The organism is Brevibacterium sp. FME37 (genome assembly GCF_014897485.1).
In the GTDB taxonomy this organism is placed as follows: Bacteria; Actinomycetota; Actinomycetes; order Actinomycetales; family Brevibacteriaceae; genus Brevibacterium.
The window spans coordinates 229,682-421,187 of the sequence record NZ_JABUYE010000003.1; the positions used below are offsets into that span (position 1 = coordinate 229,682).

General features: G+C 61.3%; 182 protein-coding genes, 5 tRNA genes and 4 pseudogenes (1 of these 191 only partly in view). 101 read left to right on the top strand and 90 right to left on the bottom strand.

Going from position 1 to position 191,506, the window contains the following annotated elements; all coding sequences use genetic code 11:
• Together INT29_RS05165 and INT29_RS05170 are read right to left on the bottom strand one after the other, a co-directional pair.
• On the bottom strand, positions 1–184 hold the 5' end (the start) of the coding sequence (locus tag INT29_RS05165) for an NAD(P)-dependent alcohol dehydrogenase (RefSeq protein ID WP_193070932.1). Its footprint begins 902 nt before the window's first position; only the first 184 of its 1,086 coding nucleotides appear in the window; its start codon is at positions 182–184; the stop codon falls past the left edge of the window.
• Between the two features lie 184 nt (positions 185–368).
• The gene (locus tag INT29_RS05170; RefSeq protein WP_101570005.1) at positions 369–2,180 is read right to left on the bottom strand and encodes a bifunctional 3'-5' exonuclease/DNA polymerase; all 1,812 of its coding nucleotides are present in this window, start codon (positions 2,178–2,180) and stop codon (positions 369–371) included.
• A gap of 275 nt (positions 2,181–2,455) precedes the next feature.
• Here INT29_RS05170 and INT29_RS05175 point away from each other — a divergent pair, with 275 nt between their 5' ends.
• The 7 genes from INT29_RS05175 to fni all read left to right on the top strand — a co-directional run bounded on the left by INT29_RS05175 (position 2,456) and on the right by fni (position 8,639).
• The gene (locus tag INT29_RS05175; RefSeq protein WP_193070933.1) at positions 2,456–2,836 is read left to right on the top strand and encodes a YciI family protein; all 381 of its coding nucleotides are present in this window, start codon (positions 2,456–2,458) and stop codon (positions 2,834–2,836) included.
• Between the two features lie 278 nt (positions 2,837–3,114).
• Positions 3,115–3,498, top strand: a complete 384-nt coding sequence (cmtR, locus tag INT29_RS05180; protein ID WP_101570003.1) for a Cd(II)/Pb(II)-sensing metalloregulatory transcriptional regulator CmtR — start codon at positions 3,115–3,117, stop codon at positions 3,496–3,498.
• Complete coding sequence (locus INT29_RS05185; protein ID WP_193070934.1) at positions 3,495–4,184, top strand: cation transporter; 690 nt, start codon at positions 3,495–3,497, stop codon at positions 4,182–4,184. Before cmtR ends, INT29_RS05185 begins: the two co-directional genes overlap by 4 nt.
• Before the next feature lie 310 nt (positions 4,185–4,494).
• The gene (gene mvk / locus INT29_RS05190) at positions 4,495–5,487 is read left to right on the top strand and encodes a mevalonate kinase (protein WP_193070935.1); all 993 of its coding nucleotides are present in this window, start codon (positions 4,495–4,497) and stop codon (positions 5,485–5,487) included.
• On the top strand, positions 5,484–6,476 hold the full coding sequence (mvaD, locus tag INT29_RS05195) for a diphosphomevalonate decarboxylase (protein ID WP_193070936.1): 993 nt from the start codon (positions 5,484–5,486) through the stop codon (positions 6,474–6,476). Before mvk ends, mvaD begins: the two co-directional genes overlap by 4 nt.
• A complete protein-coding gene (locus INT29_RS05200; protein WP_193070937.1) occupies positions 6,473–7,564 on the top strand; it encodes a phosphomevalonate kinase in 1,092 nt (363 codons plus the stop codon). The genes mvaD and INT29_RS05200 overlap by 4 nt, the downstream gene beginning before the upstream one ends.
• Positions 7,554–8,639 (top strand): type 2 isopentenyl-diphosphate Delta-isomerase, encoded by a 1,086-nt coding sequence (gene fni, locus INT29_RS05205; protein ID WP_193070938.1) that lies wholly within the window; start codon positions 7,554–7,556, stop codon positions 8,637–8,639. The genes INT29_RS05200 and fni overlap by 11 nt, the downstream gene beginning before the upstream one ends.
• 89 nt (positions 8,640–8,728) lie before the next feature.
• Here the strand turns inward: fni and INT29_RS05210 are convergent.
• Positions 8,729–8,812 (bottom strand) — tRNA-Leu (locus INT29_RS05210).
• Between the two features lie 386 nt (positions 8,813–9,198).
• On the opposite strand from INT29_RS05210, the gene INT29_RS05215 reads away from it, so the two are divergent.
• From INT29_RS05215 to pknB, 7 genes are all read left to right on the top strand, one after another.
• A complete protein-coding gene (locus tag INT29_RS05215; protein WP_193070939.1) occupies positions 9,199–10,074 on the top strand; it encodes an FhaA domain-containing protein in 876 nt (291 codons plus the stop codon).
• Complete coding sequence (locus INT29_RS20580) at positions 10,071–10,583, top strand: FHA domain-containing protein (RefSeq protein WP_101569996.1); 513 nt, start codon at positions 10,071–10,073, stop codon at positions 10,581–10,583. The genes INT29_RS05215 and INT29_RS20580 overlap by 4 nt, the downstream gene beginning before the upstream one ends.
• Positions 10,580–12,046, top strand: coding sequence for a PP2C family protein-serine/threonine phosphatase (locus INT29_RS05225; RefSeq protein WP_193070940.1), 1,467 nt, complete (start codon positions 10,580–10,582; stop codon positions 12,044–12,046). The genes INT29_RS20580 and INT29_RS05225 overlap by 4 nt, the downstream gene beginning before the upstream one ends.
• Positions 12,046–13,632 carry an FtsW/RodA/SpoVE family cell cycle protein gene (locus tag INT29_RS05230; RefSeq protein ID WP_101569994.1) on the top strand — a complete coding sequence of 529 codons (1,587 nt, stop codon included), beginning with the start codon at positions 12,046–12,048 and terminating at the stop codon, positions 13,630–13,632. Before INT29_RS05225 ends, INT29_RS05230 begins: the two co-directional genes overlap by 1 nt.
• A complete protein-coding gene (locus INT29_RS05235) occupies positions 13,629–15,098 on the top strand; it encodes a peptidoglycan D,D-transpeptidase FtsI family protein (RefSeq protein ID WP_101569993.1) in 1,470 nt (489 codons plus the stop codon). Before INT29_RS05230 ends, INT29_RS05235 begins: the two co-directional genes overlap by 4 nt.
• Complete coding sequence (locus INT29_RS05240) at positions 15,095–16,918, top strand: protein kinase domain-containing protein (RefSeq protein ID WP_193070941.1); 1,824 nt, start codon at positions 15,095–15,097, stop codon at positions 16,916–16,918. Before INT29_RS05235 ends, INT29_RS05240 begins: the two co-directional genes overlap by 4 nt.
• Positions 16,919–17,001: 83 nt before the next feature.
• Entirely contained in the window at positions 17,002–18,912 is a 1,911-nt protein-coding gene (gene pknB, locus INT29_RS05245; protein ID WP_193070942.1) for a Stk1 family PASTA domain-containing Ser/Thr kinase, read from the top strand.
• A 9-nt stretch (positions 18,913–18,921) separates the two neighbouring features.
• On the opposite strand, the gene INT29_RS05250 is transcribed toward pknB, so the two are convergent.
• From INT29_RS05250 to INT29_RS05265, 4 genes are all read right to left on the bottom strand, one after another.
• Positions 18,922–19,434 (bottom strand): GyrI-like domain-containing protein, encoded by a 513-nt coding sequence (locus tag INT29_RS05250; protein ID WP_193070943.1) that lies wholly within the window; start codon positions 19,432–19,434, stop codon positions 18,922–18,924.
• A gap of 140 nt (positions 19,435–19,574) precedes the next feature.
• A complete protein-coding gene (locus INT29_RS05255) occupies positions 19,575–20,249 on the bottom strand; it encodes an anthranilate synthase component II (RefSeq protein WP_193070944.1) in 675 nt (224 codons plus the stop codon).
• The gene (locus INT29_RS05260) at positions 20,246–20,419 is read right to left on the bottom strand and encodes a hypothetical protein (RefSeq protein ID WP_009884833.1); all 174 of its coding nucleotides are present in this window, start codon (positions 20,417–20,419) and stop codon (positions 20,246–20,248) included. The genes INT29_RS05255 and INT29_RS05260 overlap by 4 nt, the downstream gene beginning before the upstream one ends.
• A gap of 2 nt (positions 20,420–20,421) precedes the next feature.
• Positions 20,422–21,507: a class E sortase gene (locus INT29_RS05265; protein WP_193070945.1), complete on the bottom strand. Its 1,086-nt coding sequence runs from the start codon at positions 21,505–21,507 to the stop codon at positions 20,422–20,424.
• Positions 21,508–21,887: 380 nt separating this feature from the next.
• Here INT29_RS05265 and INT29_RS05270 point away from each other — a divergent pair, with 380 nt between their 5' ends.
• A complete protein-coding gene (locus INT29_RS05270) occupies positions 21,888–22,739 on the top strand; it encodes a cell division protein CrgA (RefSeq protein ID WP_193070946.1) in 852 nt (283 codons plus the stop codon).
• A gap of 409 nt (positions 22,740–23,148) precedes the next feature.
• Here INT29_RS05270 and INT29_RS05275 read toward each other — a convergent pair whose 3' ends face one another.
• Together INT29_RS05275 and INT29_RS05280 are read right to left on the bottom strand one after the other, a co-directional pair.
• Positions 23,149–23,856, bottom strand: coding sequence for a rhomboid family intramembrane serine protease (locus tag INT29_RS05275; protein WP_101569986.1), 708 nt, complete (start codon positions 23,854–23,856; stop codon positions 23,149–23,151).
• Between the two features lie 75 nt (positions 23,857–23,931).
• Positions 23,932–24,471, bottom strand: coding sequence for a peptidylprolyl isomerase (locus tag INT29_RS05280; protein ID WP_101569985.1), 540 nt, complete (start codon positions 24,469–24,471; stop codon positions 23,932–23,934).
• Positions 24,472–24,643: 172 nt separating this feature from the next.
• On the opposite strand from INT29_RS05280, the gene INT29_RS05285 reads away from it, so the two are divergent.
• A complete protein-coding gene (locus INT29_RS05285) occupies positions 24,644–25,486 on the top strand; it encodes a hypothetical protein (protein ID WP_226841633.1) in 843 nt (280 codons plus the stop codon).
• A gap of 164 nt (positions 25,487–25,650) precedes the next feature.
• On the opposite strand, the gene INT29_RS05290 is transcribed toward INT29_RS05285, so the two are convergent.
• Complete coding sequence (locus INT29_RS05290; protein WP_101569983.1) at positions 25,651–26,922, bottom strand: CynX/NimT family MFS transporter; 1,272 nt, start codon at positions 26,920–26,922, stop codon at positions 25,651–25,653.
• Positions 26,919–28,670 carry an arginine--tRNA ligase gene (gene argS, locus INT29_RS05295; RefSeq protein ID WP_101569982.1) on the bottom strand — a complete coding sequence of 584 codons (1,752 nt, stop codon included), beginning with the start codon at positions 28,668–28,670 and terminating at the stop codon, positions 26,919–26,921. The genes INT29_RS05290 and argS overlap by 4 nt, the downstream gene beginning before the upstream one ends.
• Positions 28,671–28,750: 80 nt before the next feature.
• Between argS and INT29_RS20585 the strand changes: the two genes are divergently transcribed.
• The gene (locus INT29_RS20585; protein ID WP_319020840.1) at positions 28,751–32,065 is read left to right on the top strand and encodes a PDZ domain-containing protein; all 3,315 of its coding nucleotides are present in this window, start codon (positions 28,751–28,753) and stop codon (positions 32,063–32,065) included.
• 203 nt (positions 32,066–32,268) lie between these two features.
• Here the strand turns inward: INT29_RS20585 and INT29_RS05305 are convergent, their stop codons facing one another.
• Positions 32,269–32,901, bottom strand: coding sequence for a hypothetical protein (locus INT29_RS05305; RefSeq protein ID WP_193071101.1), 633 nt, complete (start codon positions 32,899–32,901; stop codon positions 32,269–32,271).
• 276 nt (positions 32,902–33,177) lie between these two features.
• On the opposite strand from INT29_RS05305, the gene INT29_RS05310 reads away from it, so the two are divergent.
• The 5 genes from INT29_RS05310 (at position 33,178) to INT29_RS05330 (ending at position 38,446) form a co-directional block, all read left to right on the top strand.
• Positions 33,178–34,005 (top strand): enoyl-CoA hydratase-related protein, encoded by an 828-nt coding sequence (locus INT29_RS05310; protein WP_101569979.1) that lies wholly within the window; start codon positions 33,178–33,180, stop codon positions 34,003–34,005.
• Positions 34,006–34,068: 63 nt separating this feature from the next.
• Positions 34,069–35,214 (top strand): acyl-CoA dehydrogenase family protein, encoded by a 1,146-nt coding sequence (locus INT29_RS05315; RefSeq protein WP_193070948.1) that lies wholly within the window; start codon positions 34,069–34,071, stop codon positions 35,212–35,214.
• A gap of 78 nt (positions 35,215–35,292) precedes the next feature.
• Positions 35,293–36,039, top strand: coding sequence for an SDR family NAD(P)-dependent oxidoreductase (locus tag INT29_RS05320; RefSeq protein WP_101569977.1), 747 nt, complete (start codon positions 35,293–35,295; stop codon positions 36,037–36,039).
• A 69-nt stretch (positions 36,040–36,108) separates the two neighbouring features.
• Positions 36,109–37,806 carry an AMP-binding protein gene (locus INT29_RS05325; RefSeq protein ID WP_101569976.1) on the top strand — a complete coding sequence of 566 codons (1,698 nt, stop codon included), beginning with the start codon at positions 36,109–36,111 and terminating at the stop codon, positions 37,804–37,806.
• Entirely contained in the window at positions 37,796–38,446 is a 651-nt protein-coding gene (locus INT29_RS05330; protein WP_180958890.1) for a TetR/AcrR family transcriptional regulator, read from the top strand. The genes INT29_RS05325 and INT29_RS05330 overlap by 11 nt, the downstream gene beginning before the upstream one ends.
• A gap of 30 nt (positions 38,447–38,476) precedes the next feature.
• Here the strand turns inward: INT29_RS05330 and INT29_RS05335 are convergent, their stop codons facing one another.
• Positions 38,477–39,232, bottom strand: a complete 756-nt coding sequence (locus tag INT29_RS05335) for a pyrimidine reductase family protein (protein ID WP_101569974.1) — start codon at positions 39,230–39,232, stop codon at positions 38,477–38,479.
• Positions 39,233–39,389: 157 nt separating this feature from the next.
• Between INT29_RS05335 and INT29_RS05340 the strand changes: the two genes are divergently transcribed.
• From INT29_RS05340 to INT29_RS05350, 3 genes are all read left to right on the top strand, one after another.
• Positions 39,390–39,755 carry a DUF488 domain-containing protein gene (locus tag INT29_RS05340; protein ID WP_101569973.1) on the top strand — a complete coding sequence of 122 codons (366 nt, stop codon included), beginning with the start codon at positions 39,390–39,392 and terminating at the stop codon, positions 39,753–39,755.
• Between the two features lie 70 nt (positions 39,756–39,825).
• A complete protein-coding gene (locus INT29_RS05345) occupies positions 39,826–40,389 on the top strand; it encodes a DinB family protein (protein WP_101569972.1) in 564 nt (187 codons plus the stop codon).
• A 50-nt stretch (positions 40,390–40,439) separates the two neighbouring features.
• Positions 40,440–40,796 carry a VOC family protein gene (locus INT29_RS05350; protein ID WP_101569971.1) on the top strand — a complete coding sequence of 119 codons (357 nt, stop codon included), beginning with the start codon at positions 40,440–40,442 and terminating at the stop codon, positions 40,794–40,796.
• Between the two features lie 90 nt (positions 40,797–40,886).
• Here INT29_RS05350 and INT29_RS05355 read toward each other — a convergent pair whose 3' ends face one another.
• Complete coding sequence (locus tag INT29_RS05355) at positions 40,887–41,096, bottom strand: DUF5808 domain-containing protein (RefSeq protein WP_101569970.1); 210 nt, start codon at positions 41,094–41,096, stop codon at positions 40,887–40,889.
• Positions 41,097–41,273: 177 nt separating this feature from the next.
• Between INT29_RS05355 and INT29_RS05360 the strand changes: the two genes are divergently transcribed.
• Both INT29_RS05360 and INT29_RS05365 read left to right on the top strand, forming a co-directional pair.
• Positions 41,274–41,951: a TetR/AcrR family transcriptional regulator gene (locus INT29_RS05360; RefSeq protein ID WP_193070949.1), complete on the top strand. Its 678-nt coding sequence runs from the start codon at positions 41,274–41,276 to the stop codon at positions 41,949–41,951.
• The gene (locus tag INT29_RS05365; RefSeq protein WP_101569968.1) at positions 41,948–43,216 is read left to right on the top strand and encodes a Cmx/CmrA family chloramphenicol efflux MFS transporter; all 1,269 of its coding nucleotides are present in this window, start codon (positions 41,948–41,950) and stop codon (positions 43,214–43,216) included. Before INT29_RS05360 ends, INT29_RS05365 begins: the two co-directional genes overlap by 4 nt.
• A gap of 51 nt (positions 43,217–43,267) precedes the next feature.
• Here the strand turns inward: INT29_RS05365 and INT29_RS05370 are convergent, their stop codons facing one another.
• Together INT29_RS05370 and INT29_RS05375 are read right to left on the bottom strand one after the other, a co-directional pair.
• Complete coding sequence (locus INT29_RS05370) at positions 43,268–43,627, bottom strand: VOC family protein (RefSeq protein WP_101569967.1); 360 nt, start codon at positions 43,625–43,627, stop codon at positions 43,268–43,270.
• A 47-nt stretch (positions 43,628–43,674) separates the two neighbouring features.
• Positions 43,675–44,274 carry a dihydrofolate reductase family protein gene (locus INT29_RS05375; protein WP_101569966.1) on the bottom strand — a complete coding sequence of 200 codons (600 nt, stop codon included), beginning with the start codon at positions 44,272–44,274 and terminating at the stop codon, positions 43,675–43,677.
• Positions 44,275–44,579: 305 nt separating this feature from the next.
• Between INT29_RS05375 and INT29_RS05380 the strand changes: the two genes are divergently transcribed.
• Both INT29_RS05380 and INT29_RS05385 read left to right on the top strand, forming a co-directional pair.
• Positions 44,580–45,953 (top strand): aldehyde dehydrogenase family protein, encoded by a 1,374-nt coding sequence (locus INT29_RS05380; protein WP_101569965.1) that lies wholly within the window; start codon positions 44,580–44,582, stop codon positions 45,951–45,953.
• Between the two features lie 576 nt (positions 45,954–46,529).
• Positions 46,530–46,973, top strand: a complete 444-nt coding sequence (locus INT29_RS05385) for a carboxymuconolactone decarboxylase family protein (protein ID WP_193070950.1) — start codon at positions 46,530–46,532, stop codon at positions 46,971–46,973.
• Between the two features lie 30 nt (positions 46,974–47,003).
• Here INT29_RS05385 and INT29_RS05390 read toward each other — a convergent pair whose 3' ends face one another.
• The 6 genes from INT29_RS05390 to INT29_RS05415 form a co-directional block, all read right to left on the bottom strand.
• Positions 47,004–47,939, bottom strand: a complete 936-nt coding sequence (locus tag INT29_RS05390; protein ID WP_226841682.1) for a sigma factor — start codon at positions 47,937–47,939, stop codon at positions 47,004–47,006.
• Between the two features lie 174 nt (positions 47,940–48,113).
• Positions 48,114–48,497 (bottom strand): hypothetical protein, encoded by a 384-nt coding sequence (locus INT29_RS05395; RefSeq protein ID WP_193070952.1) that lies wholly within the window; start codon positions 48,495–48,497, stop codon positions 48,114–48,116.
• 360 nt (positions 48,498–48,857) lie between these two features.
• Positions 48,858–49,517, bottom strand: coding sequence for a TetR/AcrR family transcriptional regulator (locus tag INT29_RS05400; RefSeq protein ID WP_193070953.1), 660 nt, complete (start codon positions 49,515–49,517; stop codon positions 48,858–48,860).
• Between the two features lie 47 nt (positions 49,518–49,564).
• A complete protein-coding gene (locus INT29_RS05405; protein WP_193070954.1) occupies positions 49,565–51,034 on the bottom strand; it encodes an MFS transporter in 1,470 nt (489 codons plus the stop codon).
• Positions 51,031–51,639: an NADPH-dependent FMN reductase gene (locus INT29_RS05410; protein ID WP_193070955.1), complete on the bottom strand. Its 609-nt coding sequence runs from the start codon at positions 51,637–51,639 to the stop codon at positions 51,031–51,033. Before INT29_RS05410 ends, INT29_RS05405 begins: the two co-directional genes overlap by 4 nt.
• Positions 51,640–51,804: 165 nt before the next feature.
• Positions 51,805–52,821 carry a GNAT family N-acetyltransferase gene (locus INT29_RS05415; RefSeq protein ID WP_193070956.1) on the bottom strand — a complete coding sequence of 339 codons (1,017 nt, stop codon included), beginning with the start codon at positions 52,819–52,821 and terminating at the stop codon, positions 51,805–51,807.
• 260 nt (positions 52,822–53,081) lie between these two features.
• Between INT29_RS05415 and INT29_RS05420 the strand changes: the two genes are divergently transcribed.
• The 4 genes from INT29_RS05420 (at position 53,082) to INT29_RS05435 (ending at position 55,908) form a co-directional block, all read left to right on the top strand.
• Positions 53,082–53,879, top strand: coding sequence for an alpha/beta fold hydrolase (locus tag INT29_RS05420; RefSeq protein WP_193070957.1), 798 nt, complete (start codon positions 53,082–53,084; stop codon positions 53,877–53,879).
• Between the two features lie 50 nt (positions 53,880–53,929).
• Entirely contained in the window at positions 53,930–54,790 is an 861-nt protein-coding gene (locus INT29_RS20590; protein ID WP_193070958.1) for a M23 family metallopeptidase, read from the top strand.
• A gap of 10 nt (positions 54,791–54,800) precedes the next feature.
• Complete coding sequence (locus INT29_RS05430) at positions 54,801–54,983, top strand: hypothetical protein (RefSeq protein ID WP_193070959.1); 183 nt, start codon at positions 54,801–54,803, stop codon at positions 54,981–54,983.
• Between the two features lie 61 nt (positions 54,984–55,044).
• On the top strand, positions 55,045–55,908 hold the full coding sequence (locus tag INT29_RS05435; RefSeq protein WP_193070960.1) for a LysR family transcriptional regulator: 864 nt from the start codon (positions 55,045–55,047) through the stop codon (positions 55,906–55,908).
• A gap of 16 nt (positions 55,909–55,924) precedes the next feature.
• Here the strand turns inward: INT29_RS05435 and INT29_RS05440 are convergent, their stop codons facing one another.
• Entirely contained in the window at positions 55,925–56,641 is a 717-nt protein-coding gene (locus INT29_RS05440; RefSeq protein WP_193070961.1) for a hemerythrin domain-containing protein, read from the bottom strand.
• Positions 56,634–56,819 (bottom strand): hypothetical protein, encoded by a 186-nt coding sequence (locus INT29_RS05445; RefSeq protein ID WP_193070962.1) that lies wholly within the window; start codon positions 56,817–56,819, stop codon positions 56,634–56,636. The genes INT29_RS05440 and INT29_RS05445 overlap by 8 nt, the downstream gene beginning before the upstream one ends.
• Positions 56,820–57,017: 198 nt before the next feature.
• On the opposite strand from INT29_RS05445, the gene INT29_RS05450 reads away from it, so the two are divergent.
• A complete protein-coding gene (locus tag INT29_RS05450; RefSeq protein WP_319020849.1) occupies positions 57,018–57,269 on the top strand; it encodes an AMP-binding enzyme in 252 nt (83 codons plus the stop codon).
• A 30-nt stretch (positions 57,270–57,299) separates the two neighbouring features.
• Here the strand turns inward: INT29_RS05450 and INT29_RS05455 are convergent, their stop codons facing one another.
• The 4 genes from INT29_RS05455 to INT29_RS05470 all read right to left on the bottom strand — a co-directional run bounded on the left by INT29_RS05455 (position 57,300) and on the right by INT29_RS05470 (position 62,468).
• On the bottom strand, positions 57,300–57,950 hold the full coding sequence (locus INT29_RS05455; protein ID WP_193070964.1) for a DUF1707 domain-containing protein: 651 nt from the start codon (positions 57,948–57,950) through the stop codon (positions 57,300–57,302).
• An 847-nt stretch (positions 57,951–58,797) separates the two neighbouring features.
• Positions 58,798–60,396: a hypothetical protein gene (locus tag INT29_RS05460; protein ID WP_193070965.1), complete on the bottom strand. Its 1,599-nt coding sequence runs from the start codon at positions 60,394–60,396 to the stop codon at positions 58,798–58,800.
• The gene (locus INT29_RS05465) at positions 60,396–61,148 is read right to left on the bottom strand and encodes an ABC transporter ATP-binding protein (protein WP_193070966.1); all 753 of its coding nucleotides are present in this window, start codon (positions 61,146–61,148) and stop codon (positions 60,396–60,398) included. Before INT29_RS05465 ends, INT29_RS05460 begins: the two co-directional genes overlap by 1 nt.
• 168 nt (positions 61,149–61,316) lie before the next feature.
• Positions 61,317–62,468 (bottom strand): NAD(P)H-dependent oxidoreductase, encoded by a 1,152-nt coding sequence (locus tag INT29_RS05470; protein ID WP_193070967.1) that lies wholly within the window; start codon positions 62,466–62,468, stop codon positions 61,317–61,319.
• Positions 62,469–63,265: 797 nt separating this feature from the next.
• On the opposite strand from INT29_RS05470, the gene INT29_RS05475 reads away from it, so the two are divergent.
• Complete coding sequence (locus tag INT29_RS05475) at positions 63,266–63,655, top strand: GNAT family N-acetyltransferase (protein ID WP_193070968.1); 390 nt, start codon at positions 63,266–63,268, stop codon at positions 63,653–63,655.
• A gap of 357 nt (positions 63,656–64,012) precedes the next feature.
• Here the strand turns inward: INT29_RS05475 and INT29_RS20735 are convergent, their stop codons facing one another.
• Positions 64,013–64,483 carry a winged helix-turn-helix transcriptional regulator gene (locus INT29_RS20735; protein WP_413463157.1) on the bottom strand — a complete coding sequence of 157 codons (471 nt, stop codon included), beginning with the start codon at positions 64,481–64,483 and terminating at the stop codon, positions 64,013–64,015.
• On the opposite strand from INT29_RS20735, the gene INT29_RS05485 reads away from it, so the two are divergent.
• The 4 genes from INT29_RS05485 (at position 64,421) to INT29_RS20595 (ending at position 67,167) form a co-directional block, all read left to right on the top strand.
• Complete coding sequence (locus tag INT29_RS05485; RefSeq protein ID WP_193070969.1) at positions 64,421–64,828, top strand: YybH family protein; 408 nt, start codon at positions 64,421–64,423, stop codon at positions 64,826–64,828. The genes INT29_RS20735 and INT29_RS05485 overlap by 63 nt on opposite strands.
• A gap of 371 nt (positions 64,829–65,199) precedes the next feature.
• Positions 65,200–65,988 carry an N-acetyltransferase gene (locus tag INT29_RS05490; protein ID WP_193070970.1) on the top strand — a complete coding sequence of 263 codons (789 nt, stop codon included), beginning with the start codon at positions 65,200–65,202 and terminating at the stop codon, positions 65,986–65,988.
• Entirely contained in the window at positions 65,985–66,599 is a 615-nt protein-coding gene (locus INT29_RS05495; RefSeq protein ID WP_193070971.1) for an SGNH/GDSL hydrolase family protein, read from the top strand. The genes INT29_RS05490 and INT29_RS05495 overlap by 4 nt, the downstream gene beginning before the upstream one ends.
• Positions 66,600–66,693: 94 nt before the next feature.
• A complete protein-coding gene (locus INT29_RS20595) occupies positions 66,694–67,167 on the top strand; it encodes a DUF6653 family protein (protein ID WP_193070972.1) in 474 nt (157 codons plus the stop codon).
• A 550-nt stretch (positions 67,168–67,717) separates the two neighbouring features.
• Here the strand turns inward: INT29_RS20595 and INT29_RS05505 are convergent.
• The 3 genes from INT29_RS05505 to INT29_RS05515 all read right to left on the bottom strand — a co-directional run bounded on the left by INT29_RS05505 (position 67,718) and on the right by INT29_RS05515 (position 68,927).
• Positions 67,718–68,086, bottom strand: a complete 369-nt coding sequence (locus tag INT29_RS05505) for an integrase core domain-containing protein (protein ID WP_193070973.1) — start codon at positions 68,084–68,086, stop codon at positions 67,718–67,720.
• A gap of 56 nt (positions 68,087–68,142) precedes the next feature.
• Positions 68,143–68,415, bottom strand: a complete 273-nt coding sequence (locus tag INT29_RS05510) for an IS3 family transposase (protein ID WP_319020850.1) — start codon at positions 68,413–68,415, stop codon at positions 68,143–68,145.
• A 332-nt stretch (positions 68,416–68,747) separates the two neighbouring features.
• Positions 68,748–68,927: a transposase gene (locus INT29_RS05515; protein ID WP_193070975.1), complete on the bottom strand. Its 180-nt coding sequence runs from the start codon at positions 68,925–68,927 to the stop codon at positions 68,748–68,750.
• Between the two features lie 60 nt (positions 68,928–68,987).
• On the opposite strand from INT29_RS05515, the pseudogene INT29_RS05520 reads away from it, so the two are divergent.
• A pseudogene (locus INT29_RS05520) lies at positions 68,988–69,866 on the top strand (transposase); the annotation flags it as partial.
• A gap of 309 nt (positions 69,867–70,175) precedes the next feature.
• Here INT29_RS05520 and INT29_RS05525 read toward each other — a convergent pair.
• Complete coding sequence (locus tag INT29_RS05525) at positions 70,176–71,408, bottom strand: FAD-dependent oxidoreductase (RefSeq protein WP_193070977.1); 1,233 nt, start codon at positions 71,406–71,408, stop codon at positions 70,176–70,178.
• On the opposite strand from INT29_RS05525, the gene INT29_RS05530 reads away from it, so the two are divergent.
• Both INT29_RS05530 and INT29_RS05535 read left to right on the top strand, forming a co-directional pair.
• The gene (locus INT29_RS05530) at positions 71,292–72,035 is read left to right on the top strand and encodes a TetR/AcrR family transcriptional regulator (RefSeq protein ID WP_226841636.1); all 744 of its coding nucleotides are present in this window, start codon (positions 71,292–71,294) and stop codon (positions 72,033–72,035) included. The genes INT29_RS05525 and INT29_RS05530 overlap by 117 nt on opposite strands.
• Before the next feature lie 513 nt (positions 72,036–72,548).
• Positions 72,549–73,519: pseudogene (locus INT29_RS05535) on the top strand (IS110 family transposase); the annotation flags it as partial.
• A 640-nt stretch (positions 73,520–74,159) separates the two neighbouring features.
• Here the strand turns inward: INT29_RS05535 and INT29_RS05545 are convergent.
• The gene (locus INT29_RS05545) at positions 74,160–75,560 is read right to left on the bottom strand and encodes an MFS transporter (protein ID WP_193070984.1); all 1,401 of its coding nucleotides are present in this window, start codon (positions 75,558–75,560) and stop codon (positions 74,160–74,162) included.
• 41 nt (positions 75,561–75,601) lie between these two features.
• Positions 75,602–76,216, bottom strand: a complete 615-nt coding sequence (wrbA, locus tag INT29_RS05550; RefSeq protein WP_193070986.1) for an NAD(P)H:quinone oxidoreductase — start codon at positions 76,214–76,216, stop codon at positions 75,602–75,604.
• A gap of 158 nt (positions 76,217–76,374) precedes the next feature.
• Between wrbA and INT29_RS05555 the strand changes: the two genes are divergently transcribed.
• Positions 76,375–77,145: an alpha/beta fold hydrolase gene (locus tag INT29_RS05555; protein WP_193070988.1), complete on the top strand. Its 771-nt coding sequence runs from the start codon at positions 76,375–76,377 to the stop codon at positions 77,143–77,145.
• The gene (locus tag INT29_RS05560) at positions 77,142–77,753 is read left to right on the top strand and encodes a TetR/AcrR family transcriptional regulator (RefSeq protein WP_193070990.1); all 612 of its coding nucleotides are present in this window, start codon (positions 77,142–77,144) and stop codon (positions 77,751–77,753) included. Before INT29_RS05555 ends, INT29_RS05560 begins: the two co-directional genes overlap by 4 nt.
• Here the strand turns inward: INT29_RS05560 and INT29_RS05565 are convergent.
• Positions 77,730–78,209, bottom strand: coding sequence for a MarR family winged helix-turn-helix transcriptional regulator (locus tag INT29_RS05565; protein ID WP_193070992.1), 480 nt, complete (start codon positions 78,207–78,209; stop codon positions 77,730–77,732). The two genes, INT29_RS05560 and INT29_RS05565, sit on opposite strands and share 24 nt — an antisense overlap.
• Positions 78,210–78,558: 349 nt before the next feature.
• On the opposite strand from INT29_RS05565, the gene INT29_RS05570 reads away from it, so the two are divergent.
• The gene (locus INT29_RS05570; protein ID WP_226841637.1) at positions 78,559–78,714 is read left to right on the top strand and encodes an aldehyde dehydrogenase family protein; all 156 of its coding nucleotides are present in this window, start codon (positions 78,559–78,561) and stop codon (positions 78,712–78,714) included.
• 140 nt (positions 78,715–78,854) lie between these two features.
• Here INT29_RS05570 and INT29_RS05575 read toward each other — a convergent pair whose 3' ends face one another.
• The 3 genes from INT29_RS05575 to INT29_RS05585 all read right to left on the bottom strand — a co-directional run bounded on the left by INT29_RS05575 (position 78,855) and on the right by INT29_RS05585 (position 81,156).
• Positions 78,855–79,097, bottom strand: a complete 243-nt coding sequence (locus INT29_RS05575) for a hypothetical protein (RefSeq protein ID WP_193070994.1) — start codon at positions 79,095–79,097, stop codon at positions 78,855–78,857.
• A 42-nt stretch (positions 79,098–79,139) separates the two neighbouring features.
• A complete protein-coding gene (locus tag INT29_RS05580; RefSeq protein WP_193070996.1) occupies positions 79,140–79,391 on the bottom strand; it encodes a hypothetical protein in 252 nt (83 codons plus the stop codon).
• A gap of 463 nt (positions 79,392–79,854) precedes the next feature.
• Complete coding sequence (locus tag INT29_RS05585) at positions 79,855–81,156, bottom strand: hypothetical protein (protein WP_193071000.1); 1,302 nt, start codon at positions 81,154–81,156, stop codon at positions 79,855–79,857.
• A gap of 187 nt (positions 81,157–81,343) precedes the next feature.
• Between INT29_RS05585 and INT29_RS05590 the strand changes: the two genes are divergently transcribed.
• Together INT29_RS05590 and INT29_RS05595 are read left to right on the top strand one after the other, a co-directional pair.
• The gene (locus INT29_RS05590; RefSeq protein ID WP_193071002.1) at positions 81,344–81,745 is read left to right on the top strand and encodes a hypothetical protein; all 402 of its coding nucleotides are present in this window, start codon (positions 81,344–81,346) and stop codon (positions 81,743–81,745) included.
• 57 nt (positions 81,746–81,802) lie between these two features.
• Positions 81,803–82,627 carry a hypothetical protein gene (locus INT29_RS05595; protein ID WP_193071004.1) on the top strand — a complete coding sequence of 275 codons (825 nt, stop codon included), beginning with the start codon at positions 81,803–81,805 and terminating at the stop codon, positions 82,625–82,627.
• 7 nt (positions 82,628–82,634) lie between these two features.
• Here the strand turns inward: INT29_RS05595 and INT29_RS20600 are convergent, their stop codons facing one another.
• The 3 genes from INT29_RS20600 to INT29_RS05605 form a co-directional block, all read right to left on the bottom strand.
• Positions 82,635–83,147: an AraC family transcriptional regulator gene (locus INT29_RS20600; RefSeq protein WP_319020842.1), complete on the bottom strand. Its 513-nt coding sequence runs from the start codon at positions 83,145–83,147 to the stop codon at positions 82,635–82,637.
• A 185-nt stretch (positions 83,148–83,332) separates the two neighbouring features.
• Complete coding sequence (locus INT29_RS20035; protein ID WP_226841638.1) at positions 83,333–83,599, bottom strand: hypothetical protein; 267 nt, start codon at positions 83,597–83,599, stop codon at positions 83,333–83,335.
• Positions 83,600–83,609: 10 nt separating this feature from the next.
• Complete coding sequence (locus INT29_RS05605; RefSeq protein ID WP_193071006.1) at positions 83,610–84,434, bottom strand: SDR family NAD(P)-dependent oxidoreductase; 825 nt, start codon at positions 84,432–84,434, stop codon at positions 83,610–83,612.
• A gap of 83 nt (positions 84,435–84,517) precedes the next feature.
• On the opposite strand from INT29_RS05605, the gene INT29_RS05610 reads away from it, so the two are divergent.
• The 5 genes and pseudogenes from INT29_RS05610 to INT29_RS20045 all read left to right on the top strand — a co-directional run.
• Positions 84,518–85,117, top strand: a complete 600-nt coding sequence (locus INT29_RS05610; protein ID WP_193071007.1) for a TetR/AcrR family transcriptional regulator — start codon at positions 84,518–84,520, stop codon at positions 85,115–85,117.
• 92 nt (positions 85,118–85,209) lie between these two features.
• Complete coding sequence (locus INT29_RS05615) at positions 85,210–85,770, top strand: TetR/AcrR family transcriptional regulator (RefSeq protein WP_226841639.1); 561 nt, start codon at positions 85,210–85,212, stop codon at positions 85,768–85,770.
• Positions 85,754–85,885: a hypothetical protein gene (locus INT29_RS20390; RefSeq protein ID WP_264298556.1), complete on the top strand. Its 132-nt coding sequence runs from the start codon at positions 85,754–85,756 to the stop codon at positions 85,883–85,885. Before INT29_RS05615 ends, INT29_RS20390 begins: the two co-directional genes overlap by 17 nt.
• A 26-nt stretch (positions 85,886–85,911) precedes the next feature.
• Positions 85,912–86,493 (top strand): recombinase family protein, encoded by a 582-nt coding sequence (locus tag INT29_RS20040; RefSeq protein WP_226841641.1) that lies wholly within the window; start codon positions 85,912–85,914, stop codon positions 86,491–86,493.
• Positions 86,438–86,932 (top strand): annotated as a pseudogene (locus INT29_RS20045) (recombinase family protein); the annotation flags it as partial. The gene INT29_RS20040 and the pseudogene INT29_RS20045, both read left to right, overlap by 56 nt.
• 130 nt (positions 86,933–87,062) lie before the next feature.
• On the opposite strand, the gene INT29_RS20050 reads toward INT29_RS20045, so the two are convergent.
• From INT29_RS20050 to INT29_RS05640, 5 genes are all read right to left on the bottom strand, one after another.
• Positions 87,063–87,260: a hypothetical protein gene (locus INT29_RS20050; RefSeq protein ID WP_226841642.1), complete on the bottom strand. Its 198-nt coding sequence runs from the start codon at positions 87,258–87,260 to the stop codon at positions 87,063–87,065.
• 205 nt (positions 87,261–87,465) lie between these two features.
• Positions 87,466–87,538: transfer RNA gene (locus INT29_RS05625), tRNA-Ala, on the bottom strand.
• A 54-nt stretch (positions 87,539–87,592) separates the two neighbouring features.
• Positions 87,593–88,177 (bottom strand): GNAT family N-acetyltransferase, encoded by a 585-nt coding sequence (locus INT29_RS05630; protein ID WP_193071009.1) that lies wholly within the window; start codon positions 88,175–88,177, stop codon positions 87,593–87,595.
• Positions 88,178–88,224: 47 nt separating this feature from the next.
• On the bottom strand, positions 88,225–88,398 hold the full coding sequence (locus INT29_RS05635; RefSeq protein ID WP_193071010.1) for a hypothetical protein: 174 nt from the start codon (positions 88,396–88,398) through the stop codon (positions 88,225–88,227).
• 142 nt (positions 88,399–88,540) lie between these two features.
• Positions 88,541–88,990 (bottom strand): MarR family winged helix-turn-helix transcriptional regulator, encoded by a 450-nt coding sequence (locus INT29_RS05640; RefSeq protein WP_193071016.1) that lies wholly within the window; start codon positions 88,988–88,990, stop codon positions 88,541–88,543.
• Positions 88,991–89,152: 162 nt separating this feature from the next.
• On the opposite strand from INT29_RS05640, the gene INT29_RS05645 reads away from it, so the two are divergent.
• Positions 89,153–90,406: an MFS transporter gene (locus INT29_RS05645; RefSeq protein ID WP_101572319.1), complete on the top strand. Its 1,254-nt coding sequence runs from the start codon at positions 89,153–89,155 to the stop codon at positions 90,404–90,406.
• Positions 90,407–90,474: 68 nt separating this feature from the next.
• Here the strand turns inward: INT29_RS05645 and INT29_RS05650 are convergent, their stop codons facing one another.
• The 10 genes from INT29_RS05650 to dnaA all read right to left on the bottom strand — a co-directional run bounded on the left by INT29_RS05650 (position 90,475) and on the right by dnaA (position 103,686).
• A complete protein-coding gene (locus INT29_RS05650; RefSeq protein ID WP_193071104.1) occupies positions 90,475–91,923 on the bottom strand; it encodes an MDR family MFS transporter in 1,449 nt (482 codons plus the stop codon).
• 613 nt (positions 91,924–92,536) lie between these two features.
• A tRNA-Ala gene (locus INT29_RS05655) sits at positions 92,537–92,612 on the bottom strand.
• Positions 92,613–92,763: 151 nt separating this feature from the next.
• A tRNA-Ile gene (locus INT29_RS05660) sits at positions 92,764–92,837 on the bottom strand.
• Between the two features lie 218 nt (positions 92,838–93,055).
• The gene (locus tag INT29_RS20605) at positions 93,056–93,862 is read right to left on the bottom strand and encodes a DUF3566 domain-containing protein (protein ID WP_319020843.1); all 807 of its coding nucleotides are present in this window, start codon (positions 93,860–93,862) and stop codon (positions 93,056–93,058) included.
• Entirely contained in the window at positions 93,859–96,417 is a 2,559-nt protein-coding gene (gene gyrA, locus INT29_RS05670; protein WP_101572316.1) for a DNA gyrase subunit A, read from the bottom strand. Before gyrA ends, INT29_RS20605 begins: the two co-directional genes overlap by 4 nt.
• A gap of 109 nt (positions 96,418–96,526) precedes the next feature.
• Positions 96,527–98,524 carry a DNA topoisomerase (ATP-hydrolyzing) subunit B gene (gene gyrB, locus INT29_RS05675; RefSeq protein WP_193071018.1) on the bottom strand — a complete coding sequence of 666 codons (1,998 nt, stop codon included), beginning with the start codon at positions 98,522–98,524 and terminating at the stop codon, positions 96,527–96,529.
• 212 nt (positions 98,525–98,736) lie between these two features.
• The gene (locus INT29_RS05680; protein ID WP_101572312.1) at positions 98,737–99,249 is read right to left on the bottom strand and encodes a DUF721 domain-containing protein; all 513 of its coding nucleotides are present in this window, start codon (positions 99,247–99,249) and stop codon (positions 98,737–98,739) included.
• The gene (gene recF, locus INT29_RS05685; RefSeq protein ID WP_193071019.1) at positions 99,246–100,370 is read right to left on the bottom strand and encodes a DNA replication/repair protein RecF; all 1,125 of its coding nucleotides are present in this window, start codon (positions 100,368–100,370) and stop codon (positions 99,246–99,248) included. The genes INT29_RS05680 and recF overlap by 4 nt, the downstream gene beginning before the upstream one ends.
• Positions 100,371–101,510 (bottom strand): DNA polymerase III subunit beta, encoded by a 1,140-nt coding sequence (gene dnaN, locus INT29_RS05690; RefSeq protein WP_193069876.1) that lies wholly within the window; start codon positions 101,508–101,510, stop codon positions 100,371–100,373. It lies immediately after the preceding gene.
• Positions 101,511–102,051: 541 nt separating this feature from the next.
• Positions 102,052–103,686 carry a chromosomal replication initiator protein DnaA gene (gene dnaA, locus INT29_RS05695; RefSeq protein WP_101572306.1) on the bottom strand — a complete coding sequence of 545 codons (1,635 nt, stop codon included), beginning with the start codon at positions 103,684–103,686 and terminating at the stop codon, positions 102,052–102,054.
• Between the two features lie 415 nt (positions 103,687–104,101).
• On the opposite strand from dnaA, the gene rpmH reads away from it, so the two are divergent.
• The 8 genes from rpmH to INT29_RS20610 all read left to right on the top strand — a co-directional run bounded on the left by rpmH (position 104,102) and on the right by INT29_RS20610 (position 110,091).
• Positions 104,102–104,239 (top strand): 50S ribosomal protein L34, encoded by a 138-nt coding sequence (rpmH, locus tag INT29_RS05700; protein ID WP_009882743.1) that lies wholly within the window; start codon positions 104,102–104,104, stop codon positions 104,237–104,239.
• Between the two features lie 2 nt (positions 104,240–104,241).
• Positions 104,242–104,607: a ribonuclease P protein component gene (rnpA, locus tag INT29_RS05705; RefSeq protein ID WP_101572304.1), complete on the top strand. Its 366-nt coding sequence runs from the start codon at positions 104,242–104,244 to the stop codon at positions 104,605–104,607.
• A gap of 82 nt (positions 104,608–104,689) precedes the next feature.
• On the top strand, positions 104,690–104,944 hold the full coding sequence (gene yidD / locus INT29_RS05710; RefSeq protein WP_101572302.1) for a membrane protein insertion efficiency factor YidD: 255 nt from the start codon (positions 104,690–104,692) through the stop codon (positions 104,942–104,944).
• 169 nt (positions 104,945–105,113) lie between these two features.
• Positions 105,114–106,076 (top strand): membrane protein insertase YidC, encoded by a 963-nt coding sequence (gene yidC / locus INT29_RS05715; protein ID WP_101572300.1) that lies wholly within the window; start codon positions 105,114–105,116, stop codon positions 106,074–106,076.
• An 8-nt stretch (positions 106,077–106,084) separates the two neighbouring features.
• Positions 106,085–106,666, top strand: coding sequence for a protein jag (locus INT29_RS05720; protein WP_101572298.1), 582 nt, complete (start codon positions 106,085–106,087; stop codon positions 106,664–106,666).
• Positions 106,659–107,297, top strand: a complete 639-nt coding sequence (gene rsmG / locus INT29_RS05725; RefSeq protein WP_193071020.1) for a 16S rRNA (guanine(527)-N(7))-methyltransferase RsmG — start codon at positions 106,659–106,661, stop codon at positions 107,295–107,297. The genes INT29_RS05720 and rsmG overlap by 8 nt, the downstream gene beginning before the upstream one ends.
• Before the next feature lie 66 nt (positions 107,298–107,363).
• On the top strand, positions 107,364–108,260 hold the full coding sequence (locus tag INT29_RS05730; protein WP_101572296.1) for a ParA family protein: 897 nt from the start codon (positions 107,364–107,366) through the stop codon (positions 108,258–108,260).
• Entirely contained in the window at positions 108,253–110,091 is a 1,839-nt protein-coding gene (locus tag INT29_RS20610; protein WP_193071022.1) for a ParB/RepB/Spo0J family partition protein, read from the top strand. Before INT29_RS05730 ends, INT29_RS20610 begins: the two co-directional genes overlap by 8 nt.
• A gap of 2,874 nt (positions 110,092–112,965) precedes the next feature.
• On the opposite strand, the gene INT29_RS05740 is transcribed toward INT29_RS20610, so the two are convergent.
• The 7 genes from INT29_RS05740 to INT29_RS05770 all read right to left on the bottom strand — a co-directional run bounded on the left by INT29_RS05740 (position 112,966) and on the right by INT29_RS05770 (position 122,783).
• Positions 112,966–114,054 carry a peptidoglycan-binding protein gene (locus tag INT29_RS05740; RefSeq protein WP_319020844.1) on the bottom strand — a complete coding sequence of 363 codons (1,089 nt, stop codon included), beginning with the start codon at positions 114,052–114,054 and terminating at the stop codon, positions 112,966–112,968.
• Between the two features lie 151 nt (positions 114,055–114,205).
• Entirely contained in the window at positions 114,206–114,523 is a 318-nt protein-coding gene (gene trxA / locus INT29_RS05745) for a thioredoxin (RefSeq protein WP_193071023.1), read from the bottom strand.
• A gap of 144 nt (positions 114,524–114,667) precedes the next feature.
• Positions 114,668–115,663: a thioredoxin-disulfide reductase gene (gene trxB, locus INT29_RS05750; RefSeq protein WP_193071024.1), complete on the bottom strand. Its 996-nt coding sequence runs from the start codon at positions 115,661–115,663 to the stop codon at positions 114,668–114,670.
• 247 nt (positions 115,664–115,910) lie between these two features.
• Positions 115,911–118,334 carry a virulence factor MviN gene (locus INT29_RS05755; RefSeq protein WP_193071025.1) on the bottom strand — a complete coding sequence of 808 codons (2,424 nt, stop codon included), beginning with the start codon at positions 118,332–118,334 and terminating at the stop codon, positions 115,911–115,913.
• Between the two features lie 25 nt (positions 118,335–118,359).
• The gene (gene murJ / locus INT29_RS05760) at positions 118,360–119,973 is read right to left on the bottom strand and encodes a murein biosynthesis integral membrane protein MurJ (protein ID WP_193071026.1); all 1,614 of its coding nucleotides are present in this window, start codon (positions 119,971–119,973) and stop codon (positions 118,360–118,362) included.
• A 3-nt stretch (positions 119,974–119,976) separates the two neighbouring features.
• On the bottom strand, positions 119,977–122,298 hold the full coding sequence (locus INT29_RS05765; protein WP_193071027.1) for a DUF6049 family protein: 2,322 nt from the start codon (positions 122,296–122,298) through the stop codon (positions 119,977–119,979).
• Positions 122,295–122,783 (bottom strand): NUDIX domain-containing protein, encoded by a 489-nt coding sequence (locus INT29_RS05770; RefSeq protein WP_101572282.1) that lies wholly within the window; start codon positions 122,781–122,783, stop codon positions 122,295–122,297. Before INT29_RS05770 ends, INT29_RS05765 begins: the two co-directional genes overlap by 4 nt.
• A 119-nt stretch (positions 122,784–122,902) precedes the next feature.
• Between INT29_RS05770 and INT29_RS05775 the strand changes: the two genes are divergently transcribed.
• The 8 genes from INT29_RS05775 to rplI all read left to right on the top strand — a co-directional run bounded on the left by INT29_RS05775 (position 122,903) and on the right by rplI (position 132,204).
• A complete protein-coding gene (locus tag INT29_RS05775) occupies positions 122,903–124,420 on the top strand; it encodes a CCA tRNA nucleotidyltransferase (protein ID WP_193071028.1) in 1,518 nt (505 codons plus the stop codon).
• Between the two features lie 111 nt (positions 124,421–124,531).
• Complete coding sequence (locus tag INT29_RS05780; protein ID WP_101572278.1) at positions 124,532–126,238, top strand: AMP-binding protein; 1,707 nt, start codon at positions 124,532–124,534, stop codon at positions 126,236–126,238.
• 423 nt (positions 126,239–126,661) lie between these two features.
• Complete coding sequence (locus INT29_RS05785) at positions 126,662–129,001, top strand: transglycosylase domain-containing protein (protein WP_319020845.1); 2,340 nt, start codon at positions 126,662–126,664, stop codon at positions 128,999–129,001.
• Positions 129,002–129,013: 12 nt separating this feature from the next.
• Positions 129,014–130,351 (top strand): hypothetical protein, encoded by a 1,338-nt coding sequence (locus tag INT29_RS05790; protein ID WP_193071032.1) that lies wholly within the window; start codon positions 129,014–129,016, stop codon positions 130,349–130,351.
• Between the two features lie 137 nt (positions 130,352–130,488).
• Positions 130,489–130,779: a 30S ribosomal protein S6 gene (rpsF, locus tag INT29_RS05795; RefSeq protein WP_101572358.1), complete on the top strand. Its 291-nt coding sequence runs from the start codon at positions 130,489–130,491 to the stop codon at positions 130,777–130,779.
• A 33-nt stretch (positions 130,780–130,812) separates the two neighbouring features.
• The gene (locus INT29_RS05800) at positions 130,813–131,454 is read left to right on the top strand and encodes a single-stranded DNA-binding protein (protein ID WP_101572274.1); all 642 of its coding nucleotides are present in this window, start codon (positions 130,813–130,815) and stop codon (positions 131,452–131,454) included.
• A 36-nt stretch (positions 131,455–131,490) separates the two neighbouring features.
• Positions 131,491–131,730 (top strand): 30S ribosomal protein S18, encoded by a 240-nt coding sequence (gene rpsR / locus INT29_RS05805; protein WP_101572272.1) that lies wholly within the window; start codon positions 131,491–131,493, stop codon positions 131,728–131,730.
• Positions 131,731–131,745: 15 nt separating this feature from the next.
• A complete protein-coding gene (gene rplI, locus INT29_RS05810) occupies positions 131,746–132,204 on the top strand; it encodes a 50S ribosomal protein L9 (RefSeq protein ID WP_193071033.1) in 459 nt (152 codons plus the stop codon).
• Positions 132,205–132,448: 244 nt separating this feature from the next.
• Here the strand turns inward: rplI and INT29_RS05815 are convergent, their stop codons facing one another.
• From INT29_RS05815 to INT29_RS05835, 5 genes are all read right to left on the bottom strand, one after another.
• Positions 132,449–132,841 (bottom strand): hypothetical protein, encoded by a 393-nt coding sequence (locus INT29_RS05815; protein WP_193071035.1) that lies wholly within the window; start codon positions 132,839–132,841, stop codon positions 132,449–132,451.
• A gap of 191 nt (positions 132,842–133,032) precedes the next feature.
• Entirely contained in the window at positions 133,033–134,226 is a 1,194-nt protein-coding gene (gene argE, locus INT29_RS05820; protein ID WP_193071036.1) for an acetylornithine deacetylase, read from the bottom strand.
• Between the two features lie 200 nt (positions 134,227–134,426).
• Complete coding sequence (locus INT29_RS05825; RefSeq protein WP_193071037.1) at positions 134,427–135,179, bottom strand: class I SAM-dependent methyltransferase; 753 nt, start codon at positions 135,177–135,179, stop codon at positions 134,427–134,429.
• Positions 135,180–135,324: 145 nt separating this feature from the next.
• Complete coding sequence (locus tag INT29_RS05830) at positions 135,325–135,897, bottom strand: DUF488 family protein (protein ID WP_193071038.1); 573 nt, start codon at positions 135,895–135,897, stop codon at positions 135,325–135,327.
• Complete coding sequence (locus INT29_RS05835; RefSeq protein ID WP_193071039.1) at positions 135,894–136,103, bottom strand: DUF2945 domain-containing protein; 210 nt, start codon at positions 136,101–136,103, stop codon at positions 135,894–135,896. Before INT29_RS05835 ends, INT29_RS05830 begins: the two co-directional genes overlap by 4 nt.
• Before the next feature lie 173 nt (positions 136,104–136,276).
• Between INT29_RS05835 and INT29_RS05840 the strand changes: the two genes are divergently transcribed.
• Positions 136,277–137,575, top strand: a complete 1,299-nt coding sequence (locus INT29_RS05840; RefSeq protein WP_193071040.1) for a DUF445 domain-containing protein — start codon at positions 136,277–136,279, stop codon at positions 137,573–137,575.
• 69 nt (positions 137,576–137,644) lie between these two features.
• Here INT29_RS05840 and INT29_RS05845 read toward each other — a convergent pair whose 3' ends face one another.
• The gene (locus INT29_RS05845) at positions 137,645–138,295 is read right to left on the bottom strand and encodes a TetR/AcrR family transcriptional regulator (protein WP_193071041.1); all 651 of its coding nucleotides are present in this window, start codon (positions 138,293–138,295) and stop codon (positions 137,645–137,647) included.
• A 120-nt stretch (positions 138,296–138,415) separates the two neighbouring features.
• Between INT29_RS05845 and INT29_RS05850 the strand changes: the two genes are divergently transcribed.
• The 3 genes from INT29_RS05850 (at position 138,416) to INT29_RS05860 (ending at position 142,020) form a co-directional block, all read left to right on the top strand.
• Entirely contained in the window at positions 138,416–139,207 is a 792-nt protein-coding gene (locus INT29_RS05850; RefSeq protein ID WP_193071043.1) for an SDR family NAD(P)-dependent oxidoreductase, read from the top strand.
• A 102-nt stretch (positions 139,208–139,309) separates the two neighbouring features.
• A complete protein-coding gene (locus tag INT29_RS05855; protein WP_101572255.1) occupies positions 139,310–140,443 on the top strand; it encodes a DUF5938 domain-containing protein in 1,134 nt (377 codons plus the stop codon).
• A 32-nt stretch (positions 140,444–140,475) separates the two neighbouring features.
• Entirely contained in the window at positions 140,476–142,020 is a 1,545-nt protein-coding gene (locus tag INT29_RS05860) for an AMP-binding protein (RefSeq protein WP_193071044.1), read from the top strand.
• Between the two features lie 58 nt (positions 142,021–142,078).
• Here the strand turns inward: INT29_RS05860 and INT29_RS05865 are convergent, their stop codons facing one another.
• On the bottom strand, positions 142,079–142,939 hold the full coding sequence (locus INT29_RS05865; protein WP_193071045.1) for an SDR family oxidoreductase: 861 nt from the start codon (positions 142,937–142,939) through the stop codon (positions 142,079–142,081).
• A 153-nt stretch (positions 142,940–143,092) separates the two neighbouring features.
• On the opposite strand from INT29_RS05865, the gene INT29_RS05870 reads away from it, so the two are divergent.
• Positions 143,093–143,704, top strand: a complete 612-nt coding sequence (locus INT29_RS05870) for a TetR/AcrR family transcriptional regulator (RefSeq protein ID WP_193071047.1) — start codon at positions 143,093–143,095, stop codon at positions 143,702–143,704.
• On the opposite strand, the gene INT29_RS05875 is transcribed toward INT29_RS05870, so the two are convergent.
• Entirely contained in the window at positions 143,671–144,081 is a 411-nt protein-coding gene (locus INT29_RS05875; RefSeq protein ID WP_101572247.1) for a VOC family protein, read from the bottom strand. The two genes, INT29_RS05870 and INT29_RS05875, sit on opposite strands and share 34 nt — an antisense overlap.
• A gap of 259 nt (positions 144,082–144,340) precedes the next feature.
• On the opposite strand from INT29_RS05875, the gene INT29_RS05880 reads away from it, so the two are divergent.
• The 4 genes from INT29_RS05880 (at position 144,341) to dnaB (ending at position 149,367) form a co-directional block, all read left to right on the top strand.
• Positions 144,341–145,105 (top strand): ABC transporter ATP-binding protein, encoded by a 765-nt coding sequence (locus tag INT29_RS05880; protein ID WP_101572245.1) that lies wholly within the window; start codon positions 144,341–144,343, stop codon positions 145,103–145,105.
• 23 nt (positions 145,106–145,128) lie between these two features.
• Positions 145,129–146,475 carry an FtsX-like permease family protein gene (locus INT29_RS05885; RefSeq protein ID WP_319020846.1) on the top strand — a complete coding sequence of 449 codons (1,347 nt, stop codon included), beginning with the start codon at positions 145,129–145,131 and terminating at the stop codon, positions 146,473–146,475.
• 13 nt (positions 146,476–146,488) lie between these two features.
• Complete coding sequence (locus INT29_RS05890) at positions 146,489–147,883, top strand: FtsX-like permease family protein (protein WP_193071049.1); 1,395 nt, start codon at positions 146,489–146,491, stop codon at positions 147,881–147,883.
• Between the two features lie 173 nt (positions 147,884–148,056).
• The gene (gene dnaB, locus INT29_RS05895; RefSeq protein WP_050773361.1) at positions 148,057–149,367 is read left to right on the top strand and encodes a replicative DNA helicase; all 1,311 of its coding nucleotides are present in this window, start codon (positions 148,057–148,059) and stop codon (positions 149,365–149,367) included.
• 232 nt (positions 149,368–149,599) lie between these two features.
• Here dnaB and INT29_RS05900 read toward each other — a convergent pair whose 3' ends face one another.
• Entirely contained in the window at positions 149,600–150,004 is a 405-nt protein-coding gene (locus INT29_RS05900; RefSeq protein WP_193071050.1) for a hypothetical protein, read from the bottom strand.
• 264 nt (positions 150,005–150,268) lie between these two features.
• Here INT29_RS05900 and INT29_RS05905 point away from each other — a divergent pair, with 264 nt between their 5' ends.
• The 3 genes from INT29_RS05905 (at position 150,269) to INT29_RS05915 (ending at position 152,430) form a co-directional block, all read left to right on the top strand.
• Positions 150,269–150,835, top strand: coding sequence for a dihydrofolate reductase family protein (locus INT29_RS05905; protein WP_319020847.1), 567 nt, complete (start codon positions 150,269–150,271; stop codon positions 150,833–150,835).
• 40 nt (positions 150,836–150,875) lie between these two features.
• On the top strand, positions 150,876–151,409 hold the full coding sequence (locus INT29_RS05910) for a GNAT family N-acetyltransferase (RefSeq protein ID WP_193071052.1): 534 nt from the start codon (positions 150,876–150,878) through the stop codon (positions 151,407–151,409).
• 82 nt (positions 151,410–151,491) lie between these two features.
• Positions 151,492–152,430, top strand: a complete 939-nt coding sequence (locus INT29_RS05915) for a LysR family transcriptional regulator (RefSeq protein ID WP_193071053.1) — start codon at positions 151,492–151,494, stop codon at positions 152,428–152,430.
• Between the two features lie 165 nt (positions 152,431–152,595).
• On the opposite strand, the gene INT29_RS05920 is transcribed toward INT29_RS05915, so the two are convergent.
• A complete protein-coding gene (locus INT29_RS05920) occupies positions 152,596–153,093 on the bottom strand; it encodes a GNAT family N-acetyltransferase (RefSeq protein ID WP_193071054.1) in 498 nt (165 codons plus the stop codon).
• Positions 153,094–153,154: 61 nt separating this feature from the next.
• Here INT29_RS05920 and INT29_RS05925 point away from each other — a divergent pair, with 61 nt between their 5' ends.
• The 3 genes from INT29_RS05925 (at position 153,155) to INT29_RS20395 (ending at position 154,548) form a co-directional block, all read left to right on the top strand.
• Positions 153,155–153,658, top strand: coding sequence for an SRPBCC family protein (locus INT29_RS05925; RefSeq protein ID WP_193071056.1), 504 nt, complete (start codon positions 153,155–153,157; stop codon positions 153,656–153,658).
• An 82-nt stretch (positions 153,659–153,740) separates the two neighbouring features.
• On the top strand, positions 153,741–154,310 hold the full coding sequence (locus INT29_RS05930; RefSeq protein ID WP_193071057.1) for a DapH/DapD/GlmU-related protein: 570 nt from the start codon (positions 153,741–153,743) through the stop codon (positions 154,308–154,310).
• Positions 154,311–154,413: 103 nt separating this feature from the next.
• The gene (locus INT29_RS20395; RefSeq protein WP_264298432.1) at positions 154,414–154,548 is read left to right on the top strand and encodes a hypothetical protein; all 135 of its coding nucleotides are present in this window, start codon (positions 154,414–154,416) and stop codon (positions 154,546–154,548) included.
• A 122-nt stretch (positions 154,549–154,670) separates the two neighbouring features.
• Here the strand turns inward: INT29_RS20395 and INT29_RS05935 are convergent, their stop codons facing one another.
• A complete protein-coding gene (locus tag INT29_RS05935) occupies positions 154,671–155,315 on the bottom strand; it encodes an HAD-IA family hydrolase (RefSeq protein ID WP_101572231.1) in 645 nt (214 codons plus the stop codon).
• Positions 155,316–155,322: 7 nt separating this feature from the next.
• Entirely contained in the window at positions 155,323–155,880 is a 558-nt protein-coding gene (locus INT29_RS05940) for a hypothetical protein (RefSeq protein WP_193071058.1), read from the bottom strand.
• Positions 155,881–155,974: 94 nt separating this feature from the next.
• On the opposite strand from INT29_RS05940, the gene INT29_RS05945 reads away from it, so the two are divergent.
• The gene (locus tag INT29_RS05945) at positions 155,975–156,160 is read left to right on the top strand and encodes a hypothetical protein (protein ID WP_193071059.1); all 186 of its coding nucleotides are present in this window, start codon (positions 155,975–155,977) and stop codon (positions 156,158–156,160) included.
• Positions 156,161–156,456: 296 nt separating this feature from the next.
• On the opposite strand, the gene INT29_RS05950 is transcribed toward INT29_RS05945, so the two are convergent.
• The gene (locus INT29_RS05950; protein WP_009882802.1) at positions 156,457–156,660 is read right to left on the bottom strand and encodes a cold-shock protein; all 204 of its coding nucleotides are present in this window, start codon (positions 156,658–156,660) and stop codon (positions 156,457–156,459) included.
• A gap of 504 nt (positions 156,661–157,164) precedes the next feature.
• Between INT29_RS05950 and INT29_RS05955 the strand changes: the two genes are divergently transcribed.
• The 7 genes and pseudogenes from INT29_RS05955 to INT29_RS05990 all read left to right on the top strand — a co-directional run bounded on the left by INT29_RS05955 (position 157,165) and on the right by INT29_RS05990 (position 165,751).
• On the top strand, positions 157,165–158,223 hold the full coding sequence (locus tag INT29_RS05955; protein ID WP_226841644.1) for an LCP family protein: 1,059 nt from the start codon (positions 157,165–157,167) through the stop codon (positions 158,221–158,223).
• An 84-nt stretch (positions 158,224–158,307) separates the two neighbouring features.
• Positions 158,308–158,751 (top strand): thioredoxin, encoded by a 444-nt coding sequence (gene trxA, locus INT29_RS05960; protein ID WP_193071060.1) that lies wholly within the window; start codon positions 158,308–158,310, stop codon positions 158,749–158,751.
• Complete coding sequence (locus INT29_RS05965) at positions 158,748–159,458, top strand: class I SAM-dependent methyltransferase (protein WP_193071061.1); 711 nt, start codon at positions 158,748–158,750, stop codon at positions 159,456–159,458. The genes trxA (INT29_RS05960) and INT29_RS05965 overlap by 4 nt, the downstream gene beginning before the upstream one ends.
• A gap of 109 nt (positions 159,459–159,567) precedes the next feature.
• Positions 159,568–162,735, top strand: a pseudogene (fdnG, locus tag INT29_RS05975) (formate dehydrogenase-N subunit alpha); the annotation flags it as partial.
• Between the two features lie 359 nt (positions 162,736–163,094).
• Positions 163,095–164,228 (top strand): 4Fe-4S dicluster domain-containing protein, encoded by a 1,134-nt coding sequence (locus tag INT29_RS05980; protein ID WP_180958972.1) that lies wholly within the window; start codon positions 163,095–163,097, stop codon positions 164,226–164,228.
• Complete coding sequence (gene nrfD / locus INT29_RS05985) at positions 164,225–165,463, top strand: NrfD/PsrC family molybdoenzyme membrane anchor subunit (protein WP_101572218.1); 1,239 nt, start codon at positions 164,225–164,227, stop codon at positions 165,461–165,463. The genes INT29_RS05980 and nrfD overlap by 4 nt, the downstream gene beginning before the upstream one ends.
• A gap of 57 nt (positions 165,464–165,520) precedes the next feature.
• Positions 165,521–165,751, top strand: a complete 231-nt coding sequence (locus INT29_RS05990; RefSeq protein WP_193071063.1) for a hypothetical protein — start codon at positions 165,521–165,523, stop codon at positions 165,749–165,751.
• Positions 165,752–165,872: 121 nt separating this feature from the next.
• Here INT29_RS05990 and selD read toward each other — a convergent pair whose 3' ends face one another.
• The 4 genes from selD to INT29_RS06010 form a co-directional block, all read right to left on the bottom strand.
• The gene (gene selD, locus INT29_RS05995; protein ID WP_101572214.1) at positions 165,873–166,859 is read right to left on the bottom strand and encodes a selenide, water dikinase SelD; all 987 of its coding nucleotides are present in this window, start codon (positions 166,857–166,859) and stop codon (positions 165,873–165,875) included.
• 97 nt (positions 166,860–166,956) lie between these two features.
• Positions 166,957–167,553 (bottom strand): TetR/AcrR family transcriptional regulator, encoded by a 597-nt coding sequence (locus INT29_RS06000; protein ID WP_193071064.1) that lies wholly within the window; start codon positions 167,551–167,553, stop codon positions 166,957–166,959.
• Entirely contained in the window at positions 167,537–168,211 is a 675-nt protein-coding gene (locus INT29_RS06005; RefSeq protein ID WP_193071066.1) for a hypothetical protein, read from the bottom strand. The genes INT29_RS06000 and INT29_RS06005 overlap by 17 nt, the downstream gene beginning before the upstream one ends.
• 65 nt (positions 168,212–168,276) lie before the next feature.
• Entirely contained in the window at positions 168,277–168,885 is a 609-nt protein-coding gene (locus tag INT29_RS06010) for a class I SAM-dependent methyltransferase (RefSeq protein ID WP_193071067.1), read from the bottom strand.
• 82 nt (positions 168,886–168,967) lie between these two features.
• On the opposite strand from INT29_RS06010, the gene INT29_RS06015 reads away from it, so the two are divergent.
• The 4 genes from INT29_RS06015 (at position 168,968) to INT29_RS06030 (ending at position 173,245) form a co-directional block, all read left to right on the top strand.
• Positions 168,968–169,062, top strand: a tRNA-Sec gene (locus INT29_RS06015).
• Between the two features lie 26 nt (positions 169,063–169,088).
• Entirely contained in the window at positions 169,089–170,489 is a 1,401-nt protein-coding gene (gene selA, locus INT29_RS06020; RefSeq protein ID WP_193071069.1) for an L-seryl-tRNA(Sec) selenium transferase, read from the top strand.
• A gap of 1 nt (position 170,490) precedes the next feature.
• On the top strand, positions 170,491–172,302 hold the full coding sequence (selB, locus tag INT29_RS06025) for a selenocysteine-specific translation elongation factor (protein WP_193071106.1): 1,812 nt from the start codon (positions 170,491–170,493) through the stop codon (positions 172,300–172,302).
• Between the two features lie 334 nt (positions 172,303–172,636).
• On the top strand, positions 172,637–173,245 hold the full coding sequence (locus tag INT29_RS06030) for a hypothetical protein (RefSeq protein WP_193071070.1): 609 nt from the start codon (positions 172,637–172,639) through the stop codon (positions 173,243–173,245).
• Positions 173,246–173,279: 34 nt separating this feature from the next.
• Here INT29_RS06030 and INT29_RS06035 read toward each other — a convergent pair whose 3' ends face one another.
• From INT29_RS06035 to INT29_RS06045, 3 genes are read right to left on the bottom strand one after another with little or no spacing between them, the layout of a single operon-like run.
• Positions 173,280–173,717 (bottom strand): MarR family winged helix-turn-helix transcriptional regulator, encoded by a 438-nt coding sequence (locus tag INT29_RS06035; protein WP_193071072.1) that lies wholly within the window; start codon positions 173,715–173,717, stop codon positions 173,280–173,282.
• Positions 173,714–174,373 carry an NAD(P)-dependent oxidoreductase gene (locus INT29_RS06040; protein ID WP_193071073.1) on the bottom strand — a complete coding sequence of 220 codons (660 nt, stop codon included), beginning with the start codon at positions 174,371–174,373 and terminating at the stop codon, positions 173,714–173,716. Before INT29_RS06040 ends, INT29_RS06035 begins: the two co-directional genes overlap by 4 nt.
• Positions 174,328–174,942 carry a hypothetical protein gene (locus INT29_RS06045; RefSeq protein WP_193071075.1) on the bottom strand — a complete coding sequence of 205 codons (615 nt, stop codon included), beginning with the start codon at positions 174,940–174,942 and terminating at the stop codon, positions 174,328–174,330. Before INT29_RS06045 ends, INT29_RS06040 begins: the two co-directional genes overlap by 46 nt.
• A 327-nt stretch (positions 174,943–175,269) precedes the next feature.
• On the opposite strand from INT29_RS06045, the gene INT29_RS06050 reads away from it, so the two are divergent.
• Positions 175,270–175,893: a hypothetical protein gene (locus INT29_RS06050; protein WP_193071077.1), complete on the top strand. Its 624-nt coding sequence runs from the start codon at positions 175,270–175,272 to the stop codon at positions 175,891–175,893.
• A 128-nt stretch (positions 175,894–176,021) separates the two neighbouring features.
• Here the strand turns inward: INT29_RS06050 and INT29_RS06055 are convergent, their stop codons facing one another.
• The 3 genes from INT29_RS06055 to INT29_RS06065 all read right to left on the bottom strand — a co-directional run bounded on the left by INT29_RS06055 (position 176,022) and on the right by INT29_RS06065 (position 180,491).
• Positions 176,022–177,299, bottom strand: coding sequence for a M20 family metallo-hydrolase (locus INT29_RS06055; protein WP_193071078.1), 1,278 nt, complete (start codon positions 177,297–177,299; stop codon positions 176,022–176,024).
• Between the two features lie 83 nt (positions 177,300–177,382).
• The gene (locus INT29_RS06060; RefSeq protein ID WP_193071107.1) at positions 177,383–179,059 is read right to left on the bottom strand and encodes a thiamine pyrophosphate-dependent enzyme; all 1,677 of its coding nucleotides are present in this window, start codon (positions 179,057–179,059) and stop codon (positions 177,383–177,385) included.
• Positions 179,060–179,159: 100 nt separating this feature from the next.
• Positions 179,160–180,491 (bottom strand): MFS transporter, encoded by a 1,332-nt coding sequence (locus INT29_RS06065; protein WP_193071079.1) that lies wholly within the window; start codon positions 180,489–180,491, stop codon positions 179,160–179,162.
• Between the two features lie 141 nt (positions 180,492–180,632).
• Here INT29_RS06065 and INT29_RS06070 point away from each other — a divergent pair, with 141 nt between their 5' ends.
• On the top strand, positions 180,633–181,802 hold the full coding sequence (locus INT29_RS06070) for a PucR family transcriptional regulator (RefSeq protein ID WP_101572190.1): 1,170 nt from the start codon (positions 180,633–180,635) through the stop codon (positions 181,800–181,802).
• 389 nt (positions 181,803–182,191) lie between these two features.
• Here INT29_RS06070 and INT29_RS06075 read toward each other — a convergent pair whose 3' ends face one another.
• Complete coding sequence (locus tag INT29_RS06075) at positions 182,192–183,559, bottom strand: copper amine oxidase (protein WP_193071080.1); 1,368 nt, start codon at positions 183,557–183,559, stop codon at positions 182,192–182,194.
• A 192-nt stretch (positions 183,560–183,751) separates the two neighbouring features.
• A complete protein-coding gene (locus INT29_RS06080) occupies positions 183,752–185,323 on the bottom strand; it encodes a choice-of-anchor G family protein (protein WP_193071081.1) in 1,572 nt (523 codons plus the stop codon).
• 551 nt (positions 185,324–185,874) lie between these two features.
• Here INT29_RS06080 and INT29_RS06085 point away from each other — a divergent pair.
• On the top strand, positions 185,875–187,098 hold the full coding sequence (locus INT29_RS06085; RefSeq protein WP_219618875.1) for a PucR family transcriptional regulator: 1,224 nt from the start codon (positions 185,875–185,877) through the stop codon (positions 187,096–187,098).
• A 12-nt stretch (positions 187,099–187,110) separates the two neighbouring features.
• On the opposite strand, the gene INT29_RS06090 is transcribed toward INT29_RS06085, so the two are convergent.
• Positions 187,111–188,091, bottom strand: coding sequence for a DUF2332 domain-containing protein (locus INT29_RS06090; protein WP_193071082.1), 981 nt, complete (start codon positions 188,089–188,091; stop codon positions 187,111–187,113).
• 235 nt (positions 188,092–188,326) lie between these two features.
• Between INT29_RS06090 and INT29_RS06095 the strand changes: the two genes are divergently transcribed.
• Both INT29_RS06095 and INT29_RS06100 read left to right on the top strand, forming a co-directional pair.
• Entirely contained in the window at positions 188,327–189,694 is a 1,368-nt protein-coding gene (locus INT29_RS06095) for an MFS transporter (protein ID WP_226841646.1), read from the top strand.
• Positions 189,695–189,800: 106 nt separating this feature from the next.
• Entirely contained in the window at positions 189,801–191,222 is a 1,422-nt protein-coding gene (locus tag INT29_RS06100; RefSeq protein ID WP_101572185.1) for an FAD-binding oxidoreductase, read from the top strand.
• Positions 191,223–191,506: the final 284 nt, after the last annotated feature.

The following is a 191,506-nucleotide window of genomic DNA, read 5'->3' on the forward strand; positions in this document are numbered from 1 at the left end:
CGGTCAGAGGGAAGCTCGCCTCACCCCATTCATTGCGGATGGTGTGGATGTCACTGTGGCAGATCCCGGCGGCCTTGATGTCGATGACCACGTCATCGGGCCGAGGATCGCGGCGTTCGATGTTCGCGACGCGGAAGGGCTCGTCAGGGCCGGTCTTCTGCAGTGCTTTGACGGTGAAGGTCATGAAAACTCCTCTGTGCTGTGGCGACTCCGAGTGCTGTAGCGACTCCGCTGCGGGGCCGCGGATACTTTACATGCAGCACCGATTATCTGTCGCGTATTCCGGGGCCCACCCGTGATCTCTGCGACAGCTGATGTCCCTGCACAGTCCGCTGCCAGTTCGTCGCCCGCTAGTCGTTTGCCGTCCCCTAGTCCTTCGCGGCCCGCTCGGAGATCGTGAGGTCGAGGGGGAAGTCGACAGGTGCATTGCCGAATAGGAGCTTCCCCGCCGAGGCGGCCGCTTCCCTGATCGCTTCCGCCGCGGCTTCGGCCTGCTGGGCCGGTGCGTGCACGATGACCTCATCGTGAAGGAAGAACACCAGGTGAGCCCGCCGGGAGAACACCGGTCCCGATGCTGCGGCCACGTGACCCACCGGCTCCCCCGCCGACGCGGTGCCCGGGTTCCCGTCATCGACGCTCGGCAGCTGTGACAACCGCAGTCTCAGGTCGGCCAACCAGGCCAACGCCCATTCGGCGGCGGTGCCTTGAACAACGAAGTTGCGGGTGAAGCGGCCTTGATCACCGGCGGCACGACGGGCCCGGTTCTCATCCGCCGGTGTGGCGTCGAACTGGTTGGCCGCGGACTGGACTCGTCGCCAGCCTTCGCCTGGCACCGGAGAGGTTCGACCCAGCCATGTGGACACGACGCCTCCGGCCGCGCCCACCTCGGCGGCGGAGTCGACCAGGCCCATTGCGGCGGGGAAACTCGTGCGCAGGCGGGGCACGAGCCGACCACTGTCACCCGTCGTCGAACCGTACATCGCGCCGAGCACGGCGATCTTCGCTTCCTGCCGGGTGGCGACGATGCCTTCGTCGACGAGGCCCGAGTAGAGGTCACGGCCACGCCCGGCCTCGGCCATGGCCCGATCACCGGACATGGCGGCGAGTGCGCGTGGCTCCAGCTGGGCGACATCGGCTGAGACCAGACGCCACCCCGGGTCCGCACGCAGTGCCGGCCGCAGCTGACGGGGAATCTGCAGGGCCCCGCCACCGCTGGCCGCCCAGCGTCCGGTGACGACGCCTCCGGGAACGTAGACGGGACGGTACCGACCCTCGCTGACCCATTCGTCGAGCCAATGCCAACCATTGGCAGAGAGCAGACGAGACTGCTTCTTGTACTGCAGCAGGGGTGCGATGGCCGGGTGTTCGCTCTGTTCGAGCTCCCATTTCGAGGTCGAGGCGACGTTGATTCCGGCACTGTGCAAAGAGTGGAGGAGTTTGACGTGGGAGTCCAGATTTGCCCGCGGATCATCCAGAGCGGTCCGCACCTCCTCGGCGACGGCGAGCATCTTGGCCGGCTTCGCATCGCGGGCTGGACGGGGTCCGAGCTCCTCAGCGAGGATGCGGTCGTGTTCGGCAACGTCCCAGGGCACCCCGGCCGCCTGCATCTCTGCGGCCACCAGCCCACCGGCGGACTCCGCGGCCAGCAGCAGACGCAGCCGACCAGGATCGGAGGCAGTCTGCAGGGCCGTGGACTGACGTGCGAATTCGGCCAGCGCAGACTCGATGTCGTGCGGGACCGTTTTGATGTGGCTGCGTCGCTCGGTGACCTCGAACAGTGCCTCCGCCTCCGGCGCGGTCGGTGCGCTCACTGGGCCCGCGTCCCATTCTTCGGCGCCGGCGACGTCGCTGCGGTCGCTCACGAGTTCCGAGCGCATGAGGATCGCGTGGGCCAGCCGCAGGTCATAGCAGCGTTCGATCTGCACACCGGCAGCCAGCAGGGCTGGGTACCAGTTCGGAGTGTCACTGAAGACCCACCTCGGCCGCCCCTGTGCTTCACATTCGCGCACGAACCTGGGCAGCTCATCGGCGCCGAGGTGGTGGCTGCCGATCCGCTGTCGGGCACCGTCGAGGTCGACGACGGCGATCTTCGACCCCATACCCCGCACGCCGCCGAGGGCGCTGTCGGGAGCACGTCCGATCACGCACCATTCAGGCATGTCGGTGGCTGGGTTGGTCATGCCTCAACAGTACTGCGAAGGATGGACGCGGCCGCGACCGTGGGTCCGGCGCCAGCCCCACCAGAACGCACACGAACTCTGGTCTCGATGAAGCAGATGGTGGAGTATCGCGTGACTCCTCTGCTGCGGCGCACGATTGCAAAGCGCTGAGGCTCTCGCGCAACAGGTGAATTCCGGTAATAATAGTCCTCAACGTGTCGAATCGACGTGTACTCAGTCGTCTCAATGATGAGCGACCGAAACGCGGTCGCACATGAGATGAACGGAGCGAAACAATGCGCTGCTCACTGGTCTTCCACGCACCCGAACCCCACGAAGTCGGCCACCAGCCCTCCCCCGAGGTGATCGAAGAGATGCAGAAGCTGATGTCCGACTACGCCGATGCTCTCTACTCCGCAGGAGTCTTCGTCGCCGCCGAGATGCTCGAACCGCAGGCAAAGACGACAACCATCACTCGCCGAGGTGGCTGTGTCGTCATCGAGGACGGTCCCTTCGCAGCAACGAAGGAGGCGCTGGCCGGAGTCTTCGTCATCGACGTCGAGAGCCGAGACGCGGCCCTGGCCTGGGCAGAGAAGTTCCCCGGGACCAGCTATGGAGTCGTCGAGGTCAGAGCGGCGGCAGTCTCCTATATAGACGGTCACTGGGTACAGCCCTGAGCTCGGCTCCCGAACGCGGCGTGGATGTGTGGCGAGAGCGCGGAGTCCCGACGAATCTCGAGGGGTGGCTCTATCGGGTTGCCCTCAATACACGAAAGGACGTGCTGCCTGATCGACGCCTCGAACTTCTGGGCGCATGCGCTCACCCGGACATCGATCCGGGAGTCAGACCGCTGCGCATGCTCTCTGCAGTCATGCGACCCGGAAGGTGATCCAACAGGCCAACATATATGTTCAGCCCTATCGATATAGGTCAGCGTATACTGTATGGTCAGTATATGCTGACTATTGCTTCTCGCGTCGACGTGATGAACCGTCTGGGTCGAGCCATGGCCGATTCAACCCGCTCGCGAATCCTGCTCTCGCTGTTGGACTTTCCCAGATATCCTGCGCAGCTCGCGCGCGATCTGGATCTGACCAGGACGAACGTCTCAAATCATCTCGCCTGTCTGCGCGGATGCGGAATAGTTGTTGCCGAGGCTGAGGGGCGACAGACCAGATACGAGATCGCGGATCCCCACATCAGCTCGGCCCTCAACAGTCTGCTCGACGTCACTCTCGCAGTCGACGAGAGCGCCCCCTGCCTCAACCCCTCCTGCACCGTGCCCGGCTGCTGCGATCGCGAACCTGCCGAGGACCATGACAGTGGGACCAAGGCGTGAGCAACACGGCTGTTCCCATAGCTCCACCACGCGTACAGGTTCTGCGTCGACGCATCAGGATCGTCGTGGCCATCACCATCACTTGGAACGTCATCGAAGCCGTTGTGGCTCTCATCGCAGGTGGGGCAGCCTCGTCGGCGGCTCTCATCGGGTTCGGGCTCGACTCGATCGTCGAAGTCCTCTCCGCGGCAGCCGTGGCATGGCAATTCGCAGCGCCCGACCCCGAGCGGAGGGAGAAGACGGCCCTGCGCGTGATCGCGGTGTCCTTCTTCGCCCTGGCAATCTACGTCAGCGTCGATGCGATCGCCTCCCTGACCGGTTGGCGCGATCCAGAGCATTCCACCGTCGGCGTCGTCATCGCCGCGCTGAGCCTTCTCGTCATGCCGTTCCTCAGCTGGTTCGAACGTCGCACGGGTCGCGAACTCGGGTCCGCCTCGGCGATCGCAGATTCCAAACAGACCTTGATCTGCACGTATCTCTCTGCCGCTCTGCTCGCAGGATTGCTGCTCAACAGCATCCTCGGGTGGGCATGGGCGGACTCCGTCGCTGCTCTCGTGATCGCCGTCTTCGCCATCAGAGAGGGCATCGAAGCATGGCGCGGGGATGCCTGCTGCGCCGCACCGGTGTCTGTGCTCACCGGCGAGCACGAGGCCGACGGCTGTGCTGGCGAGCGCTGTCAGGATTGACCTCGGCAGACTGTGCGCCCAGGACTCAGGGCGATTTCTCACTTCACCGACAACCCCACCCCGGTCAGCTCCTCAGAGATGGTCCATATCCGGTCAGCCTCCTTGCTGATCGGGCTGGTACTCAGCAGTCTGCTCGGACAGGCATAGGCGGTTTCCGTCGCCGGTCTCGTCTCCGTGCCCTCGCCCGGCAGCAGAACCGGATTACGGCATAGGATGGAACAACCATGACCGAAACACAGAATCACGCCCCTTGCACGAGGTCATCAGCGATCGACCTCGACCGCGACGACACCCCCTGACTTCGCGCCGCATGCACAATTCCTCTCCAACCGACCCAAGCGCCACCTCCAATGCGCGAGGCGCTGGGCTCGGAAATCCAGCAGAGGGCCACGCCCATGCAAAGGCGATACTCTTCGGCGAACACGCCGTGGTCTACGGAGCCCCTGCACTCGCCGTCCCTCTTCACGGACTCGGGGCACAGGCCGACATCCGCCTCACCCCTGGTCGGGAGACGCGCATCGACAGCCAATTGTTCTCCGGCACTGCCCAGGCGGCACCACCTCAGATGGGGCCCGTGGTCGCCGGACTGTGCGCGGCCCTCGAGGCCACAGGTGATGAGACCGCCGAGGTCCAGGTCGGCATTCGCAGTGCGATTCCCCACAGTCGCGGCCTTGGATCGAGCGCCGCAGTTGCCACCGCGATCGCACGGGCAGTGGCTGATCTCCGTGGGAAGGTCCTCGACCGTGACGCTCTCCACGCCGTCGTGGCGAGGGCGGAATCTGTTGCGCACGGTCGCCCCAGCGGAATCGATGCATGGACTGTCGCATCTCAGGTGCCCATCAGGTTCCAAAGCGGTCGGGCCGCAGCGATCGACGTCGGCAGGCGACTGATCTTCGTGGTCGCAGACTCCGGCCTGCAAGGCTCCACCGCCGAGGCGGTCGCCGGGGTTCGCGAACTTCGCGCCGCACAGCCGAAGATCGTTGAGACCGCGATCTCCCACCTCGCGGAACTCACGGAGCACGCGGTCGATGACGTTCGGTCCGGCGACCGCGCCACGCTCGGGTCGCGAATGCTCGACGCACACAAGCTGCTGAGGAGCATCGGAGTCAGCAGCCCGGCCCTCGATGCGCTCGTCGAGGCAGCCCTTGGAGCCGGAGCGCACGGCGCCAAACTCACCGGAGGCGGCCTCGGTGGCTGCGTCCTCGCTCTCGCCGACTCGGACGAACAGGCCGAACGCTTGGCGCTCGCGCTTCGCACCGCCGGAGCACCGCGCACCTGGACAACGGAGGTATCCACGACATGAGAACCACAACCGCCCGCGCCTATCCGAACATCGCCCTCATCAAATACTGGGGCAAGCGCGACGAGTCCCGCATTCTCCCGGCGGCGGGCAGCCTGTCGATGACGCTCGACGCCTTCGAAACGACGACCACGGTCGTGCCGAATCCTGCCGGTGATGCCGACAGCTTGGAACTCGACGGCCAACCCGCCGACGAGGAGCAGACACGACGCACTACCGCGTTTCTCGACCACGTCCGTTCCCTCGCAGGCTCCGAGCAGCCGGTGATCGTTCGCTCGCGCAACTCCGTGCCCACGGGAGCTGGCCTCGCTTCATCTGCATCCGGGTTCGCCGCCCTTGCGACTGCGGCCGCCGCTGCCTTCGAGCTCGACCTCGACACCCGCGCTCTCAGCCGGCTCGCCCGGCTCGGCTCGGGCTCGGCCTGCCGCTCCGTCGTGCCCGGGGTGGCCGTGTGGCACGCGGGTGATGATCAGGCTTCGTACGCCGAGCCCGTCGACGCACCGGATATGCGGATGGTGGTCGTCACCGTTGACCGGGGTCGAAAACCGGTGTCGAGTCGCGCAGCCATGCGCCTGACCGCCGCCACCTCTCCCTTCTACGATGCCTGGGTGAGTTCGACCGAGGACAGCCTGGCGGCAATGATCGACGCCTGTCGAGATGGCGATTTCACGAGAATTGGTGAGATCACGGAGTCGCATGCACTGAGAATGCATGCTCTCATTCAGTCGACGAGTCCGCCCATCCGGTTCCTCCGGCCTCAGAGCGTGGCCATCTTCGACGCGGTCGAGAAGTTACGCGAGAACGGACTTGAGGCCTACTCCACAGCAGATGCAGGGCCCAATGTCATCGTCCTCGTACGACCAGAGAACGCCGAGGCCGTGGCTGAGGCCCTCGACGGACTCGGTGAGCTCCGAATCGTCGGCCCCGGACCGGGAGCCCATCCGCTGCCCGAGGGTTCCGAGGTGCCCGCAGCGACAGAGGGGATCTCATGATCGAGACGCGTGCACCAGGCAAGCTCTTCGTCGCCGGCGAATACGCCGTCGTCGAACCCGGCCAACCCGCCGTGCTCGTCGCCGTGGACCGGTATATCACCGTCCGGCTCACCGAAAGCCGAGATGCCGGCCGCATCCACTCCAGCGAATACGGTCAGACCCCGCTGGTCTGGTTCCGCGAGGCAGACAGCCAGAGCATCGTGCTCGACCACCGGCCCACAGACTATGTGCTCGCTGCGATCTCGGTCGTCGAAGAGCTGCGGGCAGAGATGGGGACACCGCCGCGGTACTTCGACCTCGATATCTCCAGCGAGCTCGACGATGCCAGCGGACGGAAATTCGGTCTCGGCTCTTCGGCCGCGGTCACGACTGCCACGATCGCCGCCCTCGACGAGTTCTACACATTGGGCTTGACTCGGACCGAACGCTATAAGCTCGCTGTTCTGGCCACGATCGCCATCTCTCCCAACGCCTCGGGCGGGGATCTCGCAGCGAGCACCTTCGGAGGGTGGATCCGCTACTCTTCACCCGACCGCGCGGCCCTGAAACTCCACCGCGAAGTCCACGGAGTCGCCTCGGCGCTGCACTGCAGCGAATGGCTTGGGTCAGGGGCCACCCGCGTCAGCCCACCTGACTCCCTGCACCTGCTCGTCGGCTGGACCGGTTCCCCGGCCTCGACTGACCATCTCGTCAAGCGCGTGCACACCCCGGGCAGGGAGAAGGCGCGTCCCTTCGAGTCGTTCACCGACGAGAGCCGGCTCGCGGTCAATGCACTCGTCGCCGCCTTCGACGAGGATGATGCGATCGGCGCCCTCGACCGCATCCGGCAGGCACGCCGACTGCTGCAGCGACTCGGCGAGTCCTCCGGCAGCCAGATCGAGACCGAACAGCTGGCCGCGCTGTGCGATATCGCCGAAACCTACGGTGCCGCGGCCAAACCCTCAGGCGCCGGCGGAGGAGACTGCGGCATCGCCCTCTCCGACGCCGAACTGCCCACGATCGACATCCTCCGCGAGTGGGAGCGCCACGGCATCCGCCGGCTCAGCCTGACCCCGCACCGACCCGAAGGCAGCATCGATGACTTCTGAGAGTCCCCAGGCCCGTTCCGCCCGCGCGACACGCAAGGACGATCACGTCCGGCTGGCCTCCGAGCAGCAGTCCGAAGCGCCGCGGCGCACCGATTTCGACGATCTCGAGTTCATCCACCATGCCCTCGGAGGTACGAACCCGGAACGGGTCGACCTCAGCGTCCGCCTCGGCGAGTGGACCTGGCCGACGCCCTTCTATGTCAATGGTATGACCGGAGGCACCGACACGACGGCGGCGATCAACCGCAACCTTGCGATCGCGGCCGCCAAGACCGGGCTGCCGATGGCCTGCGGTTCGATGAGCGTGGCTCTCGACGATTCGGACGCGGCGAAGGGCTTCACGATCATCCGCGAGGAGAACCCGAACGGCTTCGTCATGGCCAACCTCGGTGCTGGTCGCAGCGCCGAGGATGCCCGCCGTGCCGTCTACCTGCTGCAGGCAGACGCCCTTCAGATCCATATCAACCCGGTGCAGGAGACCGCGATGTCCGAGGGCACCCGCGACTTCTCCGAATGGGCACACGGGCTCGAACAGATCGTCGCATCCTGCCCCGTGCCGGTCATCGTCAAGGAGGTCGGATTCGGGCTCAGCCGTCGCACGCTGGAGCTGCTGGCTTCGATCGACGTGCGCTTCGCCGATGTCAGCGGCGCCGGCGGCACGGACTTCCTCCGTATCGAGAATGACCGCGCCGGCGCCGAGGACTTCTCGATGCTCTCCGGATTCGGCCAATCCGCCCTGGCCTGCCTGCTCGATTCCCCCGACCAGGGGCCCGTGCTCCTCGCCTCCGGCGGGGTGCGCAACCCCTATGACGTCGTCAAGGCCCTTGCCTGCGGTGCGCGGGCCGTCGGGGTTGCCGGCACGTTCCTCCAGGCCGTGCTCGATGGAGGCGCGGACCGTCTCGTTGAAGTGGTGAACACGTGGCAGTCTCAGACCAGGGCGCTATTCGCCCTGCTCGGAGCCAAGACGGCAGAAGACCTCACCCGCACAGACCTGCTCACGCGGGGCCGCCTCGGCGAATTCTGCCGTCTGCGCGGAATCAACGTCGAGGAACTGTCCCGACGCTCGGGAAGCTGACCCCGGTCCAGGCCTCCGAACACTTCCACACACGAAACAGCCCTCCACCTCGGCCCCGAAGGGTCCCGGTGAAGGGCTGTTGTTCACTGTGCGCGAGGGGGGACTTGAACCCCCACGACCTTGCGATCACTGGCACCTGAAGCCAGCGCGTCTACCAATTCCGCCACTCGCGCGAACAAGAGAAAACTCTAGCATCGCGGCCGGGAAGAATGAAACCGAGGTCACCCGAAACGCCCAAAACGTGTCGACGTTCACATTCGCTGTCCCGAATACCCGCATCGCAGGTGACCCAGAACTCATCCCCGCTCGTCAGCGGCTCATGGAGTACTCAGTGACCTTCCCTAAGCTGGACGACTGCCGGGAATCCGTGCAGACCTCGGTCCCGAAAAACCTAGTGACGTGAGTTGAGAGCTTCACCGCGTTAGGATTGGGTGTTGGTGTCTCCTTCTCGGTGTCGTTTTCCGAGGGCGGATTCACTGATACAGACTCGTCCGGACTCTTAGTCCGGGCTGGTGGCGAACGGTTCGTCACGCGCACGACACCTGGATGAGGAGGTGCCATGGGGATTCTCGATCGTTTCGAGAAAGGATTGGAGAATGTCGTCAACGGCGCCTTCGCCAAAGCGTTCCGCTCTCAGGTGGAACCGGTCGAACTGGCTGGTTCTCTGCGACGCGAAGCCGATAACAAGGCTGCGGTAGTTTCACGCGGACGGACACTGACGGCGAACCACTACAGCATTGAGCTGTCTCCCACAGATTTCGACCGGCTCTCGGGCCTCGAGAACGAACTTCGCTCCGACCTGCGCCAGGTGATCGGCGATCACGCAGTGGAGCAGGCCTACAGCTTCGTCGGACCCGTCTCCGTCGAATTCGTCGAAGCGGAAGACCTCGACACGGGAATGTACCGTGTCGTCTCCAGTACTCAGCGTCCCGATGGTTCTCCTGCGGCCCAACCGGCCAACCGCGGTGGTTATGACCCCGTGTCGCGCTCGCACAACATCGTGGGCGAAGGGCAGGCCAGCTCCGGTTCCCGTCCGGTCGCACCCAGGCGCACCCCTGAACCTGCGCCGGCCCGACCAACGGCCACAAGCCGACCGGCCTCGGCACCAGTGCGACAGGCGGCTCCCTCGAGGTCTCGCTCGATAGTCGCGAACGTGACCATCCACGGTCAGGACTACGAACTGCGCCAGGGCACGAACGTCTTCGGACGCTCCTCCTCCAGCTCCGACTACGTCATCGACGATCCGGGTGTCTCACGCCGGCACTTCGAAATCACCGTCGAACGCGATCATTCGGTCGCCAGCGACCTCGGATCGACCAACGGAACACTTCTGCGCGGACGCAAGCTCACCTCGGCGAACCTCTCCGACGGTGATGTCCTCATGGCCGGAGACGCAGAGGTGCGCTACCACGAGATCGAACAGGACGCCCAGTGAGCGAGTTCACCGTCACCGTCTTCCGGTTCGCCTTCTTCATCATCCTCTGGCTCTTCGTCCTCGGCGTGGCCGGTGTCCTCAAACGCGATATCTTCGGTGCCAAGAAAGGCCCCAGAAAATCTCGCCGAGGCGGCAAGGCGTCCCGCAAGGCAGCACCGAGTCCTGCCCCGAGCAGACCTGCCCCGACACCCGCGCCAGCCCCTGTGCAGCAACACGCTCATCCGGGTGCCATCCGGGTCACCGGTGGGCCTTTGGCCGGAACCTTGGTCACGCTCTCGGGGGCACCCGTGACCTTCGGGCGCGCACCGGACAATACGATCGTCATCAGTGACGACTTCGCCTCCAGCCATCACGCACGAATCGTGGCCTCCAACGGCTCCTGGGTCCTCGAAGACCTGGGCTCGACGAACGGGACGATCGTCGACGGCTCGCCCATGCATTCGCCAATCAGCCTGCGGATCGGCACCCAGATCACCATCGGCCATACGACGCTGGAGACCCAATCGTGACGACCGACGGTACCATCACCCTCCGTTCAGCAGCCCGGTCTCACACCGGGCTGGTGCGTAAGAACAACCAGGACTCCGGTTACGCGGGTCCGAACTTCTTGCTCATCGCAGACGGAATGGGCGGCCACGCAGGTGGCGATGTCGCCTCGGCGATCACCGTGTCCCGACTGGCCGACCTCGATCGTGAACCCAGCGGCGAAGACGCTCTGGAGATCCTGCGCACCTCGATCCTCGAAGCCAATGACCGTATCTGCCGCGGTGTCGCCGAACAGCCCGAGCTCGCCGGCATGGGCACTACGGTCACCGCTCTCCTGCGAGCTCCCGGCAATCGTTTCGCATTGGCTCACATCGGTGACTCCCGCGGCTATGTGCTGCGCGACGGCGAGCTGCAGACAGTCACCCACGACCACACGTTCGTCCAGATGCTCGTCGACGAAGGCCGCATCACCCCTGATGAGGCAGAGACCCACCCGCAGCGTTCGGTCGTCATGAAGGTCCTCGGCGACGTCGGAGCCTCCCCTGATCTCGACCTCACCCTGCGCGAAGCCCACGTCGGCGACCGCTGGATGCTCTGTTCGGACGGTCTGACCGGCTTCGCCGACGTTGATGACATCGCCCGCATCCTCGCCGAGGTCTCCGACCCCGACGAATGCTGCCGTCAGCTCATTGATCTGGCTTTGGCCGGAGGCGGCGCCGACAACGTCACCGTCGTCATCGGTGACGTTCTAGAGGGCACCGTCGACACCGTGCAGGGCAGTTCCGTGGGCTCTGTCCACCTCAACCCGAAGTACGCCATGATCGGCATGAACACCGACGCTGACGCTGGCACCGACGAAGACGCCGCCGAGACCCAGCCCCACTACGGCAACGGCGACATCCCCACCGACACCGTGCCTCTGCAGGCGGTGTCCGATTCCGAAAAGCAGGAGCCCACCGCCGAGGTGGTCTCACCCTCCCAGCGCACTGACGCGGAGTCGCCCGACAGGGACGAAGCCACCGAGGAGGATGACCTCGACGCTGACGACGACGAGGTGGAAAAGCGGTCCTACCTGGGTTGGATCATCGCCGCCATCGTCATCGTCGCTATCGCCGTCGGCGGATTCTTCGCCTACAACTACATGAACAACCACTACTACCTGACGAATCTCGATGGGAAGGTCACCCTCTACCGGGGTCTTGACACCACGTTGGGACCCATCGAACTCAGCAGGCTCGAGGACACCACCGACATCGAAGTCGGCACCCTCAACCGCTTTTCACAGGACCGTCTGCGCAGCTCCATCCAGGCCGATTCCCGCGACGAAGCCGAGCGCATCATTGAGAACCTGCGTCAGGAAGCCGACAAGTCCGGCACAGTCTCGGGCAATGTCGAGGACTCTACGAGCCCCAGCGATCCGGCACCGTCACCACCGAGTTCCCAATCGGTCGCTCCCAGTGATGCCATCACTGAGGAGTCACAGTAATGTCCGAGAACCCCAACCAAGGCGCGCGGCCACGGCCTTATCGCCTGGCTGAACTCGGCCTCCTGATCCTCGCGATCGCGGTATCCACCAGCGCTTACGCGCTCGTGGGACTCGGCACCGAGGACACGATCCCCGCGAACGTCTACCAGTACGCGGCGTGGTTGGCCGCGCTCGGTCTCATCCTCCACGTCGTCGTGTGGTGGAAGGCCAAGTACGCCGACCCTGTCCTCGTCCCTATTGCGGTCCTGCTCAACGGCCTCGGCCTGGCGATGATCTACCGTGTCGACCTCGGCCGGCCTGAGTATCTCAACAGCGGAATGACGCAGCTGATCTGGATGACTCTGGGTGTGGGGCTGGCTGTCGGCATCCTCTTCTTCCTCACCGACCACCGGTGGTTGCGCCGCTACACCTTCGTGTCCGGCTTCGCCGCGCTGATCTTCCTCATGCTTCCGCTCATCCCGGGCCTGGGTAAGACCGTCAACGGTGCCCGCATCTGGATCGGCACCGAAACAATGTCTTTCCAGCCCGGTGAGATTGCGAAGATCCTGCTGGCGATCTTCTTCGCCGGCTACCTCGTGTCCTACCGTGACCAATTGGTCTTGGCCGGACCCAAGATCCTCGGCATCCGATTCCCGCGCCTGCGCGACTTCGGCCCCATCGTCATCGCCTGGGTGGCCAGCGTCGGCATCCTCGTCTTCGAGAAGGACCTGGGCACTTCACTTCTGTTCTTCGGCCTGTTCGTCGCCATGCTCTACGTCGCAACCAGCAAGGTCTCCTGGATCATTCTCGGCCTCGGTTTCTTCGCCGCTGGCGCGGTCGCCGCGACCTTACTCTTCTCCCATGTCCAACAGCGCGTGGACGGTTGGCTCCATGCGCTCACCTCTGAGGAGTACAACAAGGCCCCCGGTGGCTCATACCAGCTGGTCCAGGGCCTGTTCGGCATGTCCAACGGTGGCCTGACCGGAACCGGATTCGGCGAGGGCAGACCGAATATGGTCCCCTATGCGGAGTCTGACTTCATCTACGCCAGCCTCGGCGAAGAACTGGGCATGGCCGGACTCTTCGTCATCCTGCTCTGCTACCTCTTCATCTTCCAGCGCGGCATCAAGACCGCGCAGCAGCTGCGCGACGGCTTCGGCACCCTGCTGGCCACGGGCTTAAGCTTCACGATCGCTCTGCAGGTCTTCGTCGTCGTCGGCGGTGTCACCCGCCTCATCCCACTCACGGGTCTGACCACGCCGTTCCTCGCCCAAGGCGGATCGTCTCTGGTCGCCAACTGGATGATCATCGCCCTGCTGCTGCGCATCTCCGACAATGCTCGGCGTCCGGTGGAGGAATTCCACACCGGCGTCCTCAAGATCACGGAAGACCCCGAAGCCTCCGCCACCTCGGCGAGGAGATCTGAGAACCGCAACGATACGAAACGCGTCGAAGGGGCACGCGAACACGCTGCCGGCGAACTCGCGACCGAACGCGCCACCAGCGATGAGGCTCCGACGACGAATCTCGGCGCCGCCGACCTCACAGCAACCGGGTCCGATGAGGACCCGACAACCAACTTGGGCACTACCGGAGGTGAACGATGAAGAAGCCGTTGACACACATCAGCATCGTCGGGTTCGTCATGTTCGCCCTTCTGTTCTCCTCCACCAGCTGGATCCAGTTCGTAACCGCCGACTCGCTGAACAACAACTCGCTCAACAACCGGCGGGTCCTCGACCAGTTGGCTCGCGACCGCGGTCCGATCCTCGTCGACGGCAAGCCGATCGCCTACTCCGAACCCGTCGACGACAAATACAAGTACCAGCGCAAGTACGGCGCGGAGGGCCTCGACCCCCGCGCGTACGCCTCGATGACCGGGTACTACTCAATCGTCTCGGGGGCTTCCGGCATGGAGCGCGCGACCGGGGACTACCTCTCCGGCGACTCCGACGCCCTGTTCTACGACAAGGTCGGCAGCCTCTTCACGGGCGAACAGCCTCGTGGGGCGGCCGTGGAGCTCACGATCGACCCGAAGGTGCAGCAGGCTGCGTGGGACGGACTGGGCAATCAGAACGGTGCGGCCGTCGCGATCGACCCGAAGACGGGCAAGATCCTCGCCATGGCCTCGACGCCGGGCTGGGATCCCAACCCCATTGCCAGCCATGACTCCGAGAAGGCACTGTCCGCCTTTGAGACTCTCAACAATGCTGAGGGCAAGCCTGCCTACAACCGGGCCATCGGCGGCAACCTGTACCCACCGGGCTCCACGTTCAAGGTCCTCGTGGCCGCGGCCGCACTGGAATCAGGCGACTACAAACCGGATTCGACCCTGAATGGTCCGGCGAAGCTCGACCTGCCCCAGACCACTTCCACAATCGGCAACTCCCATCCGGGCGCCTGCCGCAATGGCGGAAAACCGTCTCTGGCAGACTCACTCGCCGAATCCTGCAACACCTCGTTCGCCTCACTCGGCATGGACTTGGGTCAGGACGCGATTCGGGACCAGGCGGAGAAGTTCGGCTTCGGCCAGGACATGGAGATTCCGCTGAAGGTCAGCCCCTCAACGTTCCCCGATGACCTCAATCCACCACAGCTGGCACAGTCTTCGCTGGGTCAGTACGAGGTCAGGTCCACGCCGATGCAGATGGCGATGATGACAGCGGGAATCGCCAACGGCGGCAAGATGATGAAGCCGCAGCTTGTCGACCGGGTGCTGAACGCGAACACTCTCGAACCCATCAAGGAGATGCGTCCGGCGGAGAAGTCCCGGCCAGTCTCAGGTAAGACCGCGGATCAGCTGACCACGATGATGGAAGGCGTGGTCGAGAACGGAACCGCCTCCGTGGCCAAGATGGGCGGCACGAAGGTCGCGGCGAAGACCGGTACAGCGCAGCACGGACCTGGCGCGGCCCCGCACGCCTGGTTCATTTCATTTGCCCCAGCCGATGATCCGAAGATCGCAGTGGCGGTCGTCGTGGAGAACGGCGGCAATGCGGGTAACGAAGCTTATGGAGCGACGGTCGCAGGACCGATCGCCAAGAACATGATGGAAGCGGTGGTCGAAAAATGAGACCCGTCGAAGGCACCGTGTTGGGAAACCGATACACGCTCACATCCCGAATCGCCGTGGGCGGTATGGGCGAGGTCTGGAAGGGCACGGACTCCGTGCTCGGACGTGAAGTCGCAGCCAAGATCCTCAAGGACGAATACCTCTCCGACACCACGTTCCTCGCCCGGTTCCGCGCCGAGGCGCAGAACATGGGACGCGCCTCCGACCCCGGAATCGCCGGAGTCTTCGACTACGGCGACGAGGGCGGTTCACCGTACCTGGTCATGGAGTACGTGCCGGGTGAGGCGCTGTCAGCGATCATCGAACGCAGTGCACCGCTGTCGGAGACGGACACTCTGAGCATCGTCTCCCAGTCCGCTCAGGCGCTGGGAGCGGCGCACAAGGTCGGAGTCATCCACCGCGACATCAAGCCCGGCAATATCCTCATGACTCCGGACTTCCGGGTCAAGATCACGGACTTCGGCATCGCCCGCGTCACCGACCAGGCTCCGCTGACAAAGACCGGACAGGTCATGGGCACCGCCCAGTACCTGGCACCAGAGCAGGCCACAGGAAAGGGCTCGGGCCCCGGCTCAGACCTCTACGCCCTGGGCATCATCGCCTATGAGGCACTTGCCGGGCAACGTCCGTTCACCGGTGACTCGCAGGTCGCGATCGCCATCGCCCAGGTCAACCAGCAGCATCCACCGCTGCCGGACACGGTGTCCGAACCGCTGCGCCGCTTCGTCGACTGCCTGCTGGAGAAGAAGCCCGAACGCAGGCCCTCTGACGCCATGGCCGTGTCCCGAGCCGCCGATGCGCTGGCCGCAGGCGATGTTGCCGGTGCAGAGGAGATTCTGCCGCAGATGCGTCTGGGCAGCGCCGCCTCCGAGGCATTGACCCAGGTCTTCAACAACCCCGAACCCGTGCCGACGACGAAGGCGATGCCGGTCACGGCATCCAACGACGAGACTCGTGTCTACCCGGGTGCCGCTGCCGCGGGTGCCGGCGCCGAGGCGGCGAATGGCAGCGAGCTCGATGCGGAGAACGCAGAGGAGAAGAAACTCGACGAGAAGCAGTCGAAGAAGGGCCGCGCGCTCATCTGGATCCTCGCGATCATCGCACTCATCGCCGTCGGTTCTCTGCTGTGGTTCTTCCTCGGCGGGGGCAATGCAGAACCCGAGCCGGATCCGAGCACCAGCGCACCCACGACCTCCGAGGCTGCGAAGACAATCGAGATCGACAAGAGCGATTACATCGGACTCTCCGAATCCTCGGCGACTCAGAACCTCGAACAGCAGGGTCTGGAAGCCGATACCCAGACCATCGAGTCCTCCCGCGCTGCGGGCACCGTTGCCGATGTGGGCGAGGGCGAGAACGGTTACACCTTCGAAGAGGGCGACACCGTTACGCTCTACATCTCATCGGGCCCGCCCGAAAAGACGCAGGAACCGGAGCCGACGAACGAACCCAGCCCGTCGAAGACCAGTGGTGACAACGGTTCGAGTTCCGACAACGGTTCCAGCTCCGACAGCGACAATGAGAAGAGCAGCTCAAACGACAACGCCTCCTCGAATGACAACGGCTCGAGCAGCGATTCCAACAGCGGCGCCTCGAATGACTCGGCGAGCTCGAACGAGGGCTCGGACTCAAATTCCGGTTCGGACAACGGTTCCAATGGGGGCGACAACGGTGGCGACGGCAGCAGTTCGAACTCGGGCAGCAACGGCTCGGACACCGGTTCGTCGAGTTCGACCGACGGCGGCGGGGACCAGTCCGGCGGTGGCGACAAAGAGAATTCGAGTGCCGGCGCGAACTTGGACGAGTCGATCTTTGGCTGAAACGATGCGCCGAGAAGACGAGTAATCTACTTGACATGCGAAGTACTTTCCCACGACGTGGGTGAACCAAGCGGAGGACCAGAATGAATGAACCCAAGGTGCTGTCGGGGCGGTACGAAGTTCGTGCGCTCCTCGGCCGTGGGGGCATGGCAGAAGTGCACGAGGGCGTCGACAACAGGCTTGGCCGGCGCGTCGCGATCAAACTTCTGCGGTCCGATCTCGCTCGCGATCCCTCGTTCCACACGCGCCTCAAGCGTGAGGCTCAGTCCGCGGCGGGTCTGAACCATCCGGGCATCGTCGCAGTCTACGACTCGGGCGAAGAGGAGTTCGTTGAGACCGGCGGCTCCTCCGTCTCTGTGCCCTTCATCGTCATGGAGTACGTCGAGGGCCAAACCCTGCGCGAGGTCCTCAACGAACACGGCACCCTGACCATCGACGAGGCGCTCAACGTCGTCGCCGGTGTGCTCGCCCCACTCGAGTACTCCCACCGCAACGGGATCGTCCACCGCGACATCAAGCCCGCCAACGTCATGCTCACCCCCGAGGGTGACATCAAGGTCATGGACTTCGGCATCGCCCGCGCGCTGAAGGACAACAGCGGTCTGACCCAGACCCAGTCGGTCGTGGGCACCGCCCAGTACCTGTCCCCAGAGCAGGCCCGTGGTGAGGTCGTCGACGCCCGTTCCGACCTGTATTCGACGGCCTGCCTGCTCTATGAACTCCTCGTCGGCCGGCCCCCGTTCGTCGGCGATTCACAGCTTGCGGTCGCCTACCAGCACGTGGGCGAGACGCCGAAGCCGCCGAGCTTCTACAATCCGAATGTTCCCCCTGAAGTCGATCGCCTTCTCATGCATTCGCTGCTGAAAGATCGCGACGAGCGCTACCAGGACGCCTACATCTTCCGCGAGGATGTCCTCGCGGCACGTGACGGTCGCCCTCTGAGCTTTGACGATGACCTGGATCGCACCCAGGCGTTCCCGATGGCCGGGGCCATGATGGGTCCCCCACAGTACGCTCAGGACTCCGAGGTGGGCCCTGAGACTGGTGCCGTGTCGACGATCATGGCCAAGCAGGACGAACCACCGCCGCCGAAGCGCTCGCGCGCTTGGATCTGGATCGGCAGCATCTTCGTGCTGCTCGCCCTGGCTGCCGTGGCTCTGTGGGTCTACGAGATCAACAAACCCGAGCCGCCCGTCCAGATCGAGGTCACAGACGTGGCCAACCTGGACGCTGATGAGGCTGAGTCCGCCCTCATCCAACAGGGCCTGAGAGTCGACAGGGATGAGTCGTACAACGAAGACGTCGACGAGGGCAAAGCCATCAAGACCGACCCTGCCGGCGGTCAGCGAGTCGAGGAGGACAGCGTCGTGAAGCTCATCATCTCCTCCGGCCCGAAGAGCGTCAAGGTCCCCGATGTCTCCGGCAAGTCCGAGGAGGATGCCCGCAAGGTCCTCAATGACGCCAAGCTCCAGGCAGGCACGCACATCTCCGAGAACTCTCCGGACGTGGAGAAGGGTGTGGTCATCGAGACCAAGCCCGGCAACGGCTCCAAGGTGGATGTGGACTCGAACGTCGACCTCGTCGTGTCCTCGGGAATGGTCGAGGTCCCCGATGTTACGGGCAAGTCCGCGAAGGAAGCCTGCAAGATCCTCAAGGGCGACGACTACCAACTGGGGTGCAAGACCGAAGAGGTCGAGACCGCCGATGAGGAAGAGAAGAAGGTCTTCGAACAGTCATCGGCTGGCGGCAGCGAGGTCAAGCAGGGTTCAGAGATCACGGTGAAGGTGGCCAAGAAGCCGCCTGAGGAGCCGTCGTCTCCGGGCATCCCCTCGGTCCCAGGCGGTATTCCCACCGCACCGAGTGACGATGGTGGCAGCGACGACAGCGGCGATGACAATGGCGATGATGAGAAGGACAACGGCAAGGACGACGACAACTCCATGGGTCCTGGCGACGGTGGCGGCTGGTTCGACGGCTTCTCAGACGCCAATTGAGTCGAGCCCTTAAGACAGGGCGAGGTAGAGGTCGGTGCGCAGGTCCTTCGGGTCCATGTCAGGCCTCGGTTCGGTCACGTAGACCTCAAAGAACGGCAGATCCGGGTGGTGCCCGGCATCGACGGCCTCCTTCATCAACCCCGCCCAGGCCTCACCCAATCCGTCATATCCACCGATGTGGGTCAAAGCTGCGACTGATCCGCCAGGCAGCTGGGATGGGATCGCGATGAGCTCCTCGCCCAGTGGCAGGGCGCGAGTCAGCCCCGAAGTCAGCGGAAGCCCGATCTCCAGATCGACGGTGTCGCTGGGCTGGCGCGTGTACAGCGCAAACGCGGGGCCGGCGATCTCCTGTTCAGCCTCGGCCAGGGCCGGGATCAGCCGAGAGAATGTGGCGTCGAAGAGTGAGGGTAGGTCCTCCAAAGCGACATTTCTCGTCTCCACCACCGCGGTGGGGATCTGCGTCGCTTCGAACACGGTGAGTTCGGAGAATGGTTCGCTCCGGTTGAAACTCGACTCTGACATCAGTGGTCCTCTCGGTTCCGTGTATCCGCCAACAGTTCTGGATCGCTTGGTGTGTCACGATCCTAATATGTCGGGCAGGGTCACCGGAAGAGCCTGAGCCCAGCCGAGCCGTCGCTGCGGCCTAGGCTAGCCGCTGAGACTTAGGCGGGGTTTCCGGCCGGGACGGACTTCGCTGCGATCGCCGAGGCCATCGGAGACATTGCGGCGGCCTTCGCTGCGGCGCCTTCGATTCCGCAGACCTCGAGCCAGTTGCCCAGCATCAGGTAGCCACATTCGGTGAGCACCGACTCCGGATGGAACTGGACGCCGAACAGCGGCTGCTCACGGTGTTCGATGGCCATGACGACGCCATCCTCGGTGCGGGCGGTGACCATGAACTTCTCGAGGTCGATGGTCTCGTCCACGATCGCCAGGGAGTGATATCTGGTCACGGTGAGGGGGTTCTTGCAGCCGAAGAAGATGCCCTGACTGTCGTGGGTGATGACGGAGGTCTTGCCGTGCATGAGCACCGGCGAGTGAGTCACAGTGGCGCCGAAGACCTCTCCCAACGCCTGGTGGCCCAGGCAGACTCCGAACACCGGGGTCCCGGACGTCTCAGCCCAGGCGATGAGGTTCGGGCACACTCCCGATTCGGCCGGCACACCCGGACCTGGGGACAGGAGGACTCCGTCGTAGTCGGCGGCCAAGGCCACGACAGCCTCGGCGGACATATCGTCATTGCGGATGACGTGCGTCTGCGCCCCGAGCTCACGAACGTAAGACACAAGCGTGTAGACGAAGCTGTCATAGTTGTCGACGACGAGGATCTTCGTCACTGGCCACCGCTTCCATCGGTCACTGTTGCGTTGTTGAAGGGCATATAAGGTGCGACGACCGGGAAGACGTACTGCATGAGCAGCAGCACCACGGCCGCGATGAGGATGAGGGCGAAGATGAGTTTGACGAACCAGTTGCCCGGAAGCAGTCGCCAGATCAGACCGTACATACTCAGGCACCACCATTCTTGCTGACCTTGTCGTAGGCCTTGGAATCCTTGATGTTCTCTGGTGCGCCGTCTCCGGCAGGGGTCCAGTCGGTGAGCTCGGCGTAGGCGACGTAGCGCTCTCTGGCCGAGAACATCGGGTTGCAGGCCGTCATTGTGAGGATCCGGTCCTTGCCCTTGAATTTGGGTTCGCTGGGGACCGGGGCAAGCACCTCGACGGCATCGGGGAGGATGATGTCGAAGTTCCGGAACGTGTACGTGTAGAAGCCGTCCTTGGTCTGGACGATGATCTCATCGCCTGGACGCAGCTTCGCAATCTGGTTGAGTGGTTTGCCGTAGGTGACGCGGTGGCCGGCGATCGAGAAGTTGCCGACTTCGCCGGGCATCGCGGAGTTCGGGTACCGGCCCACGCCCATCCGGTTGAGGACGGGTTCAAGATCGACGCCCTCGGCGACCGTGCGGTAGTAGTCGTCGCCGAATCGTGGAATGTAGAAGATGCCGAATGCGTGATTCTTCTCCACTGGGTCAGCCACGACAGGTTCGTCGGGGTCGTCCGGAAGCTTGTTGGGGTCCTGGTTGGACCAGTCTTCGGTGAGTTTGTCTGCCAGCACTTCGTTGTCGCGGTTGGCTTCGATATCGGTCCACCACAGCTGCCAGACCACGAACAGGATGAGAACCATCCCGGCCGTGATGCAGAGTTCGCCGAAGGTGCGGATGGTGCCGCGGACGGGGCCGAGTGGCTCGCGCTCTGGCTTCTGCCTCCGACGATTGGTGCGACGGTCTCCGGCACGAGTCCCGGCTCCTCCGGCAGCCGCAGCACCCATCGTGACGCCGAGGCGGGGGTCTGTTCCCCCGTTGCCCGCTGGTCCGCTGTTGACCGCCGGTTGGTCCTGAGTGGAATCGGGGTACGCGGGTGGGGCATCGGAGTACACGGCGGTCGGAGCGCCGTTGGCTGCAGCTGCTTCGGCTTCGCGGCGCCGAAGTTCACGCCGGCTGGGAAGCGGTTGATCGTCCCCTGGATGCGAACCGGGGGCGAAGTTAGCATCGACGCCGGAATTCGGAGCACCACCAAGATCTGGTGCGGCATTCATAGGCTGTGTGGCCGGGGAAGCTTCGTGCCCGCCGTACCCACCTTGCGACTGATATCGGTCATTGGGCGGGTAGTGCGAGGAGTCCTGCCTCTGAGCAGGACGAATAGTGGGTCGCGAAGACGCATCCGCGTCTGATTCGTTACCCGAGGGGGGACTATTCACCACTGCTGCACCGTGCCTAATATTTCGAATCCGGGGCTGGCCCAAAGGGCAAGCGGGGACACCGTATTGCACTTTATCGCATGAAGCTCCACAAACAGGTCGTTCTCAGGGTAGTTGGAGTTTTTAAAACTGCTGTATGTCACGAGTAGACTGATGTCCGATTGTCCCTATTCATCAATCGGTGACCTCAGCAATGGTCGGCCGTATAAGGAGTACTCGTGGCCAAGTCCAACGGACGGACCCAGCGCCCCCAGCGCACTTCTCGCAATTCGTCGAAAGCCGATGTCGAAACCACGGCAGCGCCGAATGACGATGTGGAGGCAGTCGAGGATCTGCAGGCTGAGTCGACAGGAGATCTGAAGGACGAGCGCCTCGACGGCGACATCCTCGACTTGGATGACTCCTCCGACTCATCCGATGTGGTTGCCGACGAACCCGACACTGTCAGCGACGTCGATGCTGATGCTGCTGGCGACAGTGATGTTGCAGGCGACGACACGGCCGCAGACGACAAGGTGGCCAAGAAACCCACAGCCGCTGGTGCCGCAACGAGCAAGAAGTCCACGTCGAAGGATTCCGCGGCCAAGAAGACTGGCGACGCCGAGGACGCTGACAAGGCCGACAAGGCTGACAAGGCCGAGACAGCTGATGACTCGACCGCTGAGGCCAAGAGAACCAAGAAGGCCGAGAAGCTCGATAAGACAGACAAGTCCGACAAGGACAGCAAGTCTGCGAAGAAGAGCGATAAGGCAAAGGCTGCAACGGCCAAGGGTTCTGCTGCGAAGGGCTCCTCAGCCAAACGCACCTCACGTTCTGGCAATCCGGCCAAGCGGCCCCAGGGGCGCAAGACCGCCTCGTACACTTCGCAGTCCGGTCAGCAGACGATCAAGCCGAACCCGAGCTGGTTCCTGCCGGTGCTCATCGGCCTCCTGGTCATCGGCCTGATCTGGCTTGTGATCTTCTATGTCTCGCAGGGTGCCTTCCCGGTCGAGGCATGGGGCAACTGGAACATCCTCATCGGCTTCGCCTTCTTCGTGGCGGGACTGATCATGTCCACGCGCTGGCGCTAGTTCACGTTTCTCCCGATTAACGGGGGTTGCGTCGACGCACGGGGGCACAAACCCGGCAGTCGACGCGACCCACGTTTTTCGAAGGCGGGAGCGCAGCAGCTCAGGTCCACGCCAGGCTCACCTGCGAGTGGGTCGGTGACCCGATATTGACCCTTCAACTGCCTTGCCAGCACGCTTGTCCACAAGGTCGAAGTTATACCCAAGCCGGGAGCGTCGCTTGTGCATAACTTATTTTGGGCCTGTGACCTGCTGAAATACACACATGTAAGTTATCCACCATGTGGATAAAGGGTGTGGACAACTAATTTCAGTCCATGGAGACGCCAATTTTCCACCGAAGTCTGTTATAAGCCTGAGAGCCACCCGGCACCCTCCCGACACAGGGACCCGGCACCCTTCACGGCACCCTTCACACGGGGAGGATTCGCCAGGCCTCGTTGATCCGCCAGGTGCCAGCTGCAGCCATTGCCAGCAGCAGTCCGAGAGCCGTCAGTCCAAAGACCAGCGTCGACCGCTTCTTCGGCACCAGCAGAGCGCCACAGCCAAGCACGAAACCCGCGAGGAGCCCGCCGAGGTGGGCCTGCCAGGACACTCCTGCCACGAGGAGTCCGTATCCGAAATTGAGAGCCACGAACAGCACGACCCCTGTGATGTTGCGGTCGAGCCTGCGTGTCGGCACCAACAGCACGCCGACGATAGCGAAGACAGCGCCGGAGGCACCGATATTGTTTGTCACCCAATCCACGGAGAACGGCTTGGCCAGAACGAGGACCATGACGGATCCGCCGATCGTCCCCAGCAGGTAGATGACGAGGAATCGCCACCGGCCCAGGGCTCGCTCGACGAAAGAACCGAAGAAGAACAGGCCGATCATATTGGCCAGAAGGTGGTACGGCGAGGGTTGTTCGTGCACCAGAGCCACGGTCAGGATCCGCCATGGCTGGTCAAGAACGAGCGCGGGCACGAAGCTCAGTCGATGGACGAGATCCAGGCTGGGCAGCAGTTGGGCGAGGAAGACCACGCCCGTAAGGATCATGATCGTGCTCGTCACCAGCGGTGGAGACACAGAAAGGGCCCGGCCGGTCTCCCGTGCCGAGCCCTCCTCAGGTGTGTCCATCACACCATGGTACTCAGTTCAGTGAGTCTCAGTACTCGATAGCTGCAAGTACCGATGCTCACCGACGAATCCGTATCAGCCGCTGATTTCGACCGATTCCAAGGTGACTGGTTCAACCGGCTTGTCCATGGCCGCGGTGCGGACGTTGTTGATCTCGTCGACAACCTTCTGCGACGCTTCGTCAGCGACCTCGCCGAAGATGGAGTGCTTGCCGTTGAGCCACGGGGTCTCGGCGGTCGTGATGAAGAACTGCGAACCGTTGGTGCCGCGTCCCATCTGCTTGCCGGCGTTGGCCATGGCCAACAGGTACTTGCGGTCGAACTGGAGTTCCGGGTGGATCTCATCGTCGAAGGTGTAGCCCGGGCCGCCGGTGCCGGTGCCCAGTGGGCAGCCGCCCTGAATCATGAAGTCCGCGATGATGCGGTGGAAGTTGAGGCCGTCGAAGAAGGGACGCTTGGTGGGTTCGCCGGTGGCGGGATCGGTGAACTCACGCTCGCCCCTGGCCAGTTCCACGAAATTCGCAACGGTCTTCGGAGCGTGGTTGCCGAAGAGGTTGATGGTGATGTCACCATGGTTGGTGTGCAGGATCGCTGTGTGCGTAGAAGCTGTAGTCATACGACCATTCTTCCACGCCCTCGCGGCTTCTGCAGATTCCCTCGGCCCCGTTTGCGGACTCTGTCAGCGTTTCTGCAGACAATTTCATGACGGCCTGATGTCCAGCAGCTTGCACCTAGGCCGTAGACTGAGACAGATCAATTGCCCCCGACAAAGAGGATTGGGAATGTTCATGTCGAAGAAGTCAGCTCGAGATCCGTTCGCTTCGAAGCTCGATTCCGCGAAGAAGACGTCACTCCGAGTCCTGGCCGATGCCAGCGGGGCCGCAAGTCCAAAACTCCGCGAAGCCGCTGACAAGGCACGCCCTCAGGTCGAGGCGCTCGCTGAGAAGGCTCGCCCGCAGGTTGAAGCACTGGCCGATCGGGCCGAAGACCTTGCCGACAAGGCCCGTCCCCAGGTCGAAGCGTTCGCAGACAAAGCGAATGAGCAGGTTCATGCCTGGGCGGACAAGCTCGATGCTTACCGTCCCGAAGCCACCGAACGTGCCGGCAAGTTTGCGTCCAACGCCGCGAACTCGCTTGCAGCCGCTGAGACTCCTCAGCTCGTCGACGATCTCGCTGTGCGCCTGACCGGCGACAAGAAAGCCGTGAAGAAGGCTCGCAAGGCCCTCACAAACGCCGGCAAACGAATCCAGAAGGACACCGCACGCAAGTCCGGTGGTGGCAAGGCCGCAGTCGTGTGGACCCTGGTCATCGGTTCTGCAGCCGGCATCGGCTACTACGTGTGGAAGAAGGCGCAGCCGGTCGAGGACCCATGGTCGACACCGCTGCCCAACAACCGTCCCGAAGATGCTCGCCCGGTGGGTTCGACCCCCGCATCCCGCCAGGGAACAGCACCTGAGGTCTCGCAGACAGCAGTGCCTGAGTCGAAGGCGGCCGCCACGACCACACCGAAGCCTGCGACCGAGGCCAATGAGTCCAAGGACACCAAGGCCACACCGGCGACCATCGCCAAGCCTGCAGAGGATTCGAAGTCGGCCGCCGAGACAGTCGAAGACAAGAATGCCAAGCACTGATCTGTTCTGAGAAGTCGACCGACTTGGTCAACTGACCGGTCGGCTGGCTGGCACAGACAGAAAGAACGGCTCCCGCCGCTGAATTCCTCACTTATCCACGTGAGGCAACTTCAGCAGCGGGAGCCGTTCGTCATTCAGGCGAGCGTCACTCAGGAGGCCGGTCGTCAACCATCAAGCACCTCACGCCTATTGGCAGGCCCACCGCCACGGAAGCGGCCGGAGATCCGCACGGCCAGCAGCCCCGCGATGGTGAAGGCCAGGGTCGCTGCGAGGATGAGCAGGATCGGGGCCGTCCATCCGTCGGTGACATTGCCCAGCCAGCCCGCGAAGGGCGGCGCCAGTGTGGCGGCCAGGTAGCCGCCGCCCTGCACCCGAGCCGAGGCGGATGCGGTTTCCCGGTCGCTGCCGGCGGTGCGGGCGATGATGGAGAAGATCGCAGTGAATCCGCCGCCCTGGGCGATACCCCCGGTGATCGCCCACAGCACATATGAGTTCGGAGCCAGCAGCAGCCCGACGGGCAGTGAGAGCCACAGCGCCGCGATGATGGCCACCGGCACCCACGGCTTGGTTCGGGCCGCCAGCAGCGGGACACCGAATGCGCCGAGGATGGCTGCGACCTGGAACAGAGAAGCGGTGCCGCCCGACGCGGTTGCACTCAACCCTCCCGTGTCCGCCAGGATCGACGGCAGCCACGTCGTGGTCGTGTAGTACGCGATCGACTGTCCGCTGAAGGTGACCACAAGGAGCGCGATGATGGCACGGAATTCAGGAGGTGCCTCGCGCCACGGGCGCCGTACCGGTGTGGGCTGGGGTGCCGGTGGTGTTTCGGCCGACGCTGCGACGATCGCGTTGCGACGGACCCGCAGCCGGATCGCGAATAGCCAGTAGGCGAGTCCGATCATTGCCATGGCGCCCCAGATGGCGATGGCCCACCGCCAACCGAACGCTGCCGCCAAGGGCCCCGTGCCGAGCAGCGTGAGCATAGATCCGACGTTCATGGTGGCCGAGTACAGGCCCGTCACCATCGACACCTGGCTCCACGGGACCTCGCGGCGGATGATCACCGGCACGGCGATATTTCCCAAGGTGATGGCGAACCCGATGATTCCGGTGCCCACAAGCACGAGCCAGGGCGGACCCACGGAGCGCAGCACGGTTCCGAGCAGGACTCCGGTCAGGCACGACAGCACTGCTGCCTCCGCACCGAAGCGTCCGATGATCTTGCCCGCCACAGGGGTGACCAGGGCGAACAGCAGCACCGGCAGACCCGTGAGGAGGCCGACCCCGGCCGCACTCAGCCCGGTGTCGTCCTGGATGTCACTGAGGACGGCCGTCGGAGCGATGATCGGTGCCCGCAGGTTGATCGCCAGAACGACGATGCCCACAACCATCCACGGCAGCATCCGCCGGGCAACGGATGGGTCAGGCTGGTTCACATGCGCTCGGGCACGCGGATGCCGAGAACTCCGAGACCCGCTTCGAGCACCTCGAGGACGGTCTGGCTCAGACGCAGCCGGGAATCGCGCACCTCGGCGGATTCGGCGATGAGGACCGGGCACTGCTCGTAGAACGAGGTGAACGACTGGGCGAGATCGAAGAGGTACGTGCACAGTCGGTGCGGCGCGGAGCCCGCGATGACATCGGCGAGGACATCGGAGAACCCGAGCAGCGCCAGACCCAAGTCACGTTCAGCCGCCTCGCCGAGGTGGATCGGCGCGACCGGATATGCCTCCCCGTCCGCCTTGCGCAGGATCGAACGGATCCGAGCCCCGGCGTACTGCAGGTACGGGGCGGTGTTGCCGAAGGGGGCGAGCATGCGGTCGAGGTCGAAGGTGTAGCTGGTGTCGTGGGCGACGGAGAGGTCTGCGTACTTCACGGCACCGATGCCCACGGCCTTGGCCACGACGGCTTCCTCTTCGGCCGCGAACTCGGTGTTGGACTCCTGCAGAGTGGTCTTGGCGCGGGCGACCGCCTCCTCGAGGAGTTCGGCCAGACGCAGGGGCGCGCCGGAGCGGGTGCGCAGGATCTTCCCGTCGTCGCCGAGCACATTGCCGATCTTCACATGCTCGAACTCGGTGCCCTCTGGCAGCCAGCCGGCGGCCCGGGCGATGGCGAAGACCATCTCGAAGTGCATAGCCTGCGGGGTACCGACGACGTAGAGGACACGGTCGGCGTTGAGTGTGCGCACCCGGTGGCGGACGGCCGCGAGGTCTGTTGTCGCGTAGCCGTAGCCGCCGTCGGATTTGCGGATGATCAGCGGCAGGGGTTCGCCCTCGCGGCCGGTGAATCCCTCGGGGAACACGCACAGTGCGCCGTCGCTGATGCGGGCCAGGCCCTGGTCCTCGAGGTCCTGGCAGACCGCGGCGAGGTCATCGTTGTAGATGCTCTCACCTGCGAGGTCGTCATCGGTCAGGGTGACGTCGAGGAGTGAGTAGATGTGGTTGAAGTAGATCCGTGAGAACCCGACGAGGCGTTCCCACAGCTCGAGGGTCTGGCTGTCCCCGCCCTGCAGCGCGACCACGCGGGCGCGGGCGCGGGTGGCGAAGGCCTCGTCGTTGTCGAACTTCGCGCGGGCTGCCTGGTAGAAGGCGTTGGGGTTGGCCGAGATGTCCTGGGCCGTCTCGGACTCGATGCCGACGTCGAGGAGGTGCTCGATGAGCATTCCGAACGGAGTGCCCCAGTCACCGATGTGGTTCTGGCGGACCACGGTGTTGCCGAAGAGTTCATGGGTGCGGGCCAGCGCATCACCGACGACGGTGGTCCGCAGGTGACCGACGTGCATCTCCTTGGCGACGTTGGGCGCCGAATAGTCGATGACGATCCGCTGTCCGGCGGAGCTTGCGCCGTCGGCTGCTGCACTCGTCTCGGCCCCGACTTCGGTGACCTGTCCCTGGTTCAGGGTCGATGCCAGGAACTCGGGGGTGAAGGTGAGGTTGATGAAGCCAGGCCCGGAGATCTCCGGGGTCACGCAGATCCCCTCGAGGTCGAGATTATCCACGATCGTGGTCGCGATATCGCGTGGCTTGGACTTCAGCTCCTTCGCCAGGGGCAGCGCCACGTTGGCCTGGAAGTCGGCGAACTGGCTGCTCCTGATCACGGGGTCGCGTCGCGCGAAATCCTCGCCGAAGGACTGTTCGAGGGCAAGTGCGAAACGATCGTTGAGAAGCGAAGTCAGAGATGGCATGTCACCATTCTATTGGTCGGGGACCGACTGCGCCGCATGGGCCGTGTCACCTCGGCGCCCAAGCTTGTAATGTAGGTCACGTGACTCAGAATTCTTACCTCCGGTACCCGCACATCCACGGTGATCTCATCGCCTTCACCGCCGACGACGATGTCTGGATCGCCCCGTCAGCTGGCGGACGTGCATGGCGTCTGACCTCGGATCATGTCCCAGTCCGCAGTCCGCGGATTTCGCCGGACGGGACACGTGTCGCCTATGTGTCCTTCCGCGACGGGCATCCTGAACTCATGCTCGCCGAGGTGGCTTCCGGGTCCCTGCGACGGCTGAGCTGGTTGGGTGGAACGACTACGACAATGCTCGGGTGGGCCGATGAGAGCCATATCCTCATCGGATCCAATGCCGGTGAGTTCGAGGTCCGCAATCATGTTGTGAAGTCAGTCAGCCTGGACGGCAGTGTCGAACGCTTGTTCCTGGGTCGGGCCTCGGGGCTGAGCAGACATCACTCGGGTGTGACGGCTCTGTCGACCCCGTTCTCGCGTCCGCCCGCGCACTGGAAGCGCTATCGCGGCGGCACTGCGCCAAGGCTGTGGCTCGATCGTGCCGGTGATGCCTCGGGTGCAGGTGCCCAGTGGCAGCGTCTGCTCCGGGAGGAAGCTGCGTCGCTGACTGATCCGATCTGGGTCGGTGACTCGTTGGTGTTCACCTCCGACCGTGCCGCAACCTTCCCTGATCATGCTCATGAGCAGGCGAACCTGTGGATCTGGGACGGTTTGGCCACGCAGTCCACGTCGGACCGGGCCGCGACCGGTGAGCCGCGGCAGCTGACGTTCCAGACCGAGTCCGAGGGCTATGTCCGCGATGCCACCACCGATGGAACCCGCATCGTGTGGCACAGCCACGGTGAGATCCGCATCCTCGACAGTCTCGACGCTCAGATCAGAACCCTCAATGTGCAGCTTCCCGGCACCGGGGTGCAGCCGCTCAACATCGATCCCACTTCCAGCACCTTAAGCGTCGTCCCGGATCATGGTGGCAACGCCTCGGTGGTGGAATGGCGCGGAAAGACGTTCTGGCTGGCCCATCGCGAAGGCCCTGCGCGGGCGCTGTGTGCGGATTCGTCGATCCGCACCCGTGAACCCGTCGTCGTCGGACAGACCGGACTCGCCGCGTACATCACCGATGTCGAGGGTGAGGACTCGATCGAGGTCCGGGCCGTCTCCGGTGACAAACCTCCTCGGCGGATCGGGGCCGGAGCCCTGGGACGCGTCCTCGATATGGCCTCGGACCCTGCGGGGAAGACCTTGGCCACGATCTCTCACGATGGCAGTATCCGCCTCGTCGACGTCGGCAATGGCAGGACTCGCCTGGTGGGTCATTCGGGCTTCGGTGAGGCCAAGACTCCTCGGTTCTCTCCCGACGGCCGCTACCTCGTGTGGTCGCAGCCGACCCAGGGCGAGGAGATGTTGGAGCGGCTGATGATCGTCGATACGAAGTCGGATCGTGAGGGTCAGGCGCTGACGAATGGGAAGTTCAACGACTTCTCGCCGGCATTCACCGTCGATGGCAAGTACGTCGCGTTCCTCTCGGATCGGACCTTCGATCCCTCCTACAATCAGCATTCCTTCGACCTGTCGTTCAACGGTGTGACCAGACCGTGGCTGCTGCCGCTGAGTTCGACCGAGCCCGCACCCTTCGGCCCGAGTGCCAACGGTTGGGCGATCGGTGAGGTCACCGATGAGACGTCGAAGACGGAGAAGGCAAAGGCGGAGAAGACCGTCGTCACCGCCGACGTCGAGCTTGCCGGGGCAGAGGAGAGGATCGTGGCGTTCCCGGTCTCTTCTGGTGTCTTCCGCAATCTGAGTGCGGCCGAGGGCGGAGTCCTGTGGATGCGCACCGGTGATGCCGAGGATGGTGAGCTTGGCGATAAGCATTCCGGTGATGCCGGTGAGAAGCCGGGCGAGGTGGTCCAGTACTTCGACTTCGCCAAACGCAAGGTCTCCGCAGTCGTCGACAAGGCCGATGACTATGAGGTCTCCGGTGATGGCAAGCTCATCATCGTGACCAACGATGGTGACGTGTCGGTGCGGCCGGCCACCCGCAAGGTCGAAGCCGATGACGATGACACGGTCTCCGTGGACCTCACACGACTGCGGTTCGAACTCGATCAGCGGGCCGAATGGCTGCAGATGTTCGAGGAGAACTCCCGCATCATGCGCGACCATTATTGGCGTGCGGACATGAACGGGGTGAACTGGGAGGGCGTGACCCTGCGCTGGCGTCGAGTCGCCGCAAAGGCGCTGACCCATGACGATCTCGTCGACATCCTGTGGGAGACCGTGGGTGAGCTCAACACCTCACATGCCTATGTCTCTCCGTCCAGACCTCCCGGTGATCAGTCGAAGAAGCTCGGCTTCTTGGGGGCGGATCTGAAACGGACCGATCAGGGTTGGACGATTGCCCGTATCCTGCCTGGTGAGAGCAGTGATCCCGCCGCCAGGTCGCCCCTGCGTCAAGCAGGTGTCGGAGCCCGCGAAGGTGATCTCATCGTCGCCGTCAACGGTCAGTCCGTCGACGAAGTCCGCGGCCCGGCGGCCCACCTGGTGGGAGCGGCCGATTCGATCGTCGAACTCACTCTGCGGCGGGGGCGCAAGGACCGTGTGGTCGCGATCATTCCTCTGGTCGATGAGGAGAAGCTGCGCTACCAGGACTGGGTCCGCTCCCGGCGTGAGTATGTGGCTAAGAAGTCCGGTGGTCGCGTCGGCTATGTCCATGTCCCCGACATGATGGCCGGTGGTTGGGCTCAGCTGCACCGTGACCTGCGGCAGGCGATGTCTGCCGAGGGCGTCATCGCCGATGTCCGGTTCAACCGGGGCGGTCATACGAGTGCCTTGGTCGCCGAGCGCTTCGCGGACAGGGTCATCGCCTGGAACGCCTCCAGGAGCTACGACAAGATGCTTCCCGACCCGGAGGATACCCGCCGTGGCCCTGTGGCCTTCCTCGCGAACGAGTTCTCAGGTTCCGACGGCGACATCATCAACGCACGAGTGCAGGCGAAGGGCCTTGGCCCTGTCATCGGAGTCCGCACCTGGGGCGGCGTCGTCGGCATCGACGGCCGCTACGAACTGGTCGACGGCACCGGCGTGACTCAGCCGCGCTACGCCTTCTGGCTCGAGGGCAAGGGCTGGGATGTGGAGAACTACGGTGTCGATCCCGACATCGAGGTCGAGCACGATCCCTCGCAGCTGTTCAGTGAGGACGATCTGCAGCTCGACCGTGCCATCGCCGAGGTGCTCGCTGGCTTGGAGGATGCACCCGCGGCCCAACCGCCCGAGTTCCCAGCCCCACGGGTCCAGTCGGTGCCGAAGGTGCAGGCCCCAGGCGCGCCCACGGAGTAGGACCGGCGACGGAGCCAACCCTCCGACGAAGCACCAGGACCTGGGCCCGCGCAACCGCTGCAGCCGGCGACGGGACCTGTTCGTCAAGAGTCACTGGCCACGGGCTTCGGTCAGCCGATTACTGTCCGCAAACGGTTTTCACTGTCTGCAGACGTTCGCCCCAGAACGACCAGGCGACCGTTTGCGGACAGCAAATCGGCGTTTCACGCACGCTCACCCTCGACCGGGACGAGCGCCCAGAGGCCGAACGCCAGGAGCACGAATCCGGAGATGATCCCGCTGAAGATGGGAATGAACGCTGGGATCGAGGCGAAGAAGGCGATGAAGCCGGCAATGCCGCACAGGGTGACGACCGTGGCGAGAATATGGAACCGGTTGAGTTTGAACACGTGGCCGAGAGCATAGAAGTGGGTGCCGACGACGAACGCCACCCAGGCCACGCCGAGTTCCGGATGCCCTAAACCGCTCAGCAGGCGCGTACCGCCGAAGAGCGCCAGTGCTTCGATCCCGACGATGATCCAGTAGCTGCGTCCGAAGGGAACGGTCCGACGCGGTCCGGCCGCAGCCTGCCCCTCGTCGGACTCAGCGGACTCAGCGGACTCGACGGACGTTGCTGAGGAGACCTGGGCGCGCTTCATGCGGCCCAGTGAACGAATCGCGAAGAACACGATGACGGCGAAGGCCGCGATCCCCATGACGAGGACGAGGATACGGCCCAGGGTCGAAAACGATGCGCTGTTGACGATGAGGAACACCAGGCCGAATGCTCCGCCGATGAGGGAGCCGATCTCCGCGCCGGCAGCCGGCTGCGGTCTGGTCTCACGGGGTTGAGTCATCACTGCCCTCTCGATTGTGCACGGATACCACGGGATTACGAGGATCGGTTCTACATCACATTCTCGCACTCCGCACCGGGTGCTTCCGCGAACCCACAGTAGAAACGGGTGCTCCCGCGAACCCGCAGTAGAAATGAGGATTCACCACTCCCACTTCACCGACTCAAGGGTATTGACCTCAGTACTGAACTAGTGTTCACTTGGAGTGAACTTAGATTCATTTTCTTGCGGGACAGGCTGCCGCCCCCCGTAGGACATCAGCTTGAGGAGGCAAAGATGACAGAGACACACGAACCCGCTGCTACCACACAGGACTTCGAGGACATCCTCTATGAGGTCGAAGAATCCTTCGCGGTCATCACCATCAATCGTCCCGACTCGTTCAACTCCTTCCGTTCCCAGACCGTCGACGAACTCATCGAGGCACTGACACAGGCCTGGGGAGACAACCAGGTCCGCTCGATCATCCTCACCGGTTCGGGAGAGAAGGCATTCTGCGCCGGCGGCGACGTCAAGCAGAAGGCGAAGACCGGAGACTACGGTCCCAGCCGGTACGGCATGTTCCGTATCTCCGAACTCCACAAGACCATGCGCTCTGTGCCGAAGCCCATCATCGCCGCCGTCAACGGTGTCGCCATCGGCGGAGGCAATGTGCTGAACACACTCTGCGACATCACGATCGCTGCCGCACATGCTCGCTTCGGACAGGCCGGGCCGAAAGTCGGGTCCTTCGACGCCGGATACGGAACGGCCTTCCTCGCCAGGGTCGTGGGTGAGAAGCGAGCCCGCGAGATGTGGTACTTCTGCGAACTCATCGACGCCCAGAAGGCCGAGAGCTGGGGGCTGGCCAATGAGGTCGTCGAGGCCCAAGACCTCATGCCACGGGCCAAGGACCGTGCCCGAGCCCTGGGACTCAAGGCGCCCACTGCGCTGCGCTTCCTCAAGCAGTCATTCAACGCCGACAGTGAGATGCAGACCGGTTTCACCAACCTGGCCATGAGCGCCCTGGACCTCTACGCACACTCACCAGAGTCGCATGAGGGCGCGGCCGCTTTCGCCGAGAAACGCGACCCGGACTTCAGCGGCTTCGACAACGCCTACTGAGCCGTACCCAATCCCCGGGACCAGCTCACACAACGACCATCCCACCAGAATTTGAGGATCACAGTGGACTTCGCAATCACCCCAGAGGCTCAATCACTGCTCGACACCGCAGCGACCTTCGAGGAGCGCCTCATCTCCGAGGCACGTGACCGGGAAGCCGCTGGGCAGATCGGGGCTGAGATCACCCAGGAAATGGGTCGTGCCGGACTCATCGCACCTGAGCTCTCAGTCCAGTTAGGAGGGCAGGGCCAGACGAAGGTGACCGCGGGGCTGGTCACCGAGGCGATTGCCCGGGGAGACCTCAACGTCGCGTACCTGCAGGTGGTGGGCTCATTGATGGGCCAGGTCATTGCCCGCAATGCCAGCGCCGAGGTGGCCGAGCACTATTGCCGTCTCATCACTTCAGGTACGGAGACAGTGGCTATCGGGCTCTCGGAGCCGGACGCCGGATCGGACGCCGGGAATCCGCAGACCACCGCCACGCACGACGGTGACGATTGGATCATCAACGGCACGAAGTCGATGTCCCTGGCACTGACCTCGGCGGCCACGGTCATCTTCGCGAGGACCGATCCGAATGCGAAGAGGGGAAAGGGCATCTCTGCCTTCCTCGTCGACCTTGACGCCCCCGGGGTGACCCGCACAGCGATCACCGACATGGGGCAGTCGGCGGTGGCCCGCGGCTCCGTCGACTTCACCGATGTCAGGATCCCTGCCGATCACCTCCTCGGCGCGGAGGGAGCAGCGTTCTCCCAGGTCATGCAGGGATTCGACTTCTCCCGCGCCCTCATCGGACTGCAATGCACCGGCAGCGCGTTGAGGGCTATCGAAGACGCATGGGACTACGTGAAGGGCAGGGAGGCCTTCGACCAGCCGCTGTCGACGTTCCAAGGCGTCTCATTCCCCCTGGCCGAGGCGGAGACGAAGATGGCAGCCGCCAGGCTCCTGTGTCTGAACACCCTGTGGCTCGGCGACGAAGGCCTGCCCCACACCTCACAGGCAGCCATGTGCAAATGGTGGGCCCCGCTCGAGTCCTACCATGCCATCCATCAATGCCTCCTCCTGCACGGCCAGAACGGCTACATGCAGAACCGCGACGTGGAGAAGCGCCTCCGCGATGTGCTCGGCATGCAGATCGGGGACGGAGCAGCACAGATCATGAAGCTCGTCATCGCCCGAGAATCAGCCGGACGTGCCTTCGCCCCCTGAGCCACCTCCGTCCTCCGAACCCCGGCCACACATATCCGACATATCTGACAACGACACCATCCGAAGGGACCACATATCATGTCTGAACTGGACTCTCGCATCATCATCGTCACCGGCGCCGCCTCCGGGATCGGCAAAGGGATCGCCACCCGCTTGGCGGCAGACGGTGCCACCATCGTCGTCGCCGACCTCGACGCTGCGAAATCACAGGAAACCGCCTCGGCGCTGGGCAACAACTCCATCGGCCTCGCCGTCGATGTCACCGATCGGGCGAAAGTCGATGCCATGACCACCCAAGTGATCGAGACCTTCGGCCGCATCGACGTGCTCGTCAACAATGCCGGCTGGGACAAGGTCGAACCCTTCATGGAGTCGACGGCCGAGACATGGGACCGCGTCATCGCGATCAATCTGATCGGCACCCTCAACTGCACGCAGTCGGCCGCAGCCCACATGATCGCCGCCGAATCAGGGGCCGTGATCAGCATCGGCTCCGACGCCGGACGCGTGGGCTCGAGCGGTGAAGCCGTCTATTCTGCGGCCAAGGGCGGCATCATCTCCTTCTCCAAGACCTTCGCCCGCGAAGTCGCACGACACAACATCACCTCCAACTGCGTGTGCCCAGGTCCGGCCGACACCCCCTTGTTCGCTGAGATCTCCGAGGACAATCCGAAGCTGCGGACCGCTCTGGAGAAGGCCATCCCGATGCGTCGCCTTGCTCAGCCCGATGACCTGGCCAATGCCGTTGCCTTCTTCGCCCGCCCCGAATCCACCTACGTCACAGGTCAGACCCTCTCCGTCTCCGGCGGGCTCACCATGGCCTGAGCCCTACCCACCGAGTCACCACAACGATCTCCCGCCACCGGCACCAAACCAGAGCAAAGGAGCCCTGACATGCCTACCCGATTCGACACGATCCTCACTGATTCCCTCATTGAGAAACACACCTCGACCGGCGCCTGGAAGAACAAGACGCTGCTCGATCATCTGGACCACTGGACGTCCGAGATTCCCGATTCGGTCGTCTCTCGGGATCCCTATGGAACCCACACATATCGTCAGCTCTCAGCCGACGCCGAGGCGTGTGCGAGGGCGCTGATCGACCTCGGTGTGCAGCCCGGCGAGGTGGTGGGGATCCATCTGCCCAATTGGTACGAATGGCTGGTCATCCACCTCGGCGCACTGAAAGCGGGGGCGGTTACGAACGGCCTCATCCCCATCTACCGCGATCGTGAGATCGGGTACATGGCGAAGAAGTCCGGCGTCGCAGTCCTCTTCGTCCCCAACCGGTTCCGGAAGTTCGACTACCCGGACATGGTCGACCGCCTCAAGAACGATCTGCCTGACCTGCGCCATACGATCGTCCTCGATGCACCCGGCGAAGATCCGTTCACCTCCCGCGAGGGACTCGAACGATGGTCGGACTTCCTCGAACGTGATGGACGGAGCACGGCGGGTTCAGAGCGTACGCCGAGTTCAGAGTCAGTGGGCGCCAGCATCGACTGGAACGCGCGGAGACCCGGCCCCAACGATGTCGGTCTGATCCTCTTCACCTCAGGAACGACCGGTGATCCCAAGGGGGTCATGCACACCCATAATTCGGTGCTCTCGGCCGCCCTTCCCTGGCCGGACCACCTGGGACTCAAGACGGGTTCCGTCGTCCACATGGCGTCGACCTTCGGACACCTCACCGGGTACATGTATGGGGTCTGCCTGCCGCTGCTCATCGGCGGAACCGGCGTGTTCCAGGATGTCTGGAACGGTGAGGAGTTCGCAAAGCTCATCGAAGAGTTCGGCATTGAACACACCTCCGGCGCCACTCCGTTCCTGCACGATCTCATCGACGCTGCCACGACGACGGACCGCGATCTGTCGAGTCTCAGACACTTCTGCTGCATGGGCGCTCCGATTCCACGCGTCATGGTCCAGGAGGCCAAAGAAGTGCTCCCGGAACTCAACGTCTTCGGCGGTTGGGGTCAGACCGAATGCGGACTGGTCACCATGACCGCCCCCGGCGACTCTGATGAGAAGGTCACAAGCACGGACGGTCGGGCGCTTGGGGATATGCAGGTGCGAATCGTCGATCCCCTCCGCGAACCGGTCTCCGCCGGAACGGAAGGAAAGGTCCAGGTCAAGGGCCCGTTTCTGTTCGTCGGGTATCTCAGCGAACCGAACCTCACCGAGGAGGCCTTCGACGGTGACTGGCTGGACACCGGCGATATCGCGGAGATGGACGAAGACGGCTTCATCAAGATCGGCGGACGGTCCAAGGACATCATCATCCGAGGTGGGGAGAACATTCCCGTCGCCTATGTGGAGAACGTCATGTACGAGCATCCCGCCATCTCCCAAGTGGCGATCGTAGCGGTGCCCCACCCCCGATTGCAGGAGATCGCGTGCGCCGTGGTCACCCTCAAAGATGGCCACACATTCACCATGGATGACCTGCGCGAATTCTTCGCCGCCAAGGGCGTGACCAAACACTACTGGCCCGAGGTGCTGCAGATCCTGGATGAGTTCCCACGGACCCCGAGCGGTAAGATTCAGAAGTTCAAGCTCCGCGAGGAAGTGGTCAGCAGGCATGACAAGTGAGACTCAAGACGTCAACGCCGTAGTCCGCGGTGCTCGCGCGGAATACCGTGAGAAGCAGATCGTCGAGGCGGCTGTGAGTCTCATGCAGACGAAGGGCTCACATGCCGTGTCGATGCAGGCGATCGCCAAATCTGCCGGCGTCAGCGTCGGGCTGCTGTACAAATACTTCTCGGACCGAGAGCAGATCTTGCTGGCCGCGATCACCCGAGTTCTCGAGGGCTTCCGTGTGCGCGTGCCGGCAGCCATCGAGGCGAGTGAAGATCCGGTCCATCGGATCATTGCGGCGTTCACCGAGTTCTGTCAGGTCGTCGATGAGCATCGTCAGGCCGTCGTTCTGACCTATCAGACTTCCAGGTCTCTCTCACGCGACGGGTTGGCGTCCATCCAGTCTCAGGAGCTGGCCACTCTGCAGCCGCTCATCGATGTCGTTGGTGAGGCTGTGGACAAGGGTGACCTGTACGAGGTCGACGCCGGCACGCTCGGACACGACCTCATGGCCTTGGCCCATATGTGGGCACTCAAACACTGGTATTTCCAGCAGACGCAGGTCAGTCTCAGCCAGTACATCGACCGGCAGGTTCGCACCGTGGTGCTGAGCAACCTCAGCACCAGCGCGCGGAAGAGAGTGAACCTGAACTAGGGTTCGACGGGCCTGTGACGTTCCAGGCCCCTATGACCCGGCCGGTCGGTAGAGCAGATAGAGAAATCCGTCGTCGGTGCCGAAGAGGGTCGTCAGCTCGAGCTCGACCGGTGGGTCGAACTGGGCGCCGCGCAGGATGTTCGTCTCAGTTCCGGCGACCAGGGTCGGGCTTCGGGTAAGACACAGCTCATCGACACCTCCGGCCTCCACCAGGTCGGTGAACAGCTGCGGCCCGCCCTCGCACATGATCCGGGCGAATCCACACGACCGGAGTTCGGCGATCGCCGCGCCCAGGTCCACAGACGATTGACCGGCCACGATCACCTCGGCGACCTCAGCAGCTTGGGCTCTGGCCGGCTCGGGAGCATCAGCACAGGTAATGAGAATCGTGGGGGCGGATTCGGGAGCCTTGGTGAACAGCGGGGCCGAGAAATCGAGGTCCAGGCTGCGGGAGACCACCGCGATGGGGGCTGTGGGGCTGCGGCCCACCCGCAGATGCCGCCATTGCCGATCATCCTCGGCAGGACCGTAGTTCTCGGTCCTGGCAGTGCCAGCGCCGACGAGGATGACATCTGCCGATGCCCGGTTGAAGGCAAAGAGCTGAGTGTCGATGTCATTGCCCAGGCCGCCGGCGTGACCGGCGATGGTCGCCGCCCCATCGACCGAGGACACGAATACTGCCCGCACCCACTGGTCGACCTCTCGGGGAAATGCCAGGGCCTCGGACAGGCTCACATCCGTCACCTGGTCGGGGAAAAGCCGGTTGATCTTCGGAATCTCCGTCATCGCCACCTCGCTTCAGCACTCTGGTTTTCAAACTTTGAGTCTACGCTCGAGGGGCCCATCGAATGAGTTGTTCGCTTCTGCCTTGCGTCCCCCTTCTTCCGTCCTAGACTGAAATCAGCACGATGGACACCAGCACCAGAGACTGAGGAGGACGATCATGGCAGAGACACATCAGGTTCAGGTTCGTCGGATCTACGATGATCCGGTCAACAGCGATGGCACTCGGATCCTCGTCGATCGCATCTGGCCGCGCGGGATCAGCAAGGACAAGGCCGATCTCGATGACTGGCTCAAGGACCTCGCGCCCTCCAGCGATCTGCGCAAGTGGTACTCCCACGATCCCGATAAGTTCGAGGAATTCTCCCGACGCTACCGAGAAGAGCTCAAGGACGATGACCATGCCGAGGCTCTCAGGGCGCTGAAGGACTATGCGAAGAAGGGCAAACTCACCCTCCTCACCGCGTCGAAGCGCGACGACATCAGCGACGCGACGGTCCTGAAGAAGGTTCTGGACAAGAAGTAGTCGAAAAGCAGTCTCGTTGGCGGCAGCGGCAACGCGAGCGGGCGAGACGGCAACGGAAGAGGGGCATGACATGAGCGAGACCGAACCACATGCACAGGGCACTTTGCCCGATGCGCAACAGAACATCGAACCGGACACACGCGATTGGGCTGACGTGTTGGAGACCGGGTGCGCCGAATGCGGGTTCACCGGCGATGTGGATGTCAGCATGGTCCCGGGTTATGTCTCGGCTTCCGCTGACACCTGGGATCAGGTGCTGACCAGGCCGAATGCCGATATTCGTGTCCGTCCGGATCGCTGGTCGGACCTCGAGTACGCGGCCCATGTGCGCGATATCCTCGACCTGTTCCGCGAACGCACGCAGCTGATCGTCTCCCAATCGGCCCCGACCCTGCCGAACTTCGACGGCGACGCCGTGGCCATCGAGTCCGATTATCGACATCAGAATCCCACCGAGGTGGCCATCGACCTGAGAGCGGCAGCGCTGGCCTATGCGGCTGATCTGGTCCAGATCACCGATGACCAGTGGGATCGCACCGGCTACCGCTCCGATGGACGCGAGTTCACCGTGACCTCATTGACTCGCTATGGGTTTCATGAGCTCAGGCATCACCTGCAGGATGTCGGCGCCTGAATCGGCACAATGCCATTCACAGTCACATGCGGACGCATTAATCTGTTGACATGGGACTGGAATGGGAACAGCTCGTCGTCGATGCCCACGATCCGCACATGCTCGGCCACTGGTGGGCGGAGGCCCTCGGGTGGAGCGTCGTCGATGAGGACGAGGACGAAGTGGAGATCAGAGCCGAGGCACACACTCTCCCCGGCCTTCTTTTCGGAGCCGACCTGGCGACCAAGACAGTGAAGAATCGCCTTCACCTCGATTTCCGACCCGAAGATCAGGCTGCCGAAGTTGATCGACTGCTCGCTCTCGGCGCCCGCCGAGCTGACGTGGGCCAGACTGCGGACGAACCCTGGGTTGTCCTGGCCGACCCGGAAGGCAATGAGTTCTGTGTGCTCTCGTCTCGCAGGAAGTAGTGCGTGGGTGCCTCCGACAGAACAGACCTGGACCCTGTCTGACTGACAACCTCGGTGTCTGAGTGTGGCCCTCGGTGCTTGAACTCGTCCTCAGAAGAAGACGCCCCACACCAAGACGGCGATGACGACGATGACGAACAGCAGCGACCACGGGCTGCCGAAGTTGAGCGACCATCCGATGCCGACACGCTTCGGGATCAAGAATGAAGGATCCTGGGGACAGAAGTAGAAGATTCCGAACTTCCAGTTCGCATCATCATCGCGAAGCTGCTTCCTGCGTTGCCTGCTCACTGTGCTCATGCATGTTCCCTTCCTCGTCGCGGATAGCTCTTCGCGGGCGTCTCACCCGCGATAGTGTCAGAGACCCTTGCCGTCACGGTACACCTGTTGTTGGCCTCCGACGAGGTCAGAACAGCCGAGAGGGCGCCCACGACAGTTTATTGGACAGAGATGTCCAAAATACTTTAGGCTCGCACCATGGGCAGGAAGAGGACCTTCGACGAGCAGACGGTGATCAGGGCCGCCATTGCCGTCTTCAGCGAGCACGGATACACAGGCACCGACGTCGGCATGGTCTGCGAGCGTGCGAACATCGGCCGCTCAAGCTTCTACAACACCTTCGACAGCCTCGACGCCCTCTTCCTGCGGGCCCTGCGCGACTACACTGCCACGGGAATACCGGCCCGGGAGGAACTGCGCACAGGAACAGCACCGGCCCCGACGCTCATCATGGACCGTCTCGGTGGGGAGCTGGCCGAACAGTGCGAGGACGACCAGCGGATCGGATGCCTGTCGGCCAATACCGCGGCTGAACTCGGCCGCGAGGTCGACGCGGTGTGCACCATCCTCGATCCTGATCGTCAGGCCTGGCTGGATTCGTATCGGCTCGTCTTAGAACGCGGCCAGGTCGAGGGTCACATCCACTCCGAGCTCGATGCGAAGGTTCACGCGGAACTCATCCACAGCGTGCTCGCCGGATTGCGGATCGCCGCTCGGGTCATGCCCGCCGACAATGTCCTGGCTCAGGCGAGCGCGTTCATCGAAGGTCTGTGCACCCCCGAGGGTTTCGCAGCACTGCACGGCCACACGGCACCTCATACGTATGGCCGCAAAACACCCGGACACCCCATCACAACCGAAAGCAGCACACAGTGACGACTTCGACTCCCACCAGAGTCCGTGTCCCGGCGCAGGTCTACCTCCTGGCATCGGTGATCTTCTGCCTCGGCACCAGCGAGTTCATGATCGCCGGCATCCTCGAGCCCATCAGTGCGGATCTGCAGGTCGGGATCCCGCAGGCGGGTCTGCTCATCACCGGGTTCGCCGTGGGAATGATCGTCGGGGCACCGGCAATGGCGCTGCTGACCCTCAAGCTGCCGCGTCGGGCGACGATGATCATCACGATCATCGCATTCTCTGCTCTCCACATCTTGGCCGCGCTGTCGCCGAGCTATTCGATCCTCATGGTCACCCGTGTCCTGGCGGCCATCGCCTGCGGTGGGTTCTGGGCCGTGGCCGCAGTCCATACGACGCGCATCGCCCCCGCCGAGGTGCATGGGCGTGCGCTGTCCAGTCTCGTCGGCGGCCTGACCGTTTCGAACCTCGTGGGCGTGCCCTTGGGCACTTGGTTGGGCACGCAGTACGGATGGCGGGCGACCTTCTGGGCTGTAGCGATCGTCACCGCACTCGCTGCTGTCCTCATCGCCGCGACAACGCGCACTTCGCCCGATGAGCGCAGCGAGTCAAACCTTCACCTACCCACTCTGATCAGAGAGGAGATCCAGGCGTTCAAAGGCCCTCGAATCTGGTTGGCTCTGGCAACGACGGCGCTCTTCCAGGCTTCCGTCTTCGCTGCCTTCTCCTATTTCTCTCCGCTGCTGACTCAGGTCGCCGGCATCTCCCACTCATTGGTCCCCGGAGTTCTGGCCGCCTTCGGCATCGGTGCCTTCATCGGAGTCGTCGTGGGCGGGCGCTTCGCTGATAAGAACATCTTCGGCAATATCATCGGCAGCCTCATCGCCCTCGCCATCAGTCTGTTCGCCCTGTGGCTCGTGGCCGGAAACGGCTGGGCGGCGATCGTCATGATCGTTCTCGTCGGCGCCAGCGGCTTTTCGATCGCCGGGGCCCTCAACGCCCGCGTGTTCCAGATCGCCACCCGGGCACCGACCCTGGCGGCCAGCGTGAACACCTCGGCGTTCAATGTCGGCAACGCCATCGGACCGGCACTCGGAGCCACGGTCATCGCGCTCGGCTGGGGCTTCACAGCACCGGTCGTCGTTGCCATCGTGTTGGCCCTGGCAGCACTCGGGGTGGTTGCGATTGCGATCAGGATCGAGCGGAAGCGTGTGCTTCGCGGCACCGTTTCAGCACCGGTGGACGCAGATCGTTCCCCAGTCGACACCTCCGGCGGCGCCGACTGAGGCCCGGGTCAATCGGCAGGCGGGTTCAGTCGACGCGGACACCTGTCAGAGTCAATCGGCAGGCGGTTGCCACAGTTCAATCCGGTTCCCCTCGGGGTCATGCACCCAACTGAAGAGGCCGACCCCCTCCATCTCCTGGATCTCGTCGTCGACACGGGCGTGGGCCTCGCGCAGTTGGACGAGCATAGCCTCGAGATCGGCCACCCTGAAGTTGAGCATGGTCTGCTGAGACGTGGAGCCGAAGTAGTCGGTATCGGACTCAAACGTGGCAAATACTGTGGGCCCGGCCTCCTGATTCCAGAGTCCGTGATCGCCGAGGTCGACTCCGAGCACGTCCCGGTACCAGGCCTGCAGCTTCTCCGGATCGTTCGCGCGTATGAAGTATCCGCCGATTCCACTCACGTGTTCCATGACGACAACCTAAGCGCGACCCGGCGTGCGGTCAAGCACTTCGCAGCTCAGACAGTGAACTTACGTTCGAAGCACAGAAGGGTCATTCCACCAGGGTGGGGAGTTGCCTCGGTCCGAGTCCATGTCTCCTTGTCGAAGCCCGCGTCGAAGCCCCACAGCGGAATTCCCGCGCCCAGTGTCACAGGCCCGAGCTTGATGATCAGCTCATCGATCTCCGGGCGCAGGCTCGCAGCGAGGGTGCCTCCGCCCACTAGCCAGATGCCCTTGCCAGGTTCGTCCTTCAGCCGCCTGATCCGCTCGATCGGATCGCCGCTGACGATTTCAACGTCTGAATCGAGTGCGGACTCCAGGGTCCTCGAGACCACCAGATGGCGCAGATGAGGGTAGGCGTCCGGCAGTCCGGCGGCCAATCCGAGGTCGAATGATCGCCGCCCCTCGACCACGGTGTCGAAGTGATGCCCGAGGTCGGTGATTCCCAATGCCTGCCGCGCAGGTCCGGGCAACGTCTCCGGATATTCGGAGCGGATGAAGTCGAGGTAGTCGTCGGTGATCGGCCACCAGGAACTCGGGTCGCCCCCATCGGGTCCTGCGATGAAACCGTCGAGAGAGGAGGCGACGAAATAGCTCAGTCTTCGTTGATCGGGCATGATCGCAGTCTAAGCCAGCGACCCCGCCGGGCCGAGATCTTCGCGGCGCGCCATCGTTCGTTCTGGGCCGTGCCCATCGCATGCGCCCTCTGCGAAGCAAAGACCACCGCAGAGGCGTCTCCCCGCGCTGCTGACCGCGCCGAGGATCGAATCGAGGACTGACACGTCCCCCGCGCTCGGGACTGAGCCCGCATTCCGAGAAGAGGAGGAGGGCAAGGCGTGAGACCGACTTGCCCTCCTGGAATGCGCACGTCATTCTTCTTGTTAAGACCACAAGCTGATTCATACGTGCGAAAGGACCATCTATGAGCAAGTTCGCAGTGACAAATGCCAATACCGGTGAAGTTGAGGAGGAGTTCGCCTCCGTCGCCAAGGAAGACATTCCCGGCTACATCGATCGTGCCCATGACGCTCACATGTCGTGGAAGGAGACGCCGCTACATGAGCGCGCCACGATCCTAAGGAAGTTCGCGGACCTCGTCGACGCCAATGCCGATGAGATGACCGACATCATCGGCCGTGAGATGGGCAAGGTCAAGAAGCAGGGGCTCGGCGAGGTCGACAAGGTTGCTCGCACGGCCCGCTGGATGGCCGACAATGCCGCCACTCATCTGGCTCCTACGCATCTCGCCGCCGCCGGTGCAGCCAGCAGCTACGTGCGACACCAGCCGCTGGGTGTGCTGCTGGGCATCATGCCGTGGAACTTCCCTTACAACCAGATCGCCCGCTTTGTGCTGCCCAACCTCATGGTCGGCAATGCGATCATCATGAAGCAGGCCTCGATCTGCCCGAAGTCCTCACAGTACTTCGAAGATCTCCTCACCGAGGCGGGTCTGCCCAAGGGTGTGTACCAGAACATCTACCTCGACAGCTCCCACGCCGAGGAGGTCCTCAAGGACTTCCGCGTCAAGGGCTTCTCCCTCACCGGCTCCGAGGGTGCAGGTGCCTCCGTGGCAGCTATCGCCGCCAAGTACTACAAGCGCGCCGTGCTCGAGCTCGGCGGCAACGATCCTGCTGTCGTCCTCGACTCCGAGGACGTTCCTGCACTCGCCAAGAAGCTCGTCGGCCTGCGTCTGGCGAACGCCGGTCAGGTCTGCACCTCACCAAAGCGCATGATCGTCGTCGATGATCTCTACGACGAGTTCCTTGCCGAAGCCATCAAGGCTGCCGAAGCGACGAAGGTCTCGACCTTCGACGACCCCGACGTCGGCATGGGTCCGGTGTCGTCCGAAGGTGCCCGCGATGAGATCGTGGAAATGATCGACAAGGCCGTGTCCGATGGTGCCACGCTGCACACCGGAGGCAAGAAGCTCGACCGTCCCGGCTGGTTCATGTCGCCGGCCGTGCTCTCTGACATCGATCCGAAGTCGGACCTCGGCTGCAACGAGCTCTTCGGTCCCGCAGTCATGGTCTATCGGGCCAAGGACGAAGAAGACGCTCTGCGTCTGGCCAATGACACCGAATACGGTCTCATGTCCTCGGTGTGGACCGATGACCTCGAGAAGGGTGAGCGTTTCGCTGCCAAGGTCAACGCCGGCATGACGCTGATCAACTCCCACATGGAATCCGGCCCCGAGTACCCATTCGGCGGTATCAACCGCTCGGGCTACGGTCGTGAGAACGCGCAGTGGGCCTTCCAGGCCTTCACGAACGATCACCTCATTCGCGTCCACGCCTGAGCCTGCAATCCGGTCCGGAGTCGGCGTCGATCCCGCTCGTGGCATATGCTGCCAGCGGGATCGACATATCGGCAGCGGTTGCCGGACTAAACCTCCGTATCCGTCTATTGAAACTCGGTCAATGAGCTGGACGCTGATCCGTGTTCTACCTGGGATTGAGGGCACGCTAACAGCGGATTTTGCATCCTCAGATCACCCTTGGACTCGGAGATACGTGCGGGAATTCGTGTCAGTCTTGAGGCTGCTTGGGCGTCTGCAATCGGACCGGCCACTCGCGAGGCATGCCGACGAGATTTTCTACTGTGGTTGTCCCGCACTATTCGACTGTCGCCGGGCAGTCCGATTGCTGCCCGACACGAAGATGTACTCACAAATCTCACGACTAGGATTTGAACGCGATACAATACTTGCTGGCTCGGGCTCGTTCCCAAAGCACAAATCGGGTGTCTTCCACTCCCGTAACGGCCCTACTGTCACATCCGGGGCGGTAGCTTCGACGAAGTGAGTGAAGGGGAAGTCAATTCTCCTTTCACCGCGGCACGACGCGGTGCTCTATCGCCATCGAAGGAACCAATTATGTCTCGTCTTGAAATCAATAAACATGCGCCCGAAGGCTACCAGATCGTTATGGAGCTGGATGCTTATCTACGGAACAACATCGATCCAGTGCTACTGGATTTTGTGAAACTCCGCTCGTCACAAATCAACGAGTGCGCATTCTGCGTCGACATGCACGCCACTGGATTAGAAAAGCTCGGAGTACCGGCACGGAAGATCTATGCAGTGAGCGCCTGGAAAGAGGTCGGGTTCTTCACACTCGACGAACGTGCCGCTCTGGCGCTTACAGAGCAACTTACAAGGCTCCCAGGAGGAGTCGACGACGCCATCTGGGAAGAAGCGGCTGAGGTCTTCTCGGAGCGCCAACTATCCGATGTGATTCTGGCAGCGGGCACCATCAATCTCTTGAACCGCATGGGAGTTGGCACTAAACAAGCTCCGCCGCGCCTAAAGAGCAACTAACTCGACCCAGTCCTGCCGGTCGTGTTGTGCTCACAGCGCGACCGGCAGCCTACTCAGCGTCCCGTGCTTCTCGGGATTGCACACATCAAACAAACGATAGATAAGACCGTCCCGGATTTGCACCGAGATCACATGCCGGGTCTCCGTAAGTGACAGGAGAACGCCCGGCGTCCCGCCTACCGTGACCGGGCGTGCGCTTCGTTGCCCCAAATGTAGTCTTGCAACACCGGTTGTGAAACGCGCTACGTTGGAGGGACCGAGCAGCGCACGAAGTGCAGCTGATACCTTACCGCCGCCATCCTGATATGCGATCACCTGTTCATGAAGTATGACGATCAGGGACTGCACATCACCGAGACGAGCGGCGTCAAGATACGCGATCAGCAAATCCTCCGCCGTCCTGGTTTCCTCCCGTGCCTGGCCGTCAGAAGATCGCAAGCCGAGCCCGGGATCATTTTCAATCCTACGGCCATTGACCTCACCGAGAATACGAATGGCCCGGGAATGATGCTGTCGGGAAGCTACGATCGAGATTTGTAGAGCATCAGCAATTTCGGCATGAACATACCCAAGGGTCCGCAACATTACTACAGCACGCTGCGGCGGTGTCAAGGACTCTGCTAACACCAGGAACGCCGTGGACAGCGCCATGGATTCTTCAAGACGATGAAAGGGCCCATCCTTCTCAACGACCAACGGCTCCGGCAGCCAAAGTCCGACGTAGTTTGGCTGGCGAATCCGAGACCGCAACGCATCGATGGACCGTCGAACAGTAACCCTAGTCAACCAGCCAGCCAGGTTCTGAACCTTCACAGGAGCACCCAAACACTCAGCAACAGCAGTTTGGACTACATCCTCCGCGTCCGTCCAAGAACCAGTCATCCGGTAAGCCAGCAGCATCAACCGTCGGCGCTCCCTTTCAAGCTCTTCGCTGAGTTTCTGCTGAGACTCGACATCTGAATTCATCAAGACCACTGAGATATCCGTCCTTTTCTCAAGTATTGATCCAACGATACGAACCGCCGTTCAATTCCGTTGCCGAAAAAGGAAACCAATCTGAACCCGGAAAACGACAGTTGGCGAACCACATTACAGATTCTCCGCAGATCCGAATTGAGCGATGCTACACAGTCGGTCCCGTCAAGGGCGACACCGCGAACCGTGGACAAACACCACAGCGATGATCGGTGAGACAAACAGCTGATAGCTCAACCACAGAGTCCAACCATCTACGCCGAAGTTGAGCGTCAAGAAGACCGCAGCCGCGGAGAATAAGACCCACCCCGCGTCGTAAGCCACAAGGTACTTCGTGTGCGTCCCTGCCCCATTTCGAGCAGAGTACACTATCTCAGCCACCGCACTGACCGACACCACCATCGCCGTCAACAGAAGCAGCCACACGGGTGTACCGCGATAGTCCTTTATCGGCTCGAGAAAAGTCAGCATCGCAACAGCAACTAACGCTTTGAACACACCGTCGGCGAAGAATCCAATCCGCAGTACCTGCTTGACGTTGATTGCCAATAGTCGAATCTCCTCTAGATATGTTCTGGGTTCCCGTACCGCACGAGTTCCGTTAGTTGTCGTTCAACTCGGACTCGTGAGTTCTGTCCTCCCCTGCAGAAGTATTGGCGGTGACTCACACTCCAATATTTAGGGACAAGATCACCTCATTGAATGGAAGGAGTCCGCAGCCCACATAGCGTTCAGAAAGATCGAACTAAAAGTGGGCAATAGTCATACTCGGCAATGCAATGGTGGCGAGCGTGCGGGTAACATTTTCAGCACGCGTCCAGCTCGAAAGGAGTTCTGGCGATGAAATGACTAATCCGCAACTTATGCCCGAAATCTTAGGGTAAGTGCACGAAGACGTGCTTGCGAAACCTACGCACGATACGCTCGAAGGAATACGTCGACACCAGCACCTATCCATCTTGACCGCTCCTCCGCATCGGCATGAGGTCCAGCCACCGTGTTCGGGCCCGCAGATATGAGCTGAGCAAAGTGCGCAGCAGCAATGTCTGCCCGTGGAACAATCAGCAGCTCACGTTCATCCCAACGCCGGAAAGCCTCGGCCAACTTATCGAGTACCAGCCCAGGCCCCGCTTGGTACCACGCCTCAACGAGGTTCGGCTCCTCGTGTGCCGCTATGCCGTGCATCTGGTCCATGAGGATACGGTGCTCCTCCGACGGCGCATCGGACCGAAGCCAAGCTGTTGCGAACTCAATCAGTGCCGATTCTCTGTCTTCAACCCCGACTACCCTCAAGAGGTGCTTCTCGATGAGTTCCGTAATATCCTCGGCCACTCGAGCTGCAGATTCGGCAACGATCTCCGTACACAGCGTCGCCTTGTCCTTAAAGTGCTTGTAGATGGTTCGGGTGGACACATTGGACGCGGTGGCAATCGCATCGATGCTTGCCCGTTCGATCCCATACTGGGCCAGTACTGTCCGACCGCCTTCCATGATGGCGACGCGCTTCTCAGGGCGCAGACGGCTCGTCGGTTTTCCAGCTGGAACCGGCGTACTGGAGGTCGAAGTCATCCCTCACCTTTCATCTCGAATATTGGGCTTCTGATACTGTAAAGCAATCAATTTACTTTACTCGCTCTCGGCAGACTCTCAAAACGCCTGCGCGTCGGACGACCCAGAAGGACCATAACCACGACTGCACCCGATGCACAGACCGCCGCAAGTCCCCACTGTGCGAAAGCCCAGCCGAAGTTTATTGCACTCGTGAGAGCCGTATCGCCACCGATGTCGGCACCCGTCGCTAGCCTGCCCGCCAGTTGCTGATCACCGGCTTCCAAACCGATGAGTCCCACGATCGCAGAGCCGAATAGGGCCATAATAAGCGTTGTCGAAGCTCCTCGAACCGTGTTCACCAAGCCGGCTGCCTGCCCGTGCTTCTCCGGCTCGACGTGATTCATGGCCTGCGCATCCACGATGCCTGTGGCAATACCCAGACCAAGTCCTATAAGCACCAGCGGAAGGATCAGATCTGGTGCTGAAGAATCGGAGGACACTGCGTACCCGAGCCACGCATTGCCGGCAGCGATGGCGAGCAGGCCTGGACCGATCATCAGTCGCGCCGGCACTTTGGTGCTCAGTTGCCCCACCATCATCGGAAGCAACACCATGGGAACTACCGGAGTCAGCAGCATCAGCCCCGACTGCGAAGGAGAATACGAGAAGACGCTGTACAGGTAACTGGGCAAGTGGGCGAGCAGTCCGGCATAGCCGAACGACACTGTCGCCAATGCGATCAACCAGCCCGAAAAGTTCGGGTTGCGCAGAAGCGAGAAGTCGATGATGGGCGAAGCAACCTTGCGAACATGAAAACGCAGCACCGCGAAGCATACAAGAGCAATCATGCCGGCGCCTAGCGTGATCGGGTTTATCCAGCCGCGACTGGGTGCCCCCGCTATCGCGAGCATAAAGGAGCAGAGACCAGCGACGACCAGCGCGGTACCGATCCAATCGATTCGCACCGAATCGTCCCCATATGACTCCGGCAAGGCGAAGGATCCGCCGAACACGGCCAGCCCTGCCAGAGCGAACGCCATGAATGCTCCCCGCCATCCGAGCGCTTCGACCAGTCCTCCCGATATGACAGGGCCCGTCGCAAGTCCCACTGCGGCTGCTGTCCCGATCGCGGCGAACATTCGACTTCTCGCAGGACCGGTGAATGCCGCTGCAGCAGTTGCCGCACCGCCTGCCATCACTGCTGCGGCGCCAACCCCGCTCAGTACTCTCCCCGTGAGGAGTATGGAGATGTTCGGGGCGAAAGCGGCACAGACCGCGCCGAGGATGTAGATGACGATGCCGAAGCGATACGTTCGTCGCCGTCCTAGGTTGTCTCCCAGGGAACCTGTGACCAGCATGAGCGACGAAGCCGCGAGGAAGTACCCGGTGACTACCCACGACGCCGCAGGTCCTGCGGACTCGAGGTCATCGCCGATTGCTGGCACTGCAACACTGGCCCCGGACATCGCTAACGGCAGGAGAACTGCGCCGAGTAGAATGACTGGTACGGCCCAGGGAGATGTTCGCGTGTTCATGCAGCTGAGAGTTTCTGACGTACGGCGGCCATCGCCTCAGCCCATGTCACCACCGAATGCAGAGTGGCAGACAGGTCGGCCAGCTGTCGTTGCGCCGGAGCGAATGTTCCTGTCGCCGTGGGGTCGGAATCATCCCAGCCGGTGTAGTCGAAGTCCGTAAACGTCGACAGCACGACCTGGTCCCCCACATCGGCAAGCCCCAGTTCACCGGCAATCATGCGCATCTGCTCGACTGCACGAACGCCGCCATGTATTCCATAACTGACGAATCCGGCCGACTTGTTGGTCCATTCGTTGTACAAATAGTCGATAGCATTCTTCAACGGACCCGGTACGCCGTGGTTGTACTCAGACAGGACGAAGACGTACCCGTCGTAGGAATTGATGGTCTCTGCCCACTGCCGCGAATAGGCATGCTCGTACACACCCCACGCTGCAGGTGCAGGCTCGTCGAGGACCGGAAGTGCGAAGTCGACCAGATCGACGATGTCGAAGTGCACTGCTTTCGGTGCTTTCGCTCGTCCGTGTTCGTATACCCAGTCCGCCACCATGCGGCCACGGCGGTGTACGCGCGTACTGCCGACGATGATTGCAATGCGAGTCATGACTGCCAAACCTCCGTATGTAAAGTAACTGTTGTACTTTACATACCTTAGTGGTCGATCTCCTTCGCCACAAGCCCCCTCGTCCACAATCGCGAAGACAGTGAGCATCTATGTGGAAATGCAGATTCCCACCCAAACGAGCTTCACTGACCCGGGCAGCGAGGGTCACGTCAGACGGTCAGTGAAGACTTCTTCGATCCCGTCGGGCCCGCACACATCCATGTCCGGATCACGCCGGAGGCCCAGCTTGAGTGCCACGTTTCGCGAGGCCAGGTTCTCTGGTCGCACTCGGGCGACAACGGGCCCGTCCTCGGCATGAGCACCAGCACGCTCAAGCGCCGCCTTGACTGCCTCGGTCGCATACCCCGACCCCCATGCGTCCGGATGAAACCGAGCTATCAGGTTGCGAGCCGGCATGCCGTTGATATGCATTCTCTTCGTCCCGCAGTAGCCTAAAATTCGCCGCGTTCGAATCTCCCGCACGCACCAGTACCCGTATTCGTAAGCCGCCCAGTGGCGAAGCCACCTATCGATGAGCTCGGTCGCCTCCTGAAGATCACTGACGTAGTCCGATGGATTGTGCGCAACAGCGCGGTGATCCCCGACGATGGCGAATATCTCCGCGGCATCTTCACGGTCAGGCACATCGAGAACCAGGCGAGATGTGTGGAGCCGACGGATCCCGTTCGCACGGGACGAGGCACTCGGACGCCCGTCCCGCTCCGAGGCCTTCTTGATCCGCAGGAGAGTCTGGTCCATTCCGTCCCTCATGCTGCGTGTGAATGCAGCTGTTCCACCCATGTACTTTTCAGTCATGGCATAAGCCCAATCGGATATTCCGTGCGGTGACTCGCGACGGTGGACCACGCGAGTCTGCTCCGCACCCATCGGCTCCAGAGTGAATGACCACACCAACCAGTTTTCGTCAACACGAAATGCCATTTCGCGGAGGGGCACGAACCGCACGATCTCCGCAGATGTTGACCACGTCATCCCGCGGTCATGATTGTGATTGACGAAGCGGACGCCAATCGATGCGGTGTCCGCACCGTCGCAGAATTCCGATGAAACGACCTGTAGGCTCCAGTCGGCAAGTCGACGAGGATCGCCGACCAACTCCCAGACCTCTGCAAGTGGCGCATGGATGATTGCTTCGGTTTCCAGCTCTTCGAGTGCAGGCACGTCATCTCCATTCCGCTCGGCACAGACGTGTCAGCCATTGCCCCTCTCGCCTTCCATCGCCGGCATCACTGCTCATGCGCAGCGGAGACAGCACCGCAGGACAGCAACATTGACGACCACGCTGTCGAGCTCATTTAGTGTAAAGTACATTCTGTACTATACACTTTCTGTGCCGCACACATGTCGTTCGGGCAATTCGACGACGACACCGGTACACGATTTCGGCTCAACGACGCCGCCGTTTCAGATGAGGACCAAATATGACAACCTCGAACCACCACTTCGAATCAGTGCTCATTGAGCGCGACGGCACACAACTGCACGCGGTGCGGCGAGAAGGTTCCGGGCCTCCGGTCATCGTCGTGCCAGGAGCAATGGCCGATTCCCACGATTTCATTGCGGCAGTGCGGGCGATGAACTACGCGGGACCCGTGTTGATCCTCGATCGACGAGGTCGGAGACAAAGCAGCGCACAGGGGGCAGGCTACAACCTGCACACCGAGGTCAGTGACCTGCGGGCATGGATCGATCATATTGAACAGCCGGTACACCTCGTGGGGTGGAGCCTCGGCGGGACGATCACACTCGAAACTGCCGCCCAGGACACGCGCGCTGAATCAGTGGTCGCCTACGACCCCGTGCTTCCTCCATTCGCCGAAAACGTCGTGTCCACTGTGGCAGAGGCCGATCTCGATGAACGGGTGGTCATCATCAACCGCGACATCAGCGGGCTGGAACCCGAGCTTGTCGAAGCCATGAAGGAACAGTCCGATTGGTCCCACCTGCGAGAACTGGCCAGGCCCCTCGCCGCAGAACTTGTCGCTCTCAACGATTTCACGCCCAACACCGAATGGGAGAACGTGGCTGCCGCTTTGATCGTCGGCGAACGATCGCATGCGGTCGAACCATATGGACCCGCCTTCGACCGGGTATCGGAGCGCATCCCACGGGCACCGATCACCGTCCTACCCGGGCAAGGGCACCTTGCACACATCGAAGACCCCACTCTTCTGGGTACCACCATCGGGGACCTCCTGACCGAAGCTGTGTCGATATGATGAGCGTCGACAACAGCCCTGTGTCTTCCGTGACCGCACTGCGGGAGTGGATGTACAGAGTTCGAATCATCCTCGCCCACGCAGTGATCGCCATTATGCTGATCACAGCCGTAGCATCATTTCTTCCGACCCCGCAATCGTTGCTGACGGCACTGTCCGCCGCGTCGTATGCTGCACTGACGCTGGCGGCGATCTTTCTGGCAGTGTGCGCCTTCGGTCGTCCTCACCGTCCTACTCAGCTTCATCTTCTGCACCCACCCGTCCGAGGCCGATGGCTCGCGGCGAACAGCCCCGCGACGAAGATTCCCAGTCACGGAGTGCGCATGTACGGCCAGTCACACGCCATCGACCTGGTCGCGTGGCCCGAGGAGAGTCAGGTCGCCGCAGATTACCCCACGACGACGGGCATGCTCCCAGCGGATCAGTTCCCCGGTCAGGGGCGCCCCGTACTCGCCATGGTCGACGGCGTCGTCGTCAATGCAAGCGATTGGCAGTGGGACCACCGCAGCCGGACAAGTCGTCTCTCACACGTCTACCTCGCCATCGAGCAGACCGTACGAACTATGGGCGGCCCACACTGGATCTTCGGCAACCACGTCACGATCCGTGCAGACGACGGGACGTTCGCTGTCGTTGCCCACATACGCAGAAGATCTCTTCGAGTTCAGGTGGGCGATCGGGTCAAAGCTGGAGACCTCATCGCGGACTGCGGCAATTCGGGTAACAGCACGGAACCTCATGTCCATGCCCAGCTCATGGACCGCCAGTCCCTCTGGCTGGCTCACGGACTTCCCATGGGATTCCGGCACGCCGAAATCTTACCCACAGATGAAGACACCGACCTGGTCGAAACGGACACGCATGTCATCCCGGCCAACGGCCAGCTCATGATCACAGCCGATTCCTCGTGACTCACGAAGAGTGAGTATTCCAGATCTCCAGCTCAGAGACGAGATCGCCGGCGGCAGCCTCCGGCCGGATCGCGGCTCCCTGCTATGGGCCGCCTTCGATTATCGGAATAAGAACATCAAAAAGCAGTCCGACGGACTGGACCGCAGCCAATACTCCGAAACTGGTGAAGGAACACATGACTCGGTCAAGTAGCGCAGACCTAAGGCACGCCAAGAGGTCGCCTTCATTTCACGACGGGTAAGTCGACATGGACATGTCCAAACTCGAAGCCTTCGTTCTGGTCGCCGAGGAGGAGTCGTTCAGTGCTGCCGCCGATAGAGTCGGTACGGCACAATCGACGATCAGTTCGCGCATCAAGGAACTCGAGACACTGCTGGGTCAGAGACTTTTCCTGCGGAGCACGCGGAGGGTGAGCCTGTCTCCGGTGGGGGCCGCCGTCCTGCCTGCAGCTCGGACTGCCCTGGCGTCTCTGGACGCGGTACACCAGGTAATTGACGATATGGCAGGAATTCGCCATGGACGAATACGCTTCGGCGTCATCGCCGGGGCCGCAATTCCTAGACTGGGTAAAATCCTGGCAGATTTCGCCAGTGACTTCCCCAACATTGATCTCGTCATCACTTCACAAGCGAGCGATGCCCTCGAACGTGCCGTCGCAGACGGTTCTTTGGACATCGCTCTGGTGGTCCGGTTCGGCACCGCATACCTGCGATGGGAACGACTGCTGCACGACTCACTTATCGTTGTTGATGACTCGCCACGACAGAACGGGATGTCCGCAACTCCCTTTTCGAGCCTGCATGAGGCTCGCCTGATCATCCTCGATGGCGGGGTAGGCGTCCGACAGGCACTGGAGGCGGAGGCTCGGCGGGTTGGAATCTCACTGAGCATCGCCGCCCAGGTTGCGACGCCTGCAATCGCCGAGGAGTTGCACGCTCGGGGCTTGGGTTGGCTCATCGTCCCGAGCTCATTCGCACAAGGTCGGGGGGCAACACTCGTGGATGAACACGGCATCGAGCTCAACGTCGATGTCGGTCTAGTCACCCGTCCCGACTTTCACGCCCCTGCTGCAGAACTTCTCGTCACCCGGCTTATCGAAGGAATTGAAGGCCATTGAACGGAGTCGAGACTCCTCATCGCGGGGTCACCCGGCTCCTGATCCGCGCGGCCGGAGTGCCTGCCCAGACGCTTGCACCCGGAACCGCTGCAATAGACGAAAGCGGCCCGGCCAGTACTCGCCAAAAGGGAACGGGCAGGCGAGTCCGCCGCAACACCGAAGGGCTCCAATCGACCCCGTCGCATATCCACGCAAGGAACCGGAGCGCTTCGAGGGCCGTATAGCCTGCAACCCATGCACGCTGTTCGAACTCCTTCCATTCTTGGTGGCTTAGCACACGAGTCGCAATGTCCATCCCGTCGGCTTCCTCGTGCTCGAGGTGCGCCCGCAATGGTCCTTCCAACACGTCGAGGGTAGAAAGAACCTGCTGCGGCCCGTAGCGTGCAGCGACGAGCCCGCGGGCAGAAGCCTCAAGGTCCGCAAGCGGTTCATCGATTGCCTGGTGCTCATTCTCCATAGCATCGAGCAGATCAGAACTTTCCGGTGAGCGTTCGAGGAGCAGGGGCCACAGATAGTGGTCTTCTCCCTCATGGTGTCGGCGCAACTCACCCATATTCCACAGCAGCATCCGACCGAGGCAACGTGCGCGCCTCGGGCTCAGCCAGTGCGGGTTCTCCAGCAGAAAGCGGGCTCGTTCCAGATCTCTGCGTAGCGCAGCGTGGAACAGGGTCATCGTCAAAGTGTCGGCGGGCCTGGCTGCATCCGGCGACCGCTTCACGGCCATTTCACTCATGACTGATCCTCGACCCGGCCGGCACGACCATCGTCAGCGTGGTGTTAGTCGTGTTGCCGAACTGCGGCCCCTGTTTCGTGGACATTCCGGATACGCATATCCACCGCACGTCTCTCACAATGCATTTGTCGAATGTGTTCATCTCGTACCGCTCCTCCTTGAGATCTGGAGCTTCCATGATGACTCCTGCTCTCTCGGGCCGTCCAACCGAAATATTCGACTCCACCTAACGCCAGAATCGATGAATAGGTGCAAGGATGAGCCGAACTTGACCTGCAGCAATCGAGGCCAGACATGCAAGGACTATCTTCAGATGACGCGACCAAGTCTGGATCAATTTTCACCTCTGCCAACCTGATTCTTTACTGCCGACAGCATCACCCACGAGTGTGTCGCCGATGTCGCGGTCGTGGCGAATCCGGACCCGCAGTGGGAAGAACAGGTCGTCGCCTCCGTCACGACTATGGATGGTGAGGATTTCGACGTCTCAGGACTGCGCAACCACAAAGCCGACAAACTCGTGTGTTACAAGCACACCCAAGCGGTCATCACCACTGGGGAGCTTCCGCGCAGCGACTCGGACATTCTGCTCAAACACAGCCAACCCAGCGAGGTAGCTACCGCCTGACCGGGCACCCGCATTGACATCAAACAGCAATCATCTTTTCATCCTGTATCGCTGGCGGAAGCTCGGGCCCCGAACGATGAAGACTCCCGATCCGATGTTGCCGTGGACACGAATGGTGGGGTTCCCCTCCTGCGCGGACTCATTTGCTCTGAACCTGATGACGGCGATTGGGCCTCGAACGAGCCCGGTCGAGTCGACTCCCCAGCTATCGGGGATGATGATTTTGAGTGTGCCGGTGCGGGCCGAAACGTCGATGTCGATGATCTCGAGGTCGGTGACTACCTCGAGAAAGTTGAGTTCGAGGAGCACTCCCGCTGGCTCGCACCGCAGATACGGTCTCACCGACCAGCGGCCATCCTTTGTGAGGCCAGTCCAGCGCGGACGCAGGATCTCCCGGTTGCCGGGTGACTCACCGGGGCGTGCCTCAGAACGTGCACCATCCGGGGCTCCGCGGACTAACATGCCCAAATGATCCGATGGCAGGGTGGTGACGATATCCGCGAGGACGTGATCCAGGTCTACTGCAAATCGCGCAACCGCAACGACTTCGATACGGTCGTCGAGTTCCTCGACAGTTATCCTTCCCTCGCCGGCTGCGGTCCTCAAGACCTCGATCGCCGCATCTCGTTCGGCATCGCCGATACGAACGGCGTGGTCGTGGCGGCCATTGTCTTCAGGCATTCTCATCTCCCGTCCGCTGCAGTCTCGACGGTTCCAGTTCCACCGTCGCTGGCGTCCCATACCAGCGGGACTCCACGCATCGACTCTTCGCCGGGACGGCACGCCGCACATTCAGCGCGATGTCGGAACCAAAAGGCCAGAGGCGCCCCAGCCCGGGCACATTCCCGAACGTTCCACAAACACATTTGAGAAACCAGCGAATGCGCGATATCTGACGACGCCTCACTGTTGTGGACTATCGTCTTCTGCGGAACCGCGCATACAAACATCAACAACCCAAGCAACGACAAAAGCACGGCTGGGATGTTCGCGACCCTTGAGTTGATCGGACATCCGCGGAGAATCGGCATCGAGAACTGCCACCGTTCGCCCCTACGTTGGATCAGGCACATCGCGAACTCAGCGCCTAGTTTTCTGAATCGCATGAACCAGGTCCCCGATCCAGGAGACCAATTCATCGCGCCAAACCCACGATATTTGCATGCGGAGGAACATCTTGGCTTAATATTGGCAATCGGGCCGTTGTGCCTTGGGCAGTGGGCATTTGGCCGGTAGATCGAGCAGGCCAATAGGCCGTGTCGCGGACCGTGAAATGATGTGACTAAGGTTCGATTCGCCTTTCGGCAAAACACAAAGCACACGATTTCGCAAAGTTTTACCGCTTCATGTCGTGATTCTGATGTTGATAAGCGAAACCGACAACAACGTTGGTGTCGGCAAGGACTTCGATCATCTTCGCAGACGTTGCCAGAAACATTGTTCGCTACGGACGATCGCGGACCTCCGAGCAAGTACGCAGAGGCCGGCCAGATGCTGGCGACAGTACCAACTGATATGAATCGTGTGTTCACACGGACCTCATTGAGACCAACAGCTCGGGTCCAGTAATAGTCAGACGTCTAACCGTCAGCGGCCCGGCTGCAGCATTGCTGATCATCAGGATGGCGAGGCCAAAGCCGAGGTGGGCGGCCCAGCCGTCCCCTAGTTTCAACACCGCCGCCAGAATTCCCGGAAGCGTCGAAGCAAAAAGAACGAAAGTGAAAGACATCATCTGCCCCCCTGCCGGGTTTCCAGCATTTTGTCCGGTCGATATACGTTCACGAGCATCGCGGCCGATGGCTGGCATGAGTGCGCTGAGCAGGGGCGCGCAGGCGCTGGCCGCCCCAACCGCAGCAAGGGCAGCGCCCATCGCGACAAATGCCAGAGACGAATATGTAAACAGGCAGAGTATTATGGTGACAACCATTATTGGGAGCCCGAACATCAGCATCCAGGTAAGCTGCCGCCCACGCACGTCAGCGCGCACAGCGCCTGGAGTCGTCAACAGCTGCCAGATTGCTGTGCCGTCGAGTGCGTAGGTGTTGATGGCGACCATTGCCGCGAAAACAGCCGCAGCGACACCGATAAACGGTAAGCTCCAGGACCACGCAGTCGGAGCGACAAGCAACATCATGAGCAACGGTGTCATCCAAGCGTGGCGCAACTCGAGCGACCGCTGGGGGTCGCGCAACCAAGTCTTCAGTTCACGCTTGGCAACTGCGGTCATCGGGTCTGGACGCTGCCCGTCCCCGTAGCGCCGAAGAGATCGTGCCCGTCCAGTTCGCACGGTGATCCGGCTGCCGACCTGGGCAGGGGGCTGTCTCAAAACCGCTGCGGTCAGCATCATCCACACGGTCCACAGCAAGAGGCCGAGCACCAGGAGACCGCTTAGCGGCAGTATCACCAATGCCAGGGGACCCGAAGTCATTGCGACATGGACGGCTGCAAGTCCCCAGCCAGTCGGCGCAATCAGCAGGGCCCGTTCCAGCTGATCCGGCAACTCGGTCCAGACTGAACCCGTGTGGGCTTCCATGTGACCGATTCCCAGATCTGGTATCAGGAGTGCGGCGACCGGAACCCACCCGGCAAAGGATACTGCCAGAAGAGCGGACATTTGGAATGCTGCGACCCACCCGCCGATACGGGTCCTCAGCATAAACGCGACCAGGGCACCAGCGCTGCGACCCAACCATACTAAGAAGAACAGCTGCGTCATGGCAGCCACAAAAGCCACAATGATTGTGCTGCCGTCGTGCCCCGAGACGACGACAACGAAGCTGCTCAGTGAAGCAGCGGTGACAACTGTTCCTACACTCAACAGCTCGCTGGGAGACAGGGCAGCAGCGATTGAAAACGGAGGGGTCGGCAACGTCCGAAACCACTGTGGATTGAGCACTGGGACTGCGCCAGGTAGCAGAATCGGTCCGAGTAGCCACATGAATCCGAGAATACTGACAGCTGCGGTCAGCCAGCTGTCGTCAAGTGTGCCGGTGCTGACGAGAGCCGCTGATGTCACCACGGCAGCGGCCACGACCAAGCCGGTGATGAGCCCGAAAGCTCGGTCACCGTGAGGGCCGTGCCGAAGGATGCGGAGTTTCAGCGAAGCAAAGCGGTGCCACATTCCCATCACAACCAGTCCAGCTCGCGCTGAGGAGCCACACCGATGAAGTCAACGAAAGCCTCGTTGAGAGTCTTGCCGGCAGCTACCTCGGGAACTGTTCCGTCGACCAAGATTCGGCCGCGGCTCAGGAGAGCGACACGCGTACATGTGCGCTCGATGACATCCATGTTATGGCTGGAGAGCAACACTGTTCCGCCCCGGTTGACGTATTGGCGAAGTAGCGCTTCGATCGAATGAGCGGAAACCGGATCAATCGCTTCGAACGGCTCATCAAGTACGAGTACAGGCGGGCGGTGCAGCAGTGCGACTGCAAGACCGATCTTTTTCCGCATGCCGGTAGAGTAATCGACGATGAGCGTATTCGGTGCGCGGTTGAGTTGAAGAACCGTCAGCAGATCATCCGACCGATCCCGCCACTTCGCGTCCATGCCGCGTAACCCGGCCGTGTATTCGAGCAGCTCCGCCCCTGTCAGACGCTCGGGTAACGACAGTCCCTCCATCATGATGCCGAGGGCGCCAAGAGCTCGCTCCCGATCTCGGATCATGTCGTAGCCCGCGAGGCTGACTGTGCCGGTTGTAGGAGCCGACAGGCCAGCGATCATCGCCAGGGTAGTGGACTTTCCGGCCCCGTTTGGCCCGACGATGCCAAAGAAGTTGCCAGCTTCTACAGTCAGGTCAATGGAATCGACGGCTGTGATGTCTCCAAACCTCTTGGTAAGTCCGCGAAGCTGGATAGCCGGATTGGTGAATGAGTTCATAACATCTCTCTGCAAATCGCAATTGTTTCGGTTACGCGCACCGGCACAGATTGGTGGTGCGCAGTCCAGTCGTGTCGGACCAGGATGACCGCGTCCGTTGTCGGTTATGAACTGCCACGGCCGAAACAGTCATCTAAGCCTTAGGGACAGCATGCTCAATCCGGCAATTCATGTCGATGACGGAAATATTGGAGCACGGTCTCGAAAGACCCAGGCCGCTGGTTCGTAGGGTGAGGAACTCGACCACGACTGAGCCAAACAACGCCACGACCAAACTAACCGCAAAGACTCGTAGAATGTTAGCCTCGCCAACAGGAAGTAACTGATGATCAACACCAGTCCGCCCGCGGCGAAGATCACAACAGCACCCCGCCAACCGAGTGCTTCGACGAGCCCGCCCGACGCCCTGATCACGACTGCAAGGCCGGTGACCGTGGCCGCTCCGAACGCCACATACCTACGATTGTGGTCTACGCCCTCGAGTGTTGCAGCGAACAGTGCGACACCAACAAGAATGACTGCTGTTACCCGAGCTCCGCCCATTATGCTGCCCACAATGAGCAATTGCCAGATCGGAGCCAGAACCACAGCCGCTGAACCAGCTGAGCGGGCAACCACTCCGATGTAGTCCATCCCGTCCTCACCCGGCACACTGCTGACAGGGACATGCGTCGTCAGCATCAGGAGATGACCCTGCACGACCCATGTTTCGGCGTGTCCAGCGATACGGGGCTCAGCAACGAAACTAGCCGTGGCCATTCTCAAGCTGGACAGCACCAAGGTTAGAGGTAGCGCGCCGGACAGAATGGCTGCCAAAGACGAATCTATGTTCCGTTCGCTGACAGGAGCGTCGTTCATACTGAAGTCGAAACACAAACCGCGGCGACAGGTTCCGCCCACACAGCGATTGAAGTTCGGAGATCCAGAGGTATCGTCCACATGCCGAATTCCAGGGGAGAACGCGTCGGTAGCTGCTGGACGGGCATTGCCAGACCCCACATGGTCGAAATCAGCGGATGTTGAAAGAACTACCTGCTCGCGAACATCTGCCAAACCGAGCTCGGCGAAAATTGAGCGAATCTCTTCAACCGCTCGAGCTCCTCGGTCTACATAGTGTTCGACCAACCCAGCAGATTCATTTGCCCATCCGCCATACAGGCGGCCGATCGCATACTTCAGTGGCCAAGGAACGCTGTGATTGCACCCAGCGATGACGACGACATCGCCGTCATGAGCCGCGATCGTCTCCGCCCGATGCTGCGTGCGGTCGTTCTGATACACCCACCACGCAATGGGACCAGCCTCGTCGAGAACACGCAAGAAGGATTCCTACAGGTCAACCAGGTCGAAAAGGACACCGGTAGGCGAGTGCTTGCGACCATACTCATGCACCCAGGCAGGTGAGAGACTCCCCTCACAATACTTGCGAACGTAACCAACAATAACGTCGATGTGCTTCATGGAGTACCTCTCATATACCAGAAAGTACTAGTTGTACTTTACACTAACATGTACCACGCCGCCCACTCACGCAAGAGCTCACCAGAACTCATGTGCCGCTCCGCCTTCGCCAGCGAAGCCGGGCGCCACCGCCATTCAGGAGGGCAACACGTGGTGTGTTGTGACACCAACTGTGATTGAACTAAATATCAAACTTCTGACAACCTAGTTGTCATGATACGCATGAACCTTGAACTCAGCTACCTTCAGCCCTATGCAGTCGGGACATTAGAGCCAAAAACAACGGTGCCCGTGGCAACAATGGTCAATACCGCACCCCGCGCGATGTGGTGAAGCAGAATGGACAACCGCGACAGGAAAAAGCAATGCCCCCTCCCTCGTCAATCACTCCCTGGATCTCACACTTGCTCGCCGGACTTGCCTACGGCACTCTTCTTGACTCGCTCCTCGAAGATATGAGCTTCGGATCGTCGTTCGGCATCAAGGGTGCCATCACCACCGGTGTGCTCTGGGGCCATTTATCGCCAGTCGTCCGGCGCCCACTTCCCGGGCTCCGAGATCGCCACGGACGCTAACACAAAACGATGAGTGGCCCGCGTAATGACGCAAACATCGCCCACCTTCGACCCCGAGAAGTTGTCGAGGTATCGGACCATTTGATCTACATCCAGCGACAGGCTTTTGCCATTGAAGCAGCAATTATTGGCGACAACCGCATTCCTCAACTTCGCGAGTCCGCGCAGTTGCTCATTGCTGCGGGCCTGACATGGCACGTCGCATTGACGAAATCTGCGATCGTTGCGGCGATCGCCTATTCTGACATCGGATCCTCGCTCGAAGTGGATCGCCTGTTTGTTGCACCGCATTGGCACCGCCGTGGATTGGCCCGCCGACTCATTCTTTCCCTGGGCTCAGTGCCGATCGATGTGTCGACTGGACGCGATAACAAACCAGCGCGCCGACTTTATGAATCACTCGGCTTTTCACACCTCGGCGACAATGAGACGCTACCTGGACTGTGGCTGAGCCGGTACAACCGGCAGTGAAGGACACCGGTTTCGACTGTCCAACGCTGAACGATGCGTCACCACCATGATGCGGTCGCAATTCTGCAAGTCGAACACGATTCGGACGCCGTTTCAACAACGTCCGTTCAGCGCCCGTGCGTTGCAAATCAGCGGACGAATGACCAGCCATGCGTAGAAGCCATTGACTGCTACCGCCACAAAGACCCCACAGTACCGGACGAACCTTTTGAAAAGCACACGATACGACTCCTGGCGGCAAGCGATATGCACCGACGAGACCTGACTATTTTCTAGGGAACAGACATCGCAATTCAGCGAAGGCAGTTTTTCCAACTGGGCCACCGTTGCCGGCCTCCCAAGGTCGCACAATCCGTCTCAAGAGCACTGCCTCAAACGTTCACCTGTTCGATAGAGCTCGACTAGCAGCGGACGAAGTTTCCATCCGTCCGCCGTCAATCCATAGAGCGTTCGGTTCGGAAAGCCCCGCACTATGGTCCGGCAGACCAGACCATTCTTGCGCAGGTGGGCTAGAACATCGACGAGGACTTTATCACTCAGTTTTGGCAATCCCTGTGATAGAGCGCCATACGTTCTGTCGCCATGCATCAGATCTCGCAGAACAAGCGTGGTCCATCGTCCTTTGACGGCCTCAAGTGCCACTTCGACCGGGCATTCGTGGTGAGGTTGAGCGCTGCGCCCGATCAATTCAGGTACGAGCTCGTTATCCCATCCGCCGTCACTCTCCGTTTGGTTAGTCACAGCGCGACCCTCTTGACTGTTCCTATGACTGAACACCATTTCATCGATACCTCCCACGTATCGCTTGCTACCACAGCTGCCGATCATCCCGCAGCCTTTGCCCGTGCCTTCAACAGTGGGGATCCTCAGAAGATTGAACTCATGTACGAGGAATCCAGCACATTTGTCTCGTCCCCCGGCACTCCACATTTCGGCCAGGACCGATTCTCCGCGAACGCATCGTTTCAAGCACTTGGACTGCCCCTTGAACTGCAGCTGCGCCACTTGTATGCAGCGGGCGACATAGCCCTCCTCATTGTCGACTGGTCGATCTCGGGAACCACATCGAAAGGAGAGTTGATTAATATCCGCGGCACGGCCACCGATGTCGCCCGTCGCGGAGATGACGGATTCTGGCGGTACCTCATCGACAACCCGTTCGGCACAGCGTGAACCACCGATTCCCACGATAACCACACCGGCGAAAAGTGTGCTGACATTCCTCCTATTCTCTCGAGAAGATCAGTTTCGTCAGCCGGTAAGCCTGCTCAGAAGTGAGCCCAGCTGTTGTGACTCTCGACCAGGAACTCAAAATGGCGGTCTCGGATGAAGCTCGTCGGCACAGCCCCTTCTCGCCATCCTGCATCGGGGTCATCCCCCAGCCTTCGACTGTGATACCTGGTCCATCGCCTCGATACACCGTCTTCAACATGATCGAACAACCTACCTCGACAGGAAACCCTCCAGCACGCTCAAAACCACCCTGTTATATTATTTTCTAGAATATTACTGCGAAAAATACTCTTGCACACTAAGGTGGAAGCATGGAACTGAGATTCGTAAGACTCAAGTCTCGCCCCGAGTTGCTCCATGAGCTGTTGAATATGGAGAACACCTGGCCAGAGTTCATCCGCCAGGATCCGTTTGGAGAGCTGTATTACAACTCCGACGTCCTGCTCCAGCTCGCCGATTACACTCTGCTTGCATTGGATGACCACGGCACAATCATTGCCAAAGCTCACTCCATACCCTTTCAACTACACTCCAGCGGCGAACTCCCTGCAGACGGCTGGGACGGAGTGATTCGTCGAGGTTTACACTGTTTGCTGACCGGGAGTACACCCAACGCCATTTCTGCGCTGGAGATCGCAGTTCGATCAGACGCGCAAGGCAGAGGAATCTCCACCCAAGTCCTTGCGGCTGCGCGCGCCAATGCCCGACGACTCGGTTTCTCCCAGCTCCTCGCTCCAGTTCGCCCCAACGGCAAAAAGGATCCGCTTGAGGACATGCAGACATACGCCCTGCGAACTCGTGACGATGGACTGCCTCTCGACCCATGGCTACGAACACACGTTCGCGCCGGGGGAACCATTGAAGCTGTGGCGCGACGATCCATGGTCGTCACCGGGACAATCAGCGAATGGCGAGAATGGACGAGCCTGCCATTCGATGCCTCGGGCCCGGTCCACGTGCCGCACGCTTTGACTCCAGTAAACTGCGACGTTGAGTACGACATTGCAACGTACGTCGAACCCAACATCTGGGTCAGTCACGACACACTAGATCGATTTGTTCCCACCGACGATCCGCGGCCTGAGGTTCTCAAGCCATGAAAGGGCTCGATTTCGACCTCCCTTCCCGAGCGACTTGGGTATTCACCGGCGACAGCATCACTCAAGGGGTCTATCACACACATGGCTCTCGTTCCTGGGTAGAACTGGTCAGCGAGCAGATTCGCTGGGAGCTCGGTCGAGTGCGGGACATAGTGATTAACTCTGGTGTCTCTGCCTGGACAGCCCACGACATCAACGCTGATTTCGAATATCTCGTCGGCCGCTTCAAACCACAGGTGCTCAACGTATCTCTCGGTACGAACGATGCTCTGGAAGGTGAGTCCGGACTCACCAGCTTTCATAGTCAACTCACCGAGATCGTGCGACAGGGCAACAGACTCAGCTCGACGGTCGTCCTCCATACCCCGGCCCTTGTTATGCCGGATGCCCCGGCGCAACGACGCCAATGGCTCACCACATATGCCGAAGTGATCCGCACCATTGCCACAGTCGAAGGTGCCATCCTCGTCGACCACGACCAGCACTGGCGTCAACGTTTCGGCACTGAGGTTCCAACTGCCTGGATGGACGACAGCACCCACCCCAATGCTGTCGGACATCGACACATAGCAGACACCACGTTGCATACTCTTCGGCTGGGGTCACTTTGACGGCCGTTCCGCGTCTGATCGTGGTCCGCGGGTCCACCACCATCAAATTCTCGCTAACAGCGAGAAGATCAGTATTCAGGACTGAGGATAAACAATGAAGGACCGTACAAATCGGCCGGGTGCAACCGTGTGTACCGATTTTGCCCAGCTCAAACGCTGGATTTTCGCACGGCACTCGAATCCGCTCAGCGCGTGGTCACGGTGGGCTTCTGTCCCTCTCGTTGTTCTGCCGTTTTGGAAACGCAGCCCGTGGGTGGGCGCGGCAGTCGCTGCATGGATGGTGCTGAATCCAATCGTGTTCCGAAGCCCGCGCGATGAGCGTGCGTGGGCGACTCGAGCTATGTTGGGTGAAGAACTTTGGAGTGAGCGACTCCGCTTTGACAGAGCTTCGACCGTCAACGCTGTTTCCACTGCAGCGATGGCTGTCTCGATCGCTGGCGCCTGGCGGAAATCAGTTGGTCAGACCGTTCCGGCCGTTGTCGTTCAAATGTCACTGACTCTCGTATTCTGGAAGCTCATGACCGACTTCTACGCCACGATTGAAGAGGCCGGTCGCTCGACCACATAACGCTCGACTCATAGCGATCTGCAGCTATCATCACAAGCCACCATGTCGGTTCGTTTTCATCCGACTACTGCAATTCAAGTCGAGTCCGTCTTCACCACTATCATCAAGCATCGGGTCGCTTAAAAACCCTGCCTTGAGCTCAAAGTTCCGCGACGCGCCATTCTGCGGGCAATACGAGCGAGAATCGTCTCGTTGGAATGGATTCGGTGCGCCAATTCAGGCACAGTCTGCCTCAACTCAGCCCCGTCCCCGCGCTCCCCCCGGGCCGCGGTGTCCGCGAGCACGAACTAGCCCCTCACCAGACCTCATGCAAGTTCCGGTGAGGGGCTCCTCGTTTACTGTGCGCGAGGGCTGGGACTTACCCGTTACATACATTGTCAGGCAGCAGCCGGGGTCTTTGTCTCGTAGAAGACCCCATGCTTAACCATCGCGAAGAGCACGTTTAACCGGCGACCAGCCAGACACATCACCGCCGCGTTGTGGCGTTTGCCCTCGGCCCGTTTCCGGTTGAATCGCCCCGGGTTTCGTAGAGGCTCCTTTTCTTGGTTTCCTAAGCAGCCGAGGGTTCGGTCGCAGACTGGTTGCTCCATTCCGAATGAACATCGATGGGCCGGCGGTACCCTATCGCTGAGTGCAGTCGGGTCTGGTTGTACCAGGCCACCCACTTTGACGTCTCCGCCATCACTTCGATAAACCCCGACCACACCTTCCGGTCAATCAACTCCGCGTTGTAGACCGAGTTCAGCACCTCGGCGATAGCGTTATCGTACGAGTCCCCACGGGAGCCTACCGACGCGACGATCGCCGACTCCGCCAAGGTCTCGCCATAGCGGATTGAACGGAATTGAACCCCGCGATCGCTATGACGGACAAGCCCAGACACGTCTTCGCCGGCTCGGTACTTTGCTGACAGAGCCATTGCCAGAGCGTCCCTGGCCAGCGACTCTCGCATATGGTTCGTCACCTGCCAGCCCACTATCTGCGGTGGAACACGTCAAGGATGAACGTCGTGTACACCCACCCAACCGCGGTGGGGACATACGTAATATCGGCGACCCAAACGCAGTTCGGGCCAGGTGCTGTGAACTCGCGTTCGACGAGATCGTCCGGACCCTCTTCAGCCCTGGCCGAAGCAGTCTTCAGACGCTTTCGCTTCCTCCGCACCCCGTCGATGCCCAACTGCCGCATCAAACGCTCCACCGTGCACCGAGCAACAGGTCCGAACTGGTCGGCGTACTCGCGGTTGATCGCCTACCACATCTTCGACCACCCCGTAACAGGAATAGTTCGCCTCATAGACATCCTGGATCATCACCATCAGCGCCTGATCCCGGCGGTACTTTGACGCTGCGTGAAATGTGGCTGAAAGAGTGACCGTCTTTCCACAGCTCCCAGACTCTGCGGCGTTCTTCTTCGGGTAGGCCTGGTCGTCCAATCTTGGCCATGTTCGCCTCCTGGCTGACGGGGTGTTGCATTCACGGTTTGAGTCTAAGGACGCTCTCTTCAGAATCTCGTTGGCCCGCTTCGCTTCGGCCAACTCAGCCCGCAGCCGACGGTTTTCCGCTTCCAGGTCGACCGACTCAACCGGGGGTGGCTTTGCCGGAGTCTTTGTGCTTGCGTACCCAGACTCGCGGGGTTTCTTTGCTCAGACCGAGTTCGTTCGCGACGCGGGTGATCGCTCCATTCGCGGTGTCCGGATCGGCCTGGGCATGGATGACGAGCTCGACGGCACGAGCCTTGAGTTCGTCAGTGTATTTCACTGGCAAGAGAGAATCTCCTTCTTCCAATCTCCCTGCCTCTATTATCCCCGGGGCGATTCAGGAGGCTATGGAGCGCTGCTGGCCGGTACCGTCGCACGAGACGGATACGAGGTCATCGAAGCACCCAGAGTTGCGGCCTATGCACCGGCACGGCCGGGGGCCGGTAAATCCGATCCGCTGGATGCCGCTGCCATTGCAGCAGCCAGCCTGCCGCTTGACCGAGCAAAGTTGCGAATCCCACGCCATGATCAAGGAGCACGAGCGAGTCTGCGTGTCCTGCTCGCGGCCAGAGAACAGATGACCGACGAACGCACTGCGAAAGTCAACGCGCTCATCGCTCTCTTACGCAGCGTCGACCTCGATATCGACGCTCGTCACGCACTCACGCTCGACCAAATCACGACGGTGGCACACTGGCGTACGCGTCGTGAGGAGCTGTCGGCCTCGACGGCGCGAATCGAAGCCACCCGTTTGGCTAAACGCATCACGACTCTCAATATCGAGCTCAAAGACAACCATGTTCGCATCATTGAAATACTCAAGGCCACGCCCGCTGCCGCGCTATTGGAAGAGACCGGGATCGGACCGGTCAATGCTGCAGTCGTCTACACCGTCTGGTCGCATCCGGGGCGAGTGCGTTCCGAGGCTGCGTTCGCCGCCCTTGCCGGAGTCAATCCCATCCCAGCGTCGTCGGGAAACACTGTCAGACATCGGCTCAACCGTGGTGGCGATCGTCGTCTCAATAGTGCACTGCATATGGCCGTCGTAGTCAGGATGGCCCACGATCCCGGCACCCAGGAGTACGTTGACCGGCGAACGACGGAGGGCAAGACTCCGCGAGAGATTCGTCGGTGCCTCCAGCACTATCTCGCTCGTCACTTATACCGAGCACTCAACGCCCTTCATGCCAGCACCGAGACCAGTCCCGAGGCGCATTGACTGATATAGAAGATTCGGATCATCAATGACAGGGCAAATCAGCCATACCAGGACCAGCGACCAGACCCCGTATAGGGCCTATGAATAAATATAGGGGCACCCCCCGACCTCCTACCTCCGAGAATCTGGACGGCCCGTTCTGCTGCAACATGGCGATGATTTAGTACACGGACTTGCGACATGTGACCGGTGGATTACTCCACCGCAACGCGCCGACGCACAGACTGCTTAGCGCCTTCCGCGGCTCGAGTGACATCGAAGCCTGACCCATTCCGGCCAGGTTCAGCTGCATAGGAGGTGCACAAGCTGTCAAAGGCTTTCGGGGCGGAGGCCGATCCCGATAATCCGTGCGACGGTTTTCTGAAGGAAAACCGACTTGCGGATGACCTTCGCCGCACGGGGTGTCTTGTACTCTGCGTCAATGCTCTTGGGGTACAAATCGGCGAGGATTCGCACTTGGCCCGCTTGGACGATCCGCGCGGGCCATTGGCGTCGTCGTTGAACTCTGCCCAATAGTTTGTCTGCGGGTGTCTCGCCTCGGGCGAGCACTGGTCCGAGGATCCGCGAGGTGGCAATGGCATCCTGGATCGCGAGGTTGATGCCGACGCCGCCTGCTGGCGACATCGCGTGGGCCGCATCACCGAGGCAGAGCAACCCAGGACGGTGCCACCTTTTCAGACGGTTGACCGAGACGGTCAGCAAGTTCAAGTCGTCCCACGAAGCGATCTCACAACGAAATCGTACTCCAATGACCGGAAGCGCATCGTTTAGCCGCTCAGCCACGACGTCGATGTCTTGCGAGTGGAGTTCAGCATAGTCGCCCTTAGGGATACAGTACGCGATTTGCCAGTAGGAGCCGCGGTCGACCGCAACGATAGTGAAGCCCTGGCCCGTACTGACGAACGGCACCTTATCGTCGGGTTGGCGGCTGACCCTGAACCACAGCACATCCATCGGAGCGTTGCTCTCCGTCCGAGCCAGTCCCGTGTGGGCGCGAACAGTCGAATGTCGTCCATCGGCACCAATCACCAAGCGGGCTGAAAGCGTCTTCTCACCTACCGGGGTCTTGTACCGGACACCGTCGACTCTGTTCCCGTCGAAGAGCAGGTCGGTGACCTGCGCGTCGCGGAGCAGTTCCAACGATGGAAACGCCTGGGCTTCTTGAGCCAGGAAGTCGAGGAAGTCCCATTGCGGCATGAACGCGACATAATTGTACGGCTCCGGGAGCCGGGAGAAGTCAGCAAACACCGTCTCACCGTCCGGCGTTGACACCGCAACCGTGGACATGCGGCGGTGCGGAATCGTGAGAAAGCGGTCGATGATCCCAAGTTGATCCATGACTCTCATAGTCGAGGGGTGGATCGTGTCGCCGCGAAAGTCTCGCAAGAAGTCTGCGTGCTTTTCTAGCACGGTCACGCGGACACCATGACGAGCCAGGAGCAACCCGGTCATCATTCCAGCGGGTCCGCCGCCAACAACGATGCAGTCCACAGTAGTTTCGGCGGTGTCCTGTTGATGGAAGCTAAGTATGTGATCAATCATGGCTACCACTCAGCCACAATCTATGCGAGTATTTCAACTGTGGTGAATAAACTTCGCGGGCGCCCATCCCAGCCCTCAGGTGCCAAACAGCGCATCTTGGACGCCGCCCACACACGCTTCGAGACTGACGGCTACATCAAGACATCACTACGATCGATCGCTCGGCAAGCTGACGTCGACCACGCGCTGGTCAGCTACTACTACGGCTCCAAGGAAGGCCTGTTCAAAGCTGTCACCGAGCTGGTGTTCACCCCCGCCCAAGGGTTTGATGCAGTAGTCCGCAATGCCCGACCTGACCAGCTGCCCGAAGCACTGCTCCATACGATTCTGGCGCTGTGGGACCGACCGGATTACCAACTCGGTTTAGAGCGGCTGCTCAGCGATGCGATTTCCACACCCGCTTCCTCGCAGGTCATCCGGGAATATCTGCAGACCGAGATGATCAGGCGCCTCACCGACTACATCGGCGGACCGCATGCCAGTCGCCGGGCAGCCGCCGCAGCGGCACTCATCAGCGGCGTGTTCTTCACCCGGTACCTGCTCAAGATCGAGCCGGTGGCCTCGCTTTCGGCGCAGGAACTTGCAACGCAACTAAGCCCTGCACTGCGGGCAGTTCTCACTAACTAACAATCGATGCGGTCACGTGCCAGAGTAATCTGAGGACTCCCTCATACAGGCCCTCCTCCGCATCGCTTATGCTTCAGTACTCTTGACTCTTGTAGGTTCTTCTTCTCACCTCTATGCCCAAAGTGCCAGCGGCAATGGTGGCGGCAGTACTCTTAGAGTCCACTGCGGAGTTTCGTAACCTCAGGGCCACCCACGAGAGCGATATCCGCCCGTAGAAGATCAAGCACTTCGTCCCCGTTACCTTTCAAGTAGCCCCATCGTCCGTCAGGATAGAAGGGGTCGCTGGCCTGAGGACCCCGGCATGATTGATGCCCCCAGTCATCATGTTCCGGGGAGTATAGTCACCGGGGTACGAAGGCACCAGGGGAATCGCTGATAGGGGCCAGAACCACTGACAGAACCCATGCCTTGAGCCCGACCGTAACGTGGATGCCGAGCCCAGGAGCCACAGCACTACCGGCCAGCCGAACCACAACCCATATCCGGTCACGTGAGTCGAAGAAGATGAGTGACATGATCGCCAACCACGCTGACATCGACGTATTCATCGGCATCGATGTCGGCAAACACAACCACCACGCCGTCGCACTCGACCGCGACAGAATACAACTGTCATCGAAGGCTCTGCCACAGAACGAAACGAAACTGAAGGCCCTGCTCATCCGGCTGGCCAAGCACGGAACCTTGCTCGCCATCGTCGACCAGCCCTCCACGATCGGGGCGTTACCAGTCGCCGTCGCCCAAGCCGAGAGTATTGCGGTCGCCGACCTACACCTTGATGAAGCGAAGACCTATGCCCGCGATGCCGCCATCATCGCTGAAGCAGCCCAGACCATGCCCCACACTTTGCGGGGCATTCGGGTTGCCGATGAGAATGTCGCGGAGTTGTCGATGCTGGCCGGGTATGACGATGACCTGGCGAAACAAGTCACCGCGACATCGAATCGGATCCGCGGGCTGGTCACTCAGATCCACCCCGGATTAGAGACCGTGATCGGTCCGCAGCTGGATCGTCCGGCCATGCTGGCACTGGTGGCGAAGTACCCCACACCACAGTCTTTGCGGCATGCCGGCAAGCGCCGTGTCGAGACATTGCTGCGTATGCAGGCCCGGCGTGCGTGGAAACGGTGGGCGACCGCGATCTCCACGGCCTTACACGGATAGACGGTAATGGTGCCGGCACCGACACCGCCGGACTCGTCCTACCCCAGATGGCGACCTCATTGGCACAGACGCGGGCGTCACGGGATGCAGTGCTCGCCCGGATCGAGAAGCTGGTCCAGGCACGTCCGCTTTTCGGGCTCCTGACGTCGATGCCGGCAGTCGACGTCAGGACAGCGGCGAGGATCCTGACCGAAGTGGTGGGTAAGGACTTCGAATCTGCCGGAAACCCCGCGTCTTGTGCCGGGCTGGCGCCGGTGACGTGGCGGTCAGGGACGTCGGTCCCGGGTGATCATTCCTCGCGCCGACGCTTCAACGTCCTCTACGCTCACGTGATGGTGCCTACTTCCACACACCCGAGTTGGCCACTGCTGCCTGAGCCTTTCTGTAGCGAGGTGCCCGGTCAGTCTGGGAGACAGTTCCTGGACGAGTCATTTCTGTCTTTAACCGTGACCGAAGATTCCTGAGGAATCTGACCGCTTCCCCTTGACTCAGAACATAGGGGCACCTCAATGTCTGACGCATACCTTCGACCATTGTCTGGATGAACTCGACGGTCCCGCCCATGCACTACTCGTTCAGTCCGCAGGTGTAGCCAGAGATCCCTTTGGACGCTTCTCCCTGCTGGATGTTCCTCTTCCTCCTAGCACCGGACCGCTCCGAGCGTAAAGGACCATATGAGGCAGTTCTCATCATTGCGGAAAGCCAGCTCGGCGCGGGCGGAGTGCAGTCCAATTTCGCAATGCGTTGTCCAGGTCAATCCACTTTCGGAAGTCTCGTTGACACGCCAGACACCGCATGCGGCCACCTCGACGCCCCAGAAAAAGGGTGTCGAGCGCACCGAGGGGTCACTCCGGCAGTCGCCGGAGTTTACCCACCACCGGCCAGACCCGTGCTATGGGTGAGTATGAGAGTACATTCTCATCGGGCGCGTGAAGCCAGGCATGAATGACACCATTCTGGTCACGACATCTCAGGAACTGTTGGTGTTCGAATGGCAAACATTGCGACCGCGGCAACGGTCACAATGGCTGCGCCGAATAGACTCCCCTGGGCGTAGCCAGCAACCATCGCAACAACTGGTTCTGATTCCCCGGTTTCTACTCCCTGTATGGCTGACTGGATCACGGTTCCGACCGCTGCAGTTCCGAGAACTGCACCTACTTGTTGCGATGAATTCACGAGCGCTCCCGCGACACCTGAATCGTCTGCTGCCCCTGCAGTTGCAACGTCACCAGCGGTGATCATAACGACTGTCCCGCCGGCCCCCAAAAGCAACATGGCAGTCAGGACGCCCTCGATAAAAGCTGATTCCGGATTGAGACGTCCCAAACTGGCCAAACCACCGGCAGCGAGCAACAGTCCGGCGGCCAACACCCGCGGGGGCGCGATATGTGCCCGGATGTGCGGAAGAACCATTGTCACGACGATAGCTCCAGCTGCGAAGGGCAGAAAAGCAAGACCCACTTGCACGGGCGAAACGTGCCAAGCAGTCTGCATGAAAGACGTCAGGACGAACATTCCCGCAAACATCGCAATTCCTGCGAAGAAGGCAGCGAGATAACCTGCAACTCGCACTGGACTGCTCAAGAGGTGCAGCGGAATCAGCGGGTGTTTCACTCGGCGAAGGGAGACTACGAAAAGGGCTAGACCGAGTACCCCACCGACAAGCAATGCATGAGCGCCGGAATGACGCCAGCCCAACTCGCTCGCTCGATTCAGGCCGAGAACCAGCAGTCCGAGAGATACGCTCGCAAGAATCGCTCCAAGAGGGTCGAGGCCGATGCTCGCTTTGCTCCTGTGTTTTGGAACCGTCAGGTAGACACCCGCCGCGGTGAGGAGTGCCAACGGTACATTGATGAGAAGACTCCATCGCCAAGACAGCATGTCTGCCATGGCACCTCCGAGCACGAATGACCCGGCCGTGCCAATCCCCATCACGATTCCGAGCGTGCCGAAGGCGACACTGCGCTTCCGGCCGCTAGAGAAGATCACTGACATGAGTGGAATCGCCGTTGCGGCGACGAAGGCAGCGGCTCCGCCCTGCAGTGCCCGTGCCACCAGAAGGACTACCGGTATGACTGCGAATCCGCCGAGCAATGAGGCTAGCGCGAATCCAATGAGTCCACCGGTGAGGCACCGGCGCAAGCCCAATGTGTCAGCGAGTCGTCCACCGACCAGAATCAGTGTGCCGAATGTCAAAGAGTAGACAGTGAGGACAGCTTGAGCAGAGCCGTCCGTCATGCTCAGTTGAGTTTGGGTTTGCGGCAGAGCCACGTTCATGATGGTGACAGATGCGAACGCCAACAGGTTCGCACTGGAAAGAAAACCCAGAGCCCACCAACTACGCATGCTGACAGGCATACTCGGCTCGGCACCCGTGGGCGACGAACCCACATCGGTTCTCATGCTGCCTCGGCCCTAGACTCCTGAACAGCGCGGGCCAACACTGCATGGCGGTGACCCTGGTGCCGGGCCTGCTCGAGCACAGCTGATCCTGGCGCCCCGTCACTGCCGATACTGCTGACACCGTAAGGGTTGCCGCCAGCCGCATGCGCCACCTCGTAGTTCTCGTATCCAGTCGGCAGGATTAGCGAACCCCAATGACAAAAGGTGTGATAGAGAGCGAGAAGTGTCGCCTCATGCCCACCATGACGTTCGTGGGCGCTGGTGAAACCCGAGGCTGGTTTGCCCGCGAGATGACCGGCGCTCCACGCCGAGCTAGTGGAGTCAATGAATTGCTTGAGCTGCGCCGCAGGCTGGCCGAATCGAGTCGGAGTGCCGAGCGCGAAGCCGTCTGCCCAGATCAGATCCTCAACCGAAGCAGTCGGGATATGTGCTGTCGCTTCGAGGTGAACCCGCCACGTTTCGTTACTATCGACGATCTCACGCGGAACCAGCTCGGCCACGCGACGCAGTCGAACTTCAGCTCCTGCCGCTTCTGCACCAGCAGCGTATGCCTGCGCCAGATCGTGCACAGATCCTGTCGACGAATAGTAGATGATTGCCAATCGTGTCATGATAAATTTACTCCTTTTCTAGAATCGACTTCTACTAAATTAACTAACGCAGTTCATGAGGTCAAGAGATGCTGAGACACAAGTTCGACGCTGACATCAGAATTAGGTATTCTAATTCTAGAAATTCATTCGTAGACCTGGAAAGGGATGTGTGAGATATGGAATCGCGCATCATCTACTCCTCCGGCGTACGGCTGCACGCACTCTGGCGCTCGGGCGACGGACCTGCAATCATCATCGTCGCCGGAGCGATGGCCGACGCAGCCGATTTCGTGCCGGTCGCACAAGCGATCGGTTACGACGGACCGATCCTGATCATCAACCGCCGCGGACGCGGCGACAGCGGTCCACAGGGCACGGATTACGATCTTTTCACCGAGGTCGGCGACTTGCGTGCCTGGATCGACGAAATTGGTGAATCGATCATTCTGGTGGGTTGGAGCATGGGCGGCACAATTGCTCTAGAAACCGCCGCTCGCGACAGCCGCGTCACTTCCGTTATTGCCTACGATCCGGTCCTGCCTCCCTTCGCGGGTGAGGCGGTTCCAGCACTTGCCGCTGCCAATCTCGACGAACGAGTCGTAATCCTCAATCGGGACATCTCCGAAATGCCTGCAGACGAGATTGCTGCGCTCCGGGAAACCCCAGCTTGGAGACATCTTCGTGGATTGGCCGCACCATTGGCCGCAGAGCTCGAAGCGCTGAACAGCTTCTCAACCACAGCTGACTGGCGTTCGATCGACGCGTCATTCCTTGTCGGAGAATACTGCCGAGGCGAACCGCCATATGGCCCTGCGTTCGAACGCGCCTCCGCAGCCGTACCTTCTGCCGATGTCACCGTGCTCGAAGGGCACGGGCATCTCGCTCACGCCAAGGACCCCGAATTCCTCGGAACTCAGATCGGACGCCTGTTGAGGTCGAAACGGTGAGTGGGCGAGGAAGGCCCAGGGATACACAGGCCCGGCGACGCATTGCCGAAGCTGCTTGTGCGCTATTCGTCAATGAGGGCTACGTCGCAACAACGATCGCGGATATCGCAGCTCAGGCGAACGTCAGCGTGCAGACAATCTACTCGGCATATACGTCAAAAGTCGGAGTGCTCAAAGCCGCACATGATTATGCAATCGGCGGCGGTGATGTGCGTCCTCTCCTTGACCGGGAGTGGGCACAGAGTATTGAGGAGATGCTGTCTATTGAAGATGCGTGGCGGATCGTCGCGGATCAAGTCGCAGAGGCGACCGAGATGGTTTCTTCAATCTATTTCGTGATCCAGTCAGCGGCAGCGGATCCCCAGGTGGCGTTGTTGCTGGAAGATTTGCATGAGCAACGCCATCAATTCAGCTGGGCTCTGGCTGACCGATTGCTCAAGCTCCCCGGAGTTCGGCCCGAAGCTCGGCAGCAACGTGTCGCCGATCTACTCTATGCCTGCGCAAGCGTCGCTTCTTTTGGTCCACTCGTCATCGAATGCGGTTGGACATTCGATGAATGGCGCACCTGGTTTGTCGATCTCGGATCACGCACCATCATCGCTGACTAGTCTGCCGCCCTCAGTAACGGGACGCCAGTCTGTGTGTTCCCGAATGGTATCGAGCACGTAGAGACATGTCGAGATTTCGTCTTCGGTCAACCGTTCTCTGGTTGCTGCGAGGAGTTCCCGCTCACGTTGCAGCACACGCTCAATTGCCCTCTGCCCTTCAGCGGTTACATACACCAACTTTGATCGGCGGTGAGCCGGATTGTCTTGGAGCTCAAGAATGCCTAGATCAACTCCGTGGTCGACATTTCGCTGTACCAATTGACGACTTAGCAATAGCGTCTCTGCGATGCGAGGCACTGTCTGTGGAGTTGTGAACGCAATTAGTTCGAGCACGGCGCGGATGCCGACTGGCAAGCTGGTGCGGTCCTGCTCGAACGTGCGTGCCGCGCGCCGATACAGAATACCGACAGCCCTCATAACATCAGAAAGGTTGGCTTCTGTCCGGGAATCGTCCACATAACCATTATCCTCCTAGGTGCTGATGCCTCAGCTCCCTCGAGTCATGCAACTTGTCACAACTGAGAATATGATTTCGTGGTGATACCCGCCGAACATCGATCGTCCTCACAACCGCAGCCTATTGCAGACCTAGAATGGTCCCAGGTTTGTACCGCTACTCAGGCGGACTAGATCCGAGCACTTGATCAAGATTCGTCGTTTATACGACCGACTCAATCCACATATCGCCCTCACTCCCGCTTGCACTAGATTTCCGCTACAACGTTCTTTGACTTCCGGCTCGCCGGCAAGCTCGATTCTCTACTTTCAGCGCGACCCACCTCGTCGGATCATCGACAGAGCTCCCATGTCCTCGGTGTGGACGGATGACCTCGAGAAGGGTCAGGAGTTCGCCGCGAAGATCAATGCGGGAATGACCCTGATCAACACCCATATGGAGTCCAGCCCCGAATATCCCTTCGGCGGCATCAACCGCTCCGGCTACGGCCGTGAGAACGCCTAGTGGGCATTCCAGGGCTTCACCAATGAGCATCTCATCCGCGTCCACGCCTGAACGCAGAGATCGGGAAGTCAGTCGATGACTTCAGTCGGCCCGGCGAACAGTGAATCGTTCACTGTTCGCCGGGCCTCTTCTCTGCTCGCTCACTGATCCATCACGGCATCGGCCAGTGCGGCGGCAAATTCCGATCCGCAGAAGTATTCGACGCTCATCACGATCACTGTGACCTCGTGGCGATCGTCGCCGAAGACGATGAACACATCCGGCGGCATGTCTCCGATAGTGATGCGATCGGCGAAACCCTCGCCGCTGAAGTCCCATGTCACTTTCTGCTCGCCGGCCTTGAGAGCCTGGTCCGGGTCGACGACTAGGTCGTCCTCGGACACTGGCTCCAGGACGTGCAGCTGCGCCCGCAGGTCTTCCTCCGGCTAGGCATCGAGCGTGATCAGCGCATCGACACGGGCCTGATCTCCGCCTTCACCGCCGATCACGGTGATGGTCTCGATCTCATCGACCACGATGTTCGTCCCCGCCAGTTCGAACCGCACATCACGCTGGCAGGTGATCTGCTCCGTGTTCGTCTCGCGGTCGGTCACGGTATCTGGGACCTCGCCGCAGCCAGAAAGCCCGGTCAGCACAGCCGCAGACAGCATGACGGTGAGCAGACAATGCACGTTCATTCTCCGTTCCGCTCGACCACGGTCGTCGACCGGTTGCCACGTGGCCGGGGCTCGAGCGTTCTCATCTCAGAAGCTCCGTCCTGTGCCGGTCCATTCGAGGCCCGACGGAACCAATCTGGCCCATCAGGCTCCTCCTTGTGATCATCAACCCTCACCCCGATTCAAAGAGTTGGGAGACAACGATGGTCCGGGCAGCAGCGAAAACATCGCGGCTGCCCGGACCATCTTACGAGTGCTGTCTCAATAGCTTCCCGAGTGGGCCCGACCGAGCACTACGGGAACAGGCGACAGAGGGTCGAGCGTCTTGTTTCTGCGTGGAATCACGGCTCTGGCGCGGACGCTGCATCCTCTGGCGAGCCGGATGATCCGCTGATCGGGATGTCGGCGGAGCCAGAGAGACGACCTCGAACACGGGTGACGGATGAGGAAGTGGACGCTATGCGAACAGCGCGTGGTCACGGCGTCAGCGTGACCGCCCTTGCGCTAGAATTCGGAGTGCATCGCGCCACAGTTTGGACGAAGACGCGCTCCTCCGGCGAGTCGATTCAATCCGCTGGCAGATAGTCCCAGAAGTTTGGATAGAACCGGGAGATGGGCGTTCGGCGGCTTCACCGTCTTCGAGTGCAGCCCGACACTGCCTGCTGATCTCTTGCCGTTGGAGCTCAAGCGCCGGAACCAGCGTATAGTTGTCCGTCATATCGATAACCACCGTCCGAAACTGTCCAACATCAAACGGCAACCGGTCGGATGCACGCGTAATCTGCACAAGAGGCTTTCGGAGGGCTTGGCGGAACGCGAGTTCGTAATAGACATTTGGATTTCCGAAGCTGAGATCGGCGATGACAATCTTGGCGCGGGTCAGGTGGTCTAGCGCTTGACCGGTGATGAGACCCGGCTTACTAATCTTGTCCGCGAGAACGGCATGTAGTCCGAGGTCTTCTAGCGCAGGCTCGATCAGAGATCCAAGAACTAAATCTGCGTGCCTGCGCTCTTGGGAATCGTCGTCTCCGATCGGAGAGATAACGAAGCAAGTGTCATCCAAAGACGTAGCGGCAGAGCTTCGCCCCCTACTGTTCTTGGGCTTCGGCGCAGCAATCACAGCGTCATCGTGCTGGTTGGGGTCAATCTTCCCGCGGAGAGGATCAACCTCGGTCGCCGGGGTGGGCAATTGATCCAGCGCATCGTCCACCGTCACCAAGTGCTCGGTGCCTGCGATAGTCCGGACAAGCCCTACGAAGCGAGCATTGGCAAGAACCGTCTCGACGCATTCGGCAATGTCCTCGACAGAGACTCCAGCCTCGGCTGCTGCGTCGCGCATGACAGCAACTTGCGGCAGCCTACCTCCGGCATACTTCTCGAAGATCGCTTTGAACGGTGAGACACTTAGGTCTGCGAGCTCGATTCGCGCTTTCGTTTTGCAATGCTCGGGTGCCGCCGGGTCGGTCGCGGTGGAACCGAGTTCGGTGAGCGAAAGGACGTCAGCGTTGTAGGTACCACTCGTGAGTCCGTATTGCCCACTGGCAGTAATGAGTTTGCGCGTGGGACCACTATCCGGTAAACGCTTTAGTGCTTCAAACAGGGTGAGACGTCGAACCTCCTGGCCAGACGCATGCTTCTGGATCGAGTTAGCGAGGAACAGAGCCTCCTCGAACGACATGTTGGGAAACAGTCGCTTCCGGCGCGTCCGCTTGGGTTCGGCGCTGTTGGCATCGCCAGCATCTAGTGCCTCTGCTACACCTTCTGCCGCCTCGCTTACCTCAGACACGCCGTCGTCGCTGCTCTGGGTAATGTAAGTAGGTTAGAGCACGCTGCCGACGCCGGCGCGTGTTCCCTGGTACAGACCGAGCGTCCCGCGCATCGATGAGGCATGGCGGACCGCTCTGATGTGTCGTAGACAACCCTCGTCCCGTGTCGGCTCACAGGATGTCGTTCGTCATCGTTAGGTCATGACCATGGCTGACATTCCTCAGGTGAGCCCGTATGGCTCCGCACGTGCTCTGCCCTCGGTCCAGGAGATGGAGCAGCAAATCGCGGCGTTCAAGCTGCTCGGCATCCTGTTGCCTAAAGAGCAGCGGAACCAGCTCAAGGAGCTGGAGCGCGAGCACAAGCGCATCACCGGACTCGTGGACTCGTTCTACGGACTCCTCGGACGACGGAACTGGGTGTTCACCGGTGACCTGAACCTGCCCGAGATCGAGCACATCGTTGACGCCGACGACGCCGAATCCGCTGAGGCACGGCTCATCGGCTACTACAAGGAAGACGGTCGGATCGCGTTTCCGCTCCGACGCCTCCACCGCTTCGACGCGATGCGCCCGCGCATCGACTTGCTCCAGAAGGCGCTCGCGGACTAAGAGGCTGGCCGCTACTACAGCACCGTGCTCGCGCTGCTGGCTGTGATGGACGGCTTCGTGAACGACTTCGACACGGCGGCCCGTCAAGGGCTCCACGCCCGTCCTGTGGAGGGCATGGTGGCGTGGGACAGCGTGGCGGGCCATCACCTGGGCCTGAGCCATGCCCACCAGTCCTTCCTCAAAGGCTTCTACAAGACCGACTCCACCGAAGTGACCGAGCTGTTCCGCAACGGCATCATGCACGGCACGTTGGTCAACTTCGACAACGAAGTCATCGCTACCAAGGCGTGGAATCGCCTATTCGCCGTCGCAGATTGGGCTGACTCCCGCGAGCGTCAGGCGAAGCCCGTCGAGCCGACGCCCACGCTGCGAGAGTCGTTGCGTGGATGGAAGGACATTCAGGATCAGAAAGCTCGAATCGAGGAATGGCAACCCTATGAATACGAGCCTGACCCTGCCGTTGAGGAACTGTCCGAAGTTGCTCAGACCTGTAGCGATTTCCTAGCAAAGTGGAAGAAGCGACAGTGGGGACCGGTCGGTGCTTACTTTATGGAACTTGGAAGCACACGGTCATCGGTAGGCAAGGTCGCGGTCCTCGCCAAGGACTTGTACGAGGCGCTTGATCTGTCTACATGGACAGTCCTGCGGGTGTGCCACGTCGCTGCGGCTGTCGCGCACACCGACGTCGAGCTGCTCGTGAACGACACCACCTACCGCACCGATCTGCGCTGGGTGCGAGTAGAAGATGAGGCAGGGAGCACGGCGACCGAGTGGGAAACTGGCCGCTGGGCGCTGTCGCAGTACGGGCCATCACTCTTCCTGAAACCCGAGACCATCATCGAAAGTCCGAAGATATCGAACGAGGCCCACACGACCGATTGATGTCGGCTCAGTCGCGTCTGGTCGTCGGTGGGCCGTTGCGTCGGTACTCGGTCGGGGTGACGCCGACGTAGCGGCGGAACATCTCGGCAACATGTTCGCGACAGGCCCACCCCACTTGGCGGCTGATGGTCTCGGTGGTCAGGTCGGTCTCGCATAGCAGGCAGGTCATCTCCTCCACACGCAGCATCGTCTGGTACGCCAGCGGTGTCTTGCCGTATGTCCGCACGAACACCCGCGATGTCTGCAAGCCGGACAAGTGTACGATCTCTCTCAGCATCGTGAGCGACCACGGCTGGGCGATGTTGGCGCGCATCGCGGCTTGGATCTCGCGGATCTCGGGGCGGATCGCGACGAACTGTCTCCACCGCGGGAGCGTCGGGCTGATGTGCCGTCGCTTCGCCGGCGGGATCGGCATGGGGATGATCTGGAGGTACGGCAGGAGCATATCGACCACGAGGAATAGGAGCGCCTGCATCCGAAAGAAACGCGCTGCGCAGTAGCCTGCAGTGCTGAGTGTCACCAGCTCGTCCAACGGCGATGTGAGGCGGTTCAGCCCGGTCTCTCCCAGGCGGACGATTCGAATCTGGTTGATGCAGGCAGCGTTGGCCACTTCTCGTGCTGCGTGCCGATCTACGATCGTCTCGCTGTGCAGCCAGAACACCTGATCGAGCAGTTAGTCGGTGTCGAGGCAGATGGTGGTGGCGGTCATTCCCCCTCCGGTTCGCTGCCGCACGGAACGTTTTCCTTGACAAGCACCACATCGCCGATGGTGACCGGCTCTTGACCGAAGTCGCTGAGCAACAGCGCCGATCCGTCTCGGATCACGATAACCGTCGCGCAGTCATAGGCGGCCTTGCCAACGGGGCGTCGGAAGGTCTGTGTTCGCGCGAGGAGCGGGAACGACGATGAACCACCACGACGGTGGGGTCCTGGGCGTTCCCGCGCCGGCGTGGATCGTGCGTCAGCCACCATCTCGCCCCGCCTATGCCCCTCTCGCGTTTGTTCTCACGAGGTCGTCGAGGCGGATGGCGTCTTGCTTGTCGTGGGGACCTACGACGAGCGGGACGGGCTTGGGGCCGCGGTAGGCGGCCCGACCGGGGGCAGGGTTGTCGATGAGGTCGATGAGGGGGCGCACTGCGTCGGCGGGTTGCTGGCCCAGCAGCGGAGCCAGGACCGTGGCAGCGAGCTTCATGCCGATGCCGACATCACCCGCGAAGCTGGAGCGGACCAGTCGGGCAGGACCCCAGGTCACGTAGCTGAGGTCGGGGTTGTCTCGCGTCGCAAGAATGCCGAGCAGCTCGTTGGCTCGCCGCTGCTGCGCGTTGGACTTGCCGAACGTGAAACCCTGCGTCAGGTCAGGATCATCGAAGTCGATCGAGTCCGCCTTGGCTCCCGGCACAGACGTGTTGACGATCACCGAGCGGCCGGACGCTCGCAACGCCGCGGCGAACCCGATGACCAGAATGAACTTGGAGAGGAAGAACAGCGCCCAGGACGCCTCGTGTCCTTCGGTGGTGATGTGGCGGCGATTGCGGATAAATGAGGCGGCCAGCACAAGGGCATCGATCTGCTCGTAGCGGTCGGTCAGGTGTGCGACGACCCGGCGACTGTCGGCGACGAGCGACAGGTCCGCGGCGACGAACTCCGCCCGGTCGGCAGCGGATGGGTCGCCGACCGCGGAGAGCAGCGCGTCGAACTTCGCGCGACTGCGGCCGATGACGGCCACCTGGTCTCCCACTGTCAGGAAGTGGCGTGCCAGCGCCCCTCCCATCCCGTCCGTGCCTCCAGTGATGACGATCGTCCTCATAACCACTCCCTTTACGGAACCAATGTTCCGTTTTAGCCTAGCACCTAAGACGAACACCAGTTCCGTCTTGATATCATCAGCACATGGCCGGGGAGCGCAGACAACGACGCGATGCGGTCGCCAACCGCGCGCGGATTATCGAGGCCGCCGCACAGGTCTTGCGGCAGGAAGGGATGGGCGCAGAGATGCGCCAGATCGCCGCAGCCTCCGGCGTCGGCATCGGCACCGTCTACCGACACTTCCCCACACGAGACGACCTCGTGCATGCAGTGACTGGCACTGACCTCGCCACCCTCGCCGACGCCGGTCTCCCCGTAGACGGGACCGCTGCTGATGCTCTGCACGAGTTCTTCACCGTCGCCATCGCCCAGCTCGCCGACAACAGGGCGATGGTCGATGTCCTCACCAGCGGCTCACCGGCCGACGAGGACGTGCAACAGTGCATCGCCCACCTCACCCGAGTCGGCCAGGATGTCGTCGACCGAGCGCGCCACGATCACACCATCGCCGCCGATGTCACCGCCAGCGACATCGCCTACCAGCTGATGGGGCTGACCCGCGTCGCTCAACTACTTCCCGGCGCCAGCCCAGGCACCGTCACCCGGCACGTGGAACTAGCCTTACGCGGCCTCATCACATCTGACGGTGCCATGTCCTCCAGGTCAGACGCGACCTCGACATAGCCTCCCGGCGGCGCGCCTCGAGTTTGCCTTTCGCCGAACCGCCTCATCCGAGCGGTCACACGTCTTTCAGACGAGGACCCGGACTAGTCTGTATGGAATTGGTGGCGGTGTCGCGAGTGAGGGTTGTGATGGTGGAGAAGCGGCGGGGTCCAGGCCGTCCGGCGTATGACTCCAAGCAGGAGCTCGTCGCCGCAATGTGCGCGCTGCTGGCCGAGCGGGGGTTCGAGGCGACCAGCCCGACGATGATCCTGCAACGCTCCAGTATCGGGCACGGAAGCATGTACCACCACTACCGGGGCAAGGAAGACCTCGCGCTCGATGCGATCAGTCATATACGCGGTCACGGGGTCGCGTTCCTTGAAGGCCAGACTCAACACGCTTCATCGGCCGATGACATCAATTCGGAAGCGGTGCACTCGGGCGTTTCGTTGGCGCTGGATCGACTGCTTGCCCGCAAGGAAGGACAGGCGCTGATACGGCTGCTTGCCGACCCGGTGGTGGGGGCGATCAAGCCGCTGGCGGCGGCGATCCAGGACTGGTGTGACGACCTCCGCGCCACGATCATCCTCGCCCTCCGCCACGACCAGCCCGGCGAGGACCCCGAGATTGCGGGCTACACGGCGGGAGGCACCCGACGTGGACAGGCTGGTTGAGTGGGTGCTGAACATCGCCGAAGCCCGGCACCGCGCCTGGCTCAACAGCGACCCCGACCCCTATGGACTCCCGCCGCCGAGCCTCGCCGAGTCGCCTGACAGGCGAGACGATTGAGCATCCTGAACTAATCGGAGCACATCATGAGCATCACCGCTCCGGCATTCACGACCAACGGCGTTGAGACCGACCCGCCGCTGTTGCGGGCGGTGTCCTACCTGCGGGTGTCCACGCGGGAGCAGGCCGAGCGCGGCGGCACAGGATTGGGGTTCTCGATCCCTGCCCAGCGCGAAGCCAACCAATGCAAAGCCGCCGACCTCGGCGCGCGGACCGTGCGCGAGTTCGTGAACGTCGGGGAGTCGGCGAGGTCGGCTAATCGTGACGGGCTCCGGGACATGCTCGCGTTCATCGCCTCGGCACAGGTGAACTTCTGCGTCGTGCACAAGCTGGACCGGCTCGCCCGCAACCGTGCCACCGACATCGAGATACACCAAGCCCTCCTCGCCACCGAGGTCACGCTCGTCTCCGCCACCGAGTCAATCGATCAGACGCCCTCAGGGATGCTCGTCCACGGCATCATGTCCTCGGTTGCCGAGTTCTACAGCCGGAACCTCGCCACCGAGGTCACCAAGGGGCTGCATCAGAAGCTCGCCCAGGGCGGCACCCCCCATGCGCGCGCCGGTCGGCTACCTCAACGTCCGCAAGACCGTCGAGCAAGGCCGTGAGGTCCGCACGGTCGAGATCGACCCCGAACGAGCGCCCTTGATCCGGTGGGCGTTCGAGCAGTACGCCACCGGCGAAGTCTCCGTGGCCGAGCTGTTGCGCGACCTCACCGCTCGCGGCGTGACCACGGTGCCCTCTTCCCGACGCCCCTCGAAGCCGCTGGGCAAGGCGACGTTCTACCCGCTGCTGACGAACCCGTACCACGCGGGCGTGATTCGATACAAAGGCGCACTGCATCCCGGAGCACCCGATCCCATCGTGACGCCCGCACTGTTCGACACGGTGCAATCACTGCTGAAAGCCCGCAACGCGCGGGCGACCCGTCACGTCCGGCACGCGCACCACCTGAAGGGGCTACTGCATTGCGGGTCGTGCCGTTCGCGGATGCTGCTGGACTTCGCCACCGACCCACGCGGCACCACCTACGCCTACTTCGTCTGCTCCGGCCGCGCCGCCAAGAAGACCCCCTGCACCCGCAGAGCCGTCCCCGTACATCTGGCGGTACGCCTCGTCGCGGACTCCTATGCCTCGATCACCATCAGCGAAGCCGACTACCGCGAACCGAGCCAGGTTAGAAGCGGAGAGCGACAAGCTGCTCGCCGCGCACTTCGCCGACGCCATCGACCTTCCCACCCTCAAACGGCACCAGGACCGCATCCGCGCAGGCCTTGCGGACATCGACCGCCGCCTGGCCGAACACGACGCACACCACACCGGAGGACGCGCGTTCCTCCACGACAGCCTGCGGCTGCTTACCGACGCGCACCATGCCTACACGCATTCCAACGACGGCGACAGGAGGCTGGAGAACCAGGCGTTCTACACGCGGCTGGAAGTCACCGAAGACGAGGAACTACACCCGACCCTCGCCGAGCCCTTCGCCACCATCACGGAACCAACAATGGTCCGGGCGGCAGCGAAACATCGCTGCTGCCCGGACCATCTTACGAGTGCTGTCTCAATAGCTTCTCGAGTGGAGGTAAGGGGACTCGAACCCCTAACCCCCTGCTTGCAAAGCAGGTGCGCTACCAATTGCGCCATACCCCCTGGAGTACAGGCCGATATTACCCGCATGAGGAGGGCCGATGCAATCGGAGCGGTCTATGACGACCTGTCCAACTGCATCACCACACGATTCGAGCCTCCCACCTCGGACACGGTGTCAGCGACCTTCATAAATCCTTCCTTCTCGAACATCGACCGCAGGCCCGGGTAGGTGAAGATCGGCGCCATCTTCTCGGTCGCGTCAAGGGGATAAGCTTCGATCACCTCGGCGCCGTTGTCCCAGGCAAAATCGATTGCGCCTCGGAGAACATACTGTCCGATTCCACGTCGACGTTTCCCACCACGAGCGCGCAGGCAGAAGATCGACCACGGCTCCACCTCGCCGAGGTGGGGGTACGTTTCCGCATCCGCGAGCTCCACGACCTGCGATCGTGGAGCCACCGACGCCCAACCGACGACTTCCCCGTCACAGTACGCCAGGATTCCTGGTGGGTGCTCCTGGGTGCAGAGTTCTCGAACCGTTTGCCGCCTCTGCACAGCATCGAGCTTCGCAGCTTCTCTGCTGCCCAAGCGATAGGTCAGGCACCAGCAGGCAATGGCATTGGGGCTGCGCTTGGGCCCGAGCATCGTCTCCACATCATTGAAGCGTTCGATTCCGGCGGGTCGGATCTCAACTGTCATGAGCACTTCCTCAGCTCTGAGTACTTCCTCTCATCGTGGGTAGCATCCTACGCTCCTCGAAAACAGTAGACGAGTCCCCACCAGTCCACTCCCGAATCGGTGACATTCGGAATATGCCAGACCAGGCTGATCGCCAGCATCGAGTCCCATAGCTCGACAGGTGAATCCAGCAGGGTCAGCAGGAACGAAGCGAGGAGACCGACCCACGCAGCTAGGGACACGATGTGCCGTGCACCATCCGGGACCCGTCAAGCTCACGCATGAGGAGCTTGTGGCTCAACGAGGGTCGATGGAACAGCGTATGCTGCCGAAGCCACGGACTATCGCTGACTGCTCCAGAGGGGACCGACCAGCACCCTGACTTCAGACCGCGACCTGCTCGGCGTAGACGGCAGCGACAAGCGGCGCCAGCTCAGGCATCTGCCTGGCTTCAGTCAGCGCGGCTTCCAACACCTCATCATGGGTTGGCCTCGCTGCGTCCAACAGCGTCCGTCCCGCCGCCGTCAGCTCGGTGTAGATCCCGCGGCGGTCATCATCGCACAGGACCCTGGTGAGCAGGTCCCGGTTCTCAAGGCGGGTCACCAAACGCGTCGTCGCGCTGCTCGACAGAGCCGCGGCTCGGGCCAGCTGGCGCATGCGCATATGCCATCCGTCCTGGCGACTGAGTGCGTCGAGGACAGTGAATTCCACTACCGATAGGCCATGCTCGCGCTGCAGGCTGCGCTCGAGCTCTGTTTCGATCAGACCGTGCAAGGCAGCAAGGGTGCGCCAGCCCTGAGCGCGGACCTCGACTGCGTCATCCCTGATTCCCACGAACTCCTCCTTGTGTCGACACCTCCTCATATTACATCACTTGCGCGCATAAGACGCGTGTGCAATTATATATCGATGCGTGTGCAACTAATGCATGCGCGGCATATTGCACACGCACTGAACTATCGCACCGACGGTACACATTCCTGGAAGGTTCACACCATGCCACTTGCATTGCTCGCACTCGCCATCGGCGGGTTCGGAATCGGACTCACAGAGTTCGTCATCATGGGTCTGCTGCCCGAGGTGTCTGCCGACTTCGGCGTCACCGAAACCGTTGCAGGCTACCTCATCTCCGGTTATGCGCTTGCAGTCGCGGTCGGAGCGATCGTGCTCACGGTCGCCGTGACAAGGCTCAACCGTAAAAGCGCACTCATCGGCCTCATGGTCCTCTTCATCATCGGCAACGTCCTCTCGGCGCTCGCACCGAGCTACGAACTCATGATGCTCGGCCGCATCATCGCAGCCCTCTGCCATGGAGCCTTCTTCGGCATCGGCTCGGTCGTTGCCGCGGGTCTCGTCGCTCCCAACCGTCAGGCCGCGGCCATCTCGATGATGTTCGCGGGCCTGACCAGTGCGAACGTTCTCGGTGTGCCGCTGGGAACGTTCTTAGGTCAGGCCACCGGTTGGAGGTCGACCTTCTGGGCGATCAGCATCATCGGTGTCGTCGCACTCATCGGCATCATCGTGGTCATCCCCGCCTCAGCTGCACAGGTGCAGAAGACCGGCAGCATCCTCGGGGAATTCCGCATCTTCGCATCCGGGCAGGTCTGGGCTTCGATCCTCATCACGATCCTGGGCTACGGCGGGATGTTCGGAGCATTCAGCTATATGGCCTTCACCCTCACCGGCGTGTCCGGATTCGCCAGCTCGACCGTGCCGTGGCTGCTGGCGCTCTTCGGAGTGGGACTGTTCATCGGAAACTTCCTCGGCGGGCGTTCTGCGGATAAGAACATCGGGATGACGCTGCTGGTCCTGCTCATCGGGCTCGTCATCATTCTGGCTGTCTTCTCCCGGGTCGCCGGCAATCAGATCGGGACCATCATCGCCCTGTTCTTCATGGGCGGCTTCGGCTTCGCCGCCGTGCCTGCGCTGCAGATGCGCATCATGATCCACTCGAAGGAGGCGCAAACCCTGGGGTCGGGAACGAACATCGCCGCCTTCAACGTGGGAAATGCCGTCGGTGCCTGGATCGGTGGCCTCACCATTGCGTCCGGTCTCGGCTATTCGTCTCCGCTGTGGGCCGGCTCGTTGGTCACGGTTGCAGGTCTCATCGTCTTTCTCATCGCCGGCTTCGCACGCGGTGGAGAGCTGCGAAGGACCTCGAAGACACCGGGAGGAACGGAACAAGCGGCGCACGACATTGAGGATGATGCGTCGGCGAACTCTTCCTCCCCGAGCGCTCAATCGGTCTGAGACCGGCCCGATGCACGTCCGGGGCCACACCAAAGCATGGTGTGGTCCCGGAATGGGATGTCCTCAGATCAGGTGGCAGGTGTCTCCGGGGCCAAGGGGGCCGCCTCGGCGGGGACATCCTCCTGGTCTTCGGGCTTCTTGATGAAGAAGGACAGGATCACGGGCACCAGGGCGATGACTGAGGCCAGCAGGAACGCATTGTGCGCTCCCGGGGCACCGGACTCCGCGACGGTGCGTCCGGCGGCCTCACCCGAATGCAGGGCGGAGGAGTAGATGGAGATGAGAAGCGCGGTTCCAGCCGCTCCGGCCACCTGCTGCATGGTGTTGAGCGCCGCGGATCCGTGTGAGTACAGTTTCCGTTCAAGTGATCCCAGTGAGGCGGAGAACAGGGGTGTGAACGAAGCGGCCAGTCCAAGTGACATGACAGTTTGGATGACGACGAGGACCCACGTGGGCGTGCCGATGCCGACCATGGCGTAGGAGAACATCGCCCCAGCGATCATGATCGATCCTGGAATCAGCAGGGTTCTGGGGCCGCGTGCGTCGTAGATTCGTCCCATGACGGGAGCGAGGACGCCCATGAGGATCGATCCGGGCAGAAGGACGAGACCTGACTGGGTGGCGTTGAGGCCGGCGACGTTCTGCAGGTAGAGCGGAAGCAGGGAGAAAGTGCCGAACATGGCCAGCGAGACGACGGCCATGATGATGACGGCGATGACATAGTTCTTCGCGGTGAACACACGCAGATCGAGCAGCGCCCGGTCCTCCTTCTGCAGCATCAGCTGTCGCCAGGCGAAGAGACCCAGGAAGACGAGTCCGGCTGCGATCGCCGTCCAAGCGAAGCCGGTGGTGGAGCCGCCTCCACCTTCGCCGCTATGGCCGCCGCCGAACTGGCTGAGGCCGAAGACGATGCCACCGAAGGCGAAGACCGAGAGCACGACGGAGACATAGTCGATCGGAGCATGGGTGCTCTCACCCAGGTTGGTCATCCACTTGGCGCCGAGGCCAAGGGCGATGAGTGCGATCGGAAGGACGATGGCGAAGAGCCAGCGCCACCCCAGGGAGTCGAGCACGATGCCCGACATCGTCGGACCGATTGCAGGGGCAAGCGAGATGACCAGGCCGACCCGACCCATCATCCGACCCCGCGAGTGAGGAGGAACGACATTCATGATGGTCGTCATCAGCAACGGCATCATGATGCCGGTGCCGGCAGCCTGGACAACGCGCCCGACGAGCAGGACGGGGAACCCTGGAGCCACGAGACAGATCAGTGTGCCGGCGGAGAAAAGGATCATTGCCGCCAGGAAGATATGGCGGGTGCTGAAACGCTGCAGAAGGAAGCCCGTCGTGGGAATGACGACGGCCATGGTCAACATGAACGCGCTGGTCAGCCACTGACCGAGTTCCGGTGGGATCCCCAGCGAAGCATTGAGCTCTGGGATCGCGATGGCCATCGTCGTTTCATTGAGGATCGCGACGAACGCGGCCACCAGAAGCAGCCAGATCACCCGCATCCCGGCTGGATCGATGGAGTCAGCCCGCGGGTCGTGGGAACGAGAGGGGGAGATGTCGCTGGACAAAGAGATGCTCCGATCGAAAAAGGTCTGTTATCGCCCGGACTGGGCGGGAACCTGCTCACAGCAGCCGATTCTGTGTGCAGACAAAGGGGACAACGGCAATCGACATCAGCTTATTCCGTGATCATGAGAATATCGGGAAAACCCTACTCGCATGGCTGGATCCAACCGTCATGTCTCCCGGTTCGCCTGATCCCAGTGGTTTCGCCGCATTGGCGTGAGATGAGATGCTGGTCCACACTTGGGACACCCCCAGATGATCTGGGCTGGACTGTCGATCGGATCCGAAGCTCGCTGCCAAAGTACTCGAGCGCTTGGTTCCTGCGATCGACCACGGCGTGGACCCTTGGTTGTCGCTGCTCTGGGCAAATGGTCGGATCGAACTCGGCGGTCCCGGCCGGAGGACACAATAGAAATGGCATCCTTCTACAGTCTGATCGCTCACCCTCACCGTCCGGGAGTGAGACCACCGCAGACGGCTGATGCGGCATCCTCACTGCGAAGGAATACGAAGGCTCCGAACCAATACGATTCGGAGCCTTCGTGTTTCTGGTGGAGGTAAGGGGACTCGAACCCCTAACCCCCTGCTTGCAAAGCAGGTGCGCTACCAATTGCGCCATACCCCCAGAAGGGATTCACCTTCACACCGAGTCGGTGTGTTCGGACCATTCGGCTTGGGCACTCTGATTGCCGTGCCGCCACCGGAAGAAAACTCCGAGTCCCACAAGTGTGAGACCACTGAGAATCCATTTCTTCATGATCCTCCTCGAAAGGATGTGGGCCTACCTGGACTTGAACCAGGGACCTCTTCGTTATCAGCGAAGCGCTCTAACCGCCTGAGCTATAGGCCCTTTTCAGGGGGTGAACCCGAAGTAAAACGATACCCAACGGGTCATTCCAACACAAATCGGCTGACAGTGACTCGCCTCACATGATCTCATCATACTCTGAGATCGACCCTTAGAACGCCTGAGGGCAGCTCAGAATCCCCGTGTAGGGACCCGGAGCCGCCCTCAGGTTCTGGGAGCAGGGTGGAGCAGCTGAGAGCCGTACCAGGCTGCTGCAGGTCTCAGTCGTCGGTCAGCGTCAGGTGGAAGCCACCTGCGATGAGAGATCCGATGTTGTAGATGAACGCAGCCAAGGTGGATAGGGCAGTCATCAGGACGATGTTGATGACCGCGATGATGAAGCCAGCCGCCACGACGCGGCCGAATCCGAAGATCCCGATGATCTTCTCAGCCGATTCCGCGCCCGCGACTTCGGTCATGGTCGATTCCAGACCGCTCATGACGCCTGTGGCCTGGAGGACCACCCAGAGGACGATGAATGCCACGATCGTGGCGATGCCGATGGCCACTGACATGAGGAACGACATCTTCATGACTGACCATGGGTCCACCGCTGAGACGGTGAGGCGAACGGTGCGCGGGCCCTTCTTCTTTTTGTTGCCCTTGCCGCTGTCGACCATGTTCTTGACACCCATTTTCACGCTGCCGGAGCTGGCGCGAATGGTGTTGGCTGCCGATTCCCTCGCCGAGGTGGTCTGGCCAGTTCCTGACGAAGGCTTCTGTGAGCCTGTCGCCTGGCCCGAGGGCGCGGAGCCGCCTGTGGCGGTTCCAGCAGCCGTCGACTGCCCGGCTGGGGATTGCCCCGCCGAAGGAGCTCGGTTGGGCTTGGGTGAGGCTTTGGGAGCAGGAGGAGCGACCACCCGGGTCTTATCGGATGAGTTGCCCGCGTTGCCGGAACCTGTCGAACTGCCGCCGGCGGCCGAAGACTCGGCCTTCTCCCCGTTCTTCGACGATCCTGCTGTCAAGCGGGTGGAACCACTGGACGTGCGTATGATCTTGCCTGAGCCTGGCTGTTTGTTGTCGCTCACTCTTCCACATCCTCGCTGCCGGTCTGAGGTTCTACGTCTTCGCCCTCAGTTTCCTCAGCTTCTTCGTCAATTTCTTCGACCACGGTCTCGGGTCCACGCGTTACAGCGATAATACGATCATTTTTGCCCGGTTTCGCGAACACCACACCCATCGTGTTGCGTCCCTTAGCCGGAACTTCATCGATATTCGACCGTACGATCTTACCGCGTTCCATGACGACGAGGACTTCTTCACCCTCGTCGACGATCAGTCCGCCCACCAAGTCTCCGCGCTGTTCGGTGATTTTGGCAACCCGGATGCCCAGGCCGCCACGGCCCTGCAGACGGTATTCGTCGACTGGAGTTCGCTTCGCATAGCCGCCCTCTGTCACGACGAAGACGAAGGTGTCGGGCTGGATGACATCCATGGTCAGCAGCTCGTCATCGTCCTTGAACTTCATGCCGGTGACGCCACCGGTGACTCGGCCCAGGGGACGAATCGAGTCGTCGTCGGCTGCGAAACGGATCGACATTCCCTTGCGGGAGATCATCAGGAGGTGGTCCTCGGCGCTGACGATCCGTGCCGAGACCAGTTCATCCGGCTGTCCCTTGTACTCGCGCAGGTTGATTGCAATGACGCCGCCCGTGCGGTTCGAGTCGTATTCGCTCAGACGGGTCTTCTTCACCACACCGGACTGTGTTGCCAGAATGAGGAACTCAGCTTCTTCGTAGTCCCTGATCGAGAGCACCTTGGCGATCGTCTCGCCCGGCTGCAGGGCGAGGAGGTTTGCCACGTGCTGGCCCTTGGCGTCGCGTGAACCTTCGGGGAGTTCGTAGGCCTTCGCACGGTAGACACGACCGGTGTTTGTGAAGAACAGCAGCCAGTTGTGTGTGGAGGTGACGAAGAACTGTTCGACCACGTCATCGCCGCGCAGGTTCGCGCCCTTGATCCCCTTGCCACCGCGGTGCTGTGCCCGGTACAGGTGGTTCTGGGTGCGCTTGGCATAGCCGCCGCGGGTGATGGTGACGACGACCTCTTCCTCCGGAATAAGGTCTTCCATCGACACATCGCCGTCGAATCCAGCCAGGATCTTGGTCCGACGGTCGTCACCGTAGCGATCGACGATATCGTCGAGTTCTTCCGACACGATCTCGCGCTGACGAGCGGGAGTCGCGAGGATGTATTTGTACTCGGCGATCTGCTGCTCGATCTTCTCGGCTTCTTCCTGGATCTTCAGACGTTCCAGTGCGGCCAGGCGACGCAGCTGCAGATCGAGAATGGCGTTGGCCTGGATCTCATCGACCTCGAGCAGTTCCATCAGACCGGTACGAGCTTCATCCGATGAAGGCGAACGACGGATCAGAGCGATGACCTCATCGAGGGCATCGAGTGCCTTGAGGTAGCCACGCAGAATGTGTGCGCGTTCCTCGGCCTTACGCAGCCGGAACTCGGTGCGACGGACGATGACTTCGATCTGGTGCTTGACCCACAGACGCAGGAACGAGTCCAGGCTGAGGGTGCGCGGCACACTGTCGACGATCGCCAGCATGTTCGCGGAGAAATTCTCCTGCAGCGAGGTGTGCTTGTAGAGGTTGTTGAGCACAACCTTGGCCACCGCATCGCGCTTGAGCACGATGACCAGGCGCTGACCGGTGCGTCCCGAAGACTCGTCGCGGAGGTCCGCAATTCCGGCTACCTTGCCGTCCTTGACGTAGGAGGCGATCTTCGCGGCCAGGGTGTCAGGGTTGACCATATGCGGCAGTTCCGTGACTACCAAGCAGGTGCGTCCCTGGATCTCCTCGACCTCAACAACGGCGCGTTGTGTGATCGAGCCGCGGCCTGTGCGGTACATGTCCTCGATGCCCTTGCGGCCCAGGATCGTCGCGGCCATCGGGAAGTCGGGGCCCTTGACGATGCCGAGCAGAGCCTCGAGGGCATCTTCCTTGCTGGCTTCGGGATGTGTGAGCAGCCACTGCGCGCCGGCGGCGACCTCACGGAGGTTGTGCGGAGGAATGTTGGTCGCCATGCCCACAGCAATGCCGGAGGAGCCGTTGACCAGCAGGTTCGGGAACCGCGAGGGCAGGACCGTCGGTTCCTGGTTGCGACCGTCGTAGTTGTCTTGGAAGTCGACGGTGCCCTCTTCGATGTCCCGGACCATCTCCAGGGCCAAGGGAGCCATCTTGCACTCGGTATAACGGGGCGCAGCCGCGCCATCGTCACCGGGCGAGCCGAAGTTGCCCTGACCAGCGACGAGCGGGTAGCGCATCGTCCATGGCTGCACCAGGCGAACCATGGCGTCGTAGATCGCCGTATCGCCGTGGGGGTGGTACTGGCCCATGACATCACCGACGACGCGTGAGCACTTCGAGAAGTTGCGATCCGGACGGTAACCGCCGTCGAACATCGCATACAGCACACGCCGGTGAACGGGCTTGAGACCGTCACGGACGTCGGGCAGAGCACGTCCGACGATCACACTCATCGCATAATCGAGGTACGACCTCTGCATCTCGAGATTGAGATCAACCTGTTCGACACGGTTGATTTCGGTTCCGATATCGTTTTCGTCAGCCAATGTGGGCTCTTCCCTTGTGTCTTAACCCGCTCAGCAGGCCGGTGATTGAGTACGTGAAAGTCTGTGTCGCCGACGGCTCTCGTCCACTGACGGGAGCCGACGGCGCGGATCAGATATCGAGGAAGCGAACGTCTTTCGCATTCTCTTGGATGAAGCGTCGGCGCGAATCCACGTCATCGCCCATGAGCACCGTGAAGATCTCGTCGGCAACGATCGCATCGTCGAGCGACACCTGCTTGAGCAGCCGGTGATCAGGATCCATCGTGGTCTCCCACAGCTCCGAATAGTTCATCTCACCCAGACCCTTGTAGCGCTGAATCGCCATGTCCTTGGGCAGACGTTTGCCTGCTGCTCGACCGTTTTCGAGCAGCCCATCGCGTTCCTTGTCGGTATAGGCGAACTGGTGAGCGGCATTCGACCACTTGAGCCGGTACAGCGGAGGAGTCGCAAGGTAGACGTAGCCGTGCTCGATGAGCGGCTTCATATAGCGGAAGATCAGGGTCAACAGCAGCGTCGTGATGTGCTGACCATCGACGTCAGCATCGGCCATGAGCACAATCTTGTGGTAACGCAGCTTGTCAAGATCGAACTCTTCGCCGATTCCAGTGCCGAAAGCAGCGATCATGGCCTGGACCTCATTGTTGCCCAGAGCCCGATCGAGTCGAGCTTTCTCCACGTTGAGGATCTTGCCGCGCAGGGGAAGAATCGCCTGAGTATTGGGATTGCGACCCTGTGTTGCAGAACCGCCTGCAGAGTCACCCTCGACGATGAACACTTCGGAGATCGTCGGATCCTTAGACTGGCAGTCCTTGAGCTTGCCGGGCATCCCCGATGATTCGAGCAGTCCCTTGCGCCGAGTGGCTTCGCGCGCCTTGCGTGCAGCCAGCCTCGCCTGAGAGGCCTGAAGTCCCTTGCGAACAACATCCTTGGCCTGAGCCGGGTTGGATTCCATCCAGTGCCCGAGTTCATCGCGGACAACGCGCTGAACGAAGCCCTTGACTTCTGAGTTGCCCAGTTTCGTCTTCGTCTGGCCCTCGAACTGCGGATCGCCGAGCTTGACCGAGATGACTGCGGTCAATCCCTCACGGATGTCATCACCAGTAAGGTTCGCATCCTTCTCCCGCAGGAGTTTCTGTTCGCGAGCATAGTTGTTGATCAGCGAGGTCAGTGCCGTGCGGAAGCCTTCCTCGTGGGTGCCACCCTCATGGGTGTTGATCACATTGGCGTAGGTGTGGACCGACTCGCTGTAGGAGCTCGTCCACTGCATGGCGATCTCGAGGGAGAGCGTCTCCTCGGCTTCTTCGGACTCGAAGACGATGACATCCGGATGGATGAGATCGGCCTTCTTCGTCGAATTCAGATACTGCACATAGTCGAGCAGCCCGTGTTCATAGTGGTAGGTGGCCTCACGTGGTTTGGCCTCTGCCTCTTCGTCTTCATCAATCTGGACGTTGTCGTCATCGACCTGGGCATGCCGTTCGTCAGTCAGGCTGATCTTCATGCCCTTGTTGAGAAACGCCATCTGCTGGAAGCGCGCACGCAGGTACTCATACGAGAAGTCGGTGGTCTCGAAGATCGACGAATCCGGCCAGAAGGTCACCATCGTGCCAGTCTCGGAAGTCTCTTCGCCACGAGTGAGTTCGCCCGTGGGCACACCCTTCTCGAAGCTCATGTTCCAGACGTAGCCATCGCGTCGGACCTCGACCTCGAGACGCTCGGACAGCGCATTGACCACTGTTGAGCCCACACCGTGCAGACCGCCGGCTACGGCATAGCCGCCTCCGCCGAACTTACCGCCGGCGTGCAGGATAGTCAGGATCACCTCGACGGTGGGCTTGCCCTCCGTGGGGTGCATAGCCACCGGCATTCCGCGACCGTCATCGACGACGCGCACGCCACCGTTGGCGAGGATCGTGACCTCGATATGAGAGCAGTATCCGGCCATCGCCTCATCGACGGAGTTGTCGACGATTTCCTGAACGAGGTGGTGAAGACCGCGTTCCGAGGTCGAACCGATATACATGCCAGGTCGTTTGCGAACTGCTTCGAGACCCTCGAGTACCGTAATATCCCCGGCATCGTAATGGGATAGATCCTCGGTCGTCATATGACTCCTTGTAAGGGTGGGCGCTAACAGCTACCTATTCTACCGCGCCGCGACCAGAAATGCCCGTAAGCGGCCCATTAAGGTGCATTTCCGGATTTCGCATGCCTCGGATGTACCCCCGGACACGAACGGGACCGGCTATCGCCGTTTAAGGCCCTCTATCGTTTTGCGCACTCGTCGCGGTTCCGGCTCGAGACTTCGTCTGCTGAACCTCAGCCGAAGGTGTCGCGTGGTCCCCGCCCGGACACACTGCGCCGCCCCTTTTTGAAACTGCGGCCGCGTGGCCCGCGGATCTCGATCTCCGTGATCGTCTGGGATCCGAGGCCTGCCTCCAATGCTCGGAGGATCGTCGGTTTGAGGACTCGCAGCTGGGTCGCCCAGGTCGTCGAGTCCGCTGCAATGATCAGCAGCGGAGGAGAGAAGTCGACCGGCTTGCAGTGCATCGCCACCTGTTCACCCACCAGATCCGGCCACCGGCCCAGGACCTTGCCGATGTCGATCGAAGAGGACCAACCTCGGGCGGAGATCAGCTTTCCGAGGGCCGATGAGATGGCTGCCGGGTCACGTTTGTCTTTGCCTGCCGAAGAGTAGATGGCCTCTCCTCGCAGTCGTGACCGGCGTCGACTGCGAACGAACTTGGCCTCGGTCGCCTCCATCCGACGCACCCGGTCGAGAGCTTCGAGTGCCGCGACCGGAGTTGAGGTGTCCTTCTGGATCCCGCTCATGGGAGCAGCCGTTCCTGGCTGATCCTTCGGCCTTCTAGGTCTGCGGGCAGATCTCCATCGACGGCTGCGGTGATGAATACCTGTTCAGCCGCGGTGATCCGTGAGGCCAGTCGGTTCCGACGTCCGGTGTCGAGTTCGGCGAAGACATCGTCGAGGACGAGAACGGGTTGTTCGGCACTCGACCCAGCGTCCGAGCTCAGCAGATCCCATCCGGCCAGCTGCATTGCCAGCGCCAATGACCAGGTCTCGCCGTGGGAGGCATAGCCCTTCGCCGGATGATCACCGATCGTCAGCGCCAGATCATCACGACCCGGACCGTGCAGGGTCACACCCCGTTCGATCTCAGTGGTACGCCGGCGTTCGAGGGCGGCCAGCAGCAGTTCCCGATACTCGGCCGCAGATTCTGCCTGCGAATAGTCGATGCGTGATTCGTAGCGAGCCTTGATGCCCTGACGCTCCAGACGAGCATCGGCGGCGATATAGGCGAAGTTCTCCTGCAGCGGCTCGACGATGTCGGCGAGAATACGCTGCCTGCCGTAGACCAGCTCCGCGGCGGAGTCTGCATAGGCCATATTCCAGATATCCAATGTGGCCTCAAGGCCAGGGTCACGGTCTTCGCGCAGACGTTTGAGCAGTGCGTTGCGTTGCTTGAGCGCCCGTTCGAAGTCCGTGATCACCGAGGAGTAGCGAGGATTACGGGACACGACCAGCGTGTCGATCCACGAGCGTCGTTCCGCTGGTTCACCTCGGACAAGGCTGAGGTCTTCTGGTGCGAAGACAACGCAGGAGACGAGACCGAGTATCTCCTTCATCTTCACCGGAGAACGGTTGACCCGTGCCCGGTTGGCACCCTTGGACTGGATCGAGACTTCAACCGTGGCATGCCGCTGATCGCGGTTGACGAGCGCTGACACGGTTGCCGTGTGCGCGGACTCGTTGACCAGCGGCGCATCGAAGGCGACCCGATGAGAGCGCAGATGGGCCAAATACCCGATGGCTTCGACGATATTGGTCTTGCCGGTTCCATTGTCGGCCACAAATGTGGTGACCCCGGGCTCGAATTCGAGATCGAGCTCGGGGTAGGACCGGTAGTTACGCAGCGAAAGTCGGGATATCCACATTCAGATACGCGTTGGCATGAGCAAGTATCGATACGACTCGTCGGCCGGAGCTTCCAGTTCCCTCTGTCCCGAGATGATGACGGGTTTCATCGGCTGAGTGAACGAGAAGTTCACGTACGGGCTCTCGATGGCGGCTAGACCCTCGGCGATGTAGTGCGGGTTGAAGCCGACGGTGATCGGATCGCCCTGCAGCACGGCTTCGACGGCTTCCGAAGCTTGAGCATCGTCGCCGGTCCCGGCATGGAGCGTGAGCATTCCGTCGCTGACTTCGAAGCGCAGCGGAGTGTTTCGCTCGGCGACGAGAGACACACGACGGACGGCCTCCCGCAGAACACCCGTTTCGACGATCGCGTGGATCGGCACCGAATCGGGGAACAGCGAACGGACTTTGGGGTATTCGCCTTCGACCAGGAGCGAAGTTGTGACTCTGCCCGCCGAGGTGAAGGAGATGAGATCCTTGCCCGCATCGTTGCTCAGACCGATGGTGACATCGCCGCCGAGGGATTTCGAGACATCGGAGAGTGTACGTCCGCGCAGAAGTGCAACAGCCGAGACGTCTGGACGACCTGGGTTCCAGGTGAACTCACGAACAGCGAGCCGATAGCGGTCGGTGGCCAGGAGTGTGACCTTTTCGCCTTCGATTTCAACACGAACGCTGGTCAGGATCGGCAGCGTGTCATCCTTCGATGTCGCGATCGTGACTTGTGAGACCGCGTTCTGGAATTCACCGGCAGAGACGGTTCCCGAAGCATCGGGTACCTGGGGCAACGATGGGTATTCGCCGACGGGCATCGTCATCAGTGAGAACCGCGACGAGCTGCAGGTGACATCGACCTTCGAGTCGATCTGCTCGAGGGTGACTTCCTGATTGGGAAGAGCTTTGGAGATATCTGCCAGGAGTCGACCGGAGACGAGAACGGTGCCCGCTGTGACCACGTCAGCTGCGATCTCGACTCGGGATGAGACTTCGTAGTCGAAGACTGAAAGACGAACCGTCCCACCAGCCTCGGCGGTGATCAGAATGCCGGTGAGGACAGGTGCCGACGGACGACTGGGGAGGGTCTTGGTAGCCCAAGTCACCGCATCGGCAAGGACATCGCGGTTGACTTTGAACTTTAGGGGAGATGTTTCGGCGTTCACTTTACTCCTTCGGGGTGGCCACCCGACGTACTCAAGACACTGGCTTGACGTTGCTCGGAAAACTTTACACAGCCTATCGGAAATCTCAGCTTCCCGGCATTGGACGGCCAACATCATGATCGTGGTCGGGCCGTGCTCGAAGCAGAACTAGCTGGATCTCGCATTCGAGAATCGACTGTAACCGTATGTTCGAATAATTCACAGTGCTCAGAGTCTGTGTCGAACTCTCCCCCAAGAGCCTGCCAACCTAGCCGATGCAGTCGGTGGCGGTCACCCTCTTACAACTTCAATTCAATGAGTAGAAGTATTAGCACCTGTGGAGTGTGTGGATAACCAACGGTTACGCCCTAGTAATCAAGGACCGAGCGACCTCCAAGGGTGTGGATCCCCTGTGCACGCTCACACATACTTCGGTGGGCGCTTGGGTAAGCACATCTATGTAGTTCACAGCCGTCCACTCACCTCGTGGAGTTATCCACCATTCTATCCCCAGGTTACGTGGTTTGTCCCCATGGTTATCCACAGATGTGTATACCGCTTTCTATAGGCGGTGTTGCTGTTTAATGCGGTTTGTTAACTCGGTGACCTGAGTGTAGACAGCCCGTCGTTCGGCCATCTGAGTTCGAATCTTCTTGTTCGCGTGCATCACCGTGGTGTGATCTCGGCCGCCGAAAGCCTGACCGATCTTCGGCAGGGACAGCTCCGTGAGTTCACGACACAGATACATGGCGATCTGACGAGCCGTCGTCAGAGTCCGTGATCGGGAGGTGCCGCACAGATCATCGAGAGTGAGGCTGAAATAGGCAGCGGTCTGACCCATGATGTCGGCAGCGGTGATGGCCGGGGTGTCGTCCTGAGTGATGAAATCCTTGAGCACGGTCGCAGCCAGACTGACGTCGACCTGCTGGTCATTGAGGTTGGCGAAGGCAGTCACCCGAATGAGTGCTCCCTCGAGTTCGCGGATATTCGAGGAGATCCGCGATGCGATGTATTCGAGCACGTCGTTGGGGACATCAAGATGCTCGCCGGCGGCCTTCCGGCGCAGAATGGCGAAGCGCGTCTCCATATCTGGGGGCTGCACATCCGTCAGGAGACCCCATTCGAAGCGTGAGCGCAGCCGCTCTTCGAAGCCCTTGAGCATCTTCGGCGGCTGGTCAGAGGTGATCACGACCTGTTTGACCTCATTGTGCAGAGCATTGAATGTGTGGAAGAACTCTTCGACCGTCGCATCCTTGCCCTGCAGGAACTGGATGTCATCGATCATCAGGATGTCGACCTCACGGTAACGACGCTGGAACGCAGGACGCAGAGAGTTCGACGTCTTCGAGGAACCGATCGTATTGATGAAGTCGTTGACGAACTCCTCGCTGGAGACGTATTTCACTCGGATCTCGGGGAACAGCTGTGTCGCGTAGTAGCCGATCGCATGCAGGAGGTGGGTCTTACCCAGTCCCGAGTCGCCGTAGATGAACAGTGGGTTGTATGCCTTGGCCGGTGCCTCGGCCACTGCGAAGGCCGCAGCATGGGCGAAGCGGTTGGAGGCGCCGATGACGAAGGTATCGAAGGTGTACTTGGGGTTGAGCTGGGCGACCCCGGGGACCTCTACCGGTGGAGTGGACTGGGCGGCGGTCGCCTCGGCGATCTTCATCTCTCGCGTCGTTCTTTCCACAGGTGCCCCATTGCTTGGTGCAGGACCCGAGTCCTCGTACCTGGGTGACTGCGGCTGCGGATGCGGTGCGCGGTAATGGGGAGTAGGGATCTGAGGCTCGGGATCTGGGGCCTCGGCCGGTGCAAAAGTGGGAGAACCGGCAGACCCCATCGCCGAGGTGGATGTCTCCGGATCGATCTCGATGGGTGAGCCCGGGGTGGGCTCCCCGATGAGATCTTCGAACCGGATCGGAACGTCGAGTTCCGGATCGACAACGAACCCGAAAGTCACCTCGAAACCGAGAACATGGGAGAACTCCCTGGTCAGAGGACCGAGAAGCCGGGTTTCAATGGTTCTGCGCGTGTGCTCATCGCGGACAGCGAGAAGGACCAGTGCGTTGTCGACGAGAGCTTTGGGCAGTGCTAGTGAGAGGAAGCCCTTCTGATGGGCAGTCAGACTGGGGTCCTGATCCAGGGTCGAGACCACCGTCCGCCATTGGCTGATGAGCTCATTTTTGGAATTCGACACCGTCAATCTTCCTCCGTTTTCGTAGTTTCTTCTGGGCGTGGTCCACACCTGTGTATGACTTCCACATAGTTTTCCACAGTTTGTGGAGAACTGACGAGTCATCCCAGTAATCCTCCACATTGGTGGATAACCATGTGGAAAACTACACGCCTGTTACTTGTGGACAGCGGCAGATGAGCAGAGGATGAATTGCGGCGAACAGTGCACAACAGTGACGTGAAACATTGCTATCGAGTTTGACCAGCAACTTTGACCTTGGCTAAGGTGGAGTGTCCTGTGTACCGGGCTTCATCCGATTATCTTGAATATCTTTTGGCTCTTATGCACAGGAGTGCTCGGCGGTCGAGACTCGCACCGCCGTTTTTTGTGAGAACGCAACGTCGTTCGACCGCAACCTAGAAATCGGAGACTTGAAGTGAGTAAGCGTACTTTCCAGCCCAATAACCGTAAGCGCGCCAAGAAGCACGGCTTCCGTCTGCGCATGCGCACCCGTGCCGGCCGTTCAATCCTGGCTGCACGTCGTCGCAAGGGACGTGCCGAAGTTTCGGCATAAGTGTGATCACCGCGGCTCACCGGATCCGCAGCGGAGACGACTTCAGAAGGGTCTTCAAAGCTGGCGTCCGCGTGCGCTCGGACCATTTGATGGCACACAGCCTGATAGATAATGATGATTCCCACGCTGCGCGCGTGGGTTTCATCGTATCCAAGGCCGTCGGAAACGCCGTCAGCCGGAACCGCGTGAAACGTCGTCTGCGAGAGATCGTGCGGGTTCGACTCGACAGCCTGGACTCCAGTGCATTGTTCGTGGTCAGAGCATTGCCCCACGCGGCAGAAGCTGAATTCGCTGTGCTGGAGTCCGAGGTCACGATGCTGATCGACAAAGCGCAGAAGAAGCTAGAGAGCCGTGGACGCCGAACGTGATCTGAAGCGCCCCTCGGAGGTGCCCCACAGACCGGCTGGTTTCTGGCCCACAGCCTGGTGGGTGATCCGAACCGGACCGCGCATGCCGTTCGTATGGTTCATCAGAGCCTATCGAGTCGTCGTGTCTCCACTGTATGGACAGGTCTGCCGATACTATCCCAGTTGCTCGATGTACGGCCTGGAGGCCTTCGAGATACACGGAGTTCTCAAGGGAATGGTGTTAACTGGGTGGCGAATACTACGATGCAATCCCTTTTCCCATGGTGGGGTGGACCATGTTCCCGGTTCAGCGCGCCAGTCCCGCTCAAATTCGATGAATGACGATGAGAGCACCTGAACACACTTTGCGTGTGCCGCAGATGACCAGTGCATCTGTGCATCACGAGCAGCTCGGAGGCTGACTCCTCCGGCACGCGAGAGCAGGACCAAAGGTTCCGTGTCGCGCAGACCTGTTAACAATGGCAAAATGAACGATCGTGAAGAATCGTTGTAACGAGGAGTACTGAATGGACTGGATGGACAAGCTGCTCTACCCGCTGCAGTGGGTAGTTGCTTGGGTCCTCGCGATCTTCCACGAGGTCTTCACTGCGATCGGTCTTCCCGCCGCCAATGGTTGGACATGGGTGCTGTCGATTGCGGGGCTCACTCTTGTGATGCGCGCAATCCTGATCCCGCTGTTCGTCTATCAGATCAAGTCGCAGCGGAAGATGCAGCTGCTGCAGCCTCAGATTCAGCGCCTGCAGGCCAAATACAAGGGCAAGAAAGACCAGTACTCGCGTCAGGCCATGGCCGAAGAGCAGATGAACCTGTTCCGCGACAACAAGACGAGCCCTTGGGCCTCGTGTCTGCCGCTTCTTGTGCAGATGCCGATTTTCTTCTCACTCTTCCGAGTCATTCACAACATGCCGAATGTGGCCGATGGATCCATCGGGGCCATCGGCGGCTTCACCCAGAACCTGGCCCAACAGGCCGAGGCATCCTCGGTCTTCGGAATCTCTCTGTCTGCGACCTTCTTGGAGACTCCGGGCATCGGAGTCAAACTCCTTACCGGCGTGCTCATTGTGATCATGGCTTCGACGATGTTCATCACGCAGAAGCAGATGATGGCGAAGAACATGTCGGAGACCGCTATGGCGAATCCGATGATGCAGTCACAGAAGATGTTGCTCTATGTGATGCCCGTTGTGTTCGGTTTCGGTGGTCTTTATTTCCCACTCGGCGTTCTCTTCTACTGGCTCGTTTCGAACACCTGGACGATGTGCCAGCAGCACGTGGTCATCCGTAATATGCCAGCTCCCGGTTCGAAGGCGGAGAAGGAGATGCTGGAGCGTAAAGCACGCAAGGGCAAACCCGTTGCGCAGCCTGAGATCAAGGGTGGAACCGCGACCGCAGTTGAGCCGGCCACGAATCAGAGCCGTCAGCGGCAGCAACCAGTGAGCAAGAACCGCAAGAAGAACAAGAAGCGCTGAGGAAGAAAATGACTGAAGAGAATGTCGACACGACTGTTGATGAGAACGTCGACGAGACTGTCGACGCTGGCACCACCGACAATGGTGTCGAAAAAGCTGCGAAGCCGACAAGAGCCGAGCTCCTCGAAGAAGAGGGCGAGATCGCGGCTGATTACCTCGAAGAACTGATGGACCTCGCTGATATCGATGGCGACATCGACATCGATGTCGGGGATGGACGCGCACAGCTGTCGATTGTCTGCGAGGAAGACGAAGAATCTAACCTGCGCACGCTGGTCGGCCGCGAGGGTAAGACGCTCGGTGCTCTGCAGGAGCTCAGTCGTCTGGCAGTCCAGACGAGCACAGGTCAGCGCTCCTGGCTGATGCTCGACATCGACGGATTCCGAAATAGCCGTCGTGACGAGCTGATCAAGAAGGCGAAGCAGGCTATCGAGGACGTCAAGGAATCGGGCAACGAATACGCGTTCAAACCGATGAATAGCTTTGAACGCAAGATCATCCACGATCAGGTTGCTCAGGCCGGTTTGGTTTCGGAGTCCGAAGGTGAGGGTGACGGCCGGCACGTGTTGGTTCGTCCTGCCCATGACTGACATTTCCGCGCTCGAAATTCCCCCGGCAGGCACCGAAGAGTTCTTTGGTACCTCCTACCCAACGGCAGTGCGGTACGCCCAGCACTTGGCTACCACCGGCATCGAATGGGGTCTGATCGGTCCGCGTGAGATCGACAGACTGTGGACCAGACACATCCTCAACTGTGCAGTGGTCGCCGAGTTCATCGATGACAGGGATGTCGTCGGCGATGTTGGCAGCGGCGCTGGTCTGCCAGGTATTCCCATCGCATTGCTGCGCCCCGAAGCACAGGTCGTTCTCATCGAACCGATGGAACGCCGAGTCGAATGGCTGAAGATGGTCGTCGACGATCTGGGATTAGACAACGTTCGTATCGTCCGAGCTCGCGTCGAAGAACTCGTTGATGAAGAGATGTTCACCGTTGTGACGTCTCGGGCGGTCAAAGCGATGACGACTCTCATCGAATGGACTCATGAAGTGATGGGTCCCGACGGACGGATCCTCGCGCTCAAAGGTGCTTCGGTCGAAGCCGAGTTGGCGAAGACGAAGAAACTGCTGAAGCGGTACCGACTGTCTCAGCCGCAGATTCACATCGTTGACGGTGGAATCCTTGAAGTCCCGAGCCGTGTCGTCGAGATAGTCAAGAAATAGTACGAAGTAGATTTGGTCTAGGCTGAGTATAGCTTTGTGAAACCAATGGATGATGGAGTGCGCCGAATGCCGATCATGGACGAGTCGTCTCCCATAGGTGCTGCAATCGCGCGCGATAACCGTCGCGCCGATCGACTGTCCCAGGCGAGTTTTCCACAACCGGACTCTACCCGGATTTTCACAATCGCCAACCAGAAGGGTGGCGTCGGGAAGACCACCACTGCTGTGAATATCGCCGCTGCCTTGGCGAATCAAGACCTCAACGTCCTGCTCATCGATATCGATCCACAGGGCAATGCAAGTACAGCTCTGGGTATTGACCATTATTCCGAAGTCACCAGCATCTACGATGTGATCATCGATGACGTGCCCATGCGGGATGCTGTCGCTCAGTGTCCGGACTTCGAGAGCCTCAAATGCGTGCCGGCAACGATCGACTTGGCGGGAGCCGAGATCGAGCTGGTGTCCCTTGTCGCTCGTGAGCAGCGTCTGCAGAGGTCGTTGGGCCTCTATCTCGAAGAAGAGGCTGCAGCGGGCAATCGGGTTGACTACGTAATTGTGGACTGCCCACCGAGCCTGGGTCTGTTGACAGTCAACGCATTCGTCGCTGCCAGAGAAGTACTCATCCCGATCCAGTGTGAATACTACGCGCTTGAGGGATTGAGCCAGTTGCTGAAGAACATTCAGCTCATCCAAAAGCATCTCAATCCGAAGCTGGCGATCTCCACCATTATTCTGACGATGTATGACGGGAGAACCAACCTCAGCAAACAGGTGGCCGACGATGTTCGCACTCATTTCCCTGAGCAGGTTCTGTCATCCTCGATCCCACGCTCCGTGCGCATTTCAGAGGCGCCGAGTTACGGCCAGACGGTGATTTCGTACGACCCCCATTCCAGTGGCGCTTTGTCCTATCAGGAAGCCGCCGAAGAAATCGCACAACGAGGAGTAGATCGTGGCTGAACGCAAGAAGCGTGGACTGGGCCGTGGATTAGGCGCTTTGATTCCGGATGCGGCGTCGAGTGACCGTCCAGTCGACGTGTTCTTCTCCGGCGGCGAGCCTGAAGAGGCCAAGCAGAGTGCAGAGGAGCCAAAGGCGCCTCGAGCTGCTCGTACGGATCCTGCCGCTTCTATGCAGTCTTCTCGCCGTCGTAAGCCTAAGGCTGGGGCCTCCACAGGCGCGTCGACGGATAAACCCGCGAAGAAGGAAATGCCGGCTGCTAAGGCCTCTCCGGCCAAGAAGGACACGGGATCAGCAGCGGTCAATTCAGGTGGTTCTGAATCCACGGCGAAAAAGGCCGCCGCAGGTGCCAAATCGACCGGTGCCAAAACCACAGGTGCGAAGACGGCCAGCTCCAAGACAACGGGTGCCAAGACCGCTGGAGCCAAAACCACTGGCGCGAACACGGCCGGCACGACGAAATCGGATTCGGCGAAGGCCAGTACCGCGAAGTCCTCGAACACAAAATCGACGGCCGTTGAACCCAGTGCCGCTAAACCGGCGGTTGAAAGGCCGTCTGCGAAGAAAGCTGCGACGGAACCGTCGAATGACGCACCGGTAGAGACGTCTCCGACTAAGGAACCAGCCAAGAGTAAGACGGATCCGGATTTTGGCTCCGTATCGCCAGCCACTGCCGGGGATAGCATAGCCGTCGCCGACAATAGCGCCACCGACAGCATCGCAGCGCCGGTCAACGAGACCGCTGAGCCTGACGTGGAAGCTAACACAAACATTGTCGGGGGCGGTCCAGACGCTGAGTCGGTACAGACTGACGATGTCTCTGAGATGCATCCCGGTGTATACAGGTCGGGACATGAAGTCTTTGACGAGGCACAAAGCGCCACGGCCGGAACATCAGGTACTACAGATGAAGTGTCGACCGGGTTTGAGTCTGGCAGCTCATCCTCGGAGCCGGATGTTGATGTAGTCGCAGAAGATTCTGCGCCTGGCGACGACAGTAGCATCGCCGGAGTGGATTCGATCCCCGATACAGAGTTCGGCGAGCTCGGAGTGGACCGCATTGATGCTAATCCGCGTCAGCCGCGTACCTTCTTTGATGAAGATCAGCTCAGTGAACTTGTCCACAGCATTCGCGAGATCGGCGTTCTGCAGCCGGTGGTTGTTCGGCAGAAGCCCGGCGACGCCGAGCGCTTCGAGCTCATTATGGGCGAACGACGTCTGCGCGCGACGAAGGACGCGGGTTTTTCGACCATTCCGGCGATCATTCGCTACGTTGATGACACGGATCTGTTGCGAGATGCTCTCCTCGAAAACCTTCATCGTGCAGAGCTGAATCCTCTTGAAGAGGCTGCAGCTTACGGCCAGCTGCTCGAGGACTTTGGATGTACGCAGGAGGAGCTGTCTGAACGTATTGGGCGATCGCGCCCGCAGATCTCCAACACCCTTCGTCTGCTTCGCCTGCCACCTCTTGTCCAGCGGCGCGTGGCGGCCGGAGTCATTTCGGCTGGGCATGCTCGCGCAATCCTGGGTCTTCGGGAGCCGGAGCACATGGAAGTTCTGGCGCAACGCATTGTGGCCGAAGGGATGTCTGTAAGGGCGTCCGAGGAGGCTGTGGTTCTTCTCAACCGCGGCGACTCCATGAATGTTTCACGTGCAACGACACAAGTATCACCTCAGTTCATTGAGGTCGCGGAGCGGCTTGGGGACCGCCTGGACACCAAAGTGAACATCACAGTTGGAAAGAAGAAGGGCAAACTCAGCGTTGAGTTCGCAAACCAGGACGATCTGGATCGTATCCTGACTTTGCTGGGCGTGGAATCACCGGCTGAATAGCTGGTTCTTTGCTGCTCTCCTTGGGGCGGGTGAGGTGGACGAATGTTCACTTCCCCGCCCCACTTCTGTCTTGCGAGGACTCGTAGGCGGATGGTCTCGTCGATCCGCGACGGTTCAACATGGATCTTCCATAGTGCTTTACGGTAGCTGACACTCCAAACCGCAGCTGCGTTCTGCTGGAACCGCGGTGTTGAGAAGCGGTTGATATTTACAATCGATGGTTATAAATATGTCTCTTTTGGCGGACGACGTTAGGTTTCACGTGAAACGTTCCCAGTTTCATCCGAATCGGCTTGGCGTTTGTACGTCTTCTAGTCAATTGTTCGCAGAGTTCTCCTTCCCATAGGGCAACCGTCATGTTTGACTGTTGGCTATGAGCCATAGATTTCTATTCGGTTCATGGTTGTACCGTCGGTTCACTAAACAGATATTTCGACTAAGGGCACGCGGACTTGACTCTTCAGACTTCGGCATTCTCGACTTTTGGCGGATGATCATTTATGTTCTGCCGTTTCACGTGAAACAGCTGCGCGATGCGCCGCGCATTTTGGGATTAGAATTGCCTTGTTTATGAGGCGACGGCGGTCATATTTGTGGGCTCGGATGAAGAGCTCGCTCGATCTTGTGTAGACAGTCGAGCGAGGTCATCCTCTTCGGCGACGACCAGTTGACCGGTAGCATTCAAGACACCTCCGCTTCAGGTTAGTGACTTCCTGTAGTTTTTCGAGGCCGGCTCTCCTAAAGGTGGGATTAGTTTCACGTGAAACATGTTTGACCTGGTGTTTTGGAGTTCCAGGCAGGCAACCCGATGCCGACCGGCAGTCACCTGTTCGGCCGGTATCCGTTATGGGTAGGACACCGAAAGGGCACTTCGGTTCAGAGAAATCCCCGCAGGCAGATGTGTCTCCCTGGCCTGTAATTAGGCGCGTCAATACCGTCCTGAGGCAAGGGTATGAGCCTGATGAGCGTAGATATTCCTATTCCGTTTCACGTGAAACAACACGTCTTCTTTCTCCGCGTTGCTCAGCGAGCAGTTTATAGGTCTTCTTGACTGCCGAAAGCCTCATTTCGGTGATTGCTGATATGCCGGGTTCGAATGGTGGAAGTGGAGCTTATGGGTCTAGCTACTAGACCCTGTGGCATCAATATGCAGTTGGGCTTCAGCGAACAGTGCGTACTTTAGGACGCCTTGGTTAGAGTCTAAGTGTCCAATATGTTTAGCTTCATTTCTTACAACTCTCTGGCGATGCGGTGTCCTCGAGGTCCGAACCGGGGTGCGTTTCACGTGAAACGAAGGGACAATGAAGTTTCGTCCCCGTCATGGACTGTTGAGAGTTCAGATTGTTGTGCTTCGTGTTCGACGGTAGGAGTTCCCTTTGGGGCACGGTTTCACGTGAAACTTCATCTCAGCCAACTTGATCAAGTTCGGGAGGACCCCCTTGTTTCACGTGAAACGGTCATTCTTCAACGGTCCTTCCTAGCGTTTGAGGTAGGAGCAACCCAACCCTATGCCAGGTGCTCTAAAGCGCGCGAGCGCGGAGATACACAGAATACCGGTTTTGACCGATTCGTAATGGTCGGAAAGTGCGACATTCCGTAGTGGGTGTGCGGTGTTGCTATTCGTGCTTCTGGACAATTTGATGCATACCGGGCAGGTCTGATTAGTGTCAATTTGGCGATACATCGCAATTCAGCACCCGACACAACTCAGTTGTCCGTTGTCCACTCATTGTCCGATTCGAAATTCGTGGATGCCGCATGTCGATCTAATGACATACGGCATCTTTCCCTCTACTCATCTGCATACTGTTGTGTCGAAGTCGCCAATTGCGAATTAGTTTCACGTGAAACAGACTGGCGCGGACCAGACGATCGACTCCTCCTCCTGATGAAAGATGGATCTATACTGATGAGTCATGGCATATATTTCGAACCGAATGGTTATCGTTCGGTCTGTTTGGCGCCTCTGTTTTCGATAGCGATGTGCAGTGTGAATCGCCCTCCCGCCACTTCAGCCAGGCCAGCGCCCGTACGGACTCTCGTTCCACGTGAAACATTGAGTTTGTAATAGGGATGTCGAGTTTGTCGGACTCACCCAGATGTAAGTTGGTAGGTACAACGTCGCTCTGATGACAGGTTCCATCGAGGTAGCCGTCTCGGCATGGTTAACGGTGGTTCGTTTGACGCCGTCGTTGTAGGCGGTCATGTCAATGCATGTTCCCACAGAGGGCTGGGCAGTCATCTGGGCTTCTGGTGTTTCAGGTGAAACGATGTGCTGTATGTCGACGTATATCGGCAAGATATGTGCGTTGGAGCGCGGTTGGGCTGCCTAGATATCGGGAGATACGTTCGCAATCCTCAGACTGAGTATTTTTGATGATCGCCCGTCTGTGTGGATAGATCTCATCATTCCCTGTGTCTTTTAAGTTTAGCGACGCTGTCCTTGATGACTATCAGGATAAGCATTCGCGACGTCGGGCACCAGGCCTAGAGGACGCGCCGCAGAGACTCTGTTTCATTTCGGGTGTGATGTCCTGTGAGTCGGAGGCTGATGAAACAAGTCGGTCCGGTCGTCTGCAGACGAGTTCTCTTCAGACGGGAATTCCAGGCGGATCCGAGTAGGCCATTTGTGTATCGAGTCGTTCGCTTGAAGTTGCAAGATGGAACAGCCAAGCATCGCGACATCTCCACTGAGTGTAAACGCGAGCTGGACGCCGACCGTGGGGTCGCAATCACGGCAGCTTACCGCCAGATTTGCTGGAAGGGTCGGTGGACACAACTACTTTCGGACATATCCGGTGTAGGTACCATTGCCGATTGGTGGCACACGCTCCTCATGATTCCGTTCCACGTGAAACGGCTGTGAGCGTGCTCTTAGCTGTATGCTTTGATTTCCGCCAGGCTGAGAGTCCCGGTCTCTGGGTCTGAGTCCTCGCGAACGTACAGCCTCTGCAAGCCTGCGGCGATTCCGTCGGCAATTGCATCGCGAACGTTAGCGTCTTCTAGATTGTCGAGATCGTCGTTATTGGTGAGATAGCCAGCGACTACGTGAACCTTCGGAGTCCGGAGACGCTTCAAGGATGACCAGGTGCGTGCATGGCTCCTGCAGTCCCTCATCCCCGTTCGCGCAGTGAGCTCGCTCTGGATGAGCTCTGCAAGACGTCCTCCGGTAGGGGAATTGATATCGGAATGTGTTTCGTGTCCGAAGTAGAAGGTCGCAATTCCGTTTGCGTCCTTGGACTTGTTAATGTCTGCAGTGACTGTAATTACGGCAGAAGCACCGAGCTGATCGGCCTTGTTGACCTCGACAGCATCTCCGTGCAGAACGACTGCTCCAGCGCCGACGGCCTCGAGCCGGCCGGCAAGGCGGCTTGCAATATCGGCAGTGATGCGACGCTCGGTGTCCGCTTGCAGTGCCGTCATGGGCAGAGTCTCGAAATCTACAACTGTAGTGGCTGCTTCGATGACGAAGGTCCGACCGGCCAGTGACGTTCCGGATGCTGCGACGCGCGCCCGTTCCTCGAGCGCGAAGAGATTGCCGGTGTCCTGTTTGCGATCGATGGCGTCGAGTCCTCGCAGCGTCTGTGGCCCGGCGACGCCGTCGACTTTGGTTCCGAGGCTCATCTGCAGTTCCTTGACGGCGGCATCCGTTACCGCAGAGTACTCTGCATCCATGCGACCGGCGTAGAACCCGAGGCCCGCGAGGGTTCTCTGTAGTTTGAGTACGTCATCCCCTGTAAGGACTCTGACGGGGTCATAGCGGAGCACTCGATCGCCGAGTTGATATCGAGCCCGTTCGAGCTCCGAAAAGGTCTCCGTGCCCATTACGCCGTCACAGAGAATTCCACGCACCTGTTGGAACTGGCGCACGCCGAGTTCGAATGCGCGGTCGAACTCGACGGACTCTGCTTGACCGACATTGAGTCCCAGGCGAGCCATCTGAGATTTGATGTTGGGCAACACCTCAGAGCTGTCCCCGCGTGAAAACTGCGGTTGTGGGTTGTGAGTCAATGCCGTGCCAATCTGCTGTGCGAAGTTCTGAACGTGTTCCTGTCTGCCATCTGGATAGACCTAAGGCGCCTGTTGATCGTACAACAGGCGCCTTAGAACATGATCAGATGAAGTCGGAGAGCTCATCCTCAAGCGCCGGCTTCGGCCGCGCACCGATGATGGTCTTTGCTACCTCACCATCCTTGAAGACATAGAGCGCAGGGATCGAGGTGATTCCGTACTTGCTCGCAGTTTCGAGGTTTTCGTCAGTGTTGACCTTCACTACGTTGAGCTTCTCGGAGTTCTCTTCCGCGATCTGGTCTACGATCGGGCTGACCATACGGCAAGGGCCGCACCAGGGAGCCCAGAAATCGACGAGCACTGGCTTGTCTGACTTCAAAACGGTCTCTTCGAACGTGGCATCAGTGACTTCTGTCGACATGAGCAACCTTTCTGTTAATGATGTTCTCTATCGGAAACAGCCTTTGCGGGAGTTTCATTCCCACAGTGGACTCGTCGGGTCGCCTCACCACAAACGCACTGGGGTGCCCAGTGGTAGTTGCCGAGTATTACAACAGGATTCGTGTCAGGAGGCGACTGGCTCCGTAACCTGTGGTGTCTCAGCTGCGACGGCCTGTGCTTGTTTTGTCAGAGTCTCCAGGTCGGCAAGGTAGTGCTCGGCGTCGAGTGCGGCGGAGCAACCGGATCCAGCAGCGGTGATGGCCTGTCGGTAGACAGAATCGATCACATCGCCAGCAGCGAAGACGCCCTCGACCGTGGTTTTCGAGGTTCGTCCTTCGACGTTGAGATATCCGTCAGGTCGCAGCGAAAGCTGATCGCCGAAGAGACTTGTGCGGGGATCCGAGCCGATGGCTACGAACATGCCGGTGACCGGCAGCTCGGACGTTTCGCCGGTGACGGTATTGCGGACAGTGAGTCCGGTCAGCGAATCTTCGCCATGGATTTCGGCTACCTCGCTGTCGAGGAGGTATTCGAGTTTCTCATCGGCGGCTGCCCGATCCTGCATTGCCTGCGAAGCTCGTAGGTCCTGACGGCGGTGGATCAGTGTGACCTTGGATGCGAAACGAGTGAGGAATGTCGCCTCTTCGAGGGCGGAGTCGCCGCCGCCGACAACGGCGATGTGCTGGTCCCGGAAGAAGAACCCGTCGCAGGTGGCGCACCAGCTGACACCGTGACCAGACAGCTTCTTCTCATTGGGAAGGTTGAGTTCGCGGTATGCGGATCCGGTGGCGAGGATGACTGCCTGAGCCGTATACCTGGCTCCCAGTGCAGTTTCGATCTGATGTGCACCGGGCTCCAGTTTGAGGGTCGCGACATCGTCGTAGATCACCTCGGCGCCGAATTTCTCGGCCTGTTCGCGCATGCTCTCCATGAGCTCTGGACCCTGAACGCCTGCGGGGAATCCGGGGTAATTCTCAACGTCGGTGGTGTTCATGAGTTCACCACCTGCTGTCACAGAACCTGCAATGACCACGGGCGAAAGGTTCGCACGAGCCGCATAGACGGCCGCGGTGTATCCAGCCGGACCCGACCCGATGATCACCAATTGTGTATCAGTCATGTGAAAATTCCCTGCTTCTGCTCGCTGTGTTCTCAGTGCCCCGCTCAATGGCGGCACGGAATGCTTATCGTACGTGTAACGGTACGGCGGTTGCGACTATTCCGCATCTGCGTTCAAGCGAGGTTCGACGAACCTCGCCGACCTGCAGGCAAGCTGACTAGTCAATGTCTGCGGCTCAGTTCGGCCTCTGCCGGTCAAACTGAGGTCGGCGTCGAATCAGTGAGGACCATCCGCATGGAGCGGTCTCTTACTTGAAGTCGACGGTATTGATGACGGCTCGGAATCCGCCGTCGTCCTGGGGAAGCTCAGTCACCCAGAGAATAAGGTTGTCCGTCTCGACGCCATCATCAAGTTTGACCGTGACGTCGCCCGAGTCGAATGTACCTTCGCCCACCTTCTTGGCGTCTTCGGGATCGGAACCATCGAGAATTTCGAAGGACCCGCCCGAGTTCGTCGACTTGACCTTGACCTTCTTCACCGTCGTCTTCTTCTTGAGTTCGAAGTGCAGTCCAACGCCGGATTTCAGGTTGCCGAACGATGCCGAATTGTAGCGGTCGGTACGCCACGATCCCTCAGTATTGGGAATGACGTCTTCGGCTTTGTCGTTGTTCTCCTCATTGTCGCCTTCGGGATCCAATGCCGTGACTGTCTTGATCTTCGGCGGATCTGCCTTGGGCGTCTTGGTTTTCTTGTCCTTGCCATCCCCGGTCTTGGCAGGAGCCGAGGTTTCGGCGACCGTTGAGGACTCGTCGTCGCCCGATGTGAAGTTGAAGACCGCGATCGAGATCACGATGGCGGCGACGACCACCAGGGCAAGGACCAGCCAGGCGAAGGTCTTTCGTGAATTCGCCGGATCGTCATCGGCGTCATTGCCATTGTTCGCAGATCCGCCGGTGGCTGCACCTCCGCCACCGGCACTACCGGCCGTTGCTCCAGCAAAGGCAGACGATTTCTTACCAGAAGTCTTGTTCTTGTCTGCAGATCCGGCAGGTTTGGAAGACCCAGCCGCACCGGCTGCGGCCGCTCCCGCAACAGCGGCACCACCCGCTGCAGCTCCAGACCTGTGCTCTGACTTCTGTTCGGGCGAGACGGCAGGGACGGGTGCAGTGGATCGAGTCGAATCGGTGTTTGAGTCATCGACGGAGGCCGGTGAAAGCCTGCGCACCTGCTTGGGCGGTGTGGCGGCGTTCGCCTCTTGTCGTCTGGAGGTTGAGGCCGCTTCGAGCGCTGCGATGCGTCGGCGTGCTTCGTCTTCCTTGGCCTTGGCAATGCGGCGTTCGCGTTCGTATTCGCGCAGCTGATGCTCGCGCTGCTGCTCATTGGTCTCGAACATTCCGCCGAGGAACCACGACCCGTCATCCTCATCATCCATGATGACGCGGGTGTCATTGTCGTCTTCGGTCTCTTCAACGCTGTCTTCGGAGACGATGTCGAGGGCCTGGGTGTCCGGATCCGAGTCCTGGGCGTCACGATTCATGATCGGAGTTGTCAGGTTCTCGTCATACTCGTGGTCGGCATACGCGGAATACTCCGAGTAGGTCTGCTCCGGCTCCCACTCCTCCCAATCATGGGCGGCGTTGTCGAGTTGGTCCTTGCCGATCGGGAAACTCGACGCCTCCCTCATCTGCATCCGGTCCGCATATTGTCCGGTTGTCTTGCCGACGACGCCGACGGCTAATCCGCGAGTTCCTGGGCGGGTGATGCCGATGCGAACCAGAGCCGCTTTGACCTGGTCGTCGCTGGCGGTGTTTGCAGTGGGTGACCCCATCGACGTTGAGCGTGGGGTGGGCAAGCTCGTTGCTTCGTCGAAGCTGCGCGGCGACTGGTTGAAGACACTGTCGTTGTCGAGCACTGGAGCACGGTTGACGTAGCGCAGGAGCTCCGCATCCCACTCATCCAGGTAGCCCAGCACCTCGGCCACAGAACCTGGTCCCGGATCGGAACCGGCGAGGATTCCGCTGACGAAGTCATCGAGTTCGTTGGAGACCTCTGGATTGAGGGATTTGGCCCTGGCAATGCGGGAATTCTCACGACCCGCTGCAGGTATCCCGTTGAACGGTTCTTCGGAGGGCCAATAGCCGGTGATGGCGGCATAGAAGAGCCGGATGAGACTCAGCGCATCTTCACGAGATGCCTTCGTCGGTGTGTAATCCGCAGGCTGGATCACTCCTGTGCCCAGCGCCAGAGCTGCGTCGATTCCGATGCCGGAGACCAGCACAGTGCCCTTGGTCGTGATCCCCACCGTGTTCGGGCGCAGGAACATGTGGAAGAGGCCGCGTCGGGCAGCGGTGACGAGGACCGTTCCGATCTCTCCGATGAGAGCACGGGCGGCATCGATGGGAAGCGGCGACTTGGGCAGGATTTCGCCCAGTGACGTGACTGCTATGCGTTTGGACACGACATAGTCGAGACCGTTCGAATGTCCGACGTCCAAGGTGGGAGCGATGCGATGATCGCCGAGGATGGAGACCCGTCGCGCAGCCTCGAGCACATCCGTGGATCCATCGGCATCGGCGACGTGGATGAGGACGGGTTCATCGAGGATGGCATCGAGCGCAGTGCACACGGCACCCGCCTGCGGATTATCCTCGAGCCACCGACGGTCGACCGTTGATACGACGTAACGACCGGCAACAACCATGCCGGGTTCGATATCGATCAGGGTGACCACCTCCATAGGGGCTTCGATGCGCAGGCTATTTCCTTAGTTTTCCAGCAACGACGCCAATAATCGAATGCAACTCTCTGACTCTCAGCAAATAACTTGCTCCCAAGAAGACAATGAGCATGAGTGTGCCGACGGCGGCTGTGGAGACGAATGCCTGCCACTGGCCCGACAAGGCGAAGTCAGGGAAGAAGAAGAGAAGCCCGTAACCGGCCATTCCGGCAACCAAGGCTGCTATAAAGAACTTCATATGAGCGGTCAGTATCCCACGGAGATCAATGTCGCCGAGTCGCTTCTTCAGGAGCGAGAACGACAGGATCATGGCGAATAGATAACCCAAACTCATCGCCAGACCGATGATGGCCACTGTGACTGAATTCGGGAAGATCGAGGCTGAGAGCACCGCCAGAGACTGGAAGATCACCTGCGGAAGCTGGATGAGGAACGGTGTCTTCGCGTCTTCGTAGGCGTAGAAGACCCTCTGTGCCAGGTAATTGGCGCTGAAGGGAATGAGACCGAACACCATGGTGGTGATGACGAGCCCCACTGCAGTGGCCTGTTCACGATTGTCGCCTGAAATGACCATCGCCACGGGCGCGGCGAGGACGACGAGAGCAGCCACCGCGAAGGCATTGACGAAGCCGACCATGCGTACACCCATGGAGAAGTCGCCGACGACTGCCTCGGTGTCCTTTTCGGCTGCGTTCCTGCTCAACGAGGTAAAGAGTGCTGTGGCCAGCGATACCGCGATGAGCGAGTGCGGGAGCATGAAGACGAGATAGCCGTAGGAATAGGCGGCGTTGGAGGCGTTGCCCTCACCCGGGACGGAGGCTCCAGCGGCAACACGAGAGATGATGAGGAAGCCGATCTGCCCGATGAGCATGGCCGAGAAGGTCCAGAATGCCACCTTTCCAGCCGTAGCCAGACCGACCCCGCGGAAGCCGAAGGTCGGCCTGTATTTGAAGCCGATGCGCTTCAATGGCCAGATCAGGATGAGCGCCTGAGCGACGACTCCCATTGTGGCCGAACCTGCCAGGAGCGCGATCATATCCGGAGTCCAGGTGCTCAACCCGTGCGGAGTTGCCTTGTCCGTGCCGAAGACCAGGATGAAGATGAGGAGACCCGCAATGGCCACGACATTGTTGAGCACAGGTGCCCACATGTAGGGACCGAAAGATGATTTGGCGTTGAGGACCTGGCCCAGGAGTGTGTAGAGGCCATAGAAGAACAGCTGAGGCAGGCACCAGAAGGCGAAGGCCGTTGCCAAAGCCATCTGTTCAGGACCCCACCCTGAAGAGTAGAGCCACACGAGCAGAGGAGCGGCCAGGGTTGCGATGAGACCGACCGCGGCCAGAATGAGGAATGACAGGGTCAGAAGTCGGTTCGTGTAGTCCTGACCCCCATCTTTCCTCTTCGAGGCTCGCACCAGCTGCGGGACGAGGACGGCATTGACGACACCGCCGGCCAGCAGCATATACAGGGTGTTGGGCACCTTGTTGGCGACATCGAAGGCATCGGCCTGAACTGCGGTGACACCGATCGCCATCGCGAGCAGGAAGGCCTTGACCAGGCCCAATATGCGCGAGGTCAGGGTGCCTGCGGTCATGATGGCCGAGGATTTGGCCAATGATGAAAGCTTGGACAAGCCCTACCTCTTTTCCTGTTCGTCGTTCTTGGCACGAGCCATCGCATCGGCCAGCTGCTGTTCGGGGAGCTTCCTGCGTCCACGGGAGATCGTCTTGATCAAGCCGATCACGAATACGGCGGCCAGTGCCAATCCGACGACGGCCGTGCCGATGTTCTCCCAGTCGGCCCGAACCCTGACGAGCAGTGTTTCGTCCTTCGGCAGGGCGACGTCATCGGTGGCGACCATCTCGATCGTCGTCGGTACGTCGGCGTTGGCCAAGCCTTCGACGGGAACGTCGACGCGCATGGTCTCCTGGGAGGGCACGATGACTGTCTTGGTCGGTTCGGCTCGCAGTTGGGGGGTCTTCGGTTTCATCCGGATGCGCATCTTCGCCTCGGCAGGGGAATCATTGACGATCGTGACTGGGATGGTCGTCTTCTCGCCGGTGACCAACAGCACTGAGGAACCCTTCTCGAGGTAGAGGCTGTTCCTCACCTTCTCACTCGAAGCCTGGGCATCGTCGGCGCAGCTCTTTGCACTGCCCTCCAGGGTCCACGCCACCGAGGTGCAGCTGAGCAGCTCACGGTCCAGCCGTGTATTCGCACTCGGCGGGTCAGAGAACACACTGTTGAACTTCTTCTGCGTCGCCCGGGTTTGGCTGAGGCTCTGCACGGCCTTGGTTCCGATGCTCTTCGGCTTCGTGCCCGTCTGCAGCAGACCGCGGGGCACGACGTCGGTGTCGAGGAGATCATCGATACCGGTCGGATCGACCCACGGTGCGTCTGCGAGGGCCCCGACCGTCTTCTCCCAGTTCGCCGAGGCTGCTGTGCGTGGCATAGGCACCAACAGGTGCCGTGTCCGGTAGGGGGCTTCTGCTTGGATCGCAGCAGTCGTCGCGACCAGTTCTGAGATGCCGGATGCCGGATGCTCAGAGCCGATGATCTGGGCGCTCTGGTGTTCCAAGGCCGAGTCGGTGATCAGGGTGTCGATCGATGACTTCGCATCCGCGGTGATGCGGGTCTTGGAATGGGCGTTGTCGTGAATGCCTGCCAGCGACGGCTGCTGTTTGTTGCTGAGGATCACGGTCTCATCACCCGCCTTGGCGAAATCACCGAGCTGATCGCGTTGCGCGGAGCCGTCGACGGGCCACGCGACGTTGGTCTTTGCCTTCGGCAGGACATCTTTGACGATCTTCCTCTGTTTCTGCGCGAATGTGCCCAGGTTCTTCAGATCGCTGTTCAGCAGTGATGCCTGATCAGGGTCGCCGTAGGGCAAAGCGATGACGGTGTGTTTCTCCGCCTTTTCGAGGAAGTCGCGGTACCAGGTGTCGAGGCGTTTGCGCTGCTCTTCCTGCGCCTTTTCTTCGTCGGCACTGAGCCCATCGGGGCCACCCTGGTCATTGGAGTTCGCATCGGGGTCGGCATCTTGGGCATCGGGCCCTGTGGCAGGTGTTTCAGTGCTCTCTGGCGATGATGTCTTGGTCTCCTCGGGTTCCGATCCGTCATCTTCCGCCGGTGGTTCGGCTACAGCCGATTCGAAGGAGGCGATGATCCGGGGGTCGAGTGCGATGCGCACTCCGGGGGTGTCGAGGATATTCATGATCGCGGTCAGGGAACCGCCCTTGCCGATCGCCTTGTCGAGGTCCTTGGGGTCGATGATGCCGTCAGCGGTGTGAGCCGGAAGCGTGACCGGGGCAAGGATGCTGACCTTGGTCTTGTCGAACTTCGGACTCGGGTACCAGGTGGAGAAGCCGACTTCGGAGGCCACGCGCCCGGTGGCATCATCGAGCTGCACGCTCAGACCGCGCGGGCCCCAAGCCGAGACCGGAGAGGACTTCTGCAGCCCGAGTTGCTCCGCAGGCACGGAGACTGTGAACTCTGAGGAGGACCCGGCCGCGATCTCATCGTCGAACGCGGTGTCCACAGCAGTCATCGGGTCGGATTTCTTGGCTGAGTCCTGTGCCGCCTTCTCAGCTTTCTCAGCCTTCTTGCGGGCATCGGGACCGTTGTCCTTGAGGCCGGCGATCCTGCGGTTCTGGGACTGGTCAGTCTTCCAGTTCTCGATCTGGCGTCCGGAATCGAGCTTCTGCGTGGACATCGCCAGATTCAGATCAGGGTCGGAGATCGCATGATCTGTGGGATTCGTGATTGTTCCGCGCACCTTGAGCGTGCCCTTCTCATCGACCCAGGGCGTGACCTCGTCGAGGGTGATGGAGACCTTGGAGCTCGTGGCGGCGGCCGAGGGACTAGCCCCCATCAGCGGGACAGCGAAAACTGACCCTGCGAGCAGGAAGACTGTGCTCAGCAGGGCGAAGAGGAAACGCATATGACTGATGGGTTTCACTGCTCCAATCGGGCGACCATCGGGCGGGCGGCGGCAACGATGCGACGCTCATTGGCGAATGAGAGCCGGGAGCGCAGATCTTTGAAGGGAATCCACGCAGCGTCGATCGCTTCCTGGTCAGGATCATTATCCACGGTCAACGTCCCGGAACGCGCACGCAGCAGAAAGTGGTGGACGAGTTTATGGACACGTATTCCGGTCACCGTGAACCAGTAGTCGACGGTGCCCAGGGGGCAGATGATCTGTCCGAGGATGCCTGTCTCCTCTTCGATCTCACGTCGAGCCGCCTCGGCGGGGGTCTCGATTCCTTCGAGGTGCCCCTTGGGAAGGCACCACTCGATTCGTCCTGCCCGGTTGATCCGGGCGATCACGGCCACGGTCAGTTCCGGGCGTGTGAAGTCGACGACGATGCCCCCGGCGGAAATCTCCTCTACCGTGGTGCGACGGGACGCTCTCGGTCCCGGCTTGGGCATCGGTGTGGTCATTCTCCTACCTTAGTAGGCGATTCTTGGAAGTGTCGTCGGGCGCGCTCCCGGTAGGCTGGACTCGGCTGTAGATGAGTCGTCTCCGATCGGAACGGCACGGTAGAACACGAAGGAGCTCGGTGGACCCGAAGACCGCGCACGCCCGTCTGTACGACAAACTCGATGAGCTCGAGCACATTCTCGGGCCCCTGGGCACACGCTTCGCCGCGGCTGGATTCGAACTCGCACTCGTCGGCGGATCCGTCCGCGACGCACTGTTGGGCCGTCCGATGCCCGACCTCGACTTCACCACGGATGCGCGCCCCGACGACATCCTCGCCCTCATCTCCGACTGGGTGGACACACACTGGGACATCGGCCGCGAATTCGGGACCATCGGCGCCATCAAGTCCGGTGTGCAGATCGAGATCACCACCTACCGCGCCGAGGCCTACGACCCGGATTCACGGAAGCCGACTGTGAAATTCGGCACAGATCTCGACGCCGACCTCGTCCGTCGTGACTTCACGATCGGCGCGATGGCGATTCGCCTGCCTGCGAAGACCTTCGTCGACCCCCATCAGGGTTTCACCGACCTGATCGAGGGTGTCATCCGGACCCCGGGCACGGCCGCGGATTCTTTCTCCGATGATCCGCTGCGCATGATGCGCGCCGCGCGTTTCACCGCTCAGCTCGGTCTTGATCCTGTCTCCGAGGTGGAAGCGGCGATGCGTGACATGGCCGATCGGATTGCGATCATCTCCGCCGAACGTATCCAGGTGGAGCTGTTCAAGCTCATGACGGGCATCGATCCGGCTGCAGGCATTGATCTGCTGGTGCGCACCGATGTTGCCGATCATGTTCTGCCCGAGGTTGCGGGCCTGCGGTTGGAGACCGATGAACATCACCGCCACAAGGACGTCTACCAGCACTCACTGACCGTGCTGCGCCAGGCTGTCGAGCTCGAAGAGCAGTATGCGGCGAAGCAGCGCGAGGCTGGAATGAGTCCCGATGACCCCAACCGCCTCGTTGTGCCGGACTTCGTCGTCCGGTTCGCGGCGCTGATGCATGATGTCGGCAAACCCGCGACTCGCAGGTTCCTGCCAGGTGGGGCCGTCACCTTCTATCACCACGATGCTGTCGGTGCGAAGCTGACTGCAAAGCGGATGAAGGCGCTGCGCTTCGACAAGGACACGACCAAGGCTGTTGGTCGTCTGGTGGAGCTGCACCTGCGTTTCTACGGCTACGGCGATGCCGGGTGGACCGATTCTGCGGTGCGCCGCTATGTCACCGACGCAGGTCGACTGCTCTCACGTCTGCATATCCTGACCCGGGCAGATGTGACCACCCGGAACAAGAAGAAGGCCGACCGACTCTCTTTCGCCTACGACGATCTGGAACATCGGATCGAGAAGCTGAGCGAACAGGAAGAACTCGCCGCGATTCGTCCCGACCTCGACGGTCGGCAGATCATGGCCATCCTCGACATCAAGCCCTCACCGCTGGTGGGCAAGGCCTACAAGCATCTGCTCGAGGAGCGGATGGAACACGGTCCGCTGGGTCCTGAGCGCGCCGAAGAGGTTCTGCGTCAGTGGTGGGCCGAGAACGGGCCAGCTGAGAATGGGTCGGCCGATTACGGGTCGGCCGAACAGCCCTAGGCACCACCCCGCCTGTTGTGCTCCTCACCTCTACTGATAGCTTCGTTAATCGCGTATGTTTGTGCTCGTCGTCACATGATGTGGCGCGGGCTACGAGGTGAGGAGACCATGATGAACGTGACCGACGAATTCCGGGCAGCCAGAGACAAACTGATCGAACTGCGAAGTGACCACGAAGCCGCTGGTCAGGGCTTCGAATGGCCGCGTTTCGACCACTTCAACTTCGGCATCGACTGGTTCGACAAGGTCGCTGAGGGCAATGACAGCCCCGCGCTGTGGATCGTCGAACAGGATGGTTCCGAGGGCAAATGGAGCTACGCCGAGCTCTCTCGTCGCTCGAATCAGGTGGCGAACTTCCTTCGTCGGGCAGGTGTGAAACGCGGCGACCACGTCATGGTCATGCTCAACAACCAGGTCGAGCTGTGGGAGACCATGCTCGCCGGGATCAAGATGGGCGCGGTCCTCCTGCCCGCGACCACTCAGCTGGGGCCCATCGACCTCAATGATCGGGTCGATCGCGGCAAGGCCGAGTTCGTCGTCGCCGGACCTGAGGATGCCGCGAAGTTCGACGATGTCGAGGCCGAGGTGGTGCGCATCGTCGTCGGTGGCGAGGCAAAACGTCAGCAGGACTACAGCTACGTCGATGCCGATGACGAGGAAGTCAGCTTCGATCCGCAGGGCTCCTCCCGCGCCGACGATCTGCTTCTCCTCTACTTCACCTCGGGCACGACTTCGAAGGCGAAGATGGTCGCGCATTCCCACGTGTCCTACCCCGTCGGCCACCTGTCGACCATGTACTGGATGGGCCTGACTCCCGGCGACGTCCACCTCAACGTGGCATCACCCGGCTGGGCCAAGCACGCCTGGTCGAACATCTTCACCCCGTGGATCGCCGAGTCCTGCGTCTTCCTCTACAACTACACACGCTTCGACGCGAATGCGCTGATGGAGACCATGGACCGGGTGGGTGTCACGAGCTTCTGTGCTCCTCCCACCGTGTGGCGCATGCTCATTCAGGCGGACCTCAGCCATCTCAAAACCCCGCCGACCAAGGCCCTGGGTGCAGGCGAACCCCTCAACCCGGAGGTCATCGACCGGGTCAAGCAGGAGTGGGGCGTGCTCATCCGCGATGGATTCGGTCAGACGGAGACGACTCTGCTGGTCGGCAATTCCCCCGATCAGGAGCTCAAATACGGTTCCATGGGCAAGGTGCTGCCCGGCTATGACGTGGTGCTCATCGATCCTGCGACTGGTGAAGAGGGCAACGAGGGTGAGATCTGCCTTCGCCTCGATCCTCGCCCGATCGGACTGACCAGCGGGTACTGGTCCAATGAGGAGAAGACCGCAGAGGCCTTCGCCGACGGTGTCTATCACACCGGTGACGTGGCCGAGCGCGACGAAGACGGCTACATCACCTACGTCGGGCGTTCCGATGACGTATTCAAGGCCAGCGACTACCGCCTGTCCCCGTTCGAACTCGAGAGTGTGCTCATCGAACACGAGGCCGTCGCCGAGGCGGCTGTGGTCCCTTCGCCGGATCCTGTTCGTCTCGCGGTGCCCAAGGCCTACGTCGTCGTGGCGGGCGGTTTCGAAGCCGATGCTGAGACAGCGCGGTCGATCCTTGCCTACTGCCGCGAACACCTCGCTCCCTACAAGCGAATCCGTCGACTCGAGTTCACCGAACTGCCGAAGACCATCTCCGGCAAGATCCGTCGTGTCGAACTCCGCGCCCGCGAAGACCAGCTCCACCCATTCAGCGGTGAACCTGCCGTCGAAGGCCAGGAGTATGCAGACACGGACTTCGATCTCAAAAGCTGAGGCCATTTTCCCTGCCGGCCAGTGTGCACGGTTCTGTGTTCGTGTGTGCACAGTTCTGTGTTCGGGGTCGCGCCGGCAGGGGGCTGATAGTTGAAAATGTGGCTAAATGTGAGCAATTCGCCACTTGATGTGGTCGATGCCGCGGTCTAACGGTAAAATCCCTGGTGAGAGCGGATATACAACGCTACTGATATGTGCTGGTAGGTAATAAGTGGGGTGAGTGGGCGCTGGATTCAGGGTATTTTCACTCTGTTCCAAAGAATGCGTGCCACACTGAACTTCACGTGTGACCTTATCGAACCTCGTCGCCACGCAATGCGGCAGGCAAACTGACCTGGAGGACCTTGGGTGGCTAAGGGACAAAGACAAGCCAAAACCAGAGGCAAGAAAACAAAGAATATTCTCAACTATCCGCGCACAGGTGTGAGCGGATGGACGCGTTTTCTGCCCAGTATCCGGCTACTCGTCGTGGGCGGGCTCAGCATCATCATCGCTTTGTGCGTGCTGTTCTCCATCGGCTATGCCGTCACAGACGTTCCTGAGCCCAACATCGAGGCCACAGGTCAGACTTCGACCATCTACTACAACGATGGCAAGACTCCCATCGGCCAGTACAAGGTCCAGGATCGCAAGTCGGTGTCGAGCGATGAGATCTCCGAGCCGATGCGCAAGGCTGCCATTGCTGCCGAGGACACGTCGTTCTATGAGAACCGCGGAATCTCGATGAAGGGGCTCTCCCGTGCCGTTGTCGGTGTCGCGACGAACAAATACGCCGGCGGCGGTTCGACGATCACACAGCAATACGTGAAGAACTTCTACCTGACCAATGAACATTCTCTGGACCGCAAGGTCAAGGAGATGTTCATCTCCCTCAAGATCGACCAGCAGCAGAGCAAGGATGACATCCTTGCCAATTACCTGAACACGATCTACCTGGGACGCCGGTCTTACGGCATCGAGGTCGCCAGCCAAAACTACTTCGACAAGTCGGCGAAGGACCTCGATGTCAGCGAATCAGCATTGCTGGCCGCGATGATTCAGCGCCCCGGGGCAGCTGACCCTGCAGACAATCCGGAGGCCTACCAGGACCGATTTGACTACGTTGTGAAGTCGATGACCGACGAAGGCTTCATCACCGAGGAACAGGCCGCCAAGGTCAAGATGCCCAAGGTGAAGGAAGCAAGCAAGGAAGAATCCCTCAAGGGCCAGAAAGGCTACATGTGGGAATACGTGCGTCGCGAGGCCCTGCGCAAGCTCGACATCGACGAGGCTCAGCTGGACCGCGGTGGATACAACATCACCACCACCTTCGACAAAGACCGGATGAAGGAAGCCGAGAAGGCGATCAAGAACCTGCCGCCCGATCAACCCGAGGGCCTGCAGGCAGGTTTGGTCTCGATCAACCCGGACAGCGGTGGAATCGAAGCATTCTACGGCGGTAAGAACTACTTGGATCAGGCGTTCAACGTCTCGACTCAGGGCCACGCCCAGGCCGGTTCGACGTTCAAGCCCTTTGCTCTTGTGGCTGGATTGGAGAACGGCGTGCGGCTGACCGACATGTATCCCGGCAGCCCGACGACCTTCAATGCCGATGGCACCACGTGGACGCCACACAACTTCGGCAATTCCAGCTATGGCCCTGTGAGCTTGCTCAAGGCGACGCAGTCGTCGATCAACACGGCTTATGCAGCGCTCAACATTCAGGTGGGGCCCGATAAGACGGTCGATGTTGCCCAGCGGGCAGGCCTGAGCGGAAACTGCACAGATAAGCAGATGAAGACGGGCGACACCCGGAACTGCACTATCGGTCTGACACCCAACATGTCGAACGTGCTGGGCACACCCAGTGTGAAGGTCGTCGACATGGCCAACGCCTATTCGACTTTCGCCTCGAATGGGGTCAAGCATGACGCTCACGCGATCAAGAAAGTCACTCAGGGCGAGGACGACGAGGAAGTCTTCAAGTCGGAGACCAAGGGCAAGCGCGTCTTCGATAAGGCGGTCGCAGCGGAAACCTCCTATGCACTGAGCCAGGTCATCAACGGCGGCTCGGGCAGTTATGCACAGCAGCTCGGTCGACCTGCAGCCGGTAAGACCGGTACTACCAGTGATAACCAGGCAGCATGGTTCTCGGGTTACACACCGAATCTGGCGACCTCGGTCGTCCTCTACCGAGAGGTCGATGGCAAGTCGGTGTCGATTGGTGCTTACGGCGGACGTGGTCAGGTCACCGGTGGCTCCTTCCCGATCCAGGTATGGACCGAGTACATGAAGGCGGCCCTCCAGGGCGAGAAGGTCGAGCAGTTCCCCGAGCGCGGAGAACTGCCGGACAAGCCGAAGCCCAAGAACACGAATGAGCCGGTCGCCCCTGCTCCGAAGCCGAAGCCCACGTCACCCAGCGGCAGCGACGGCGGAGACGGATCCGAAAAGAAGGCTCCGATCGACAAGCCGAGCGAGAAGCCCAAGGACGACGAGGACAAGGGCAAGGATAAGGACAAGGAGAAGGACTCCGACGGTTCGAAGGATTCGAAGGACGACGGCAAGGATTCCAAGGGCTCCGATGACGGCCGAGAGGATAACGGTTCCTCGAATGATGACGGAAGTTCGAACGACGACGACAAGGGCAACGCCGGATCCGACAACGGAAACGGGTCGGATTCCGGTGACGGAGACAAAGGTGGAAAGGAAGGCGGGTCATCCAAGGATGGTGGGTCAGGCGGCTTGCCGACCAAACTGCCGGAACCTCCTAAGGGCGACGATTAGTAACCTCTAGTCATGCCTAATCAGTCCAGCACCCGGATCGCCGAGCCTCTGCTCGGCGGTCCGGTCGGCATTCATCTCGCGTCAGCGGGCGCACGGTTCCGACGCGGTCAGGCGTACATTTTCGCCGGAATCCTCGGTCTCACGACCTTCCTCGCGCTCGCCCTGCAGGGCCCCTGCATGAGCTCGGGCTACGAACAGCCGTCCGCCTCGGCGAGGATGTGTGCCGGGTCCTTGTCCGCAGCATTCCTCGGGCAGGTCAACCCTGAAGAAGCTCTGGGACGATCCCACGGAGGGATGGCGGGACTGGCGGTACTCGATTCCCGCTTCGTGCAGCTGCTGAAGCTTGTGACCGATGATGTCACCGTGTTCATGGCCATCGTGCTCCTCATCAACGTCATCGCCTTCGCCGCCCTCGGCGTTGCACTTCTGGTCCTGGCCCGACAGCGGGCTTGGCTGGTTGCCGCCTTCGCCTCACCCGTCATTCTCTTCACCCTGGGGTCGACATTGGATCCCGTGGCGCTGGCACTGAGCGTCTGGGCAATGGTCATCTTCGTCGGTTCCTCGCCGTTGACCTCTCGCCCGTGGCTATCCGGGGTTCTGCTCGGACTGGCCGCATTCATCAACCCGCTTGCCCTGCTGGTTCTTCTCGCACTCAGCCTGGCCGGCCCGCGTCCGGCCGGAAGACTGTGCCCACAGGACCCGCGGATGATGCTGGCCACCGCCACAATCACCTCGGCGATTATCCTCGTTCTCGATGGCAGTGCCATCGAACGGATCGTCCACTGGATGGGTGACGCGGTCGACGGCGGATCATTCGCCTCGATCCTGGTCATGGCACGTCTCGGAACCGCCGAGGTGTGGGCACCGGTGTGGATCATCGGCAGCGCGGGCGTCATCGCCGCAATCGCCATCTCGTTGTACATGGTAAGAAGAACGGGGCTCGACCCGGCCGTCGCAGCCTGCCTACTCATCGGCGGCTGCCTGCTGCTGGCCCCCGGGATGATGCCCTGGAACAGCCTCTGGATCCTGCCGTTCTTCGCGCTCACAGTCCGTCGCTGGTGGGTGCTCATCATCTGGGCACTGGCAGAAACGGCCTTCGCCATTGCAATCCACCTCGGCGATGTCAACGCTTACGAATCGGGCAAGGGCCTCGAGCCGACCTTCGTCGCACTTGTGACCCTTCTGCGACTGCTGGCCCTCGTCGCCGTCGTCATCTGTGCTGGTGAGAATCTGTACCGTCGACGGATCCGCGGTCGACTGCGCAGAATAGAGCCACCTCGCCGAGCCATCGGTGACGTTGACGGTGACCAAGCTGCGGTCAGTGGGCAAGAGCACGGGAATCCGACATGACACCACAGGTGCGCGTCCACTAGACTGTGTAGGTCTGTTCCCATTTCACGACCATCGTGGGGGCTGGAACGGACATGCATATACCCTCCTGCCATGGAACGACCATGGCCGTGAAGACCAGAGGAGGTGGGTGGCACATGCGTCATTATGAACTCATGCTCATTCTTGACAACGAGCTCGAAGAGCGGACGTTGGCTGACACCGTGGACAAACTGATCAAGGTTGTCCCGGCTGAAAACGGAACCGTCGACAACGTGGACATCTGGGGACGCAGGCGTTTCGCCTACGACATCCAGAAGAAGTCCGAGGGCTACTACGTCGTGGTTGATTTCCACGCCGAGCCTACAACGACCAAGGAACTCGATCGCCAGCTCGGACTCAACGAGTCCGTCCTGCGCACCAAGATCCTCCGCCCAGACGCCAAGTAATAGCGTCAAGCACCTCGTTTCAAGGAGCAGTCAATGGCAGGCGAAACAGTCATCACGGTCGTCGGGAACCTGACAAGTGATCCCGAACTGCGCTTCACACCTAACGGTGCTGCGGTCGCAAACTTCACCGTGGCTTCGACGCCGCGTATGTTCGACCGTCAGTCCAACGAGTTCAAGGACGGGGAAACCCTGTTCCTTCGCTGCTCGGTGTGGCGTGAGATGGGCGAAAACGTAGCCGAATCCTTGCAACGTGGTACTCGGGTCGTCGTTCAGGGCCGCCTCAAGTCGCGGTCCTTCGAAACCAAAGAGGGCGAAAAGCGCACCGTCATGGAACTGGATGTCGACGAAGTCGGCCCCAGCCTGCGACGCGCCACCGCCCAGGTGACGAAGAACGAACGCAGCGGAGGCGGATTCTCCGGCGGCGGTAACTTCGGCGGACAGCAGCAGGGCGGAGGCGCCCAGCAGGGTGGCTTCTCTCAGCAGCAGTCCTCGGGCTGGGGCAACAACCCGCAGCAGGGCAACCCACAACAGGGTGGCTCGCAGCAGGGTGGTCAGCGCCAGGGTGGTTACGGCCAGGGGAACAACGCACCGGCGAACGACCCGTGGGCATCATCGAGTCCACAGGGCGGCAACGGCGGCTGGGGTAACCCGGGCGCCGATGAGCCACCGTTCTAAACACGTTCAAGACATTTCGTAAATCAGGAGATACTCATGGCCAAGCCAGAGATCCGGAAGCCTATCAAGAAGAAGGCTAATCCGCTCAAAAAGGGCGAAGCGGCGAAGATCCACTACAAGGACACCGCTACGCTCCGTAAGTTCATTTCCGACCGCGGCAAGATCCGTGCTCGTCGCGTCACCGGCGTGACCGTGCAGGAACAGCGCATCATCGCAAAGGCCGTTAAGAACGCCCGCGAGATGGCTCTTCTGCCCTACTCGAGCACTGCTCGCTGATCGGAGGGAGAGAACATGCCTAATCGCAAAGTTATTCTGAACCAGGAAGTTGATGGTCTGGGAGCCGCCGGCGACATCGTCGAGGTTCGCGCCGGATACGCACGTAACCTGCTGCTGCCCCGTGGCTGGGCATCTGCATGGACCGCGGGTGCGGAGAAGCACGTGCTTGCTCTCCGCAAGGCTCGTCAGGCCAAGCAGATCGCTGACCACGATGATGCAGTCAAGGTCAAGGCACAGCTGGAATCCTCCAGCGCACGCATCGAGCTCAAGTCCGGTAAGAACGGTCGCCTCTTCGGCGCCGTGACCCCGGCACTCGTGGCCGAAGCACTGCACACCGCAACCGGACACGATTTCGATCGCCGTCAGGTCGCACTGCCTGCTCACGTCAAGACCTCCGGCAACTACACAGCTACCGTGCGCGTCAACGACGAGATCACCGCGAACGCCAAGTTCGAGGTCGTCGGCAAGGCCTGATGCTTCCGCAGCGAGTCTGGCCGACCCTCGGTCAGCCCAGCTCGTAGTCGAAAGCAGAGCTTAACGTCGAGGGGACACTTTATAGAGTGTCCCCTCGACGTTTTTGTATGCTCTCGACGTTTGGGGGTGCGTGGTGCGTCCTCTAGTGGCCATTTTGCAGGGAGAAGAAGTTCGATCTGAGCGACTCAGATCAAACTTCTTCTCCATCGAAATCCATTGACGCTGAGGATTCTGTTGACCCTAGTCAATACTTGATCGCTTCGGGTGGCGGGAACTCCGTATAGATCTCGTCATCGGCTGGTGCCAGTTCGAGATAGCTGGGGCTGTCGTCGTCGACGAACAGTAGCAGCATGCAACCGTCGACGGTGGCATCGAGGATGATCCGTTCGACGTAGTCGCCGAGTCCGCCAGCGTCATCTCTGTTCTCATCGTCGACTCTGAGCACTGGGCGCATGCCGATCGACGGGCAGTGCCCGCAGTCGCACGGATTAGTCACGACAACCTCGGCGAGGTTCGATTCCCACACCGAGCGCTGTTGAGGCGTGATTGGAGTGGGTGGGTCCCATCCCTGCTTCTGCACGTCCGTGAAGTCCGCGTAGTCGTCTTCGCTGGGTTTCGTGACTGCATGATGAATCACTGCTAAGGCAGTCTCATGCTCTCGTGGCGTCAACGGGCGGTGCATGAGTCCAGGCTACCAAGCAGGCTGTCCCAGCATGAGGCCTCGAACAAGAGTCAGGCTGCGGAACAGTACACACGATGCAACCCATGTACTGTTCCGCAACCTGACGAGCAGTGCGATTGTGCCGAGGGAGAGCACGGCGCCTACTCTCAGTGGGCGTCGCTGTCGGAATTCGTGCTGAGGTCGGTGATCAGGTTGCCGATGAACGATTCGCAGGCCACGATCTGGTCGAGCTCGATGAACTCATCAGGTGCGTGGGCCTGAGCGATGTCGCCAGGGCCGCAGACAACAGTGGGAATGCCCGCGTTGGAGAATAATCCCGCTTCGGTGCCATAGGTGACCTTGTCATCACTGACCACTCCGCCCCACTGACCGGCCAGGGCAACGATGTCCGCGTCAGCAGGAGTCTCGCAGCCGGGAGCAGCAGCCTCAACGGTGAAGTCGACGCGGGTGCTCTCGTTATCTGCGCGCATCATGCGTTCGAGGCGGGCCGCCTCGTCGCGGAATCGTTGGACCAGGGCTTCGCGGTCCACGGAACCCAGCGACCGGAATTCGAACTGCACGCTCGCCTCGGCGGGGATCGTATTGACGGCGATACCTCCGCTGATCGTATTCGCCGTGACCGTGGTGAAGGGCACGACATAGTTCTCATCGAATGGACCCTCGGTGCGGAACTCGGCGGCGACCGCATGGACGAAACTGACGAACTCGGCCGCGTAGGCAATCGAGTTCACGCCTTCTGGAGTCAGCGAAGAATGTGCAGCGACGCCATGAAAGTCGACACGGAAGACGTTCATCGACTTGTGGCCGCGCACCACTCGCATGCTCGAGGGCTCACCGACGACACAGCCGCGTGGGGCCAGGCCCGCCTCGGTGATCTTGTCCACGAGGTCGATCGCACCCACACAGCCGATCTCTTCGTCATAGGAGAAGGCTAGGTGGATGGGTTCCTTGAGTTTTGCGGCCGTCAGCTCAGGCAGTTTGGCGAGGATGACTCCGATGAAGGACTTCATGTCTGCGCTGCCACGGGCGTAGAGCTTGCCGTCCCTGACCTGCGGAGTGAAAGGATCGCTAGACCAGTCCTGACCGTCGACGGGCACGACATCGGTGTGCCCGGACAGGACGATACCGCCTGTGGTCGATCCATCGGCGGCCGGCAGTGTGGCCAGCAGGTTTGACTTGGTGCCTTCGGCATTAGGCACAAGCTGAGATGCGATGCCTGCGGCCTTGAGGCGGTCGACGACATGGTCGATGAGGGGGAGATTCGTGTCCCGGCTCGTGGTGTCGAAGGTGATGAGATCGGTGATCTCGGAAATGGTGGCCTCGGCCGGTTGTGCTGGCACGGCTGCTCCTGACTGTACGGGGGTGAACCGTCCGGTCAGCCTGAAGCGGAAACCTGGTCGGATCCCTCCCGTGCGGGACAGCGGTGACCAGACCCCAACAGACTACGTCCGAAATGTCGATGAGACAGAAATATCTCGTCATCTGGGACTTGCTGTCTATGGGTGCAAGCGATGTAGGACGTGGGTTGAGAGGGATGGCGTCAGCTTGAAGGACTGGCGAGAATGAGCTGCGCCTCGTTGTGAGCGCTGAGTCCGCTGTCTGGGATGACTGCAGCCATCTCGGCGAACAGCTGGTCCCGTTCTGCCGGCTCCATGGTCAACTGAGCTGAGTGGGTGAAGACCATTGACAGCCACGTATCTCGGGAATAGGCCAATGATTCCTCGAATGTCAGCTCCTCGGCATCGAACCCATTGGTCTTAAGTTCACTCAGCACAGGATGTTCCTCGTTTGACCGCTCAGACGATGGTGCGGGAGGTGGTGAGAATCTATTCATTATCAGAGCCAGGGCGCTACCCGTCTCTCCGCTTGCCTGGATATCATTCCAGGCCAGGGCTAGGGCCCCTCGTGGATTGAGAGCCTGTGCGATCTGGGGAAGGGCAATAGCCGGGTCGACCCAATGGAACGATTGTCCGAAGGCGATGATGTCAAAAGTGCGTCCAGCGGGATCCCAATCCTCAAACGTCGATTTCTCGACGACGAGACCCTTTCCCTTGGCGATACCTGCCATCTCCGAGTCGGGCTCAACGGCGAGAACCTCACAGCCTGCTTCCCGCAGCTGAGCAGCCAAGATCCCGGTGCCAGAGCCGACATCGAGCACGCGAGGCCCGTTGGAAGTCGATGAGTCGAGGATCTCCCGCACTAAGGCCTCAGGATATTGCGGGCGAAAGGCATCGTAGTTCTGAGCAACCTGACCGAAGGACTCTGCCCGCTGGCGCTGTTCGTAATATGCCATGAAGTGAGCCTAGCGGGGCGCAGCTCAATTCAGAGGGAGAAGAACCTCGATCTGAGCGTGCGAAATCGGGGTTCTGTTACCTGCAAATCGCTTGGTACCCCCAAGAATTGCTGCGCGCCCCCACGAATCGCTATGAATCCGTGGGCTAACTCGTGGAGCTGGCTGAGTCGGTTGCCGGGTACGTGACGTTTTCGTCCTTATCGACAACGGCTGCGGCGCTGAGTTCAGCGGCAGTCGTCTGGTTCTTGCCCATGATGTGGCTGACTGAGAAGTCGTGGGCGAGTAGGTTGTCGGCGATGATGCGCCGATGACAGCGCCACCACACCGCCTCAGAGCACATGAGGACGCAACGACTCTTCGCGCCCCATCCGAGCAGCTGGTCGAAGTCGTGACGGAACTCCTCGGTCAGGGTGTGATCGGCATAGTTGTGGAAGCTGCGGTTCTTCCACCATCCGTTGACGTCGAAGTCGATGTCATGATTCACCGGGCGTCTGCCTGTCAGCCCCTCGAGGCGCCGGAGTCTGATGCCCGCCTCGGCCAGGTCATCGACGAGGGTATCCGCATTGAACTGGGGAAACTTGTTCGATCCGGGCAGCTTGCGGACGTCGACGACCACCTCGGCGGAATTCTCGGTCAGGAGTTCGATGAATTCCTCGAGGGAATGAGTCGAATGCCCGATGGTGAAGAACCGTGGATCAACCGGTTGCGAATCGGTCACTTCTTGCTGATCCGGTGGAGCGAACTGCCCTTGTGAGCGGCGATGTGATCGCTCTTGATCTCGTACTGCGGCTCGTCCTTCGACGCCCGACGATTGTGGCCCTTGTACTCGAAATCAGAAGTGTGGACCTTCGTGATCGTGCCCGAGACCTCGCCGGCCTCCGAATTCCAACCCACGTGATCGCCGACAGAGAAGTTCTCCGCCATGTTATCCTCCCCAAAATCGTCGAATGCTCTTCTCCCCATACAAGCATGTTGGGGGGCGAGGATGTCAGGGTGCGGAGTCCGCGACTCAGGTTCTCAGGCTCAGCACAGCCTGCCGATGACCATCTTGGGCAGGGACTTCGCTAAAGTCGATGACAGGTGACAAGGGGGAAACGATGTCGATCGAAAAAGCACCATCTGTGCCGCGCTTCGGCGGTCCGAGCGAACTGACGCCGGAGGATCAGGAACGGGCGCGGGGTCTGCGCAAGATGCGGACGCTGGCACTGTCACTGCTCATCCTCGCCACCCTCATCTTCCTTATCACCCACATCTTCACCGACAACACCGGAGTCTGGGGATTCGTCTCCCGCGCTTCTGAGGCCGCGATGATCGGTGCGATCGCCGATTGGTTCGCCGTCACCGCGCTCTTCCGTCACCCGCTGGGTCTGCACATTCCTCACACAGCGATCATTCCGCGCAAGAAGGACACCTTGGGCGCGAGCATGTCCGCGTTCGTCGCCGCGAATTTCCTCCACGCCGAGGCGGTGTCGACGAAGATCCGATCCGCCCAAGTCTCCCACCGCGCCGGTGAGTGGCTGAGCAGGTCCGCCAACCGTGACCTCGTCGTCGACCGTGCCGCCGGTGGACTCGAATATGTGCTGGCCCGCATCGATGACGATTCCGTGGTAACCCTGACCAGGAATGTCATCATTCCGCGCCTGGTCGCGACCCGCAAGACTCCGGTGTTGGCCCAGTTTCTGCGCCAGATCGTCCTTGACGGGGCGCACCATAAACTTGTCGACCTCATCGTCGCCGAGGCGTACTCCTGGTTGAGTGACAATCCGCAGGTCATCGATGAGATCGTTCACAATCGGGCACCTTCCTGGATCCCCGAATTCGTCAACGAGCAGCTCTCCAACCGACTTCAGCGCGAGGTGCTCGGCTGGGTCGCCGACGTCCGCGACAACGAATACCACAAGGCGCGTCAGGCCCTCGATTCCTGGCTCGTCGATCTCTCCGACGACCTGAACTCGGATACTCCGCTGTCGGAGAAGGCCGAAGTCATCATCAACGACCTGCTCAGCCAGTCCGGGGTCGTCGACTCGGTGCTCGAGATCTGGAGCAGCCTCAAACAGCTCCTGCGTCAGGCCATCATCGATCCGAACGGTGAGGTGCGGGGACGGATCTCAGAACTCATCGGAGAGTTCGCCCAGCGGTTGCAGGCTGACTCGGAGTTTGCCGCCAAGATCGACGACCGGATCGCCACCACAGCTGGAGACCTGGCCGAGAGCTTCGGCCCCGAAATCGCCAGCGTCATCTCAGACACCATCGAACGCTGGGATGCGAAGGAAGCCGCCGAGAGGATCGAACTCTACGTGGGCAAAGACCTGCAGTACATCCGGATCAACGGAACCGTGATCGGCGCCCTGGTCGGACTTCTCATCCACACGATCATTGTGCTGCTGCCTGGGTGAGGGCCTTTGCCGGCTTGAAAGCCGGACGTTCGATCTGAGCGCCGGATGGACAGCTTGAGGGCTGGTCGATCAGTTCGAGGCTGAGTCCACGGGTGCGCACAGCGCAGGAAGCAGGCTTCTCACCTGAGCTCTGATCCAGTCGACCGCACCCGATCGATCGGCGAGGAAATCGCGCAGAGTGCTCTCGAAGATGCCGTCGAACATCGAGTAAGCGGCGCGTGATTCGACCAATGGGCGGCCGTCACTGAGCTCTGCATAGCGGGAGACCACACGCCAGATCATGTCCTCGAGACCACGATCGATGTCATGCACATCGTCGCGAAGCACCTCCTGGAACATGCTCTGGGAGCGCAGGTCGTACCAGAGACGGTGCATTGACGGCTCTTCCGTCAGTGTCTGCACCAACTTGTCGGCGAATCCGGTGAGCAAACCCGCCGACGTGGTGGACTCCTGAACTACCGAGTCGTAGCGGTGCATGCACTGAGTCTTGTAATGCTTGACGCAGAAGACGATGAGTTCGGTCTTGTCGCGGAAATAGTAATGAACCACGCCGTGGCTGAATTCGGAGTTCGCTGCGATGTCGCGCAAGCTCGTCCGCGCATAGCCGAGCTCGCCGAGGGTCCGCAACGCGGATTCCGCGAGCGCTATTCGACGCTCGTCGTAACTGCCCGTGCCCCTCCTGCTGCGGGCAGCCTTCTGCTGAGTCTGGGTGCTTGCCACATCTCAATACTAGCCGCAGTCCATTTCTTGATCAATGGTCTGGACAGTTGGTCTTGACAGTTGTCAAGCTTGAATGTGACGCTTGTCTCGTCGCTTAAATCGCAGGCAAAGGAGCCGAAAATGTCACCGTACGATCTCACCGGGCGCAGAGCTTTGGTCACAGGTGGAGCGCAGGGCCTCGGCGAGTCATACGCTCGCGCCCTCTCTGCGGCAGGAGCCACAGTCGCCATCGCCGATCTGCAGGACCGAGGCGCCGAAGTCGCCTCGGAACTGGGCGAAGGCCATCACTTCGTCAGACTCGATGTGACAGACGATTCCTCATGGCAGGCGGCGATCGACTCAACGGTCGCGGCACTGGGTGGGTTGGACATCGTCGTCAACAATGCCGGACTGGAGATCACCAGCCTGATCACGGACATCAACCCTGATGACGCCAAGAAGATGCTCAACGTCAATGTGCTCGGCACGGTTCTCGGTCTCAAGCACGGTTTGCGTGCGATGCGCCCAGGCGGGCCGGCGGAAGGCGGAGGAACGATCATCAACGTCGCCTCCGTGGCGGCGACGATCGCCTTTCCCGGGATCTCTGTCTATTCCGCGACGAAGTCGGCAATCGACCGGTTGACCAGAGTGGCGGCAATGGAGAGCGGAAAGCTGGGATACGGAGTCCGAGTCAACTGCATCTTCCCCGGCCTGGTTCCCAACGCGATGGGTGCAGGACTGGCCAATGACGTATCGGAACTCGGGCTCTTCGAAAGTCCAGAGGCCGCTGTCGCCGCTGTTGTTGAGTTGACCCCGTCCGGACGTCTGGGAGAGGAGAAGGACATCACCGATGCGCTGATGTTCCTGGCCTCCGACGAGTCACGATTCGTCAATGGAGCCGCCCTGCAGGTCGACGGCGGCATGGGCATGTGATGTCCGCACGCAGCTGATCATCCGGGACACATCCGACCACAATCCGCACCACGCTGACCATCATCCGCACATCTGAACACTATTCGCGAGAAGGAGACACTGATGTCCGAGCAGAAGAAGCCCGTCGTCGTATACGGGGCAAGCGGCTACACAGGACGAATCGTCTGTGAGTATCTGCGCCAATACGGTGTGCCGTTCATCGCCGCCGGACGCAGCGAAAAACGCCTGCAGGAATCGATGAACACCAACGTTCCCGGGATCGAGACCGCTGACTATGAGGTCAAGGCCGTCGACAACGAGGTCGGAGCTCTCACCGAATTGTTCTCCGGCGCCGAGGTTGTCATCAACACTGTCGGCCCGTTCAGCAAGTACGGCCCCATGGTCGTCGAAGCCGCCTTGGCTGCGGGAGCCCACTACTCCGACACCTCGGGAGAGCAGGACTGGCTGATCACCTGCGAGGAGCAGTTCGGTCAGCAGTTCGCAGAGAAGAACCGTCTGCTCTCACCGGGTCTGGCGCAGATGTACACGATCGGAGAGATCGCGGCCAACCTGTGTCTCGAGAAGCCCGGTCTGGACACCTTGGACATCGCCGTATTCTGGGGCGGGAGCCCGACGATCGCCTCGACGCAGACGATCCTCGTCAATGCCGCGACCTCCAAGGCGTACTACCTCGAACGCAATGCCTACAGCGAGTTCGACCCCAACGAGGGGCTGGTTCCGCTTGTCGTTCCCGGTCAGCATGAGCTCGCACAGTCCCTTCCCTGGGGCGGAACGAGCCACCCGGTCTGGTTCAAGAACGACCCGCGGGTTGCCAACGTCAAGGCCCAGGGCGGCGTGTTCAACACGGCGCTGATGAGGGGTGTGCCGGTCATCGTGGCCAATGCGCTCGAACAGACCAAGGACATGTCCGATGCCGAACGCGACAAGGTGCTCACCGAGACCGCGGCTCAGGTGATGAGTGAGATGCCACCGAGAGAGAACCCGCTGGTGAACAAGTCACTGGACTCGGTCCATGCCAGTGGGCCCCTGGGGCGTGCCCACTGTGTCATCCACGGCAACAGCAACTATCAGCAGACCGGACTGCTCCAAGCCTACTTCGCTTACCACCTGACCCAGCAGGCACCTCGGCGTGTCGGCTTTGCTTCCGGATGTCAGGCATTCGGTCACGAAGCACTCCTCGGCGTGCTGCGGGAGTTCGGGCTGGTCGCCGAACCGGTGCTCACGGTCCAGAGCTGACAGACTGAAACCGACGCGAAGGAACGCAGATCATGAGACTCTCCGACTACCTCGACAAGGGTGCCTCCATCGACCCGCAGGCACCGTGCCTGACCACTGATGGAGTGTCGCGCAGCTACGAACAGGTGCAGTCGCTGTCTGCAGAGATCGCGGCAGGGCTTGCTGCCAGGCGAGTGAAACCTGGAGACAAGGTCGCCATCATCTCGAGTAATGATCCGACGGCCTTCACCTGTGTCTTCGGCATCTCTAGGATCGGTGCCGTGTGGTGTCCGATCAATCCTCGTAACGAGGCCCAGGAGAATCGTGAGCTACTGGAGCTCTCGGACTGCACGGTCGTGATCTTCGCGAGCGCCTACACGCAATTGGTCGACAGCATCCGCGCGGATCTGCCGATGATCCATACCTGGGTGTGCCTGGATGCCGAGCCCGAAGGAGCCCTCGGGTGGGAAGAGTTCCTCACCGCTGGAGACAACCGGCAAACTTCGGGCACACCCGTGGGCGATCTGGCGATGGTCGTCGGCACAGGGGGCACTACCGGTCGTCCCAAGGGAGTGATGTTGTCGAATCAGAATCTTGAGACGATGACCGCGCTCACCCTGATGTCCTATCCATTCACGAAGAAGCCCGTGTACCTGGCGATGGCACCGCTGACACACGCGGCCGGAGTTCTGTGCTTTCCTATCCTCTCGCTTGGCGGGCAGATCGTCATCATGCGCGGTGCCGACGTTGGAGCGTTCCTGGCCCATGTCGAAGAGCATGGAGTCACGCATTCGTTCCTGCCGCCGACGATCGTCTACATGATCCTCGCCGAGGCGGGGCTGGATTCCACAGATCTCAGTTCCCTCGAATGCCTGTGGTACGGGGCTGCCCCTATGTCTCCGGTGCGGTTAGAAGAGGCGATTGCGAGGATCGGTCCGGTCATGGCTCAGCTGTTCGGCCAGACTGAAGCGCCCATGATGATTTCGACGATGTCACCGCGAGAACATTTCCTGCCCGACGGGGCCCTGGCCAAGGACCGGTTGAGTTCGGCCGGGCGAGCCTCCCCGCTGTGCACCGTGGAAGTGATGTCTCCAGACGGCGAGATCCTGCCCAGAGGGCAACGCGGAGAGATCGTCGTTCGGGGATCCCTCGTCATGGAGGGCTACTACAAGAACCCCGACGCGACCGAGGAGGCGACGCGATTCGGATGGCATCATACCGGCGACATCGGCTATCTCGATGAAGAGAACTACCTCTACGTCGTCGATCGTGCCAAGGACATGATCATCACCGGCGGGTTCAACGTCTACTCCACCGAAGTGGAGCAGGCCCTGCTCTCCCACCCCGAGGTCCAGGACTGCGCTGTCATCGGTCTGCCCGATGAACATTGGGGCGAGATGGTCACCGCCGTGGTTCAGCTTCGCCCAGGTGGTGCGGTGACGACGGAGGAGCTGCGGGGGCACGTCAAAGCCCGGATCGGCAGCATCAAGACCCCGAAGCGCATCGATGCCTGGAGCGATCTGCCCAGGTCGAAGGTGGGCAAGGTCCTCAAGGTCGAGATCCGCAAGGCGTTGCTGAAGGACGAGACATCGATGTGAAATCGTGAACTAGGTGTGAAGCCGTGTGCTTTATCGCTGGACGTCGGTCCGTGGACAATCACTCAGTCCGCACCACCTGTTCCTTGAGTTGATCGGAGATGGTACGGGGCGTCCGTCCGAGGAGACGAGACAGGGTGGGATCGGGGTGCGCGAAATGGCCGCTTCGCGTTGCTTGGAACATCGTCAGAGTGAATCGTGCGGCAGCCTCGGGCACCCCGTTGGCCACTTCACCTGCAATCCATTCTTCGTCCTTGACAACGATTCGTTCGACAGGGCGGCCCGATAGTTCGGAGGCGCGTGCGGCGAAGTCAGCGAGAGTCACCGGTGAGGGCAGTGTGAGATTGACTTGGCCGTCGAAGGACGATGCGCTGGTCAATATTGTCGCGGCCGCTTTGCCGGCATCGCGTCGGTCGATCCACGAGAAGGGACCGTCGGCTGGTTTGGCGATCGTGCCCGTTGCCTGCCATGGTCCGAGCAGATCTCCTAGGTCTCCGTAGAAGCCATTGCGCAGTGCCGTCCAAGAGACGCCCGACTCGGCAAGGTATTGCTCGGTGGCAGCGTGAATTGCCAGCGGAGGGTAGGGGGAGTTGAAGCCGGTCCCGAGAGCGCTCGTGTACAGGATTCGTTGGGCTCCAGCCTCGACTGCCGCGTCGATGGCTGTTCTGTGTTGTGTGATGACGTCCGCGGTGACATCACTCGAGGAGACGAGAAGTACCTGCTCCGCGTCGGCGAACGAGTGACGGAGCGCATCTGGATCGTCGTAACTTCCTTGTCTGACGCGAACGCCCTGGTCTGCCAGGTGCTGTGCGCGGTCGGGGTTGCGGACGCTGACACCGATGTCGCTCGGCGCAATCCGTTGGAGGAGATACTCCACAGTGAATCCGTTGAGAGCGCCCGTTGCTCCGGTCACGATGATCATTATGGCGACCTTTCGCTGAAGCCGGTCCGAGACCGGTGCTGATGGAGGCACCCCTTTCAAGTTGACTTATATGGTCAACTTAGTGCCGACATCCATCCTGCGGTAAAGTGACCAATGTAGTCAAGTTATGGAGAGAACAGGGGAGAGCTGAGGGTGGCTGATAGGAACTCTGGGCCGACGTTGCGTACGGATGCCCGCCGGAATGTCGCGCGGATCCGCGCTGCCGCAATCGAGGTGTTTCGCGTCGAGGGACTTTCGGCACCGCTGGAGAACGTCGCCGGTACCGCCCAGGTGAGCAAGGCGACGATCTTCAACAGGTTTGGCGGGCGGATCGGACTGATCGATTCCGTCATCGACGAGGTCGTCGCGACTAAGCTGAAGTCCGTGATTGATGACGCCCGCTCAGTTCCCGGTATCAGTGAGCGGATTCGATTCTACGTCGGTGCCATCCGCGAACTTCAATACCGACTGCCGGCGGTCAACGACGTTCTCCTGCAGGCGTTTCCTGCCTCGGGCCCACTCATGGAACTCTGTCACCTCGGGGGAAGCTTCCACGAGGAGCTGGTGCAGGATGGGCATGCGGCCAACGCTCTGGCCGAAGGGGTCACGTCGGATGACTTTCAAGCGATGGCCGTCGACAACTCACTCGCACTCAAGTACGGGGTTCGCCCTTCCAGAGCGGCCTACGAGCGGCGAACCGGATTGGTCCTCGACGGCATCTGCCAGCCTGCTCACGGCAGGTCAGGCTCGGCCTCTTCCTGGTGAATGAGCTGGATCAGGTTGCCGACGGTGTCGTCGAGGACTGCTGTGGTGACCGGGCCCATCGTCGTCGGTTCCTGAACGAAAGTCACACCGAGTTTGTTCAGGCGATCGTATTCGGCCTGGACATCCTCAACGGCGAACTGGTTGAGGGGGATTCCGTCTGCCTTCAGCGCGGAAGTGAAGTCGTTCGCGGCGGGGTGTCCCTTGGGTTCGAGGACGACTTCCACGCCATCGGGATCCTCTGGTGAGACCACTGTGAGCCAGCGGAACTCGTCTCCGACGGGCACGTCGACCTTCGGAATGAAGCCGAGCCGATCCGTGTAGAACTTCAGAGCGCGAGCCTGATCGTCGACGAGAATGCTGATCCACTGTGCTTTCATGATGACTCCTCAGTTGTAGATGTCTCTTCACTGGTCCTCGTCGTGAGTTCACCCGGAGTGGTTCACGCAGAGTGGTTCTTCGGCAGCGGAGCCTTCGAAGCATCCGCTACGCATTCACAATAGAGGCGTGAGCCGTGCTGGTCCATTGCAGGGTCGCATGCGGGGCTCCTCAACCTCCGTGCCGATTATCGGGTTTTCCTCGCCCCAGTGGTGGGAGGTCTTCATAGTCGGGCAAGTCCGATTGCGAAAACATGGAGACATGACAAACACACAGCTTCCCGCGATCATCACATCGTCGAACGTGACCAAGCACTACAACCAGACCTATGCGCTCGCCGGAGTCGACCTCACCATCGGCCTCGGCGAATCCGTGGCCGTCATGGGGCCCTCCGGTTCCGGAAAGACGACCCTCCTGCACTGCCTCGCTGGCATCATCCGACCTGACGAGGGGAATATCCGTCTCCTGCCCACCGACCGCAGCGCCGCCGCGGAGATCACGTCGCTGAAGGAGAAGGGCCGCACCGCTCTGCGTCGCGAGGTCTTCGGGTTCGTGTTCCAGCAGGGTCTGCTCCTGCCCGAGCTCACCGCCTTGGACAATGTCGCGCTCGCCGCAATGCTCTCAGGTCTGAAGCGCCCCGATGCGACCGAGCACGCTCGTGCGTGGCTGCAGCGCCTGGGACTGGCCGAGCACCTGGACAAGCGCATCGGGCAGCTCTCCGGCGGACAGGCTCAGCGCGTGGCCATCGCCCGCGCCCAGGTCACCCAGCCCGTGGTCACCTTCGCCGATGAGCCCACAGGCGCGCTCGACTCCACCACCTCCACCGAGGTGCTCTCCGAACTCCTCGCCTCCACGACCGGACGAGGATCCACCTTGGTCGTGGTCACTCACGATGAGACCGTGGCTGCCCGGTGCTCGCGCATCGTCCGACTCGCCGACGGGCGCATCGTCTCGGACTCCGCGAACGAGTACGCGCAGAACGACCAGCGTGCACAGAACACCCAGTACGTCCAGAACAACTGGTGATGCCGACCATGAATATCCTTCCAGTGGTATTGACCAAGAAATCCTTCACCTCGACAACATCGAAGCTCGTCGCCTTCGCCTTCTTCGCGTGCTCGACTCTTTTTCTCACCGTCGCCGGCGGTGCCTGGGCATTCAACGACCGTCCCGATGTCTCCGGATACGCCGAGGTGGCCGACCTGTATCGCATGCTCGCGATCTTGGCCACCGTCTTCCTCATCGTTCCCGCGATCAGCTTGGGGGTCGCCTCGGCGAAGCTCAGTGCCCGACGTCAGGACGAACGGCTGTCCACACTCTCCTTGCTGGGTGCGAAGCCTGGCACGGTCAGACTCCTCGCCGTCGCCGAACCCTTCATTCCCGCCGCGGCAGGAATCTTTGCGGGAATCGCCGGTTACTTTCTGCTCGCAGTCCCACTCAGCCTCCTCGTCTTCAACGGCCAAGCCCTCGGCTACTCCGCACTGATGATGCCGCTGTGGCTGCTCGCCGCAGTTGTCATCGGACTGCTTTTGGTCTGCCTGCTCTCCGCGCTGCTGGGTTTGCGCAGGATCACGGTTTCACCGCTGGGCGTGCGCACCAGGTCCTTGGCTCGCAAGTTCCCTGTGGCCCGCATCATAGCCGTGATCGTGCTCGTGGTCGGAATGATCGCAGCCCTCGTCTTCTCCCTCGACCGCAACCAGCCGACGATGGTCTTCGTTGTTGCCAGCATCATCACGATCGGCGTCGCCCTTCTGCTCATCAATGTCATCGGCGTTCTCGTCATGCGCATCCACGGATGGTTCAGCCACCGGATCGCTCGCACACCCACGTCGATGATCGCAGCGTCGATGATCGCCGATGCCCCCGCTCAGTACTGGCGGCGCGTGGCCGGCCTCTCCATGATCACCTTCATCGCGGTCGTCGGTGGTGCCGGCACGGCGATGATGCGGGCGAATCAAGGAGATCTCACCGCTGAGGACAAGGCCATCATGGGCCCGTACCAGTACATGGCCGATGACATCTTCACCGGCCTCGTCCTCACCCTGGCCATCGCATTCGTTTTCATCGTCATCTCCGCGACGATCAACCAGGCAGCAGACATCCTCGACCGGGCATCGACGTACCGGGAGCTGCATTCGGCGGGAATGACACAGAAGATGATGCACCGGGTCACGGTCAACGCGGTCATGTCACCCATCGTCCTCGTCACCCTCGTATCCCTGGCGCTGGGCGGAATCCTGGCAGGACTCATGGCTTCGGCGAGTGACCTCGGCGATCCTCTGACCATTGGGGTTGTCGCATCGGTGCTCGTCGGCGGCGTGGCGATGGTGTGGCTGGGACTGCAGTTCACCCGCCCGCTCGTGCGCACCGTCACCGCTGTGAATGCTGCGGTTTGAGAAGGAGATCGACATGCCCACCGTCCTGCCCACAGCAACCCGCGTCGTACCCCTCGTCCTGGGGCGCAAGACGCTGACCTCGTCGAGTTCGCTGTTGGTGATGAGCGCGTTCTTCGCCTGTACCTCCCTGTTCCTCACCGTCGCCGCCGGAGCCTGGATGTTCTTCCAGACCCCACCCAGCTCGGACCCGGACATGGCGGGCATGGACTTCATGTACAAGTTCCTGGCCAGCTTCGCGACGATCCTCCTCGTGATTCCCGCGAGCACCCTGGCCTCCGCCTCGGCGACTCTGTCCGCCCGGCGACAGGATGAGCGGCTGTCCACGATGTCGCTGCTGGGTGCCAGGCGCTCATCCATCGTCACTCTCGCGGTGGCCGAACCGCTGGTGCCCGCGATCTGCGGAATCGTCCTCGGCGTCCTCGGCTACCTGAGCCTGGTCTGGCCGGTGAGCCTGATCCGCTTCATGGGACATCCCATCGGGTACGAGAACATGCTCATGCCCCCGTGGTTGGTGGCCTCGGTAGTCGTGTTCCTCATCCTCGTATGCATCGCCGCTGCGCTGCTGGGCCTGCGCAAGGTCGCGATCTCACCGCTGGGTGTGCGCACCAAGGCCCTGGAGCGGAAGTTCCCCGTCGTTCAGGTGGTTCTGGCGACCCTCGTGGTCCTGACACTGCCGGTTGTCGTGATGCTGTCGAAGAGCGGAGAACTCGGGCTCGGAATCGTCCTCTCTGCGGTCATCGCGACCTTCTTCCTCGGTCTGATCGTCGTCGACCTCCTCGGCGGACTTCTGATCAGGTGGTTTGCGTACCTCAGCGGGAATAGGGCGCAGACTCCGGAACGACTCATCGCCGCGCGGTTGGTCTCCGACGAACCCAAACGGTTCTGGCGCAGAGTCTCCGGGCTGGCCATGACTGCGTTCGTCGCTGCCGTGGGCGGAACCGGCATCTCGCTCATGCAGCTCGGCCTCGACGCGGGGGACGAGCCGGGCGCCCGGATGCACGACGCCGACCGGTTCCTGCTGCAGGACATCTTCACCGGAGTCATGCTGGTGATGGGAATCTCGATCCTGTTGATCGCCGTATCCGCGCTGATCAACCAGGTTGCAGACATCTACGATCGAGCCGACACATTTCAAGATCTCTACGCCGCGGGAATGGATCCGGACACGATGCACACAGCCATGGTGAGAGCAGTCCTGGGGCCGGTGATCTGGGTGTCGCTGTTGGCCGGGGGGCTCGGTTTGGTTCTCGTTCTGCCTCTGGCCGGTGCTGCGCTCGTGCTCAAGCCGATCACATTCCTCACGATTCTCGCGTCAGTGGTCCTCGGTATTCTCATCATCAGATTGGGATTGCAGCTGGCGAAGCCGATCCTCGTGACCGTGGCGACCGCAGGTCGTTCGCGGGACTGAGGTCGGGCCGCTGAGCCGGCCGGAGTGAGCGTGTGCTCACACCCGGATACCCCGCCGAGGTGGGTCTGTGGCTTCTCGATCCAGGTACAGTTGGAGGGCGTTGAAAGCGGGTGTCCGCCGACGAGGTTCGAGGAAGAGGAAGACGATTGAGCAACAACCAGGGGTTTGACGGGATGAGGACCCCGCCGCAGGACGTCGAGGCCGAGCAGAGCGTCCTCGGCGCGATGCTTCTGTCCAAGGATGCGATCGCCGACTGCGTCGAATCCATGACAGGCGATGACTTCTACAAGCCTGCTCACGAGACCATCTACGAAGCCGTCCTCGACCTCTATTCGCGTGGTGAACCCGCGGACTCCGTGACGGTGGCGAACTACCTCACGAAGACCGGCGACCTTTCCCGGGTCGGCGGCGCAGCGTACCTGCATACGCTCATCTCCTCCGTTCCGACTGCCGCCAACGCCGGCTACTATGCCGCGATCGTGCGCGAGCAGGCCGTCCTGCGCCGACTCGTCGAAGCCGGCACCCGCATCGTGCAGATGGGCTATGACGCGGAAGGCGACACCGATGAGGTCGTGAACTCGGCCCAGGCGGAGATCTACCAAGTCACTGAGCGTCACACCACCGAGGACTACGTGATCCTCTCCGACATTCTCAGCGATGTCGCTCAGGAGATCGAACGCAATGGCGACACCGATGGCCAGACCGCCGGCGTGCCGACCGGATTCACCGAATTCGATGCGCTCACCAACGGTTTCCACCCGGGCACGATGATCGTCATCGCCGCTCGTCCCGGCGTGGGCAAGTCCACACTGGCGTTGGACTTCATGCGCTCGGCGGCGATCCACCACGGCCAGGCCGCCGTCTTCTTCTCCTTGGAGATGGGCAAGAACGAACTCGTCATGCGACTTCTGTCTGCCGAGTCGGAGATTCCGTTGCAGAACCTTCGCCGCGGTGAGCTGAGCCCCCACGACTGGACCACCCTGGCCGCAACGGAATCGCGCATCAACGATGCACCACTGTTCGTCGACGATTCGCCGAACATGGCACTGACGGAGATCCGAGCGAAGTGCCGTCGCCTGAAACAGCAGCACGATCTCAAGATGGTCTGCGTCGACTACCTGCAGCTGATGAGCTCCGGCAAAAAGGTCGAATCACGTCAGCAGGAAGTCTCCGAGTTCTCCCGTTCACTCAAGCTCTTGGCCAAAGAACTCGAGATCCCGGTCATCGCACTCTCGCAGCTCAACCGTGGCAGCGAGCAGAGAACGGACAAGCGGCCGATGATCTCGGATCTGCGTGAGTCCGGTTCGATCGAGCAGGACGCCGATATGGTGCTGCTCATCCACCGTGACGACATGTACGACAAGGAGCACGAACGCGCCGGCGAGGCCGATATCATCGTCGCCAAACACCGTGCCGGTCCGACCGCTGACATCTCCGTGGCCTTCCAGGGCGCGAAGTCCAGGTTCGTCAACATGCCGCAGTAGACTCATCAGCAGAGAAGCGCCCTACTTTGCCCAAACTGCGCTGAAGGTTACCTTTGCGAAAATGGCCTGTTTCGCTTGACTCGACGCGAATTAAACGTGCCGGGTGATGGTCGACATGGGATTTCTGTTGCCGAGGTCACCCGCCGCTATGAGGTCTCACGGCAAACACTCTAAAGCGCACTCAAAGGAGCGGCGGGAGCCTACTCCCCATCGTGTAGCTAGGTTGCGATGCTTAGCATTCGTCGGCTGAATATTGTTTCAGCGCCTCTTCTTCGTCCATCTTCGTGAACTGCTGGTCGCCGATTGTGATCTGCTCACCTGAACTGCTTTCGACGATCGGTTCGGCTGGTTCAGGCGTCCAACTGTAGGCGCTCTGGTTTTCAGCATCCCACATGACCTGCGCACCGTCATCGGTAAGTTCACCCTTGAACTGGTGTTCTGAATCAAGTTCCGCTAACTCGTCGCCATCGGAGCAGGCGAAGTCCGTGAAGGTCACAGAGTCGCCGTCGATGTTCAATATGCCGTCTCCGTTGTAAAACTCGCCTGATACTCCGCCCCCGCAGGCGCTGAGTACCCAGATTGCGCCGAAGATTGTCGCTAACGACCCTGCTCGTTTACTAAAACCACTGATGGACACCAACGCGCTCCTCATTAATTCATCGACAGTCGACGTTCAGATTAACAGTCTGCACTTCCCTTGCACCGAGATCCGGTGCCGACAGGATGATGCTTCAAGGCAACCGAAATTCCCGGATCCCTAGCCGTGACTCGCCCCATGTCGCACTATTTTGCACACGGATCGTTCCGAATTGTGATTCGTGCAAAATACATTGGCGCGTCGTGGGCAAAATAGGACGCATCTCTACAACCACCAGCGGCTGCCGACTTGAGAGGGGCCGATGTGACGCGGAAATTGAGCTTTGCGATGAACGTGAGCCTGGATGGCTACGTAGCTGCGCCCGGTGACGATCTGGGCTGGAGCATGCCGAATGACGAGGTGTTCCGATGGTGGTCTGACCGTGTGGGGTCCACCGAGCTGGCTTTGTACGGTCGGCGGCTATGGGAGGCGATGAGCTCTCACTGGCCCACAGCCGGGCAACAGCCCGGGGTCACACCAGCTGAGGGTGAGTATGCACGCCGGTGGCTGGAGATGCCGAAGGTGGTGTTCTCCTCGACGATCAGTGCCGTCGACTGGAATGCTCGACTGGTCTCTGGCGATGCCGTTGCTGAGATCTCTCGGCTCAAGTCAGAAGACGGTGGCCCTATGGACATCGTCGGCGCCACGCTCGCGTCTTCGGCGATGAGGGCTGGACTGATCGACGAATACATTCTGCTCACCTACCCGGTCCTGGTGGGTGGGGGCACGCCCTTCTTCACGCCCTTGGACAATTGGGTGAATCTGAAACTGCTGGACACTCAGTCATTTCCCAACGGTGTTCTTCTGACCCGATATGAAGCGAGACGGTGAGCATTCTCGTCCCCATCGGTGCACGGTAGGCTCAGCTCGTATGCTGATCAGACGAGAACGTTCAGGCGACACCGAAGAGATCCGCGCAATCACAGCAGCCGTATTCCGCGGTGCAGACCACAGCGCTCCACCGGTGGAGCCAAGCGAAGACCCTGGAGAAGCGACCCTGATCTCATGGTTGCGGGACGATCCTGCATGGATTCCCGAGATCTCTCTTGTCGCCCTCGATGACGATGAGATCATCGGGCATGTCGTGGCGACACGGGCGCACGTGGGTTCGTTTCCGGCTCTCGGTATCGGGCCGGTCAGCGTCCTTCCAAGGCGGCAGGGAAACGGCGTCGGCTCGGCGCTGATGCACGCGGTGCTCGGTGCTGCTGATGCCAGAGGTGAGGCCGTCGTCGGTCTGCTCGGTGACCCTGCCTATTACTCGCGTTTCGGTTTCGTCCCGGCTTCGACGACCGCAGTGACTCCGCCTGACCCGGCCTGGGGCGACTACCTCCAGATTCGTACGCTCTCGGACTACGCTCATCAGGGTGGAGCCTTCCAGTACGCGGGTCCATTCGATCGATTATGACTGACGTCGGTATGCGCATTTGTGCACAGAAGTTGTGGTTCTGAGATCCGCTTCAGCACATCCTCTGCCTAATATTGCAGATATGGACATGAAGCCGAATGATCTTCTGGTGCTGCTCACGGTGTCCCGCTCGGCGAAGTTCACGACCGCGGCACAGACCTTGGGCCTTAACCACACAACCATTTCCCGCCGGATCGCCGCCCTCGAGAAATCCCTCGGCGGCCGCGTGCTCTCACGTGCCTCCGGTGGATGGGAACTGACCGAGCTCGGACATGAGGCCGTGCGGGTGGCCGAGCAGGTGGAGAACGCGGTGAGCAGCCTCGGCGGCTCAGGGCGCGGTCCCGACGCCATCACCGGGGTGGTCCGAATGACAGCTACGGATGGGTTCAGTGCCTATGTGGCGGCTTCGGCCGTGGCGAAACTCCGGCGTCGGCATCCGGACCTCAGCGTGGAGATCGTGACCGTGACGCGACAGGCACTGCAGCAGCGATCGGGCCTCGACATCGAAGTGGTCGTCGGCGAACCCCAGGTGCACCGCGCTGAAGCATTCAAACTCGGCGACTATGAACTGGGCATGTATGCCTCACGGGACTATCTGATCGAGAACGGAACTCCGGCCACCGAGGATGAGCTGACCGAACATCGCCTCGTGTACTTCGTGGATTCCATGCTCCAGGTCGATGATCTCGACGCGCCACGTCGCCTGGTCCCCACGATGAAAGACGGACTGTCTTCGACCAATGTGTTTGTCCATGTCGAAGCCACCCGTGCCAGCGCGGGCATCGGCTTCCTGCCCTGCTTCATGGCTGACCTGCATGATGACCTGGTCAGACTCTTCGCCGAGACTCTGTCCGAACGACTGCCCTATTGGATGGTGCTGCGTCCCGATTCGATGCGCCGACCGGCCGTTGCCGCGGTCGTCCAAGCCCTGCAGGATCAGGCGGTTGCTCATGAAAAGGCTCTCCTGGGACAGCGTGGTACTCAATCGACGACGCCCGCAGCCAAATCAGGCAGCGCCTGAGTGAAATCGACGATGCCTCAGCGATCCCTTACCGGCGGATGCTCGAAGATTATGACGAGAAACGCCTCCTCCATTCGGACATTGCCGGGGGACGATCTGACCTCGGAATGCACGTACGATCAGCGTGAAATCGGGTCAACCCCAGATGCTGTCGAGCTCGAACCTTCACAGGTCCATGGCAAAGACGACGTGGACCGGCGATGAGTGGCGCAGTGTTTGATCGAGTCTCATGCCGACCTTCCCAGCCACGCGCTGGGAAGCACTATTGTCCCTGTGGATAATCGAGACCAAAGGGGATGCCAGTGCATGCGAACTGGCGTATTCGCGGCAGGCAACGGCCGCCTCGGTAGCATAGCCGAGCTTCTGAGCTGAGGTCTTCACATGGTATCCGAGCTCCAGGACAGGCGTGTCATCGACCGTCTGCCAGGTCAGGCCGCAGTCGCCGAGGAATTCACCATCATGAGTCGTGATGACCCAGAGCCCATGGCCGTGGTCGGCGTAGCTGCGTAGATTCCAGTTGATCCAACCAGCGGCTTCAGGCCGGTCCTTGGGACGCGGGTAGTACTCCATGACCTGGGGATCGCCGAGGAGGTTTGCCAAATCGTCGAGATCATTCGGTGACATCTCACGGAATATCAAGCGGGGCGTCGCGTTCGGAAGCATGGGAGTCAGACTACGCTTCAACTTCACCACTAGGCTGGACTCAACCGACGAAGGGAACTCGATGAAACGCACTGCGCAGGTCAGCGACAGCATGATCGTCAATGTCGATGCGGACACTCTGTGGGAGCAGGTGGCCGATCCGACCCAGATGCCTCGGTGGAGTCCTGAGAACATCGGCGCTCACACTCCTGCGGAGTCCCGTCCTCTGCAGGTGGGCGAAGTCTTCGAGGGCAGCAATCATCGCAGCCGGGCACAATGGGTTACCGAGTGTGTCGTCACCGCATCTGAACCGGGTGAACGATTCGCGTTCCAGGTTCGAAAGATCGGTGCGAGCTCACCGAAGATCAGCGGAGGCATCGCCACCTGGGTCTATGAATTCGAAGACATCAACAATGGGCGCACGCGTGTCACCGAAACCTGGAACGATGACCGCACCACCTGGCCCGACTGGGTAGCAGCAATCGTTGACCGAGTGCTCACCGGCGGCAGAAGCTTCGCCGACTTCCAGCGGCTGAACATCCACAGGACTCTGACCACGATGAAGGACGAGTTTGGACAGGCGTGAGGCAATCAAGGTCCTGCTCAAACCGTGAACGTGTTTTCGACCGAGAATGCACGAAAGTAGGACACACGAAAGGATGGCCAGTATGGAACTCAAGGATCTGGTCAAAGTACTCAACAACGGTGAAACCATCGTCAGCGGCTCGCCTCTGCACGAGGTCATGCACCGCAGCAGCCAAGAGGCGCTGCGGATAACTGCCGAGCTCAACGGTTCGTATCACGAGCCCGACGCGGTGAGGCAGTTGTTGGCCTCGCTGACGGGCAAGCCAGTGGACAAGACCGTCACGATGTTCCCGCCGTTCCACACCGACTTCGGGAAGAACACGACGCTGGGTCAGCGGGTCTTCATCAATTCCGGATGCAGCTTCCAGGACCAAGGCGGGATCAGGATCGGAGACGACAGCCTCATCGGCCACAATACGGTGCTGGCGACTCTCAATCACGACATCACCCCGGACCGTCGTGGCGACATGCACCCGGCGCCGATCATCATCGGACGCAACGTCTGGATCGGTTCGAACGTGACCATCCTGCCCGGCGTGACCATCGGCGATGATGCGGTGGTCGCAGCGGCCTCGGTCGTCACCAAGGACGTGCGTGCAGGAACCGTCGTGGTCGGGTCGCCGGCACGTGTGGTGCGGTCGGTCACCGACTGAGTCTGAAGAGTCGAGCCCGATCCGCTTCCAGGCAAGAATCGCCGCGGGATCAGCGGCGGCTCAGCTGCTCAATTGCGACAATGCCGCGAGGACCCGGGCCTTCGTGGCGATTTTGAGTGTCGGATCCATGACTGGGGCGAACTGCGATGAGTGGTTGGACGGGGCATCGGTGTTCACGGTTCCCGCCTCGGCCGCCTACTTGTACCTCTCCGCGTCGCTGGACCCGATCATCCGATGAGCATAGGGAATCTCGAAGGCATTCGGAATTGTGTTGAAGTCCTCCGAGGCGGTGGCTGGAGCCGCCGGCAGAACGACCCATTCATCGAAGCAGTCCTCGAGTGCGTACGGGAACAACCCCCGTCAGCTTTCATCGGCGGCTGGGGAGACGAAGAGTCCAAGGCCTCCGAGGTCGCCTCGCAGTTGCTGAGCATCGGTGAAGAGCAGGCCGATGAAGCCGAGCTCTTCGGCGGCATCGATGTTCGCCGGCAGGTCGTCGACGAAGACCGTCCGTTCGGGGACAAGGTCGAAACGTCGGCTCAGGACACGGAAGATCTCAGGGTCGGGCTTGATCAGCTCCTCCCGTCCTGAGACCACGATATCTTCGAGTTCATTGATCGCCGGCGCGACCTTCGGCGCATGGTGGAAGGTCTCTGCCGACCAGTTCGAGAGACCCAGCAGCCTGATGTCGGAGGCCTTGAGCTCGGCGACGATTTCGGCCATTCCTTCGATCGGACCGGTCAGGGACAGATCGAAACGGTCATAGTAGGCGGCGACGATTTCGCCGTGGCGGGGATCGGATTCGGCCGCCCGTGCGATCACCTCTGTGATCGGCACACCGCGATCAGCCAGCGTATTCAGCATGCCGAAGTTCGCCTCGGCGGCAAAATCATTCCACTCTTCGCGGGTCATCCGGTCGGCGAGAGGGCCAGTCTGATCCCAGCCGATGAGAACGTTGCCCAGATCGAAGACGACGGTGGTGGGGTGCAGGTCGGTCGGCTGAGTCATCGTGACATCACCTGTTCTGTGTGGGGATCTCAAGAATTCCTACGGTACAGACTTCAGGGCACGAAGTCGTCGTTGTCGAGCATGCACGCGCTCGCCGGCCCGGTCGATGAGCAGTCTCATGGCGACGATGAGCAGCTGCGGTCACGTAGGTGGTTCGGCGGCGTCTCGGTTGGTGAGCCGTGGGTCGCTGCGGTTTGAAGTACCGACGTACGGGGGCGGGGATCCAAAGGAGACCGATCATCAGAACGGGCAGAATATCGGTGGGAATCACGGCCCATAGGAACATCGCTCCCTGGGTGGCCGAGTAGAGGCTGAAATAGCTGGCGACAACCAGATATGCCGTCAATGTGATGCGGGCCCAGTCCATCCACTCGGGATCCAGGCCCGCTCCGGTGTCCTCCTCGATGGCTGCTTTGAGGCCGGCCTGATCGATCATCATGACGATGGGCAGTGCAATGAGCAGGATGATGCTGGCGAGGACTCCGACCACCAGCCAGCGAAGCGCCCGTGGTGCAGGTGGCGGCGGTGGGGCGCGCGCATTGTGGTCGCACGGCCGTGGTTGCATAAATCACAACGTATAGTGCACTGCGAACCGTCGACAATGGCTCGACGACCCTCAGCTCATTGCCCGTAAGACGCCCCACGCGCTGAAGACAGTGATGCCATTTCAGGACGCCGTCACGGTCGCCGAGGAGAAGGCCGTCACCCTTTTGGGCGACGACTTCGATTCCGCCGAACAGGAATGGCTCAACGAGTTGCTGGGTCGTCTGGAGTGGGGTGAAGCGCGCGTTCGCGTTGAGTGGTTGAGTATTGATCCGAAGGTGTATGGCGAGCTGGGATGGTAGGCGTGTGCAACGGCCTCGGCTTCGGGGCTGTTTGCGGGTGTGAGGGAAGGATCTGGGCAGGCCATCAGTGATCGGATTGCCGGGCGGTGCTCGGCGTTCCCTGATTTCAGGCGTCGACACGGCAAAGGGCCCGCGGACGCCGAAAAGCGTGTGATCGCATTCAGAGCAAGTGAAAACACAAACTCCAAACGCGAACACACGCTTTTGGTGTAGCTCAGTGCAACTGCGTTCCCGGCAGGTGCTCGCTATTGACGAATCAATCGCGATCCGGCCGGGACCGGAAAGTTACGGAAGTCTCAGAGGGGACGAACGCTTGTGGCCTGAAGGCCCTTGGAACCCATTTCCGAGTCGAATTCGACATTCTGGCCCTCGGCGAGCTCACGGTAGCCGGTCGATTCGATCGCGGAGAAGTGAGTGAAGACGTCTGCTGAACCATCGTCAGGCTGGATGAATCCGAAACCTTTTTCCGAGTTGAACCATTTCACGGTACCTGTAGCCATAATCTTTGTATCCTTATTTTAAACTGGTGATCGCCGAAACGATCTGGATGGTCGGACCCTTGAGTGGGCCCGGCTGTTCACACTCTCAGGGACCTGGGCTGACCGACGATGTCGATCAGTAGATCGTCTGAACGTGTGACTTCTCGCTGGATGGTCTGCGCATTGAACGCAGATCCAACGAAAATCTGTGGAGAAACCGGTGTTCCGGAATTCGTGCTGATGTGAAGATCCTTGTCTCAGGCGAAAACGGGGAAGCTCGGTTTCGGTAATGCACCGAAGGTGCGGGATGGAGGCCGAAGGACGGCCGGATTGAAAAGTCTGAAAAAATATAAGAGGCGCGGACGGTAGACACGCGCCAACTGGCAACTGCACGGTACCAAGCGAATCTACCTACGCTCGCGGCACCATGTGTTCCGCACTGTCTCGTACGGGAACAATTTAACTCTAACAGAATGTATCGACCAGCGGTGTCAGAAAGTTCGAAGAAAAGTTTTTTAGGATTGTATGCAATCTGACCCCGATCTCGAATTGAAGTTCATGCAGCATCCCGAAATCGGCCCACGGCGTCAGCGTCGTCTCGCCATGAAGTACCGTCGCCGCCGCACCATCGTCGCCATGGTCGCTGTTCTCGTCATCGCGGTCCCGGTCACGGTCGTGGCGGCCATGCACAGTCTGAAGTCGAACATCACCTCCTCGGCACTGCGTGCAGGTGATGGTGAGGTGCCCGAGAAGATCACGGACGAACTGAATGTCCTCATCCTCGGATCCGACACCCGTGAACTCGACGCTGAGGACTATGGCGCGGCAGATGGTGCGCGCAGCGACGCGATGATTCTGGCCCACATCTCCGACGACTCCTCTCGCATCGACGCCGTCCAGATTCCGCGCGACACGATGATGGACATGCCTGCCTGCGAAGACACCGGTTCTGGTGCCTCGGGGCCCCTGCGCGGAATGATCAACTCGGCACTCAATCAGGGCCCGGCCTGTTCGGTCTCCGCTGCCGAAGAACTCACGGGAGTTCGTGTCGACCACTTCGTCGAGGTCAATTTCGACGGCTTCGCAACGATCGTCGACGCATTGGACGGAATCACCGTCGACCTCGACGAACCCTTGTACGACGACAAAGCGAACCTTGACCTGCCTGCGGGTGAGCAGACTCTTGACGGCGTCGATGCCCTGGCGCTGGCAAGAACACGCCATGCTGTCGGTGACGGCAGTGACATCTCGCGCATGGGCAACCAGCAGATGGTTATGGAATCCATCATCGACAGGGCGAAGAGCTCCCACACGCTGTCGAGGCCGAATCGGCTCTATGGTTTCCTTGACGCGGTAACCTCGTCTCTGCGCGTCGATGACGAGCTCGATTCGGTCTCAGCACTCGGGTCACTGGCTGCGACCGTGTCCTCCGTGCCCAAGGATTCGATCACGTTCGCGATCATGCCGTGGCAGCAGGCTCCGGACAATCAGAACCGGGTCGTCAAGTCTCCGGCGGCCGACGCCGTCTTCTCTGCTATCACTGCAGATCAGCCGATCGCCGACCTAGTCGACCTCGCCGACTGATTCGTGCGGGTCGAGACCCGCACGAACTGTCCTGACTGCGACAGTGTCCAGACAGTATTCATAGTCGGCGTTTAGACTGCCCGGATGTCTACGATCGAAATCACCAAAGACAACTTCGAGTCAACCATCACCGACAGCTCGATCCTGCTTCTCGACTTCTGGGCCGACTGGTGCGGACCCTGCAAGCAGTTCGCCCCCGTCTACGAAGAGGCCTCCGAACAGTATTCGGACGTCGTCTTCGGCAAGGTCGACACCGAGGCACAGCAGGAACTCGCGGGTCTCTTCGCGATCTCCTCGATCCCGACCCTCGTCGCCTTCCGTGAGGGCATCGTCGTCTTCGCTCAGCCGGGTGCGCTCGCTGCGCCCCAGCTCGAACAGGTCATCAACGCTGTCAAGGAACTCGACATGAACGAAGTCCGCGAGGAGCTGGCCAAGCAGGAAGCCGAGGTCGACGCCGCCGAAGGATCGGATGGCGGCGTGGTGTCAGAGGCGACCGAGGTTTCCTCCGAATCCGGAACAGAGCAGTGACCGAACCCCAACAGGCCGCAAATGCGGGAGTCCCTGACTCCGTGGCGGCCTGGGAAGAGCGTTACTCCGGAAGCGATCCGATCTGGTCGGGCAAGCCGAACGAGGCGCTCGTCGCCACTGTCTCAAGCCTCACCCCCGGCCGGGTCCTCGACGTCGGCTGCGGTGAGGGCGCAGATGTCATCTGGCTGGCCGAGCACGGCTGGGAAGCTACCGGCATCGATCTGTCGCAGACCGCCGTCGACCGGGCCGCAGAAGCGGCCGCAGCGAAGGGTGTCACGGCATCCTTCGAGGTCGGAGACGTCTCCACCTGGGATCCCTCGGGTTCACAAGCAGAGGCAGAGCACCCTCGCCGAGGCGGCTATGACCTTGTCGTCGGCTGCTTCCTTCACACCCGGTTGCCCGACACCCGCGAAGAACTCGTCGGGAAGGTCGCCGAACATGTCGCGCCGGACGGCCGCCTGCTGCTCATCTCGCACGCCGAGATGCCGCCGTGGGCCGAGAATCAGGATGACGAACTGGGTCACGGCCTCGGTCACCATCATGAGCCGGTGACCCCGAACGGCGATTTCGCTCTCCTCATCGGCGGCAGTCCCGTCCGCTGGGAGATAGATTTCGCCGAACTGCGCACCCGCGAGGTCGAAGGACCCGACGGTCAGCCGGCCGAACTCGACGACAGCGTGCTCCTGGCACACAGGATCACCGACTGAAGGACCACCTCGGCGGGTGAGATCACCGCATCTCACCTCGTGAAACGCTGCGGATGATCGTGACCGAATTGGTCGCCATCGGCCACCGAGAAGGGCTAGGATGTGAGCCATGGCTCGGTTCAGTCCTCTCGAGTGGCCGGTGATCCGGCAGCTGCGTTCCTCCGATGCGTCGGGACGCGGCGAATCAGTGGTGTCCCAGAAGACGCGGGAGACCACCCCGCGCACCGCCACAGCGGACAAAGTGGTGCAGTCGGTCTGCCCATACTGCGCCGTCGGCTGCGGCCAAAAGGTCTTCGTCAAAGATGACAAGGTCATCCAGATCGAAGGCGACCCGGACTCACCCATCTCTCGTGGACGTCTCTGCCCCAAAGGTGCCGCCAGTGAACAGCTGGTCAACGCCAACGGGCGTATTACCGACGTCCTCTACCGAGCTCCCAAAGCAAAGGACTGGCAGAAGCTCGATCTGGGCACCGCGATCGACATGGTCGCCGACCGCTTCATCAAAGCCCGCCGCAACCATTGGGAGGACTTCGACGACAAGGGCCACCCCCTGCGTCGCACGATGGGGATCGCCAGCCTCGGCGGGGCGACCATCGACAACGAGGAGAACTACCTCGCGAAGAAGCTCTACACGGCGGCCGGCGCGATACAGATCGAGAACCAGGCGCGTATTTGACACTCCGCCACGGTTCCCAGTTTGGGAACCTCGTTTGGGCGAGGCGGCGCCACACAACCCGTCCAGGATATGGCGAATGCGGACTGCATCATCATCCAGGGATCCAATATGGCCGAGTGCCACCCCGTGGGCTTCCAATGGGTGACCGAGGCCAAGGCTCGAGGTGCCCGCGTCATCCACGTCGATCCTCGTTTCACCCGCACCACGGCGATCGCCGATAAGCACGTCCCGATCCGGGCGGGCTCCGACATCGTCTTGCTCGGTGCGCTCATCAACCGTGTCCTCAGCGACGGTCTGCACTTCGACGAGTACGTCCGTGCGTATACCAACGCCACGAATCTCATCAGTGAGAACTATCAGGACACGGAGGATCTCGACGGCCTGTTCTCCGGCTTCGACCCGGAGACGAACTCCTACGACAACTCGACCTGGTCGTACCAGACCGATGAGTCGGGGGCGCCCATCACCGATGAGACCCTGAGCGACCCCAGGTCGGTGTTCCAGATTCTCAAGCGGCACTACTCCCGGTACACGCCGGAGATGGTAGCCGAGAACTGCGGCATCAAACCCGCCGACTTCGAATACCTGGTCGAGTCGGTGACCCAGAATTCCGGGCGCGAACGCACCACCTGCTTCGCCTACGCCGTGGGCTGGACCCAGCACTCCCTGGGTGCGCAGTTCATCCGCACCGCCTCGATCCTCCAGCTTCTGCTGGGCAACATGGGTCGTCCCGGCGGCGGCATCATGGCACTGCGCGGACACGCCACGATCCAGGGCTCGACCGACATCCCGACGCTGTTCAACCTGCTGCCCGGCTACCTGCCGATGCCCAGCGCCGGAGTTCACGAGACCTTCGAGGACTACGTCGCCGCCGTCGGTACCCCGGAGACCCACAAAGGTTATTGGGCGAACGGGCGCAGCTACGCCACCAACCTGCTCAAGGCCTGGTGGGGCGATGCGGCAACGAAGGAGAACAACTTCGCCTACGATTATCTGCCGAAGATCAACGGTGCCCACGGCACCTATCAGACGCAGGTCCGCATGCTCAACGACGGTGTCGACGGGTACTTCCTGCTCGGTCAGAACCCGGCAGTCGGCTCGGCCAACGGCCGAATGCAGCGCATGGCGATGAGCCACCTCAAGTGGATGGTCGTCCGCGACTTCCGGCTCATCGAATCCGCCACCTGGTGGAAGGACGGTCCCGAGATCGCCAGTGGTGAGCTGAAGACCGAAGACATCGAGACCGAGATGTTCTTCATGCCCGCCGCCAACCACACGGAGAAGGCCGGCACCTTCACGCAGACGCAGCGCCTCGTGCAGTGGCGGCACAAGGCCGTCAACCCGCCCGGCGACGCACAGAGCGAACTCGACTTCTTCTTCGAACTCGGTAAGCGAGTGCGCGAGAAGCTGAAGGACTCCGAGGATCCTCGCGATCGTCCGCTCCTAGACATGACCTGGGACTACCCGGTCGACGAGGAGGGTGAGGTCGACGCCGAATCCGTGCTGGCCGAGATCAACGGATACCACATCGGCGGCGACAAGGACGGGCAGCCGCTCGACAACTTCAACCAGATGACCGACGACGGCACCACCGCCGGCGGCTGCTGGATCTACGCGGGAATCTACGCAGGCGGGCAGAACATGGCCGCCCGTCGCAAGCCCCGAGCCGAACAGGACGAGACCGCTGCCGAATGGGCGTGGGCCTGGCCGGCGAACCGTCGGATCCTCTACAACCGCGCCTCGGCGGCACCCGACGGCACACCCTGGTCGGAGCGCAAGAAATTCGTCTGGTGGGATGAGGAATCCGGAAAGTGGACGGGTAAGGACGTGCCCGACTTCCCGATCGACCGGTCTCCTTCGGCCCGCTCGGATCAGGCCCACGGTGGTCCGGCCAACCTCGACGGCGATGATCCGTTCATCATGCAGGCCGACGGCAAGGGCTGGCTGTTCGCTCCCAGCGGCATGGTCGATGGCCCCATGCCCACGCACTACGAGCCGCAGGAATCGACGGTATCCAACCCGCTCTACGACCAGCAGTCGAGCCCGACACGACTGGTGATGCGCAGGGAGGACAACCTCTCAGCCCCGGCCGCAGGCAATCCCGGTTCCGAGGTCTACCCCTACGTGTTCACGACCTACCGCCTGACCGAGCATCACACCGCCGGAGGAATGTCGCGGTGGCTGCCCTACCTCTCGGAGCTGCAGCCGGAGATGTTCTGCGAGATCTCACCGGAACTCGCCGCCGAGGTGGGACTTGAGCCCTACGGGTGGGCGACGCTGGTCTCCCCACGTGCGGCCATCGAGGCCCGCGTGCTCGTGACCCGGAGGATGACGCCGTTGACGATCGGCGGGAAGACCCTCCACCAGATCGGCCTGCCCTACCACTGGGGTGTCGGCGGAGACGCCACCGTCGAAGGCGACTCCGCGAACGACCTGCTGGGAGTGACGATGGACCCCAATGTGTTCATCCAGAACAGCAAGTACGTGGCCGGCACGATCATGCCGGGACGCCGCCCACGAGGTCCGGAGCTCGTCGACTTCGTCGAGAAGTATCAGCGTGAGGCCGGTCTGAGCCCCGAATCGGGCAATCAGCTGGTCACGGTCTCCGATGATGTCGTCGCCGAGTCCCTGGCCGCGGACTCTGCGGCCAGCAAGGGCGGGCATCCGCATCGCGGCGGAGACTCCGCCGTCGGTGTCACTCCCGGGCGCACCCTCGGAGACGAAGCTGTCGACAGTGCCGGCGACCGCACGGGCCGGGCCGATCTCCGACCCACCGACAGCGTGGACCAGAACCCGACCGAGACCGTAGACGCGAACCGCGCCGACGACGGGGACCCGACCGATGGGGACCCCGACCGCGGCTACATCGGCAAGGATGTCGACAAGGTTCAGCAGGGCAACCTCGGCGAGGGTGCCCAGACGGATACGGTGGACAACACAGGAAACGAGGAGGAGGGCTGATGTCGACATCGACCGTCGAGAACGACGCCGTTGCGGACGGGCACTGGCATGGTTCCGCGCACGAGCGCAAAGGGTTCTTCACCGATACGTCGATCTGCATCGGCTGCAAGGCCTGTGAGGTCGCCTGCAAGGAGTGGAACAACAATCCGCAGGACGGGACCTACGAACTCCTCGAGTCCTCCTACGACAACACGGGCAGCCTCGGGGCGAATACCTGGCGTCACGTCGCCTTCATCGAACAGGACTCCGAGAGGATCGAAGCCGCCCGCGAATCGGGGCGGAAACTCGTCAACCTCGGCATGCCGACGATCCGTCCGCGCACGGACGAGTCTGCGGGTGCACAGCCTCTCGGCGGTGCCCTCGGCGCGGCGGCAGATGGGTCTGCCGGAAGCGGCGGACTGCCCTCGACCCCACCGATGGGCATCGACCTGTTGGCACCCGGCGCCTTGGATCCGAGCGATCCCGAGGACATCGCCAATCTCGACACGACGCCCCCGGACACGGCGGACTTCCGCTGGCTGATGTCCTCGGACGTGTGCAAGCACTGCACCCACGCCGGCTGCCTCGACGTGTGCCCCACGGGAGCTCTCTTCCGCACGGAATTCGACACCGTCGTCGTGCAGAACGATGTCTGCAACGGCTGCGGGACCTGCGTGGCCGGCTGTCCCTTCGGCGTCATCGAGCGCCGCGATGACGGCACGATCAACACACCGACCGACCGTGATCGCAGCGCCTCGGACATGGATGTGCCGGACAAGAACACGGCCAATAAGTGCACGCTCTGCTACGACCGCCTCCTCGATGGGCAGGAACCGGCGTGCGCGCAGACCTGCCCCACGGAGTCGATCAAGTTCGGCGACCACGACGACATGGTCGACAAGGCTCACGCCCGCGTGGCCGACCTCCATGCGAAGGGTCTGACCGAGGCTCGCCTGTACGGCGCGAACCCGAACGACGGCGTCGGCGGAACCGGATCGGTCTTCCTCATCCTCGACGAGCCCGAGGTCTACGGGCTGCCGCCGGATCCGCGTGTGCCGACGAAAGACCTGCCTCAGATGTACGCCAAGGCCGGCATCGCGGCGCTCGGCATGGTGGCCGCCGCCGGACTTGCCTTCCTCGGGAGCCGGCGTTGAGCACATCCGAATACGATTCCTACCGCCCACCTGAGCTCGATCGCGGACGGAAGAAGCGTCGCCGAGGTGGTCGCCCCGGTGGTGGCCGTAGCGGACCGGGTGCCGGAGGGCGTGGCGGTCAGGGTTGGAAGAACCGTGGGGCCGACGGCAATCGTGAGATGCCGATGGTCGAGGACGTCGAATTCTCCTCCTATTACGGCAGGCCGATCGTCAAAGCTCCGCCATGGGGCGATGAGATCGCGATCTACCTGTTCCTGGGCGGTCTGGCCGGAGGCTCTTCGCTGCTTGGGTTGGGGGCGCAATTCAGTGATCGTCCGCAGCTGCGGATTGCGACCAGACTGACTGCGATCACAGCGACGGCTGTCGGGGGAGCGGCACTCGTGGCCGACCTCGGCCGGCCCGAACGCTTCCTCAACATGATGCGCGTATTCAAGGTCAGCTCTCCCATGAGTATGGGCACCTGGATCCTGTCCGGTTTCGGCGTTGGTTCCGGTGTCCTCACCGCGATCGAGGTCGATCGACTGACCGGTGAGCGTCTGCCTCTCGGTCCGCTGCGTCGAATTCTGCACGCCTTCGAGACTCCTGCCGCGCTCGAATCGGCGCTCTTTGCGGCACCATTGGCGGCCTACACCGGGGCTCTCCTGGGCGATACGGCGGTTCCCACCTGGAACGCTGCTGGTCGCAGCGGACTCTCGTTCGTCTTCGTATCTTCGGCCGCAGTGGCCGCCGGAGGTGCGGCAATGGCCTTGGCTCCCGTGCGTGAGACCGGGCCAGCGCGTCTGCTCGCGCTCGGCGGTGCTGCCGGTGAGGCTTTCGCGATGAATCGGATGAAGCAGGGCATGCACCCCGCCGAGGTGGACCCGCTCGAAGAGGGCGAACCCGGCCACAAGCTCCACCGGGCAGAGAAGCTGCTCATCGCCGGTGCGATCGGCACTGCCGCCGTCGAGGTGGGGGCTAGGGTGTTCGCGAAGAAGCTGGGCCAGCACTCTGGAGCGGGGTCCGGTCTGGTTGGAGCTGGCAAGCGCAGCTGGAAGACTCGTGCTGCCCTGCGGACGCTGTCGGTCGTCTCCGGTACGGCACTCGCAGCCGCCTCGGCGTACACGCGTTTCGGGGTGCTTGAGGCCGGCATCGAATCGACGAAGGATCCGCGCCACGTGGTGGAACCGCAGCGCGCTCGCCTAGAAGAACGCCGTGCCCGAGGCATCGTCGACGATTCGATCACGACCGGGTCCTAGTTCGCACAATTGCCAAGATGGCATGCGAAAAACTTCCCGAGTAGTAACGTGGGCCCCATGAAGGACGCAATCAAGGAGCTGCTCGCCGACCGTCGCAGCCTCAAAGAAGCCGCAGTCGTGACTGTGCTCGTCCCTCTCGTCCGGTACATCATGCACCTGATCGGCTGGGGCCACGGCTCATTCGGCTGGTGGGAAGTTATCCTCGGCGCGCTGTTGACCGGAGGCTTCTATTGGGTCGTTACCAGCGGATTCCGTCGCTTCCGCGATGAGGACGTCACGCCCTCCTGAACTGAAGAGGGGGAGCGGTCAGTCACGGCAAACAGGTACCTGCGCGCCCCACCCTGTCGGTGACGAAACCACCTGCTGCACAGGGTGTTCGCGACACTAGCGGTGAAGGGTGCCCAAGGGGTCACCGCACGCGCACGCCCGAACCGACGACGATCTCACCGATGATCGGGTGACCAGGCAGTTCGCCGACGACGAGCAGTCCGCCGGACGTCTGAGCATCCGCCAGGAGGAAGAGATCGTCCTCGGTCACCGAGTCGTCGGTCGTGAGATTGGGGCGCACCCAGTCGAGGTTGCGACGCGTCCCACCGGACACGTATCCGTCCGCGATCGATTCATCGACTCCGCCGAGGCGGGGCACCGCGGACGCATCAATGACCGCTCCCACGCCTGAGGCACGGCACATCTTGAACAGGTGGCCAAGCAAACCGAACCCGGTGACATCGGTGGCCGCGCGCACGCCAGCAGCCACAGCCGCCTGCGCTGCATCGCGATTGAGCGCGGTCATTGTGGCAATCGCTTCGTCGAAGTTCTCACCGGTCTGCTTGTGTCGGTTGTTGAGGATACCCACACCGATCGGCTTCGTCAGCGTCAACGGCAGGCCCATCTCGGCGGCATCATTGCGCATGAGTTCATCGGGGTGGGCGATGCCGGTCACAGCCATGCCGTACTTCGGCTCGGGGTCATCGATCGAATGCCCACCGGCGACGGGACAGTTCGCCTGGGCGGCGACGTCGAGGCCACCGCGCAGCACTTCGGTGAGCAGCTCCATCGGCAGCTTCTCCCGCGGCCAACCGACGAGGTTGATCGCCGTCACCGGGGTCCCACCCATCGCGTAGATGTCGGAGAGTGCGTTCGCGGCCGCGATTCGGCCCCAATCGTAGGCGTCGTCGACGACAGGGGTGAAGAAATCGGCCGTCGAGAGCACCGCGAGGTCTTCGCGGACCCGCACGGCAGAAGCATCATCACCGTCGTCGAGTCCGACGAGCACATCAGGTCCGGACTGACCGGTCAGTCCTTTGACTGCTTCCTCCAGCTCACCTGGCGGGATCTTGCAGGCGCAGCCTCCGCCGTGGGCGAATGATGTCAGACGTTCCTGGGTGGCGATCATACCGCGAGACTAGCACCGAGGTGACGCTCGATTCTACGGGCCACCTCGGCGATATTCTCCGCCTCGGCGGAGGCCTCGCAGAGGGGGCAACCATGTGTCAGTTCGCAGTCGGCAACAGTCTTGCTATGTGCCCTTCGACGATTGTGCGAGCGGTTGTGGAGGTGACCGCCCCATCCTCGGCGAGGATCGTCACAGCGAGACCGTCGCATAGGGCCAGCAGTTCGGTTGCCCGAAGCATCGCGTCCTCAGGTTGTGCGATCTGTGGACGAAGCGCATCAGCCAGCTCGGACCGCAAGCGGCCCCACCTGGCGGAGTTTATTTCCTTGACCGCAGGGTCCACGCTTGCTTGCGCGGAGAGTTGGAGCCAGACTCGAGCCGCCGGGTCATCGGGATTCGAGGGCAGGAGTATGTCGAGCAGAGCGCTACGGCGAGAAGTGGGGTTCTTGTCGGCGGTCGCCTGCTCCAATCTCTTGGTTTCGCGCCGTGCGATCTCGCTCATGGCACCGATAAGCATCTGCGACTTGGTGGGGAAGTGATGTTGTACCGCGCCGATCGATACCCCGGTTCGAGTCGCCACTGTTCGCACGCTGAGTGCCTCGAATCCTCCTTCGGAGACGAGATCGATCATCGTATCAATCAGGTGTTGGGCGGACTCGCTGATGATCGGACCGCTCTGCTCATCCGCGTCGTTCATGGAACTGACGATACAGGCGATGGGCCCCGACGGCTGAACGTTTGAGCCAGTCGCCAGGATCGGGCAGGGAACCGGATAGTGGTCTGTCGGTGACGATGGCAAGACATAGGGCAAACACTCCTCCTCCCAACAGAGCGAATTCCACCGTCTCCATCAGCAAGCCGATGATCGTGGTCAGTCTCTCGTGGTCGACGCCGAGGTCGATCGGTACAAACTGGACGACGATGCCGATGAGGGACAGTGCCACTCCGGTGATCATCAGCGCCGTCACTGTTCTGTTTGCTGTGGGGCCGGCCGGGGCGGCGGCACTCCCAGGTGAAGTGCGAACTGTCCGTCTGCGTCCCGCTGATGCTCCGGTGAGCAGCAGCGCAACCGCGAGCGTCAGCAGGACGAATCGTCCGATCGTCCACCCGGTAAGCTGCTCGCCGAAACTGGCTTCTCCAAGACTCCCGACCGCAGCCAGGCGCGTATCGGCAATGCCGATCCCGGACGCGAGCAACGCCAGGAGGCAGCCGACGATGCCCACCCAGGCGCCGCCAGCGGCTCCTCGTCGATAGATGACAAGCAGAACGATTCCTGCCGCCGGGGCAAGCAGGCCCACGAGCTCGAGGATGCGGAACACGACCACTCTCCAATACGTTCGTATTGTATTCACCATACGGACGTATTGTACGTGCGTCAAGGCAGCGGGTCACCCGAAGGCGACTTCACCGGGAGGTGTACTCAATCCGGTCGGTGTCTCTGCCCCGCCTTGTCTGCGGCGACCACGGCGAGGTCACGATGTTGCCAGGTCACGTGTGGTGTGAAACCGGTCTCGGTCAGCCACTCGAGTTGCTCGGCCAGCGGGCTGGGGGTGTCGACAACTCCGTCGATCGGCGTGACCACATCTGACGGATCGGGAGGGACGACGAGGTCGGCGAGCACGAACCGACCGCCGTCGACGAGCACCTCGTGGATTCTCATGAACAGATCGGCCTTCTCATCGGCATCGAGATGATGCACAGCGAGGGTCGACATGACGAGGTCGACGGGGACGGCCGGCAGGGAATCTTGGAGTCGCCCATGAGAGAGCGAACTGCGATCCGGGTCGAGGACCTTCGCGGCACCGGCGAGCATCTCAACGCTCTCATCGATGCCGTGGATATGAGTCTGCGGCAACACCTCGGCGACCCGTCTGGCGGTCAGCCCGCTGCCCACGCCGAGGTCGAGGATCGTCCGTGGGCCGACCTCCACCACAGCAGCCAGCAGCTCGTCCTGCAGCAGTCGGTAATCGGGGATCTCCTCGGACATGACGTCGAGGTAAGTGTCGGGGTTCCAGGTGAAATCAGCCATGATGCCTCCGCTTTCAGGCTAGCACTCGGTGATCAGCACGAGCAGAGCGATAGCACCGGCCACGCGGGGTAGGATTTCACACGGAGGCGTCCGAGTCCTGGTGGGCTCCCCGGTCTTCAAAACCGGTGAGACCGAGTATCTCGGTCTGGCGGGTTCGATTCCCGTCCGCCTCCGCCACCACCGCAGTGAAGGAGAACGCAGTCTTGGTCGATACGGATCCGCGGCGCAGCATCCCGCGCACCGATCATCTCCTCGCCCTTCCCGAGGTCATCGCCGCAGGTGAGAGCCGGAGTCGGGCTACGATCAAAGCGATCATCTCCGAAGCTCAGACCGCTGCTCGCAACGGTGAGATTCCCGTCGCCGAGGTGGCCCCCACCATCATCTCCCGCTTAAGTTCCGACTCGGCATCGTCACTGACCCCGGTCCTCAACGCCACCGGAATCATCGTCCACACCAATCTGGGCAGGGCTCCTCTGTCCGAGTCCGCTCGCCGGGCCGTGGCCGATGCGGCCGGCTATGTCGACGTTGAGTTGGACCTGGTCAGCGGCAAGCGAAGCAAGCGGGGGACCGGCGCCAAGCAGGCACTTCTGCGTGCCTGCCCAGACGCCGAAGACGCACTGGTCATCAACAACGGTGCCGCCGCCCTGCTGCTCGCCGTGACAGCGCTGTGCCGTGAAGACGGCGTCGGCGCTGGTAACACGGGTGGTCCCGGTGAGATCGTCATCAGCCGCGGCGAACTCATCGAGATCGGAGCCGGCTTCCGCCTTCCCGACCTCATGGCCACGACCGGGTCCCGGCTGCGCGAAGTCGGAATGACGAACCGCACCCACCTCGACGATTATGCGCAGGCCATCACCGCCGAAACTGCGAGCCTGCTCAAGGTCCACACAAGCAACTTCCGAGTCGAAGGCTTCACCGCCTCGGTTGAGATTGCGCAGCTGCGTGAACTTGCCGACGAGCACGACCTTCCCCTCATCGCCGATCTGGGAAGCGGACTTTTCGAACCCGACCCGTATCTGCCCAACGAACCCGATATCGCCAGCGCGCTCGCCGCCGGAGCCGATGTCGTCATCGTCAGCGGTGACAAACTCCTCGGCGGTCCTCAAGCGGGCCTCATCCTCGGTCGCAGCGACGCCGTCCAGCGCATCGCGAAGCACCCCCTGGCCAGGGCAATGCGCACCGACAAACTCACGCTGGCCGCAATCGAGGCCACGGTTGCGAACACCGAGAACCCGGTCCATGAGGCACTGCACATCGATCTCGACAGACTCAAAGAACGCACCGAGCACCTGGCAGAGCTTGCCTCTGGAACCGTCGTCGCCCATGACGGTCGCGTCGGCGGCGGGGGAGCCCCCGGTGTTCCCCTTCCCGGATGGGCCATCGAACTGCCCGAGGAGCTCGCCCGCCCGCTGCGCCTCGGCGACCCGGCAGTCGTCGCCCGAGTTCACCAGGGACGATGCCTCATCGACCTGCGCTGCGTCCCAGAAGCCGATGACGATCTGATCGGCGAGGCCGTGAACCGGGCTCGTGCGAACACGCGGAACCACCTCGGTGACGATGGTGTGGGTTTCGGCGATGATCCGGACTTCACGAGCCATGCCTGAGATGTACGTTCTCGCAACCGCCGGCCACGTCGATCATGGGAAGTCCACCCTGGTCAACGCCCTGACCGGGATGGAACCGGACCGGTGGGCAGAGGAGAGGAAGCGGGGTCTGACGATCGACCTCGGCTTCGCCTGGACGACTCTGCCGTCCGGGAGGGAGCTCGCCTTCGTCGACGTTCCCGGGCATGAGAAGTTCCTCGCGAACATGCTCGCAGGCGTCGGCCCGGCCCCCATCGTGTGCCTCGTCGTCGCAGGGGACAAGGGGTGGCAGGCCCAGTCGAGTGATCACCGGGACGCGATCACCGCGCTGGGCATCACCCGCGGCCTCGTCGTCATCACCCGCGCTGACCTCGCCCCCGAGTCGGTCGCAGCGACAGAGGCCCAGATCAGAGCCGAACTGCGGGGTACACCGCTGGCCGATGCTCCGGTGCTCACCGTCTCCGCGACTACCGGGGACGGACTCGACGAACTCGTCGCGACGCTCGATGCCGTCACCGCCGAAGCTCCGGCCCCCGACGCGGAGGCCCGACTGCGGCTGTGGGTCGACCGCGCCTTCACGATCAAGGGCGCCGGCACCGTGGTCACCGGCACGCTCACGGCCGGAACTCTGCGCACCGGGGACCGCCTGCGCCTCGTCGGGGAGACCTCGGACGAGGCGACGGCAGTCCGTGGTCTGCAGAGCCGGAATTCCTCCGCCGAGGAGGTCGCCCCTAGCGCCCGTGTCGCCGTGAATCTGCGCGAGGTCGCAGCCGATGATATCCACCGCGGTGACGCTCTCATCACCGACGATGCATGGCCGATCGTCGACATCATTGACGTTCGCCGAACCATGGGCCAGCTGCTCGACGAGGGCGTGCACGGACTCATGCTCCACATCGGAACCGCCGCGGTCGCGGTGCACATGAGGCCCTTCGACGGCGACCACGCCCGCCTCACACTCGAGCGTCCGCTGCCGCTGCAGGTCACGGACCGGATCGTGCTGCGCAGCCCCGGCAGCCGCAACGTCTTTGCAGGCGTCGTCGTCCTCGATGTCGACCCTCCCGAACTCGGCCGCCGTGGAGCCGGCACCCGGCGTGCCCGAGAGCTGAACGGGCGTCCGGAAACCGGGGACATCCTCGCCGAGGTGGCCCGCCGTGGAGCCGTGGAACGGGCCAGATTGGTGCGCTTCGGACTGACGCTTCCCGACGCCGTCGCGGGCGTTGAAGAGATCGCCGGAGGATGGCTCGTCCACCGACAGACACTCGAGAAGTGGGTCGAGAACGCGGAGACTATCGTGAGGGCGAAGCTGGCGGCAGAGCCTCTGGCTGCTGGTGTGCCCGAGAAGGCACTGGCCGAAGAGCTGCGCCGCGTCGACCCTCCATTGCCTGACAGCGGCGGTCAGGAACTCGTCGCTGCCATCGCCTCTCGCGCCGGCCTCGATACGGTCAAAGGCATGGTCCGCCCGCCCGGTCACACCGCCGATCTGGGTCCGGCCGAAGCAGGCGTCGCCGAGGTGGAACGACGCTTGGCGGCCAATCCCTTCGCAGCTCCCGAGGCCGATGACCTGCGAGAACTCCGACTGGGAGTGCGAGAGCTTGCTGTCGCCGAATCCGCGGGACGGCTCCTGCGCCTCGGCGATGGTGTGGTTGTGTCACCACGGACACCGGCACAGGCGATGCGACTGCTTGCGCGACTGGACCAGCCGTTCACGACGAGTGCGGCCAGGAAGGCTCTGGGCACCACGCGGCGCGTCGTCATTCCCCTGCTCGAATACCTCGACGGTCGCGGTTGGACCCGCCGTATCGACAACACATCACGCGAGGTTGTGAGGTAGACAGACGCGCGCCTGAATGGAGCCTGACCCTCACCTTCGAGTGGCCCGATGGGCGGGCCGAGACCCGGGTCACGGATGCGTGCGGGCGCCCCGTAGTGTCGCAGAGCATCCAGCGAATTCTGAGCTGATGCTCACCAGCCCCTTCCGATTCGTTGCTGCGAGACTAAGCCACCTATGAGCGTCTCGGCATTGAACCGCCTACCTGCGTCCGACAGTGTGGTGTGAGGCGATTACCGGAGCATCCCTGTGCCGAAAGCAGGAAGCAGATGTGTTCCGAATCCGATCAGGACGCCGTCCGGGCAGCTCGCCCGATCCAACAGGAAAGTGAGAACAGATGAACAGCGTGCGCAAATTTGCGGTGACTGCACTGTCCGCTGCCGTCATCGCAGGGGGTCTCTCCCTGGGGGCGGTGACTTCGGCCGCGGCGGGTCCGATCTCAGGAGCCGTCGACCAGCCGAGCGAGAACGTCTCGGGGGCCGGTCAGGGCCAGGGCGACGGCACAGCCGTGGGCATCGACGATCCGGATGAGCTCAGCTCCGAGCAGATCGACAATGCTCGCACCATCATCGGTGTCGGTAAGGGCGCAGACTTGTCGGAGAAGGCCCAGAAGATCGCCGTGATGACCGCACTGCAGGAGTCGAGCCTGCAGAATCTCGACGGCGGGGATCGTGACTCCGTCGGAGCGTTCCAGCAGCGCCCCTCGATGAACTGGGGATCGGCCGAGCAGGTGGAGGATCCCGTCTTCGCCTCGAAGTCGTTCTATGGAGTCAACCCCGACAGCCCCAATCCGGGCCTGACCCAGATCGACAACTGGGAGAACATCGACCCGGGTCGGGCCGCGCAGGACGTGCAGTCCTCGGCTTTCCCCGACGAATACGCGAAGTGGGAACCCCTTGCCGCGCAGCTCGTCGATGACAACCAGGACGTCGACGACATCGAATGAGTTCCGGATCCGGCCTGGCTCCCGACCGCCGTGCTCAGATTGCCGCGTCTGAGCGGTTGATTCTTCGCAGTCTCTTCGTCGTCTCGACGATGAAGGCGGCAGCCTCCGTGGCTCTGGCGCGATCATCGACTTCGCGGTCGACAGCAGCATAGGCGGCGTTCAACTCTGCAAATCGCCCAGTGGACCTGATGGTCATGGAACGACCGTCGGTGGGGTTGGTCTCTCGTTCGATCCAGTTGTCGGCCTCGAGTCGTGTGAGCACTCCGGTCACTGTTGCTCGGCTCCAGCCGATCCGGTCGGCGATCTGTGACGGTGTGCACGGCCCTTCCCGGTCGACGACATCGAGGATGTCCAGATCGCGGGGCTGAAGCTTGACCGAGCGCGCAACCCTGTCGTTGAGGATGACGAGCTCGATTCTCAGTTCGCGTATTGCGTCACGGACGCTGGGCAGCGATGCGCCATCCTCACTCATTTCGCGTGTCGGTCGGTTGAAGGAGCGACGACTCGTCGGATGTGAGGCGACTCATCGAGTTCAGCGATCATCGCCGCGGCCAGATCCGCGCGAGAGGTGAAGTTGCCGCCCAGGGAATCCAGTGTCAGCCGATAATCAGAGACATGGTCCCTATTGATCAGCCTGGCCGGCCGCATGACCGTCCAGTCGATGTCGTCGCAGTCGAGGAGGTATTCCTCCATTGCCCGCATGTCGGCGTAGACGGTCTTTCCGATGACATTGCGCAACAGGGGAAACAGGATGTTGTCGGCGAAGAAGTTCAGGCGGGGCGGCGGATATGTCAGCCCGGAGCTCACGACGACGAGTCGTCGTCCGACGCCCTGCGCTCTGAGGCCGGCGACGATATTCGCGGTACCGGCCGAGTAGATGTCAATCTGCTTTCGCGTATAAGAACCGGCTCCCAGCGCGGACAGAGCAGCCTGCGCGCCGGATAGCGCTGCGTCGATGCCGTCCCCAGTCCCGGGATCTGCCAGAACCTGCTCGACCTCAGTACCTCGTGGAAGGGGAAGGCGCTCGCGACGCCGACTCACCGCTCTGACCGAATGCCCTGCGTCGACTGCCTGTTGGCAGATCAGCAGGCCGGTCGGCCCGGATGCTCCGAAAACCGCGATGTCCATGTGGGCCTCCTCGTGGAGTGGTTGGAGATGCGACGTTGGAAATATAGTACGAGAAGCGTATCAGTTTCTCGCCTCAATGAGAATAGCGGACATCGCCAGACCAGTGCTTGTCCGCCATCACTCACGTGGCGGATGCGTCGGTATCGGGTCGCGCAGCAGCCGCGCCAGAGCAACCTCGATGATCGGACTATGGTCCGGGAATTCGTCGAGAGCATGCTGCCCAGGCTGTCAGCAAGTGGAGTCCAGTACTCGCAGAGGTTGCGTGCCACCCACGCGTGCAGCACCTCGGGCTCGGGATCAAGATCCCAGTCGGAAACCTTGTCGCCGCGGACGGAGATGCCGCCGTCGACGAGTTGCTTCCAGATCACCGGATTGACGTCGAACGCTTCTGTTGGCTCGAGGATCTCCCCGACATGTGAGGCGATCGGCCGTATCTGAATCACCGGTCTGGAGACGTCCGATTCCCAGACGAACACGGTGTTGCAGCACGCGCTGAAGCCCAGCCCAAGTCCGGCGCGCACGCTTAAGCGGGGAAGCTGCGAAAGGTGCAGCAGACGCAAGCGTGCCATGAAGCCGCGGCGCTCCTTCCGCTCATCGCTGATAACTGCGACGACATCGATATCGCTGCGGCCGGGACGGTTAGGCGCCCAAGGCAATGGAACCACCGACCGCAGCGCGACTTCGACACACCGCAGGATCTCCACAATTCAACTGACGTTGACGTCGTGTTCGTTGCAGGTGCCATTGTCTTTTAGGGAGGCTGGAGCGTGGGCGAGCAGACAGAAGATCGAAAGCGGAGGACCGTACGTTTCTCGGCAGAGAGTAAGTCGCGCTCGCCTATAGTTCAACACAATGGCCATTGCTCGATCGAGCCGACACCGGGAGAATCAGAATAGATGGAACTTGCACGAGCATCAGCGGTGACAGCTCTGTCAGCAATCCTCCTCGCCGGCGGTGCTGCAGCGGCGACTGCTTCTGCGGCAACCGCGGCGTCAGTTGAGACCGCAGCGCTGGCGGAGACCCGAGCACCCACCAGCGGCAGCCATCCTGCCACCGGCGATACCCGCAACGGCGGTGAAATCAGCAGCACCCAGGACACCAGCCAGCTCACCCAGGAGCAGAGCGACAATGCGCGCACCATCATCGCCGTCGGCAAGGGCTCTGAACTCTCGAACCAGGCTCAGAAGATCGCTGTCATGACCGCGCTGCAGGAATCGAGTCTGCGGAATCTCGACAGCGGCGACAAAGACTCTGCCGGACTGTTCCAACAGCGGCCGTCATACGGTTGGGGGACCCACGGGCAGATCACCGATGCGGTGTACGCCTCGAAGTCCTTCTACGGAGTCAATCCAGAGTGCCCGAACCCGGGGCTGCTTCAGATCGCGGGGTGGGAGACGATGGATCCCGGCGCCGCGGCCCAGGCGGTCCAAGGCTCAGGACATCCCGATGCCTATGACAAGTGGGAGACGCTGGCCGAAGAACTCGTCGATGAGAACCAGGACGTCGAGCCCATCAATTGACGCACCTATGTGTCCCGGCTGCGGCGAGCCCTGACGCCCGCAAGCCAAACGTGCTCACGTAGAGCATTTGTGCTCTACCAGGGCACTTTTGACTAGCGGAAGCGGAAGCGGAAGCGGGAGGGGCGAGCTCAGCCCAGCGCGCCAGCGGCCAGCCGCCGCACCACCTCGGTGAGGTGATGCAGGCCGGAGACGAGATCCTCGTCCTTCGTGAACTCCTGCAGGCTGTGCGAGACACCGCCGACGCTGGGGATGAAGAGCATGACCGTGGGGACGGTGTCCTTCATGTTCGTCGAGTCGTGGCCGGCCACGGTCATCACCCTCGCCGAGGTGAGTCCCAGGTCCTCGGCGGCTGATCGTGCCAGCTCGACCCCGTCCTCGGAATACGGGTTCTGATCCCAGCTGTGTTCGGCGACGATCTCGATCTCGACACCGACCTCGTCATTGACCTTCGCGATTGTGGACATGAGGGAATCGTGGGCGGCGGCGATCACCTCGGCGCGCGGCGATCGCAGGTCGAGGAGCAGCCCGACCTCGCTCGCGACGACGACCGGGGAATTCGGGTAGACGTTGAGCTCACCGCACGCGGTGTGCAGCGCCCCAGCGTCGAATTCGTCGACGAGCTCACGGGCGGCCACCACCAGGCGAGCGGCACCGAGGAGAGCATCGCGGCGGTCACTCATCAGGGTCGATCCGCTGTGGGCCTGCTCCCCGGTGACACGGAATTCGTACTTATGGGCGGCCCAGGTGGCATTGACGAGGCCGATCGTGACCCCGTCCTCTTCCATGCTGCGACCCTGCTGGACGTGGATCTCGGCATAGGCGGCAATCTCGGGTGCGGTGAAGTCTCCGCGCTCACCGATGGCATCGAGCGCCTCGGCGACGGTGATTCCTTTGGGATCGGTGGTGGCCAGTGCCGCCTCGAGCTCGGCCTTGCCGGTGAAGACATTGCTGCCCATCATCGAGGGTTTGAAGCGCGAGCCCTCTTCGTTGAACCAGTTGATGACGGCGAGGTTGTACTTCGCCCTTGCAGGGTCGGCGCGCAGCTCATCGGCGACGGCGAAGCAGGCGTGGGCCGAGGACATGACGCCATACGCCCCATCGAAGCGGCCGGCGGTCGGCTGCGAATCCATGTGCGATCCGGTGAGGACGTAAGGGGCGCCGGGAACGAGTTCGAGCAGACCGAACTGATTGCCGATCGCATCCCGGTGAACGCTGAACCCGTGCTTCTCCAGCAGCTCGGCGAACCATTTGCGCTGCTCGCCATCGGCAGCGCTCGCCGCCTGCCGATCGACGCCGTTCGTGCCCTCGACGGCTCCGAATCGCGAATGCACGGACCAGTCGGCGAGGAACTCGTCGTCACGGTCGGCCTGTGCTGCGGGAGTCTGCGAAATGGGGGTCTGTGTCATGGTGCGTCCTTTTCGGGTGTGCTGGGGAGATGTCAGGGGTGAGGCAGAGTCAGGAGTGCGAATGTGTCATGCGTGTGGCAGCGTCAGCCTGCGATCTCATCGGCGGCCGGAGGCATGAGCTTGGAATCGATGAGGACGTGGATGAGCGCCGGGCCCTCTGCTGCCAGGGCTCGGTCGAGGGCCGCCTCGAAGTCTTCGGTCTTCTCCACGCGTTCGCCGTGTCCGCCGAAGGATGACATCCATACCGCGAAATCGGGGTTGACCATGCGTGTGCCCGAGGGCCTGCCCGGATAGTGGTTGACCTGGTGCTGGACGATCGTGCCGTACACGCCGTTGTCGGCGACGATGACCAGCGGACTCGCCCCGTGAGCGAAGGCCGTGGCCAGCTCCTGACCGTTCATGAGGAAGTCGCCATCGCCGCAGATCGCGACCGCACGACGTTCTGGGAAGGCGAGTGAGGCCGCGACGGCGCCGGGCACAGCCAGACCCATGGCCCCGTTGCGGGCACCGACGAGGCTCGCCGATTGAAGATGCCTGATGAAGCGGTGGCCCCAGATCGTGGCGTTGCCCGCCCCGTACGTGAGCACGGCTTCCCCGTCGAGTCGGTCGTCGAGGATCCCGAACGCCACCCCGAGATCGACGCCGGTTCGAGCAACCGCTCCGGCCACCTCGGCGTCGGGACGATGTGCGGAGACCTTCGACTGCACGTCCGAACGGGAGGTCATCCACTCATCGGTGCGCTCCCCGCGCAGATCAGCCGCATCGATCGAGCCGTTCACCGAGGTGGACGCGGTCAGCGCCGTGACGAAGCTGCGTGGGGAGGCCAGGATCTGCTGGTCGATGCGCCCGGCATGCTGGGTTGCCTCCGGGTCGAGCCCCACGACGACGGTCTCCGCGTCGAAGCCGCGCGTGTAGCCGTCGCTGGCCACATCGGATCGGGTGGCACCGACGAAGACGAGAAGGTCGGCATCACCGTATCCGGCGGCGACTGCCTCGGCGCGGCCATAGCCCAACCAGCCGGCCCAGGCGGGTCCGGTGTGGGGGACGGCGTCGTAGGCGCGCCAATCGCAGTAGACCGCAATCCCCGCCGAGGCGGCCAGGTCGAGCAGCGCCCGCCCGTGGCCCTCGTGCCAGCCGTCCCCGCCGAGGACGAAGGCCGGCTTCGCTGCATTGCCGATGCGTGTGGCCAGGGATTCGAGGTCTGTTGCAGAGGGCTGAGGTTCGGCGATCGGGGCCGGGGCTGTGTCCGGTGCCTCTGTCATGCGGACGAGGACATCCTCTGGCAGTCCCACGACGACGGGGCCGGGGCGCCCGGATGCGGCGATGCGCAGGGCATCGGCCGTGAGGTCACCGGCGCGATCCTCATCATCGATGATGATGACCTTCTTCGCGGTCGAGGAGAACCACTCGGGCAGGCTGAATTCCTGGAAGGACTCTCGGGCACGGTCCGCGATGGGCACGAGTCCGACGAACAGGACGAGTGCAGTGGCGTCCTGGTAGGCGGTGTGCACAGAGATCATGGCGTTCGCCGCCCCCGGCCCACGCGTGACCATGGCGATTCCGGGCCGGCCGGTCAGGCGCGACTCGGACAGAGCCATGAACCCGGCACCGCCCTCCTGACGGCACACGACTGTCTCGATCGAGGAGTCGTAGAGACCATCGAGAACGTCGAGATAGCTTTCGCCGGGAACGGCGTAGACCCGCTGGATTCCAGCGTTCTCCAGAGTATTGACGATGTGATGACCGGCCGAGCGGAACATGCGTGTGGGTCCTTCCGAAGGCGAAGCGATGGTGTGTGAGGGCAGGCGGGGGCGCGGGTGGTCCGCCGTGCTCACGGCGGCCCACCTCGGCGAGCGTTGCTCAGTGTTTGAAGCCGGGCAGATCGACGCTCAGGCGCGGTGCGACGGCCCCAGCGAAGGCCGTGAACAGGGACAGGAAGGCCAGCATCGCAGCGGCCGGCCACCAGTGATTGGCCGCCGCGGCGACGAGTCCGGTGGCTGCCAGCGGAATGAAACCGGAGACCATGCCGGCGACGTTCTGAGCCAGGGCGACGCCGGTGTAGCGGGTGCTGGCTGGGAACAGGCCGGTCATCACGGTGCCGGAGGCGGCGTAGGGCAGTGACAGTGTGCCGACAGCCAGTGTCATAGCGAGGACGACGAGGACCGGCTGGCCGGAGGCGAACATGAGGAAGGCCGGAACGGCGACCACCGCCGAGGCGATTCCACCCCACAGGATGACCTTGCTGGCCCCGTACTTCGTTCCGAGCGCTCCACCCCAGATGAGGCAGAAGATCTCGACAGCGGCGGCGACCATGCTGCCAAGGAGCAGAAGCGAATCGTCGTAGCCGAGGACGTTGACGCCGTACCAGACGCAGAATGCGGTGACGAGGTAGAACCCGCCGACGCCCAGAAGGGCAGCGGCCATGCCGACGATGATCTGTTTCCAGCTGTCGCGGAAGGTGGTGCGCACGGGGCTCTTCTCGAGCTCACCGGATTCCTCGAGCTGGCGGAAGACCGGGGATTCCTCGAGGCGGCTGCGGATGTAGACGGCGACGAGGAGGAGCGGGATGGCGGCGAGGAACGGGATGCGCCAACCCCAGGCGCTGAAGCTGTCGGCCGACAGGATCAGGGTCATGATGAAGAAGCCGCCGGAGGACAGAATGGTGCCGATGGGCGAACCGATCTGAGGAATCGCGGCGTAGCGTGCGCGCAGGTGAAGTGGGGCGTTCTCGACGACGAGCGTCATGGCACCCGACCATTCGCCACCGACGAACAGGCCCTGCAGGATGCGCAGGAGCACGAGCAGCACCGGAGCGGCGAAGCCGATCGCGGCGTAGGTCGGCAAAGCGCCGATGAGGCCGGTGACGATGCCGATGCCGACGATCGTGACCATGAGGACCCGGCGGCGGCCGACCTTGTCGCCGAGGCGACCGAAGATGAGTCCGCCGATCGGGCGAGCGGCAAGTCCGACGCCGAAGGTGGCGAACGAAGCCATTGCGGCCGCGGTTGCGTTCTCACTGGTGAAGTACTGGACGTTGAAGACCAATGCCGCAGCCGCGCTGAAGAGGAAGAAGTCATACCATTCGAGTGCGGTGCCGAGCAGGGCGCCGAGGGCGACCTTGTTGGCATCCTTGATGCTGAGCTCCTGCGTCGCGGAGTATTCCGCCGCAGCAGTTGGGTCGTTGTGACTCATGTATTTCTCCATCGAGCGCAGGACGTGGTTGGGCATTCAACCTGTAACTTAGAACACTACAGAGTGAGATCGCACGATTTCGAGCATCTTTTGCCCCGGGAACGCTGTTTTAGATTGTGCAACTGCACATAGTCTAGGACGATGCCGCCAACACATGAGAGACAGCTCAGGGATCAGCCGCTGCCGGGAGACCGTCAGCGCTGGATCGAACTCCTCGATGCCCTCGATCTCGAACAGCTCACCGAACGGTTCATGTCACGTGTCGTCAGAGTGCCCGGCTACGATCCCGCTCCGATTCCGGTCTCAGAACTGCGGCGGACCGGTCATAGTTCATTTCAATCCCTCGTCGAAGGTCTGCGTGCCGGTGGTTTCGACGGCCCGGTTGCGGTGTCCACGGAGGTTGGGGTCTCACGCGCTCGGGTGGGGATTCCGCTGGAGGCACTGATGACGGCGATCCGGCATGACTTCAACGTCTTGTGGGAGGCGCTGACCAGGGTCGCGACGCAAGACGACGCGGAGCTCGTCATCCGACACACGGGGATCGTGCTCTCCACCGTCGACGAATACGTCTCCCAGGTTCAGCAGGCCTACGCCGCCGAACAGCAGCGGATGCGGGAGGAAGAATCCTCCGTCCGGCAGGGACTCATCGCGGGACTGTTCGACGATCTCCACCCGACGGACGAGCGTCTGTCCACGATCGCCTCGGCGCTGGGCCTCGATCCGGAACGTCCGCTGCTCGTCGTGGCCGCCCGCGGTGAGGACACCTCGGCGCTGCGGGTGCTCATCTCCGATCACGAGCGCGCGGGCGGGACCATGTTCACGCACCACCTCGGCGATGTCCTCATTGCCTTCACTCGCACGTCCGAGCTCGCCGGGTCGCGGTTGGAAGCGACCGAACGTCGCCTCGCCGAGGTGCGGGTGGGTTTGGTCCACGCGGCCGGCATCGGGTCCCTGCGCAGGTCAGCGCTGACCGCTCGAGATCTGGCGCAGCTGCTCACACATGATGAGGTGGGGGCGATGACCTGGGAACGCGGTTGGGCCAGACTCGCCGCTCAGGCACTGAACGCGGCCGGGAACTCCATCGTCACCGACGTCGAACGTGCGCTCGCCGTCTGCGGAGCGGCCGAACGTGAACGTCTCGTCGAGGCCGTCCACACCTACCTGCACTCGGGCAGCATCGGAGCCAGCGCCGCGGAACTGTTCTGCCATCGCAATACTGTGGCCAATCGCCTGCGCCGCTTCGCCGACCTGACCGGAGTCGACCCGATGATCCCCGCCGAGGCGGCACGTCTAGTTGTCGGATGGGCGTGAGTGAGGGGTCCGGCTTCATCCATCTGATCCATCCCGATCGCAGGGAGCTGGAGTATGCCACTGGCGCAGCACACTTGCGCATCGCATGAAGAGCTCGTCGAGATCGGGCAATTTAGCCAATCTAATATTTTAGATACACGACTGTAGTCGCCCTATAAAAGCCTCTACATGCGCGGGGAGTTGGCTTATTCGCATGGGCCGCAGCTGTTCCGTTCTGAGAAAGGTTAGCGCGATCGGCAAATAGCCAAAATTGCGAATCGACAATATTGGAATATGGATACCTAAATAAAAATTTACGTGCCGATCTGGTTTTCAATGCAAGTTTATAGGAAACTATTCCAAGCATGATCTATTGAATAATATAAATACTACTTATGACCGATAGCTGATCAATTCGTCGGTTCCTGATTCCATTCGGAGTCGGGAACACCATTCACTTCTTCATGCCCTTTGGGAACGTCGAATCGTTGAGCGGTGAGATCACGAGGGAGCAGCTTGAATCCCTGCCAGTGCATCTCCATGGGCGACTGCTCTTCATCACGGGGGACATGGTGGAATCCGACAGCGACCCATGACACGACGTCGTCGAGCTTTTGACCCTTGCCGTCGTCGACGAACTCAGGAACTCCACGGCCGCAGTCACCGCGATTTTTCGTCGCATACTGTTCGCATTCGTTGAAGTTCGTGAAGCCGACGTCGTACCCGGGCTCTTCCTCGTGGGAGTGGGTATGTTCAACGTCATCGACGAACTCGAATGAGTCCGACTTTCCGGTGTCGATCTCATAGGAGATGGGATGCCCGTCGTCGTTGAGCGCCGCGGGGTTGAGGACTCGCCACCACCGGCGGTCCTTCCACCGTGCAAGGGCAGGGTGCTCGATATCCTTCAGCTTCCCCTTCATGATCGGTGATTCCGGTCCGGACTTGCCCGTCGGGTTGGCGTCGAACTGCTGCGCCTTCATTCCGCCTTCGCCTCCGAGCCCCCAGCGGACCTTCCAGACGGCGTTATGCGAATGACTCGCCGCATGTTCGTCATGTCCGACGTCCGAACCGTGATCCTCATCCGTGTAGTCGACAGGCGATAGGTCACCGGTTGCGCCGAGCTGCACATCGATGGATCCATCAGAGCCGAATGTGTACTGAGAGACGTACTCATACCAGCCCACCCGAGACACCGTTGACAGTCGCAAAGCGTTCTTTCGGGCGGAGGCCGGTGCTACGAGATCACTCGAATGATAGGCGAGTCCGTCGTCGATGACCTCGGTGCACAGGACGTTGCGGGTCTCGGTCTCCCCGTACTTGCCGTCGCCGATCTTCGGGATCTCCATCGAGTTCAGGTCTCCCGCGCAGGCATCGGACTGCAGCGTCTTCATCTTGCGGCCGCCGAAGCCGGCCGCAGTGATATCGGATGTGTTGCGCTTTCCGGTGTCATACGGGACTTCCAGCTGGGCGATGGAGGCAGAATCGATGATCCTGATCGGGTCTTTGCCGGGTGGCGCGATAAAGACTTCGGAAAGAGAGAGACCGAAATCGGGATGGACTCCCCAGCACATCGTCCAGGTCGCTCCGCTGGACAGAGTCTGCGAGACCTTCTTCGCGGGTTTCTTGCAGGTGCTGGAGGCGACTGCTGAGGACTCCGCGGTCTTCGCATCTTCGGGTGAGGCGTCACCTCGAGTGCACGCCGAGACGAAGAGGATCAGACATAGCCCTCCTGCCACGATCTGCAACAGACGTTTGTTCGTGTAGGCATGTCTTCTCACAGTTGCTCAGTTCGTCTTTCCCGGCGGCATCTCATGGACAGATAGGGGTGGCGGCGGCACCTGAAATGTGTCGCCACCACCCGGGTGCTCATCTCGCGATGAGCCTCATACGTTCCTTGTGTTCATGAACGCATGTACTGCATCTGCGTCGACTGCGATGCCTGGCATCGCGATCAGCAGCTGTCGAAGGTGTCACAAGCCTGGGAACAGGTTGCGTGGGTCGAACATCGATGTGCCGCTGTGTGGCTCCACCGGTCCCGGCTTCGCGGCGTCTGCCGACTTGCCGCAGGGATCGGTGCGAACTCCAGCGTTACCGAAGCCCATCCGTGACTTGCCACCTGCAACGCCGAGGCTCAGCGCAGAGACGTCCATTCCGCTGACGACCTTCTTGCCGTCTGCAGTCTCGCACTCAGTTTTCTCCTGGTGGTTGATCTGCAGCGAGACGAGGTTATCTGCCAGCAGTTTGAGGAACGGATCAACTGCCGCGCGGATTGGGGCCGTCATCATGTCGGTCTTGATCGTGGTGAACGCCTTGTACAGCAGGCCGGCCGGGTCTGCGAGCTTGTCATGGATCGGGCCTAGGACGGTCTCCATCGAGTTCATCACGGTGTCGATCGTCGTGCAGGATACGGCGCCCGTCGCACCGGAAGGTTTGCAGTCGTAGTTGCTGACCTTTCCGGTGAGGTCCATGTCCCATCCAGCGGTGGTTCCGTCGAGAGCAGTGATATCAACGTTCACGTTCGCACTGCGCAGCGATTCGATCGCTGTGTCCACTGCGACGTCGATGACCTTCTCGATGGCATCGTGGATGCTGCTGGCGATGAGCGGGTATGTCTCATCGTCGATCAGCTCTGAGTTCGGATCCTGGTTGTTGATTCCGACTGGACGATCGGTCACACCGTCGTCGTTGCCGCCGAGGCGGGCGAGGTCGACCTCGACTGAACCCTTTCCAAGGTCGATCGTGGCGAGTCCGTCATCGGTCTTGATCGGTTCACGCAGAATTGCATCGAGTACGTCATCCTGGATGTCGGAGGTGACGGTCGTGTCGACCTTCATCCCCGGAAGGGCTTTGCCGAGGCCGAGCGCGTCGTTGACCCTGTCGGCGACTTCGTCTTCCATCTGACCTGCAGCGTCGGACACGCCGTCGCCGGCGTCCTCGATGGCTGGGGAATGGAGGTTGAGCTTTGCGTCGCCGACGCGGTACTGGCCGATTCCGCCGACACCGTCCGGATCCTGGAATTCGCCGTCAACTGCTTCGACCCAGGCGCCGCCGAGGCCGAAGTTCAGGTCTGCTTGGTCGATGAGTCCGTCGGTGACATCAGATTTTCCAGTGGCGTCGACCAGCGACAGGAGGTCGACGTTGGCGGTACCGAACTCGTTGTCTTTACCATCGAGCGTGAGTCCACCATCGGCGCCGACGATTCCGGTGACGGCCTTGCCATTCTTGGAGTCGGCAGCGGTCGATTCGCTGTGGATAGCGCCGGCTTCACCGAAGCTGAGGAAATCATCGAGCGGAATCTCGTAACCTGCACCGAAGTCGACGACTTCGTCGTCGCCGATGGCGCCGTTGAATGCTTCGCGGTTGGGACCCGGATCCGATTTGGATGCGGCCGTGGACTTACCCAGTGCGACGAGTTCTTTCGAGTCCAGGGTCATGCCTGCGACACTGGCTCCAGCTTCCGTCGGCTCGTCGGCGTGGACGTTGAGGCCCTGTGCCGATACCGCGGTCGACGCCAGCAGTGTGCCCGCAACTCCGATGGCCATGCCAGGCAGAATTCGCCTGAGAACCATCTTTCTCTTTCGATGACCACTGTGGGGACGTGATTGCACGTGGTGAGACACGAATTTACCTCCAAAGTACCGCTCGTTGGTTGGCCCGCTCATTCAGATGTCGGCATATGCACCAACGAGCGTTGCCCACAGGACATCCTTGCGAAGCACTCAGGCCGTGTCCAGGGATTTTGAGAGTTTTTTGAAACTTTGACATGAAGAACAAGCTAGTTTGTAATCTGGAACAATTGTTGGATACCGGTGGCCGATCTGAATTTCTGCGTCATACTCGATCTGGTTCCATTGATATATCCGCAGCGCGGGAGGTTTTTTTCATGCTCACCCTTCCGGCGTTTTCGCGAACCTGTGCAAATGTGTGCACTGATGAGTTCTGTGCTCATGTGAAATCAAGATGATTTGTCATTTGAGTGAATGTGGAGGTGGCCATGGATGATGCGTGCATGACTAGCTTGAAACTTGTACTATCGGTACACATCGGTTGGACGCGAGGTTGAGGAATGGGTACAGGGTTGCACCTTTCAGAGATGAGCCGGCCGGCGGGGGCGCTGACGATGTCTGATGCCAACCAACTCGTGAATTGGGCCGAGACTCAGATGCCGCGCATCGTCGGAGATGCCTATGACAGGATTCTCGAGCGAATTCCACTCTACGAGCGCTCAGAGCCGCATCTTCAGGCGGAGCTTCATCAGTCGATCGAGGACAATCTGAGGGCCGCGGTCAGCGCGATGAACCAGTGTCACGACACGTTGCAGCTGAGCACGCCGCATGAGACGGGCAGACGTCGGGCTCAGCAGGGGATCCCTCTGGCCGAGATCTTGCAGGCGAACCATTTCAGCTTCGGCGTTCTCTGGGATGCGTTGGTCGAGGCGGCGAGACCAGGAGGCGATTGCGAAGCTCCGGAAGCCATCTTCGCGGTGGCGACGTGGCTGTGGTCAGTCGCGGACGCGCACGCGGTGGCATTGACTGAATCGTATAGGGCAGCATCGGCTGAGCTTCTCGCCGAGGAGGGGCGCCGACGTGCGGCGTTGGTTGAGTCGCTGCTTGCAGGACGGCCGAGTCCGGATTGCAGCTCGTGGGAGATGGCGACCTTGCTCGGTCTGGCTCCGGATGCGGATCTCATCGTGGTTGCGGTTGACAACCGCAACCCGGCAGGCGGAGGTCTGGGCGACCTGGAACAGAAGTTTGCGGACCAGGGGATCGTCTCGGGGTGGCAGCTGACGCCGACGCTGCAGCTCGGGGTTGTGTCATTCCACTCCGAGCAGCACGAAGTTGCCTTGGGCGTTCTGAGAACTATTGCGGCACGTGCAGGAGTGAGCCCGCCATATAGGGTGTTGGCTGAAACTCCGCGGGCCCTGCAGCTGGCACGCACGGCTCTGTCGACATTGCGCCCAGGTCAGACCGAGGTGTGTGAGTTCAACTCGAGTCCTTTGGCGGCGCTCCTCGCGTGTGAGCCGAATGAGGGGCGGCGGCTGGCCTATGAGGTGCTCAGAGGAGTCTTGGAACTGCCTGCCGCAGATCGGTCGTTGATACTCGACACGCTTGTTGCCTATTTCGACAATGAGGGCTCGGCCGAGCGCGCCGCCGAACAGCTGTACTGCCACTCCAACACGGTCCGCTATCGACTCCGCCGTGTGCACGAACTCACGGGACGCTCGCTGAAAGATCCGCTGAGCTTGGCCGAGCTCGTCAGCGCGGTGTTTTCGCTGCGGATGTGCAAGCTCTATACGGCTAACTCATCGATTGCCTGAATAGCAACGTCGTCAATCCAATCCCTCGTAGCTCTGCCCGTGTGGTCCGGTCAGTGCAATTACCCGTCCATCGACAGCGAGCACGAACCGTCCGTCCTTTTCGCGATCAACCTGAGCTCCGATCTCCGGCAGCACTCCGCCTCCCTCATTGCTGATCCACACGACGTCATCACGCGATCGCATGAGGACGGCGAAGCGTTCGCGTTCGGCCGGTTCGACATAGGCAAGCACCGCGCTGTGGAATACGACTTTCTGCGTTTGCGCGGGAGCCTCAGACAGCACGGAATCGACGGTCTCGAGCAGATCGCCCGGGACCAGCCTCGGCGGCTCAGCGGACACAATGGAGGCCGCGGCACTCAGGCGATCCCGGCGCAGCTCGTGCTCCGGCCAGATCAGCGAGCGCAGCCATTCCTGCTGGTCACCGTCGGTGATGTCGATGGGATTGAGATCGATTCCGGTTCGCCAGGCAACCTCGGGGATCCGGTCGGGTGGAGGTGCATTCGTCAGTTCGCAGGCGAGTGCGACCGTGCTCGGGCCATCTTTGGGGTGGAGGGTCACCGGCCCTGACTCTGTGGTGTACGTGTAGCTGTAGCGATCGGGATACAGGCACAGGCCCGCCGAGGCGCCGACCTCGATGAGTGAGATCGGGCGCTCAATCTGAGCCAGCGCCGGCAGGAGCACGGCACAGCGTCCGGCCTCGTTCGTCTGCGTCGACCGCGCGAGCATCAGATCCCGGGTCATCTCCCAGTGCTCCAGCAGCCAGGTTCGCAGAGCTGCGTAGTCACCTTCACCGGCGCCGAGGTGGCGGGCAGCTGCGAAGAGGAGGTTGGCCTGGCGCTTCGGCTTGGGCAGATCGAGGAGGTGCTTGATGACCTCGTCGTCCTGAGCCACACCCGAGGCCCAGGCGGCGTAGATCGGTGAGGTGTCGGTCGCCTCGAGCTGGGCGAACTTGCGGTAGTACTCACGCAGGGAATCGGCGTCAAGCTCGGTCATCGGCTGCATCGTTGCCTTCCTGTGGTCGTGGCTCCAGCGTAGACCCTGGCCCTGACGCGAACTCCGGCACCACCTCGGCGACGGTCGGCATTCGGACGGACAAAGGCGGCACCCAGTCCCGGTATTCGGTACAAATCGAGCGAAGTATAGGAACGCAGGCAGTGCTGACGTAATGTTTTCGACGTAGTGTGCCGAGGGCCGTCATCGGCGACTCAGACTGATCGAGGGAGATCACATGTCATCCGAGGTGAACCCACCTGTGAGCCAGCAGCCGCCGAGCGATTCAGCAATGGAGAAGCGGACCCTGCGAAAGGTCATTCTTCGGCTGATCCCATTCATCATCGCGATGTACTTCATCAACTACCTCGACCGCACCAATCTCGGTATCGCGGGCCCCGGCGGAATGAACGAAGACCTCGCGATGACGGCCACTCAGTTCGGGTTCGCCGCCGGCATCTTCTTCTTCGGCTACCTCCTCCTCGAAGTGCCCTCGAATCTTGCTCTGCACAAATTCGGCGCACGGATCTGGCTCGCCCGCATTCTCATCAGTTGGGGCATCGTGGCAGCGGCGATGGCATTCGTGCCCAGCCACGGGTGGCTCTACTTCCTGCGCTTCCTCCTGGGCGTCGCCGAGGCGGGATTCTTCCCGGGCATCATCCTCTACCTCACATATTGGTTCCCCTCATCCATGCGAGCCCGGGCCACCGCGCTGTTCATGCTCGCGATCCCACTCTCCAGCGTCGTCGGTTCACCGCTGTCCTCGTGGCTGATCTCCGGCGGCGACTCGCTCTTTGCCAATTTCGCCGGCTGGCGCTTCATGTTCATCATCGAAGGTGTGCCCGCGATCCTGCTCGGCATCATGTGCATCTTCTACCTCACCGACCACCCCCGAAACGCCAAGTGGCTTTCTCCGGAGGAGCGGAACTGGCTCCAGTCGACGATGGACGCCGAAGAGAAGGGCAAGGCCGACTCGTTCCACTACCCGGTCCGCCGGTCGCTGCTCCAGCCGCGAGTGTGGGCACTGTCCTTCGTCTACTTCGGCATGGTCTACGGCATCTACGCGATGAGCTTCTTCCTGCCGACCATCATCTCCGGCTTCCAGGAGACCTTCGGCGTCGAGTATTCGATCGTCGAGATCGGCTTCATCACCGCGATTCCCTATGTCTTCGGTGCCTTCGCCATGTACTTCTGGTCCCGTCACGGAGACAAGACCAACGAGCGAGTGTGGCACGTTGCGATTCCGCTCTTCATCGGCGGCGTCACGATCCCTATTGCTCTGTACCTGAGTTCGCCGTTCACCACGATGATCGCTGTGACCATCACCTGCATGGCCATCTGTGCGGCCCTTCCGACCTTCTGGCCGCTGCCGCAGACCTTCCTCGCCGGAGCCGGAGCTGCCGCGGGGCTCGCGCTGATCAATTCGCTGGGCAACTCCGCCGGATTCTTCGCGCCCTACATCACCGGCGGACTCGCCGAGCTCACCGGAACCCAGAACGCGGGCATGTGGGTCGTCGGTGCAGCCATGGTCGCAGCCGGAGTCGTCACCCTCGTTCTCAAGGCCGCACCCGCGCCCGATAAGGTGAATCCGGAGATGACGACGTAGCCTCGCACGTGGCCCGACCCGGGCCCCGGTCGGGAATTGCGTCGTCACAGATGAGAATCGCCGAGGCGGTCGTGACCGTCCCGACATTTCCGTTCGGAAGGATGTCATGACAGCACAGAACCAGACCACGGTGGGACCGGCCGAACTCGATGCGCTCGCGGCCCGGCTGGGTGATGGGGCGCTGACGACGGATCCCGACGTCATCGAAGCTCACGCTCGTGATGAAGCTCTGTTCTGCCCTCACGAAGGGGCGATCGCTCTGGTCAGGGCCACGTCGGCGGCCGATGTCCAAGAAGTCATGCGCTTCGCCACCGAGCACGGCGTGCCGGTCGTTCCGCAGGGTGCGCGGTCGGGGATCTCTGGAGGCGCGAACGGCTCACCAGGAGCGATCCTGCTCAACGTCTCCCGGATGAAGGACGTCCTCAGCGTCAATGAGGCCGAAAGACTTGTCACCGTCCAGCCTGGCATCATCAACCAGGACCTCAAGGATCATCTGGCTCCCTTCGGTCTGTCCTATCCACCCGATCCTGGCTCGGTCGCGCTGTCATCGATCGGCGGCAACATCGCCACCAACGCTGGTGGCCTGTGCTGTGTGAAATACGGTGTGACCAGGGACTACGTGCGCAGCCTCACCGTTGTCTTGGCCGATGGCACGCTGACGAAGTTGGGCCCGCAGACGGCGAAAAGTGTGGCCGGCCTCGACATGCGCCATCTGTTCGTCGGCTCCGAGGGCACGCTGGGCATCGTCGTCGAGGCGACCCTGCGCCTGATCCCGAAGCTGCCGGATCCATTCACCGCCGTCGCAACGTTCCCCGACGAACGCTCGGGCCTGCAGACGGTTGCGGACTTCATGGCTGCCGGTGGAGTGCCGAGCCTGATGGAGTTCCTCGACTCGTCCAGCCTGAAGATGCTCAACGAGTTCGGAGATTTCGGCCTCGACGGTGACGCGGGGGCGATGCTGATCATGCAGGTCGACCAGAATCCTGCGGATTCGCAGGAAGTCATGGCCCAATTCGCCGAGGTGGCCGAGGCCTGCGGTGCACTCGACGTCGCGTACTCCGACGATCCGAGCGATTCGGCCGCGCTCATTGCCGCACGACGGATGATCCAACCCGCCTACGAGAAGTTCGCCAACAGTCATGGGGGAGGCCAGCTGCTCGACGATGTGTGCCTGCCTCGGGTGGCGATGCCCGAGTTCTGCGACCGGTTGAAGGAGCTGCAGGAGTCTTCGGGCCTGATGATCGCCCTGGTGGCCCATGCTGGTGACGGCAATACGCACCCCTCGGTATTCTTCGACGCAAGTGATGAGGAGCAGACCGCACGGGCGCAGGAGATCTTCGGCGAGATCATGCGCATCGGTCTGGAGCTGGGCGGCACGATCACTGGTGAACATGGCGTGGGCTTCCTCAAACGTGATTGGCTCAACAACGAGCTTGATGAGGGCTCGAGGCGGATCCAGATCGCTGTGAAGAATGCTCTTGACCCGCGGGGGATCCTCAACCCAGGGAAGATGCTCAGCGCGATCTGAGGTGCGAGTCCTCGCCTGGGACGATTGGCGTGTGACTGTGAGAGCCGCGACATTGTGAACGCACAGTGTCGCGGCTCTTTTTGTGTTCAGTGTTTGTGTGTGACGGATTTCCTCGTCACGTTCCTACGAGCAGACACCTATCAGCGTTCCACACACTGACCTGGGACGCGAAGAGCTCCTCGAAGCCCTTGAGCATCAATTGATGAAACAGTCAAAGAATAAACGAAAGAAAATCGAAACTCAAGGGTCAAAACGGGCGAACTGGGTGTATAGTTAGAGGAAGA

What these genes read in the sequence shown, in the direction of transcription:
- INT29_RS20735 (WP_413463157.1), bottom strand. Translation starts at nt 64,483, where the DNA reads ATGATCGGCAGCTGTGGTAGCAAGCGATACGTGGGAGGTATCGATGAA.
- INT29_RS05340 (WP_101569973.1), top strand. Translation starts at nt 39,390, where the DNA reads ATGGCAGAGACACATCAGGTTCAGGTTCGTCGGATCTACGATGATCCG.
- INT29_RS05835 (WP_193071039.1), bottom strand. Translation starts at nt 136,103, where the DNA reads ATGGCGGAGAACTTCTCTGTCGGCGATCACGTGGGTTGGAATTCGGAG.
- rpsR (WP_101572272.1), top strand. Translation starts at nt 131,491, where the DNA reads ATGGCCAAGCCAGAGATCCGGAAGCCTATCAAGAAGAAGGCTAATCCG.
- INT29_RS05990 (WP_193071063.1), top strand. Translation starts at nt 165,521, where the DNA reads ATGAAGGACGCAATCAAGGAGCTGCTCGCCGACCGTCGCAGCCTCAAA.
- INT29_RS05330 (WP_180958890.1), top strand. Translation starts at nt 37,796, where the DNA reads ATGACAAGTGAGACTCAAGACGTCAACGCCGTAGTCCGCGGTGCTCGC.
- INT29_RS05240 (WP_193070941.1), top strand. Translation starts at nt 15,095, where the DNA reads ATGAGACCCGTCGAAGGCACCGTGTTGGGAAACCGATACACGCTCACA.
- pknB (WP_193070942.1), top strand. Translation starts at nt 17,002, where the DNA reads ATGAATGAACCCAAGGTGCTGTCGGGGCGGTACGAAGTTCGTGCGCTC.
- rpsF (WP_101572358.1), top strand. Translation starts at nt 130,489, where the DNA reads ATGCGTCATTATGAACTCATGCTCATTCTTGACAACGAGCTCGAAGAG.
- INT29_RS06060 (WP_193071107.1), bottom strand. Translation starts at nt 179,059, where the DNA reads ATGTTCCGCTCGGCCGGTCATCACATCGTCAATACTCTGGAGAACGCT.
- INT29_RS05370 (WP_101569967.1), bottom strand. Translation starts at nt 43,627, where the DNA reads ATGGAACACGTGAGTGGAATCGGCGGATACTTCATACGCGCGAACGAT.
- INT29_RS05955 (WP_226841644.1), top strand. Translation starts at nt 157,165, where the DNA reads ATGCAATCTGACCCCGATCTCGAATTGAAGTTCATGCAGCATCCCGAA.
- INT29_RS05350 (WP_101569971.1), top strand. Translation starts at nt 40,440, where the DNA reads ATGGGACTGGAATGGGAACAGCTCGTCGTCGATGCCCACGATCCGCAC.
- INT29_RS05950 (WP_009882802.1), bottom strand. Translation starts at nt 156,660, where the DNA reads ATGGCTACAGGTACCGTGAAATGGTTCAACTCGGAAAAAGGTTTCGGA.
- INT29_RS20595 (WP_193070972.1), top strand. Translation starts at nt 66,694, where the DNA reads ATGAAGGACCGTACAAATCGGCCGGGTGCAACCGTGTGTACCGATTTT.
- INT29_RS05380 (WP_101569965.1), top strand. Translation starts at nt 44,580, where the DNA reads ATGAGCAAGTTCGCAGTGACAAATGCCAATACCGGTGAAGTTGAGGAG.
- INT29_RS05305 (WP_193071101.1), bottom strand. Translation starts at nt 32,901, where the DNA reads ATGACTCAACCCCGTGAGACCAGACCGCAGCCGGCTGCCGGCGCGGAG.
- INT29_RS06070 (WP_101572190.1), top strand. Translation starts at nt 180,633, where the DNA reads ATGCCGCCAACACATGAGAGACAGCTCAGGGATCAGCCGCTGCCGGGA.
- recF (WP_193071019.1), bottom strand. Translation starts at nt 100,370, where the DNA reads ATGTGGATATCCCGACTTTCGCTGCGTAACTACCGGTCCTACCCCGAG.
- INT29_RS05865 (WP_193071045.1), bottom strand. Translation starts at nt 142,939, where the DNA reads ATGATCATCGTGACCGGAGCAACGGGCGCTCTCAACGGATTCACTGTG.
- INT29_RS05230 (WP_101569994.1), top strand. Translation starts at nt 12,046, where the DNA reads ATGTCCGAGAACCCCAACCAAGGCGCGCGGCCACGGCCTTATCGCCTG.
- INT29_RS06030 (WP_193071070.1), top strand. Translation starts at nt 172,637, where the DNA reads ATGAACAGCGTGCGCAAATTTGCGGTGACTGCACTGTCCGCTGCCGTC.
- INT29_RS06050 (WP_193071077.1), top strand. Translation starts at nt 175,270, where the DNA reads ATGGAACTTGCACGAGCATCAGCGGTGACAGCTCTGTCAGCAATCCTC.
- INT29_RS05490 (WP_193070970.1), top strand. Translation starts at nt 65,200, where the DNA reads ATGGAACTGAGATTCGTAAGACTCAAGTCTCGCCCCGAGTTGCTCCAT.
- INT29_RS05610 (WP_193071007.1), top strand. Translation starts at nt 84,518, where the DNA reads ATGGCCGGGGAGCGCAGACAACGACGCGATGCGGTCGCCAACCGCGCG.
- INT29_RS05770 (WP_101572282.1), bottom strand. Translation starts at nt 122,783, where the DNA reads ATGACCACACCGATGCCCAAGCCGGGACCGAGAGCGTCCCGTCGCACC.
- INT29_RS05935 (WP_101572231.1), bottom strand. Translation starts at nt 155,315, where the DNA reads ATGACTCAGCCGACCGACCTGCACCCCACCACCGTCGTCTTCGATCTG.
- INT29_RS06090 (WP_193071082.1), bottom strand. Translation starts at nt 188,091, where the DNA reads ATGACCGAGCTTGACGCCGATTCCCTGCGTGAGTACTACCGCAAGTTC.
- INT29_RS05840 (WP_193071040.1), top strand. Translation starts at nt 136,277, where the DNA reads ATGTCGATCGAAAAAGCACCATCTGTGCCGCGCTTCGGCGGTCCGAGC.
- INT29_RS05545 (WP_193070984.1), bottom strand. Translation starts at nt 75,560, where the DNA reads ATGCCTGTCAGCATGCGTAGTTGGTGGGCTCTGGGTTTTCTTTCCAGT.
- INT29_RS05440 (WP_193070961.1), bottom strand. Translation starts at nt 56,641, where the DNA reads ATGAGTGAAATGGCCGTGAAGCGGTCGCCGGATGCAGCCAGGCCCGCC.
- INT29_RS20035 (WP_226841638.1), bottom strand. Translation starts at nt 83,599, where the DNA reads ATGGTGGCTGACGCACGATCCACGCCGGCGCGGGAACGCCCAGGACCC.
- INT29_RS05345 (WP_101569972.1), top strand. Translation starts at nt 39,826, where the DNA reads ATGAGCGAGACCGAACCACATGCACAGGGCACTTTGCCCGATGCGCAA.
- INT29_RS05435 (WP_193070960.1), top strand. Translation starts at nt 55,045, where the DNA reads ATGTCCAAACTCGAAGCCTTCGTTCTGGTCGCCGAGGAGGAGTCGTTC.
- gyrB (WP_193071018.1), bottom strand. Translation starts at nt 98,524, where the DNA reads ATGACGACCGAGGATCTATCCCATTACGATGCCGGGGATATTACGGTA.
- cmtR (WP_101570003.1), top strand. Translation starts at nt 3,115, where the DNA reads ATGCTGACTATTGCTTCTCGCGTCGACGTGATGAACCGTCTGGGTCGA.
- INT29_RS05260 (WP_009884833.1), bottom strand. Translation starts at nt 20,419, where the DNA reads ATGTACGGTCTGATCTGGCGACTGCTTCCGGGCAACTGGTTCGTCAAA.
- INT29_RS05385 (WP_193070950.1), top strand. Translation starts at nt 46,530, where the DNA reads ATGTCTCGTCTTGAAATCAATAAACATGCGCCCGAAGGCTACCAGATC.
- INT29_RS05360 (WP_193070949.1), top strand. Translation starts at nt 41,274, where the DNA reads ATGGGCAGGAAGAGGACCTTCGACGAGCAGACGGTGATCAGGGCCGCC.
- INT29_RS05590 (WP_193071002.1), top strand. Translation starts at nt 81,344, where the DNA reads ATGGCTGACATTCCTCAGGTGAGCCCGTATGGCTCCGCACGTGCTCTG.
- INT29_RS05650 (WP_193071104.1), bottom strand. Translation starts at nt 91,923, where the DNA reads ATGCGGGTGATCTGGCTGCTTCTGGTGGCCGCGTTCGTCGCGATCCTC.
- wrbA (WP_193070986.1), bottom strand. Translation starts at nt 76,216, where the DNA reads ATGACACGATTGGCAATCATCTACTATTCGTCGACAGGATCTGTGCAC.
- INT29_RS05175 (WP_193070933.1), top strand. Translation starts at nt 2,456, where the DNA reads ATGCGCTGCTCACTGGTCTTCCACGCACCCGAACCCCACGAAGTCGGC.
- INT29_RS05980 (WP_180958972.1), top strand. Translation starts at nt 163,095, where the DNA reads ATGTCGACATCGACCGTCGAGAACGACGCCGTTGCGGACGGGCACTGG.
- INT29_RS05880 (WP_101572245.1), top strand. Translation starts at nt 144,341, where the DNA reads ATGACAAACACACAGCTTCCCGCGATCATCACATCGTCGAACGTGACC.
- INT29_RS05375 (WP_101569966.1), bottom strand. Translation starts at nt 44,274, where the DNA reads ATGCCCGATCAACGAAGACTGAGCTATTTCGTCGCCTCCTCTCTCGAC.
- INT29_RS05890 (WP_193071049.1), top strand. Translation starts at nt 146,489, where the DNA reads ATGCCCACCGTCCTGCCCACAGCAACCCGCGTCGTACCCCTCGTCCTG.
- INT29_RS05860 (WP_193071044.1), top strand. Translation starts at nt 140,476, where the DNA reads ATGAGACTCTCCGACTACCTCGACAAGGGTGCCTCCATCGACCCGCAG.
- fni (WP_193070938.1), top strand. Translation starts at nt 7,554, where the DNA reads ATGACTTCTGAGAGTCCCCAGGCCCGTTCCGCCCGCGCGACACGCAAG.
- INT29_RS05410 (WP_193070955.1), bottom strand. Translation starts at nt 51,639, where the DNA reads ATGACTCGCATTGCAATCATCGTCGGCAGTACGCGCGTACACCGCCGT.
- INT29_RS05505 (WP_193070973.1), bottom strand. Translation starts at nt 68,086, where the DNA reads ATGGCTCTGTCAGCAAAGTACCGAGCCGGCGAAGACGTGTCTGGGCTT.
- INT29_RS06010 (WP_193071067.1), bottom strand. Translation starts at nt 168,885, where the DNA reads ATGGCTGATTTCACCTGGAACCCCGACACTTACCTCGACGTCATGTCC.
- INT29_RS05445 (WP_193070962.1), bottom strand. Translation starts at nt 56,819, where the DNA reads ATGGAAGCTCCAGATCTCAAGGAGGAGCGGTACGAGATGAACACATTC.
- INT29_RS05945 (WP_193071059.1), top strand. Translation starts at nt 155,975, where the DNA reads ATGCCATTTCAGGACGCCGTCACGGTCGCCGAGGAGAAGGCCGTCACC.
- trxA (WP_193071060.1), top strand. Translation starts at nt 158,308, where the DNA reads ATGTCTACGATCGAAATCACCAAAGACAACTTCGAGTCAACCATCACC.
- INT29_RS05920 (WP_193071054.1), bottom strand. Translation starts at nt 153,093, where the DNA reads ATGCTTCCGAACGCGACGCCCCGCTTGATATTCCGTGAGATGTCACCG.
- INT29_RS05400 (WP_193070953.1), bottom strand. Translation starts at nt 49,517, where the DNA reads ATGACTTCGACCTCCAGTACGCCGGTTCCAGCTGGAAAACCGACGAGC.
- INT29_RS05525 (WP_193070977.1), bottom strand. Translation starts at nt 71,408, where the DNA reads ATGATTGATCACATACTTAGCTTCCATCAACAGGACACCGCCGAAACT.
- INT29_RS05825 (WP_193071037.1), bottom strand. Translation starts at nt 135,179, where the DNA reads ATGGCATATTACGAACAGCGCCAGCGGGCAGAGTCCTTCGGTCAGGTT.
- INT29_RS05800 (WP_101572274.1), top strand. Translation starts at nt 130,813, where the DNA reads ATGGCAGGCGAAACAGTCATCACGGTCGTCGGGAACCTGACAAGTGAT.
- INT29_RS05310 (WP_101569979.1), top strand. Translation starts at nt 33,178, where the DNA reads ATGACAGAGACACACGAACCCGCTGCTACCACACAGGACTTCGAGGAC.
- INT29_RS05910 (WP_193071052.1), top strand. Translation starts at nt 150,876, where the DNA reads ATGCTGATCAGACGAGAACGTTCAGGCGACACCGAAGAGATCCGCGCA.
- INT29_RS06035 (WP_193071072.1), bottom strand. Translation starts at nt 173,717, where the DNA reads ATGAGTGAGGATGGCGCATCGCTGCCCAGCGTCCGTGACGCAATACGC.
- INT29_RS05680 (WP_101572312.1), bottom strand. Translation starts at nt 99,249, where the DNA reads ATGAGCGGGATCCAGAAGGACACCTCAACTCCGGTCGCGGCACTCGAA.
- selD (WP_101572214.1), bottom strand. Translation starts at nt 166,859, where the DNA reads ATGATCGCCACCCAGGAACGTCTGACATCATTCGCCCACGGCGGAGGC.
- INT29_RS05485 (WP_193070969.1), top strand. Translation starts at nt 64,421, where the DNA reads ATGACTGAACACCATTTCATCGATACCTCCCACGTATCGCTTGCTACC.
- argS (WP_101569982.1), bottom strand. Translation starts at nt 28,670, where the DNA reads ATGCCATCTCTGACTTCGCTTCTCAACGATCGTTTCGCACTTGCCCTC.
- INT29_RS05645 (WP_101572319.1), top strand. Translation starts at nt 89,153, where the DNA reads ATGCCACTTGCATTGCTCGCACTCGCCATCGGCGGGTTCGGAATCGGA.
- INT29_RS05940 (WP_193071058.1), bottom strand. Translation starts at nt 155,880, where the DNA reads ATGCAACCACGGCCGTGCGACCACAATGCGCGCGCCCCACCGCCGCCA.
- INT29_RS20590 (WP_193070958.1), top strand. Translation starts at nt 53,930, where the DNA reads ATGTACAGAGTTCGAATCATCCTCGCCCACGCAGTGATCGCCATTATG.
- INT29_RS05615 (WP_226841639.1), top strand. Translation starts at nt 85,210, where the DNA reads ATGGAATTGGTGGCGGTGTCGCGAGTGAGGGTTGTGATGGTGGAGAAG.
- selB (WP_193071106.1), top strand. Translation starts at nt 170,491, where the DNA reads ATGTACGTTCTCGCAACCGCCGGCCACGTCGATCATGGGAAGTCCACC.
- trxB (WP_193071024.1), bottom strand. Translation starts at nt 115,663, where the DNA reads ATGACTGATACACAATTGGTGATCATCGGGTCGGGTCCGGCTGGATAC.
- INT29_RS05465 (WP_193070966.1), bottom strand. Translation starts at nt 61,148, where the DNA reads ATGAACTCATTCACCAATCCGGCTATCCAGCTTCGCGGACTTACCAAG.
- INT29_RS05200 (WP_193070937.1), top strand. Translation starts at nt 6,473, where the DNA reads ATGATCGAGACGCGTGCACCAGGCAAGCTCTTCGTCGCCGGCGAATAC.
- INT29_RS05730 (WP_101572296.1), top strand. Translation starts at nt 107,364, where the DNA reads ATGCCGATCATGGACGAGTCGTCTCCCATAGGTGCTGCAATCGCGCGC.
- dnaB (WP_050773361.1), top strand. Translation starts at nt 148,057, where the DNA reads ATGAGGACCCCGCCGCAGGACGTCGAGGCCGAGCAGAGCGTCCTCGGC.
- INT29_RS05275 (WP_101569986.1), bottom strand. Translation starts at nt 23,856, where the DNA reads ATGGACACACCTGAGGAGGGCTCGGCACGGGAGACCGGCCGGGCCCTT.
- INT29_RS05790 (WP_193071032.1), top strand. Translation starts at nt 129,014, where the DNA reads ATGCCTAATCAGTCCAGCACCCGGATCGCCGAGCCTCTGCTCGGCGGT.
- INT29_RS05455 (WP_193070964.1), bottom strand. Translation starts at nt 57,950, where the DNA reads ATGCCTGAAGACAATGGCCGCCACGACCACGCCGTTCGTATCGGCGAT.
- INT29_RS06080 (WP_193071081.1), bottom strand. Translation starts at nt 185,323, where the DNA reads ATGGCCATCGGAGTTGCGGGCACACTGCTGGCGTCGACCGCGGTATCG.
- INT29_RS05265 (WP_193070945.1), bottom strand. Translation starts at nt 21,507, where the DNA reads ATGAATGCCGCACCAGATCTTGGTGGTGCTCCGAATTCCGGCGTCGAT.
- INT29_RS05170 (WP_101570005.1), bottom strand. Translation starts at nt 2,180, where the DNA reads ATGACCAACCCAGCCACCGACATGCCTGAATGGTGCGTGATCGGACGT.
- INT29_RS05250 (WP_193070943.1), bottom strand. Translation starts at nt 19,434, where the DNA reads ATGTCAGAGTCGAGTTTCAACCGGAGCGAACCATTCTCCGAACTCACC.
- INT29_RS05780 (WP_101572278.1), top strand. Translation starts at nt 124,532, where the DNA reads ATGAACGTGACCGACGAATTCCGGGCAGCCAGAGACAAACTGATCGAA.
- INT29_RS05850 (WP_193071043.1), top strand. Translation starts at nt 138,416, where the DNA reads ATGTCACCGTACGATCTCACCGGGCGCAGAGCTTTGGTCACAGGTGGA.
- INT29_RS05320 (WP_101569977.1), top strand. Translation starts at nt 35,293, where the DNA reads ATGTCTGAACTGGACTCTCGCATCATCATCGTCACCGGCGCCGCCTCC.
- INT29_RS06055 (WP_193071078.1), bottom strand. Translation starts at nt 177,299, where the DNA reads ATGACACAGACCCCCATTTCGCAGACTCCCGCAGCACAGGCCGACCGT.
- INT29_RS05495 (WP_193070971.1), top strand. Translation starts at nt 65,985, where the DNA reads ATGAAAGGGCTCGATTTCGACCTCCCTTCCCGAGCGACTTGGGTATTC.
- INT29_RS05875 (WP_101572247.1), bottom strand. Translation starts at nt 144,081, where the DNA reads ATGAAAGCACAGTGGATCAGCATTCTCGTCGACGATCAGGCTCGCGCT.
- INT29_RS05580 (WP_193070996.1), bottom strand. Translation starts at nt 79,391, where the DNA reads ATGAACGTGCATTGTCTGCTCACCGTCATGCTGTCTGCGGCTGTGCTG.
- trxA (WP_193071023.1), bottom strand. Translation starts at nt 114,523, where the DNA reads ATGTCGACAGAAGTCACTGATGCCACGTTCGAAGAGACCGTTTTGAAG.
- mvk (WP_193070935.1), top strand. Translation starts at nt 4,495, where the DNA reads ATGCACAATTCCTCTCCAACCGACCCAAGCGCCACCTCCAATGCGCGA.
- INT29_RS05420 (WP_193070957.1), top strand. Translation starts at nt 53,082, where the DNA reads ATGACAACCTCGAACCACCACTTCGAATCAGTGCTCATTGAGCGCGAC.
- INT29_RS05325 (WP_101569976.1), top strand. Translation starts at nt 36,109, where the DNA reads ATGCCTACCCGATTCGACACGATCCTCACTGATTCCCTCATTGAGAAA.
- INT29_RS06005 (WP_193071066.1), bottom strand. Translation starts at nt 168,211, where the DNA reads ATGGTGAATACAATACGAACGTATTGGAGAGTGGTCGTGTTCCGCATC.
- INT29_RS05555 (WP_193070988.1), top strand. Translation starts at nt 76,375, where the DNA reads ATGGAATCGCGCATCATCTACTCCTCCGGCGTACGGCTGCACGCACTC.
- INT29_RS05355 (WP_101569970.1), bottom strand. Translation starts at nt 41,096, where the DNA reads ATGAGCACAGTGAGCAGGCAACGCAGGAAGCAGCTTCGCGATGATGAT.
- rplI (WP_193071033.1), top strand. Translation starts at nt 131,746, where the DNA reads ATGCCTAATCGCAAAGTTATTCTGAACCAGGAAGTTGATGGTCTGGGA.
- INT29_RS06000 (WP_193071064.1), bottom strand. Translation starts at nt 167,553, where the DNA reads ATGAACGACGCGGATGAGCAGAGCGGTCCGATCATCAGCGAGTCCGCC.
- INT29_RS05460 (WP_193070965.1), bottom strand. Translation starts at nt 60,396, where the DNA reads ATGGGAATGTGGCACCGCTTTGCTTCGCTGAAACTCCGCATCCTTCGG.
- INT29_RS05405 (WP_193070954.1), bottom strand. Translation starts at nt 51,034, where the DNA reads ATGAACACGCGAACATCTCCCTGGGCCGTACCAGTCATTCTACTCGGC.
- INT29_RS05925 (WP_193071056.1), top strand. Translation starts at nt 153,155, where the DNA reads ATGAAACGCACTGCGCAGGTCAGCGACAGCATGATCGTCAATGTCGAT.
- INT29_RS05915 (WP_193071053.1), top strand. Translation starts at nt 151,492, where the DNA reads ATGGACATGAAGCCGAATGATCTTCTGGTGCTGCTCACGGTGTCCCGC.
- INT29_RS05930 (WP_193071057.1), top strand. Translation starts at nt 153,741, where the DNA reads ATGGAACTCAAGGATCTGGTCAAAGTACTCAACAACGGTGAAACCATC.
- INT29_RS06095 (WP_226841646.1), top strand. Translation starts at nt 188,327, where the DNA reads ATGTCATCCGAGGTGAACCCACCTGTGAGCCAGCAGCCGCCGAGCGAT.
- INT29_RS05570 (WP_226841637.1), top strand. Translation starts at nt 78,559, where the DNA reads ATGTCCTCGGTGTGGACGGATGACCTCGAGAAGGGTCAGGAGTTCGCC.
- INT29_RS05280 (WP_101569985.1), bottom strand. Translation starts at nt 24,471, where the DNA reads ATGACTACAGCTTCTACGCACACAGCGATCCTGCACACCAACCATGGT.
- INT29_RS05285 (WP_226841633.1), top strand. Translation starts at nt 24,644, where the DNA reads ATGTCGAAGAAGTCAGCTCGAGATCCGTTCGCTTCGAAGCTCGATTCC.
- INT29_RS05215 (WP_193070939.1), top strand. Translation starts at nt 9,199, where the DNA reads ATGGGGATTCTCGATCGTTTCGAGAAAGGATTGGAGAATGTCGTCAAC.
- INT29_RS05720 (WP_101572298.1), top strand. Translation starts at nt 106,085, where the DNA reads ATGACTGAAGAGAATGTCGACACGACTGTTGATGAGAACGTCGACGAG.
- INT29_RS05335 (WP_101569974.1), bottom strand. Translation starts at nt 39,232, where the DNA reads ATGACGGAGATTCCGAAGATCAACCGGCTTTTCCCCGACCAGGTGACG.
- INT29_RS05390 (WP_226841682.1), bottom strand. Translation starts at nt 47,939, where the DNA reads ATGAATTCAGATGTCGAGTCTCAGCAGAAACTCAGCGAAGAGCTTGAA.
- INT29_RS06045 (WP_193071075.1), bottom strand. Translation starts at nt 174,942, where the DNA reads ATGGCACGCTTGCGTCTGCTGCACCTTTCGCAGCTTCCCCGCTTAAGC.
- yidD (WP_101572302.1), top strand. Translation starts at nt 104,690, where the DNA reads ATGCCGTTCGTATGGTTCATCAGAGCCTATCGAGTCGTCGTGTCTCCA.
- INT29_RS06085 (WP_219618875.1), top strand. Translation starts at nt 185,875, where the DNA reads ATGAGCCGGCCGGCGGGGGCGCTGACGATGTCTGATGCCAACCAACTC.
- INT29_RS05530 (WP_226841636.1), top strand. Translation starts at nt 71,292, where the DNA reads ATGACGAGCCAGGAGCAACCCGGTCATCATTCCAGCGGGTCCGCCGCC.
- INT29_RS05605 (WP_193071006.1), bottom strand. Translation starts at nt 84,434, where the DNA reads ATGAGGACGATCGTCATCACTGGAGGCACGGACGGGATGGGAGGGGCG.
- INT29_RS20040 (WP_226841641.1), top strand. Translation starts at nt 85,912, where the DNA reads ATGAGCATCACCGCTCCGGCATTCACGACCAACGGCGTTGAGACCGAC.
- INT29_RS06100 (WP_101572185.1), top strand. Translation starts at nt 189,801, where the DNA reads ATGACAGCACAGAACCAGACCACGGTGGGACCGGCCGAACTCGATGCG.
- INT29_RS06065 (WP_193071079.1), bottom strand. Translation starts at nt 180,491, where the DNA reads ATGAGTCACAACGACCCAACTGCTGCGGCGGAATACTCCGCGACGCAG.
- INT29_RS20050 (WP_226841642.1), bottom strand. Translation starts at nt 87,260, where the DNA reads ATGGTGCGCGTCGGTAAGCAGCCGCAGGCTGTCGTGGAGGAACGCGCG.
- INT29_RS05855 (WP_101572255.1), top strand. Translation starts at nt 139,310, where the DNA reads ATGTCCGAGCAGAAGAAGCCCGTCGTCGTATACGGGGCAAGCGGCTAC.
- yidC (WP_101572300.1), top strand. Translation starts at nt 105,114, where the DNA reads ATGGACTGGATGGACAAGCTGCTCTACCCGCTGCAGTGGGTAGTTGCT.
- rsmG (WP_193071020.1), top strand. Translation starts at nt 106,659, where the DNA reads ATGACTGACATTTCCGCGCTCGAAATTCCCCCGGCAGGCACCGAAGAG.
- INT29_RS05235 (WP_101569993.1), top strand. Translation starts at nt 13,629, where the DNA reads ATGAAGAAGCCGTTGACACACATCAGCATCGTCGGGTTCGTCATGTTC.
- INT29_RS06040 (WP_193071073.1), bottom strand. Translation starts at nt 174,373, where the DNA reads ATGGACATCGCGGTTTTCGGAGCATCCGGGCCGACCGGCCTGCTGATC.
- INT29_RS05630 (WP_193071009.1), bottom strand. Translation starts at nt 88,177, where the DNA reads ATGACAGTTGAGATCCGACCCGCCGGAATCGAACGCTTCAATGATGTG.
- mvaD (WP_193070936.1), top strand. Translation starts at nt 5,484, where the DNA reads ATGAGAACCACAACCGCCCGCGCCTATCCGAACATCGCCCTCATCAAA.